General features: G+C 61.2%; 196 protein-coding genes, 1 tRNA gene, 1 pseudogene and 1 riboswitch (1 of these 199 running past the window's edge). Of the genes and pseudogenes, 83 read left to right on the plus strand and 115 right to left on the minus strand.

Going from position 1 to position 230,686, the window contains the following annotated elements; translation table 11 throughout:
* The 5 genes from kdsB to PG900_RS12005 all read right to left on the minus strand — a co-directional run.
* Positions 1–730 carry the 5' portion of a 3-deoxy-manno-octulosonate cytidylyltransferase gene (gene kdsB, locus PG900_RS11985; RefSeq protein ID WP_024944871.1) on the minus strand. It extends 32 nt beyond the left edge of the window, so only the first 730 of its 762 coding nucleotides appear in the window; the start codon lies at positions 728–730; its stop codon lies beyond the left edge, outside the window.
* On the minus strand, positions 727–915 hold the full coding sequence (locus PG900_RS11990) for a Trm112 family protein (RefSeq protein ID WP_011706581.1): 189 nt from the start codon (positions 913–915) through the stop codon (positions 727–729). Before PG900_RS11990 ends, kdsB begins: the two co-directional genes overlap by 4 nt.
* A gap of 121 nt (positions 916–1,036) precedes the next feature.
* A complete protein-coding gene (gene lpxK, locus PG900_RS11995) occupies positions 1,037–2,038 on the minus strand; it encodes a tetraacyldisaccharide 4'-kinase (protein ID WP_270831511.1) in 1,002 nt (333 codons plus the stop codon).
* Positions 2,038–3,807 (minus strand): lipid A ABC transporter ATP-binding protein/permease MsbA, encoded by a 1,770-nt coding sequence (msbA, locus tag PG900_RS12000; RefSeq protein WP_016351252.1) that lies wholly within the window; start codon positions 3,805–3,807, stop codon positions 2,038–2,040. Before msbA ends, lpxK begins: the two co-directional genes overlap by 1 nt.
* A 132-nt stretch (positions 3,808–3,939) precedes the next feature.
* On the minus strand, positions 3,940–6,231 hold the full coding sequence (locus PG900_RS12005; RefSeq protein WP_270831512.1) for a DNA internalization-related competence protein ComEC/Rec2: 2,292 nt from the start codon (positions 6,229–6,231) through the stop codon (positions 3,940–3,942).
* Here PG900_RS12005 and PG900_RS12010 point away from each other — a divergent pair.
* The 3 genes from PG900_RS12010 (at position 6,169) to PG900_RS12020 (ending at position 8,807) form a co-directional block, all read left to right on the plus strand.
* Positions 6,169–6,687 (plus strand): DUF2062 domain-containing protein, encoded by a 519-nt coding sequence (locus PG900_RS12010; protein ID WP_011706585.1) that lies wholly within the window; start codon positions 6,169–6,171, stop codon positions 6,685–6,687. The two genes, PG900_RS12005 and PG900_RS12010, sit on opposite strands and share 63 nt — an antisense overlap.
* Positions 6,681–7,175: a DUF2062 domain-containing protein gene (locus tag PG900_RS12015; RefSeq protein ID WP_270831513.1), complete on the plus strand. Its 495-nt coding sequence runs from the start codon at positions 6,681–6,683 to the stop codon at positions 7,173–7,175. Before PG900_RS12010 ends, PG900_RS12015 begins: the two co-directional genes overlap by 7 nt.
* Before the next feature lie 123 nt (positions 7,176–7,298).
* Complete coding sequence (locus PG900_RS12020; RefSeq protein ID WP_270831514.1) at positions 7,299–8,807, plus strand: helicase HerA-like domain-containing protein; 1,509 nt, start codon at positions 7,299–7,301, stop codon at positions 8,805–8,807.
* A 77-nt stretch (positions 8,808–8,884) separates the two neighbouring features.
* Here PG900_RS12020 and PG900_RS12025 read toward each other — a convergent pair whose 3' ends face one another.
* The 3 genes from PG900_RS12025 to PG900_RS12035 form a co-directional block, all read right to left on the minus strand.
* Positions 8,885–10,075 carry an amino acid aminotransferase gene (locus tag PG900_RS12025; RefSeq protein WP_270831515.1) on the minus strand — a complete coding sequence of 397 codons (1,191 nt, stop codon included), beginning with the start codon at positions 10,073–10,075 and terminating at the stop codon, positions 8,885–8,887.
* Between the two features lie 175 nt (positions 10,076–10,250).
* Positions 10,251–11,192, minus strand: coding sequence for a hypothetical protein (locus PG900_RS12030; protein ID WP_270831516.1), 942 nt, complete (start codon positions 11,190–11,192; stop codon positions 10,251–10,253).
* 213 nt (positions 11,193–11,405) lie between these two features.
* Positions 11,406–12,479 carry a porin gene (locus PG900_RS12035; protein WP_270831517.1) on the minus strand — a complete coding sequence of 358 codons (1,074 nt, stop codon included), beginning with the start codon at positions 12,477–12,479 and terminating at the stop codon, positions 11,406–11,408.
* Positions 12,480–12,862: 383 nt separating this feature from the next.
* Here PG900_RS12035 and dinG point away from each other — a divergent pair, with 383 nt between their 5' ends.
* The 3 genes from dinG to PG900_RS12050 all read left to right on the plus strand — a co-directional run bounded on the left by dinG (position 12,863) and on the right by PG900_RS12050 (position 16,749).
* A complete protein-coding gene (gene dinG, locus PG900_RS12040) occupies positions 12,863–14,935 on the plus strand; it encodes an ATP-dependent DNA helicase DinG (protein ID WP_270826598.1) in 2,073 nt (690 codons plus the stop codon).
* Between the two features lie 173 nt (positions 14,936–15,108).
* Positions 15,109–15,768, plus strand: a complete 660-nt coding sequence (locus tag PG900_RS12045; RefSeq protein ID WP_065478240.1) for a YccT family protein — start codon at positions 15,109–15,111, stop codon at positions 15,766–15,768.
* An 84-nt stretch (positions 15,769–15,852) separates the two neighbouring features.
* On the plus strand, positions 15,853–16,749 hold the full coding sequence (locus tag PG900_RS12050; protein ID WP_270826600.1) for a histone deacetylase family protein: 897 nt from the start codon (positions 15,853–15,855) through the stop codon (positions 16,747–16,749).
* Positions 16,750–16,925: 176 nt separating this feature from the next.
* On the opposite strand, the gene PG900_RS12055 is transcribed toward PG900_RS12050, so the two are convergent.
* Together PG900_RS12055 and ylqF are read right to left on the minus strand one after the other, a co-directional pair.
* Positions 16,926–18,074 (minus strand): MFS transporter, encoded by a 1,149-nt coding sequence (locus tag PG900_RS12055; RefSeq protein WP_017409872.1) that lies wholly within the window; start codon positions 18,072–18,074, stop codon positions 16,926–16,928.
* 379 nt (positions 18,075–18,453) lie between these two features.
* The gene (gene ylqF / locus PG900_RS12060) at positions 18,454–19,404 is read right to left on the minus strand and encodes a ribosome biogenesis GTPase YlqF (protein ID WP_016351290.1); all 951 of its coding nucleotides are present in this window, start codon (positions 19,402–19,404) and stop codon (positions 18,454–18,456) included.
* 332 nt (positions 19,405–19,736) lie between these two features.
* Between ylqF and PG900_RS12065 the strand changes: the two genes are divergently transcribed.
* The 8 genes from PG900_RS12065 to PG900_RS12100 all read left to right on the plus strand — a co-directional run bounded on the left by PG900_RS12065 (position 19,737) and on the right by PG900_RS12100 (position 28,372).
* Positions 19,737–21,128: an alkaline phosphatase gene (locus tag PG900_RS12065; RefSeq protein WP_270831518.1), complete on the plus strand. Its 1,392-nt coding sequence runs from the start codon at positions 19,737–19,739 to the stop codon at positions 21,126–21,128.
* Between the two features lie 11 nt (positions 21,129–21,139).
* Positions 21,140–22,546 carry an alkaline phosphatase gene (locus PG900_RS12070; protein WP_410171528.1) on the plus strand — a complete coding sequence of 469 codons (1,407 nt, stop codon included), beginning with the start codon at positions 21,140–21,142 and terminating at the stop codon, positions 22,544–22,546.
* 50 nt (positions 22,547–22,596) lie between these two features.
* Positions 22,597–23,280: a hypothetical protein gene (locus PG900_RS12075; protein WP_270831519.1), complete on the plus strand. Its 684-nt coding sequence runs from the start codon at positions 22,597–22,599 to the stop codon at positions 23,278–23,280.
* Between the two features lie 41 nt (positions 23,281–23,321).
* Positions 23,322–24,092, plus strand: a complete 771-nt coding sequence (locus PG900_RS12080) for a substrate-binding periplasmic protein (protein ID WP_408766214.1) — start codon at positions 23,322–23,324, stop codon at positions 24,090–24,092.
* A 231-nt stretch (positions 24,093–24,323) separates the two neighbouring features.
* Positions 24,324–24,719 (plus strand): nucleoside diphosphate kinase regulator, encoded by a 396-nt coding sequence (gene rnk / locus PG900_RS12085; protein WP_011706600.1) that lies wholly within the window; start codon positions 24,324–24,326, stop codon positions 24,717–24,719.
* 189 nt (positions 24,720–24,908) lie between these two features.
* Positions 24,909–25,499 (plus strand): transcriptional regulator UhpA, encoded by a 591-nt coding sequence (gene uhpA, locus PG900_RS12090; protein WP_011706601.1) that lies wholly within the window; start codon positions 24,909–24,911, stop codon positions 25,497–25,499.
* The gene (gene uhpB, locus PG900_RS12095) at positions 25,496–27,016 is read left to right on the plus strand and encodes a signal transduction histidine-protein kinase/phosphatase UhpB (RefSeq protein ID WP_045527422.1); all 1,521 of its coding nucleotides are present in this window, start codon (positions 25,496–25,498) and stop codon (positions 27,014–27,016) included. Before uhpA ends, uhpB begins: the two co-directional genes overlap by 4 nt.
* Before the next feature lie 27 nt (positions 27,017–27,043).
* On the plus strand, positions 27,044–28,372 hold the full coding sequence (locus PG900_RS12100) for an MFS transporter (protein WP_270831521.1): 1,329 nt from the start codon (positions 27,044–27,046) through the stop codon (positions 28,370–28,372).
* 4 nt (positions 28,373–28,376) lie between these two features.
* Here the strand turns inward: PG900_RS12100 and PG900_RS12105 are convergent, their stop codons facing one another.
* Positions 28,377–29,516, minus strand: a complete 1,140-nt coding sequence (locus PG900_RS12105) for a GGDEF domain-containing protein (RefSeq protein WP_106552892.1) — start codon at positions 29,514–29,516, stop codon at positions 28,377–28,379.
* A 501-nt stretch (positions 29,517–30,017) separates the two neighbouring features.
* Between PG900_RS12105 and PG900_RS12110 the strand changes: the two genes are divergently transcribed.
* The 3 genes from PG900_RS12110 to PG900_RS12120 all read left to right on the plus strand — a co-directional run bounded on the left by PG900_RS12110 (position 30,018) and on the right by PG900_RS12120 (position 32,689).
* On the plus strand, positions 30,018–30,806 hold the full coding sequence (locus tag PG900_RS12110) for a transporter substrate-binding domain-containing protein (RefSeq protein WP_016351298.1): 789 nt from the start codon (positions 30,018–30,020) through the stop codon (positions 30,804–30,806).
* Positions 30,807–30,896: 90 nt separating this feature from the next.
* Positions 30,897–31,856 (plus strand): amino acid ABC transporter permease, encoded by a 960-nt coding sequence (locus PG900_RS12115; RefSeq protein ID WP_162275735.1) that lies wholly within the window; start codon positions 30,897–30,899, stop codon positions 31,854–31,856.
* A gap of 89 nt (positions 31,857–31,945) precedes the next feature.
* Positions 31,946–32,689 carry an amino acid ABC transporter ATP-binding protein gene (locus PG900_RS12120; RefSeq protein WP_029303963.1) on the plus strand — a complete coding sequence of 248 codons (744 nt, stop codon included), beginning with the start codon at positions 31,946–31,948 and terminating at the stop codon, positions 32,687–32,689.
* Between the two features lie 103 nt (positions 32,690–32,792).
* On the opposite strand, the gene PG900_RS12125 is transcribed toward PG900_RS12120, so the two are convergent.
* Complete coding sequence (locus PG900_RS12125; RefSeq protein ID WP_270831607.1) at positions 32,793–33,560, minus strand: substrate-binding periplasmic protein; 768 nt, start codon at positions 33,558–33,560, stop codon at positions 32,793–32,795.
* A 229-nt stretch (positions 33,561–33,789) separates the two neighbouring features.
* On the opposite strand from PG900_RS12125, the gene PG900_RS12130 reads away from it, so the two are divergent.
* Positions 33,790–34,629, plus strand: a complete 840-nt coding sequence (locus PG900_RS12130) for a sterol desaturase family protein (RefSeq protein WP_270831522.1) — start codon at positions 33,790–33,792, stop codon at positions 34,627–34,629.
* 87 nt (positions 34,630–34,716) lie between these two features.
* Here PG900_RS12130 and PG900_RS12135 read toward each other — a convergent pair whose 3' ends face one another.
* The 9 genes from PG900_RS12135 to tadA form a co-directional block, all read right to left on the minus strand.
* Entirely contained in the window at positions 34,717–36,117 is a 1,401-nt protein-coding gene (locus tag PG900_RS12135; protein ID WP_270831523.1) for a basic amino acid/polyamine antiporter, read from the minus strand.
* Between the two features lie 9 nt (positions 36,118–36,126).
* Positions 36,127–37,029, minus strand: coding sequence for a homocysteine S-methyltransferase family protein (locus PG900_RS12140; protein ID WP_270831524.1), 903 nt, complete (start codon positions 37,027–37,029; stop codon positions 36,127–36,129).
* A gap of 279 nt (positions 37,030–37,308) precedes the next feature.
* On the minus strand, positions 37,309–37,851 hold the full coding sequence (locus PG900_RS12145; RefSeq protein WP_024944846.1) for a hypothetical protein: 543 nt from the start codon (positions 37,849–37,851) through the stop codon (positions 37,309–37,311).
* A 19-nt stretch (positions 37,852–37,870) separates the two neighbouring features.
* A complete protein-coding gene (locus PG900_RS12150; RefSeq protein ID WP_011706614.1) occupies positions 37,871–39,190 on the minus strand; it encodes a hemolysin family protein in 1,320 nt (439 codons plus the stop codon).
* 192 nt (positions 39,191–39,382) lie between these two features.
* Complete coding sequence (gene phoU, locus PG900_RS12155; RefSeq protein ID WP_005334097.1) at positions 39,383–40,093, minus strand: phosphate signaling complex protein PhoU; 711 nt, start codon at positions 40,091–40,093, stop codon at positions 39,383–39,385.
* Between the two features lie 117 nt (positions 40,094–40,210).
* A complete protein-coding gene (pstB, locus tag PG900_RS12160) occupies positions 40,211–41,029 on the minus strand; it encodes a phosphate ABC transporter ATP-binding protein PstB (RefSeq protein WP_011706615.1) in 819 nt (272 codons plus the stop codon).
* A 109-nt stretch (positions 41,030–41,138) separates the two neighbouring features.
* Complete coding sequence (pstA, locus tag PG900_RS12165; RefSeq protein ID WP_077095386.1) at positions 41,139–42,788, minus strand: phosphate ABC transporter permease PstA; 1,650 nt, start codon at positions 42,786–42,788, stop codon at positions 41,139–41,141.
* Between the two features lie 32 nt (positions 42,789–42,820).
* Positions 42,821–45,058 carry an ABC transporter permease subunit gene (locus tag PG900_RS12170; RefSeq protein WP_270831525.1) on the minus strand — a complete coding sequence of 746 codons (2,238 nt, stop codon included), beginning with the start codon at positions 45,056–45,058 and terminating at the stop codon, positions 42,821–42,823.
* 206 nt (positions 45,059–45,264) lie between these two features.
* On the minus strand, positions 45,265–45,804 hold the full coding sequence (gene tadA / locus PG900_RS12175; RefSeq protein ID WP_106552931.1) for a tRNA adenosine(34) deaminase TadA: 540 nt from the start codon (positions 45,802–45,804) through the stop codon (positions 45,265–45,267).
* A gap of 273 nt (positions 45,805–46,077) precedes the next feature.
* On the opposite strand from tadA, the gene PG900_RS12180 reads away from it, so the two are divergent.
* From PG900_RS12180 to aceA, 4 genes are all read left to right on the plus strand, one after another.
* Positions 46,078–46,154 (plus strand) — tRNA-Pro (locus PG900_RS12180).
* A 287-nt stretch (positions 46,155–46,441) separates the two neighbouring features.
* Positions 46,442–46,588, plus strand: a complete 147-nt coding sequence (locus tag PG900_RS12185) for a hypothetical protein (protein WP_162837656.1) — start codon at positions 46,442–46,444, stop codon at positions 46,586–46,588.
* A gap of 717 nt (positions 46,589–47,305) precedes the next feature.
* Complete coding sequence (gene aceB / locus PG900_RS12190) at positions 47,306–48,913, plus strand: malate synthase A (protein ID WP_270831526.1); 1,608 nt, start codon at positions 47,306–47,308, stop codon at positions 48,911–48,913.
* Positions 48,914–48,988: 75 nt separating this feature from the next.
* Positions 48,989–50,302 (plus strand): isocitrate lyase, encoded by a 1,314-nt coding sequence (aceA, locus tag PG900_RS12195; RefSeq protein WP_011706620.1) that lies wholly within the window; start codon positions 48,989–48,991, stop codon positions 50,300–50,302.
* A gap of 249 nt (positions 50,303–50,551) precedes the next feature.
* Here the strand turns inward: aceA and hda are convergent, their stop codons facing one another.
* From hda to upp, 3 genes are all read right to left on the minus strand, one after another.
* Positions 50,552–51,253 carry a DnaA inactivator Hda gene (gene hda / locus PG900_RS12200; protein WP_005320168.1) on the minus strand — a complete coding sequence of 234 codons (702 nt, stop codon included), beginning with the start codon at positions 51,251–51,253 and terminating at the stop codon, positions 50,552–50,554.
* A gap of 215 nt (positions 51,254–51,468) precedes the next feature.
* A complete protein-coding gene (locus tag PG900_RS12205; RefSeq protein WP_270800240.1) occupies positions 51,469–52,497 on the minus strand; it encodes a DUF2066 domain-containing protein in 1,029 nt (342 codons plus the stop codon).
* 143 nt (positions 52,498–52,640) lie between these two features.
* Complete coding sequence (upp, locus tag PG900_RS12210) at positions 52,641–53,267, minus strand: uracil phosphoribosyltransferase (RefSeq protein ID WP_005302745.1); 627 nt, start codon at positions 53,265–53,267, stop codon at positions 52,641–52,643.
* Positions 53,268–53,442: 175 nt separating this feature from the next.
* Between upp and purM the strand changes: the two genes are divergently transcribed.
* Positions 53,443–54,480, plus strand: a complete 1,038-nt coding sequence (gene purM, locus PG900_RS12215; protein WP_073350871.1) for a phosphoribosylformylglycinamidine cyclo-ligase — start codon at positions 53,443–53,445, stop codon at positions 54,478–54,480.
* 32 nt (positions 54,481–54,512) lie between these two features.
* A complete protein-coding gene (gene purN, locus PG900_RS12220) occupies positions 54,513–55,151 on the plus strand; it encodes a phosphoribosylglycinamide formyltransferase (RefSeq protein ID WP_162901864.1) in 639 nt (212 codons plus the stop codon).
* Between the two features lie 117 nt (positions 55,152–55,268).
* On the opposite strand, the gene PG900_RS12225 is transcribed toward purN, so the two are convergent.
* The 5 genes from PG900_RS12225 to PG900_RS12245 form a co-directional block, all read right to left on the minus strand.
* A complete protein-coding gene (locus PG900_RS12225; RefSeq protein ID WP_016351311.1) occupies positions 55,269–56,030 on the minus strand; it encodes a Nif3-like dinuclear metal center hexameric protein in 762 nt (253 codons plus the stop codon).
* A 147-nt stretch (positions 56,031–56,177) separates the two neighbouring features.
* On the minus strand, positions 56,178–57,521 hold the full coding sequence (locus PG900_RS12230) for a sigma-54-dependent transcriptional regulator (protein WP_264098286.1): 1,344 nt from the start codon (positions 57,519–57,521) through the stop codon (positions 56,178–56,180).
* 61 nt (positions 57,522–57,582) lie between these two features.
* Positions 57,583–58,617: a sensor histidine kinase gene (locus tag PG900_RS12235; protein ID WP_264098287.1), complete on the minus strand. Its 1,035-nt coding sequence runs from the start codon at positions 58,615–58,617 to the stop codon at positions 57,583–57,585.
* Between the two features lie 106 nt (positions 58,618–58,723).
* Positions 58,724–60,145, minus strand: a complete 1,422-nt coding sequence (locus PG900_RS12240; protein WP_017409846.1) for a sigma-54 dependent transcriptional regulator — start codon at positions 60,143–60,145, stop codon at positions 58,724–58,726.
* Between the two features lie 279 nt (positions 60,146–60,424).
* A complete protein-coding gene (locus PG900_RS12245) occupies positions 60,425–61,294 on the minus strand; it encodes a DUF2726 domain-containing protein (RefSeq protein ID WP_043162497.1) in 870 nt (289 codons plus the stop codon).
* A 211-nt stretch (positions 61,295–61,505) separates the two neighbouring features.
* On the opposite strand from PG900_RS12245, the gene PG900_RS12250 reads away from it, so the two are divergent.
* From PG900_RS12250 to ppx, 3 genes are all read left to right on the plus strand, one after another.
* Positions 61,506–62,018: a glycine cleavage system protein R gene (locus PG900_RS12250; protein WP_016351315.1), complete on the plus strand. Its 513-nt coding sequence runs from the start codon at positions 61,506–61,508 to the stop codon at positions 62,016–62,018.
* Positions 62,019–62,093: 75 nt separating this feature from the next.
* Complete coding sequence (gene ppk1, locus PG900_RS12255; protein ID WP_219253510.1) at positions 62,094–64,163, plus strand: polyphosphate kinase 1; 2,070 nt, start codon at positions 62,094–62,096, stop codon at positions 64,161–64,163.
* Positions 64,153–65,643: an exopolyphosphatase gene (gene ppx, locus PG900_RS12260; protein WP_270831527.1), complete on the plus strand. Its 1,491-nt coding sequence runs from the start codon at positions 64,153–64,155 to the stop codon at positions 65,641–65,643. The genes ppk1 and ppx overlap by 11 nt, the downstream gene beginning before the upstream one ends.
* Before the next feature lie 77 nt (positions 65,644–65,720).
* Here ppx and mgtE read toward each other — a convergent pair whose 3' ends face one another.
* The 14 genes from mgtE to PG900_RS12330 form a co-directional block, all read right to left on the minus strand.
* Complete coding sequence (mgtE, locus tag PG900_RS12265; RefSeq protein WP_270800226.1) at positions 65,721–67,064, minus strand: magnesium transporter; 1,344 nt, start codon at positions 67,062–67,064, stop codon at positions 65,721–65,723.
* A gap of 120 nt (positions 67,065–67,184) precedes the next feature.
* A riboswitch (M-box (ykoK) riboswitch) is annotated at positions 67,185–67,354 on the minus strand.
* 214 nt (positions 67,355–67,568) lie between these two features.
* Positions 67,569–68,777 carry a flagellar hook-associated protein FlgL gene (gene flgL / locus PG900_RS12270; RefSeq protein WP_270831528.1) on the minus strand — a complete coding sequence of 403 codons (1,209 nt, stop codon included), beginning with the start codon at positions 68,775–68,777 and terminating at the stop codon, positions 67,569–67,571.
* A gap of 4 nt (positions 68,778–68,781) precedes the next feature.
* Complete coding sequence (locus PG900_RS12275; protein WP_270800222.1) at positions 68,782–70,782, minus strand: FlgK family flagellar hook-associated protein; 2,001 nt, start codon at positions 70,780–70,782, stop codon at positions 68,782–68,784.
* Between the two features lie 3 nt (positions 70,783–70,785).
* Positions 70,786–71,877, minus strand: coding sequence for a flagellar assembly peptidoglycan hydrolase FlgJ (gene flgJ, locus PG900_RS12280; RefSeq protein ID WP_024944830.1), 1,092 nt, complete (start codon positions 71,875–71,877; stop codon positions 70,786–70,788).
* Positions 71,878–71,921: 44 nt separating this feature from the next.
* Complete coding sequence (locus PG900_RS12285) at positions 71,922–73,019, minus strand: flagellar basal body P-ring protein FlgI (protein ID WP_043163375.1); 1,098 nt, start codon at positions 73,017–73,019, stop codon at positions 71,922–71,924.
* 8 nt (positions 73,020–73,027) lie between these two features.
* Complete coding sequence (gene flgH, locus PG900_RS12290; protein ID WP_011706638.1) at positions 73,028–73,699, minus strand: flagellar basal body L-ring protein FlgH; 672 nt, start codon at positions 73,697–73,699, stop codon at positions 73,028–73,030.
* Positions 73,700–73,713: 14 nt separating this feature from the next.
* On the minus strand, positions 73,714–74,502 hold the full coding sequence (gene flgG, locus PG900_RS12295; protein ID WP_011706639.1) for a flagellar basal-body rod protein FlgG: 789 nt from the start codon (positions 74,500–74,502) through the stop codon (positions 73,714–73,716).
* Between the two features lie 14 nt (positions 74,503–74,516).
* The gene (flgF, locus tag PG900_RS12300; protein WP_011706640.1) at positions 74,517–75,263 is read right to left on the minus strand and encodes a flagellar basal-body rod protein FlgF; all 747 of its coding nucleotides are present in this window, start codon (positions 75,261–75,263) and stop codon (positions 74,517–74,519) included.
* 135 nt (positions 75,264–75,398) lie between these two features.
* A complete protein-coding gene (gene flgE / locus PG900_RS12305) occupies positions 75,399–76,733 on the minus strand; it encodes a flagellar hook protein FlgE (RefSeq protein WP_016351321.1) in 1,335 nt (444 codons plus the stop codon).
* 10 nt (positions 76,734–76,743) lie between these two features.
* Positions 76,744–77,472 (minus strand): flagellar hook assembly protein FlgD, encoded by a 729-nt coding sequence (locus PG900_RS12310; protein ID WP_011706642.1) that lies wholly within the window; start codon positions 77,470–77,472, stop codon positions 76,744–76,746.
* A gap of 15 nt (positions 77,473–77,487) precedes the next feature.
* Positions 77,488–77,907, minus strand: a complete 420-nt coding sequence (gene flgC / locus PG900_RS12315) for a flagellar basal body rod protein FlgC (RefSeq protein ID WP_011706643.1) — start codon at positions 77,905–77,907, stop codon at positions 77,488–77,490.
* Positions 77,907–78,305, minus strand: coding sequence for a flagellar basal body rod protein FlgB (gene flgB / locus PG900_RS12320; RefSeq protein ID WP_011706644.1), 399 nt, complete (start codon positions 78,303–78,305; stop codon positions 77,907–77,909). Before flgB ends, flgC begins: the two co-directional genes overlap by 1 nt.
* A gap of 63 nt (positions 78,306–78,368) precedes the next feature.
* Positions 78,369–79,193, minus strand: a complete 825-nt coding sequence (locus PG900_RS12325; RefSeq protein WP_011706645.1) for a CheR family methyltransferase — start codon at positions 79,191–79,193, stop codon at positions 78,369–78,371.
* An 18-nt stretch (positions 79,194–79,211) separates the two neighbouring features.
* Positions 79,212–80,123, minus strand: a complete 912-nt coding sequence (locus PG900_RS12330) for a chemotaxis protein CheV (protein ID WP_011706646.1) — start codon at positions 80,121–80,123, stop codon at positions 79,212–79,214.
* A gap of 222 nt (positions 80,124–80,345) precedes the next feature.
* Between PG900_RS12330 and flgA the strand changes: the two genes are divergently transcribed.
* From flgA to PG900_RS12345, 3 genes are all read left to right on the plus strand, one after another.
* The gene (gene flgA / locus PG900_RS12335; RefSeq protein WP_016351323.1) at positions 80,346–80,951 is read left to right on the plus strand and encodes a flagellar basal body P-ring formation chaperone FlgA; all 606 of its coding nucleotides are present in this window, start codon (positions 80,346–80,348) and stop codon (positions 80,949–80,951) included.
* A gap of 90 nt (positions 80,952–81,041) precedes the next feature.
* Entirely contained in the window at positions 81,042–81,362 is a 321-nt protein-coding gene (gene flgM / locus PG900_RS12340) for a flagellar biosynthesis anti-sigma factor FlgM (protein WP_011706648.1), read from the plus strand.
* Positions 81,362–81,775 carry a flagella synthesis protein FlgN gene (locus PG900_RS12345; RefSeq protein ID WP_011706649.1) on the plus strand — a complete coding sequence of 138 codons (414 nt, stop codon included), beginning with the start codon at positions 81,362–81,364 and terminating at the stop codon, positions 81,773–81,775. The genes flgM and PG900_RS12345 overlap by 1 nt, the downstream gene beginning before the upstream one ends.
* 57 nt (positions 81,776–81,832) lie before the next feature.
* On the opposite strand, the gene yfcE is transcribed toward PG900_RS12345, so the two are convergent.
* Positions 81,833–82,375 carry a phosphodiesterase gene (yfcE, locus tag PG900_RS12350; protein WP_073350892.1) on the minus strand — a complete coding sequence of 181 codons (543 nt, stop codon included), beginning with the start codon at positions 82,373–82,375 and terminating at the stop codon, positions 81,833–81,835.
* Between the two features lie 10 nt (positions 82,376–82,385).
* Positions 82,386–84,023, minus strand: a complete 1,638-nt coding sequence (locus PG900_RS12355; RefSeq protein WP_201905171.1) for a peptide ABC transporter substrate-binding protein — start codon at positions 84,021–84,023, stop codon at positions 82,386–82,388.
* 225 nt (positions 84,024–84,248) lie between these two features.
* On the opposite strand from PG900_RS12355, the gene PG900_RS12360 reads away from it, so the two are divergent.
* On the plus strand, positions 84,249–85,154 hold the full coding sequence (locus tag PG900_RS12360) for a DMT family transporter (RefSeq protein ID WP_270831529.1): 906 nt from the start codon (positions 84,249–84,251) through the stop codon (positions 85,152–85,154).
* A gap of 11 nt (positions 85,155–85,165) precedes the next feature.
* On the opposite strand, the gene rsuA is transcribed toward PG900_RS12360, so the two are convergent.
* Positions 85,166–85,858, minus strand: a complete 693-nt coding sequence (gene rsuA / locus PG900_RS12365; RefSeq protein ID WP_016351327.1) for a 16S rRNA pseudouridine(516) synthase RsuA — start codon at positions 85,856–85,858, stop codon at positions 85,166–85,168.
* A gap of 174 nt (positions 85,859–86,032) precedes the next feature.
* Between rsuA and PG900_RS12370 the strand changes: the two genes are divergently transcribed.
* Entirely contained in the window at positions 86,033–87,229 is a 1,197-nt protein-coding gene (locus tag PG900_RS12370; protein WP_270831530.1) for an HD-GYP domain-containing protein, read from the plus strand.
* Here PG900_RS12370 and PG900_RS12375 read toward each other — a convergent pair.
* The gene (locus tag PG900_RS12375) at positions 87,226–87,414 is read right to left on the minus strand and encodes a hypothetical protein (RefSeq protein ID WP_024942451.1); all 189 of its coding nucleotides are present in this window, start codon (positions 87,412–87,414) and stop codon (positions 87,226–87,228) included. The two genes, PG900_RS12370 and PG900_RS12375, sit on opposite strands and share 4 nt — an antisense overlap.
* 99 nt (positions 87,415–87,513) lie before the next feature.
* Positions 87,514–88,164, minus strand: a complete 651-nt coding sequence (gene fsa, locus PG900_RS12380; protein WP_011706656.1) for a fructose-6-phosphate aldolase — start codon at positions 88,162–88,164, stop codon at positions 87,514–87,516.
* A gap of 128 nt (positions 88,165–88,292) precedes the next feature.
* Here fsa and PG900_RS12385 point away from each other — a divergent pair, with 128 nt between their 5' ends.
* The 5 genes from PG900_RS12385 (at position 88,293) to PG900_RS12405 (ending at position 95,506) form a co-directional block, all read left to right on the plus strand.
* The gene (locus PG900_RS12385) at positions 88,293–89,189 is read left to right on the plus strand and encodes a glycyl-radical enzyme activating protein (protein WP_270800207.1); all 897 of its coding nucleotides are present in this window, start codon (positions 88,293–88,295) and stop codon (positions 89,187–89,189) included.
* A gap of 52 nt (positions 89,190–89,241) precedes the next feature.
* Entirely contained in the window at positions 89,242–91,674 is a 2,433-nt protein-coding gene (locus PG900_RS12390) for a formate C-acetyltransferase/glycerol dehydratase family glycyl radical enzyme (RefSeq protein ID WP_270831531.1), read from the plus strand.
* A gap of 92 nt (positions 91,675–91,766) precedes the next feature.
* Positions 91,767–92,513, plus strand: coding sequence for a DeoR/GlpR family DNA-binding transcription regulator (locus PG900_RS12395; RefSeq protein ID WP_041217328.1), 747 nt, complete (start codon positions 91,767–91,769; stop codon positions 92,511–92,513).
* Between the two features lie 127 nt (positions 92,514–92,640).
* Positions 92,641–93,534, plus strand: a complete 894-nt coding sequence (locus PG900_RS12400; RefSeq protein WP_201905179.1) for an EamA family transporter — start codon at positions 92,641–92,643, stop codon at positions 93,532–93,534.
* 121 nt (positions 93,535–93,655) lie between these two features.
* Positions 93,656–95,506 carry an extracellular solute-binding protein gene (locus PG900_RS12405; RefSeq protein ID WP_270800200.1) on the plus strand — a complete coding sequence of 617 codons (1,851 nt, stop codon included), beginning with the start codon at positions 93,656–93,658 and terminating at the stop codon, positions 95,504–95,506.
* A gap of 114 nt (positions 95,507–95,620) precedes the next feature.
* Here PG900_RS12405 and PG900_RS12410 read toward each other — a convergent pair whose 3' ends face one another.
* Positions 95,621–96,013 (minus strand): DUF2750 domain-containing protein, encoded by a 393-nt coding sequence (locus PG900_RS12410; RefSeq protein ID WP_005302792.1) that lies wholly within the window; start codon positions 96,011–96,013, stop codon positions 95,621–95,623.
* A gap of 93 nt (positions 96,014–96,106) precedes the next feature.
* Entirely contained in the window at positions 96,107–96,664 is a 558-nt protein-coding gene (locus PG900_RS12415; RefSeq protein ID WP_270831532.1) for a hypothetical protein, read from the minus strand.
* A 250-nt stretch (positions 96,665–96,914) separates the two neighbouring features.
* On the opposite strand from PG900_RS12415, the gene PG900_RS12420 reads away from it, so the two are divergent.
* Positions 96,915–97,163 carry a TIGR02647 family protein gene (locus PG900_RS12420; RefSeq protein WP_011706664.1) on the plus strand — a complete coding sequence of 83 codons (249 nt, stop codon included), beginning with the start codon at positions 96,915–96,917 and terminating at the stop codon, positions 97,161–97,163.
* Here PG900_RS12420 and PG900_RS12425 read toward each other — a convergent pair.
* The 7 genes from PG900_RS12425 to PG900_RS12455 all read right to left on the minus strand — a co-directional run bounded on the left by PG900_RS12425 (position 97,150) and on the right by PG900_RS12455 (position 102,954).
* Positions 97,150–97,455: a hypothetical protein gene (locus PG900_RS12425; protein ID WP_270800196.1), complete on the minus strand. Its 306-nt coding sequence runs from the start codon at positions 97,453–97,455 to the stop codon at positions 97,150–97,152. The two genes, PG900_RS12420 and PG900_RS12425, sit on opposite strands and share 14 nt — an antisense overlap.
* 121 nt (positions 97,456–97,576) lie before the next feature.
* A complete protein-coding gene (locus PG900_RS12430) occupies positions 97,577–97,786 on the minus strand; it encodes a cold-shock protein (protein ID WP_005331438.1) in 210 nt (69 codons plus the stop codon).
* 204 nt (positions 97,787–97,990) lie between these two features.
* On the minus strand, positions 97,991–99,091 hold the full coding sequence (locus PG900_RS12435) for a dihydrolipoamide acetyltransferase family protein (protein ID WP_270800301.1): 1,101 nt from the start codon (positions 99,089–99,091) through the stop codon (positions 97,991–97,993).
* Positions 99,088–100,074, minus strand: coding sequence for an alpha-ketoacid dehydrogenase subunit beta (locus PG900_RS12440; protein WP_011706667.1), 987 nt, complete (start codon positions 100,072–100,074; stop codon positions 99,088–99,090). The genes PG900_RS12435 and PG900_RS12440 overlap by 4 nt, the downstream gene beginning before the upstream one ends.
* Positions 100,071–101,162: a pyruvate dehydrogenase (acetyl-transferring) E1 component subunit alpha gene (pdhA, locus tag PG900_RS12445; protein WP_227291114.1), complete on the minus strand. Its 1,092-nt coding sequence runs from the start codon at positions 101,160–101,162 to the stop codon at positions 100,071–100,073. The genes PG900_RS12440 and pdhA overlap by 4 nt, the downstream gene beginning before the upstream one ends.
* Before the next feature lie 281 nt (positions 101,163–101,443).
* On the minus strand, positions 101,444–102,469 hold the full coding sequence (gene astE, locus PG900_RS12450) for a succinylglutamate desuccinylase (protein ID WP_270800191.1): 1,026 nt from the start codon (positions 102,467–102,469) through the stop codon (positions 101,444–101,446).
* A 275-nt stretch (positions 102,470–102,744) separates the two neighbouring features.
* Positions 102,745–102,954 carry a DUF1127 domain-containing protein gene (locus tag PG900_RS12455; RefSeq protein ID WP_011706670.1) on the minus strand — a complete coding sequence of 70 codons (210 nt, stop codon included), beginning with the start codon at positions 102,952–102,954 and terminating at the stop codon, positions 102,745–102,747.
* A gap of 521 nt (positions 102,955–103,475) precedes the next feature.
* Between PG900_RS12455 and PG900_RS12460 the strand changes: the two genes are divergently transcribed.
* Complete coding sequence (locus PG900_RS12460; protein WP_270800189.1) at positions 103,476–104,369, plus strand: DNA replication terminus site-binding protein; 894 nt, start codon at positions 103,476–103,478, stop codon at positions 104,367–104,369.
* Positions 104,370–104,503: 134 nt separating this feature from the next.
* Here PG900_RS12460 and PG900_RS12465 read toward each other — a convergent pair whose 3' ends face one another.
* The 21 genes from PG900_RS12465 to PG900_RS12565 form a co-directional block, all read right to left on the minus strand.
* Complete coding sequence (locus tag PG900_RS12465) at positions 104,504–108,346, minus strand: DEAD/DEAH box helicase (RefSeq protein WP_270831533.1); 3,843 nt, start codon at positions 108,344–108,346, stop codon at positions 104,504–104,506.
* Positions 108,347–108,560: 214 nt separating this feature from the next.
* A complete protein-coding gene (locus PG900_RS12470) occupies positions 108,561–109,214 on the minus strand; it encodes a YceH family protein (protein ID WP_011706673.1) in 654 nt (217 codons plus the stop codon).
* Positions 109,215–109,365: 151 nt separating this feature from the next.
* The gene (locus PG900_RS12475) at positions 109,366–111,081 is read right to left on the minus strand and encodes a PglL family O-oligosaccharyltransferase (protein WP_270831534.1); all 1,716 of its coding nucleotides are present in this window, start codon (positions 111,079–111,081) and stop codon (positions 109,366–109,368) included.
* Positions 111,082–111,191: 110 nt separating this feature from the next.
* Positions 111,192–112,277 carry an LPS O-antigen chain length determinant protein WzzB gene (locus PG900_RS12480; RefSeq protein ID WP_270831535.1) on the minus strand — a complete coding sequence of 362 codons (1,086 nt, stop codon included), beginning with the start codon at positions 112,275–112,277 and terminating at the stop codon, positions 111,192–111,194.
* A 19-nt stretch (positions 112,278–112,296) separates the two neighbouring features.
* Positions 112,297–112,836 (minus strand): dTDP-4-dehydrorhamnose 3,5-epimerase, encoded by a 540-nt coding sequence (rfbC, locus tag PG900_RS12485; RefSeq protein WP_270831536.1) that lies wholly within the window; start codon positions 112,834–112,836, stop codon positions 112,297–112,299.
* On the minus strand, positions 112,833–113,756 hold the full coding sequence (gene rfbD / locus PG900_RS12490) for a dTDP-4-dehydrorhamnose reductase (RefSeq protein ID WP_270831537.1): 924 nt from the start codon (positions 113,754–113,756) through the stop codon (positions 112,833–112,835). The genes rfbC and rfbD overlap by 4 nt, the downstream gene beginning before the upstream one ends.
* A gap of 5 nt (positions 113,757–113,761) precedes the next feature.
* Positions 113,762–115,033 (minus strand): sugar transferase, encoded by a 1,272-nt coding sequence (locus tag PG900_RS12495; RefSeq protein WP_270831538.1) that lies wholly within the window; start codon positions 115,031–115,033, stop codon positions 113,762–113,764.
* 126 nt (positions 115,034–115,159) lie between these two features.
* On the minus strand, positions 115,160–115,903 hold the full coding sequence (locus PG900_RS12500) for a glycosyltransferase family 2 protein (RefSeq protein ID WP_270831539.1): 744 nt from the start codon (positions 115,901–115,903) through the stop codon (positions 115,160–115,162).
* A gap of 129 nt (positions 115,904–116,032) precedes the next feature.
* Entirely contained in the window at positions 116,033–116,947 is a 915-nt protein-coding gene (locus PG900_RS12505) for an NAD-dependent epimerase/dehydratase family protein (RefSeq protein WP_270831540.1), read from the minus strand.
* Positions 116,944–118,023, minus strand: a complete 1,080-nt coding sequence (locus tag PG900_RS12510; RefSeq protein WP_270831541.1) for a glycosyltransferase — start codon at positions 118,021–118,023, stop codon at positions 116,944–116,946. The genes PG900_RS12505 and PG900_RS12510 overlap by 4 nt, the downstream gene beginning before the upstream one ends.
* A gap of 81 nt (positions 118,024–118,104) precedes the next feature.
* Positions 118,105–119,229, minus strand: a complete 1,125-nt coding sequence (locus PG900_RS12515) for a hypothetical protein (RefSeq protein ID WP_270831542.1) — start codon at positions 119,227–119,229, stop codon at positions 118,105–118,107.
* A 167-nt stretch (positions 119,230–119,396) separates the two neighbouring features.
* On the minus strand, positions 119,397–120,335 hold the full coding sequence (locus tag PG900_RS12520; RefSeq protein WP_270831543.1) for a glycosyltransferase: 939 nt from the start codon (positions 120,333–120,335) through the stop codon (positions 119,397–119,399).
* A gap of 252 nt (positions 120,336–120,587) precedes the next feature.
* Positions 120,588–121,838: an O-antigen translocase gene (locus PG900_RS12525; protein WP_270831544.1), complete on the minus strand. Its 1,251-nt coding sequence runs from the start codon at positions 121,836–121,838 to the stop codon at positions 120,588–120,590.
* The gene (locus tag PG900_RS12530) at positions 121,835–122,938 is read right to left on the minus strand and encodes a DegT/DnrJ/EryC1/StrS family aminotransferase (RefSeq protein ID WP_270831545.1); all 1,104 of its coding nucleotides are present in this window, start codon (positions 122,936–122,938) and stop codon (positions 121,835–121,837) included. The genes PG900_RS12525 and PG900_RS12530 overlap by 4 nt, the downstream gene beginning before the upstream one ends.
* Position 122,939: 1 nt before the next feature.
* Positions 122,940–123,401 carry an acyltransferase gene (locus PG900_RS12535; protein ID WP_270831546.1) on the minus strand — a complete coding sequence of 154 codons (462 nt, stop codon included), beginning with the start codon at positions 123,399–123,401 and terminating at the stop codon, positions 122,940–122,942.
* Between the two features lie 3 nt (positions 123,402–123,404).
* Positions 123,405–123,809, minus strand: coding sequence for a sugar 3,4-ketoisomerase (locus PG900_RS12540; RefSeq protein ID WP_270831547.1), 405 nt, complete (start codon positions 123,807–123,809; stop codon positions 123,405–123,407).
* 3 nt (positions 123,810–123,812) lie between these two features.
* Entirely contained in the window at positions 123,813–124,679 is an 867-nt protein-coding gene (gene rfbA, locus PG900_RS12545) for a glucose-1-phosphate thymidylyltransferase RfbA (protein ID WP_201964365.1), read from the minus strand.
* Positions 124,680–124,682: 3 nt separating this feature from the next.
* On the minus strand, positions 124,683–125,762 hold the full coding sequence (gene rfbB, locus PG900_RS12550) for a dTDP-glucose 4,6-dehydratase (protein ID WP_270831548.1): 1,080 nt from the start codon (positions 125,760–125,762) through the stop codon (positions 124,683–124,685).
* 784 nt (positions 125,763–126,546) lie between these two features.
* Positions 126,547–127,956, minus strand: coding sequence for an efflux transporter outer membrane subunit (locus PG900_RS12555; protein ID WP_270831549.1), 1,410 nt, complete (start codon positions 127,954–127,956; stop codon positions 126,547–126,549).
* On the minus strand, positions 127,949–131,098 hold the full coding sequence (locus PG900_RS12560; protein WP_029299709.1) for an efflux RND transporter permease subunit: 3,150 nt from the start codon (positions 131,096–131,098) through the stop codon (positions 127,949–127,951). Before PG900_RS12560 ends, PG900_RS12555 begins: the two co-directional genes overlap by 8 nt.
* A 17-nt stretch (positions 131,099–131,115) precedes the next feature.
* Positions 131,116–132,309, minus strand: coding sequence for an efflux RND transporter periplasmic adaptor subunit (locus PG900_RS12565; RefSeq protein ID WP_270831550.1), 1,194 nt, complete (start codon positions 132,307–132,309; stop codon positions 131,116–131,118).
* 142 nt (positions 132,310–132,451) lie between these two features.
* Here PG900_RS12565 and PG900_RS12570 point away from each other — a divergent pair, with 142 nt between their 5' ends.
* The 3 genes from PG900_RS12570 to PG900_RS12580 all read left to right on the plus strand — a co-directional run bounded on the left by PG900_RS12570 (position 132,452) and on the right by PG900_RS12580 (position 135,223).
* Positions 132,452–133,093, plus strand: a complete 642-nt coding sequence (locus PG900_RS12570; RefSeq protein ID WP_270831551.1) for a TetR family transcriptional regulator — start codon at positions 132,452–132,454, stop codon at positions 133,091–133,093.
* Between the two features lie 204 nt (positions 133,094–133,297).
* On the plus strand, positions 133,298–133,849 hold the full coding sequence (locus PG900_RS12575; RefSeq protein ID WP_324016930.1) for a class I SAM-dependent methyltransferase: 552 nt from the start codon (positions 133,298–133,300) through the stop codon (positions 133,847–133,849).
* Between the two features lie 195 nt (positions 133,850–134,044).
* A complete protein-coding gene (locus PG900_RS12580) occupies positions 134,045–135,223 on the plus strand; it encodes a dicarboxylate/amino acid:cation symporter (RefSeq protein WP_011706715.1) in 1,179 nt (392 codons plus the stop codon).
* Positions 135,224–135,287: 64 nt separating this feature from the next.
* Here PG900_RS12580 and tesB read toward each other — a convergent pair whose 3' ends face one another.
* The 6 genes from tesB to rnm form a co-directional block, all read right to left on the minus strand.
* Positions 135,288–136,151, minus strand: coding sequence for an acyl-CoA thioesterase II (gene tesB / locus PG900_RS12585; protein WP_016351376.1), 864 nt, complete (start codon positions 136,149–136,151; stop codon positions 135,288–135,290).
* 200 nt (positions 136,152–136,351) lie between these two features.
* Entirely contained in the window at positions 136,352–137,275 is a 924-nt protein-coding gene (gene rluB, locus PG900_RS12590; protein ID WP_011706718.1) for a 23S rRNA pseudouridine(2605) synthase RluB, read from the minus strand.
* Complete coding sequence (gene scpB, locus PG900_RS12595; protein ID WP_043121641.1) at positions 137,268–137,864, minus strand: SMC-Scp complex subunit ScpB; 597 nt, start codon at positions 137,862–137,864, stop codon at positions 137,268–137,270. Before scpB ends, rluB begins: the two co-directional genes overlap by 8 nt.
* A 35-nt stretch (positions 137,865–137,899) precedes the next feature.
* Complete coding sequence (locus tag PG900_RS12600) at positions 137,900–138,769, minus strand: segregation and condensation protein A (protein ID WP_252476933.1); 870 nt, start codon at positions 138,767–138,769, stop codon at positions 137,900–137,902.
* A 34-nt stretch (positions 138,770–138,803) separates the two neighbouring features.
* A complete protein-coding gene (locus PG900_RS12605; RefSeq protein WP_016351379.1) occupies positions 138,804–139,424 on the minus strand; it encodes an L-threonylcarbamoyladenylate synthase in 621 nt (206 codons plus the stop codon).
* A 102-nt stretch (positions 139,425–139,526) separates the two neighbouring features.
* Positions 139,527–140,408, minus strand: a complete 882-nt coding sequence (gene rnm, locus PG900_RS12610; protein ID WP_044800394.1) for an RNase RNM — start codon at positions 140,406–140,408, stop codon at positions 139,527–139,529.
* Positions 140,409–140,845: 437 nt separating this feature from the next.
* Here rnm and PG900_RS12615 point away from each other — a divergent pair, with 437 nt between their 5' ends.
* The 9 genes from PG900_RS12615 to PG900_RS12655 all read left to right on the plus strand — a co-directional run bounded on the left by PG900_RS12615 (position 140,846) and on the right by PG900_RS12655 (position 151,121).
* Entirely contained in the window at positions 140,846–142,480 is a 1,635-nt protein-coding gene (locus PG900_RS12615; protein WP_270800155.1) for an anthranilate synthase component 1, read from the plus strand.
* Positions 142,473–143,072 (plus strand): aminodeoxychorismate/anthranilate synthase component II, encoded by a 600-nt coding sequence (locus tag PG900_RS12620; protein WP_016351382.1) that lies wholly within the window; start codon positions 142,473–142,475, stop codon positions 143,070–143,072. Before PG900_RS12615 ends, PG900_RS12620 begins: the two co-directional genes overlap by 8 nt.
* A 10-nt stretch (positions 143,073–143,082) precedes the next feature.
* Positions 143,083–144,096 carry an anthranilate phosphoribosyltransferase gene (gene trpD, locus PG900_RS12625; protein ID WP_024944101.1) on the plus strand — a complete coding sequence of 338 codons (1,014 nt, stop codon included), beginning with the start codon at positions 143,083–143,085 and terminating at the stop codon, positions 144,094–144,096.
* Positions 144,096–145,592 (plus strand): bifunctional indole-3-glycerol-phosphate synthase TrpC/phosphoribosylanthranilate isomerase TrpF, encoded by a 1,497-nt coding sequence (trpCF, locus tag PG900_RS12630; protein WP_201944784.1) that lies wholly within the window; start codon positions 144,096–144,098, stop codon positions 145,590–145,592. The genes trpD and trpCF overlap by 1 nt, the downstream gene beginning before the upstream one ends.
* Before the next feature lie 80 nt (positions 145,593–145,672).
* On the plus strand, positions 145,673–146,866 hold the full coding sequence (trpB, locus tag PG900_RS12635) for a tryptophan synthase subunit beta (protein ID WP_017780792.1): 1,194 nt from the start codon (positions 145,673–145,675) through the stop codon (positions 146,864–146,866).
* On the plus strand, positions 146,863–147,669 hold the full coding sequence (gene trpA / locus PG900_RS12640) for a tryptophan synthase subunit alpha (protein WP_203133389.1): 807 nt from the start codon (positions 146,863–146,865) through the stop codon (positions 147,667–147,669). The genes trpB and trpA overlap by 4 nt, the downstream gene beginning before the upstream one ends.
* 704 nt (positions 147,670–148,373) lie before the next feature.
* Positions 148,374–149,894 carry a hypothetical protein gene (locus PG900_RS12645; RefSeq protein WP_270831553.1) on the plus strand — a complete coding sequence of 507 codons (1,521 nt, stop codon included), beginning with the start codon at positions 148,374–148,376 and terminating at the stop codon, positions 149,892–149,894.
* Between the two features lie 244 nt (positions 149,895–150,138).
* Positions 150,139–150,381, plus strand: coding sequence for a DUF3297 family protein (locus tag PG900_RS12650; protein ID WP_005302916.1), 243 nt, complete (start codon positions 150,139–150,141; stop codon positions 150,379–150,381).
* Between the two features lie 197 nt (positions 150,382–150,578).
* Complete coding sequence (locus PG900_RS12655; protein ID WP_203133387.1) at positions 150,579–151,121, plus strand: beta/gamma crystallin-related protein; 543 nt, start codon at positions 150,579–150,581, stop codon at positions 151,119–151,121.
* 69 nt (positions 151,122–151,190) lie between these two features.
* Here the strand turns inward: PG900_RS12655 and PG900_RS12660 are convergent, their stop codons facing one another.
* Both PG900_RS12660 and PG900_RS12665 read right to left on the minus strand, forming a co-directional pair.
* The gene (locus PG900_RS12660) at positions 151,191–151,634 is read right to left on the minus strand and encodes an inhibitor of vertebrate lysozyme family protein (protein WP_203133386.1); all 444 of its coding nucleotides are present in this window, start codon (positions 151,632–151,634) and stop codon (positions 151,191–151,193) included.
* 181 nt (positions 151,635–151,815) lie between these two features.
* A complete protein-coding gene (locus tag PG900_RS12665; RefSeq protein WP_016351392.1) occupies positions 151,816–153,027 on the minus strand; it encodes a NupC/NupG family nucleoside CNT transporter in 1,212 nt (403 codons plus the stop codon).
* 480 nt (positions 153,028–153,507) lie between these two features.
* Between PG900_RS12665 and PG900_RS12670 the strand changes: the two genes are divergently transcribed.
* The 6 genes from PG900_RS12670 to PG900_RS12695 all read left to right on the plus strand — a co-directional run bounded on the left by PG900_RS12670 (position 153,508) and on the right by PG900_RS12695 (position 160,390).
* Positions 153,508–154,662, plus strand: coding sequence for a YdcF family protein (locus tag PG900_RS12670; RefSeq protein ID WP_203133385.1), 1,155 nt, complete (start codon positions 153,508–153,510; stop codon positions 154,660–154,662).
* A 368-nt stretch (positions 154,663–155,030) separates the two neighbouring features.
* A complete protein-coding gene (gene tauA, locus PG900_RS12675; protein WP_270831554.1) occupies positions 155,031–156,005 on the plus strand; it encodes a taurine ABC transporter substrate-binding protein in 975 nt (324 codons plus the stop codon).
* A 23-nt stretch (positions 156,006–156,028) separates the two neighbouring features.
* On the plus strand, positions 156,029–156,796 hold the full coding sequence (gene tauB, locus PG900_RS12680) for a taurine ABC transporter ATP-binding subunit (RefSeq protein ID WP_203133383.1): 768 nt from the start codon (positions 156,029–156,031) through the stop codon (positions 156,794–156,796).
* Positions 156,793–157,623: a taurine ABC transporter permease TauC gene (gene tauC / locus PG900_RS12685; protein WP_043158888.1), complete on the plus strand. Its 831-nt coding sequence runs from the start codon at positions 156,793–156,795 to the stop codon at positions 157,621–157,623. Before tauB ends, tauC begins: the two co-directional genes overlap by 4 nt.
* Positions 157,620–158,474 carry a taurine dioxygenase gene (gene tauD, locus PG900_RS12690; protein ID WP_203133382.1) on the plus strand — a complete coding sequence of 285 codons (855 nt, stop codon included), beginning with the start codon at positions 157,620–157,622 and terminating at the stop codon, positions 158,472–158,474. The genes tauC and tauD overlap by 4 nt, the downstream gene beginning before the upstream one ends.
* Before the next feature lie 233 nt (positions 158,475–158,707).
* A complete protein-coding gene (locus PG900_RS12695; RefSeq protein ID WP_270831555.1) occupies positions 158,708–160,390 on the plus strand; it encodes an alpha/beta hydrolase in 1,683 nt (560 codons plus the stop codon).
* Positions 160,391–160,463: 73 nt separating this feature from the next.
* On the opposite strand, the gene PG900_RS12700 is transcribed toward PG900_RS12695, so the two are convergent.
* The 6 genes from PG900_RS12700 to cyoA form a co-directional block, all read right to left on the minus strand.
* Entirely contained in the window at positions 160,464–161,825 is a 1,362-nt protein-coding gene (locus PG900_RS12700; RefSeq protein ID WP_039213397.1) for an MFS transporter, read from the minus strand.
* Positions 161,826–162,014: 189 nt separating this feature from the next.
* Positions 162,015–162,911 (minus strand): heme o synthase, encoded by an 897-nt coding sequence (gene cyoE / locus PG900_RS12705; RefSeq protein ID WP_005302932.1) that lies wholly within the window; start codon positions 162,909–162,911, stop codon positions 162,015–162,017.
* A gap of 11 nt (positions 162,912–162,922) precedes the next feature.
* Complete coding sequence (locus tag PG900_RS12710) at positions 162,923–163,255, minus strand: cytochrome o ubiquinol oxidase subunit IV (protein ID WP_011706741.1); 333 nt, start codon at positions 163,253–163,255, stop codon at positions 162,923–162,925.
* Positions 163,256–163,867: a cytochrome o ubiquinol oxidase subunit III gene (locus PG900_RS12715; RefSeq protein WP_011706742.1), complete on the minus strand. Its 612-nt coding sequence runs from the start codon at positions 163,865–163,867 to the stop codon at positions 163,256–163,258. It lies immediately after the preceding gene.
* Between the two features lie 4 nt (positions 163,868–163,871).
* Entirely contained in the window at positions 163,872–165,848 is a 1,977-nt protein-coding gene (cyoB, locus tag PG900_RS12720) for a cytochrome o ubiquinol oxidase subunit I (protein ID WP_016351430.1), read from the minus strand.
* Complete coding sequence (gene cyoA, locus PG900_RS12725) at positions 165,848–166,918, minus strand: cytochrome o ubiquinol oxidase subunit II (protein ID WP_080761608.1); 1,071 nt, start codon at positions 166,916–166,918, stop codon at positions 165,848–165,850. Before cyoA ends, cyoB begins: the two co-directional genes overlap by 1 nt.
* Positions 166,919–167,527: 609 nt before the next feature.
* Here cyoA and PG900_RS12730 point away from each other — a divergent pair.
* Entirely contained in the window at positions 167,528–169,453 is a 1,926-nt protein-coding gene (locus PG900_RS12730) for an NAD(P)-binding protein (protein WP_270831556.1), read from the plus strand.
* Entirely contained in the window at positions 169,450–170,649 is a 1,200-nt protein-coding gene (locus tag PG900_RS12735; protein WP_042067417.1) for a c-type cytochrome, read from the plus strand. The genes PG900_RS12730 and PG900_RS12735 overlap by 4 nt, the downstream gene beginning before the upstream one ends.
* Before the next feature lie 62 nt (positions 170,650–170,711).
* On the opposite strand, the gene PG900_RS12740 is transcribed toward PG900_RS12735, so the two are convergent.
* Positions 170,712–171,047 carry a DUF3634 family protein gene (locus tag PG900_RS12740; protein ID WP_017410690.1) on the minus strand — a complete coding sequence of 112 codons (336 nt, stop codon included), beginning with the start codon at positions 171,045–171,047 and terminating at the stop codon, positions 170,712–170,714.
* A gap of 122 nt (positions 171,048–171,169) precedes the next feature.
* Entirely contained in the window at positions 171,170–172,138 is a 969-nt protein-coding gene (locus PG900_RS12745; protein ID WP_060390102.1) for a nucleoside hydrolase, read from the minus strand.
* 282 nt (positions 172,139–172,420) lie between these two features.
* Between PG900_RS12745 and PG900_RS12750 the strand changes: the two genes are divergently transcribed.
* A complete protein-coding gene (locus tag PG900_RS12750; protein ID WP_270673316.1) occupies positions 172,421–172,978 on the plus strand; it encodes a HutD family protein in 558 nt (185 codons plus the stop codon).
* A gap of 25 nt (positions 172,979–173,003) precedes the next feature.
* Here the strand turns inward: PG900_RS12750 and PG900_RS12755 are convergent, their stop codons facing one another.
* Together PG900_RS12755 and azu are read right to left on the minus strand one after the other, a co-directional pair.
* Positions 173,004–173,207 carry a hypothetical protein gene (locus tag PG900_RS12755; RefSeq protein WP_039213405.1) on the minus strand — a complete coding sequence of 68 codons (204 nt, stop codon included), beginning with the start codon at positions 173,205–173,207 and terminating at the stop codon, positions 173,004–173,006.
* A gap of 191 nt (positions 173,208–173,398) precedes the next feature.
* Positions 173,399–173,839, minus strand: coding sequence for an azurin (azu, locus tag PG900_RS12760; RefSeq protein WP_016351438.1), 441 nt, complete (start codon positions 173,837–173,839; stop codon positions 173,399–173,401).
* A gap of 330 nt (positions 173,840–174,169) precedes the next feature.
* Here azu and PG900_RS12765 point away from each other — a divergent pair, with 330 nt between their 5' ends.
* The gene (locus tag PG900_RS12765; protein WP_039213406.1) at positions 174,170–175,210 is read left to right on the plus strand and encodes an FAD:protein FMN transferase; all 1,041 of its coding nucleotides are present in this window, start codon (positions 174,170–174,172) and stop codon (positions 175,208–175,210) included.
* Between the two features lie 175 nt (positions 175,211–175,385).
* Here PG900_RS12765 and PG900_RS12770 read toward each other — a convergent pair whose 3' ends face one another.
* Positions 175,386–176,591 (minus strand): MDR family MFS transporter, encoded by a 1,206-nt coding sequence (locus PG900_RS12770; RefSeq protein ID WP_049048891.1) that lies wholly within the window; start codon positions 176,589–176,591, stop codon positions 175,386–175,388.
* Between the two features lie 325 nt (positions 176,592–176,916).
* Between PG900_RS12770 and PG900_RS12775 the strand changes: the two genes are divergently transcribed.
* The 9 genes from PG900_RS12775 (at position 176,917) to PG900_RS12815 (ending at position 191,353) form a co-directional block, all read left to right on the plus strand.
* Complete coding sequence (locus PG900_RS12775; protein WP_016351441.1) at positions 176,917–178,563, plus strand: tetratricopeptide repeat-containing response regulator; 1,647 nt, start codon at positions 176,917–176,919, stop codon at positions 178,561–178,563.
* A 54-nt stretch (positions 178,564–178,617) separates the two neighbouring features.
* Positions 178,618–179,580 carry an ion channel gene (locus PG900_RS12780; RefSeq protein WP_270831557.1) on the plus strand — a complete coding sequence of 321 codons (963 nt, stop codon included), beginning with the start codon at positions 178,618–178,620 and terminating at the stop codon, positions 179,578–179,580.
* 246 nt (positions 179,581–179,826) lie between these two features.
* Entirely contained in the window at positions 179,827–180,633 is an 807-nt protein-coding gene (gene xthA, locus PG900_RS12785) for an exodeoxyribonuclease III (RefSeq protein ID WP_270831558.1), read from the plus strand.
* A gap of 338 nt (positions 180,634–180,971) precedes the next feature.
* Positions 180,972–182,171, plus strand: coding sequence for an efflux RND transporter periplasmic adaptor subunit (locus tag PG900_RS12790; RefSeq protein WP_270831608.1), 1,200 nt, complete (start codon positions 180,972–180,974; stop codon positions 182,169–182,171).
* A gap of 9 nt (positions 182,172–182,180) precedes the next feature.
* Complete coding sequence (locus PG900_RS12795) at positions 182,181–185,309, plus strand: efflux RND transporter permease subunit (protein WP_016351445.1); 3,129 nt, start codon at positions 182,181–182,183, stop codon at positions 185,307–185,309.
* A 182-nt stretch (positions 185,310–185,491) separates the two neighbouring features.
* Positions 185,492–185,929, plus strand: a complete 438-nt coding sequence (locus PG900_RS12800; RefSeq protein WP_270831559.1) for a hypothetical protein — start codon at positions 185,492–185,494, stop codon at positions 185,927–185,929.
* 283 nt (positions 185,930–186,212) lie between these two features.
* Positions 186,213–187,730: an efflux RND transporter periplasmic adaptor subunit gene (locus PG900_RS12805; RefSeq protein ID WP_270831560.1), complete on the plus strand. Its 1,518-nt coding sequence runs from the start codon at positions 186,213–186,215 to the stop codon at positions 187,728–187,730.
* Between the two features lie 73 nt (positions 187,731–187,803).
* Positions 187,804–190,932, plus strand: coding sequence for an efflux RND transporter permease subunit (locus PG900_RS12810; RefSeq protein WP_270831561.1), 3,129 nt, complete (start codon positions 187,804–187,806; stop codon positions 190,930–190,932).
* A 58-nt stretch (positions 190,933–190,990) separates the two neighbouring features.
* Positions 190,991–191,353, plus strand: a complete 363-nt coding sequence (locus PG900_RS12815) for a copper-binding protein (protein ID WP_270831562.1) — start codon at positions 190,991–190,993, stop codon at positions 191,351–191,353.
* A gap of 103 nt (positions 191,354–191,456) precedes the next feature.
* On the opposite strand, the gene PG900_RS12820 is transcribed toward PG900_RS12815, so the two are convergent.
* From PG900_RS12820 to PG900_RS12830, 3 genes are all read right to left on the minus strand, one after another.
* Positions 191,457–192,245: a hypothetical protein gene (locus PG900_RS12820; RefSeq protein WP_270831563.1), complete on the minus strand. Its 789-nt coding sequence runs from the start codon at positions 192,243–192,245 to the stop codon at positions 191,457–191,459.
* A gap of 227 nt (positions 192,246–192,472) precedes the next feature.
* Positions 192,473–194,167 carry a pyridoxal phosphate-dependent decarboxylase family protein gene (locus PG900_RS12825; protein WP_270800339.1) on the minus strand — a complete coding sequence of 565 codons (1,695 nt, stop codon included), beginning with the start codon at positions 194,165–194,167 and terminating at the stop codon, positions 192,473–192,475.
* 188 nt (positions 194,168–194,355) lie between these two features.
* Complete coding sequence (locus tag PG900_RS12830; protein ID WP_270800341.1) at positions 194,356–195,372, minus strand: lipoate--protein ligase A; 1,017 nt, start codon at positions 195,370–195,372, stop codon at positions 194,356–194,358.
* A gap of 444 nt (positions 195,373–195,816) precedes the next feature.
* Between PG900_RS12830 and PG900_RS12835 the strand changes: the two are divergent.
* Positions 195,817–198,224: pseudogene (locus PG900_RS12835) on the plus strand (diguanylate cyclase domain-containing protein).
* 60 nt (positions 198,225–198,284) lie between these two features.
* Here PG900_RS12835 and PG900_RS12840 read toward each other — a convergent pair.
* The 5 genes from PG900_RS12840 to PG900_RS12860 are packed head-to-tail and all read right to left on the minus strand — an operon-like array spanning position 198,285 to position 203,748.
* Positions 198,285–201,494 (minus strand): efflux RND transporter permease subunit, encoded by a 3,210-nt coding sequence (locus PG900_RS12840; protein WP_270831564.1) that lies wholly within the window; start codon positions 201,492–201,494, stop codon positions 198,285–198,287.
* Entirely contained in the window at positions 201,487–202,524 is a 1,038-nt protein-coding gene (locus PG900_RS12845) for an efflux RND transporter periplasmic adaptor subunit (protein ID WP_270831565.1), read from the minus strand. The genes PG900_RS12840 and PG900_RS12845 overlap by 8 nt, the downstream gene beginning before the upstream one ends.
* Positions 202,525–202,560: 36 nt before the next feature.
* Positions 202,561–203,007, minus strand: coding sequence for a YeeE/YedE family protein (locus tag PG900_RS12850; RefSeq protein ID WP_270831566.1), 447 nt, complete (start codon positions 203,005–203,007; stop codon positions 202,561–202,563).
* A 13-nt stretch (positions 203,008–203,020) separates the two neighbouring features.
* A complete protein-coding gene (locus PG900_RS12855) occupies positions 203,021–203,434 on the minus strand; it encodes a YeeE/YedE family protein (RefSeq protein WP_270831567.1) in 414 nt (137 codons plus the stop codon).
* Positions 203,431–203,748, minus strand: coding sequence for an ArsR/SmtB family transcription factor (locus PG900_RS12860; protein ID WP_130631995.1), 318 nt, complete (start codon positions 203,746–203,748; stop codon positions 203,431–203,433). The genes PG900_RS12855 and PG900_RS12860 overlap by 4 nt, the downstream gene beginning before the upstream one ends.
* Before the next feature lie 88 nt (positions 203,749–203,836).
* On the opposite strand from PG900_RS12860, the gene PG900_RS12865 reads away from it, so the two are divergent.
* The 3 genes from PG900_RS12865 to PG900_RS12875 all read left to right on the plus strand — a co-directional run bounded on the left by PG900_RS12865 (position 203,837) and on the right by PG900_RS12875 (position 205,745).
* Positions 203,837–204,022 carry a YgaP family membrane protein gene (locus tag PG900_RS12865; RefSeq protein ID WP_269382949.1) on the plus strand — a complete coding sequence of 62 codons (186 nt, stop codon included), beginning with the start codon at positions 203,837–203,839 and terminating at the stop codon, positions 204,020–204,022.
* 416 nt (positions 204,023–204,438) lie between these two features.
* Positions 204,439–204,813: a hypothetical protein gene (locus PG900_RS12870; protein WP_011706773.1), complete on the plus strand. Its 375-nt coding sequence runs from the start codon at positions 204,439–204,441 to the stop codon at positions 204,811–204,813.
* A 203-nt stretch (positions 204,814–205,016) separates the two neighbouring features.
* Positions 205,017–205,745, plus strand: coding sequence for an MgtC/SapB family protein (locus PG900_RS12875; RefSeq protein ID WP_024945078.1), 729 nt, complete (start codon positions 205,017–205,019; stop codon positions 205,743–205,745).
* 76 nt (positions 205,746–205,821) lie between these two features.
* Here PG900_RS12875 and PG900_RS12880 read toward each other — a convergent pair whose 3' ends face one another.
* The 8 genes from PG900_RS12880 to grpE all read right to left on the minus strand — a co-directional run bounded on the left by PG900_RS12880 (position 205,822) and on the right by grpE (position 216,579).
* Positions 205,822–206,847 carry a substrate-binding domain-containing protein gene (locus PG900_RS12880; protein WP_029299605.1) on the minus strand — a complete coding sequence of 342 codons (1,026 nt, stop codon included), beginning with the start codon at positions 206,845–206,847 and terminating at the stop codon, positions 205,822–205,824.
* Between the two features lie 27 nt (positions 206,848–206,874).
* Positions 206,875–208,290: a glycoside hydrolase family 32 protein gene (locus tag PG900_RS12885; protein ID WP_270800362.1), complete on the minus strand. Its 1,416-nt coding sequence runs from the start codon at positions 208,288–208,290 to the stop codon at positions 206,875–206,877.
* Entirely contained in the window at positions 208,290–209,654 is a 1,365-nt protein-coding gene (locus PG900_RS12890) for a sucrose-specific PTS transporter subunit IIBC (RefSeq protein WP_270800364.1), read from the minus strand. The genes PG900_RS12885 and PG900_RS12890 overlap by 1 nt, the downstream gene beginning before the upstream one ends.
* A gap of 83 nt (positions 209,655–209,737) precedes the next feature.
* Entirely contained in the window at positions 209,738–210,694 is a 957-nt protein-coding gene (locus tag PG900_RS12895; protein ID WP_270800484.1) for an aminoimidazole riboside kinase, read from the minus strand.
* A 115-nt stretch (positions 210,695–210,809) separates the two neighbouring features.
* Entirely contained in the window at positions 210,810–212,252 is a 1,443-nt protein-coding gene (locus PG900_RS12900; RefSeq protein WP_270831568.1) for a carbohydrate porin, read from the minus strand.
* 263 nt (positions 212,253–212,515) lie between these two features.
* On the minus strand, positions 212,516–213,658 hold the full coding sequence (gene dnaJ / locus PG900_RS12905) for a molecular chaperone DnaJ (protein ID WP_011706780.1): 1,143 nt from the start codon (positions 213,656–213,658) through the stop codon (positions 212,516–212,518).
* A gap of 113 nt (positions 213,659–213,771) precedes the next feature.
* Complete coding sequence (gene dnaK / locus PG900_RS12910) at positions 213,772–215,700, minus strand: molecular chaperone DnaK (RefSeq protein WP_011706781.1); 1,929 nt, start codon at positions 215,698–215,700, stop codon at positions 213,772–213,774.
* A gap of 303 nt (positions 215,701–216,003) precedes the next feature.
* A complete protein-coding gene (gene grpE / locus PG900_RS12915; RefSeq protein WP_011706782.1) occupies positions 216,004–216,579 on the minus strand; it encodes a nucleotide exchange factor GrpE in 576 nt (191 codons plus the stop codon).
* Positions 216,580–216,848: 269 nt separating this feature from the next.
* Here grpE and nadK point away from each other — a divergent pair, with 269 nt between their 5' ends.
* The 9 genes from nadK to PG900_RS12960 all read left to right on the plus strand — a co-directional run bounded on the left by nadK (position 216,849) and on the right by PG900_RS12960 (position 228,794).
* Positions 216,849–217,733 (plus strand): NAD(+) kinase, encoded by an 885-nt coding sequence (gene nadK, locus PG900_RS12920; RefSeq protein ID WP_005303013.1) that lies wholly within the window; start codon positions 216,849–216,851, stop codon positions 217,731–217,733.
* A 111-nt stretch (positions 217,734–217,844) separates the two neighbouring features.
* Positions 217,845–219,509: a DNA repair protein RecN gene (gene recN / locus PG900_RS12925; protein WP_011706784.1), complete on the plus strand. Its 1,665-nt coding sequence runs from the start codon at positions 217,845–217,847 to the stop codon at positions 219,507–219,509.
* Between the two features lie 554 nt (positions 219,510–220,063).
* Positions 220,064–220,957: a DHHA2 domain-containing protein gene (locus PG900_RS12930; protein WP_270831569.1), complete on the plus strand. Its 894-nt coding sequence runs from the start codon at positions 220,064–220,066 to the stop codon at positions 220,955–220,957.
* A gap of 360 nt (positions 220,958–221,317) precedes the next feature.
* Positions 221,318–221,758, plus strand: coding sequence for a universal stress protein (locus tag PG900_RS12935; protein WP_011706786.1), 441 nt, complete (start codon positions 221,318–221,320; stop codon positions 221,756–221,758).
* A 215-nt stretch (positions 221,759–221,973) separates the two neighbouring features.
* Positions 221,974–223,137 (plus strand): macrolide transporter subunit MacA, encoded by a 1,164-nt coding sequence (macA, locus tag PG900_RS12940; RefSeq protein ID WP_270831570.1) that lies wholly within the window; start codon positions 221,974–221,976, stop codon positions 223,135–223,137.
* Positions 223,134–225,077, plus strand: a complete 1,944-nt coding sequence (locus tag PG900_RS12945) for a MacB family efflux pump subunit (RefSeq protein ID WP_270800372.1) — start codon at positions 223,134–223,136, stop codon at positions 225,075–225,077. Before macA ends, PG900_RS12945 begins: the two co-directional genes overlap by 4 nt.
* Entirely contained in the window at positions 225,074–226,447 is a 1,374-nt protein-coding gene (locus PG900_RS12950) for an efflux transporter outer membrane subunit (protein ID WP_270800375.1), read from the plus strand. The genes PG900_RS12945 and PG900_RS12950 overlap by 4 nt, the downstream gene beginning before the upstream one ends.
* A 171-nt stretch (positions 226,448–226,618) precedes the next feature.
* Positions 226,619–227,425 (plus strand): siderophore-interacting protein, encoded by an 807-nt coding sequence (locus tag PG900_RS12955; RefSeq protein WP_024945089.1) that lies wholly within the window; start codon positions 226,619–226,621, stop codon positions 227,423–227,425.
* Between the two features lie 262 nt (positions 227,426–227,687).
* Positions 227,688–228,794 (plus strand): 3-deoxy-7-phosphoheptulonate synthase, encoded by a 1,107-nt coding sequence (locus tag PG900_RS12960; protein WP_270831571.1) that lies wholly within the window; start codon positions 227,688–227,690, stop codon positions 228,792–228,794.
* 582 nt (positions 228,795–229,376) lie between these two features.
* On the opposite strand, the gene PG900_RS12965 is transcribed toward PG900_RS12960, so the two are convergent.
* Positions 229,377–229,787: an H-NS family histone-like protein gene (locus PG900_RS12965; RefSeq protein WP_017410727.1), complete on the minus strand. Its 411-nt coding sequence runs from the start codon at positions 229,785–229,787 to the stop codon at positions 229,377–229,379.
* A 416-nt stretch (positions 229,788–230,203) separates the two neighbouring features.
* On the minus strand, positions 230,204–230,626 hold the full coding sequence (locus PG900_RS12970) for a GNAT family N-acetyltransferase (protein ID WP_041213686.1): 423 nt from the start codon (positions 230,624–230,626) through the stop codon (positions 230,204–230,206).
* Positions 230,627–230,686: the final 60 nt, after the last annotated feature.

The following is a 230,686-nucleotide window of genomic DNA, read 5'->3' on the forward strand; positions in this document are numbered from 1 at the left end:
GATCGGCCTGGGTATCCACCCCGACCGGCGGCGCCTCGAGCGCCTGGGCCACGTGGATCTTCTCCCCGTACCAGAGCACCCGCAGCTGCTCCAGCGCCTCGATCTGCTCGAGCAGGCTCGGCGCCCAGTCCACGTAACGCTGGATGAAGCCGGCGCGATAGGCGTAGATGCCGATGTGGCGCTGGTAGTGATCGCCAATCTGCTCGCGATTCGCGGCAAAGCGATCCCGATCCCAGGGAATGGAGGCGCGACTGAAGTAGAGGGCGTAGCCCTCCTGGTCGGTCACTACCTTGACGGCGTTCGGGTTGAACACCTCTTCGGCGTCCTGGATCGGCACCGACAGGGTCGCCATGGGCGCCGTGGCGGCGGCCAGGTTGTCCGCCACCTGACGGATGATGACCGGCGGAATGAGCGGCTCATCCCCCTGCACATTGACCACTATGGTGTCGGCGGCAAAGCCGTAGTGACGGCACACCTCGGCCAAGCGCTCGGTGCCGGACTGGTGATCCTTAGAGGTCATGCACACCTCGAAACCGGCCTGCCCGGCGCAGGCGGCCAGCGCCTGCTGCACCCGCTCGTCATCGGTGGCGACGATCACCCGATCGGCGCCCGACTGCAGGGCTTTTTCCACCACGTGCTGCACCATGGGCTTGCCGTGGATGTCGGCCAGCGGCTTGCCCGGCAGCCGGGTGGAGGCGTAGCGGGCCGGAATGACGACGACGAAGCTCATGACGACAGCTCGTCGCTGCTGAGCGGACGGGCGCGGTTCTCCAGCAGCACCGGGATCCCCTCCTCCAGCGGATAGGCCAGCTTGTCGAAGCGGCAGACCAGCTCATGCACGGCCTTGTTGTAGTGCAGCTTGCCCTTGCAGACCGGGCAAGCAATGATGTCGAGCAACTTGATGTCCAAAGCCAAAACGATACTCCTTCAACGATGTCGCACCGGCGGTTTCATCACGCCGGCGATGGATGTCGAGCAACCAGATATACCATGCGGGGCATGATAAGCCCCTGCTCCCCCACGCGGGCGAGAGAGATTAACCTTGTGCCTGGGTTGCGCCTTGCCCCTTCCCGCTCGTCCCCAGCTTGTGCAGCAGGGTATCGAGCAGGGAGGCGGGCAACTCGGCGCTGACCGGCAGATACCACCAGTTGTCGAGGGCAAAGGAGCGGCACTTGACCGCATCCTTCTCGGTCATCAACAGCGGCTTGCCGGCAAAGCGGCCCACCAGCTCGTCCCGATCGAAGGGGTGGTGATCGCCGTAGGCCACCCGCTGATCCAGCTGGTAGCCGAGCCCTTCGAGGGTGGCGAAGAAACGGGGCGGATGACCAATTCCCGCCAGCGCATCGACCGGGCCCGCCAGCGGCGTGGCCAGCGGGGCCTCGTCGCACACCCGGCGGGGAGCGTCAGCCACCAGCCTCATGGGATACTCTCCCCGCCCCGGCTCGCCGCCGTTGCAGATGATGGCGTCCACCCGCTTGAGCCGGGTGACCGGCTCGCGCAGCGGCCCCATGGGCAACAGGCAGGCGTTGCCGAAACGACGCGCCCCATCCACCACCACCAGCTCGATGTCCCGGGCCAGCGCATAGTGCTGCAGGCCGTCGTCGGTGATGATGATGTCCACTTCGCCGCTCTGCTCCAGCAGACGTACCGCATCGGCCCGTTTCGGGGCAACCACCACCGGGCAGCCGCAGCGCCGGGCAATCAGTACCGGTTCATCCCCCGCCTGCGCCGTGGTGCTGGCGGCATTGAGCCGGTACGGGTAATGGGGCGCCTTGCCACCATAGCCGCGGCTCACCACCCCCGGGCGATAGCCGCGGGCCTGCAACTGCTCCACCAGCCAGACCACTACCGGGGTCTTGCCATTGCCACCCACCGAGATATTGCCCACGACGATGACCGGCACAGAGGCACGATAGCCCTTGCACCAGCCATGACGATAGGCGTAACGGCGGGTACCGCTGATGACGGCGAACAGTAGGGCAAAGGGGGCCAGCAACCAGCGCCAGCCACTCTTTGCATACCAGAGCCGCTCCAGCATCAGGCGTTGCCACCTGCGGTGGCATGGCCGAACTGGATGGCGCGCAGCTGGGCATAGGTGCCCTGCTGGGCCATCAGCGCCGCGTGGTTGCCGCGCTCGACGATATGGCCTTCATCGATCACCAGGATCTCGTCCGCCTTCTCGATGGTGGAGAGGCGGTGAGCGATCACCAGCGAGGTGCGCGCCTTGCACAGCTCGTCGATGGCTGCCTGGATGTGGCGCTCGGACTCGGTATCCAGCGCCGAGGTAGCCTCGTCCAGCAGCAGAACCGGCGCATCACGCAGCAGGGCACGGGCGATGGCGATGCGCTGACGCTGACCGCCGGAAAGCGACGCACCGTTCTCGCCAACCACGGTGTCATAACCGTTGCTCATCTTGCTGACGAACTCGTCGGCGTGGGCGATGCGGGCCGCCTGCTTGATCTCGTCGAGGCTATATTTCTCTTCCGCGGCGTAGGCGATGTTGCTCGCCACCGTGTCGTTGAACAGGTGGACATGCTGGGAGACCAGGGCGTACTGCTTGCGCAGCTCGCTCAGGCGGTAATCGCGGATATTGACGCCGTCCAGCAGGATCTCCCCCTGTTCGATGTCGTAGAAGCGGGTCAACAGGCTGGCGATGGTGCTCTTGCCGGAGCCGGAACGCCCCACCAGCGCCACCGATTTACCCGCCTCCACCTTGAAACTGACGTTGTGCAGCGCCGGGGTGTCCTTGGTCGGGTAGGTGAAGGTGACGTTGCGAAACTCGATCTCGCCGCGGGCGCGCTCCAGGGTACGGGTACCGGTATCCTGTTCCGGCTCGGTGTCGAGCAGGCCAAACAGGCTGTGGCAGGCGGTGATGGCGCGCTGGAACTGGTTGTTGACGTCGGTCAGGCTTTTCAGCGGCTTGAGCAGCATCATCATGGAGGTGATCATGACGGTGAAGGTACCGGCAGTCAGCTCGCTGCGCACGCTGTCGATGGTGGCCACATAGAGGAAGGCCGCCAGCGCGATGGAGGCAACCATCTGCACCACCGGGCTGCCGATCGCATCGGCGGCGACCATCTTCATGGTCTGCTGGCGCATGTTGTTGCTGACCTTGAAGAAGCGCTTCTCTTCCACCTTCTGGCCACCGAACATCAGCACCTCTTTGTGCCCCTTGAGCATCTGCTCGGTGGAGGTGGTGATGTCACCCACCGCCTGCTGGATGTGGCGGCTGATCTGACGGAAACGACGGCTGATGAGGCCGATGATGATGCCCACCACGGGCCCCACCACCAGGAAGATCACCGACAGCTGCCAGGAGTGCCAGAACATCAGGCCGAGCAGGCCGACCACGGTCGCCCCTTCCCGCACCAGGGTGACCAAGGTGGTACTCGCCGCCGAGGAGACTTGGCTAGCGTCATAGGTCACCTTGGAGAGCAGGTGACCGGTGTTTTGGCGGTCGAAGAAGCTCATCGGCATCGCCACCATATGATTGAACACCTGCTGCTGCAGACGCATCACCACGTGGTTGCCGACCCAGGCCATGCAGTAGTTGGAGAGGAAGTTGGCGACGCCGCGCAGGGCCACGATGCCCAGTACGAAGAAGGGCATCCACTTGAGCACGGTCGGATCGTTGCCGTTGATCCCCTGGTCGATCAGCGGCTTGATGGAATAGACGAAGGTGGTATCCACGGCGGCGTAGCCCAGCATGCCGATGATGCCGCCGATCAGGCCAAGCTTGCGGTCACGGACATAGCCGAGCAGACGCTTGAAGACAGGCCAGCTGTCTTGTGAGATTTCTTGTTGCATGAATAGCCGTTAATAAGGGAAATGACGGGCTATTCTAGCCAAAGCGCAGGATTACACCAAGCATCGCCAGCGCATGTCCCTCGCCAAGACAGGAAATGACGGCCGTTATCCCAGCCACAGCCGGGTTTACGCTCAGCGATCAGGCCAGAATGCAGGCCGCCACCAGTCACCCTTGCGGCGAAACCAGGGGCCCTGCTCCCGTTCGGCCCGGATCCACAGCCCACCCGGCGCAGGCTCGACCAGAATTTCTCCGTCCAGCCCGGTGACCCATTGCTGCGCCTCCTGGTAGCGGGCCACCACCTCGGGGCGGGGAAAGCCCCACTGGTTCATGAAGCCGGCGCTGTGCACCACATAGCGGGGGGCCACCGCCGCCACGAAGGGTGCCGTGGAGGAGGTGCGGCTGCCGTGATGGGGGCTCACCAGCAGGGTGCTGGCAAGCCCCTCCCCTTCCAGCGCCAGCAGCCGCTGCTCTGCCTGCCGCTCGATGTCGGCACTGAGCAGGATGCGCCGTTCCCCGTCGCGGATCTGCAACACACAGCCGTCGTTGTTGTGACCAGGCCCCGGTTGCTGCGGCCAGAGCACCGCCATCTCGAGCCCCTGCCAGCGCCACTGCTGGCCACGCCGACACAGGGTAGTGAAGCGGCCGAAGTCGAATGACGAGAGCTCGTGGCGCACCGGCAGAGCCTGCAGGATGGCGCGCCGATTGCCGGCGTGATCCCTGTCCTTGTGGCTGATGACCAGATAATCCAGCACCCGCACATCGAGCCGGTTCAGCAAGGGCAGGATCACGGCATCCGCCATGTTGTAGCCGCCCGGGTAGCGATCGCCGGTGTCGAAGAGGATGCCACGCTCGCCCCGGGTGATCAGCACCGCCAGCCCCTGCCCCACGTCCAGCACCCTCAGTTGCCAGTGGCTCGGCGCCGGCCAGGCCGCCAGCAGCAGGGCCACGCCCCCTGGCAACAGCAGCGGACGGCCGCCCGGCACATGCCAGGCGCACCAGAGCAGGGTCAGCAGCGCCGTGAGCGGCAGTACCCAGCCCGGCACCGGCCACCAGAGCTGCCACTGACTGGCCAGCCGGGCCAACGCCCACAACACCCACTGCAGGCCGACATCGGCCAGCCAGAACAGCAGGTGGGCCAGCTCCCCTGAAAGCGGCGCCAGCAGCACCCCGATGAGCGCCAGCGGTATGATGCCGATGCAAAAGAGCGGCAATGCCAGCAGATTGATCAGCAGCGACAGCGGGGCAATCCCCTCGAACAGCGCCAGTTGCAGTGGCAGCAACCCCAGCAGCAACAAGCCCTGCAGACGAATGAGCCCGGGTTTGGCCTCCAGCAGACTCGCCACCAGCAGCAGAGCCACCGCCAGGAAGGAGAGCCAGAATCCGGCCGAATAGAGGGCGAAGGGATCCCACAGCGTGAGCACCACGAAGGCCCACAACCAGATGCGATGGGCCGGCCACTCCCGCCGTCGCCAGCGCAGCAGGCTCCACACCAGTACCATGATGAGGGCCCGTTCGGTGGCCACCGCAAAACCGGCCAGCCAGCTGTAGAGGGCGGCAAACAGCAGGGCGACCAGAATCGCCCCCCGCAACCCGAACAGCCGCCCCAGCCACCAGCCGAGCACCGCCACCAGCGCGATATGCTGTCCCGAGATGGCGATGATGTGGGTCAGCCCGCTGCCGCGAAACAGGCTCCACTGCTCATCCGTGATGCCGCCCTGCTCGCCGAAGGTGAGCGCCGCCAGCAGCGGGCCCTGGCTCAGATCCTGCCAACTGGCGGCAGCGCGGGCCAGCCAGCGCTCACGCAGCCCCGTCTGCGCCGGCTCAATCTGGATCACCCGGCGCAGGTTGCCGGTGGCGGTGATCCCCTTGCCGAGCAGCAGGCGCCGCCCATCCATCCCCGCCTCGTTGGCCAGGCCGTGGGCCGGTTTGAGAGAGACCACTAGCGTGAGGCGACTGCCTGCCGTCATGGCGGGCAGCGCCTGGTAGGCATTGATGCGCACCAGCGGCGCCGGAGTGAGCGCCTGCTCGTCGAGCCTGTTCACCCGCAGCACCAGCCGGATAAATTTATCGCCCTCGGGTTCTGCACTTTGCAGCTGTGCGGTTATGATGTGGCTCGTTTTTTTGCCAAGCTGATCCAGCCAGGCAAGTCGGTAGTGCAAACTCCCCTGCATCCAGAGGATGCCGCACAGCAAAAATAACAGCCGCCAGCAGCGGTAACCGGCCAGGGGGAACGCGAGCAGCAGCATCAGGCCACCCCATTCCCATGAAGGCAACCATGGCCAAAGCAGTGAGGAGCTTGCCCCGAGGGCAAACGACAACAGACGCAGATCCATGGTGCAAGTATTTAGCAAGGTTTCAATATGCCCAAACGACTCATACAACGCTGGCTGCCTGATCCGGCAACACTCAAGGAACACAAGCACTTGCGGCTGTTTGGCAAGCTGCTGCTGGATGCCAATCTGTGGCACCTCAATCGGCGCTCGGCAGCCGGTGCCTTCGCGGTAGGGCTGTTCATGGCCTGGGTGCCGCTCCCCTGCCAGATGCTGCTGGCGGCCGGTGGCGCCATCGCCTGCCGGGTCAACCTGCCGCTCTCGGTAGCTCTGGTCTGGCTCTCCAACCCCTTCACCATGCCGCCGCTGTTCTACGGCGCCTATCTGACCGGCTGCCAGCTGCTGGGGCAATCCTCCCAGCACATCGAGATCGAGTTCACCTGGGCCTGGCTGGTGTCGGTGTTCGAGACCGTGGCCCCGCCGCTGCTGCTGGGTTCGCTGGTGCTCGCCCTGCTCAGTTCCCTCATCGGCTACGCCCTCATTCGTACCTGCTGGCGCATCAGCACCGTTCGTCAGTGGCAGAAACGCAAGGTGGCCCGCGCATGCTGAATCGCTGGTTTGCCCGCTTCAAGATTGACCCCGATACCCTGCGCCAGCAGAAGTGGTTCTCCCTGTTTGGCGAGCGTCTGCTCGCACCCGCCCTCTGGCAAGGGGGGCCGCGCGCCCTGAGCGGGGCGGTGGCGGCAGGCATCTTCGCCTGCTGGTTTCCCATCCCCATGCATTCACTCATCGCGGTCGGGCTGGCGCTGGCGTTCAGCCTCAACCTGCCGCTGGCACTGCTGGCGGTCTGGTTCAACAACCCGCTGACCCTGCCCTTCATGTACCTCTACGCCTATCGCACCGGTTGTCTGGTACTACACAAGACGCCGGAGCCGTTTCACCTCAGCTGGACTCTGCACTGGCTGGAGCACGAGGCGGCCACCCTGGTGCCCCCCTTCCTGCTCGGCAGCCTGCTGCTGGCGGTGCTGAGCGCCGCCGCCGGCGCCTTGCTCACCCTGCTGCTGTTGCGCCTCGGCAAGCTGGTCCGCAGCCGCTGATCCCGCCCGCCTCGTCAGCCTCTGGCGCGCTGACGAGGCACTCCCTTGCCATCCCCGGATCCTGCCACCACACTCCTTGTAACACGTTGTTTTTCGTCCCCCATTTGCCACAAGGAGCCCACCATGGCCGAACCGCTCACGCTGGCCCATGCCAATGGCCATCCCCTCTCCCTGCTGCCAGCCATGGCCAATCGCCACGGCCTCATCACCGGCGCCACCGGTACTGGCAAGACCGTCACCCTGCAGGTGCTGGCGGAGGGGTTCTCCCGCCTCGGCGTACCGGTCTTTCTGGCCGACGTGAAGGGGGATCTGAGCGGACTGGGCGCCGCCGGAGCGGGCTCGGCCAAGCTGGACACCAGGCTGGCCCAGCTCGGCATTCCGGCCCCCGCCTTTGCCGCCAGTCCCACCCTGTTCTGGGATCTGTTTGCCGAACAGGGCCACCCGGTGCGGGCCACCGTCTCCGATATGGGGCCCCTGCTGCTCGCCCGCCTGCTCGGCCTCAACGATACCCAGAGCGGGGTGTTGGAGCTGGTGTTCAAAGTGGCGGACGACGAGGGGCTGCTGCTGCTTGATCTCAAAGACCTGCGCGCCATGGTGCAGTTTGCCGGTGACAACGCCAAATCCCTCACCACCCGTTACGGCAACGTCTCCACCGCCTCCATCGGCGCCATCCTGCGCAACCTGCTCACACTGGAGAGTGCAGGCGGCGATCACTTCTTCGGCAAACCCATGCTGGACATTCAGGACCTGTTGCAGACCGATGAGGCTGGCCACGGCCATATCAATGTGCTGGCCGCCAGCAAGCTGACCCAATCCAGCCGGCTCTATGCCTGCTTCCTGCTCTGGCTGCTCTCCGAGCTGTTCGAGCAGTTGCCAGAGGTGGGGGATCCGGACAAGCCGGTGCTGGTGTTCTTCTTCGACGAGGCGCACCTGCTGTTCAACGATGCGCCCAGGGCGCTGCTGGAGAAGATCGAACTGGTGGTGCGGCTCATCCGCTCAAAGGGAGTGGGTGTCTACTTCGTGACCCAGAGCCCGGCCGACATCCCCGACAGCGTATTGGGGCAGCTTGGCAACCGGGTGCAGCACGCCCTGCGAGCCTTTACCCCGAGTGATCAGAAAGCGGTGCGGATCGCCGCCAAGACCCTGCGGGCCAACCCCGCCTTCGATGCCGCCGGCGTCATCACCGAACTCGGTGTCGGCGAGGCGCTGGTCTCTCTGCTCGACGAGAAGGGACGGCCCAGCATGGTGGAGCGCGCCTTCATCGCCCCGCCCGCCAGCCGCATCGGCCCCTTGAGCGACGCCGAGCGGCAGGCGCTCATTCAGGGATCCCTGCTGCACGGCCGCTACGAGACGCCGGAGGATCGCGAGTCGGCTTTCGAGCGGCTCAACGGCGCCAAGGTGACAACCACTGGCGAGCAAGGCAGCGAACAGCTATCCAACGGGGAAGGCGGCCTGCTCGATACCCTCAATAGTATCCTGTTTGGCCGCACCGGCCCCCGTGGCGGCCAGCACGACGGCGTGGTGCAGACCGCCGCCAAGAGCGTGGCCCGGACCATCGGTAGCGAGGTGGGTCGCCAGCTGGTACGCGGCGTCCTCGGCTCCCTGCTGGGGGGCGGCAAACGCCGCCGCTGAGACCAGCACTTGGAAATAAAAAAGCCCGCCGGGTCTCCCCGGCGGGCTTTTTACTAAACAGATGCAGATGGCGGTGATTACAACACCTTGGCGATCGCCTCGCACAGAGGATCGATATTGGCGCGGGTAATACCGGCCACGCTGATCCGGCCGGAACCGACGATATAGATGGCAAACTCGCTCTTGAGGCGCTCCACCTGATCCTTGGAGAGGCCTGAGAAGGAGAACATGCCGTTCTGCTCGCGGATAAAGCTGAAGTCCTGATTCACGCCGCGCGCCGCCAGTTTCTCCACCAGCAGCTCCCGCATCTCACGAATGCGCACCCGCATGGCCGCCACTTCTTCCACCCACTCGGCATAGAGGGCCGGATCGCTCACTACGGCAGTGACGACGGCGGCACCGTGTGACGGCGGGTTGGAGTAGTTGGCGCGAATGACGGTCTTGACCTGGGTGAAGGCCACGTCGGCGATCTCCTTGGTCGCACTGACCAGGGTGAAGGCGCCTACCCGCTCGTTGTAGAGGCCGAAGTTCTTGGAGAAGGAGCTCGCCACCAGCAGCTCGTCGTGGCACTCGGCGAAGATGCGCAGACCTTCGGCATCCTCTTCGATACCGCGGGCAAAGCCCTGATAGGCGAAGTCAAACAGCGGCAGCCAGCCGGCAGCAGCACTCTGCTTGGCCAGTGCGCGCCACTGATCAGCGGTAGGGTCGATACCGGTCGGGTTGTGGCAGCAGCCGTGCAGCAGCACCAGATCGCCTGCCTGCACTTCAGCCAAAGAGGCCTGCATGGCGGCAAAGTCGAGACCCTTGCTGGCCGCATCGTAGTACTTGTACCACTTGACGGAAAGGCCAGCAGCCTGGAACACGCTGACGTGGTTGGCCCAGGTGGGATCGGAGATCCAGACAGTCTTGGCCAGACCGTTGCGCACCACGAACTCGGCGGCGATGCGCAGGGCACCGGTACCGCCCGGCGCCTGAGCAGTCTTGGCCCGGCCGCTGGCGACCAGCGCAGAATCGTGCCCGAACAGCAGTTGCTGCACGATGCGGCCATATTCGATATTGCCTTCGATACCGAGGTAATTCTTGGTCTTCTCGTCGGTCAAGAGCTTCTGCTCGGCTTTCTTGACGCAGTGGAGAATGGGGGTGGCACCGGTCTCATCCTTGTAGATCCCGACCCCCAGGTTGATCTTGTGGCTGCGAGAGTCAGCACGGAAGGCTTCGGTCAGGCCCAGGATCGGATCCGCTGGGGCGGCAACAACCTTTTCAAACATGGTATTCCCTGTATTCCGTTGAGTTCGTTGGCTGGCAAAGCGTGTTGGCACACCGTCCGTGACACGCAAAACACGTGGCAAACAAAAGCGCCCATCTGGCGAGCGCTTCGTCAACTCTTTATATCACCGTGCAGAGTGGGGGCAAACCGCTTTTTCGGCCGGATCTGCGGCAATCTCAACCGATGGCATGCCACTGCGGCGCCAACGCGCACACCTCGGCAGACAAGCCACCATTGGACTCAACCAAGCCGCTACAAACTGCTAACAATGACTTGGGGATCCGGCTCGGCTCCCAGGGACGGGAATCGGTCAGCGGCAGGGCATAGGCCGCCATGATGGGAGCCAGTGAGGTAGGCAGCCACCAGCTGGCCGGACGGCCCAGGCGCTGGGCCAGGGTCAGCACCCGATCCACCCCGCTCGGATCGAGAGAGGTAAGATGGCTCCACTGCACCTGGGGTGGCAGAGCGGCGATCACTTGCTGCAGCGCCTGCTGCGCCGAGGCGGGAGCCCACACCAGCAAGCAGCCTGACTCAAGAAGAAGCTCGGCAAAGGCGCCGACGCTGTCGGTGGTGATCACCCGCTTGATATTCCCTTCCCCCCACAGGATCTTGCCAAGATCCTCAAGGGTGCGCTCAGGTAGGGCCACTTCGCCGAGGGCCTGCAGCCAGGGCGCCGCGTCGATCAGGGTACCGCTGCTAAAAAAGAGGCTGAACGGCTGGGCGGAGCGCAAGCGCAACAGCTGATCGGCACAGAGCCGAATGCCCTTGTCCTCAAAGTCGATCTGCTCGTTGGGGGTGAAGTTCACATCTGACTTGCGATAGAGCGCCGCCAGCACCCGCTCGTTAACCTGCTCCCCCAACTGCCAACCCTGAGCATGAAGCCACTCCTCAGGCTCGGGGAGAGCGGTGGCGATCTCGGCCAGCATCAGCTCGCGGGTGAGATAGCGCCGTCCGGCCGGGGTCAGCTCATAGCGGTGATTGCCAAGGGGGAGCAGCAGCTGATTGTCCTTGAGCATGCCGATGAGGGGCTGCCACTGGCGACCGCGGATAACCTGGGGCGCCTCATCCAGCAACTGCTGAGCCAGCGCTCGCCACTCGGGGTGACTGAAATCGATCACACGCATCCTTCCCTGTCGGCAGACCATCTTTCAACGAATTGAATAATCTAGCGATTTACGACTAAGGAGCCAAGGGCGGAAAAGAGACAACGTGACCTGGCGCAGGGCCAAACGGCGGAGGGAATAAGGTGAAAGGCAGATAAAACAAAACGGCCAAGCAAGCTTGGCCGTTTCATCAACTCTTTCAACGTTCCCTACGAGAGGGAAGCGTGATTAGAAGTTGTATTGCATACCAACAGTCCACTCGTCATCTTGCTGACTCAGGCCTTGGATTTTGTATTCGGTGTAAGCTTTCAGCTTGGAGTTGAAGGCGTATTCAACACCCATGGAGGTGAAATCTACGGTGTCTTCGTAAGAAGTTACACCTTCCACTTTCGCTTCAGCGAAGTTGTAGCCAGCCAGGAAGGTCCAGGCGTCTACGTTGTAGGAAGCAGCCAGCTCGTAGCCACGCGCCTTGGCATCGTTGAAGCCGTCGAACTTGTAGGTGGATTCGTTATACAGGGCAGCGAAGTAGAAACCCTGATAGGTGTAGCTTGCGGCAACAGCCCAGTCATTCTTGTCGGTCAGATCAGCACGGCTGAAAGTACCGTTTTCGGAAGTGATGGTGAGGGTGGAGGCATCTTCGAAGCTCTTGGACTCGTAACCTGCTGCCAGACCCAGACCAAAGTCGAAGTCATAGGTTGCGCCCAGGGTGTAGCCGTGGTCCATTTTACCTTCAACACCAGACCAGCCAGCGTAGTTCGCATCATAGCTGCCGTTGTTGGTGATGTAGCCACCCTTCAGGCCAAAACCGTTCCACTGACCGTTATAGATAGCCTGACCTTCTTGACGATCATCATAGACGTTGGCCATGTCACCGTAGTCGTTGAAGATATCGGTCTTGGCGACGGTTGCATTGTAGAAAGCAGTTTCTGTCTGACCAAACAGGAACTGGCCATACTGGGAACCATCGAAGCCAGCATAGATGTGACGAGCCTTCAGCTCACGCTTATCGCTGCCATAGGAGTTTTCGGAGGCCAGTTGCCACTCAGTTTTGGCAACGCCAGACCAGGTGTCATTCAGAGCCATTTTGCCGGACCAGCCCAGACGGGCATAGGTGGTCAGCTCACCATCATTCTTGGAGTAAGAATCTGCGTCTGCATCGTAGGAGTCGTACTCGCCGAAGTACTGGGCATGTACACGACCGTAGATGTCGAAGGTGGTACCGTCTTTGTCATAGATGACGGCAGCGTTAGCTGCGGATGCAAACAGAGCCGGGATAGCAATAGCCAGAATTGTCTTTTTCATAGTTTCCAATGCCTACTGTAATTAAACACTAAGTTGTTGTTATTCCCTGTGTTAGCGATGTTCTTTGCATCACTATGGGGCCCGAGACTAGCACCGGGTTTTGCAATCCGCAATGAAAAAACTTGGAACTTTTTGAGAAAACCATAGTCATAGGGAAAAAATTGTGAGCTGAATCCCATATTGTTTGCCCTCTCAGGGAAAACGTTTACAGCGATACGCGCTGCCTGAAACGCCCTTTTTTGGTGGTTTATTGCACGCACAATCCACCCCATGACATAAGTGCGGATCCCGGCCCATAACCCCTGCCTCACCTTGCCTCGACCCAGGCCGCCTGTTGCGGGTATCCTGTGACCATTCATCCCAGACACGGTCACACCCCATTCATGCTATCGACTCGCCTCAAAGCCACCATTCGCAATACCTATCGACAGATTGCCGATGGTTTACCCGGTTTTGTGCCGCGCAAGGAGCAGAATTTTCTGGTGGCCGAAATCGCCAAGACCCTCACCGGAGAGTATGAAAAGAGTCGCCGCATCCTGGTGGCCGAAGCGGGCACCGGCATCGGCAAGTCCCTCTCCTATGCCCAGGGCGCCATCCCGGTGGCGCGGCTCACCCAGAAGAAGCTGGTGATCTCCACCGCCACCGTCGCCCTGCAGGAGCAGTTGATCCACAAAGACCTCCCCTTCTACCATCGCCACAGCGAGCTGCCGTTTCGCTTCATGCTGGTCAAGGGGCGCCAGCGTTACTGCTGCGAGCACCTGCTGGAACAGGCCGCAAGCGGCAGCGAGATGGCCAACTTCGAGTTAGACTTCGGCAGCCTCAGCAAACACAAGCCGTCAGACGCCGATAAGAGCTGCTATCAGGCGCTGTGGCAGGCCTACACGGACGGCAAATGGGATGGCGATCGGGACAACTGGCCCAAACCCATCACCGATCTCTGCTGGGATCGCATCGCCGCCGACCGCCACACCTGCAACAAGGCACTCAGTCATCATCAGCACTGCCCCTTCCACCGCGCCCGCAACGACATGGATGCGGCCGATGTGCTGGTGGTCAACCACGCCCTGCTGCTCTCCGACCTCACCATGGGGGGCGGCATCATACTGCCGCCGCCGGACGAGTGTATCTATGTGCTGGACGAGGCCCACCACCTGCCCACCATCGCCCGCGATCACGGCGCCGCCTCGGCCAGCGTCAAGGGTTCGCGCCGCTGGCTGGAGAAGCTGGCGCAGGGTGCCGGCAAGCTGGCCAGAACCCTCAACAAGGAGAGCCTGCTCGATCCCCAGCTCAAGCTGCAGGATGCGCTGGCTTCCCTGCAGCCGGATCTGAAGGCGCTGGAGCAGTGGCTCGCCGTCAACGACCAGCTGTTCAATGAGGAAAAACACTATCGCTTCGCCGATGGCGTCTTGCCCGACCCTCTACCGATGCTGGCGGAGAACCTCAAGGAGGCGAGCAAGAAGGCACTGCGGGCGCTGGACAGAATGCAGGGCGCGATTGGCGAGGCGTTGAAGGATGGCGAGATCCGCCGCAAGGAGGCCGAACCCCTGCTGGCGGAGAGCGGCTTCTATCTGCAGCGACTGGAGGGTTTTTGTGCCCTGTGGGAGATGCTGGGGCGGCACGTGGCACAAGGCAAAACACCGTTGGCTCGCTGGATGGTCAAGAGCGATGACGGCGACATCTGGCTGCATGCCTCCCCCATCGAGGTTGGCTATCTGCTGGAAGAGTGGCTCTGGTCCAGGTGTCTGGGGGCCGTGCTGGTGTCGGCGACCCTGACCGCCCTCTCCTCCTTCAGCTATTTTCGCCATCAGGTGGGGCTCAAAGAGCACGACGGCACCCGCTATCTGCGGCTGCGCTCCCCCTTCGATTACCAGAAGGCCGAGCTCTATCTGCCCAAAATGGAGCACGAGCCCAGCGCCCCCGCCTTCACCCAGGAGCTCATAAGCACCTTGCCCCGCCTGCTGGCAGGCAAGGAGGCGAGCCTGGTGCTGTTCTCCTCTTACCGGCAGATGAACGAGGTGGCGGTGGGGCTGCGGGCCAAGGGGCTCTCCCTGCTGGTGCAGGGCGAAGCCTCCCGCAATGCCCTGCTCACCCTGCACAAGCAAAAGTGCGATGGCGGCCAGGCCAGCATCCTGTTCGGCACCGGCAGCTTCTCGGAAGGGCTGGATCTGCCCGGCCACTACCTCACCAACCTGGTGATCACCAAGCTGCCGTTCGCGGTGCCCAACTCGCCGGTGGAAGAGGCCACCGCCGAGTGGGTCGAGAAGCGAGGCGGCAACCCCTTCCTGCAGCTGACGGTGCCGGAGGCCTCCCGCAAGCTCATTCAGGCCTGTGGCCGTCTCATCCGCAAGGAGGCGGACAGGGGCCGGGTCACCATCCTCGACCGACGTCTATTGACCAAGCGTTATGGCAAGGGGCTGCTCGACGCGCTGCCCCCCTTCAGCCGTCGGATTGAGTAAGGCAAGGGTCGATTGGCTCGGTCAGAACCCGTGCCGTGGCTCGCGTTCGCTTTAAACAGCGGGGCCGAGAGGCAACCCAGGCGCCATAAACGCCTATTGCTGCCCTTGGGCAAACCTGTAAAAATGAGCCCCTGTTTTTCAGTGGGCACTCGCCGACTGTTCAAGGAGATGAAATGAAACTGACTGTTCTGGTGCCGGCCCTGGCTGGTCTGTTGTGGGCAGGTAGTGCCCTGGCCGATGCCCAATTGGAAGTGACCAACCCCTACGTCGTACAGCTGATCGATGGCCAATCCATCAATCCCAAGCTGCTCGACAAGACCAACACCTTTCCCCTCAAGGCCGGCAAGCACCAGCTGGTCGTCGCCTTCGAAGGCAACTTCTCCAGCCGCAGTGACATCAAGCTGGTGACCGCCGAGCCGCTGGTGATCAACTTCACCGCCGCCGACAATCAGAAGCTGGTGCTGGACTACAAGAAGCCGCGCAACGAAGCTGAAGCCAAGCTGTTCGTCAAAGAGCAGAAAGTCGCGCTGAAAGACAAGAGCAGCAACCAGGTCGTCGCCAGCGAGCAGTTCGTGCTGCCGAAAGTCGAAGGCTTCCAGCTGACCCGTGACTATCAGCAAGAGCTGCTGAACATGGGCAAGGCCTTCAACCAGCCGGCCACTGTTGCCGTCTCCACCGCCGCCGTCATGGCCGCCAACAGCGCCCCGGTACAAGTTGCCCCGAGCAAGGCTCAGAGCAACCCGGAAGCCCTGACCCAGCTGCAAAACTGGTACAACAAGGCCGATGCGGAGACTCGCAAAGCCTTCCAGATCTGGGTGATCCAGCAGCAGTAATGGCGCGCGAGCACTCGTTTCGTGCGACAAGGGGAGCCTGGCTCCCCTTTTTCATATCTGCCTCTCCAGCAAGGCCCTGCCGTCATGTCACTGCGCATCTTCTATCACCCCCTCTACTCCGCCCTGACCCTGCCCGCGCGTCATCGCTTCCCGCTGGCCAAGTACCAGGCGCTGTTCGAACGGCTCGGCCGCCTCGGCTATCCGCTTGCAGAGGCCGCCCCCGCCACCCCTGAGCAGATCAAACGGGTGCACGATGCCGCCTATGTGGAGGCAGCCCTCGCCGGCACCCTTGATGCCGGCGCCATTCGCCAGCTCGGTTTACCCTGGTCCCCCCTGTTGATTGAGCGCACCCTGCGCTCGGTGGGGGCCACCCTGGCCGCCAGCCGCCACGCCCTCGAGCAGGGTTGCGGCCTGCAGATCTCCGGCGGCTATCACCACGCCCACCGGGATGTTGGTAGCGGCTTTTGCCTCTTCAACGATCTGGTGATCGCCGCCCAGATGTGCCTGGACGAAGGGCGCTGCGAGCAGGTACTGATCGTCGATCTCGATGTCCATCAAGGGGATGGCAGCGCAGCACTGTGCCAGGGGCGGCGCGACATCATCACCCTCTCCCTGCACGGGGAGCACAACTTCCCCCGCCACAAGCCCGCCTCCCACATGGATTTTCCCCTACCAAGCGGCATGGCGGACGATGCCTATCTCACCACGCTGGCAGAGGCGCTTAACCTGGCGCTGCGGCTCTACACCCCCGACCTCATCCTCTATCAGGCCGGGGTCGATGTGCATAAGGACGACGAGCTTGGCTATCTCGCCTTGAGCGATGAGGGGGTACGCCAGCGCGATGCCATGATCTTTAACTGCGCACTGCGGCACGGGCTGCCCATCGCCGCCGTGCCGGGCGGCGGCTACCGGCGTGACTGGCAGCAGCTGATCCCGCTGCATATGTCCTTGTTTGAAGAAGCGAAAAAGCGCTATGGCTAGCCGGTCATCTCTTCGTCAATCTCTCCTCTCCATGAATCTCTAACTGGCAACCGTTGCAAACAATGAGGCGGCCCTGGGGCCGCCTCTTCTTTATACCCGGTACCCTATTGATACCGGGAACCCTAGCACCATCTTGCCCCCATGTCGGGAAGCGAAACTGGCGTCCTGCTGCCCGTTCAGGCGTGTGCCACCGGTGTCGGGTGTTCACCCAGCTTGCGCAGCAACATCAGCAGATACACGCACGACACGCCGGCGATCACGATGAACAACTGATTGTCCGAGTAGTGCTGCATCAACAGCGCGGTACAGGCCGGGCCCAGCAGGCTGCCGATGGTGTAGCTCAGCAGCAGCGCCTGATTCATCGCCACCAGCTGATGGTGCTCGACCTTCTCGCAGGCCCATGCCATGGCCACCGGGTAGAGGGTGAAACCGGCGGCGCCCAGCACAAACAGCGCCGGGCCCATCGCCACGCCGCCGAGCATGGCCCCGCACCCCAGGATCACCACCAGCACCTGCACCCGCAGCACCGGCAGGCGCCCGAACCGATCCGCCAGACGGCCCACCGGCCACTGCCCCAGGATGCCCGCGCTCACCATCACCGCCATCCAGTAGCCAATGCCGGCATCGCTCACCCCGCGGTGGTTCAGATAAAGCGGCATCAGGCCGTACAGCGACCCCAATACCATGCCGGAGATGATGCAGCCATCGACCCCGAGCCGCGCCTGCCGCAGTCGCAGCATAGGCCAGACCCGGGTGCTCCCTTGCTGCTCATTGCGCTCACTGACGATGCGGGTGAACAACAGCGGCAGGATAGCCGCCAATACCAGCCCGGTCGCCCAGGGCAGTACCTCCATCAGGCCGGTCGGCAGCTTGCTGACCAGCAGTTGCCCAAGCACGGTCCCCAGGTAGTAGACCATCATGTAGGCGGCCAGCAGGCGCCCTCGATTGCGCGCGTTGCCGCTGCACATCAACGCACTCTCCACCACCACCCAGATCATGGCGCAGCCGATGCCGGCGAGGAACCGCCAGCCGAGCCAGCTCCAGAAACCAAGGGTAATGCCGAGCCCGACACAGCCAGCGGCAAAGAGGGCGGAGGCCAGGTAGTAGCTGCGGTTGAACCCGTAGCGTTTGATCAGCGCCCCCGCCAGCAGGGTGCCCAGCAGGTTGCCGCTGAAATAGGAGGAGCTGACCATGCCCACCTGCCAGGTCGGCAGATTGTCATGGGCCAACCAGAGCGGCACCAGGGTGTTCAACACCGCGATGGCCAGCGTCAGCAGCAGCAGGCCGCAGAGCAACAACAGCACTGGCCGGGTGTAGGTGGTCATGGGTAATACCGTGCGGAGAGTCAAAATGCGAGCGCATCATGCCACCGCCAATGCCATTGTCAATCGGCGTTAATTGGCGCAGGGGATGTTTTTTTCACGCCGGCAACAAATCCTCATTTGGCACAGATCTGCACTTGCTCGGCAGCCGGCTTATCCTCTTGATTAACGGGTGGTTTGGCGGTGTTGGCGAGGGCATGGCCGGTCGATCATCCTCATCGACCTTGCGCGGTGCCATGAACATGATGGCGAGCAGCGGGCCGCGGCACACAAAAGTACGCGACCACAGTGGCCAAGCCGCTTCGTCACTGATGCTCAGTCCCCCAAAAACGAAGAGGCGACCCCAGGGTCGCCTCTTCGTGAGTACTTAGCACAACGCCGGTTAGCGCTGACGCTTCTTGGCGTACTTGCGACGCGCCCGTGCCTGACGCTCCTCTTCCCGCTCCGCCTTCTCCTTGGCCTTCTGTTCGGCCTCGGCCTCGGCTTCCACAATCTCGACGCTCACCATCGCCGGGGTCTCCAGCGAGATGCGACCCAACAGGCCTGAGCGGAACTCGTTGACCAGGATCTCGGACGCCTTGTGCAGATCGGCCAGGCCGCCCTTGCGCATGAAGCCGCGCTGGCGGGCGATGAGCTCCAGCAGCTCGATCTCGGTCTCCGGCAACTCGCTCAGCTGGTAGCGCGCCTGGATCCGCTCCGGGTAGGCCTTGATGAAGTAATCGGCGGCAAACATGGCGATGTCGGCGTAGTCAAATACCGTGTCCTTGATGGCGGCGGTGATCGCCAAGCGGTAGCCGCAGGAGGGCGGGTTGAGCTTGGGCCAGAGGAAACCCGGGGTATCGGTCAGGATGACGTTGTTGTCCAGCTTGATCCGCTGCTGGGACTTGGTCACCCCCGCCTCGTTGCCGGTGCGGGCGATGATGCGCCCGGCCAGGGTGTTGATCAGGGTGGACTTGCCCACGTTGGGAATGCCCATGATCATGGCACGCACGCCGCGCAGCTCCAGATTGCGCTCCGGCAGCATCTCGTGGCAGAGAGTCAGCAGCTGCTTGATCTTCTCCGGCTCCTGCTGGGTCAGGGGCAACGCCTTGATCCCCTTCTCCTGCTCCATGTGGGCCACCCACAGCTCGGTGATCTCGGGGTCGGCGAGATCCGCCTTGTTGAGCACCTTGATCACCGGAGTATCGCCACGCAGCTCGGGCACCAGCGGGTTTTCGCTGGAGAAGGGGATGCGGGCGTCGAGCATCTCGATGATGACATCGACCTGGGGCATGACCTCGGCAATCTCTTTGCGGGCCTTGTGCATGTGGCCGGGGAACCAGTTGATGGACATATCCGTTACTCTCATCTAGGGACTGCGGGCGCTGGCTTGCGGTGGAGCGAGCGGCGAGCGGTGGCGGACGCAGGGCGTCGCAAGGGGGCGCATTTTACCTGCACACGCCCTGATTTGACAGGCCATTCTAGCCGCCGGCCCGCAATCCGGCCAGATTCGCCCCTACCCGGCCCCCTCGCCCACCGGCGTCCCGTGCTCCGGCTGCATTAATATAAGCTATTGATACAACATAACATTCACGCAATACCTTCATCGGATTGTCATCCCGTTTCACTAAAAGTGTCATCTGCGACCTCTAGGCTGCGCTCAGGTTTTACAAGGAGCGAACCCCAATGAGAAAGATGGCAGGACTTGCATTGATGATCGGCGCCGCCCTGGCCGCCGGCTGCAACTCCAACAACGACAGCAGTGCGCCCGCCCCCGGCGCCAAGAACGTGATCTTCTTCCTCGGTGACGGCATGGGTCTCAATACCCTGACCGCCGCCCGCATCTACGGCGTCGGTGAAGAGGGCAGCCTCACCATCGATACCCTGCCGGAGACGGCCTTCATCAAGACCTTCTCCCACGACGCCCAGGTGACCGACTCGGCCCCCTCCATGTCCGCCTACATGACCGGGGTCAAGAGCAACAACGGCGTCATCAGCATGGACAGCGACGCCACCCAGGAGAGCAACTGCAGCAAGAGCGGCGGCAAGCCGGTCACCACCTTGCTGGAGCTGGCCAAGGCCGCCGGTCGCGGCACCGGCGTGGTCACCACCACCCGGGTGACTCACGCCACCCCGGCCGCCACCTATGCCCACCTCTGCAATCGGGATCTGGAAGCGGACATCGCCGCCCAGCTGGTGCCCGGCGGCGCCGGTTACAACAGCGCCCTCAAAGAGGGGGTGGACGTGGTGCTTGGCGGTGGCAGCAGCTTCTTCCTGCCGAAGGCAGACAAGGGCAAGCGCGAGGATGGCCGCAACCTCATCGATGAAATGAAGGCCAAGGGCTACCAGTTTGCCGGCAATCTGGACGAGCTGAACAAGGCCGAGGCGGGCAAGCCGCTGCTGGGGCTGTTTGGCTCAAGCCACATGAAATATGACCTGGACCGGCCCGCCAGCGAGCCTTCCCTGGCCCAGATGACCCTGGCCGCCATCAAGCAGCTCAAAGACCAGAAACAGGGCTACTTCCTGATGGTGGAAGGGGGCCGCATCGACCATGCCCTGCACGACACCAACGCCAAGCGTGCCCTGCAGGACACCCTCGCCTTCGACAACGCCATCAAGGCGACCCTCGACGAGGTGAAGAAAACCGATCCCGAGCTGAAAAACACCCTGATCGTGGTCACCGCCGACCATGACCACACGCTAGTCCTGAATGGTTATGCCAAGCGCACCGGCAAGACCACCGCCGACAACCCCGGCGTGCTCGGGCTGGTGAAGAACTACGAAACCGGCGAGCCGAGCAAGGATGTCGATGGCATGCCCTACACCATCATCGGCTTTGGCAACGGCTACAACCGGGTGGACGGGCCGCGCAGCAGCGTGGCGCCGCTGGACGACGCCACCGTCTCCGCCAACGACTATCACCAGGAGGTGGTGGTCAAGGTGGGCGAAATCGGCAACGAGACCCACGGCGGCACCGACGTCTTCCTCGGCGCCATCGGCCAGGGAGCGGATAGCTTCCACGGCTCACTCGACAACACCGCCGTGTTCGGCAAGGTCAAGGCTGCGGCCGGGCTGTAAGGAGCATTCCAATGAAAAGAGCCATCAACCAATCCATGAAGCAGAACCTGCATAAAACCCTGGTCAGCACGGCCCTGCTGGCCGCCCTCGGCGGCGCGGCCCAGGCACAGGCCGCCGACGCCAAAAACGTCATCCTGTTCATCGGCGACGGCATGGGCCCCACCGTGCTCACCGCCACCCGCCTCTACAAGGTGGGGGAGGAGGGCAATCTGGAGATGATGAAGCTGGCCCGCAGCGCCCGCATCAAGACCTTCTCCAACGATGCCCAGACCACCGACTCGGCCCCCTCCATGGCGGCCTACACCACCGGGGTCAAGATGAACAACGAGGTGATCGCCATGAGCAGCGACACCAAGGCCGTCGCGCCCGGCAAGGACGCCAACGGCAACAAGGGCGTCAACAACTGCGCCAGCGACAACGGCAAGCCGGTGCCCACCCTTCTCGAGCTGGCCAAGGCGGCGGGCAAGTCGGTGGGGGCCGTCACCACCACCGAGCTGACCCATGCCACCCCGGCCGCCACCTACTCCCACATCTGCCACCGGGATGCCGCCTACGCCATCGCCGCGCAGGCGGTACCGGGCGGTGCCGGTTTCAACCAGGCGCTGGGGGACGGGGTCGACGTGCTGATGGGGGGCGGTGCCAACCACTGGACGCCCTACAACAGCACCAGCAACAAGGGGGGCCGCGCCGACGGACGAGATCTCACCGCCGAGCTGACCGCTCAGGGCTATCGCTACGTCACCACCAAAGATGATCTGGCTGGCGTCAACTCGGGCAAGGTGCTTGGCCTGTTCAGCGCCAAGTCCCACCTCGACTACGAGCTGGACCGCGTCGCCAAAGGGGTGGCCAATACCCAGCCATCGCTCTCCGCGATGACCGCCAAGGCAATTGATCTGCTCAGCCAGAACAGCCAGGGGTACTTCCTGATGGTAGAAGGGGGCCGCATTGACCACGCCCTGCACGGCACCAATGCCAAGCGCTCGCTCACCGACGCGGTAGCGCTGGACGAGGCGGTCAAGACGGCGCTCGGCAAGGTGGATTTGAAAGATACCCTGATCGTGGTCACCGCCGACCATGACCACACCATGACCATCAACGGCTACTCCGCCAAGGGCAACAAGGTGCTGGATCTGGTGAAAAATGGCGATGGCTCGACCCAGAACGACGTGGATGGCAAGCCGTTCACCACTCTGGTGTTCGGCAACGGCCCCAACCGTCCCGACGTGCGCCCCACCCTCACCAGCGATCAGGTGATGGCGGACGACTACCTGCAGGAGACCGGGGTCAAGCTCGGCTCCGAGACCCACGGTGGCGGCGATGTAATGCTGTTTGCCGATGGCGCCGGCAGTAACCGCTTCAAAGGCACGCTGGATAACACCAAGGTGTTCGGCAAGCTGAAGGAGGCGCTCGGCCTGTAAACGGCAGGGCCCGGCAGGGTGCCGGGCCCTGCTCGTTCGAGCGATCACCCATGATGCGACTGTTACTTCCGTTGTGGCTGCTCGCCAGCAGCCTTGCTTTTCCCCTCCTTGCCGATGAAGTCCCCGATCTGGCCGCCCGCATCCGTTATCAGGACAGGGTCACCAGCAGCGATGGCATCAGCAAGGAGAGCCAGTGGCAGGAGAAGTGGCTGCGGGTTGGCGATCAGGTGTGGAGCCAGCGGCTCATCCCGCTGCCCCTTGCCCGCGCCTATCACGCCACTCACGATGCCACCCCGGGCCACAAGCACTTTACCCACCAGATGGCGGCGCGCTGGGTGACCCGCGACCAGCAGGGGATGCTGCAACTGCGCTACGCCGACAGCTGGCACAACCAGCTGGTGGAGGTGCCGGAGGAGGAGTACGGTCAGGTGGCTTTCAAACCCGACTGGCCGCGGATCCGCCACCTCATCAACCCGGCCCTGTTGCAGGAGATGACCCCCCTCGACGAGGCGGCCCCCGAACAGGCGCGCTGGTATGAAAAACGCGAGGGCAAGCAGCGCACCCGCATCCTCTGGTCGAGCCGCTGGCAGTTGCCGCTGGTGGTGGAGTCGGCGAGCCTCGACGGTTATCGCAGCTACCGGATGGAGGTGACTCTCAAGCCCCTGCCAAAGAGCCTGCCCTGGCAGCAGCTGGACGGTTACCAGACCCTGGATCTGCGGGATTTCTTCGACTGACGGGACGCCCCGAATGGGGTGAGCTGATTTGTGCTGACGGGATGTTACACTCTGTGTACTCATCCCGGATCCGGCCTGCCATGCGTACTTCCCTGCTCTTGCTGCTTTGCACCCTGCTCTTCCCCGCCGCCCAGGCTAAGGCCGTGGTGGTCATCGCCGCCGAGATCCCCCCCTATGTCATTCGCTCCTATCAGGGTGCCCCGAGCGGCATGGCCATCGAGGTGCTGGAGGAGGCGGCCCGCCGCCTCAAGGAACCGCTCACCATCGAGCTGATGCCGCTGGCCCGCGCCCTCAGCCAGACTCGCCACCGCCAGGACGTGTTGCTGGTACCGCCGGTGCGCAGCCCCCAGCGCGAGCCGCAGTTCCTGTGGATTGCCCCGCTGCTGGATGAGGCCTTCGTGCTGGTCAGCCATCGCCAGCACCACCCGACGCCTCTCACCACAAATGCGCTGCCCGGCCTCACCGTCGGGGTGATGCGCGGCTCCTATGGCCAGAGCCTGCTGCAGCCCTACCCTCAAGTGAAACAGGCGCTGGTGGCCGAGGAGATCCACAACGCCAGCAAGCTGGCGCTGGGCCGTATCCAGGGCTGGGCGGTGGCCTGGAACAGCGCCCGCTACAACCAGCAGCAGGCCGGCCTGCCGCTGGCGGATCTGGTGCGCGGCGACACCCTGCAGCGGGCTTCGCTCTATCTGGCCGCCAGCCCCCGTTTCCCGGCCGCCGAGGCAACCCGCTGGCGCAAGATCATCGCCACCATGCGCGACGATGGCAGCCTGGCGCGCATCATCAAGCAGTACGATTACCAGGCCCCCTGACAAGCTTGTCAGGATAATTGCCAAAGCAGTCCAGAATGGTTATGGTATCCCCATGAAAGCGCTCATTATTTTATCAAGCCAGCTCACACCCCGTTGAGCCCCCGCCCTCGCCTCCGACAGCGAGTCGTTCGGGGGCATCGCATTCCCGATCTGTTTTTTCGTATCGCACACTCTTTTTCGACCAGCTTGCCCGTCATCCTGGTCCTTTAACCCATTGATAAGGAATATCTTATGAAACAACCTCATCTCGTGATCTCCAGCCTGGATCTCGACCGCATCGAGCAACTGCTCGGCAACCATCCCCAGCACCTGGCCCTGCAGGAGGAGCTGGATCGCGCCGAGATGCGCGAGCCGGCCGACATGCCGCCGGACGTGGTCACCATGAACAGCACGGTGCGCTTCAAGATGCCGAGCAGCGGCAACGAGTTCTGCCTGACCCTGGTCTACCCCAAGGACGTGCAGGGTGATGAGTCGAAGATCTCCGTGCTGGCACCGGTCGGCAGCGCCCTGCTCGGCCTGAAGGTAGGCGACAGCATCGCCTGGCCCGGCCCGGCCGGTCGCACCATCGAGGTGGAGATCCTGGAAGTGGTCTATCAGCCGGAGCGTGCCGGCGAGCTGCACCGCTAATCCTCCCGGGTACGTGCCAAGCGGCTGCCGCAGGCCTGTGCACGTGCCCGCCCCTGATCCCGATCAAGCTTTGCCACAGAAGCGCCGCCGATCCCGCTCACATGCCCTGCTTTCTCTTGAGCCTGGACGAGGCGGCAGGTATCTTGTTGGCCGCGCCAGCACCCTGGCCGCAGATTTCAGGCTGACATCATGATAAAGATTGCCCTCATCGACGATCACCAGATCGTCCGCTCCGGCTTTGCCCAACTGCTCAATCTCGAACCCGACCTGCGGGTGGTGGCCGAATTCGGCTCCGCCGCCGAAGCGCTGGCGGGACTGCCCGGCAGCGGCGTGCAGCTGTGCGTGTGCGACATCTCCATGCCGGACCAGTCCGGGCTGGATCTGCTCAAGCGCCTCCCTTCCGGCCTCGCCGTGGTGATGCTGTCGGTGCACGACAGCCCGGCGTTGATCGAGCAGGCATTGCAAGCTGGCGCCAAGGGGTTCCTCTCCAAGCGCTGCAGCCCGGACGAGCTGATCGCCGCGGTGCGCACCGCTGCCCATGGTGGCTGCTACCTCACCCCGGACATCGCCCACAAGCTGGCCTGCAACAGCCAGGATCCGCTCACCAACCGGGAGCGGGAGGTGGCGCAGCTGCTGGCGCGGGGCCTGGAGGTGAAGGCCATCGCCGAGCAGCTTGGCCTCTCCCCCAAGACGGTGCACGTGCACCGTGCCAACCTGATGGACAAACTGAAAGTCAGCAACAACGTCGAGCTGGCCCACCGCATGCTGGACAGCTGGTGATCCCCCGTCTTGCCAGCTATGTCGCCATCTCGCTGGCGGCCTGCTTCATCTTTGCCGCCGGCTGGTTCTGCCTGTGGAGCATCGGCCTGCACCTGGCGGGCTCGCCCATGCTGGCGGCCCTGCTGTTCCCCTTCGGCCTGCGTCTGGGGCTGCTGCTGCAAAGCCCTATCCCCTACTGGCCGCCGCTGCTGCTGTGCGAATCCCTGCTGCTCTACTGGCTCAACCAGGAGGTGGGGCTGCCGCTGTGGCCGCTCATTCAGGCGGGCAGCCTGCTCACCCTGCTGCCGCTGCTGATCGCCCGCCGCCAGCCGGTGCGCAACGACTGGCAACAGCTGCTGGTGCTGCTGGCCACCGTCACGGTGGCGGCGGGGCTACAATCCCTGCTCTGGCATCTGGCTGGCGAGGATGGCCTCACCGCACTGCTGCTCACCCTCACCGGCGGGCTGACGCTGACCTCCACCTGCATGCTGATCTGGCACTACCTCACCCGCGCCACCTGGGTGCCGCTCGGACCGACCCTGGTGGATCAACCGGTGGACTGGCGTTTTCGCCATCTGGTCTGGTATCTGCTGCTGTTCGTGCTGAGCCTCTGGCTGCAGCTAGGCCTGCCCGACTCGCTGGTGCGCTTCACCCCGTTTTGTCTGGCCATCCCCATCATGGCCATGGCCTGGCGCTACGGCTGGCAGGGGGCCCTGCTCGCCACCCTGATGAACACGGTGGCGCTGATGGCCGGCCAGGCCTGGCACGATCATCCACTCGATCTGCTGCTCTCCCTGCTGGCCCAGAGCCTCACCGGCCTGCTGCTCGGCGCCGGCATCCAGCGCCAGCGCGAGCTCAACCAGGCGCTGACCCGCCAGCTCGCCCACAATCGCCAGCTCACCGAGCGGCTGCTGGAGACCGAAGAGAGCATCCGCAAGGAGGTGGCGCGCGAGCTGCACGACGACATCGGCCAGACCATCACCGCCATCCGCACCCAGGCCGGCATCGTGCGCCGGCTCGCCCCGGACAATGCCGGGGTCGGCCAGAGCAGCGCCCTCATCGAGACGCTGTCGCTGGGCATCTACGACGCGGTGCGCGGCCTGCTCGGCCGGTTGCGCCCCCGCCAGCTCGACGACATGAGCCTGGAGCAGGCGGTACGCGGCCTGCTGCGGGAGCTGGAGCTGGAACGCCGCGGCATCGTCACCCGGCTCGAGTGGCAGCTGGCGGACGCCGGCCTCTCCGATGCCCAGCGGGTCACCCTGTTTCGGGTCTGTCAGGAGGGGCTCAACAACGTGGTGAAACACGCCAATGCCAGCTCGGTCACCATTCGGGCCCACCGCCAGGGCGAGCGACTGACTCTGCTGCTGGAAGACGATGGCTGCGGCCTGCCGGAACACCGCACGCCCCAGGGCTACGGCCTGCTCGGCATCCGCGAGCGGGTGCAGGCGCTGGGAGGCGCCTTGCAGCTCTCCTGCGTGCACGGCACCCAGCTGACCGTGACCCTGCCCGGCCGCAAACGGGAGGAGAGTCATGAGTAACACCCAGCCGCAGGGGAGAACTGCCTGATGCTCAGCTTCATGAGAAGCGCACCGCCCCAGCCCCTCATCCGCGATCAGGCCGAGATCGACGCCTGTTATCGCCACTGGCGGCTGCACATCTTGCTGACCATGTATCTGGGTTACGCGGTGTTCTACTTCACCCGCAAGAGTTTCAACTTCGCCATGCCGGACATGCTGGCCAGCGGCATGTTGAACAAGGCCGACATCGGCATGCTGTGGACCCTGTTCTACATCACCTACGGCTGCTCCAAGTTCTTCTCCGGCATCATCAGCGACCGCGCCAACCCGCGCTACTTTATGGGCCTCGGGCTGATGGCGACCGGGGTCATCAACATACTGTTCGGGCTCTCGTCGTCGCTGTGGCTGTTCGCCGCCCTCTGGGTGGCCAACGCCTTCTTCCAGGGCTGGGGCTGGCCCCCCTGCTCCAAGCTGCTCACCAGCTGGTACTCGCGCAGCGAGCGCGGCTTCTGGTGGTCGGCCTGGAACACGGCCCACAACGTGGGCGGCGCCCTCATTCCCCTCATCGTCAGCACCCTGGCCCTGCAGCACGGCTGGCGCTACGGCATGATAGTGCCCGGCCTTATCGCCATCCTGGCGGGGGTGTTCCTCTGCTGGCGACTGCGCGATACCCCGGCCGCCATGGGACTGCCCACGGTGGGCGAGTGGCGAAACGATGCCATGGAGCTGGCCCAGCAGACTCAGGATGCCGGCCTCTCCCATCGCCAGATCCTGCGCAAATACGTGCTCGGCAACCCCTATATCTGGCTGCTCGCCTGCTGCTACGTGCTGGTCTACGTGGTGCGCACCGCCATCAATGACTGGGGCAATCTCTACATGACCGAGCAGCGCGGCTTCAATCTGATGAGCGCCAACTCGGCCATCTCCATGTTCGAGGTGGGGGGCTTTATCGGTGCCCTGGTGGCGGGCTGGGGATCGGACAAGCTGTTCAACGGCAACCGCGGGCCGATGAACCTCATCTTCGCGGTGGGCATATTGCTGGCGGTGGGATCGCTCTGGCTGATGCCCTTCTTCAGCTACGTGATGCAGGCGGCCTGTTTCTTCACCATCGGCTTCTTCGTGTTCGGCCCCCAGATGCTGATCGGCATGGCGGCGGCGGAGTGCTCCCACAAGAATTCGGCGGGGGCCGCCACCGGCTTCGTCGGCCTGTTTGCCTACATGGGGGCGGCGCTCTCTGGCTATCCGCTGGCGAGGGTGCTGGAGATCTGGCACTGGCAGGGCTTCTTCGTGGTGATCTCGGTGGCTGCCGGCGTCTCCGCCCTGCTGCTGCTGCCCTTCCTCAAGGCGCAAGCGCCGCGCCCCCGCGAGGCCGGTTGACCGGCTAGGCTTGCGCCAGCCGGCAGACCCGGTTCTTGCCCTCCCGCTTGGCCTGATAGAGGGCTCGATCCGCCTGGCTGAACAGGGTGTCGAAGTGCCAGCTGTGCTGGCAGCGCACCAGCCCCATGCTGACGGTGATGCCGATCCCGTGCATGTCCTGCGCCGCCAGAGAGCGGATGATCTGCTCGCAGCGCTGCTGCTGCGCCACTTCATCCTCCTGCGGCAGCAGCAACACAAACTCCTCGCCGCCAAAGCGACTGGCCACCAGCTCTTGCTGAGCGCCGAGATAGGCCCCCACCGCGGCCAGCACCTTGTCCCCCATCTCATGACCATGGCGATCGTTGATCTGCTTGAAGTCATCGAGATCCAGCACCGCCAGGGCGCCGAACTCGGTCATCCGGCGCCGGGCCATCAGCTCCATGAAGCCGCGTCGGTTGAGCAGGCCGGTGAGCGGATCGTGGCTCGCCTGCTGGCGCAGGGCCAGTGCCCGGTACTGGGTGCAGAGCAGCAGCACCCCGAAGGTGGAGAGGTAGCTGCCCATCAGCATGGAGAGGAAGGGCAGCACGTTGACACCGCTCTGATCCATCAAGACTCTGGCGTCCCCCTGCAGCAGAAATGCCATGCGCAGCAGATTGAAGCCATAGAGCAGGATGTTGACCACGGTGAACACCAGTACGGCGGGCAGATAGGCGGGATAGCCGTGCCGCCAGATAAGAAAGACGATCACCGCCCCCAGCACCATGTAGCTCAGGCAGGCCAGCAGCACCCGGGGGGCCATCTGATCGTTGAAGGCAATGCTCCAGCTCAGGATCAGCACATAGCTCAGCATGAACCAGCCGCTGGCAGACCAGCTGAGGGGCTGGCCGAAGAAACGCTGCAGCGCCAGCGGCATCAGGGCGATGCAGACGGTGATCAGCAAATTGGCCAGCCAGATCCCCGCCAGACTCGGCATGAAGGCCTGCAGGGTAAAGAGGCTCTGGGCCGCCAGTGCGAACAGACTGGACCACCACCAGTATCCGAGTCCGGGGATCTCCCTGTGGGTCGACCAGATGATGGAGAGGGTGATGAAGCCGAGGCTGTAGCCACCCAGCGCCATGATCATCAGGGTGAATACATCCAGCTTGAGCAGTATTGAGGCGTCCATACCAGTGCCACTAAACGAAGGTAACTGAGTATATTGGAAGCGCAAAACAAGACCCAGCGGTGTCTGACTAAATCCTCAATTAAAAATCATCTGGTGGGTGGCAATTGCACTAAATAAATTCATTCGAATCTGTTTTTTGGCGCTTGGCGGCCAGGTGAGCAACAATTGACACTGCTGATGGCGGGCTGGCCTGTAACAAAATGTGCTGAATACATTTTTGGCTTGAACCCGCCTCATTAGATAGATATGTTGTTTTCGTGTGATTTTATGAGTGTCGCCACGGGGAAAAAGCGCCACTAACCTATTGAGTCATCTGGCACAATCGGAATTTGGTACATTTTTCACTCAATGAGCGGCAAATAGAATCTCATATGGGGCTTTTGCCTCAATCAAGACAATAATCCTGTCTTGCCCTGTTGCCGGATGCAGCAGTCTCTTGTGCCACGGAGTCGCACGGGATCAGGTTCAAGGCCGAACACACTTTTGACAGAGACGTCACTTATGATCAAAAAACTCATTCTTTCTACCCTGCTGCTGTGCGGGCTGGCCAACGCGGCGCCCACTTCCACCCTGGATGCCGTGCTGGAGCGCGGCGTGCTGCGGGTCGGTTTCGACGCCGGCTATCAACCCTTCGAAATGACCAACAAGCAGGGCCAATACATCGGCTTTGACGTGGATCTGGCCAAGATGGTCGCCAAGGAGATGGGCGTGAAGGTCGAGTTCGTCAACACCGCCTGGGATGGCATCATTCCGGCCCTCTTGACCGACAAGTTCGACGTCATCATGGGCGGCATGACCGTCACTCCCCAGCGCAACCTGCGCGTCAACTTTGCCGACCCCTACATCGTGGTCGGGCAGACCATCGTCCTGCGCAAGGACAAGGCCGGCGAGATCAAATCCTTCACCGACCTCAACGATCCCAAGTACAAGATCGCGGTCAAGCTCGGCACCACCGGCGAGCAGGCGGTCAAGCGTCTGATCCCGAAAGCCACCCTGCTGCAGTTTGAAACCCAGGATGACGCCAAGCTGGAAGTGATCAACGGCAAGGTCGACGCCTTCGTCTACGACCTGCCCTACAACGCCATCTTCGCCACCCAGAACAAGGGGGCCGTGGTGCACCTCGACAAGCCGTTCACCTTCGAACCGCTGGCCTGGGCCATCCGCAAGGGCGACCAGGACACCCTCAACTGGTTCAACAACTACCTGCGCCAAATCAAGGGCGACGGCAGCTACGACCGCCTCTACCAGAAGTGGTTCGAGTCCACCGCCTGGCTGAACCAGCTCAAGTAACCTCGCAAGGGGCGGCCCGCCGCCCCTTCACGCAGATCCCCACACAATAACTACAACGAGGTTGCGACAGTGCACAACCCAACAAGACAGATGGAAAAACAACCCAATCAACTGCTCTGGCACGGGATCTTCCTGCTGATCGTGCTGGCCGCCATCTTTGGCATCTACAAGGCCGTGCAATCGGTGGATTACACCTGGCGCTGGGAGCGGATCCCCCAGTACATCGCCTATCAGGCGGAACAGAAAAATTACGCCGAATTTGACGGTACCGTGGTCGCCGGCACCACCGAGACCGACAAGGGCAGACTGTTTTTGCAAAACGATCTCGATCCCAACCAGCGCCAAGCCATCGCCATCAGCGGCGGCCAGGTAGCAGAAGGGGACACCGTCTTTCGTGGCGACACCCTCGACACCCAGCTGAGCTGGACTGCCGGCCCCATCGCCTGGGGCGTCTGGGTCACGGTCAAACTCTCGCTGGTGGCGGGCATCTTCGCCATCCTGCTCGGCACCCTGGCCGGGCTGGCACGACTCTCCCCCAATCCCGCCCTGCGCAACCTGGCGGTTACCTACGTGGAGCTCATCCGCGGCACCCCGCTGCTGGTGCAGATCTTCATCGTCTACTTCTTCATCGGCACCGTGCTGAACCTCGACCGATTCACCGCCGGGGTGGCGGCACTGGCGGTCTTTACCGGCGCCTACGTGGCGGAAATCGTCCGTGCCGGCATCAGCTCCATCCACAAGGGGCAGATGGAAGCGGGCAGAAGCCTCGGCATGACCTCGGCCCAGACCATGCGCTACGTCATCCTGCCGCAGGCGTTCAAGCGGGTGCTGCCGCCGCTGGCGGGCCAGTTCATCAACCTCATCAAGGACTCCTCGCTGGTCTCTGTCATCTCCATCACCGATCTCACCAAGGCAGGGCGCGAGGTGGTGAGCTCCACCTTCAGCCCGTTCGAGGTGTGGTTCACCGTGGCCCTGCTCTATCTGGTGCTCACCGGTACCCTTTCCTTCCTGGTGCGTCGTCTGGAGGTGAAATATGCGCGCAGCAACTGATCCCATTATCAAGTCACAACCTGTGTCGAGAAGTTCTTCCATCACCGCCACCCCCTGCCCCTTCCCAGTGCATCGTCTGGAGGTGAAATATGCGCGCAGCAACTGATCCCATTATCAAGGCCAGCGGTGTAGAGAAGTTCTACGGCACCGAGGTGCACGCCCTCAAGAACGTCAGCACCCAGGTTGCCGAGGGGGAAGTGGTGGTGATCGTCGGCCCCAGTGGCTCCGGCAAGTCCACCTTCCTGCGCACCCTCAACCAGCTGGAGACCATCAACGACGGCAATATCGTGGTGGATGGCATCAGCCTGACCGAGCCGGGGGACGTCAACAAATTGCGGGAAGAGGTGGGCATGGTGTTCCAGTCCTTCAACCTCTTCCCCCATCTGAACGTGCTGGACAACATCTGCCTCGCCCCGCAGAAGGTGCGCGGGCTGTCGCGTCGCGATGCCGAAGACAGAGCCAAGGCCCTGCTGCTCAAAGTCGGTCTGTCGGCCAAGGCCGAGAGCTACCCCTCCCAGCTCTCCGGCGGCCAGCAGCAGCGGGTGGCCATCGCCCGGGCGCTCGCCATGCAGCCGCGCATCATGCTGTTTGACGAGCCCACCAGCGCGCTCGACCCCGAGATGGTGGGAGAGGTGCTGGACGTGATGAAGGGACTGGCCCGCGAGGGGATGACCATGGTGGTGGTCACCCACGAGATGGGCTTTGCCCGTGAGGTGGCAGATCGGGTGCTCTTCATGGAGAGCGGCGAGCTGCTGGTAGACGAGAAGCCGACAGACTTTTTCGACAATCCCCCCTCCCCGCGCCTGTGCCAGTTCCTGAGCCAAGTGCTGTAATAGCGCCGGCGATAAAAAGAAGAAGAGGGAGCCCATGGCTCCCTCTTTTTCTTAGCCGAAACCCTGTGTTTATCGGCTGAATCTGACTGGCTCCCTTATCAGTTCAGCGCGGGGACTTTCCCAGATAACGCTCCACTATGGTTCGGATCCCGTCCCGCTTCTTGAGTTCGTAGAGCCGCTTGTCGAACTGCTCGGCAAAGTCCTCCTTGAAGTCGAACTCCCCCTTGCGGCTGTAGCCGAGGAACCCCTGCTCCTTGCTGAGCACCGGCCCCTGCTTGAGCTGGGACATGTCGGCCACCGCCAGCTGGTTGCCCTTGATCATGTTGAGCAGCTCATAGAGCAGGGAGAGGCGGTCGTTGACGGTACAGTCCACCCGGCCGCGCACTATCTTGAGCAGGTTCTCCCGGTTGCTCTTCACCTCCTCCAACCCGATCTTCTGCTGCTGGACCGCCTGCCAGAAGGAGGCGCCACCGATGGTGAAACCGGCATTCATACCAAAGCGCAGCCCGTAGTAGTCGGCCGGGAACTGCGCCTGCGGGGTATTGACCGCCACCCCGGCGCCGCACATCACCACCAGCTCCTCGTCGAGCAGGGGTTGGGAGTAGGGCCACATCCAGGGGCGGCTGTCGGGCTGGTAGTAGGGCGGAAAGATGGCGAAGGCACTGCCCTGTTCCACCATGCTGAGACCCCGCCGCCAGGGCATGGCCTTGAGCACCACCTCGTACTCATCCATGGAGGCCGTCACGCTGCGCACTATGTCGGCATAGATCCCCTTCACCTCCTCCCCCTCCTGCCAGGAGTAGGGCGGATAGTTGGCATCGGCCAGGATCTCGCCCCGGGTCTTGGCCTGCGCCAGCAGGCAGACTCCCATCAACAAACAACACCACAGCCGCATCATCTGCCACTCCAGAGGTAGAAAACCTCATCAAGCATAGTCACTGCGCCATGGCTCAGAGGGCGATCACGCCCTTTCATGGCAATGCGTTTGCGGACTCCCGCCGCCAGCGTCAGACGGCGACGGTCACCGGGTGAAAATTGTTAATGAAAGATTAAATTCATCCTTTATGCTGGAGAGCAATTGCTCTGACTGGATACCCGACATGGATGTGCAACTGCTCCTGCTCTACCTCTCGCCGCTCTTTCTGGCCTTCATCGGCTGGGAGATGCTCTACCTGCGCAAACATGGCGCCGCCTATCCCACCGCCGGCTACCAGTGGAAGGATCTCTTCGCCAACGCTACCCTGGCGCTGATGCATCAGGGGGGTGACGCGCTGACGGCCATCGCCATCGCCTATCTCTACGACGCCCTCTGGGGCTGGCGGCTGCTGGATATCGATCTCAACCTCTGGAGCCTGCTGCTGCTCTTTTTGTTGCAGGATCTCTGCTACTGGCTGTTTCACTTCGCCAGTCACCATGTGCGCTGGTTGTGGGCCTCCCACGTGGTGCATCACAGCTCGGAGCGGCTCAACCTCTCCACCGCCTTTCGCCAGAGCCTGATGTATCCGGTCTCCGGTATGTGGCTGTTCTGGATCCCGATGATCCTCATCGGCTTCCCGCCCGGGGCGGTGGTGGCCACCGTGCTGCTCAGCCTGGGTTTTCAGTTCTTCGTCCACACCCAGGTGGTGGGCAAGCTCGGTCGGCTGGAGTGGGTTTTCAACACCCCCTCCCACCACAGGGTGCACCACGCCAGCAACGCCAAATACATAGATCGCAACTTCGCCGGCGTGCTCATTATCTGGGACAGGCTGTTCGGCACCTTCGTGGAAGAAGACCCGGCCGAGCCGTGTCGTTTCGGCATCACCAAGCCCATCCACAGCTTCAACCCGCTCACCCTCACTTTCCATGAGTGGCGGGACATGCTGCAAGAGGCCCGCGGCCTGCCCTGGCGGCAAAAGCTCGCGGTGCTGTTTGGCAAGCCGGCCGGTCACGCCAGCCGCTAACCCCTTGCCGCCGCTAAAACAAGTGCATGTCGCAGACAAAAAAAGAGCGCCCCTAGGCGCTCTCTTGCATTGCCGGTCACAACCCGGTCAGACGTGGGCAAAAGACCAGATGGCGGGGATCAGGCTCAGCAGCGTCACCCCGGCCAGCAGCCGTTCTCGCCCGCTGAGTCGCAGTTCGGCCCCCAGCTGGCGGCGGCTGTAGAGAAACAGCAGCAGACCCGGCCCGTACAGCAGCAAGGAGAGCAGCAGGTACTCCACCCCGGCGGCGTAGAGCAGCCAGAGGCCGTAACCGCTCGATACCAGCGCTACCGCACGCATCAGGCCATTGCCCTCCCCACGCAAGGAGAGCTTGAGCAGGAACAGACCGATCAACAGGTAGGGCACCAGGATCATCGAGGTGGAGATAAGCAGCAGGTTGGTGTAACCCTTGCCGAGCAGCCACACCAACAGCAGACAGCCCTGCACCGTCAGGCTGGTGAGCCACAGCGATGCAATGGGGGTCCCGTTGCGGTTCTGGCGCTGGAAGATGGCCGGGAAGGCGCCGTGGCGCGCCGCGCTGAACGGCACCTCGGCCGAGAACAGGGTCCAGCTCACGTAGGAGGCCAGCACCGAGACGATAAGGCCGACGCTGATGAGCAGCTTGCCCCAGGAGCCGGTCATCTGGGCCATCAGCCCCGCCATGGAGGGGTTGGGCAGGGCCGCGAGCTCGGGCCGGCTCAGGATCCCGAGCGCCAGCACCGAGATGAGCACATAGAGCAGCAGCGCCAGCACCACCCCGAGCACGGTGGCTGTGCCCACGTCCCGCTTGTTTCTGGCCCGGGCCGACAGCACCGCCGCCCCCTCGATGCCGGTGAAGACCCAGAGGGTGATGAGCATGGTGTTGCGCACCTGCTCGGAGACCGGTGTCGCCAGGGTACTGCCCTGCTGATCCGCCGCAAAGGTGACCGGGTCGAACCAGTAGCAGGCGAACAGGATGAACAGCAGCAGCGGCAGGCTCTTGGCCAGGGTCGCCACCAGGTTGAACAGGGCCGCCTGCTGCACGCCGCGGGCCACCAGCAGGTGCACCGCCCAGAGAATGCAGGACTCGCCGATGAAGGCCGCCAGGGTGTTGCCCTCGCCAAACCAGACCCGCTGCGGGGTGTCGACGAAGCTGCCCAGCGCCGCGAAGGCGATCACCAGATAGCCCACCACGCCGATGGTGGCACAGAGCCAATAGCCCCAGGCGGAGAAGAAGCCCACCAGATCGCCGAAACCGGCGCGGGCATAGCTGTAGATGCCACCGTCAAGATCCGGCCTTAACCGCGACAGATACAGAAAACTCATGGCGAGCGCCAGGATGCCCACCCCGGTGACGCCCCAGCCGATCAGCACGGCGCGGGCGCCAGCCACCTCGGCCATGTTCTGGGGCAGGCTGAAGATCCCCGCCCCCACCATGGAGCTGAACACCAGTGCGGTGAGGGACCAGAGCCCGATCTTGCTCTCTTTCATGGGCTCTCCTTAGCGCAGCCGGCTGGCCAGGGCCTGGATATGCTCTGGGCCTATGCCGCAGCAACCGCCGATAAGATTTGCCCCGGCCGTGCGCCAGCGCTCGGCCCAGCCGAGGTAATCCAGCGGCCCCAGATCGGTGCGGATCTCGTCCAGCCCGTCGTTGGCGGTCGCCTCCTTGGGCTGGGGCGGGAAGGCGTTGGCATAGGCGCCGAGCCGGATGTCGCTGCGACCCAGTGCCTGCAATGCGGCACCGGCCACCTTGAGTGCCCCTTCGATCACCTCGGGCTGACAGCAGTTGAACAGGATGGCGTCCACCCCGGCCGATGCCAGCGCGGTAACCGCATCGGCCACTCGCTCGCCGGAGCGCAGGGTCGGCTCACTGCCCGGCGCCTCGTCTTCCAGGGTGAAGGAGACCCAGAACGGTTTGCCATCCTCGGGCAGCAGGGCCCGGATGGCCAGCGGCTCGGCGATGAGGCTCATGGTCTCCGCCAGCCAGAGATCCACGTGGGGGGAGAGCGCCCGGATAAGCGGGGTCGCCAGCTCGCTCACCCTGCCCGCGTCGAACAGGTCGGCGCGGTAGGAGCCAAACAGCGGCGGCAAGGAACCGGCCACCTGCACGCGACCCGGCTGCTCGTCGGCCACCTCGCGGGCCAGCTGACCGGCCAGGGCCGCCAGCCCCTCCCCCTCTGCCGCAAAGCGCGCGTCACCGATATGAAACGGCACCAGCGCATAGCTGTTGGTGGTGATGACGCGGGCCCCGCTCGCCACATAGGCCTGATGCACCTCGCGCACCGTCTCGGGGGCCTCCATCAGGGCCAGCGCCGACCACTCCGGCTGGCGAAACGGCGCACCCCGCCGTGCCAGTTCGCGTCCCATGCCACCATCCAGTATCCACAATGCCTGCGTATCCATCTGTCTCGTCTCTTGTTTGTTGTTTTGTTGTGCGGGTCTGTGCGCATTATCCATTGCGCCTGCCCCGGTCGTGCGGCAGCCCGTCGCCTTCATCACCCGGGATAAAATCAGCCATAAAAACATATAGATGTTTAGATGGCTAAAGTAAGATAAAGCAAAGCCGGGCCGACGGCAACCGGCATCACCACAAATCCACAAGCCGCAGAGGGGAAGCGGTAAAGAGAGAAAGCAAAAGGCCACCCGAAGGTGGCCTCTTGTGGCGACAGGTGCACTGGCGGCTCAACGTCCGGCCAGTACCCGCTTGGTCTGCTTGACCCAGTCGGACACCCGACCCTGCTGGGGATACCCCTGCCAGATCTGCTCCCACTGGGCGGGGCTGAGCGGGCGGCCCAACCGGCGCTGCACCCCGGCATAGAGGTAGTCGTGAGCCGTGGTGCGTGCCTGGGCGGAGGTGAGGAACTTGGCCACCGGATCGGTCAGGCGCACGTCCCGCATGCCGAGCAGCGGGTAGTCGCTGTGCACCGCCGCCAGCATGGTCTCGCGCATGGCCGATTCGATGTAGCCACGGGCAAACAGGGCGGTCACCGACTCGAGCGAACCTTGATCCGGGCCGTGATACTCCTCGTCGAACACCGGACTCGGCTCCGCAACGGCGCTTTGCACCACCGCATCCGGGTCCTGCTGCGGCACCACCACGGCCGCCTTGGGGGCTGCCGGTTTGGCGACTGTGGTGGCCTTGCGCGGAGCGCTCTGGCTGCAGGCACCGAGTGCCAGGGCGAGCGCCACACAGGCCAGCGCACGGGAATGAGACTGCATCTTCATGATTGCTAACTAGCTCCTTTTACGATTCCTGAGCGGGTTTCTCGGCCGGCGTGGGCTCGACCCGGGTGACCAGCAGCTGGTCAATCTTGTAGCTGTCGATGTCCACCACTTCGAACTTGTAACCGGCGTATTTGACCGAGTCGGTTCGCTTGGGGATCTTGCGCAGCATGTACATGATGAAGCCGGCGATGGTTTCATAATTCTGGTTTTCCGGGAACTCCTCGATGTCGAAGGCGCGCATCACGTCGGAGATGGGGGTCACCCCGTCCACCAGCCAGGAGTTCTCGTCCCGCTGCACGATCTGCTCTTCCACCACGTGGGTGGCCCACTCGCCCATCACGGTGCTCATCAGGTCGTTCATGGTGACGATCCCCACCACCAGGGCGTACTCGTTCATCACCACGGCAAAGTCGCCACGATGGTTCTTGAAGTACTCCATCGCCTCGTAGAGATTGAGGGTGTCGGGGATGATGATGACGTTCTGCACCAGCGAGCCGCTGTTGAGATCGATGCTCTGGCCGCTGATGACCCGGATCAGCAGCTCCTTGGAGTCGACGAAGCCCTTGATGCTGTCGAGGTTGTGGTCACACACCAGGAACTTGTTGTGGGGGTGTTCGGCAATCTTGGCCTTGATGCTCTCCTCGCCCTCTTGCAGGGTGAAGTAGATGAGGCTCTCGCGCGCGGTCATGGCGGAGGTGACGCCGAGGGACTGCAGCTCGAACACGTTCTCGATGAGCTGGTGCTCCTCGCGCTGGATGACGCCCGCTTCGGCGCCCGCATCCATCACCGCATAGATGTCGTCGGAGGTGATCTCGTCGTTGCGCACCATGGAGATGCGCAGCAGGCGGAACAGGCCGTTGGCCATGCCGTTGAACAGCCACACCAGCGGCATCAGCAGGGTGACGCACAGCAGCATGGGGCGCACCACCACCACGGCGATCCGCTCCGGCATGGTCATGGCGAGGCGCTTGGGCATCAGATCGGCGATCAGGATGAACATGCCGGTGACGAACACGAAGGAGGCAGCCGAGCTGATCTCGCCAAGCCAGGGCCCCTGATAGAACTCGGAGATGAACTCCTTGATGGCCGGGTTCAGGGCAGACTCGCCCAGGATACCGCCCAGAATGGCGACGGTGTTGAGCCCGATCTGCACTACGGTAAAGAAGTTGCCCGGCTGGGCCTGCAGTGCCAGTACCTTTTCGGCATGGCGGTTGCCCTCATCGGCCATCACCTGCAACTTGATCTTGCGGGAGGCGGCGAGGGAGATCTCGGAGAGAGAGAAGAACACGCTGCCGGCGACCAGCAGCATCAGGAAAAATAAACTATCGGCAAAACTCATGATTAACCTATTGCAACAGCCGCCTTAGCACAAGACGGCAAACTGGGCCCGGGAGACCGGACCGTGAGTCAATCCAGGACTCACACAGGGGGCATATTCTAGCAGAAAAGCGCCAAGCGGGTGGCGATATCTTGCACTGACTGAAAAGGCAACAAAAAAGGCGCTCAAAGCGCCTTTTTATGCATCTCAGACTCACCCTTTCCCCAGCAGGGTGCCCAGATCGTCCGCCTTGGTGTGGCGCACGTCCTTGCCCTTGACGTAATAGACGATGTACTCGCAGATGTGCTGGCAGCGATCCCCCACCCGCTCGATGGCCCGCGCCGCCCACAGCACGTTGAGTACCTGGGGGATGGTGCGCGGATCTTCCATCATGTAGGTCATCAGCTCGCGGATGATGGACTCGTACTCCCGATCCACCTTGTCATCTTCCTTGTAGACCGCCAGCGCCGCATCCAGATCCATGCGGGCGAAGGCGTCCAGCACGTCGTGCAGCATCTTGATGGTGCGGCGCCCCATGTTCTCCAGCGACACCAGCGGCGGCTGCGGCTTGTTGGCGTTGTCGGTCAGCATGCGGGCGATCTTGTCCGCCACATCGCCGATGCGCTCGAGATCGGTGATGGTCTTGATGATGGCCATCACCAGCCGCAGGTCGGAGGCGGTGGGCTGGCGCTTGGCGATGATGCGGGTGCACTCCTCGTCGATCGCCACTTCCATGGCGTTGACCTTGTGGTCGTTGGCCACGATCTTGCGCGCCGCGTCCAGATCCTGATCGTGGATCGCCGCGATGGCGTCGGTCAGCTGCTGCTCCACCAGCCCGCCCATCACCAGCACCTGGTTGCGCACGCTCTCGAGCTCGGCATTGAACTGACCGGAGATGTGTTTGTTGAGGTTCATATTGTCCATACAAATAATCCTTGATGCTCCGAGTATGCCTTAGTCGTTGAACTGACCGGTAATCTGTTTGTTGATGCTCATCTTGCTCATCTTGCTCATCTTGCTCATCTCCATCACCAGCATCCCTTAGCCGTAACGGCCGGTGATGTAGTCTTCGGTCTTCTTCTTGGCCGGGGTGGTGAAGATGGTGTTGGTGTCCGAGTACTCGATGAGCTCGCCCATGTACATGAAGGCGGTCTGATCCGAGACCCGCGCCGCTTGCTGCATGTTGTGGGTCACGATCACCACGGTGAACTGGCTCTTGAGCTCGTTGATCAGCTCCTCGATGGTGAGGGTGGAGATGGGGTCGAGCGCCGAGGTCGGTTCATCCAGCAGCAGCACTTCCGGCTCGATGGCGATGGCACGGGCAATCACCAGTCGCTGCTGCTGACCACCGGAGAGACCGAAGGCGTTGTCGTGCAGGCGATCCTTCACCTCGTCCCACAGGGCCGCGCCGCGCAGAGAGCGCTCGGCCGCCTCGTCCAGGGTGCGACGGTCGTTGATGCCCTGCAGACGCAGGCCATAGACCACGTTCTCGTAGATGGATTTGGGGAAGGGGTTGGGACGCTGGAACACCATGCCCACCTGACGACGCAGGGCGGATACATCGACGCTCTTGTCGTAGATGTTGTGTCCGTGCAGCTGGATTTCGCCCTCGATGCGGCAGATCTCCACCAGATCGTTCATCCGGTTGATGCAGCGCAGCAGGGTGGACTTGCCGCAGCCGGAGGGGCCGATGAAGGCGGTGACCTGGCCCTTGGGGATCTTCATGTTGACGTTGAACAGCGCCTGCTTGTTGCCGTAGTACAGGTTGAGATCCTTCACTTCCAGCGCGGTCTGCTCCGGGCTCAGGTTGAGCAGGTCGGTCGCGGTGTGCTGGCTGGATGCGGTCGTTACGTTGATCATCTGTTACCTCAAAATCTGTCGGTGGCGGCGGGCACTCTCATTGCCCGCGGCCGGAACGCTTGGCTGGCAGGGAACCCCGTTCCCTACCCGTCTCTGTGGTGCTGGTCTATCAATGTTCCAGCGACCGGAATTTCTCACGCAAGTGGTTGCGGATCCCGATGGCCGTCAGGTTGAGGCCGACGATCACCGTCACCAGCAGGAAGGAGGTGGCGTAGACCAGCGGGCGCGCCGCCTCGACGTTGGGGCTCTGGAAGCCGACGTCATAGATGTGGAAGCCCAGGTGCATGAACTTGCGCTCCACGTGCAGGTACGGGAAGTTGCCATCCATCGGCAGGGTCGGCGCCAGTTTCACCACCCCCACCAGCATCAGCGGCGCCACTTCACCGGCCGCGCGGGCGATGGCCAGGATGAGGCCGGTCATGATGGCCGGGCTAGCCATCGGCAGCACGATGCGCCACAGGGTCTCGGCCTGGGTGGCCCCCAGTGCCAGCGAGCCCTGGCGGATGGTGCTCGGGATCCGGGCCAGCCCCTCTTCGGTGGAGACGATCACCACCGGCAGGGTCAGGATGGCCAGAGTCAGCGCCGACCAGATGACGCCAGGGGAGCCAAAGGTCGGGCTCGGCAGCGCTTCGGGGTAGAACAGCTGGTCCAGCGAACCACCGAGGGTGTAGACGAAGAAGCCCAGACCGAACACGCCGTACACGATGGAGGGCACACCCGCCAGGTTGATCACCGCGATGCGGATGATCTTGGTCAGGCTGTTCTTGCCCGCGTATTCGTGCAGGTAGACCGCCGCCACCACGCCGAGCGGGGTCACGATGATCGCCATCAGGAACACCATGAACACGGTACCGAAGATGGCCGGGAACACCCCGCCCTCGGTGTTGGCCTCGCGCGGATCGTCGGAGACGAACTTGCCGATCTGGTGGAACCAGTAGCCCACCTTGGCCGGCAGACTCATGTCGTTGGGCCACACCACATCCAGCACCTTGGACATGGGCATGGTCACCAGTTCGCCACGCATGTCCTTGACCGTGATGCTGTCTCTGTCCGCCTGGGCACGCAGGGAAAAGAGTTCTTTTTCCAGCACCTGATAATGGTCGTTGAGGGCCTGACGCTCGCTCGCCAGCTCGGCTTTAAGCTGATCGGTCAGCTTGTCGTCCAGCTCGGCCTTGCGCTCTTTGAGTCGCAGCCGCTCCAGCTGATAGTTGATGCTGCCGATGTCGCCTTTCTGCAGATCGTCGGCCTGCTCGGAGAGACCGTTGGCCCGTGCCAGCACCCGCTGCAGGGCAGGATGCAGGTTCTCGGTCAGCGCCTTGCCATCCTCTTTCACCCCGACGATGTAGCCGTAGAAGTTGCCGTTGGTGGCACGCTCCACCATGGCCAGCTCGGTCGGCAGGCTCTGGGACTTGATGTCGGTCTCCAGTACCCAACGGAAGTCCAGGTCGACGAACTCGCGGTTGCCGGTCTTGACCAGATAGCGGGTCAGCAGCTCGCGCTCTTCCCCCTCCAGCGGCAGGCCGGCGGCTCGCAGCCGCTCTACCGGCACCAGCTCGCGGTCGTTGATTTCGCCGATCAGCACGCTCTTGTTGCCCTGGGCGTCTTCCAGTTGCCACTCATAGATGGGATGGGGCCAGAAGTAGACCAGACCACGCCAGCCGATCAGCAGCAGCAGACCCAGTACCGCTACCAGACTCAGGCTGACGGCGCCGCCGGTCATCCAGATCCAGGGGGCCCCCGATTTAAACCACTTACCCATTGTCGATTCCTCGGTCCTTTCAGAGCAGCCCATCACAGAGAGCTGTATTTTTCACGCAACCGCTGACGGATGAACTCGGCCAGGGTATTGAACAAGAAGGTGAACACGAACAGCACGAAGGCAGCGAGGAACAGCACTCGATAGTGCGAGCTGCCCACTTCCGATTCCGGCATCTCCACCGCGATGTTGGCGGCCAGGGTGCGCAGCCCCTGGAACATGGAGAAGTCCATGATGGGCGTGTTGCCGGTGGCCATCAGCACTATCATGGTCTCGCCCACGGCGCGGCCAAGGCCCATCATCACCGCCGAGAAGATGCCCGGGCTCGCGGTGAGGATCACCACTCGGCTCAGGGTCTGCCACGGGGTGGCCCCCAGTGCCAATGAGCCCTGGGTAAGGTGCTTGGGCACCGAGAAGACCGCGTCTTCGGCGATGGAGAAGATGGTCGGAATGACCGCGAAGCCCATGGCGATGCCCACCACCAGCGAGTTGCGCTGGTCGAACTTGATGCCCATCTCGTGAGTCAGCCAGATGCGCGAATCCCCATGCATGAAGGCGTTCTCGATGAGCGGGCTCACCGCGAAGGCGCCCCAGCCAATCAGCAGCAGCACCGGGATCAGCAAGATGGCGTGCCACCCTTCCGGCAACCAGGATTTGCCGCGCTCCGGCAGGTAGTTCCAGATCAAGGCGGTCAGCAGCATTCCCATCGGCAGCAGGATCAACAGCAGCACCACCCCGGGCAGCGCCCCTTCGATGATGGGGGCCAGCCACAGACCGGCTAGGAAGCCGAGGATAACGGTCGGCAGCGCCGCCATGATCTCCACCGTCGGCTTGACGTATTTGCGCAGCCCCGCCGACATGAAGTAGGCGGTGTAGATGGCGCCAGCGACGCCGAGCGGCACCGCAAACACCATGGCATAGAAGGAGGCCTTGAGGGTGCCGAACACCAGCGGCACCAGGCTCAGCTTGGCTTCGAAGTCGTTGCTGGCGGAGGTGGACTGCCACACGTACTGGGGCTCGGGATAGCCTTCATACCACACCTGTTGCCAGAGGGCCGACCAGGTCACCTCAGGGTGCTCGTTCTCCACTGCGAACAGCTTGAAGGTATCCCCCTGCTGCATCAGCAGCACGTTGTGACGGGGGGAGATGGCCAGGGCCGACAGCGCGCCGCCCTCCACCTTCTCGCTCAGCAGCTTGGTCTCGCCGGTGGCGTGGAAGAAGCTGACGGTGCCCTCTTTGTCGGCACTGATGAAGCCCTTGCGAAAGTGCTCCGGGGTCAGCTGCGCCACGGCACCATCGCCCTTGAAGTCACGGATCTGGGTGAACTGGCGCTTGCCATCCCGGGCCACTTCGAACCACTGGGAGATGACGCCGTTGTCATTGCCCACCAGCAGCGAGGAGGCGCCGGAGAGCAGCTCGACCCGGGTCACGTTGGCGTTGGGAGCGTTTATCTCCATGACATCGCGCAGGGAGATGTCATTGAGGTTGTGAATGTCGTAGACGGAGAGGCGGTTGCCTTCGCGCACGAACAGAATGCGCAGGTTGGGGGTCAGCAGCATCTGATCCACATGACGCGGCAGGGACGGGATGCTGTAGTTCTGGGCGATCCACTCGATGTCACCGGAGAGGAAGTTCTCCTCGCCACTCATCACCGCCATCACGCCACGACCATCGGCGGTCACGGCGGCGGTGGCCATCTTGTCCTTGGTGGCTTCAAACACCATGAGCGTCAGCGCCTTGCCCTGGGGGTCCACCACCACCGGCTCTTCGCCGAAGGGGGACTGCAGGCTGGGCTCGATGACCCGCACGTCGTTGGGATAGGAGACCTTGAAATAGGGCTGCACCACCTGGGCCTTGCCATCTGCAAAACCATAGGCGATGAGCTTCTGGCCTGGCGCGGGAGGGGCGACGGCGGTGATGTCACCCTTCACCTGCGCCTGACCCAGCACCTGGCCCACCTTGACCTTGCCATCCCCCTGGACGGCGAAGAAGTTGACCTGGCCTTTGTCGCTGAAGCGATAGCCAATCTCGTTCTGCTCTTCCACCCCGAGCCAGGCGGTCTTGCCCGCCACGGGCAAGGTAAATGACGCGGTCGGCTCCATCGTGGCGCCATTGAAGATGGGTTTCACCACATAGAGCAGGTAGAAGAAAATGAGCAACAGGGCAACCAGTACCAGAGCACCACCCGTGGTGACCCCGTACTTGGCCAACTTATCCTTGATACGGCGCTTTCTGCTGCCCGCCATACCTAAGTTTATCGATTCCGATGACATGCAAAACCTCAATGTGAGCTAGGCTTGGCGGCATTATATGGCGGTTGCATGACAGTTTTGTTACATCAAAGCCCTCTGGGAAGAGGTTATTTTGAAGGGGAATTCAGACCAGGATCCGCTGACAAACAGCATTGCCAACCATCTGTTTTATAAGAAGATATAGAAAAATATAACGCGCGAAGGCGGCCTCGCCGACTTCGCCGTTCTCAGTCGGCGGGGCCGCCGCTTTGTTGCAGTGCCAATCTGGCGGCCTTTTTCTCGGCGCGCCGCCGCCGGAAGAAGTCCGACAACTGGGCCGAGCAGGCATCGGCCAGCACACCGCCGGTCAGTTCGACCCCGTGGTTATGGCGCGGGTTCTGCAAGATCTCGAACACCGAACCCGCCGCGCCGGTCTTGAGATCACGGGCGCCATAGACCACCCGTTTGACCCGGCTGTGGATGAGGGCACCGGCGCACATGCAGCAGGGCTCCAGCGTCACATAGAGGGTGGTATCGAGCAGACGGTAGTTTTGCAGCCGAACGCCGGCGGCCCGGATCGCCATCACTTCGGCATGGGCACAGGCATCGTGCTCGCTGATGGAGCGGTTCCAGCCCTCCCCCACGATCTCGTCACCCAGCACCAGCACAGCCCCGACCGGGATCTCGCCGATCCCCTCCGCCCTTTCGGCCAACGCCATGGCATGGCGCATCCAGCGTTCATCCTGCTCGCACTGGCTCACTGATTCTGTGACGTCTGATGGTTTCACACCCTGGTTCCTCTCTGTGACGGGTTGCTGGCGATGCACTTACAGCTTGATTGCCTGCCGACCATTGGCCGCAACCGGGTAACGCCGCCAAGCAGCGTGATGGCGGGATCCCCGGCAATACGGGGCGGCGATTATGCCAAATCTGCGCCACAGCCCCAAGTCGCATCTTGCCTGCACAATAAAGAAGCAGTCAGCATCTCCCTGATAAAAAAGGAGTTGCACCCATTTGCTCAGATCATTAGACTTCCCTCCGTCAGCTCGAACTGACCTCGTCGGTGTGTAGCGCAGCCAGGTAGCGCATCTGCATGGGGTGTAGAGGGTCGGAGGTTCGAATCCTCTCACACCGACCAATTTCCCCGAAAATAGCCCAGTCTCGCGACTGGGCTATTTTTTTGCCTGCTTTAATATTCCTGCCGCAACTGTCGCAGCGCATCAGCAGACCGTCTGAATGCTCTTCCTGGGTGAACCTGTCGCAGAGTCACCACACAGTTGTGGTACAAATTTCATTCAGAACCGCTTGAAACCTTTCAAGAGTCCCGCTAGGATACGCAACTTTTCCGCCGGCAGTTCAAACAGGGAGGTGGGAGCGCGGGTGACGGAGTCACCGACCGGCTTGCAATCAATGAGGCAAGCACCCATGACCAAAGCAGTTGAAACACAGCCCGAGTACGCCCCCCTGCCCCAACCGGCTACCGAGTCCGCAACCAATCAGTATGCCACCGAACACGGCCCGGTCGTGCGGCTCGATGTCGTCGATCTGGCGGCCCCGGACGATGATTACTGAGCCGACGGCGCAGACATGCCGCTCTTGAACTACCGGGAGAAAATGGCAGTGGCACTGGAAATGGCGCCCCGTTTTACCTCCTTTGAGGGCCAGGATGGCCCGCTGACACAAATAACAATAAAATGCTACAAAACTAAACAACAGTAGTCATATCCACTACCACATCCCCTCCCTGCCCCCAGGCTCCTCATCCACCCAAGTGATACAAACCTACGTTATTGCGCCTCACTTTCTCATCCTCTGCCGACCAGATCCCATTCGACCCCTCTTGGCCATTTCAGTTTTAAACAAACGTTCTCTCCTCAACACCAGCAGGAGTTACATGCCTGCTGGGTTTACATCTTTCATTTCATACATGTGTTTTTTAGAAGCTTGGAGTTAGGTCGGGATTTGTTTTTGCATTTGTAATTTTATTACGTAATAACTTACACCCCTGCGTCCCTATCCCCCCTCACCATCCGCCACCGGCAGGGGATGAAAAACAAGAGCATAACCATCTGCATAGAGTTTTTACGCTAATCACATAAATTCTTTATAAACATCAACTTAACATCATGACCAAAACGTGCGTTTTAAAAAACCTGTTGACGAATAGAGCAATATTTCGCACCTTATGAATCGTGTTACCCCGTTGTTACGGGAAGTTTGAAAAAAACAGGGATCGACTTTAGTCGTAGTTAATTAGTTCAAAATGTAATTCTCAAAGGAGTGAACCCTATGTCGGCACCGGCCCAGACCCACTGCAGCGCTCGTCTGCGCATCCAGGGCGAGACGCATCCCGATTACGCGCAAATTCTGACGCCGGATGCGGTGGCCCTGGTATCCGAACTGGTGGAACGCTTTGCTCCCCAACGGGACGAATTATTGAAACAACGTGTGGCGCGCCAGGCCCGCATCGACGGCGGCGAGCTGCCCGATTTTCTGCCTGAAACCGCCCACATCCGCGCCGGAGACTGGACGGTGCGCGGCATTCCCGCCGACCTGCAAGATCGCCGCGTGGAGATCACCGGCCCGGTCGAGCGCAAGATGGTGATCAACGCCCTCAACACCAACGTCAAGGTGTTCATGGCGGACTTCGAGGATTCACTGGCACCGGCCTGGAACAAGGTGATCGAGGGTCAGATCAACCTGCGCGATGCGGTCAACGGCACCGTCTCCTACACCAGCCCGGAAGGTAAGGCTTATACCCTGAACGCCGATCCGGCCGTACTCATCTGCCGGGTGCGCGGTCTGCATCTGCCGGAAAAACATGTCACCTTTGATGGCGCTCCCATACCCGGCGGCCTGTTCGACTTCGCTCTCTACTTCCTGCACAACTATCAGGCGCTGCTGGCCAAGGGCTCCGGCCCCTACTTCTACGTACCCAAGCTGCAGAGCCACCTGGAAGGGCGCTGGTGGAGCGAAGTGTTCGCCTGGACCGAGGACAAATTCGGCCTGCCCCGCGGCACCATCAAGGCCACCGTGCTGATCGAAACCCTGCCGGCGGTGTTCGAGATGGACGAGCTGCTCTATCAGATGAAGGATCACATCGTCGCCCTCAACTGCGGCCGCTGGGATTACATCTTCAGCTACATCAAGACCTTGAAGAACCACCCTGATCGCGTCCTGCCGGACCGCCAGGTAGTGACCATGGACAAACCCTTCCTCTCCGCCTATTCCCGGCTGCTGATCAAGACCTGCCACAAGCGCGGCGCGCTGGCCATGGGTGGCATGGCGGCCTTTATCCCGGCGAAAGATCCTGCCGTGAATGAACAGGTATTTGCCAAGGTGAAGGCGGATAAAGAGCGTGAAGCCAACAACGGCCACGACGGTACCTGGGTGGCCCACCCCGGCCTCGCCGATACCGCCATGGCGGTGTTCAACGCCGCCATCCCGGCTGGCGCCAGCAACCAGATCGGCGTGCTGCGCGAGCAGGATGCCCCCATCACGGCCGCCGAGCTGCTGGCCCCCTGCGAGGGTGAGCGCACCGAGGCGGGCATGCGCACCAACATCCGGGTGGCGCTGCAATACCTGGAAGCCTGGATCAACGGCAACGGCTGTGTGCCCATCTACGGTCTGATGGAAGACGCCGCCACCGCCGAGATCTCCCGCACCTCCATCTGGCAGTGGATCCGACACGGCAAGAGCCTGTCGAACGGCAAGGTGGTGACCAAGGATCTGTTCCGCCAGATGCTGGCCGAGGAGCAGGAGGTGGTCAAAGCCGAAGTGGGGGCCGAGCGCTGGCAGGCAGGCCGCTTCGCCGAGGCGAGCGAGCTGATGGAACAGATCACCTGCGCCGATACACTGATCGATTTTCTGACGCTGCCCGGTTACGAGCGGCTCTGAACTAAGGGCCTCCCCAGCGGGGCTCGCCAATAACAAGTCAATGGAAACGTGAAATCAATGAAAGAGGGAACTGATATGGCACTGACCCGTGAGCAACAGATCCAGGCTATCGAGAAAGACTGGGCGGAAAACCCCCGCTGGAAAGGGATCAAGCGCGGCTACAGCGCCGAAGACGTGGTAAACCTGCGTGGCAGCCTGCAACCGGTGCACACCCTGGCCCAGCGCGGTGCCGACAAGCTGTGGGAACTGATCCACGGCGGCGCCAAGAAGGGCTATGTAAACTGCCTCGGCGCACTGACCGGCGGTCAGGCGGTGCAACAGGCCAAGGCAGGCATCGAGGCAATTTACCTCTCCGGCTGGCAGGTGGCGGCGGACAACAACCTCTCCTCCACCATGTACCCGGATCAGTCCCTCTACCCAGCCAACTCGGTGCCGTCGGTGGTCGAGCGCATCAACAACTCCTTCGCCCGTGCCGACCAGATCCAGTGGGCCAACAAGGTGGGCCCGCAGGACAAGGGCTTCATCGACTACTTCCTACCCATAGTAGCGGATGCCGAAGCCGGTTTCGGCGGCGTGCTGAACGCCTTCGAGCTGATGAAGGGGATGATTGAAGCAGGCGCCGCCGGCGTGCACTTCGAAGATCAGCTCGCTTCCGTCAAGAAGTGCGGCCACATGGGCGGCAAGGTGCTGGTGCCGAGCCAGGAAGCGGTACAGAAGCTCATCGCAGCCCGTTTGGCAGCCGATGTCTGCGGCACCACCACCCTGGTGATCGCCCGTACCGACGCCAACGCCGCCGACCTGCTGACCACGGACGCCGATCCGTACGATGCTGGCTTCCTGACCGGTGAGCGCACCTCAGAAGGCTTCTACAAGGTGCAGGCCGGTATCGAGCAAGCCATCTCCCGCGGTCTGGCCTATGCCCCTTACGCCGACATGGTGTGGTGCGAAACCGCCAAGCCGGATCTGGACGAGGCGCGCAAGTTTGCCGAGGCCATCAAGGCCCAGTACCCGGACAAGATCCTGGCCTACAACTGCTCGCCGAGCTTCAACTGGAAGAAGAACCTGGACGATGCCACCATCGCCCGCTTCCAGCAGGAGCTGTCCGACATGGGCTACAAGTACCAGTTCATCACCCTGGCGGGTATCCACAACATGTGGTTCCACATGTACGAGCTGGCCTACCAGTACGCCCGTGGCGAAGGGATGAAGCACTATGTCGAAATGGTGCAGCAGCCCGAGTTCGCCGCTGCCGAGCGGGGTTACACCTTCGTGGCACACCAGCAGGAAGTGGGTACCGGTTACTTCGACAAGGTGACCACCGTCATTCAGGGCGGCCAATCCTCGGTGACCGCGCTGACCGGCTCCACCGAAGAAGATCAGTTCCACTGATAGACGGAACTCTTTGAGAGAGTCCTTGAGATAGCAAAACCCCGGCCACTGGCCGGGGTTTCTTTTTTGAAAGGCCCTTCTCCCGAAGGGAGAAGGAACAAAGCGATAGAACCTGTTCACGGTCTGTGACGAGAGGTCGTCAGCAAGGTGAAGAGCAGTGCAGGAACCGGAGTGTATATGGATACATGAGGATTCCGAGCAGCACATGAGCCTTGCTCACGGCCTCGCAGTAAGAACGTGGCCAGGTTCTCAGAGCTCGAGGATCTCTTTGACAAAGGGAATGGTCAGCTTGCGCTTGGCACGGAAGGAGGCGTTGTCGAGCTGATTGAGAGTGGTGAGCAGAGTGCGCATGTCGCGCGAGAGACGGTTTAGCAGGAAGCGGCCCACGTCGATGGGCAGTTTGAAGCCCCGCAGCTCGGCACGCAGCTGCAGGGCACTGAGCTTGCCTTCATCGTCCAGCTCGTCGAGGTGGAAACTCACTCCCCAGTCCAGCCGGGAAGCGAGATCCGGCAGTTGCAGCCCCAGTTTGCGCGGCGCGCTGCAACCGGTCACCACCAGGGTCCCCTCGCCCTTCTCCTGCCAGCGGTTGTAAAAATCGAACAGGGCCCGCTCCCACTGCGCATTGCCGGCGATCGCCTCCAGGCTGTCGAGGCAGACCAGCGGCAGGCTTTCGAGGGCGTCGAGCATGCTGGGATCCAGCTGTTCGAACTGATCGAGGGAGAGATAAGCGGCTGCGGCGTCGCGGGCATTGACCTCGGCGCAGGTGGCGTGCAGCAGATGGGAGCGGCCCGATCCCTTGGCCCCCCAGAAATAGAGGAAAGGTGAGCCCTGACCAATGGCCGCATTTTTGAGGGCGGTGATCAGATGAGCATTGTTGCCGGGATAAAAACTGACGAAGGTTTCATCATCCGGTAGTTGTACGGCTAAAGACAGTTGGGCCGGTTGCTTCACTCGTTGGGCTTTGACTGTGACATTTGCGGGCAAGTGTATCATCGCGAAGGCGGATAGAGAACCGCCCGGACGATGCCGGGCGGTGTGGATCCTCATAAAGGATCCAGGCTGCGACCATTACTAACGAAAGCGGCTACTCCTTGGCCGGCGCGAAAAACCGCACCCTGGGCCCACGCTGGTTATGCCCGGCCAGCCGGTCAGGATCCTCGCCAGGATCAGGGCTGCGACCATTGATAGCTCAGCCCCTCGGGGGTATCCGCCAGCTGGCGCAGTCGGCTCTCCAGCTGCAGCCCGCGGATGAGCTCGGCCTTGTCCCCTTGCAGGCTCAGGTTGAAGGTCACCTTGTCCCCCTCCAGTTTGCCAATCTCCACCTTGGTGACGCTGGCCATCCCCTGCAACATCTTCTGCACCGTGATCATGCCATCGATGCCGGACAACCCCTCCACCACCAGTGTCTGGCTGGAGGCGACACCGGAGATACGCGCCCCGTAGTTCTGCACCAGCCAGCCTGCCAGGGCATCGGCGAACGTCTGCGCCACCTCGGCCTGGGTGCCGGCGCCCTCTCCCTTGGTCAGTTCGCTCAGCTCACCGCCCGCTTTGGGACCGTAGAGACCCCAGTCGATGCTCCACTTGCCCTCCTCCTTGCCATCGGGCGTCAGCTTGCCCAGCACCACCATCTCGGCGCCGTAACGCTGGCTCGCCTTGAGGATGGGATCGGCGAAGCGGCCCCAGACGTCGGTAGCGTTGACCGCCATGTTGTCGTCCAAGTCCATCAGCGGAATGCTGACCGGCAGCCCCATGGCCTGGGCCTGGGTACGCAGGGCGGCAGCCCAGCCATCATTGGACTGATCCGGCAGAATGCGCCGCTCCCCTTCATTGATCACCAGCCAGATGGCGACCTGCGGCCGGGCCGGGCCCAGCAGGGCGAACTTGCTCTCGGCCACCAGGGCATTGACCTTGGCCACATCGAAATCGGCCTTGAGAAACTTCACCGGCCCCACATCCTGATAACCGTAGTGCTGCACGAACTCGCCGGGGGCCGTCAGTGCCTTGACCACCGCCGGCTGGGTCAGGATGTCGCGCTTGCCGGTCACCTTGATCAGCACCTCGCCCAGGGCCTGGGACTGAGCCGCCGCCATGTCGCCGCTGGTGGGCGCCTTGCCCTGATAGAGATCGGTCACCTGGGCGGCCGACACCATGAATGACAAGCCGCAGCAGAGGGCGGTCACAACACGTTTGAGCATGAGAGGAGTCTCGAAATGGGAGATGGTGCTTATGGTAGCGGCAAGGCGCGCATGGCAGCAAGCCGGGGCGGGAGAAACAGCGGAGCCGGCGGGGTGCCGGCTCCGTTTGCGCGCCTGCTGGCGCGCGATGAGGCGATCGAGGCTTACTTGGTGCCGAAGATCTTGTCGCCGGCATCGCCCAGACCCGGGACAATGTAGCCCTTCTCGTTCAGGCCCTGGTCGATGGAGGCGCAGAACAGCTCCACGTCCGGGTGAGCGGCTTCCAGCGCCTTGATGCCTTCCGGTGCGGCAACCAGCACCAGCACCTTGATGGACTGGCAGCCCTTCTTCTTGAGCAGGTCGATGGTGGCGATCATGGAGCCGCCGGTAGCCAGCATGGGGTCGATGACCAGCGCCAGACGCTCTTCGATGTTGCTGACGATCTTCTCGAAGTAGGGAACCGGTTGCAGGGTCTCTTCGTCGCGGTAGATACCGACTACGCTGACGCGGGCGCTCGGCATGTGCTCCAGCACGCCATCCATCATGCCCAGACCGGCACGCAGGATGGGCACCACGGTGACCTTCTTGCCCTTGATCTGGTCAACTTCCACTGGCCCATTCCAGCCATCGATGGTAACCTTCTCGGTTTCGAAGTCAGAGGTCGCTTCGTAGGTCAACAAACTGCCCACTTCCTTGGCCAGTTCACGGAAACGCTTGGTGCTGATATCGCCTTCACGCATCAGACCGATCTTGTGCTTGACCAGGGGGTGTTTGACTTCAACGACTTTCATTATTATCTCCTCTAACTGCCGCAAAAAAATCGCGGAATCATACAACAAAAGCCGCCGCTTGTAGAGCATTTCCGTGCAAAAACGCGCAAACGATTTCCTTTCTGGTTTTTCACCGCCACTGTTAGAATACGCCCCGAATTTTACCCTCCACTTCTTTATATGACGGGGAATACGCGTGACTGACAAAACCTCACTGAGCTACAAGGATGCTGGCGTGGATATCGATGCCGGCAATGCACTGGTTGAACGTATCAAGGGCGTGTCAAAGCGCACTCGTCGTCCTGAAGTCCTTGGTGGTCTTGGCGGCTTTGGGGCCTTGTGTCAAATCCCTGCGGGCTACAAGGAGCCGGTGCTGGTCTCCGGTACCGACGGGGTGGGCACCAAGCTGCGCCTCGCCATCGATCTGAAAAAGCACGATACCGTCGGCATCGACCTGGTGGCCATGTGCGTCAATGACCTCATCGTGCAAGGCGCCGAGCCCCTCTTCTTCCTCGACTACTATGCCACCGGCAAACTGGACGTCGACACCGCCGCGGCCGTGGTCACCGGCATCGGTGCCGGCTGCGAGCAGTCCGGTTGCGCCCTGGTGGGCGGCGAGACCGCCGAGATGCCGGGCATGTATGAAGGGGAAGACTACGACATCGCCGGTTTCTGCGTCGGTGTGGTGGAGAAGAGCGAGATCATCGACGGCAGCAAGGTCGGCGAAGGGGATGCCCTGATCGCCCTGGCCGCCAGCGGCCCCCACTCCAACGGTTTCTCGCTGGTACGCAAGATCCTGGAAGTCTCCAAGGCCGACGTGCAGCAGCCGCTGGGTGACACCACCCTGGCCAACGCCCTGCTGGAACCGACCCGCATCTACGTGAAACCCGTGCTCAAGCTCATCAAGGAGTGCGAGATCCACGCCCTGTCCCACATCACAGGTGGCGGCTTCTGGGAGAACATCCCGCGCGTGCTGCCCGCCAACACCAAGGCGGTGATCGACGAGCAGAGCTGGCAGTGGCCGGCGGTGTTCAGCTGGCTGCAGCAAGCCGGCAACGTCACCCGCCACGAGATGTACCGCACCTTCAACTGCGGCGTCGGCATGATCATCGCCCTGCCGGCAGATCAGCTGGAAAAAGCCCTGACCCTGCTCAAGGCCGAAGGCGAGAACGCCTGGCATATCGGCCATATCGCCAAGGCGGCCGATGGTGAGGAGCAGGTCATCATTCAATGAATGACCGGATCAACAGCCAAATGACCTCCCCCATGAAACGCATCCTGGTGCTGATCTCCGGCAACGGCAGCAACCTGCAGACCATCCTCGACGGCTGTGCCGGCGGCAAGATTGCCGGTCAGGTGGTCGGCGTCATCAGCAACAAGGCCGATGCCTATGGTCTGGTGCGTGCCAAAGAGGCGGGGGTGGCCACCGCCATCCTCGCCCAGCAGCAGTTTGCCAGCCGGGAGGAGTATGACGCAGCCCTGCTGGCGCTGATGGTGGGCTATCAGCCCGATCTGGTGGTACTGGCCGGGTTTATGCGGATCCTGAGTGCCGACCTGGTGCGGCACTTTGCCGGGCGGATGATCAACATCCACCCCTCCCTGCTACCGAAATATCAGGGGCTGCACACCCACCAGCGCGCCATCGACGCCGGTGACGACGAGCATGGCGCCAGCGTCCACTTCGTCACCGAAGAGCTGGATGGCGGCCCGGTGATCCTGCAGGCGCGCGTCCCCATCTTCGCAGAGGATGATGCCGGCGAGGTGGCGGCCCGGGTACAGGTGCAGGAACACAGCATCTACCCGCTGGTGGTGCAGTGGTTCTGTGAAGGGCGCTTGCAGATGCGGGCAGGGTCTGCCTTGCTCGATGGCATGCAGCTTGGCCCGGCAGGCTATGCCAGCGAGTAACCGCTAACCGCAGTAATAAAATGCAACAAGGGAGGCCCAGGCCTCCCTTGTCATTTCTATCTACCAGCGCAATTGCTGTCATCACGTCCGATTACGCCGCTGCGCGGCTAATCGGCCCTAGACCGGATTGTCGATATCGATAAAGGTCACATCCAGCCCGTGCACCGTCGCCAGCCACTCCCCTAGCGCCTTGACGCCGTAACGCTCGGTGGCATGGTGGCCGGCAGCGTAGAAGTGCATCCCCATCTCGCGGGCGGTGTGGATGGTCTGCTCGGAGGCTTCGCCGGAGATGAAGGCATCGATGCCCTGCTCTGCCGCCAGATTGATGTAGCTCTGACCGCCGCCGGTGCACCAGGCCACCGAGCGGATAAGCTCGGGGCCGCTGTCGCCGCAATGGAGTGGTTCACGGCCGAGCCGCTCGGCAATCAGCTTGGCAAAATCGCTGCCGCTCATGGGCTCTTCCAGCTTGCCCACCATGGCGACGCTCTTGCTGTTCCAGGGCTCGAGGCCGCGGCGCACCTTGATGTCGAGCAGCTTGGCGAGCTGGGCGTTGTTGCCCACCTCGGGATGCACGTCCAGCGGCAGGTGGTAGGCAAACAGGTTGATGTCGTGGGTCAAGAGGGTCTTGATGCGGCGCTGTTTCATGCCGGTGATCTGGGCCGGTTCACCGCTCCAGAAGTAGCCGTGATGGACCAGGATGGCGTCAGCATCGGCGGCCACGGCCGCATCGATCAGGGCCTGGCTGGCGGTGACACCGGTCACCACCTTGCGAATGCGTTCACGCCCCTCCACCTGCAGGCCATTGGGGCAGTAATCCTTGATGGCGTGCGGTTCGAGCAGATGGTTGAGTACGGTTTCGAGTTTTCGATGAGAGATCATAGGGGTCCCTTATAAAGGCGCCGACCCCTGTGCGGCGATGCAGACAGGAATCGGGCTCATAACGCCGAGGCCCCATGATAATCGAGGCTGGCCGCCAAGACCATGATGCCTCCCGCACTGTGGCCCATGGCAGGGCCTGGAATGGCTTCAGGCCGGCAGGTCGATCCCCGCCTCGCGCATCTGGGCCAGCTTGTAACGCAGGGTGCGCGGGCTGATGCCGAGCCGGTCGGCCACCGCCTTGCGGCTACCGTTGCAATCCTGCAGGGTGTCGAGAATGATCTGGTGCTCCTGCTGCTTGAGCTCGCTGCCCAGGTGCTCGCTGCCGCTGCTGCGCTCACTGCCGACAAGGCGGATCTCTTCTTCCTCCACCTCTTCCAGGATCAGGTGCTCGCAGCCGATGAGGCCGTCGGGGCTCAGAATCAGGGCCCGCTGCACCACGTTGTCGAGCTCGCGCACGTTGCCGGGCCAGGGGTGAGCCAGCAGCCGCTCGCGCGCGGGTTCTGTGAGCTGCGGCGTCGGCAATCCCTGCTGACCGGCATGCAACACCAGCAGGTGCTCCGCCAGCGGCAGTATGTCGCCGGGACGCTCCCACAGCGCCGTCCAGCGCAGCGGGAAGACATTGAGCCGGTAGTAGAGATCCTCGCGAAACAGGCCGTCCTGCACCGCTTTTTTCAGATCCCGGTTGCTGGTTGCGATGACCCGCACGTCGAGCGGGATCATCTTGCGGCTGCCGAGCCGCTCCACCTCTTTCTCCTGCAACACCCGCAGCAGCTTGGCCTGCAGCCCCAGATCCATCTCGGTGATCTCGTCGAGCAGCAGGGTCCCACCCTGCGCCTGCTCGAACTTGCCGGGGCAGCCCTGTACCGCACCGGTAAAGGCCCCCTTCTCATAGCCGAACAGGGTCGCCTCCAGCATGTTTTCCGGAATGGCGGCGCAGTTGATGGCGACGAACGTCTGCTCGGCACGGCTGGAGTTGTCGTGGATGTAGCGGGCCAGCACCTCTTTGCCCGTCCCGCTCGGACCGGTCACCATCACGGTGGCCTCGCTTCTGGCCACCCGGGTCGCCAGCTGGAACAGCTCGGCGGTCTTGGGATCGCCATAGACCACGGCCCGCTTCTCCACCTTCTGGGCCGGCACATAGCGGCTGACCTGGTTGAGCAGCACCTCGGGCGAGAAGGGCTTGGCCAGGTAATCGATGGCGCCTTCGCGCATGGCGCGCACCGCACCGTCGATGTTGGCGTAGGCGGTCATCAACAGCACCGGCACTTGGGGATATTGCTGACGAATGTTGGCCAGCAGGGTCAGGCCATCCATGCCCCCCATCTGGATATCCGAGATCACCATGTCGAAGCTCTGGCGTGACAGGGCCAGCAAAGCCCGCTCCCCACTGTCCACCTCGCGGCACTCATAGCCGCCGAGCAACAGGGTGTCCACCAGCGCTTCGCGCAGGCCATTGTCATCTTCCACTACCAGGATCCGGGCCTGAGTCATGCTACACCTCCCACCACAGCCAACCTGGCCGCTGCAATATTCATTTCCACGAGCCTGACGCTCATGCTACACCCCCCAGCTGCGCCGCTTGCTGGTGCAGGGGGAACGACAGGGTAAAACAGGTCCCCTCGCCGGGTACCGAGGCCACGCTGACCTCGCCCTGATGGGCACGGACCACGGACTGCACCACCGCCAGCCCAAGGCCGGTGCCCTGGGCGCGGGTGGTGAAGAAGGGTTCAAAAATCTGGCTCAGCAGGTGAGCGGGCATCCCCTTGCCGTTGTCGAGAATGCGCAGCTCCACCCGGGCGCCGCTGCGCACCGCGCTCACCAGCAGCGACGTGGCGCCGGCCTGCTGGGCATTGGCGATGAGGTTGTTGACCGCCCCCGCCAGCGCGCTGCTGTTGGCCAGCAGGCAGAGATCGGGCTCCGGCGCCTCTATGTGCAGCTCACAGCCCTGCTGGCTGCAAAATGCCTCGGCGCCGGCCTGCACCTCGGCCAGCAACCCCTGCACCGACGTCGGGGTCACCACCTGGTTGTCGCCGTTGCGGGCAAACAGCAGGATGTCGCTGATCTGTTTCTCAAGATCCTGCAGGCGCGCCATCAGCTTTTGCTGGAACTGGCTGCGGGATTCAGGTTTGAGGGTGCGGTTGGCTAGGTTGGCGGCATAGAGCATGGCGGCGGAGAGCGGGGTGCGGATCTGGTGGGCCAGCGAGGCGGCCATGTTGCCAAGGGCGGACAACCGCTTCATGTGGTTGATGCGATCTTGCAGCTGGCGGGTTTCGGTCAGATCGTTGATGAATACCAGCTGGCCCGGCTGATCCGGCAGCGGCTGGGTCGACAGCTGGACCCGGCGCCCATCGCGCAGGGAAATCTCGTGGCCGTCATCCTCGCGGGGCTGGAAACAGCGGTCGATGATCTGGCGCCAGGCCTGGCCTTCCAGCGGCTCTCCCAGCAGCGCCTTGGCGGCCGGGTTGGCGCGGGTGATCCGGCCCTCGCCGTCGAGCAGCAAGACACCGGTGGGCAGCGCCGTGAAGATGGCGTAAAGCTGGCTCACCTCGTGAGACTGGAGCGGGGTATCCTGCGGCTGGGCTGTCATAAAGCTGACCTCAAACTGGCGACTGAGTCAGCTTATTCAATTTCCATGCCACTAAAATTCACATATAAAATCAAAGCCTTAAAGCTAGGCGTCAAGGCTTTGACCCTTATGCTTCCTTGCTCATCCCGTATTTTTTCATCTTCTCTACCAGGGTGGTACGGCGCATGCCGAGCAGGTCGGCAGCGCGGGCCACCACCCCATCCTGGGACTCCAGCGCCTGGCGGATCAGCTCCACCTCCAGATCGGCCAGCATCTCCTTGAGGTTGACCCCCTCCTCCGGCAGTTGCATGGCGCGGGCGTGGCTGGCGGGCAGATCCAGCTCGGGCGGATCCTGGAACACCGCGGCCAGTGCATCGCGCTCGTCCATCTCGGTCAGCCGCTCGTCCCGCGGCTCGCACGGCAGCAGACGATAGCGGCTCGGCAAGTCAGCCACGTCGACGATCTGTTGCGGGTAGAGGATGAGCAGCCGCTCCAGCAGGTTGGAGAGCTCGCGCACGTTGCCGGGCCAGGGGTACTGCATCAGGGACTCCATGGCGCGCTGGGTCAGGCGGATCATCCCCTGATGCAGCTCGGCATGGCGGTTGAGCAGCTCCTGCAGCAGCAGCGGGATGTCGTCGGCCCGATCCCGCAGCGGTGGGGTCTCGATGGGGAAGACATTGAGGCGATAGTAGAGATCTTCGCGAAAACCCTGGGTACGGATCATGGCTTCCAGATCCCGGTGGGTGGCCGCGATGATGCGCACATCCGCCTGGATGGGCTTGCCGCCGCCAACCCGATCAAACAACCGCTCCTGCAGCACCCGCAGCAGTTTGACCTGCATCGGCAGCGGCATGTCGCCGATCTCGTCGAGAAACAGGGTGCCCCCCTGTGCCAGCTCAAAGCGCCCGCGCCGGGCCGCGATGGCACCGGTGAAGGCCCCCTTCTCGTGGCCGAACAGTTCGCTTTCCAGCAGCTCAGCCGGAATGGCGCCGCAGTTGATGGGCACGAAGGGGCCCTGGCTTCGGCCGGACAGTTCATGAATGGCACGGGCCACCACCTCCTTGCCGGTACCCGATTCGCCGAGGATCAGCACGTTGGCATCGGTCTCGGCCACCTGGCTGATGAGCCGACGCACCTCCTGGATCCCCTTGCCCTTGCCCACCAGCAGGCGCAGCAGCGCCTGTCCCTTGTCGTGGGTCTGCTGACGAGGATGGAGGGAGACGAAGGCCTGGCAAAAGTGCAGATGGCGGGTCAGGGATTCGTAGGTGAAGGGCGCCTCGGCCACCCCGATGAAGTTGCTGTTGGGGAAATCGGCCTCCACCAGCGACAGGAAAGGCACCCGGGGGAATCCGGTCAGCAGCTCGCCCAGCGGGCGGCCGTTGAGGGAACCGGTCAGCACCCCCTGCAGCGGGCCGGATGACTCGATGGCCACATCCAGATCGCCCTCGGCAACGTCCTGCCAGGGGATCCCCATGAACGAGAGAACTGTCCCCAACTGTTGGCGCCGCTGCGCATCGGCGTCAACAATCAACACTCCCATTGCCATCATATCCATCCCTCTTATTCTCGACGTAACTTATTGTTTTATTGTGCTTATGTGGTCAAACCACGCACTTTATGCAGGATGCACAAAGTGCCAAAATTCCGACGCATTGTCAAAATTTGTCGCATTTCACCTAAGTTTATCGACCCAACGGCGCAACAAGATAAATTTTGTCGCCTCTTTTTTTAGGTACGGTGGGCAGGCAGCGGGCAAGCAAGAGAGGCAGGAACACGAGCAGGTGCGCCTGTTTGCGGCCAATAGCAAGCCGCAAACAGGCGGTGAGGATCAATGGCGGGCGTGAGTATGGGGGGCGGCGTAGCGACACTCGGGGAAGCGGCTGCAGGCCAGGAACAGCCGGCCGGCATGGGGGCCCTTCTTGGCTTCCCGTTCCACCAGCGGCGCATCACAGCGCGGACAGTGCGGCACCTGATGGGGATACTCTTCTTCCTCATCCTCTACCTCGGCAAACAGATTCTCCACCAGCTCGGCGTCAGCCGCCGGCAGCGGCGCGCTGCGTGGCGATACGATCGCCTTGATGGGGGCCACGGCCGGGGCACGACCGCCATGACGAGGCTCTTCCACCTCGACCCGATCCAGTTGCAGGGGACTGAAGGTGGGCTCGCGGCGATCCCCTGGCAGCAGATCCTCATCCGGAGCTCTGCGGGGGCCGCTTAGCAGCGGCAGGATCTGTTCGCGCAGCTCCTCGACCTGATAATGGCTGCTTGCCGGGATCTGCAGCAGCGGCAGACCGGCGCTGTCAAAGGCGGCCTTGAGGAAACTGTCGCGCACCTTGCGCTTCTGGTGGCGATGGGAGCTGTCATCGAGCTCGATGGCGCAGATGAAGGAGAGATCGGAGGGGTGGCAGAGCAGATAGTCCACGTGCTTGGCGCTGATCTTGTTGAACGCCTGCTGCCACTTGCTCTTGCCCATGCCCGTCTCCGGCGTCAGCACGTCCGCGACCCGCACCTTGGCAAAGACCCGGGCCTGGTCGCCGACCGCCAGATCCAGCACGCCGAGGAAGGAGCGTTCGGCGGGGCTGAACAGGGTCTCCTGCAGATCATAGGGCAGCGCCTTGCCCTTCTTGCCCCTGCTCCAGAAGATCGCCAGCAGCAGCAACACCAACAACACCAATCCCGATACGACAAGGCTATTCATACGCGCACATCCCGTTCACAAGAGCTATCCGGTTCACAATACAAAACAGGGGCATCACTCTACCACGGTGCAGCGGGCGCAGGCAGTGCAGAAATGGCGCCAACCCCCTCCCGGCGGTGCTTTTTCACCATATTTGCGGTGGGCGGGGCTTCATATGGCCTGTGACAGCAGGCACAATGCTACGGAGTACCCATTTTCCAAGGAGAGCAGGATGCAAAAGCAATTGGTCGTGACCGTGATAGGCGCTGACAAGCCCGGTATCGTCGAGAGTCTGGCGGACGTCATCACCCACCAGCAGGGCAACTGGCTGGCCAGTTCCATGAGCGAGCTGGCGGGACAATTTGCCGGCATCCTGCACGTCAGCGTGCCTGACGAACACTACCGCAGCCTGTGCGAGGCGCTGGTGATGCTGCCCGGTCTCACCGTCAGCTTTGCCGAAGGCCAGCTCAGCCAGGAGCCGGAACGGCAGGTGATGGTCAGCGTCACCGGCAACGACCGGGCCGGCATCGTCCACGAAGTAGCCAGCATCCTGCGTCAGCTCAACATCAACGTGGCCGACCTCACCACCGGCTGCGAACCGGCTCCCCACTCCGGCGCCCCGCTCTTCTACGCCCACGCTCTGGTGGCGCTGCCACCCCGACTCGAACTGGGGGATCTCATCAGTGCGCTGGAGTCGTTGTCGGACGATCTGGTGGTCGACATCGATCAGGCCATCATCGACTGAGCGGATGGTCATCAATCTGTCATATTTCCACGCCATAACTGCCGCGCAGACGCGACCTGACCACAGAGGCATCACATGAGCACCGACAAGCAGTATGAAGAGAAGGAGCTGAGTTGGCTCTCATTCAATGAACGGGTGTTGCAAGAGGCAATGGACAAGACGGTCCCGCTCATCGAGCGGGTCCGCTTCCTCGGGATCTTCTCCTCCAACCAGGACGAGTTCTTTAAAGTGCGGGTATCGGACGTCAAGCGCCGCATCCTGATCAACGAAGTACACGGTGGCGACGACGAGGCCAAGGTGCTGCTGCGCGCCATCCAGCAGAAGGTAATGGCGCTCGGCGAGGCGTTCGACAACACCTACAAGGAGCTGTTGATAGCGCTCGCCCGCCACAACATCTTCCTGGTCAACGAGTACCAGCTCTCCGAGTCCATCCAGCAGTGGCTGCGGGTCTTCTTCAAGGAGAAGGTGCTGCGCCACATCATCCCGATCCTGCTCAACAAGGAGGTCAACCCGGTCAAGTTCCTGAAAGACGAATACACCTATCTGGCCATCGAGATGAAGAAGAACGGTCAGGTGATCCAGTACGCGCTGGTGGAAGTACCGACCGACGATCTGCCCCGCTTCTTCCAGCTGCCGCCCGAGGGCACCCGCCGCAAGAAGCAGATCATCATCCTCGACAACGTCATCCGCTTCTGTCTCGACGAGATCTTCAAGGGCTTCTTCGACTACGACGAGATAGCCGCCTACGCGGTCAAGCTGACCCGGGATGCCGAATATGACCTCTCCGACCAGCTGGATCTGAGCCTGGTGGATAAGATGAGTGACGGCTTGAAGCAGCGTCTCACCGCCATGCCGGTGCGCTTCGTCTACGAGCGGGAGATGCCGGCGGCGATGATAAGCTTCTTGAAGCTCAAGCTGCAAATCAGCTCCTACGACGCCATCATGCCGGGCGGTCGCTATCACAATTTCAAGGATTTCATCGGCTTCCCCAACGTGGGCCGGGATTATCTGGAAAACCCCAAACTGCCGGCGCTGGATTGCCGCGATTTTGACGGCTTCGTCAATGCCTTCGACGCCATCACCAAGCAGGACATACTGCTCTACTACCCGTACCACAAGTTCCACCACTTCACCGAGCTGGTGCGCCAGGCGGCGTTCGATCCGGCGGTCAGCGCCATTCGCATCAATATCTACCGGGTGGCCAAGAAGTCGCGGATCATCCACTCCCTCATCGACGCCGCCAACAACGGCAAGAAGGTGACCGTGGTGGTGGAGCTGCGCGCCCGCTTCGACGAGGCGGCCAACATCGACTGGGCCAACATCCTGACCGATGCCGGCGTCAAGGTGGTGTTCGGGGTGCCGAGCCTCAAGATCCACTCCAAGCTCTGCCTCATCACCCGCCACGAGCAGGGTGAGGCGGTGCGCTACGCCCACATCGGCACCGGCAACTTCAACGAGAAGACCGCCAAGATCTACACCGATTTCTCCCTGCTGACCCGCCACCCGGACATCACCGCCGAGGTGGAGGGGGTGTTCGAGTACATCGAATACCCTTATCGGCGCTACAAGTTCAACCACCTGCTGGTCTCCCCCATCAACAGCCGCCGCCAGCTCTACCGGCTCATCGACAACGAACTGGCCAACGCCAAGGCGGGCCAGCCGAGCGGCATCACCCTCAAGATCAACAACCTGGTGGACAGAGACCTCATCAACCGGCTCTATGCCGCCGGTCAGGCCGGGGTGCCCATCCAGATGATCATCCGCGGCATGTGTGCCCTGCGTCCGGGTGTGCCGGGCTTGAGCGACAACATCAAAGTGATCAGCATCATCGACCGCTTCCTCGAGCACCCGCGGGTGATGGTGTTCCACAACAAGGGCAATCCCCAGCTCTATATCTCCAGCGCCGACTGGATGAGCCGCAACATCGACGGCCGCATCGAGGTGGGTACCCCCATCTATGACGAGCGGCTCAAGCAGCGCATCCTCGACATTCTCGAGCTACAACTGAGTGACACCTGCAAGGCGCGGGTCATTGATGCCGACCAGAAGAACGAGTACGTGAAGCGGGGCAACCGCCGCAAGATCCGTTCCCAGGTCGCGATTTACGACTACCTCAAACGCATAGAGTCAAACAATGGACAATAGCCTGTACGCCGCCGTGGATCTGGGCTCGAACAGCTTTCACATGGTCATCGCCCGCCTCACCGAGGGACGGCTGCAGATCGTCGATCGGATAAAAGAACGGGTGCGGCTGGCAGAGGGAATGGATAGCCAGCGCCGCATGTCTGCCGAAGCCATGACCCGGGGCCTCGACTGCCTCGCCCTGTTTGCCGAGCGGCTGACCAACATCAAGCCGGATCAGATCCGCATCGCCGGCACCTATACCCTGCGCCGTGCCAGCAACGTCCGCGAGTTCGTGAGCGAGGCGGCCAAGGTGCTCAACCACCCCATCGAGATCATCAGCGGCCAGGAAGAGGCGCGCCTCATCTATCAGGGGGTCGCCCATACCCAGCACATCGAAGGCCAGGTACTGGTGGTGGACATCGGCGGCGGCAGCACCGAGCTCATCATCGGCGAGGGCTTCGATCACAAGGCGCTCACCAGCCGCAAGATGGGGTGCGTCAGCTTCACCCAGAGCTTCTTTGCCAACGGCAAGTTGAGCGAAAAAGCCTTCAACAATGCAGTGCTGGAAGCCCAGCACCAGCTCGCCCCCATCATCAACCAGTACCGCAAGCTGGGTTGGCAGAGCTGCCTCGGCAGCTCGGGCTCGATCCGCACCGTGCGCGATGTGTTGCAGGGGGAAGAGTGGACCGATGGCGCCATCACCCTGGCCGGGCTGGAACGGCTCAAGCAGGAGATGATCCGGCACAAGCGGGTCGGCGATCTCAAGCTGGCCGGCCTCACCGAAGAACGTCAGGAGGTATTTGCCGCCGCGGTGGCCATCCTGCTCGGGCTCTTCACCTCGCTGCCCATCGAGCGGATGGACTATTCCGATGGCGCCCTGCGTGAGGGACTGCTGTACGAGTTCGAGGAGCGCCTGCAGCACCACGACATTCGCGAACGCACTGCCCTGGCGCTCTCCACCCACTATCGCATCGACAAGCGTCAGGCTGGCCGGGTCGAACAGAGCGTGCTGACCCTGTTCGATCTGCTCAGCGGCCCCTGGGAGATGCCGGAGGAGCCCTATCGCGCCATCCTCGGCTGGGCGGCGCGGCTGCACGAAATCGGCCTTGCCATCAACTACAGCGGCATTCACAAACATTCCGCCTATATCCTGCAGCACACCGACCTGCCCGGCTTCAACCAGGACGATCAGGCCCTGCTGGCCGCGCTGGTACGCTTTCACCGCAAGGGGCTCAAGCTCTCCGAGCTCCCTTCCCTGCCCAACCACGATGAACAGACGGTGCTGCGCTGCATCCGCATCCTGCGCCTCGCAGTCGCCGCCCACCACAGGCGCCAGGACAACCTGCTACCCGATTGGCATGTGCAGGCCGCCGACGATCAGCTGGTGGTCACCCTGCCACTGGACTGGTGCGACGAGAACAAATTGCTGATGCAAAATCTGGAGAAGGAGCACCGCTACTGTCAGGAGCAGGGCTGGCCACTGTTGTTCCAGCTCGGCTGACGCCGACACAGCGAGACAAAGCGGCGAAACAAAAAAGGCAGCCCGCGGGCTGCCTTTTGCATTTTCGGGATGGCGGCTTACTGCAGCTCGGGCAGCAGCAGCTTGGCGATCTCGAAGTAGATGATAAGACCGGTACCATCCACCAGGGTAGCGATGAAGGGGGCGGATACCACGGCCGGGTCGATGCGGAAGCGACGCAGCACCATGGGGATCACAGAAGCAACGGTGGCGCTCCACAGCACGATGGCGATGATGGTCAGGGTAACGACCATGCCGATCTGGGGGCCAACGCCCAGGCTCCAGGCCCGTACCCAGGCGGCCAGCGCGATGGCGGCCGAGATGAGCAGACCGGTGGAGATCTCCTTTTTCAGCACGGTGCCGAGGTTGCGCAGGCTCACCTCCCCGACCGCCATGGCTCGCACTATGGTGGTGGTGATCTGGGTACCACTGTTGCCGCCGGTACCGATCAGGAGCGGAATGAAGAAGGCCAGCGCGATGGCCGCTTCCAGCTGCTCCTCAAACGCCCGCAGCACGGTACCGGTATAGGCTTCGGCCACGAACAGGATCAGCAGCCAGCCCACCCGCTTGCGCCACAGTTGCCAGGGAGTCGCCTGCAGATAGGGAGTGTCGAGTGGCGAGGAGCCACCCTGCATCTCCGCATCCTCGGTCGATTCGAGCTCCAGGATGTCGGCGGCATCGTCCACGTGGAAGATCCCCACCAGCTTGCCCTGATCCTCGACCGGCAGGGTAGAGATGTCGCGGTCAATCAACAGGCGGGCGGCCAGTTCCTGATCCGCCCGGGCGTTGATGCGCACCGTCTCCCGGTCCATCAACTCGCTCACCGGCAGTTGCGGGTCGGCAATCAGCAGGGATTTGAGCGAGATGCTGCCAAGCAGGCGGTGGTCGTTGTTGACCACATAGAGGTTCTGGAACAGCTGGGCGTTGTCCCAGGCATCGTGGATCAGCTGCTTGGCGCTGCCCACCGTCTCCTGATCGCCAATGGCCAGGAATTCGTGGCGCATGTTGGCGCCCACCGATTCGGTCGGCCAGTCGAGCAGGGAGTAGAAGGTGGACTGTACATGCTCCGGGAAGCGGGCAAGCAGCATGGTGCGATCACTGCTGCCCAGCCGGCGCAGAATGGCCAGCATGTCGCGACGGGGCATGGCCCCCTGCAACACGCTGACGATGCTGGCATGCAGCCGCATCAGCAGACGCCCGGCACAGTCAGCAGACAGCGAACTGAGCAGCGCCGCCCCATCGGCAGTGGGCAGGGTATCGAAGATGCAGTTGAGCTCTTCCGGACGCAGGGTCAGCAGCTGATCGGCACGCTGAACCGGATCCAGGTTGTGCTCCAGCCAGCCCTGCAGGGCAGCCAGATCGAGCAGTTGATGACGATTGAGTAGAGTCTGTGTTTTCTTCATCACAAATGACCTTATGTGATTTCAGGCAAGCCTGAGCGCGAACGGTGATCCGTCGCCGTCTGAAAGAAAACAGCAATTTGATTGACGAGTAATAGGCAGGAAATGACGCCGTCCGGCGTGTCATCATCCCCACGTACCAGCTTTAGCACTGCATAACGTATCCGGTATGCCGGAAGCCACTTGGGTTTACACCTTAATCCGATGAAAACTGTCCTGATCTTGGGCGTCTCTGGACGTCGTGAGATCAGTGGCCTGTGTTTATACAGGAGCCTCGCCTAACGAGATGCTGCAAATATGCGCACAACCCTCTGTTGTGCGGGCTGCATGATTATCGAATGCTCAATAGGAGTCAACCCGTCGCAATGCGCTAAATAGCCTGTGGCAACAGCTTGTTACAATTGGCCGGCATGGGGAGTTGAATGAGGATAAACGAGCGGGAAAAACAGGGGCCAAGCGGGTAACTATCGCTCGCAGCCATCAGGGCCGCGAGCGATGGGTGACCGGTCAACGAATGTAGTCGAACAGGGTCAGCTTGCTGATCTTGCTGAAGGAGAGCTGGGTGGCGCTCAGTGCCGCATCCTCTTTTGACAAGGTGGCAATCACCTCATAGAGATCCGTTTCGGAGACCTTGGCCCTCGCCTGCTGGTTCAAGGTGCTCAGCCCTTCGTTCGAGCCCATCACCTGCTCCAGCCCGTTCATTCTGCCGCCAATCTCCCCCAGCCCCTGATCCACGTTCAGCCGGGCATTCTTCATGTGGGCGGTGGCATCCGCCACCTTCAGCTGGAAGGTATCCGGCGTGATGTTGGGATCCCGCAGCGCCGTGATGAAGTCGGACATGCCATCGAGGATGTTGTTGTTCTGGGGCGGATCCAGCACGAAGTTTTGCGCCGCCCCCCCTGCCGGCAGCGACAGGGTCAGCTCCAGTCCGTTGAAGGGTATCTTGTTGCCTGCCATATAGTCGCCGCTTTGCAGCAAGGCACCTCCGCCATCCCTGATCTCATAGGTATCCGGCGTGCCGGCGATGGTGTTCACCGTATACTGGTTGCTGGCAAGCGAAGGGTCGTAGTTGTTGCGATAGAAGCTGTCGAAGTGGCCCTGATCGGCCACCCCTACCTGAATATTGGCGCTCCCCGCGCTGCTGGTTCTGCGGGTCGGCACAATCTCGAACAGATTGAAGCCGGAATCGTTGGCAGGGATCTGCACCGTCGGCGACACCTGAATGTTGCGCTGGCCGGTATCCCCCTGAAAGACATAATTGCCGCTGGCATCCTGAATGAAGGGCTGGGTCTTGCTCTGGTTGCCGCCGAAGATATATTCGCCCTGGGAGTTCTTGCTGTTCATCAGGTCGAACATCTGCTTTTGCAGCCCCTCCAGCTCGCTGGCAATGGCCTGGCGATCCTCATAGCCCACCGCCGAGTCGTTCGCCTTCTGGATCAGGGTCTGGGCACTGGTCATGGCGGTGTTGAGGGCGGTCAGCACCGTCTCCTCGTGGCCCAGGCTGTTTTCCAGCAGGCTGCCGTTGACCCCGTACTGCTTGAAGAGATCGATCTCCTTGGTCAGCGCCAGCTTCTGGCTCATGCCGGAGGGATCTTCCCCCGCCGTCTTGAACTTGTTGCCGGTCATCAGCTGCTCATACGCCGTGCTCAGCCGCTCGTTGGCGCCGTTCAGCGAGGAGATATTGCGGTCATAGACCATGTTGGTGGTGATACGCATCGATTTACCTCACTGATGACAACAGGGTATCGAAAATGGTCTTGGCGGTGCTGACGATCTGGGCGGAGGCGGCATAGGACTGCTGATAACGGATCAGGTTGGCCGCTTCCTCTTCCAGGCTGACGCCGGAGACACTCTCGAAAATCCCCCTGCTCTGGGTCAATTTCGTTTCGTCTGCCTTGAGCTGGCTCTTGGCCTGGCTGGCGGTATTGCCCACCCCGGTCACCAGACTGGAGTAAGCCTCGTTGAAGGTCATCTTGTCGTTGCTGGTGCCGGCGTTGCTGCTCTTGCGCACCAGATCCTTGTTCTGCAGATCCGCCAGAGCCAGCCCGTTGGCGTTGTCGGCAAAGCCGTCGGTGTTATAGCTGAGGGTAAAGCTGTCCTTGGCCTCCACCTTGCCGGTAATGCTGAACTCGTACCCCGGAGTCTGGGCCGGGGTGGCGTAGACCTTGGGCCCACCCAGTGGACTCTCGAGGGCAGCCATCAGGTTCTGTCCCTTGCTGGAAGCGGGGGCTACCCCAATCAACGTGGTACCGTCCGCCGCATAGACCTCATAGTTGCCGCTGCCGTCTATCTTCACTATCTGAGGTGAGGCCGGATTCAGACTGTTGATACCAAAGCCTGAGCCGGCACCGGTATTGGTAATGCCATTGAGCTTGATCTCGCCCGAACCGAAGTTGTTCTTGCCTTTATCGGCCTTGAGCGGCGATGCCAGCGCCAGATCTTCGGCCCGGGTAGCCAGCTGACCCAAGCCGGCGGCTGCCCGCTTGGTCGGCTGCAGCAGGATCCTATCCCCCGCCGCCGGGGTACCGGAGAGATCGATCTGGATACCGTGACCCGCCACCTGCACCGTGGCGGGCGGCGTGGTACCTGTGGTCAACGAAGTGCGGTTGCCATCCTTGTCCACCGAAAACACCTCGTAACCGGTGGCGCTGCTGAACTGCACTTCGTAATCAAAGGTAGTCACTTCCGTGCCCTTGCCGGGCACGAAGCTCACCTTGGCGGCACCACTGCCGGTGTTCTGGCTGTAGGTCAGACCATCGCTCGAGCCAAGAGAGAAGAGATCCCCCCCCAGTTCGTTGTCCAGATCCATCCCCAACCGGTTTTGCTGGTTCATGGCATCGGCCATGGCGGCTGCCAATTGACCTAGCTCGCACTTGGCCGGCTCCAGATCGTTGCGGGCGGAGAAGAGACCACCGAGACCGCCACCAATATCCTTGTTGTTCAGGGTGATCTTGTTGGGGTCCATGACCAGCTGCAACTCGGACTCACGGGCATCGGGATTGCCCGGCACCACGCTGAGCTGGGCAACGCTGCCGTTGAGCACCAAGGAGTGGCCGGTGCTCATGTTGACCAGCATGCTGCCGTTGGCCTGCGGCACGGTACGGATCTCCATCTTCTCGGAGAGCTGGCGAATGGCCTCGTCGCGCTGGTCGAACAGCATCAGGTTCTCTTCCGGCGTGCCCTGGGTGCGAATGATGGCCTGGTTCAGATCGTTGATGCTGTTGATCAGGCTGTTCACCCGCTTGGCTTCATCGCCGATGGTGGTGTTGATGGTGTCGGTCTGCTTGTCCAGCTGGGCCGACAGGGTGTGAAAGCGGTTCACCATGCCACTCAGCCCGCTCAAGGTGGTCTTGCGGCCGGAGATGTCGGCAGGCGCTTCGTTGGCAGTATGGAAGCCCTCGAAATAGGAGCTGATGGCGGCGCCGACGCTGTTGCTGGTGTCACCCAGCAGGCTGTCGGTGTTGGCGAGTTGCTGATAACGGGTGGAAGAGGCATAGAAGGCGGACGTGTCGCGTCTGACCTCTCCCTGGGCATAGGCGTTGATGACCCGCTCGGTCAGCATGTCGCCGGTACCCAGTCCGTTGGCATTGGTATAGATCAGGGTCCGTTCACGCACATAGCCTTGGCTATTGACGTTGACGATGTTGTTACTGGTGGTCTGCAGCAGTCGCTGCTGGGCCATCACACCCGAGGTACCAATTCCAAGCAGATCGCTTGCCATGACTTACAGCTCCATTTCTGTATTGTTGGTCGCGGAGTAGCCGGCAATGGCATCACTGCGCAATACCTGTTTCAGTTTCCTGGCATAGTGCGGGTCGGTGGCGTATCCAGCCTGTTGCAAGGCTTCGAAATAACGGTCCGGACTGTCCACCTTGGCCAGGGCTCCCTTGTAGCGGGAACCCGAGGTCAGGAAATCGACATAGTCGTTGAAGCTCTCCTCGAACGACTCGTAGGAGCGAAACGCCGCCTTCTGGCGCGATGCCACTCCTTTCTCGTATTCCAGAGTGCTGACCACCGTCTTGGGCCCTTCCCAGCGCGGATCGGCCTTGATGCCGAACAGGTTGTGGGTCACCTGCCCCTCCCCGTTCTTGATCACCCGCTTGCCCCAGCCGCTTTCCAGCGCCGCCTGGGCTACCAGCACTGCCGGGCTCAATCCCAGCTTGTCGGCCGCCTTCTTGGCCAACGGCATCAGCCGGTTGACAAACTCTTCAGGGGTGTCAAACACCTGTGTCGTTTCATCGAGCGCCTTGGCACCGCGAATGCCGTGTCCCACTTGCGCAGGCCCCATCGGCGGTATGGTGCGGCGACTGCGATGAGCCGTTGCCAAAGGCTGCACATCGCCACTCATCTCCTTGTCAGCAAAATCTTTGCCAACTTTTGAAGCTGAGATGAGATCGTTGGCGGCCGAGGTGGGGGGTTGATAGGGTTTATAGACCCGCTCCGTACGCTGCGGCATCTTGAGCACCCGCCCGTCGTGATGGGTAAAGGTCTCCGGCGAGAGCTGCTTGGCCACCATGGCAGCCAGACCGATGCCACCCTTGCTCGACATGTCGGCGACCCGCTGCTCATCCAGCATCCCCTCGTAGAACTGGGTGTAGCTGCTGTTGAAGGGGCTGTCCTGGGTCAATACCTGGTTGGCCTGGCGCATACTCTGGAACAGGGTCTGGGTAAAAATGGACTCAAACTGGCGAGACGCCGCCATGAGCGCATCCGCCTTGCCCTCCTTGCTCTGGCTCAGCTGGCGCAGGCGATCCAGGTTCTGGATATCCTGCACCATGCCCAGATTCACGCCGCTGTTGGTATCTAACTCTGCCATTTTGCTTACCTCATTGCCGCCCGTGGCAACCCCTTGCCGCTTTATTACAGTATGACCAGCTGGCCTTCGATGGCGCCGGCCTGTTGCAGCGCCTCCAGGATCGCCATCAGATCGCCGGGAGCCACCCCGACCTGATTCACTGCCCGCACCAGATCATCCAGGGTGGCCCCGGTATCCAGCTTGAACATGCGTCCCTGCTCCTGCTGCACGTTGATGGTGGAGTTGTTGGTGACCGCCGTCTGCCCGCCGGAGAGAGGATTGGGCTGGGACACCTGCTGATTTTCCGCGATGGTGACCGTCAAGCCGCCGTGACTGATGGCCGCCGGCTTGAGCCGCACCTGGCTGCCGATGACAATGGTGCCGGTCCGGGAGTTGACGATGATCTTGGCTGCCTCGCTGGCCGGATCCACCTCCAGGTTCTCGATGGTGGCGAGGTAGGAGACGCGCTGGCCCGGGTCCCGCGGTGCATAGACCTTGACCGAGGTAGCATCGAGCGCCTGCGCCGTGTTGGGGCCGACCAGATCGTTGACCACGTCCGCCAGCCGGCGCGCCGTGGTGAAATCGGGGCGGTTCAGGTTGAAGGTGATGGTATCCCCCTGGCTGAAGGAATTCGGGACTTCCCGCTCCACGGTCGCTCCGTTGGCGATGCGGCCCACGGTCGGGGTATTGATCACCACCTTGGAGCCGTCAGCCCCCTCGGCACCCAGCCCGCCAACCACCAGACTGCCCTGCGCCACCGCATAGACCCGGCCATCCAGCCCCTTGAGGAAGCTTTGCAGCAGGGTGCCGCCGCGCAGGCTCTTGGCCTCGCCGATAGCCGACACGGTGACGTCTATGGTCTGGCCCGGCTTGGCAAACGGCGGCAGATCCGCATGAATGGCCACCGGCGCCACGTCCTTGATCTTGGGCTTGATGTTGTCCGGCACCTTGATGCCGAAATTGTTCAGCATGGTGCGAAAGGTCTGCTCGGTGAAGGCGTTGCTCTTCTCACCCGTGCCCGGCAGACCGACCACCAGACCGTAGCCGATCAGCTGGTTGCTACGTACCCCTTCCACCGAGCTGATGTCCTTGATCCGGGAGGCATGGGCTATCCCCAGGGGTAACAGGCAGCAGAACAGGGCAACAAGACGGAGCGACTTCATAACACCTCCTAGAGCGGCCACCAGGGGCCATTGAAAAAGCTGGTGAGCCACCCCTGTTCCTGGGTATTGGCCAGATCGCCGGTGCCACCGTAATGGATGCGCGCATTGGCCACCTTCTGGGATGAGACACTGTTGTCGGTGGTCACATCCTCGGGGCGGATCATGCCGGTGATCCGGATATATTCGTTGCCGTTGTTGAGCATGATCCACTTCTCGCCGCGCACCAGCAGGTTGCCGTTGGGCAGAACCTTGGCCACGCTGACGGAGATGTTGCCCTGCAGGCTGTTGCTCTGATCCGCCTTGGCCTGCCCCTTGAAGGCGCCGTTCTGGCTGAGGGAGGCCGACAGATCATAGGGGCCGGCGGTCACCGGCACACCGCCCAACACAGCCGGATTCATGGTGAATTTATTATCCTTGCCGCTCTGGGTATTGGCCTTCTTGGAGGCGGAAGTGGACTCGGCCAGCTCGATGGTGATGATGTCGCCCACCTTGTGCGCCTTGATGTCCGAATAGATGCCGTTGACCTGATCGGGCTGGAAGATAGCACCGGTCGGTCTGACCGAAACCGGCTCCGACTCCCCGTAGACGGGGGCAAACTCGGGATCATCGGGCTTGGCGGTATTGGGCGTGCTGCTGCAGCCCCCCAACGCCAGCAGTCCCAGCATCCATATGGCTTTCATCATGCGCCTCCTACTTATGTGCGCTGGATCAGGAAGGACATCATGCCATCCACCGCCGAGAGAACCTTGGAGTTCATCTCGTACACCCGCTGGGCCTGGATCAGGTTCACCAGCTCTTCGGTCACGTTGACGTTGGAGGTCTCCAGCATGCCCTGCTTGATCACCCCCAGTCCGTCCGTCCCGGCGACACCCTGCACCGGCGCACCGCTGGACTGGGTCTCGACGAACATGTTCTCGCCCATGGGCTGCAGGCCCGAGGCGTTGACGAAGTCAGTAGTGTTGATCTGCCCCACCACCTGGGAGGCGCCATCCCCTTTGAGCTGCACCGACACCTGGCCATCCTCGCCAATCGTCACGCTCTGGGCGTTCTCCGGGATCTGGATCTCTGGCTGCAACGGATAGCCGTTGCCCGGTGTGACGATGGTCCCTTCGCTGTTGAGGGTGAACTGGCCGTTACGGGTATAGGCCGCACTGCCATCGGGCAACTGGATCTCGAAGTAGCCACGACCGCTTATCATCAGATCCAGCGAGTTGTCCGTGGTTTGCACGTTGCCCTGGCTGTGGTTCTTCTGGGTGGCCACTACCTTGGCACCCGCCCCCAGCATCAGGCCGGAAGGGCGCTCGGTGTCGGCCGATGAACGGCCACCGGGCTGGTTGATGTTTTGATAGAGCAAGTCCTCGAAGATGGCCCGGGATTTTTTGTAACCCACGGTGCTGGCGTTCGCCAGGTTGTTCGAGGTAACCGAGATGTTGGTCTGCTGTGCATCCAAGCCGGTCTTGCTGATCCAGAGTGCAGGGTTCATGTAAAACTCCTTGGTTAGCTGATACGCAGCAGCTGGGTTTGAGCCTCGTCATTCTCTTCCGCGGTCTTCATTATTTTGACCTGGGTTTCAAACTGACGTTGCAACCGAATAAGGTTGGTCATTTCATCGACCACGTTGACGTTGCTCCCCTCGAGGGAGCCGGCGATAAGGCCGACAGTGGCCGATGCCGCTTCATTCTGGCCATCCTTGCGACGGAACAGGCCGTCCTGCCCCTTCTCCACCGCATCCACCGCCGGATTGACCAGTTTGATGCGCTGGAAATTCTCCGGCAGGTTGGCGGCGGCCCCTTCCGGACGGCCACTGATGGTGCCGTCCCGGTTGATTTCAATTTTCTCCATCGGCAGCGGCAGCACGATGGGCTGACCGCCATCGTCCACCACGTTCAACCCGGTGGAGGTTTGCAGGTTGCCGGTCGCGCTCAGCTGCAGATTACCCATGCGGGTATAGGCTTCGCCGCCCTTGGGATCCTGCACCGCAATCCAGCCCTGGCCGTCGACGGCAACGTCAAGATCCCGACCCGTGGTCATCAGCATGCCATGCTGCAGGTTCTGGCCTGGCCGCTCCGCCATGGCGAACACCCGGGTGGGCAGCCCCTCGCCAAACGCCTGCATGCTGCGCGCCTGCTCGAAGTCGGACTTGAAGCCGGTGGTATTGGCGTTGGCCAGGTTGTTGCTTCGAACAGCCAGGCTGTTCATGCTCTCCTTGGCGCCCGACATGGCGATGTATAGCAGGTGATCCATGGGATCCTCCGTCAAACTGATGACTCTGACAGAGGAACTGCAATTTGAATGCCAATCCCCATTACCTCGGGTCGCCAAGGCGGCAAATACCCATGAAAAAGGGCGCCGAAGCGCCCTTTGTTAACAAGAGGATGATTAGCGGATCTGCAGTATGGTTTGCTGCAGGGAGCTGTTCACTTCCAGCGAACGGGAGTTGGCCTGGAAGTTGCGCTGCGCGGTGATGAGGTTGACCAGCTGGGAGGTCAAATCCACGTTGGATTGCTCCAGCGCAGAGGACTTGATGCTGCCCAAGGTGCCCGAGTTGGGGGTGCCGGGCAGCGCATCGCCAGACAGCAGAGACTGGCGCCAGGAGGTATCACCGACCTGGGTCAATCCTTGCGAGTTGGCGAATTTGGCAAGTGCCACCATGGCAACCTTCAACGTGGTCGCATTGCTGTAGGTCGCCGACACAATGCCGTCCGGCGTAATCTCGACCTTGGTCAGGTTACCAACGGTGGCACCATCCTGAGTCAGTTTGGTGACGTTGAAAGGCGAGCTGTATTGAGTCACATCACCGAGACGGATCTCCAATGTCTGGGTGGGATCGGCACCGTTGTTGATGATCCCGGCCGTCGTGCCAAGAGCGACGGTTTTGATCGGGTCAACTGGAACAGTCAGCGTGGGATCCAGTTTGCCACCGGAGGTAAACGTCATCTTCACGCCTGTGGGGATACCTGCAGCCGGGCTGGGTGAACCACCAGCGATATCGATGGGCTTGTTCCCTTCATACATGTACATGCTCCAGGTACCCGGTGTCAGCGGTGTTCCCGGGGCAGCCGGATCCTCATGGCGGACAAAATATTTGGTGATCACATGGGGGGCACCAAGCGAATCATATATCGTCACCGAGGTTGAATGGGCAAAGGTGGCCGAGTTGGTCGGATCAAACGCAGCCGGTGACGTTGGTTTGGTTTTCGACTCGATACTCAGGTTGAAACTGGCTTCCACCAGCTCGGTCATTTTTGGCTCACCCGCCCGATCCGGTATCTGAATCGGTTTGGTGGCGTTGATGCTGACCGCCTTGGGCGTCCCATCCGTGTTGATTTCATAACCTTGCAGATAGTTGCCCTGATTGTTGACCATATAGCTGTTTTCATTCAGCTTGAAGGCACCGGCTCGGGTAAAGGTACGATCCAGGTTGGTCAGACCGTCCGACGTCACGAAGAAGCCGTTGCCCTGAATGGACAAATCAAGGGCGTTGTTGGTGAACTGCAGCGCCCCCTGGTGGAACTGCTGTGCCACCGCCCCCGTTGCCACACCATTGCCGACCTGGGTCTTGGCATTGACGAAGATGGAGTTGGCGTATACGTCTGCAAACTCGGCACGAGACTCTTTAAAGCCCGTGGTATTGACGTTGGCAATGTTGTTGGCGGTAACGTTCAGATCTTTTTGTGCCGCGTTGACACCGCTCAAGGCATTGTTAAATGACATATCCAGCTCCTTAGATCGATGCTGTTGGCGTGGGGGTTGATGGTGTTTTCACCGTACCTGCAATCTGCAAGATACTGTTCAGGCTTGTTGTACCGAGGCCTTTCAAATTGAGTTGAGTCGGATTGCTTGCCGTACCCAGGATCACGCTGTCGACCTTGCCATAGGCAAAGATCGGGACACTCTCCGACTTCCCGTCCACGGTACCGTTTGCCTTGAGGGTGTATTTGCCCTCTTTGGCCGGGTTTCCGTCCTTGTCCTTGCCATCCCATACAATTTCGACGTTGCCCTTCTGGTCACCTTCCAGGGGAAACTCCTTGATGACCTGCCCGCTTTCGTCTTCGATGGTGATCTTGACGTTCGAATACTTGTTTTCTGTACCCACAGCGACCACGCCTGGCAAAGAACCGTCTTTTTCCAGGTAACCGACATTGCTCTGCAGCAAGACGTTTTGTCCCACCAGCGCCGAGGCTTGCAGCGCCTGACTGGAGGTCATCAGGCTATTGAGGCTGCCAATCTGGTTGGAGAGGCTGCTGATCCCCTGTGACGTCGACATGGAGGTCATCTGGGAAAGCATCTGGGCGTTGTCCACCGGTTTGAACGGATCCTGATAGGAGAGCTGCATGGTCAGCAGCTTCAGGAACGACTCCTGATCCAGCTCCTTCTTGGGCGTCGATGTCGTGCCCGTGGTCTGGGTGGTCGTGCGGCCGATGCCGTTCACGCCACTGGTTGTATCTGCCATCTATGCGTCCCCCTGTCAGGACTTGCCGAGGTTGAGCGTCTGCTGCAGCATCTTTTTGGCAGAGTCTGCAACCTGCACATTGGTTTGATAGCTGCGCGAGGCGTTGATCATGTCAGCCATCTCTTCCACCATGTTGACGTTGGGCTTGAAGATGAAGCCGTCTTTATCCGCCATGGGGTGGTTGGGGTTGTACTCCTTGAGCAAGGGGGCCTCGCTCTCGACAATCCCCTTTACTTCAACCCCGGCCGACGCCTGCTTGTCCGACATGGCCTGATCCAGCTGGGCGGCAAAAATTGGCCGCCTGGCATGGTAAGTTTTTTCCACGCTGGAGCTGACGCTGTCGGCGTTGGCCATGTTGCTGGCTACCGTGTTGAGGCGAACAGACTGTGCACTCATGGCCGAGCCTGCAATGTCAAAGACCTTGAACAAACTCATCACTGTTCTCCTTTCAAGGCCTTCAGCAGGCCGCTGATCTTGCTGTTCATAAATTCAAGGGAGGTCTGGTATTCAAGGCTGTTGCGCAAAAACTCGCTGCGCTCCTGCTGCACGTCGACCGTGTTGCCATCACCGGTATCGGGCTGCAGGGGATTGCGATATTGCGTAACACCTGGGGCATCCATCTGCAGGGCGAAATGCTTCTCACTGGTCGTGGCAAGGCCAAAGCCCTGTTGTTGCTGGGCCTCTTCCAATGCTTGCGAGAAGTTGATGTCCCGAGCCTTGAAGCCCGGCGTGTCCGCGTTGGCAATGTTGCTGGACAACACCTCTGCACGCTTGGAGCGAACGCTCAGCGTGTATTGATGAATACCAAATGCCTTGTCGAATGAAATTGCCATAGCACACCTCCTGCTTGATAAATTGTTAGCAAGAGGTGTGCCAAAGAGGGATTTAAGCGGGGATCATTTAACCTTGTAGACGATGCCGGGGTTGCACCGGATCATCTCGAACCTGTCGGTCAACCCGGCCAGCGACTCGGAAGCCCCCAGCATCAGATAGCCGCCGGGATTGAGGCTGGCAGCAAACTGGTTGAGGATCTTGGATTTCACTTCCGGTGCAAAATAGATGAGCACGTTGCGACAGAAGATGATGTCGAACTTGCCAAGCAGGCTGTAACTTTCCAGCAGGTTCAATGGCCGGAAGGTGGTCAATTTTCTGACACGCTCCACCACCCGCATCTTGTTGTCGCCGTAAGGTTCGAAGAACAGCTTCTTGCGCTCGGGCGACAGACCGCGAGCCAGCGCCAGACTGTCGTACACCCCTTCCTTGCACTGGTTCAGCATGGTGCTGGAAATATCAGTCCCGACGATCTGCACCCCACCAGGCAAGGTGCCCGGTTTTTTGACCTGCTGTTCCAGGGCCGTCATGGCAATGGAGTAGGGCTCCTGCCCAGAAGAGGAGGCAGCAGACCAGATCTTGATCGGTCGACCACTTTTGCCGAGCTCGGGAAATATCTTGTCCGTCAGCAGCTGGAAGGGGTAGGTATCGCGAAACCACAGGGTTTCATTGGTAGTCATGGCATCAACCACTGCCATTTTCAGGTCACGCTCACGCACACTCATCGCTCGAGTAACCAGATCAGACAGACTCTCAATACCAAACTGAGTCATCAAGGGTGAAAGCCGACTCTTGACCAGATACTGTTTGTTGTCACCCAGCACGATTCCGCTCTGTACCGCCAGAAAATTGCTGAATTGTTTGTATAAGTCGTCCGAAAGTGTCTTCATGCAGTTTGTTCTTCTTGATTAGAGTGCGCCTTGTACGGCCTTGGCCAATTCATCCGGCTGGAATTTGGCAATGAAATTGTTCGCACCAACTTTCTGCACCATGGCCTGATTGAACACCCCACTGAGGGATGTGTGCAGAATAACATGTAAGTCCTTGAGATTGGGATTGTTGCGGATCTCGGCGGTAAAAGTATAACCATCCATTTCCGGCATCTCGATGTCCGAAATCACCAAGGCGATCTGATCCTTGATGGGACCGTTTTTGGACATTTCCAGCAACATGTTGAGCGCTTCACGCCCATCCTTGGCCAATACGCACTGCACGCCGATGGCTTCGAGAGCACGCTGTACCTGCTTGCGAGCCACGGAAGAGTCATCAGCCACCAACACCGGACGTCCCAGAGTCGGATGTTCCACGCTGGCTTCCACCAGCTCTTTGCTGACCTCGGTCGATACCGGCGAGATTTCGTTGAGAATGCGTTCCACGTCCAGTATCTCGACCAACTCACCGTCGACCTCGGTCACTGCCGTCATATAGTTGATGCGCCCCGCCCCTTTCGGCGGCGGCAGGATGGATTCCCAGTTCATGTTGATGATGCGCTCGACCGAGTGCACCAGGAAGCCCTGAATGGAGCGGTTGTATTCGGAGATGATGATGAAGCACTTGGTCAGATCTTCGATCGGACGCTTGCCCATCGCCATGCTGAGGTCAATCACCGAGATGGTCTGGCCGCGGATATGGGCCACCCCACGAATGCAGGAGTTGAGCTTGGGCATGACAGTCAAGGGAGGACACTGCAACACTTCACGTACCTTGAATACGTTGATGCCAAATCTTTGACGTCCGTTGAGGCGAAACAACAATAACTCCAGCCGGTTTTGCCCAACTAACTGGGTACGTTGGTTGACCGAGTCCAGGATACTGGCCATAAACACTCCCTAAAAACGCTTGGCATTAATCATGCATGCGTGTTGGCTTGCGTCAGACTATCGATGTCACTGCGAACGAATTCTGAAGCAAGCATAGTTAAATATGGTGATATACGTGAACAACTTATCGGCCAGCGAGCGAAAATGATTAGTAGACTTTTCCTCACCTTACTGCTGTTTTGCGGCATTTCTCACGCCACGGCATCCGAGGTGACCAGTTACTTGCAAGAAAAGGCGCAGGATTTTGTGCTCGGCCAGCTCGATGTCCCGCTCGATGCTCAGGTACAGGTGCAGGCAGCCTCCATAGATGAACGCCTGCCTTTGAGTCGCTGCGACGAACATCTTGCCATCACGCTGCCGGCCAAGATGGAGATCCGTCGCAATACCACCGTCTACCTCAAGTGCGAGGAAGAGAAGCCCTGGGATCTCTACCTGCCGGTGCGGGTCAGCATACAGAAGCCTTATGTGACCGTCTCCACCCCGGTGGCCAAGGGCGATATTCTGAGCGAAGGCGTGCTGACACAGGCCTATCAGGATCAGACCCTGATCCGCGGCGACTATCTCAGCGATACCACGGCTCTCATTGGCGTGCGCAGCAAACGTGAGCTCAAGCCAGGCCAGCCTATCCGGCTCAGTCAGGTCTGCGTGGTCTGCAAGGGCGATCAGGTAACCCTCAGCGCAGAAAATAGCAGCATGCAAATCAAAACCATGGCCCGAGCCTTGCAAGATGGCAGCTTCGGAGACATGATCAGGCTCGTCAATATCCGCTCAGGCAAAACGGTGCAGGGTAAAGTCAACGCTGTTGGCTCCGTGGTGGTCACCTTCTGAGTGTTTTTCAGATCACTTTTTTTCTAAAGTTATGGCGATGACCACCGATAAACAGGTAAGCGAACAGCAAAGCAGACGAAGGTAAACACTATGGCTATTAACAATATCAACAACTTGGCGAACAACCGGTTGCAAAATACCGGGAGCAGCCAGGGTGCCAATACCAAACCAGCGACCTCGTCCCCCGATAACCGTGCGGCGACCGTCAAGACCGACTCCGTCTCCTTGACCAGCGAGGCGCAGCAATTGCAACAGATGCAGAAGAACCTCAATTCAGCCTCCACCGGCAATGAAAGCCGGGTCGAGAGCCTGAAGAAAGCCGTGGCCAATGGTGAATATCAGGTCAACAGCGAAGCTGTGGCCAAGAAGATGTTCAGCTTCGAATCCAACCTCGACAAGTTGCTGGGATAATGGATTTACCTTCGCTGCTGCACACTCAAGACGACTACCTCTCCCAGATGCAAGGCTTGCTGGAGGAGGAGTTCAACCTGCTCAAGCAGCACCAGGCGCTGGCGCTGCCCGAGCTGGCAGAGCGCAAGCAGAAGTTGCTTGCCGATATTGAAGAGCTGGACAAGGCCATGGCGCTGCTGCCAGACCTGAAACAGCAACTGAATGCCTACCCCGAGCAGATGCGCACCCTGCGTGAGAAACTCGATGCCTGCCAGGAACAGAACGATCTGAACGGGCGCCTGCTCGAGCTCAGCATCGTCTCCAACCGCCGGCTGGCCAGCTATCTGAGCAAGCTGCGGGATCGCAACTCCCTGACCTATGACGCCAAGGGCAATACCCGCTCCGGTACCCGCTCCATCGGCATCAAGGCCTGACTTCCCCGTTATGACGGCTGGCTGCTCCGCAGCACGAGCATCCCAACCCCCTATCTTTTACAGTTCCAGCCGCAACAGCACTTCACTGTCCGCACAGGCGTGAATACCGAGCACCCCATCCTCGTAACGGCCATAACTTGCCGCCAGATTGCCGCGTGGAAAACAGATGGATCCCGGGTTCATCAGCACCAGCTCCCCTTCGCGCTGCAACACGGGCAAATGGGTGTGACCGCTGATGAACAGGCTGCCGGCAGGCAGCGGCACCTCTGCAGGCCGATAGAGATGGCCGTGGCTGACAAACCAGCGCCGACCATCCACCAGCATCTGGTTGTAAGGGGCTGTGATGGGGAAATCCAGCAGCATCTGATCCACTTCCGAATCACAGTTGCCCCGCACTGCCATGATGCGGGAAGCCAGCGTGTTGAGTCGCTCGGCCACGGCCGCAGGGGCATAGCCCGGTGGCACCGGGTTGCGCGGGCCGTGGTTGAGCAGATCGCCGAGCAGCAGGTAGTGATCCGGCTGCCAGGGGGCAAGCTGGTCCAGCACCCGCTCCAGCGCACTCAGGCTGCCGTGCAGGTCGGAAAGAATGGCAATTTTCATGGCAAGCTCCTTACTGCTGGCTGAAGTAGAGATCCTTGGTAGCGATCGCCCCCTTGAGGTTCTGCACCGGCAGGCCGCGCAGGGTGGGATCCACCAGCCGCATCTGGTTGTAGTGATAGACGGGAATGGCCGGCATCTCGTCCATCAGCAGCTGCTCGGCCTGGTGGTAGAGCCCGGTCCGCGCATTGCCATCCAGGGTATCAGCCGCCTGCTGCAGCAAGCCGTCGAAGGTCGGGTTGCAGTAACCACTCTCGTTCTGGGGATCCTGGCAGCGGAAGCTGTTGAGCATGGCGGAGGGCTCCACGTAATCCCCGAACAAGAAGGAGCGGGCCAGCATGAAATCACCGCTGTCTTTGGCCACCTGATAGGCATTCCACTCCATGTTGTTGAGCGTCACTTCAACCCCCAGCGGCTTCCACATGGACGCGACCGCCAGCGCCAGCTTCTTGTGATTCTCCGAGGTGTTGTAGGTGAGCGTCAGCTTGAGAGGGTGCTGACTGTCATAGCCCGCCTGGGCCAGCAGTGCTGCCGCCTTGGCCAACCGGGTCGGCTGATCCTGCAGGGCCAGGGGGGAGCTCAGCGCCTCGTAGCCCGGCATGCCGGGCAGCAGCGACCAGGCGGCCTGCTCTCCCTGCCCGCTGACCTTCTCGGTCAACAGGTGCCGATCGATGGTCATGGCCAGCGCCTGGCGTACCCGCACGTCCTGCAGCTCGGGGCGGCGCAGGTTGAAGGTGTAGAGGTAGGTACCCAATAGCGGCAGTCCCCAGATCCGCTCGGGGGTCGCCTCCTTGGTCTTCTGGTAATACTCCAGCGCCACCTTGTTGGTGAGCTGTATCTCCCCCGCCTCGTAGCGCAGCCGTTCGGCATGCTGGGAGACGAGCGGCAGGTAGGTCACCCGCTGGATCCGGGTGTGGGCATCATCCCAGTACTGGACGTTGCGCTCGGCCTCGATACGCTCATTGGGCACCCAGTTCACCAGCTTGTAGGCGCCATTGCTCACCAGCTTGCCGGGCTGGGTCCACTGCTTGCCGAACTGGCTGACCGCTTTCTGGTTGACCGGCACGAAGGGACGCTGGCTTATCAGCTGCAGGAAGTAGGGCACCGGCCGCTCCAGCGTCACTTTGAGGATCTGGTCGCTTTCCGCCTCCACCCCCAGGGTGTTGAGATCGAGCGCACCGGCGTAGATGGACTGGGCATTGTTGATGCCGGTCGCCAGCAGCAGGCCGGCTGAGGGCGAGGCCTGGGCCGGATCCAGCAGACGGCGCCAGGCATAAACAAAATCGGCGGCGGTGAGCGCGTCACCATTGGACCACTTGAGCTGGGGGCGCAGGAAGAAACGCCAGACCAGCCCGTCCTCGCTGGTCTCCCAGCGCTGGGCCTGGGCCGGCACGATCCTCCCCTGCCCATCTTCGCTAACCAGCCCCTCGAACAGATCCACCAACACCACTTCACCGGGAAAACCGGAGCGGATCTGGGCCGGATCGAGGGACTCGGGTTCGGCGCCATTGCCCTTGACCAGGGTCTGACGATCAGACAGCGCAGGCTCCTGGGATACCGTGGTCGCTTGCAGCGGCGGCGCCAGCAGCAGACCCAGCAGCAAGGGGGAGAGCCAGCGACGGGCTGGCCGGGAAGCGGGGCACAAAACCATGACATAAACCTCGTTCAAAACACTTATTTCAAGAAGGGGGAAGGCCGGCGGCGCGCCTGAATACGAATGCATGATGCCGCGCTTGTTATCCCCGAAGACGCCCCGTATTGTATCGGGCTTGCCCAAGAGATGGAGTCTCTCGGGCTATTTTTTTCCGTAGTTTTTTATGAGGTGCGAGCGGTTGTCGCCTGCGTCCTGCATCTGGCTACATTTTCAGGAGTTTTTATGGGGTACGAGTGGCTGGCACTGGCAGCAGCCAGTTTATGGGCGGTAGCTGCCCTTATCTCCGTCAAACCGGCGCGCCACCTGGGGGCTTTTGCCTATAGCCGCTGGCGCATGTTGCTGGTCAGCCTGATGCTGGGGTCGGCCAGTCTGGCCACCGGTGGCTGGCAGACCCTGACCCAGAGCGCCCTGCCCCTGCTGGCACTGTCGGGCTTGATCGGCATCTTCGTTGGCGACACCGCCCTGTTTGCCTGCATGAACCGGCTGGGGCCAAGACGCAGCGGCCTGCTGTTCTCCTGCCATGCCCTCTTCTCCGCCCTGCTCGGCCTCTGGCTGTTTGGTGAGCAGCTCGGTGGCTGGCGACTGGTGGGGGCCATGCTGGTCTTTGCCGGTGTCATGCTGGCCATCCTGTTCGGCCGCCGTGGCAATGCTCAGCAGAGCGAATGGGAACAGGTGCGCGGCCATCTCGTCATCGGCATCGGTCTGGGCCTGACCGCCGCCTTCTGCCAGAGCCTGGGTGCCATCATCGCCAAACCAGTGATGATGAGTGGCACCGTGGATGCGATCAGCGCCTCCGGCATCCGCATGGGCAGCGCCCTGCTGGCCCACTGCACCCTGCGGGTGCTGAGAGTACCACTGTCATTGCCGCACAACCCCATCAACCGCCAGGTATTGGGGATGATCGGCATCAACGGCTTTCTGGCGATGGCCATGGGCATGACGCTGATCCTGGTCGCCTTGCGCCAGGGGGACGTCGGCATGGTGGCGATCCTCTCCTCCACCACGCCGGTGATCCTGTTGCCACTGCTGTGGTGGCACTCGGGTCAGCGCCCTTCCCTGGCGGCCTGGGCCGGCGCCCTGCTGGCGACCCTGGGCACCACGCTGGTACTGGGAGCCAGCGGACACTGATTCCCGAAGGGTCAGAACCGGGCGATCTCGTCGGCAGTCAGCTCGCGATATTCGCCCGGTGCCAGCTCTTCATCCAGCGTCAAGTCACCCACCCGCTCCCGGTGCAGTCCCACCACCTTGTTGCCGATGGCGGCAAACATCCGCTTCACCTGATGGTACTTGCCCTCATGGATGGTCAGACGCGCCTCACACTCTCCCAGGATCTCCAGCTGGGCCGGCCGGGTCTTCTCGGTCTCGCTGCGCAGCAACACCCCTTCGGCAAACAGCGCGATGGCATCCGGGCTGACCGGGTCGGCCAGCCAGACGTGGTAGGTCTTGGCACACTCGTGGCGGGGAGAGGTGATGCGATGGGACCACTGACCGTCATCGGTCACCAGCACCAGACCGGTGGTGTCGAGATCGAGCCGCCCCACCACGTGCAGCTTGCCCATGGCCGGCTCATCCATCAGGAAGAACACGGTGGGGTGATCCGGGTCTTCGTTGGAGCAGACATACCCTTCCGGCTTGTGCAGCATGAAGTAGCGGTTGCGCTGATCCAGGGTCAGGGTGACACCGTCAAATTCCACCTGGCTCTGCTCGTTGATGTGGAAGGCGGGCTGCTTGACCACGATACCGTCCACCATCACCTCTCCCTGCCGGATCAGTTTGCCCGCCAGCGAGCGGGTCAAGTCGGAACAATCGCAAAGAAATTTATCGAGCCGCATGCACAACCTCAGAGTCCATCAAGAAAGGGGCGTCATTATATCGGCCGGGGCCGACAACTCCAGCACTAAGCGCCACGGCAGCCACGCATGTCGCCATGACGAACCGGGGCGCCGGTGTTAGACTGCCAACAGAGGGCCTAACGTTACGCATAATAATAAAGTTCAGGAAGCCGTATGAAGTCGCAAACACCTCATCCCGTTATTCCCGTCAACCAGCTGCAACCCGGCATGTACGTGATCGCCATCATCAGCCAGACCGGCGGCATGGAGATTGCCCAGATGGGGCTGGTGACCACCCGCCAGCAGATTAACGATCTGGTCAAGCGCGGCGTACTCACGGTGCGGGTCGATCTTGCCCGCAGCAAACTGCCCGGCATCGAGCAGGTCATCTCCCCCGACCCGGCCATCTCCCCGGCCAGCACCCAGCGTTCCTCCGGCAGCGGCAACGGCGAGGGGCGCGAGCTCAAGATCCGCCGGCTTTATCAGGAGGCCCGCGAGCTGCAGGGCAAGTTCATCCGCCACCTCAAGGCGGGAGAGCCCATCGACATCACGCCGCTGGCGGCGGTCGCCGAGGAGATGGTGGACACCATGTTCACCCACGGTGACGCCATGCTCTGCCTGGCCCGCATTCGCGCCAAGGATGCCTACCTGATGGAGCACTCGATGAACGTCGCCATCCTGCTGGCGAACTTCGGCCGCTATCTGGACCTGGATCGCAGTGTGCTCAAGGAGCTGACCCTGGGCGGCCTGCTGCACGACGTGGGCAAGATCATGACCCCGGACGAGGTGCTCAACAAGCCGGGCAAGCTCACCGACGAGGAGTTCGCCGTCATGCGCCAGCACGTGGTGCACAGCTACGAGATCCTGAGCAACACCCCCGGCATCACCGCCACCATGCTGGAGGTGGCCGCCAACCATCACGAACGGCTCGACGGCACCGGTTACCCGCAGCGACTCAAAGGCGAGCAGCTCTCGCTCTATACCCGCATGAGCGGCATCGTCGATGTCTATGACGCCGTTACGGCGGATCGGGTCTACAAGCAGGGGATGCAGCCGACCCAGGCCTTTCGTATTCTGCTCAAGGGGATCAACCACCACTTCGATGCCGAACTGGTCACCAAGTTCATCAAGTGCATGGGGGTCTATCCGGTGGGTACGCTGGTGCAGCTCTCCAACCAGCGGCTGGCCATCGTCATGCAGCGCAATCCCCATGAGCCGCTCAAACCGGTGGTGAAGGTGATCTATCACGGGGCCCAGCGCCACTACCTCGAGGTGCAGTGGCTGGATCTGGCCAAGAACGGGGTGCAGGAAACCATCGAGAGCACGGTCGATCCCAAGGAGTTCGGCATCAACCTCGCCAACTTCGTCTAGTCGGCATCTCCCTCCCGCAACCGCTCGGCGCAGTGCTGGATGAGAAACTCCTCATCCAGCGGCGACAGATCGAAGCGGATGCAGGCCTCTTCGATGGCCCGGATGTCGTGTTGATGGTGCTCGCTGAGCCAGCGCACGGCGCGGCGCAGATCTTCACCATGGGGCAGCAGGGTATGGTCGCTCATGGGGCACCTCCGATCAGCCATCGATAGTGGCCCGTCACAGCGGGCCCTCTCTTCTAGCTTAGCCCGCCTGCCGCCCCTTCATCCTGCCTTCAAGCAGCCTCAGGCAAACGCTCGCTGCCAATCCTGATCAAACTTCGCCAGCGCCGCGTCCACCGCCGGCACCCGCAGCAACTGTTCGGCCACATCGAGCGGCAATGTGATGGACTGGCAACCCGCCAGCAGGCAGTCAAGCGCCTGGCGCGGAGTGCGGAACGATGCCGCCAGCACCTTGCTGTGCGGCGCATGCAGCGCCAGCAGCTGTTGCAGCTCCTGTACGGTGGCGATGCCATCGCCCCCCTGGGCATCCAGCCGGTTGACGTAGGGCGCCACGTACTCGGCCCCCGCCACCGCCGCCAGCCAGCCCTGCAGCGGGGTATAGACCGCCGTGCCCAGGGTCGGCACCCCGTTGGCCGTCAGGGTCTTGATGGCTGCCAGCCCCTCTTCACATACCGGGATCTTGATCACCAGGTCCCGGTCCAGCTCACGCAGGGCAAACGCCTCGCGCACCATCTCGGTCTCGGTTTTGGCCATCACCTGGGCAAACAGCCGTGCCTTGGGCCCCAGCACCTCCCGCAGGGCGGGCAGCAACTCGGTCAGCGGCATGCCGCCTGCCGCGGTAATGGACGGGTTGGTGGTGACGCCGGCCAGCGGCAGGATCCGTGACCAGCGGCGCACCGCAGCCACATCGGCAGTATCGAGATAAAGCTCCATCTCTGACTCCTTAATGGGATGTTCAATCTGTCGCCATTCTAGCGAGATAACATCCGCACATTGTTTGATCAAAATCAAATCAGCTTTCGAACGAAAGAAAATAGAATGCAAAAACAAAAGGAGGCGGTATGATTTTCGACCTGCAACGCTATTCAACCCACGATGGCCCCGGCATTCGCACCCTGGTGTTTCTCAAGGGGTGCTCGCTGGCCTGTCGCTGGTGTCAAAACCCGGAAAGCCGCTCTCCCAAGCCGGACATACTACTCGACCGGCGCCAATGCATCGAGGGATGCCGGCTCTGCAGCGACGCCTGCCCGGCAATCTTGCGTGACAGCCAGGGTGTCCAGCTCACCCGCTCAGCCCTGCGCAATCAGGATGTGGAACGGCTGCGCGGCCTCTGCCCCAGCGAAGCGCTGCAGGTGTGCGGCCGGGAGGAGAGCCTGGACACCCTGATGGCCACCATCTTGCGGGATCGCCCCTTCTTCGAGCGCAGCGGCGGGGGGGTCACCCTCTCCGGCGGCGAGCCCTTCATGCAGCCCGAGTTTGCCGCCAGCCTGCTGGCCCGCTGCAAGGCCGAGGGGCTGCATACTGCGGTGGAAAGTTGCCTGCACGTACCCTGGCCCCAGATTGAACCTAGCCTCCCCCACCTCGACCTGCTGCTGGCGGATCTCAAGCATGTGGATGAGGAGCGCTTCTTCGACTGGACCCGTGGCAAGGTCGCCCTGCCCCTGGCCAATCTCAAGCGCCTGGCCGAGCGCGGCGTGGCCATGCAGATCCGGGTGCCGCTCATCCCCGGCTTCAATGCCGACCGCGCTTCCATCGAGGCCATCACCCGGGCCGCCGCCAGCCTTGGCACCGTGCAGGAGATCCACTTTCTCCCCTACCACACCCTGGGCGCGGGCAAGTACGCCCTGCTCGACCAACCCTATCAGGCCCCCCCCCAGCCGCTTGATGACCCGGCACTGCTCGCCTTTGCCCATGAGTGTGCCCGTGCGCAGGGGCTGACCCCGCTCACCCGGGGCTAGGAACACCCCATGACATCAGCCACTCACTGCCCTATGACCAGAGGATAAGACCATGACCCAGCTCGACCTCACCACCCTGCCCGCGCGGATCCGTGCCCACAAGGAGAGCCTGATCCACATCGTCCAGCCGCCGGTCTGCACCGAGCGGGCCCGTCACTACACGCAAGCCTATCAGGCCCACCTGGCCCGGCCGCTGCCGGTGCGCCGCGCCCTGGCACTGGCCCATCACCTCAAGGAGCGCACCATCTGGATCAAGCACGACGAGCTCATCGTCGGCAACCAGGCGAGTCAGGTGCGGGCGGCACCGCTCTTTCCCGAATACACGGTGGGCTGGATCGAGAAGGAGATAGACGAGCTGGCGGACAGACCCGGCGCCGGCTTTGCGGTGAGCGAGGCAGACAAGCTGGCCATCCACGCCCTCACCCCCTTCTGGCGCGGCCAGACGGTGCAGGATCGCTGCTACGGCCTCTTTACCGACGAGCAGAAGGGGCTGCTGGAGAGCGGCATCATCAAGGCCGAGGGCAACATGACTTCGGGGGATGCGCACCTCGCGGTCAACTATGAGCAGCTGCTTGCTCTCGGTCTCGACGGCCTCAAGGTCAAGGTGGCCGAGCGGCGCGGCCGGCTCGATCTGGCGGACTGGGCTGATCTGCAGCGCGAGCAGTTCCTGCAGGCCGTCGCCATCACCTTCGATGCCGTCAGCCAGCACATCGAGCGTTACGCCGCGCTGGCCCGCGACATGGCCGCGCAGGAGCCGCGCCCCGAGCGCCGCTGTGAGCTTGAGACCATAGCCCTCAACTGCGCCCACATCGCCCACCGGCCTCCCGAGACCTTCTGGCAGGCGCTGCAGCTTTGCTACTTCATCCAGCTCATCCTGCAGATCGAGTCCAATGGCCACTCGGTGTCGTTTGGCCGGATGGACCAGTACCTCTACCCCTGGTATCGCCGCGAGGTGGAACTGTCGGAATCCCTGCCGCGCACACGCGCCATCGAGCTGCTGCAAGGGTGCTGGCTCAAGTTGCTGGAGGTGAACAAGATCCGCTCAGGCACCCACTCCAAGGCCTCCGCCGGCAGCCCGCTCTATCAGAACGTCACCATCGGCGGCCAGAACTGGCAGGGTGGCAAGGCCCATGACGCGGTCAACGGCCTCTCCTACGCGATTCTGGAGTCCTGCGGCCAGCTGCGCTCCACCCAGCCCAACCTCTCGGTGCGCTACCATGCTGGCATGAGCGAGGATTTCCTCGACGCCTGCATCCAGGTGATCCGCTGCGGCTTCGGCATGCCCGCCTTCAACAACGACGAGGTGGTGATCCCCGAGTTCATCAAGCTCGGGGTGAGCGAGGAGGATGCTCACCACTACGCCGCCATCGGCTGCATCGAAACCGCAGTGCCCGGCAAGTGGGGCTATCGCTGCACCGGCATGAGCTTTATCAACTTCGCCCGCATCCTGCTGGCGGCACTCGATGGCGGCCGCGACGCCACCACCGGCAAGGTCTTCTTGCCCCAGCCCCAGTCACTGCGGCAAGGCTCGTTCGGTCACTTCGACGAGGTGATGGCCCGCTGGGACGAGCAGGTACGCTACTTCACCCGCAAGTCCATCGAGATCGACTGCGTGGTCGACAGCGTGCTGGAGGCCCAGGCCCACGACATCCTCTGCAGCGCCCTGGTGGATGACTGCATCGAGCGCGGCAAGACTATCAAGCAGGGGGGCGCCGTCTATGACTGGGTCTCCGGCCTGCAGGTGGGGATCGCCAACCTGGGCAACAGCCTGGCGGCGCTGAAGAAACTGGTGTTCGAGCAGGGCGTGGTGGATCAGCGCGAGCTGGCCGAAGCGCTCGAGCAGGATTTTGCCGGGCTCGAGGGTGAGCAGCTGCGCCAGCGCCTCACCCACGCGGCCCCCAAATATGGCAACGATCTGGACGAGGTCGACCTGCTGCTGGTACAGGCCTACCAAAGCTACATCGACGAGCTCAAGGGGCTGCACAACACCCGCTTCGGCCGTGGCCCCATCGGCGGCACCTACTATGCGGGCACCTCCTCCATCTCGGCCAACGTGCCCTTCGGTGCGGCCACCATGGCCACCCCGGATGGCCGCCACGCCCGCACCCCGCTGGCGGAAGGGGCCAGCCCCTCATCGGGGTCGGATCACCTGGGCCCCACGGCGGTGTTCAACTCGCTCGGTAAGCTGCCCACGGCGGCCATCCTCGGCGGGGTGCTGCTCAATCAGAAGCTGAGCCCGGCAAGCCTTGAAAACGAGCGGGACAAGGCCAAGCTGATGAGTCTGCTGCGCACCTTCTTCGAGGTGCACAAGGGGTGGCACGTGCAATACAACATCGTCTCGCGGGAAACCCTGCTGGCCGCCAAGGCCCATCCCGACCAGTATCGGGATCTGGTGGTGCGGGTGGCGGGCTATTCGGCCTTCTTCACCGCCTTATCCCCCGATGCGCAAGATGATATCATCGCCCGCACCGAGCACAGTCTCTGACGGGCCCCACCAGGGGCAGCTGTGCCCCACTATGACCGGCAAGCCACCCGCGCGGTGGCTTGCCGCTATCCACTGCCAGCCAGCGAGGCCCCATGAACCCACGCCACCAACTGATCCTCACCCTGGTCCATCAGGCCCGCAAGATGAGCGTGAGCGAGCTCTCCCAACGTACCGGGGTCTCGGAGGTGACGGTGCGCAACGACCTGACTGCCCTCGAAAAGCAGGGGCTGCTCAAGCGCGTGCACGGCTCGGCCATGGCGCTGGAGAGCGACGACCCCGACGCCCGGATGAACATCAACTACCTGCTCAAGGAGCGTCTCGCCGAGCGGGCCGCCCAGCTGGTGGAGGATGGCGAGACGGTCTTTATCGAGGGGGGCAGCGCCAACGCCCTGCTGGCCCGCCATCTGGCCCTGCACAAGCGGGTCACCATCATCACCATCAGCAGCTACATCGCCCACCTGCTGCGCGACACCCAGGCCCAGGTAGTGCTGCTCGGCGGCCTGTTCCAGCATCAGAGCGAGAGCGTGGTGGGGCCGCTGACCCGCCTGTGCATCGAGCAGGTGCACTTCTCCAAGGCCTTCATCGGGGTAGACGGTTTTCACCCCGAGATGGGCTTCACCGGCCGCGACATGATGCGGGCCGACGTGGTCAACAGCGTGCTGGCCAAGGGGGTGACCAATGTGGTCATCACCGACAGCAGCAAGTTCGGCGCCATCCACCCGAGTCCGCTCGGCACGCCAGGCCAGATCGGCGTGCTGGTCACCGACGATGCCCTGCCCACCCCCATGCGGGCCACCCTGGCCGCACGCGGCATCACAGTGCACTGCGTCGCCGCCTGAATCACACCTTTCCCCCCGTTGCCGGGTTGATCCCCCGCCTGGCGGCTTGACGGCGCCCACCGAGGCTGGGGTATGCTCGTCCTCTTTTGGCCTCTCCTGCCTGAGGCCACAGACCGAAGGACGCCGCATGCACACCAAGGACAAGTTTCTGGCCGCTCTGGTCATCCTCTGCTGGGGGCTCAACTTCGTCGCCATCAAGTGGGGGCTGGAGGGGATTCCCCCGCTGCTGCTGGGGGCGCTGCGCTTCGTCGGGGTGGTCTTTCCCGCCATCTTGCTGGTCCCCAGACCCGCCATGCCGTGGCGCTGGCTGCTGGCCTATGGCGGTGCCATCAGTCTGGGCCAGTTCTCCTTTCTGTTCTGCGCCATGAAGTTCGGCATGCCGGCGGGCATGGCCTCGCTGGTGCTGCAATCCCAGGTGGTGTTCACCCTGCTGTTCGCCATGATCTGGCTGGGTGAGCGCTGGCAACCCCATCACTGGGTGGCCTTGCCGCTGGCGGGGGCCGGGCTCTATCTCATCGCCACCCATGGCGAAGGCAACCTGACCCTGCTCGGCTTCGTGCTGACCCTCTGCGCGGCCGCCTGCTGGGGCCTTGGCAACGTCATCAATCGCCAGATCGGGCTGCGCTACCAGACCACATTGCCCAGCCTTATCGCCTGGGGCGGACTGGTGCCCATCCTTCCCTTCCTCGCCCTCTCCTGGTTGTTCGAGGGGCCCGAGCTGATGGCCAGCAGCCTGCTCAACATCAGCTGGCAAGGTTTCCTGTGCGTGCTCTATCTCTCGTTTGTCGCCACCTGGCTCGGCTACGGCCTGTGGGGCCGGTTGCTGATGCGCTACCCGGTGGCGCAGGTGGCCCCTCTCTCCCTGCTGGTGCCCTGCGTCGGCATGGTGGCCGCGGCCCTGCTGCTGGACGAGCACCCCACCCCCTTGCAGTGGCTGGGCTCGGCCCTGGTGCTACTCGGCTTTGTGGTGCATCTGCTGGGCGGCCGGCTGCGCTGGTTCAAGCCGCAGGCTGCAGCCTGATCCTTATTTGCCCGCCGCCATTGACCAGGGCGGGGAAACTTTCCATGATGAGCCAGCCCCCATCGGGGCTGGAGCCACCCACCAGTGGCCTGCAGGACGCAGCCATCAGGAGAGCAAGGACATGCCATCGACCTTCACCACCAACCCCCGCATCATCCCGCGCCTTCTGCGCAGCAGTGCCATTGCCCTGACCCTCTGTCTGAGCCACTACGGCTGGAGCGCCACCCTGCCAGCCGATCTGACCTGGGAGAGCAACAACGCGGATCCCGCTTTCGCGGATCCGGCCGCCAAGCGGGGCGGTACCTTTCGCGGCTTCATGACCAGTTTTCCGCTGACCCTGCGGGTCTACGGCCCGGACTCCAACGGCGGCTTCGCCGGCTATATGCGGGAGACCAATCTGCCGCTCTTGAGTACCCATCCCGTCACCGGCAATCCCATGCCGATGCTGGCCAACGAATGGGCCTTCGGGCCTGACCACAAGACCCTCTATCTGCGCATCAATCCCAAGGCACGCTGGTCGGACGGTCAACCGGTCACCGCCGATGACTGGCTGTTCACCCTCAAGCTGCTGCGCAGCAAGGAGATCAACGACCCCTGGTACAACAACTACTACAGCACCCAGATAAGCGAAGTGACCAAGTTTGATGACCACACCCTGGCCATCTCCAGCGGCACGGCCAAGAGTCGCCAGGATCTGCTGGAATCCCTGCCCTTCAGCCCGGCCCCCAGCCACGCCATCAAGATCACCGCCGACTGGGTCAAGACGTACAACTGGAAGCTGCTGCCGGTGACCGGCCCCTATCAGCTTGGCGAGGTGAAGAAGGGCAAGTCGGTCACCTTCGAGCGGGTCAAGGATTGGTGGGGCAATGACGAGCGCTACTTCCAGCACCGTTTCAACCCGGATCGGATCGAGCTCAAGGTACTCAGGGATCAGAACATCGCCTGGCAGCACTTCCTGCGCGGCGAGCTCGATACCTTCCCGCTAGTGATGCCCAACTGGTGGCACGACAAGAGCAAAACGCCGGAGTTCGCCAAGGGCTATATCGAACGCCTCTGGTTCTACAATCAGACCCCTCAACCCCCCACGGGGCTCTATCTCAACACCGCCGATCTGCTGCTGCGCAATCTCAATGTGCGGCTCGGCATCCAGCACGCCCTCAATCTCGACAAGATGCTCACCACCCTGCTGCGAGGGGATTACCAGCGCCTCAACAGCTATGGCTCCGGCCAGGGGGAGTTCACCAACACGGATCTCAAGGCCCGTCCGTTTGATCCCGAGCTGGCGCGCCACTACTTTGCCAAGGCCGGTTTCACCAAGCCCGGCCCCGACGGCACCCTGCAAAACAGCCAGGGCCAGCCGCTGACCCTGACCATCACCTACACCACGGCGGAGCACGCCCAGCGCCTCACCCTGCTGCGCGAAGAGGCCAAGAAGGCGGGGCTCAACCTCGAGCTCAACCTGATGGATGCCTCGGCCGGCTTCAAATCGATGCTGGAGAAAAAACACCAGAGCGCCTGGATGGCCTGGTCAGGCAGCCGTTATCCCGCCTATTGGGAGTTCTTCCACAAGATCAACGCCAACAAGCCGCAGACCAACAACATCATGAACATCGATGACGATGCCATCACGGCCCTGGTGGAGCAGTACGACAAGGAGTTCGACTTCGCCAAAAAAGCGGCGCTGTCGCGCCAGATCCAGCAACGGCTCTATGAGCTGGCCAGCTTTGTGCCCGCCTATCAGGTGCCCTACACCCGGGAAGGGGCCTGGCGCTGGATAAAACTGCCCAAGCTGCCGGCGACGCCCAAGAGCGAGTTGCTCTACTGGCCGCTGGACGGCAGCAACAGCGGCTACAGCTTCGGCGGCCTGTTCTGGATTGATGAAGAGGCCAAGACGCAGACCCAGGCCGCCATCAAGGCGGATCAGGCCTTCCCGGCCGTCACCCGGGTTGATACCACCTATCAGCAGAAATAGGGGCCTGTGCAGCCTGCCTCTTTGCCAAGGTTGGCCTAGGCCACCAACAAAAAGACCCCGCACAGTGGCGGGGTCTTCTTTGCAACCGGGGTTGCCAGCTTGAAGCAGCAGCGATTAACCGCGCTTGGCCTGCTTCTGGGCGATAGCATCGGCCACGTCGGCCGGCTCCAGCACGATGCCTTCCTGATCCGGGGTCGGGAACACGGCAACGCACAGTTCATCCTGCTCCATGCCGTCGATCCAGCGCTCCAGCCACACCTTGAGGGTGATGGACTGCGGCTTGCAGTCGGCCCACTCCCCTTCGGCCCACGCCTTGGCGTATTCCGGGTGCGGCCATACCGGGATGCAGTCTTCATCGTCGGTGGTCAGCATCATGACGCCGTGCTCGTCGGTCAGAACGAACAGCTCTTCGTGCTCGACCAGCTTGCTGATGAAGTGATCAAAGCGGTAGTCCGCGTTCAGTTGCAGCGCTGCATTGCGCTCGGTGTCGCTCAGTTCATAGCTCATCGGTCAAGTCTCTTGTGCAATAAAGGGCGCCATGTTCACATCTTGCCGGCGCCTTGTCCAGTATGAGAGATCGGTCACCGATTTTTCGCGATCTCACCCCAGCTCGGGGGTCACCAGGGTGATCCCCGCCATCTCGCTCAAACGCTGGCGCAGCCAGTAGGCGGATTCCACCTCGACGAAGCAGAGCTGCTCCCGTCCGGCCAGGGCAGCGGCCATGATCTGCTCGAAACGGGCCTGTTGTTGCGCTTGCCAAGCAGCAGCCAGCTTGCCGCCATGGGCCTCATCCACCACCTCGCGGCGCAACTCGAACAGGTTGTCGGTGATCGGGCTGTTGATCTTGGCCGGGCTGTGCCAGTACATCAGCAAATTGTCCATCATCTCGCTGTCATAATTGGCCAGCGCATCCAGCTCGGGCGTCGCACCCTCTTCACCGGTAGCAAAATCACACCAGGCCGCCGTCAGCGGGGCCAGGGTCTGGGCGGCTGCCCCCTTGCCATGCTGACGCAGGGCGGCGACATCCGCTCCCTTGCAGGCCGGCAGCCAGACATCGCCCTGATGCTGCTCGAGCAGGGGCAACAACAGGGAGACGGGATAGACGGGGAAACGCGTCCCCAGTGTGTGCAGCAGTGATACCAGTGTGATCTTGACCATGGAATACGCCTTGAACCGAAGGCCGATACGCAGCGTTCGGCCAGAAAGACAAAGGAGGCTCCTATCCTATCATGTTTGGCATGGCAGGGGCGGACTCAACTACGCCTCCAAAAAACACTGGCAGGACGACCAAAAAAGCAGCGTTTGAGCATGCATAGAAAGGAGAAAGCCCAATAGTTTGAGCCAGCGCCCACTAAAGTGGATCCGGGAATGCTAGTTTGCATACATCTTTAGCGTAAGGAGTGCATTCATGATCGGGATCGACCAGGTTTCTAACGAGTTTGTAAACGATTTGAAAATACTGGCATGTTTTGATCCGGCCAACATGAGCCTGGGGATCAAGTTGCGCAGCGACATGTCCGACGAACTCTGCCAGGCAGCGTCACGTCTGCATCAACAGGGGCTCATCAGCGCGGAAGATGGTGGCTATCTGACGCCATTCGGCATGACCATGGTCGAGCATCTGCAGCACCTGCTGGTCGCACTCAAACCGCTTTGATTGCTTTGGGAGCCCACAGTGAAAAGTTGAGCAGCTCCCAGCGTTTCCCCTGACGCAGCAGACAGGCAAACAGTAAAGGACCTTCGGGTCCTTTTACTTTGCCATCGACCATCCACTCCCCCACCCGTTTTGGCAATGGTTGAGCCTTGATCTCGTCGGGCAGAGAGTCGCCGCCCACGCGCACCTCGACAAACTGCTGGCATACGGCTTTTGCCTCGGCCTCGACAGTATCCTGTCCCTGCACATCGGCAGAAGTGATCAGAGTGGCAGCAAGCAGAAGAGATGGCAGCATAGTGGAGGCAACGAGAGAGCAGGAAGTAGCACCATTCACTCTCAGCAGATGAGAGTGAAGCGTCCATAAACAAAAAGCCGTGGAACCAGAGGCACCACGGCTTTCTTAAATTCTGTAAGAATTACAGAGCAGTTACGTTCTCAGCCTGCGGGCCTTTCTGACCTTGGGTCACAGAGAACTGTACGCGCTGACCTTCAGCCAGGGTACGGAAACCGTTACCGCTGATAGCGCTGAAGTGAACGAAAACGTCCGGGCCGTTTTCTTGCTGGATGAAGCCAAAACCTTTGGTTTCGTTGAAAAACTTAACGGTACCGGTGATCATGTTAGACATATCTTTAAACCTGTATTCAAAATAATTACTTATGCTTTTCAGCGGATAAAGCTCAAAAAACGGGATTAACTTATGAACAACAGGAAAAGATGTAAAACATCATATTCATTGACATAACTATCGCCCTTTCAAGCTGGTTTAGATTATACGTGGCTTTGGGGATTACGCAAACAATTTGTGCCCTGCCACGGCAGGGCACACATGTCACAATGAGGGGGCTTCCAGCGCCTGTACCAGGGCCTTGAGGAAGCGTGCCGCCTCACCGCCGGTGCAGGCTCTGTGGTCGAATGTCATCGACAACGGCAGTGCTCTGACCGGGCGTGCCTCCCCATGGATGAACACGACTTTCTCGAACAATTTGCCCGCCCCTATGATGGCCACTTGAGGTGGCGTCACGATCGGGCTGGCATAGCGCCCCGCGATGGCGCCGAAGTTGGTGAGGGTGATGGTCGCCCCCTGCAACATCTCGCGCGGCACGGCGCGCGCCTTCACGTCGGCAATCATTCGATCCAGCCCTTGGCGCAGATCGGCCCCTTCCCGCTCGGCCACGTTTTCCATGACCGGCACATAGAGCCCATGCTTGGAATCCACCGCAATGGCCACGTTGACCTCTCTGAACAACCGTCTTGACAGGGTGTCGCCATCAAACCAGGCGTTCATGGAGGATTCGGCCCGACAAGCCACGCCGATGGCCTTGATGAGGCGCACCGTGACGTCTTCATCAGGGCGCCAGTGACGCAAGTCCACCTCATCGGTGATGCTGACCGGCACGACCGTTTTATGGGATAGCTCCATCGCCTTGGCCATGGCCCGGCGCGAGCCCTTGAGGAACTCGTTGCCACTGCTCTGCTGGGCCTCGAATGCCTGCTGCACATCCTGTTCGGTCACCATGCCGGCACTGCCGCTACCCTTGAGCCGCTCGATATCCAGCCCCAGTTTCTGGGCCAGTAGGCGTACGGCCGGCATGGCCTGCACCAGGGCACCGCCGGGGGCAATGGCTCCCACCACGAAGTGATCCTCGATGTGCTGCTGATGGGCATTGACCTTGCCGACGACGGTGCCGTCATCTTCACCGCCTTCGAACTCCACCAACGGCGCACCGATGTGAAGGATGTCCCCCTCGGCACCACACAGCCTGGCGATGACCCCCGCCACCGGCGAAGGTACATCCACCAGCGCCTTGGCCGTCTCTACCGACAACAACACCTGGTCGACGCTCACGGTATCGCCGGCGCTGACCTTCCATTCGACGATCTCGGCTTCGGCCAAGCCTTCACCCAGATCCGGTAATTTGAAAAATTTCATAGCCACTGGTTCTCCATCAGCTGATGAGCCGCATCGGCAATGTCCTGCTCGGTGATGAGGTAGTACTCTTCGTTGCGGTAATAGGGGACGGCAGCGTCCACCCCGGTGAGCCGTCTGGGCGGTGCCTTGAGGGAAGTCAGTGCCTCCTCGGTGACCCGCGCCACGATTTCGGCGCCGACCCCGAAGCTGCCGCACGCTTCGTGCACCACCAGCAGGCGGCCGGTCTTGCGAACCGACGCCAGGATGCTCTCCATGTCCAGCGGCTTGATGGTGGCAAGATCCAGCACTTCGCACTGAATGTCCTGCTCCGCCAACAGGTTCGCTGCCCGCATCACTTCCTGGATGCAGGCTCCCCAGGCGACGACCGTGATGTCACGGCCGGGACGCAGGGTAAAGCAGACATCCAGCGGCAACCCAATGCCGTCATCCACCACGTCGGATTTCATCGAGCGATAGATGCGATCTGGCTCGAAGAACATCACGGGATCCGGGTCGCGAATGGCCGACAACAGCAGGCCATAGGCCCGTTTCGGGCTGGAGGGGATCACCACCCGCAGCCCGGGAATGTGGGCGAACAGGGCTTCCACGCTCTCGCTGTGGTGTTCGGGGGAGTGAATGCCGGCGCCGTAGGGGGAGCGGTAGACGATGGGGCAGGTGATGCGGCCCCGGGTGCGATTGCGCATCCGCGCCGCCTGGCAGATGATCTGCTCCATGCCCGGGAAGATGAAGCCCTGGAACTGGAATTCAGCCACGGGCTTGAGCCCCTGGGTGGCCATCCCGACCGCGACCCCGGCGATCAGCCCCTCGGCCAGCGGGGTATCGATCACCCGCTTGAAGCCGAACTTGTCGCGCAGGCCCACGGTGGCGCGAAACACCCCGCCGTTGACCCCCACATCCTCGCCGAGCACCACCACGTCCGGGTCCCGCTCCATCTCGTGATGCAACGCCAGATTGACGGCCTCGAGCAACGTCATATCACTCATGCTTCCTCCCCGCTGTGCTGCTGCATGCCCTTGGCAATGATGCGCCGGCGCTGCGTGCGGTAATCCTTCGGCAACTCGGCAAACTGGTAGTCGAGCAGGGTTTCCGGGGCCTGCGCCGCCGTGTTTTCATACACGGCCACGGCGCGCTCGACCTCGCGGGCCGCCTCGGCCAGCAATGCCTGCTCCTGCTGCTCGTCCCACCAGCCCTGCTCAAACATGAACTGACGCAGCCGCTTGACCGGCTCCTTGGCCCAGGCGGCTTCCACTTCGGCCGCTTCCCGATAACGGGTCGCATCGTCGGCCGTGGTGTGATCCCCCAGCCGATAGCTGACCGCCTCGATCAGGGTCGGTCCCTTGCCGCTGCGGGCGCGCTCGACGGCGCTGCGGGTGGCCTCATAGACGGCGACTACGTCGTTGCCGTCCACCTGAATGCTGCGCACGCCGGCCCCTATCCCTTTCTGGGCCAATGTGGGGGCGCTCGACTGCAGCTTGCGCGGCACCGAGATGGCCCACTGGTTGTTGTTGATGATCATCACCATGGGCAGGTGCCAGACGCCGGCACAGTTGAGCCCCTCCAGGAAGTCGCCCTTGGAGGTGCCGCCATCGCCGATGGTCACCACGGCGACCCTGGGTTGATTGCGCAGTTTGAAGGCCGCGGCGATGCCGGCGGCATGGGTGATCTGGGTGGCGATGGGCACGCAGATGGGCAGATCCTCGGAGAGTTCGCCATCCGCCTTGTAAAAGACGCTGCCACGCTCGTCCCCGCCCCAGTACTGCAGGTTTTTCTCCATGGGCACGCCCCGTACATAGAGGGTGGGCATGTCCCGGTAGTAGGGCACATAGACATCCTGCGGCTGCATGGCGAGCCCGACCCCTATCCCGACCGCCTCGGCGCCCAGGTGGGAGGGAAACGTACCAAGCTTGCCGGTTCGCTGCAGCGCGATCGCTTTCTTGTCATAGCTGCGCACCATCACCATGTTGCGGTAGAAGGTGTGCAGTATCGCCTTGTCCAGCCAGGTCGGTAGTGTGGCGACCGGGCGCCCTTCCTCATCGAGGTAACGAAGGAAAGGGATGTCGACATGGGTCATAACTGGCTCCTTGCCGTTGTCAACGTCACCACCATGAGGTGACCCTTTGAATGTAAATATATTGTTAACCAAAGGGCAATGGGATTTAGCCAGGTAAGACCAGTAGAAACTTCTTTAATTTCAGAAAGAAGCTGGATTTTTCGGCTGAGAGGAAACGAAACAGGGAGCCGCATCGGGCTCCCTGTCAGGATGAGGACGGGATCGCTCAAGGCTCCCGAAAAGGGCTGCACGCCCTGCAATGCCGGTGGCAGCCTGCCATTGCCATCAGAAGTGGCGCCGGGTTACTCCCACAGCCGGGTCGGCACCACCAGCAACACGGTACGCTGGCCGATGGCCACGTTGGCGTTGGGGAACACCACCGCCTCCCGCGGTTTCTCTACCGTGTAGCGCAGCTCGCCATCCTCGGCCAGCACGAAACCCTGGGGAAATTCGGTGAAATTGTCCACATCGCTGGCAAACAGGAAACGAAACTGCTCCGAGCGCTTGTTGATCACCCGGTCGATGGCAAAAATGGTGAAGTCATCTGCCCGCCAGGGCTCCAGCACCACCTCGTCCCGGGTCACCAGATCCTGCAGCGCCTGCCGGGTTTCGATGAAACGGGTCATGTCGTTCTCGCCAAACGGGCGCACCTTGCCCAGCTCCACCGTGAAGGCGTGAGCACCGTGGCGGTGGGAGCTGTAATAGCTGAAGGTGGTGGTGGGGCCGCTGGAGAGCAGAATGGTGCGCACGCCGCAGGTGCCGAGAAACTGCACCTGCTCCTTGCAATGAGGCCGCTCGTGGGGGAAGGGATAGACGGCAAATTTCTCGTGACGCGAGCCGCGAATGGCAGTGTGCAGGTCGTAGTGGTAGCGCGGTCTGGCCGGATCAGTAAAGAAGCGGCTCACATACTGCTCGAGGCGCATGGCGCGGATCCGCTCCTGGTTGCACAGCCCCTCCCCCTTGCTGTGAGCGCCGGAAAAGAGCCGGTTCATGTTCTCCTCCACTTCGCGCACGCCCAGATTCATGGCCGCCGGGTTGCCGAACAGGAACAGCACCCGGTGACGGGCCCTAAGCTCGCCACTGAGCAGGCGGCTCAGCAGCTGGTTGCAGATCTCGATGGGGGCCGTCTCGTTGCCGTGGATGCCGCAGGAGAGCACGATATCCTTGCGCCCGCCCGGCAGATCGCCGGCGCCGCTGGCAGGCTCCAGGCAGAGCACCCCCGTATCCCACACACTCGCGCGAGCACCATCCGGCAGATCAAACGAGAACGGCTCAAGCTGCCACTCGTGGCGGCGAGTCAGGGCCAAAAAGTCATGCTGGGGAATCATCCATCTCACCCTTTTGTCAGGAACGCTTGGCCGGATTATACGCAAGGCCCTCGGGCTTAAAATCAATTTTTAAACAAATTCAAACAGTAATGTTACAAGTGTGGGAGGGAGGAACATCACGAGGGAACAAAAGGGGTCGGCAACAGGCCGTGAGAGAGGGAAACGGGTACAACGAAGAGAACGGGCCCAGGCAAACGGGGCTGTCTGTCACGCCATGGCGGCGCTGGCTGGCAACAGTGAGTCAGCAGTAAAATGAGGCATCCTTGCCCGGCAGATCAACCACGCCAGAACGGCTTGGTGGTCTCTTGATAACGATCAGCTTCGTTCAGACCGATGTCCTTGAGCAGGTACTCGGGCAGCTCGGAGAGCTGGCGACGGCTGCGGCTGCGTTCCAGCCAGGTCAGTACGGTCATTTTGACGCGAGCAGCCAGATTCAGTTGGCTGGAATGCTGGTAACCGGCTTCGGTATAAGTCATGTTGGCCATGATGTGGCTCCTCTTTACGATGTCTGCGCGGGGTGCGAATTTGTTGCGCAAAGCTTAGTCAGGGGGGGTAGCCGACTCAATTGACGAATTTTGATAGCAGGCATTATTAAAACTAATGGTTGATGTCGTCATGAGCATGAATATAACGCATTGATTAATAACAACTTAACCATCTTTTCGTCTGTACAGGATACCCTGCAGCATATTCTCCTGCATGGATCCCTTCTAACTATGCAGTTTCCTCTACTGGCTATGCATTCACTGTGGGCACAAGCAAGGCGGGCAACCTGGCCTTTACATTCAGTTGTTAACCAAGCGATCTTTTATTGATCCTTTATTAACAGCTAGATACAAAGATTTTACCCTCAAATGACTCCGATCTTTTGTCCCTCTCCAACCCCCTGGAACGCAGGCACTTGGCACCCATGCCGCAGGCTGATATGGTTATTTATACAGTACTTTCACTGCCCTGCGTTCAGCCCGCTCACCAGGGCTGACAGAGGCAAACACAGGACATGCCGATGGAGACATTTACCCCTACAGCCGCCTTGCGCCAGCAGATGGAGCGGCTTGAACAGGCGCTGGACACCCTGGCCGCGCAGCTGGAACAGCTTGAGCTGCTGGAGGCCCACGTCTATCCCCTACCCGCTGTACCGCAAGGACAGGAGCATGAGCCCATCGAGCAGATCGAGGTGGGCTATCTGGGCGAGGAGGCCGCACTGGCCGCTACCCTCAGCGCCTATCGGGATCACAGTGCCCGCCCCGGCTGCTCCACCAAGGCCACCCACCGCCTGCCGGGCTGGCTGCGCTTTCCTGCCGCCTGTGCGCCCCTGCTGCGGCCGCTGATCGATGAGGTCAACGAGTGCAAGCTCGCCTTCAAGGCGCTGGTGCAGCAGGCTGGCGGGCGGGATGAGAAGTTCGAGCTGGTACACAGTGCGCTGCCCGGGGTCATTACTCTGCAGGTCTATCGCAAGCTGACTTGGCTTGAGGGAGAGCTGCACTCGCTCGGCTTCACCTGGGCTGACAAGCAGAGCATCAGCCGGCTCAGCCGGGAGCAGGTGCTGGAGATGCTGGAGCGCAGCCGCCGCTATATCCCGGCGCTGTCAAACAATGAGGAGTGGAGCAAGATGGTGGATCAGGAGGTGTACGACATCCGCCGCCTGCCTGCGGACGCAGAACTCAGGATCCGCCGGCCGGTCAAGACCCACCCGATGATCAACCTGCTCTGGCAGGACCGGGAGCCTCGCAAGCAGCAGCTCAAGGCGAGCCTGCCCCTGCTGCTCTGCTCGGACACCCAGCCCGCCGTCACCCACCTTGGCCACTACCCGCCCAAGCTGCGCCAGGCCCGGCGGGATCGCAAGATTGGCGGCGAGCCCATCATAGAGCGGCTGCATCTCTACCTCTATCAGGGATAACCGGCCCGAACGGCGGTGCGGCCTCGCCCAGGTGTCACGCGCGCCCAACGGCACGAGCCAAACAACACGTACCAAACAACAAGGGGAGCATCACCGGATGCTCCCCTTGTCTATTCCGAGCCAGCTGATCGCCATCAGCTCATCAGCAGGGCCCGCAGGCTCTCCACATCCAGCCCGCGCACTTCCGACTGGCCACTCAGCAGGCCGTCGGCCAGTGCCCGCTTCTCATCGTGCAGGGCGACGATCTTCTCCTCCACCGTCTGCTCGCACACCAGCCGATAGACGGTCACCGGCTGGGTCTGCCCCATGCGGTGGGCCCGATCACTCGCCTGATCTTCCACCGCCGGATTCCACCAGGGATCCAGGTGCAAGACGGTATCGGCCTGGGTCAGGTTGAGGCCCGTGCCCCCCGCCTTGAGGCTGATCAGAAACAGCGGCACCGCCTCGTGGCGAAAACGCAGGATGGACTCCTGCCGGGACTTGGCCGAGCAGCCGCCGTCCAGGTAGCAGTAGTCCCACTGCTGCTGCTCGATGCGGGCCCGCAACAGGCTCAGCAGATCGACGAACTGGCTGAACACCAGCACCCGATGACCATTGCCGATGGCCTCCTCCAGCAGCGCCATCGCCTCGTCCAGCTTGCTGCTGGCCTGGGACCACTCGGGCATCACCAGCTGGGGCGAGCAGCAGAGCCGGCGCAGCCGGGTCAGCCCGCTCAGCACGTGCATCAGGGCGCGGCCGTCGGCACTTTGTACCTGCTGCACCACTTCGCGCCGGGTTGCCTCGTAGAGCTGGCGCTCTTCGGGGGAGAGGCTGATGTGATGAATGATCTCGGTCTTGTCCGGCAGTTCGGTCAGCACCTGCTGCTTGAGCCGGCGCAGGATGAAGGGGCTGATCACCGCCCGCAGCAGCGCCATGTGCTGGGGATCCTTCACCGCCTTGCCGAAGCGGCGCTTGAACTCGCCGAGACTGCCGAGCAGGCCGGGGTTGATGAAGGTGAACAGGCTCCACAGCTCCCCCAGGTGGTTCTCGATGGGCGTACCGGAGAGGGCGAGCCGAAAATCGCCGTCCAGCTGGAACAGCAGCTTGGCCCGCTGGGTACCGGCATTTTTGATCTGCTGCGCCTCATCCAGCACCATGGAGGACCAGCGGCGGGCTTTGAGCGCCTCCGCCAGACTGCCGAGCATGCCGTAGTTGAGCAGGATGATCTGGCCCGCCTTGGCTTCGCGGATCATCCCTTCCCGCTCGGACGGGTTGTCGAACACCACCACCTCCAGCTCGGGAGCAAAGCGCGCGACCTCCTCCTGCCAGTTGGTGACCACTGACTTGGGTACCACCACCAGCGCCGGGCCCAGATGCTGGCGCATGCGCAGCACGATGAGCGCCTGCAGCGTCTTGCCAAGGCCCATGTCGTCGGCCAGACAGGCGCCAAAGCCGTGGTGGGCCAGGGTCGCCAGCCAGCGTACCCCCTCCTTCTGATAATCCCGCAGCGGCCCCATCAGCTCGGCCGGACACTCCACCTCTTGCTGCCACTCCTGTTGCAGGGAGTGCCAGGCGGCATCCCCCTCGGTGGTGATGACGGAGAGCAGGCGGGTCAGCGGGTAGGCCAGCTTGTGATTGATGCGCTGCTCTTCGTCGAGCATGGCGCCCAGCATGGTGAGCCGCTCCACCAGCTTGTCGCTCAACATCAGGCTGGTCTTCTCGTCCAGCTGAACGGTGCGCTGACCCGGGGTCAGCTGGCGCAGGATGAGGCGCAGGTCGAGGATCTGGTGCTCATCAAGCGAGAGCGCCCCCTCCACCTGGAACCAGTCCTGGCGCCGCTCGATCCGCAGGCTCAGGGCGGCTTCATCGAGGCTCTTCAGACGCGCGCTGTCCTGATGCCAGTGAATGACCACGCCGGCATCCACCAGCTCCGGCAGGGCGTTGACCAGCGCCAGTGCCTGCTCTCCCTCGAGGCGCCACTCGCTGCCGGGCAACTCGATGGGCAACTGATTGCGCAGCCGCTGGGCCTCGCCTTTCTCGGCCGCCAGATCCCGCTGCCAATAGTGATAATCCTTGATCCCCTGGCGCACGATGGCCTCGCCCTTGCCAAGGGGCTGCGGCGGCAAGTCGTCGAACCGGGTCACCAGCCGGACCGCCAGCTGGCCATCCTGCCAGTCGAGCTGAACCGAGGCCACGCCGGGCCAGGGAGCCAGCTCGGCATTGCCGTGCAGGCCCGCCACCTGGCTGTGCCAGGGCAGCCCCGCAATGGCGTCCAGGGTATGTTGCAGTTCCGCCAGCCCCTCGGCCGGCAGCAGCGGAATGGCCTCCAGCGCAGGCAGCCGGTCGAGCAGCGGCTGCGGGGTGAGGATGAGTTGCCACAGATCCTGCGCCAGCGGCAGTATGTGAGCCCCTCGCGCCGCGGCAGCCGGGCTCAGCACGGCGCTCATGCCCTGCTCGGTGGCCACTATCTGCAGCAAGGGTGCCGTGATGGCCAGCTGCAGCTTCTGCCCTCTGGCATTGAACAGGCGGGAATGGTTGGCAAGCGGTGCCCACACCTCGCGCGGCAATCGCCCCAGCGTGCGCGGCAGCGTGCGGACCAGCGCCCAGTCCTCTTCGTCGAGCAGATTGGCGTACTGGGTGGAGAGCAGGGTGGGATCGACCCGGCGCCCAGCAGTCCACTCCCCCTTGGTGCTCTGCTTCTGGATCTTGCACTCGAGTTCGGGCCCTTCCGCATGCAGCAGCCAAACCAGCCGCTCCTGCGGCTTGCGCACGCCGCTGGCGCGCCCCAGCCCCTGCAGCCAGTTGAGCCAGCTGGCGGAGGCCGGCGTCTTGTCCTCCCCATCCTGCTCATCGGCCTCCTGCTCGCCGCTGGCGGCGCGCAGTTGCTGCAGCGGCGGCTGCTGCGCCCCCTGCCCCAGCAACAGCCGCAGCAGATCCTGACAAAAGGCCATCAACCGGTGGCGGGGCGCGGCCTCCAGTACGTGGGAGAGATCCCATTTGTGCAGGATGGCCACCTGGGGGCTCTGCTCTCCATGCCGGGCAAGGGCGCAGAGATCGAGCCAGAGGTAACCCCAGTGCAGCTCTTCCGGCGGCAATTGCAGGGTATCGAACAGCCCGACCGCCTGACCGTGGTGATCACCCGCCCACTGCCCCAGCAGATCCGCCAGCAGCGGAAATTGGTTGGCCAGGCTGCGCTGCCACTTCTTGCGCTGCTCGCTGGCGAGCACGGGATCGGCCTGCTGCAACCAGCCTAGCCAGAGCAAGGCACTGAAGGTCAGTGGCCACTTACCCTGCCCATCCTCTTGCCCTTCCTGCGCCTGCCAAGCCCCAAGCGCTGCCAGCAGGCGCTCGGCCAAGGGCTGCTCTCCCCCCTGCTCCGCCAGTTGTTGCAGGGCGGGCCAGTGAGTGTTTGCTTTCCCGCTCAGCTCGCCACAGAGCCACTGCCACTCGGCAGCAAAGCCATCGCTGAGCCTGGCCAGCTCGGCGGCACACTCGCCGGCCGCCTGGGCCAGCGGCCACTGCCCATGGGGCTCGGCATCCAGCAAGGTCTGCAGGGCGAAGTGCTGCAGCATCAGCCGCTGCCACTGGAGGCTCGAGCCTGCCAGCAACCGGTGGGCATCGGGCAGATCGAGCAGGCTCAACAGATCGGCCGCCAGGTAGTAAGCAGGCACTTGCCCGGCCCTCCCCAGACAGAGCTCGCGCACCAGCGCCTGCGCCATCTCCTGGCCGGTGACCGACGGCACCCGCGCCCAGTTGGGCATGGGACAATCGCCGCGGCGCACCGCCAGGATCAACGCCAGGGTTCCCTCTGCTGTCAGACTCCACTGTTGCTCCCCACGCAGCCGCACCAGCCCCAGCAGTTGCAACTGACTCAACTTGTCGAGCAGGGCCTGCCCGAACGGCAGCTGTTCTTGCAAATAGCGGGTACTGGCGGTGCGCTGCAACTGCAGCTCACCGAGCAGGGCATAACAATCTGAAGAGAGAGTGGACGCAGACATCGAGACTCACGGGCAGGTGCAAAAGCGGAATTTTAACGGGAAAGCGACGGCGGCTCGACCCTTAACGACGAAATAACGCAAAAAAGCTGCGGCATCCCCGTCAGGGGCGGGCTTGGGGCAAGGTGAGGCCATGGGGTTCACCGGATGGAAATGACAGAAAAGGCGCACAAAAAAAGGCGCCTCGGCGCCTCTTGATGCACATATTGCCAACGCGTCAGCCTTCCAGCTGCGCCAGACGCTCGGCCAGCAGCTGCAGCTGCGCCTTGAGGCTCTCGACCTCCTCCTCCAGCGCCGTCAGTCGATCCGCCGCGGGAGAGGCATAACTGCTGGCGGGGGCCGCCTCGGCCAGCGCCTGCAGATCTACCTCACCACTGAACAGGTGGGCATACCGGGACTCGCGCTTGCCCGGCTCGCGTGGCAGCTTGACCACGTAGGGCCCCTGCTCGGCCAGCTTGGCCAATACCGCATCGACCTGGGTCACGTCGTCGAAGCTGCACAGGCGGTTGGTGCGCGAGCGCAGCTCTCCCGGCGTCTGCGGGCCGCGCAGCAAGAGTTCGCAGATAATGCCGAGCTCCTGGGCGGTGAACTTCAGCTCGCCGAATTCGGTGTTGCAGAAGCGGTGTTGGTAACGGGGAACCCGGGCATTGAAGCCGGCGGTATTGACCACCAGCCGCTTGCGGATCAGCTCATCCACCACGGCCCGGATGTCGAGCTCGGACAGCTCCAGCACCGGCTCGCGGTTGCTCTTCTGGTTGCAGGCATTGACCAGCGCATTGAGAGAGAGGGGGTATTGATCCGGGGTGCAGATCTCTTTTTCGATCAGACAGCCGATCACGCGGGCCTCCAACGGGCCAAGCACTAACTCCATTTCATACTCCCTACTAAACAAGACGTTGAGGCCACTATCTTAGCCATGGCGCCTCTGCCGTCCAGCAGCGGCCGCCATTTTTGCGAGGCGATGGGGCAGTTGATGAAACATCGCGCAGCCTGCCGGTCCCACATGGCCTCGACAGCCACTATCAGGTCGAGGGTTTGCGCTCCAGCGCCGTGGCCACGGAGGTGGCGGCCGAGCCAGTCAGCAAGGGATCACCCGGATAGAGCGCCAGCGCCTCGCGGCGCAGTGCCAGGGCCTCCTCTTTTCGTCCCAGTGCATCCAGCGCGATCACCATGTTGGCGTAGATGTTGGCTCGCGGGGTGTGACGCACAAACGCCTGACCCCAGTCGAGATATGCCTCCAGCTCTGCGTGATTGTTGGCCTGTAAACCCACCATCAACCGCACCGAGTTGACGTCAAACTCGACCCGGGTCAACCAGGCCATGGGATTGACCACATCGAGTAGCAGGGTCGGTTCCTTGTAGCCGCCGCGCTCGTACTTGGTGACCACCCAGGCAGTATGAATGGCGGTCAGCATGAAGGGCACCACCAGCAAGGGAATGATGATGGCCACGAAGCGCAACAACAGCCAGGGGCGATAGACATACTCGCGCCAGCTGGCACGGCCCGAGGCTTGCAGCCCCTCCTCCACTTCCGCATCCAGCACATACACCAGCAGCAGCAGGGCCCACCACAGGGCGATGGCGTGATAAAGCGGATACTCTGTCTGGGTGTGCAGCAGGATGGGGGTCACCAGCGCCAGCAGCGCCGCCCCCTTGACCCAACCGGCCTTGCTCACGCGCCACAACAGAGCGCCGCCCATCAGCACCATGCCGATCATGGGAGCCAGCCCCCCTTCCACCGCCCAGTAGAGGAACTCGTTGTGGGGGTGATCGAGGTTGTATTCAATCTGTACCATGGCCGGGTTCAGCGCCTTGTCGGCCATGTAGTGGTGCAAAAAGGTGGTTTCAAAGCTGCCGTAACCCCAGCCAACCCAGGGAGACTGGGCAATCAGCTTGGCGGCATAGGGCCAGTAGATGGAACGCATGCCGCCAGACTGATAAGCCTCCAGCCCACGTTTGACACCGCTGATCCCGTACTGGGAGGCGATCCCCAGCCCGACCCCGAGTGCAACCAGTCCCAGTACCTGCGCCAGCCGCCGCTGACGATGCAATGCGGGCACGAGCAAGAGCAGCGCCAGCAGGCCCCCCAACTGCCCCACCCGGGATTGCAGCGCCACCAGCAGCAGACTGGCCACCAGGATCACCCCATAGCGCAGCCCCTTGAGCCAGGGGTTGGCATTACCGCGCAGCTCCAGCCAGCTGGCCAGCATAAGCCCGGTCGCCATGAAGGTCGCCATCACATTGGGCTGTTGAAAGATGCCGTAGGGGCGGTTGGTGTGGGTGTCATACCCCAGCCAGTTACCCGGGATCAGCAGGTAGAACTGCACCAGGCCCAGCAGCGCTTCGATGGCCACCGCGCCCAGCAGCAGATAGAGCAGCCGGTCACGAGACGCCCGCACCAGCTGCCACTGATAGAGACAGAAGAGAAACAGCAGACCGGCAAACAGCCCCAGCAAACGGGGAATGGCGTAGTCTTTCAGGTCAAAGCCGGGATAGGCCATGGGCAGCAGCAGCAGCAACGCCCCCAGCCAGAGCCAGCCCTGCAAAGAGGAGAACACCAGCCGCTGCTGCAGCGTCACCTGCCACAGCCCCAGACCGATGACCAGGCTGGCGAAGATCCAGCCCCAGGCATTGAACGGCAGATAGAGCCCGGCCCCACCGGGGTTGTGCATGAAAAAGTGCATGCCCAGCAGCCAGTACAGAGCGCAGACGGCAGCAAAGAGACCCTTATTACTCATCTTCCTTGCTCCCCTTTATGTTGTTGAGGCGTACTCATAGATCAGCGGCGTGACGAAGATACTGAAAAAAAGGGGGGCCATAGCCCCCCGTTCCTTACTTAATTTGGTCATCATACCTGCTCTGGCCGACGAAAAGCATGCCTTACTAGAACCACACCGACCCCCAACATACCACCAAGCAAGGTAGCCAGCACGACCACCAGAGGGCGCTTGGGTTTGTCGCGGCTCACCGGCTCTTCGGGAGAATCCACGGCATAGAACGATTCAAAGGGCACGTCTTTGAGATCCAGTGCCTTCAAACTACCAAGCTGAAGACGGATTTTTCCCAACGCTGGGTTGAGCAGTTCGGGATCTTTTATCTCTTCAAGGATCTTCAACTTTTCTGCCAAGGCCTGGCTGCCGAGTTCGATATTGAAAGTCTCTTGAGAATTGATGTTTTCAAGTGGTTTCTCGACACCGGCCGCCTCGCTGATCCTCAGGCTGTATTGGGTACGACGCATCATACTCAATCGGTCCTGAATTGTATCCGCTTTGATATTCGCATATTGAGTTGTCAATGTTGCAACACGGTTTTGCCAGATAGATTTAAGCTCTGCATTTTTGCTGTCAATCTGCTTCTTCTGGATGAAATTGATATACTTTACCAGCCTATTTTTCGCCTCTTCGGCCGTTTCAGCAGCAAAACTCAAGGTCATATCAGTGCTGGTTTTACTAAGCTCTTTGGCAGAAATCCCCTCGGCCAATTTGTACATCAATGCCTGTTCACTGCGGCGATCCGCCACTCCGGCCAGCTTCATCTCTTCGGCAAAGATGCCCTCTTGGGTAAGGAAGAGCCTCTTATTGTTCATGGCATTAAAGGCAGTGATAAATCCCTGGTACAGGGCTGGGCGCTGTAATGTGGTGAAATCTATCCCTTCAGGGCTGGTAGCCGAACGGAATTGCTCGAGACGGAGTTGCAGGTTGGCAACTTGAGTCACCGTCGGCTCACTCACCAACGCTTGACTGGTCCAAACCTGACGAGCCAATAGGGCATAAGCAATACCTAGAGCAGCAAAAAAGCAAGTAATAGTTAAAATCAATCCTTTCTGCTTCCACAACACCAGCGCCAAGTCACGCAGGTCTATTTCGTCAGAAGCGGCATACCACTCTTGCGGCAGATGAGAATCAGATCTCGAAGTTATGTCTTTATTGGTCATGACGACTATCGTTTCCTAATCAGTTCAGAGAAGCAATAAAAGGTGCCTGACGATCTTTGTCAGACAAGATCGGAGGCGTATTTTCCATTAGAGGCCAGCTAATAGCCAGAGCAGGATCGGCCCAGTTTATGGCCCGCTCAAATTCCGGGCGGTAATAGTCAGTGCATTTATAGAACACTGTTGCCATCTCGCTTTGCACATAAAAACCATGCCCAAAGCCAGGGGGGATCCAGAGCGACATGGGCATATCACTGCTGAGCTGCTGCCCGACCCACTGCCCATAAGTAGCGCTCCCCTCCCGCAGATCGACTGCCACATCGAAGATAGTGCCAGAAATAACTTGCACCAATTTTCCCTGTGACCGCTCAACCTGATAATGTAGCCCGCGCAGCGTCCCCTGACGGGAGCGGCTTAGATTGTCCTGCACAAAGGTAAAATCACCGCAGTGGTCTACAAAATCGCTGTAACGAAATAACTCCACCAACTCACCGCGCGCATCTTTATGAATGGCATGGCGAATTAACTTCACATCAAAAATAGAAAGGCCTTCAAATTTCATTCTATTATTTTTACATTATTTAAATTAAATTGTTGTGCAGTAGTAAGCTGCCGAAGGGTTTCTATTACCCCCACCTGCCAGGGAGAAAAATGAAAACCAAAGGCCTGGCTAAATAAGTGAGTATCGAGCCGTGAATTTAATGGCCGACGCACAGGGCTGGTATAATGGTCGCTGTTTACTGGAATAAGAGTGGGTATTCTCTCCAGCAACCCCAACGCGCAGCCTTCCTTAAAAATAAAGCTGGCGTAGTCATACCAGCTCACCTCCCCAGCCGCAACCACATGATAGAGCCCACCCAGCAAAGGATTCAAAAGAGCCGCTCTAATAGCAATCAGGGTCGCCTCGGCCAACATAGCGGCAGAAGTGGGGGAGCCAACTTGATCACATACCACGGAAAGAGAGGAACGCTCGCCTCCCAACCGCAACATGGTTTTCAAAAAGTTCTGTCGATAAGGGCTGTGCAACCAGCTGGTTCGAAATATTAGATGGCGGCAACCACTGGCTAAGATTGCCTGTTCCCCTTGCCACTTGCTCAATCCGTAAACATTGAGGGGGGCCGGTTTATCCTCCTCCCGCCAGGACCGGTCACCGCTGCCGTCGAAGACATAATCAGTGGAAAAATGCACCAACAAGGCCCCGACCCGTTTTGCGGCATCCGCCAATTTAGCCACCGCTTGGGTGTTAACCCGATAAGCCAGCTCTGGGACAACCTGAGCTTGATCGACCTGGGTATAGGCTGCGGCGTTGATGATCACATCAGGCTGTGCCCGAACAATAACTTCCAATAACGCAGCATGAACACCAAGGTCGCACTCTTTCTGCCTTGGCGCAGTGATGTGCCAACCCTCACTTTTAGATGACACTGAGCAGAAAAGGGCTTGCCCTAATTGGCCGCCCCCCCCTAACAGAAGTAATTGCATGACGATCAGCGAGCCCCAAAACCAGTCAGGATGGTGCGGATGGTCTTGAAGACAATGAGTACATCAAGCCAGAGCGAGAAGTGCTTGATGTAGTAGAAATCATGCTCAATCTTAATCCGGGTATCATCAGCATCAGCGGCATAACCGTGCACCACCTGCGCCCAACCACTGATCCCTGGTCGCACAATATGGCGGTACATATAGAAGGGGATCTCACGTTCAAACTGATCGACGAAGGTACGTTGCTCTGGCCTTGGCCCGATCAGGCTCATGTCACCTTTCAGCACGTTGAAAAACTGGGGTAGCTCATCGATACGCAGCTTGCGGATAACCTTACCCACCCGGGTGACACGCATATCCCCCGCTTGGGCAAACTGAGCACCAGCCGTTTCCGAATCCTTGCACATGCTGCGGAACTTATAGATACAAAAATCCTTATTACCCTTACCGACCCGGTTTTGCAAGAACATCACAGTGCCCGGACTCTCCAGCTTTATCAAGATGGCCGTCACCAGCATCAGCGGCAAGAACAACGGGATTGCGATCACGGCTGCCAGTATATCCATACCCCGCTTGATAAAGTCATACACAGGGGATGGCAGTAGAGAGCCAAGCTGATTCTCATGGAGATGATCTATCTTTACCCGGCCGGTAAGGGTCTCGCTGATTTGCTTGATGTGATAGACGGGAATATGCGCCAAAGCACAGCGGGCGAGAAAACGCTCCCACTCCCCTGCCAAGTTCTCATCCCTAAGGTCTGCCACCACGGCATCATAGCGCACGACGCCCAAGTCAGGCTTATCCAACAAGCGCCATTGTACGCTGGAGTGATTGGTCAGAGCCTGGTAATTACCAAAAGGCAACAAGGCATATTTGGGGGTACGGTAGCGGCGGCCAATGAAGTAGACCAGCCAGCAGCAGAGCAGGGCAACCGCATACGACTCGAACAACACCTGTCTGCTGTAAGGCAAGCGCAGGAAGAAAAGTCCCCCCACCAATACTCCATACAGGGTCGTTACAGTGGGGATCATATAGGCAACCGGACTGGTTCCTGGATATCGCAAGAAGCGGTGGAGCACTACCCCGGTCAACAGGAAGGCAACAAAGGCCCCTGCCAAAGTGTTGACTCTGACTGCATCGAGTCCTTCCCAAAAATTCCAGCCCCAGCGCTCGATGGCCGGAAGGCACACAGCGAGCAAGGCTCCAAGAATGAACAAGGATGGGGGGCTGAATAAAACACGTTCATACCAGCGTGAGTGACGGCGTTGATATCTCAATTGAAACCTCTGAATCATGCACTTATGGAAGTTATATACCATTTGATAGTACTATAATGTCTCATTATAAATTTCAGCACCCTCCATATTAACCCCCTATAATAAATATTAATAAAAACACTAGCCCTATCGCCTAAGTGCATTATAGGCATAACAAATCCAATATAGGGAACTTCTAATTATACCAAAACCGAGATGATGCCTGTATATATTCCATTGCCATCTACTTGCTTTCCACTTATTGCTAGATAGGGTGCCATGAGACAAGCGATAATAAGCCAGTGAATCTTGAATACAATACGCATGCTTTGCTATTTTAATGAGATCGAGCCACATGATATAATCCTCATGCCCTATTTTCTCTTGGTAAACCTTGCCAAGATTAATGCGATTATAAACGCCGGTTAGGTTGCCAATTTTGTTCCCATACAGCATATCATTGTAACCAAATCTTTCAGGAAATACCCTATCAGGAAACTTCTCATCATTATTGGCGGTAGAAAACACTTTATAATTGCTACATACAATATCATAACCAGTTTCTAAAACTGCGAATTGTCTCTCCAGCTTATAAGCCGCCCATAAATCATCACTATCTAAAAAAGATATATACTTACCATTGGCTGCCTTAATACCGACATTTCTGGCTGCAGCAACGCCACTGTTTTCTTGTAGCCTAATATATTTAATACGAGGTTCAGAATCTACAACTTCGTGGATAATCTTATAAGAATCATCATTTGAACAGTCATCGATTATATAAAGACACCAATGTGGATAGGTCTGGCAAATCACTGACTTGATACTAGAGCATATATAGGCTTCTGCATTGTAACATGGCATTATTATCGAAAATACTTCACGATACATAGTCGTCACCAAAAGCTCCCATTTATATTAATAACTATCCATTATAACTCAGATATAAATAAGGTAGGCATGAAAAAGGATTAAAAAATCACTATCAGTTGCAATTATAAAGTCATCATGGAAACCATACTATATGTTGCGTCTTTCTAGCCACCTAATAAATTGTGAAACACCTGATGTCAAACAGGTGTAATTAATAGTCCCAAATTCCTCAAACAATCTATTGTTACAAAGTATATTCGATTTAATTATATCATTTGGCAAATATCTAACATCTACATCACTGATCGCAAGTTGTTCTCTAACTACATCTAATATAGCCAACGTTGAAACACCAATACCGGAACCAATGTTGTAAATATTATACCTCGGGGTTTTTAATTTATATAAATCATAAAAAATATCGACAAGATCTTTTATATAAATATAATCTCTTACCTCATATCCAGTCCCCCATATATCAATATTCTCTTTTGACAAGATACGACCAATAAGGGTGGCGATTAAACCTTGCCCTCCAGCTAACGACTGATATGGACCATAAGGATTAGAAGGCCTTACAATTAAAAATGGCTTATCCTTTAAATCAGATTCTGTAATGACGAAATGCTCTAACTCAATTTTACTTTTCCCATAGTCACATATAGCAGCCAGTTTTTCATTTTCATGATGTGGTTGTTCGCTACTCTTATAAACCCTTCCACCAGAAGAGAAGAAAATGAATCTCCCAGCGATATCAATCAACTCTGAGATAAAATTTTTATTTTTCTCGAGTAAAGAGCTATACTCCAATGTCTTTGAATTTACAGGAAAAGTATTTATAAGGTATATTGCAGTATCAATTTTTAGACTTTTTAGATAATCCTTATGCTTTTCAAAATCAGACATCTCAGCTTCGAAAAAATGAAAGTCATTTGAATGGCATGTAATAGCTGGTTTATTTCTGCCATAAACAAACACCTCATGATTATTACTTAAGAAATTCTCAATCAGGTTTACCCCAATAAACCCTGAACCTCCCAATATTAATACTTTATTCTTCACATGAGCCTCTTGTCTGCACCCGAGTAGATTGATTCAGAATACTTCACCAGAGAGGGCCAATCATGCTTTTCAAGCACATATTTTCTGGCATGTTCAGACATATTATTAATTATCAGTTCATCTGTTTCTAATACAGAATAAATTAAGTTTGCAACATCAGCTGGATTAGTCTCACATTCCCACCCCACTTGATATCTCTCAATTATATTTGTCATATTAACCCCCTTGGTCACAAGGCATGGCAAACCTGAATCTAGCGCCTCGAGCACCGCCATTGGAAACCCCTCATAGCGCGATGTTAAAATAAAAACATCTTTTTCACTAAACATATCATTTTTTTCTTGACCATATATAGCGCCTTTAAACGACACGCCAGGTAGATCAAGTTCTTTTATTCTGTTAATAAGCATAGTCTCTTCATCTTCAGACCCCTTACCGTAAAAAGATAAATGTATATCACTTATTTTTTTATCATACTTCAGTAGATGCAGAGCATCTAAAAGAATATCGGTACCCTTGTGAGAGAAATCAATTCGCGAAAGATACACTAATTTATAGGGTTTTATTTTACACCTCTTCTTTGTATTATCTTTCTGAATACTCGCAATGCCATTAACCTCATATAGAATATTTAAATTCCATTGAATAGAGTTTCTTGCTTCATCCTCATTAGTGAAGATAACCGCATCAGCATGATTGACAAACTTCTTAAAAAATAACATGTTTGCTAACGCCTTCTTCAGACGAGACTTCTTCTGTGCATCAATTACTAAACTAGAATGTGGCTTAACGAAATACCGCTTTCCTTTAGATAGGATTTTCTTGGCTAATCTTATATATCTATAAAAATAAAGACCATGAAAGACAAACAAATCAAAACCATCTAGCACATCATCCGACATATCACCTTCTGAGATGACCCGGAAATCTTCAGTCGTAAAACTATCATTAATACAATAAAGCGAGGATTCCAGCATGTCACTATATTTATTTTGCATAGAAATCATCTCTGGTAATAGCCGTCCTATTCCATTAGATGATTCTATTCTGTTTCCAACTACATGTAGTACTTTCATAAGAGTTACCAAACATTTATAAAGTTCACTGACGCAATGACCAAAATTTTATAGTAGAAAATTAAATGACGAGCAGGGTAGTTATCTTTGTGATTTATTTTTTATGGCTTTACCATAAATTTCAACGACCTTAATTGTGAATACATAAAAAGTCATTAAAACTATGATGCAGAACCATGATTTAAAGAAAAGGAAATAGGAGAAATCGTTTACTATTGGTAGAGTTAATATAATCACAATATATACACAGCTTGTATATGCTCTGTCTAATTTACTAAAGAGTTTTTTGATGATACAGAGCCCCAATATATTAAATGCCACAACTAACGGCCCAATAATTAACGATATATCACCGAAAATTGACCAAGCATGAGCCTGAAAATAGCTGTTCGAGTTAACCCATGCATCACCTGCCGTAGGAAAGAATATTGTTATAATTTCCGCCGCAGGATCCACTGCATGAACACCAAAAAAACTAGCTAATGGCATACCATAAGCAATGCGCTCGATATCGGGGGTTAACGCTTGGTAAATCATAAATGACCCTTCCGTTTGACCTATAAACAACCGGGCCAACACAGAGTCCAAAACACCACTAACTGGCGTATTATGTAATAATATAAAGAATGCGGAAAGCAATAACAAACTTATTATGGGGGTTATTACCACTATGGAGTAATTTACTTTTTTGGCTAGTCTAAGATAAAGAACAAACAATATAAATAATACAACAACGAACTTTGATTTTTGCATGTCATAAATACTATAGATTGTTATTAGCAGTAAATTAATTCTGAATAATAACTTTCCATGAGCATATTTACTCTTATGACAATAAGAGTAAATTAAAGAAACATATGGAAAATAAACAAAAACATAACCAATAAATAGGCCTCCAAATCCAACCTCGTTCTTTAATATTTTAGCTTTGAGTAAAGCTGCGCCAACAGAATCTCCATTAACTGCCATCAAGAAAGGAATATTACCTACAGATGCTATCTTTACAGAGATCACAATAAATGAAAAGAAGGTGATCATTTTTGTATGAAGATGATTGGTTTCCAACCTCTCGACATCAATGTCAAAATTGAAAATATAAGAAAGAAGGCTAACAATAAGAAGTAAAATTGTAATTGATGTGAATGTATAAACAAATGTATTGGTTTTACTTTCCACTGTTATAGCAGTATCAACTCCGAAAGCCATTGGGTAATCAAAGTAAGAAACCAATATCGTACCAGGAACTATTTGAATAAAGAGTGAAAGTAAGAGAATTGCACCTAATATTGTAGGTTTAAAACTAAAAATTCGTAGTCTATGATTAGCGAAAATTGTAACAATTAAAAAAAAACATATAATTATAAGACTAAGGTTCATAGTCTGGCCTTTTTTATTGCACTATTTATATACTTATAAACTCTATAAGGGCGAATAAGAAACAATGATTTATTATATATATAATAAGGAACATTTATTTTATTACCAAATAATTTTATCCACAAAACACGTTGGTAAAATAGCACACTGTCATCCCACTTTTTGAACAACAACATCGATGGTAATAGAGGCCAAATTTTTTCTTTCTGGAAAGAGTACAGAGATTTAAAATATATAATATTTCCTATTTTAGTCTCTTGTTGAGATAATGTATCACCTTTCCGATATCGCACAGTTTCTTTGTTTAGATAGTCTAATTTATACCCTTTAGTTAAAAATTTAAGCCAGAGCGGGTAATCCTCTATCATGGGATAGGCTTCATCACCGTACCCAATATCAATAATTGCTTTTTTCTTTATGAAACTAGTTGGAGCAAACAGGTAGCATTCAGTTAATATATTTATATATTGTCTCTCTCGTGAACATAGCATTTTATCTAAGTCATGTTTTATAGTTTCTTCTTGACCTAATTGATTGAATGAGATCATATTAGAGAACAAGACATTTGTATCAGGGTGATACAAGGAATAATTAATGTTAAGCGCTATGCAATCTGGCAGTAGCAAATCATCTGCCGCGATGGTTTTTATCCAAGAACCAGTAGCTAATTTCCATGCTTGATTACAGTTAGCAGTAACCCCTTTATTTTTATTATGAGAAACGATTCTGATAGCATAAAACTTCTCAACATGTATTTTTTTCCATTCTTCAGAAATAGATAAAGTATTATCACTCGAACCATCATCGGAAATTATTATTTCAATACTCTTTTTATTGTATGTTTGATGATTTATGCTATTTAATGTTTCTATTATTGTTTGTTCTGAATTATAAGAAATTACAGCAACCGTAACTAGCTCTTCCATTTCCAACATGGACACCTCAAAATAACATACTTTTTTACTACGTTAAGACTCTTATTTTGTGCATGATGTTTTTAGTCAAATAGCTATTATCAGAAAGGAGAACTCTAATTCATGAAATAACTATTCATCCAGCAATTTATTCTATTGAAATCTATAAATGTTTATGCTTGGGCAGATTTAACTTGATTTTGCTATCGATATTATCTACGCATCTGCTGGATAAAATCCACACAAATATAACATTCATCATATGACGAGTAATTAGCAAGAGAACTTTTTGACACTAAAGAAAACACTTAAAAAATAAATAAAGTAGCTAACTAAGTACGAAAAGGTTACCCCCTTTATCCCTATGTAACTAACAAATAAATAGGTTAAAACAACGAAAAAAACAGACGACAGTATTTCTGTAGCCATAAACCACTTAGTTGCTCCACGGGATAACATAGGATAGGCATATAACCAACTTGCAATTTTAATAATATCACCACATAACTGAATAGCAAATAGCTCTCGAGCAGAACTAAATTTATCGGTAAAAAGCAACCAAATGGCAATGTCACGTAGAAAATAAATACTCAGTGCTAAAATAACAACTATTGGCAATACCACACAAGCAGTTCTGTGAATTTCATTGACTATAGCATCGACACCGACTAATGATGAGAGGCGTGGTAAATAATAGGTGCCTAAAGCCATGGTAATTACCCCAAGATAAACTTCAGATATTTTCCATACAGCCTGCCATTGCCCTGCAGCCTCCCACCCAACTTGTTCAATCAAAATATTTCTCACTAAGATCAATGAGGTGGGTATTGTTAAAGCTGTGGTAATAGCCATCAAGACATAACCACCAATATCTTTTCTAGCTTGCTTATCAGTACTACCCCACCAATAGCATAATTTAAACCAAGGTTGATGAAGATTAGCAACCAACATTATCACACCAATTAAGGCGCTCTGTACCGACATTGCTAACAAGGCACCTTTGATATTGGCCTGGATGATCATGGTCAACATGACAGTGCCAGAGATCAGGACTGATAACATCCCGAGACTAACATAGCGGCGATACTTTTGCTGACCATTGATCACCGAATTGCACAGCGTACCTATTGCTGAAAGTGGCAACACCGCCACGGTGACCATTACGATCCAGGCAAGGGTTGTATCTTGAAATAGCCAGACCGCGATATGGTCAGCTAGCAATAATCCCGTTGGGATGGTAATTGCCGAAATAATCAATACCCATTGCAGCGATGCTCGCCACCAAGGTGCACAAGCATCAAATCCCTCACCTTGTTTTTCTGCCGTATAGCGAACAATGCCACTCCCCACCGGCGCATTGATAATGCCATTAAGGCTGGTCACCATACTCTGGACTTGGCCCAACATTGCCATGCCGGTGGGGCCGGTATAAATGGCCACCACCTTGGCAATAACAAAGCCCATCATCATCCTGAGTAGTGTCAACAGCCCAGTCATGGCCGTCACTTTAAGCAGACGCTTCATACCTTAAAGCCGTTTACAGCATCAATCACCTTTGCCACAGCCTCGTCACTCATGGTCGGGTCCATGGGTAGCGAGAGTACCTGCTGATGAATTTTCTCAGTCAGTGGCAACTGACAATCCCGGAATTGCGGATAAGCTTGCTGCTTATGAGGGGGGATAGGATAGTGGATCAACGTCTGAATGCCTTGCCCGGTCAACCACTGCTGCAAGGGTTTGCGAGCCTCAGAGCGCACCACAAACAGATGCCAGACATGGGCACTTTCCGTTTCAACTTGGGGCAATGTCACCAACGGATTACTGATCCCAGCGCGATAAAGCCGGGCTATCTCCTGACGACGCGCCGTTTCCTTCTCCAGAAAAGGCAATTTAACTCGCATCATCGCGGCCTGGATCTCATCCAGACGGCTATTTACCCCTTGATAGAGGTTTTCATACTTTTTGTGGGAGCCGTAATTGCGCAGCGCTTTCAGCGTTTGGGCTAGTTCGTCATTATTAGTGGTGACCGCTCCGGCATCGCCAAGTGCACCCAGGTTTTTACCAGGATAGAAGCTAAAACCGGCTGCATCGCCCCAATTACCGGCACGCTTGCCATTAATTTCCGCTCCGTGGGCCTGGGCGCAATCTTCGAGCACCAACAAGTCATGCTCTTTGGCAATGGCCATCAACTCTGGCATGGGGGAAAGCTGGCCATAGAGATGCACCGGCAAAATTGCCTTGGTATGGGAGGTTATGGCTGCGCGAACCAGTGCAGGATCGAGGTTATAGGTATCCGCATTGGGCTCAACCAGTACCGGCACCAGATCGTTTTCGGTGATAGCTAACACGGAGGCAATATAGGTATTCGCCTGAACAATGACTTCATCACCCGCCTTGAGCTTGCCAAGCTCTTTCCAAGCGCGTAGCACCAAAATCAGTGCATCTAGGCCATTAGCGACACCTATGACATGTTTAGTGCCACAATAAGCGGAAAACTCAGCTTCAAACTGAGTAAGCTCGTTGCCCATAATATACCAACCAGAGTCAATCACTCGCGCACAGGCATCTTTCAACTCTTGCTGATATTGTGCATTCACAGATTTCAAACTCAAAAATTCAATCATCTTATTTCTCTATATATTTAATTATTTTGGCAGGATTTCCAACAACAACGGAATAATCAGGGACATCTCTTGTCACAACCGCACCAGCACCGACCATGGCAAAAGCACCGATGGTAACTCCCGGCAGCAGAGTAGCATTTGCCCCTATAGATGCATTCTGTTTTATATGAATACGGGAAAATTGCTCAGGGTATACTTTTGAACGAGGCATTTTATCATTCGTGAATACAGCACAAGGCCCAATAAAGACATCGTTCTCGATCGTCGTACCGTCCCAAATATAAACTCCAGATTTTACAGTAACTCTATCACCAATTGTCACATCATTCTCAATAAGAGTATGTGCACATATGTTACATTCGGATCCGATTTTGGCATTTTTCAATATCACAGAAAATTGCCACACTTTTGTACCATCACCAATCTGATAAGATTGAACATCACTAAGAGGATGAATATACATAAATCATAATCCATTAGTTAATGAAATAAATTCATCATAGTTTCTGATATAATCATCTTCATCATATAATTGATTTGCCAAAACCATCAGTACACAGTCATCAGAAAAATCATGCATTTCCCGCCACATAAATGACTCTATCAGCAGACCTTGTGCTGGATCATTTAGTAATATATCTTCCCGTTCAATACCATCATCCAATATAAAACGGCAGGAACCACTAACGGCAATAGCCACCTGTTTTAAGGCTTTGTGTGCATGGAAACCGCGAGACACTCCAGTTTTAGTTCCGTAAATATAGTATATTCGTTTGATATCAAAAGGAATGTTTTTATTTCCCTCAAGAGCGATCAACGATCCGCGATCATCACCTAATACTGGGAGATGAATTAAATTAGCCAGAGCCATAATTTAATCCCTCATTAGATCAAAAAGATATTGGCCATAGCAATTTTTAGCCATTAGTTTTGCTGTTTTTAAAACAGCATCATTATCTAACCAGCCATTACGCCAAGCGATCTCTTCCAAACAGGCGATCTTGAATCCCTGTCGAGCTTCTATGGTTTCTACAAAGTTGGATGCTTCCAACAGGCTCTCATGAGTGCCGCTGTCCAGCCACGCAAAACCTCGCCCCAGCAGCTCTACATCTAGCTGTCCACGTTCAAGATAGGCTTGGTTGATACTGGTAATTTCCAATTCACCCCGTTCCGATGGTTGTACCTGCTTGGCTATCTCGACCACCTGATTGTCATAGAAATACAATCCGGTCACGGCAAAATGTGACTTCGGACTCTTGGGCTTTTCTTCGATGGAAAGCACTGTCTGTTTATCATCAAATTCAACGACACCGAAACGTTCCGGATCCTGTACCTTGTAGCCAAAAACCGTTGCCCCCTGCTCTTTTTTGGCCGCAGCTTGCAGCATCGGGGAAAATCCTTGCCCCCAAAACAGGTTATCACCGAGAATAAGACAGACTGGCTCCTGACCGATAAATTCCTCACCGATAATAAAGGCCTGTGCCAATCCATCCGGGCTTGGCTGAATGGCATATTCCAGAGAAATACCAAACTGACTGCCATCACCTAGCAAGCGCTGGAAGCTTGCTTGATCTTCTGAAGTGGTGATAATCAATATTTCTCTGATCCCCGCCAGCATCAATACCGATAAGGGATAATAGATCATGGGCTTGTCATAAACGGGCAGTAACTGCTTGGAAACGCCCATGGTAATGGGATAGAGGCGAGTGCCGGAGCCACCAGCCAAGATAATACCTTTCATCATTTATTCTCCGTACTGCTTGGTGATCCAGGACTGATAGGATCCACTCTTCACGTTGTTGACCCACTGCTGGTTATCCAGATACCACTGCACTGTCTTGCGGATACCGGATTCAAAGGTCTCTTGCGGTTGCCAGGCGAGCTCGGCGCTCATCTTGCTGGCATCAATGGCATAACGGCGGTCATGGCCTGGGCGGTCGGCCACATAGGTGATTTGATCGCGGTAGGAGCCGACCTTGGGCACCATTTCATCCAGCAGATCGCAGATGGTATGCACGACTTCTAGATTCTGTTTCTCGTTGTGGCCGCCGATGTTGTAGGTCTCGCCGATGACACCTGTGGTGACCACGGTATAAAGCGCGCGGGCGTGATCTTCCACATAGAGCCAGTCACGGATCTGGTCACCCTTGCCATACACCGGCAGCGGTTTGCCATCCAGGGCGTTGAGGATCACCAGCGGGATCAGCTTCTCGGGGAAGTGGTACGGGCCGTAGTTGTTGGAGCAGTTGGTGACGATGGTCGGCAGGCCGTAAGTACGACGCCAGGCGCGCACCAGATGGTCACTGGAAGCCTTGGAGGCAGAATAGGGGCTGCTGGGGGCATAGGGGGTGGTTTCGGTGAAGAGCGGCAGTGCCACACCGGGAGCCACTTCATCCGGATGGGGCAGGTCGCCATACACCTCGTCGGTGGAGATATGGTGGAAACGGAAAGCCGCCTTGCGTACCTCATCCAGACTGTTCCAGTAGGCGCGAGCCGCTTCCAGCAGCATGTAGGTGCCGACGATGTTGGTCTCGATGAAGTCAGCAGGACCGGTGATGGAGCGATCAACATGGCTCTCGGCGGCCAGGTGCATCACGGCATCCGGCTGGTGCAGGGCAAACACCCGATCCAGTTCGGCGCGGTTGCAGATATCGACCTGTTCGAAAGCATAACGCGCGCTGCTCGACACCTCGGCCAAGGATTCCAGATTACCCGCATAGGTGAGCTTGTCTAGGTTGATAACTGAGTCGTTGGTATCCCGAATTATATGACGAACAACCGCCGAGCCGATAAAGCCGGCACCACCGGTGACAAGAATGTTCATAGGTATACTCTTGAAAATTAATAGAAATTTGGTTCTTTCTTAAACCTGTTACGAATAGTTCATGGCAGTGGAAACGCTCGCTCAAGCGGCAGATTTCTGGCACCAACCAAGAAAAAGACAATAGCTACCGCCCCTGAGTTACAGCCCCCAGATCGCTACTTTAACCGGATTGTGTGTGCTGTTGGCCATAGTGCCCTCCAGCTTGGGAAAATTCTGTCACCGCTCCCTGATGACAAAAGTGCGATTTCTCTTGCACATTGAACATGTCAGTTTACAAAAAACCGCCGTCAATCGTTGCCATGCCCCAAGGGCAAAGTCCAGATTTTAGCGCCTTTACTAGCAGCTTGAACAGCTATAACAACCTTTCATAAAGTAAGTGATTTGCCTCCCTCTCCAGCAGCGGTTCTCGGCTCTTCAAGCAGAAGAAGATGAGCTTCCAACCGCTAATAAAACCTCTTTTGAGGCCAAACATAATCGTTGCCAATCGGATTCAGAAGTAAAAATAGTGACAGGCGACGCATCAGTGTGGAGCGCGATCACAAGAGCACCACTTTGCTCCAATCGTTGCAGAAGATGAGTAACACTTTCTTACAATTGCCATTCACTGGGTACGTAACATTCAGGCTTTCTCACCCATCTCTGCAGCCTGCCGACACGCTGTCTGCACGACGTATTATGTCACTTGGGTTTCATATGTATATGTTTTTGCTGAAAACAAACAGGGCGAACCTGATGGTTCGCCCTGTGACGGTAAGATAACGCAAGGAGAGATCTGTGGCTACTGTCAGTTTTTTCCTTTGTCACCCTCGGTATCGGCGGCTTGCCAGCCGCCGCCAACAGCTTTGTAGAGCGCAACCTGGTTGCTGAGCTGCGCCAGACGGGTACTGATCAGCCCCTGCTTGGCACTGAACAGCGAGCGCTGGGCATCGAGTCGGGTTAGATAACTGTCCACCCCCTTCTCGTAGCGCACCTCCGCCAGCTTGAAGTAGGTCTGGTTTGCCTCCACCAGTGCCTGTTGCGCCTGCAATTGCTGCTGATAGTCAGCCTGGGCGCCGAGCGTATCCGCTACTTCCTTGAATGCGGTCTGGATGCTCTTCTCGTAGCTCGCCACCGCCTGCTTGGTGCTTACCTCGGCCACGTCCAGATCCGCGATGCGCTTGCCGCCGTCAAAAATCGGCAGGTTGATCTGCGGCATGAAGGTCCAGGTGCCGGTACCGCCATCAAACAGTCCGCTCAACTGGTTGCTGGCGGTGCCCGCCGTCGCGGTCAGCGAAATGGTCGGGAAGAAGGCCGCACGGGCGGCGCCGATATTGGCATTGGCCGCCTTCAGGCTGTGCTCAGCCGCCAGGATGTCCGGGCGCTGTTGCAGCAGGCTGGATGGGGCACCCACCGGGATGGCCGCCAGCTGCACCTCAGCCAGGCTCGCCGGCTCGGTCATCAGCGCGGGGACGCCGGTCCCGAGCAGCAGTGCCAGGCCGTTGCGATCCTGTTTCACCTGCCGCTGGTACTGGGCCAGGCTCACCTTGGCGCTTTCCAGCGCGGTACGACCCTGGGCAAGCTCCATTTCGGAGGCGGCCCCCAGCCGGTACTTGTGCTCGGTCAGGCCATAACTCTCCTGCTCGGTGGCCAGGGTCGCCTCGCTCAGCGCGAGCAACTCCTGATCCGCCAGCAGGGTGAGATAGGCGTTGGCCACCGAGGCGATCAGCGCGATCTGGGTGCTGCGCTGGGTCTCCACCTGCGCCAGATAGTTTTCCAGCGCCTGATCTTTGAGGCTCTGGATCCGGCCAAACAGGTCCAGCTCGTAGGAGGTGATGCCGATGTTGGCGCCGTACTGGCTGCTGATGGTGCCCTGCCCCGTGCTGCTGAGATCGTTCGAACCCTGCTGGCGGGTACCCGAGCCATTGGCCGCCAGGGTCGGCAGCTGGGCCGCCCGCTGGATCCGGTATCTGGCCTCGTAGGCCTCCACGTTGAGGGCCGCGATGCGCAGATCCCGGTTGTTCTCAAGAGCCGTGGCGATCAACTGCTGCAGGGCGGGATCCAGGAACTGCTGGCGCCAGGGGGAGACGGCCGCCTCCCCTGCCTGGTTGCTCTGCCAGGTGGCACCTTGCGGCAGCGCCGGGCGCTGGTAATCGGGGGCCATGGAACAGCCCCCCAGCAGCAGCGTCACGCTCAGGGCGATCAGGGTCTTAGTCATGTTTGATCTCCTCGGCATGGGCCAGACGCGCCTGCTTGGTGCTGTGCTTGGTGAAATAGCGCATCACCAGCACGAAGAACAGCGGCACGAAGAAGATAGCCAGCACGGTGGCACTGATCATCCCCCCCATCACGCCGGTACCGATGGCGTTGCGGCTGCTGGCGCCGGCACCGGTACTGATCACCAGCGGCAATACACCGAGGATGAAGGCGAGCGAGGTCATCAGGATCGGACGCAGGCGCAGGCGCGCCGCCTCCACCACGGCTTCGCTCAACCCCATGCCCCTGTCATAGAGCTCTTTGGCGAACTCGACGATGAGGATCGCGTTCTTGGCCGACAAACCGATGGTGGTGAGCAGACCCACCTGGAAGTAGACGTCGTTCTCCAACCCGCGCAGGGTGGCGGCCACAATGGCCCCCAGCACCCCGAGCGGCACCACCAGCATCACCGAGAACGGAATGCTCCAGCTCTCGTAGAGGGCGGCCAGACAGAGGAACACCACCAGCAGGGAGATGGCGTACAGGGCCGGAGCCTGAGAACCCGCCTGCCGCTCCTGATAGGAGAGACCGGTCCACTCGATGCCGATGCCTTCCGGCAGTTGCTTCACCATCTGCTCGATAGCGGCCATGGCGTCACCGGTACTCTTGCCCGGCGCTGCTTCCCCGACAATCTCCATCGCCGGCACGCCGTTGTAACGCTCCAGCCGTGGCGAGCCGAAGCTCCAGTCGGTGCTGGCAAAGGCGGAGAAGGGCACCATCTGACCGGCGCTGTTGCGCACGTACCAGAGCTTGAGATCCTCCGGGTTCATCCGAAAGGGGGCATCCGCCTGCAGATAGACCTTCTTGACCCGGCCTCTGTCGACGAAGTCGTTCACATAGGCAGAGCCCCAGGCACTGGAGAGCGTGCTGTTGATGTCGCTGATGGAGAGCCCCTGCGCCAACGCCTTCTCGTAGTCGATCTTGATGTCGAGCTGGGGGGTGTCTTCCATCCCGTTCGGGCGCACCCGCACCAGGTTGGGATCCTGCGCCGCCATGCCGAGCAGCTGGTTGCGCGCCGCCATCAGCTTGTCGTGACCCACGCCGGCCCGATCCTGCAGGAAGAAGTCAAAACCGGTCGCCGTCCCGAGCTCCGGGATCGGAGGCAGGTTGAAGGCGAACACCTGGGCTTCCTTGATGCTGAACAGGTAGCCCATGGCGCGGCCGATGATGGCATTGGCGCTGCGATCCGGCGTGTTGCGCTCCTTCCAGTCTTTCAGCTTGATGAACGCCATGCCGCTGTTCTGACCGCTACCGGCGAAGCTGAAACCCGCCACCGTCAGCACGGAGTCGACGTTATCCTTCTCGTTTTTCATGAAGTAGTCGCGCATGTCGGCCAGCACCACCTCGGTGCGCTGCTTGGTCGCCCCGACCGGCAGTTGCACCATGGACATGATGACCCCCTGATCCTCTTCCGGCAGGAAGGAGGTGGGCATGCGCATGAACAGGATGGCCAGTACCGCCAGCATGGCGGCGTAGATGATGCCGTAGCGTACGCCCTGCTTGACCACCTTGCGCACGCCGCTCTGGTAGCGGTTGGCGCTGGCGTCGAAGGCCCGGTTGAACCAGCCGAAGAAGCCGCGCTTGGCACCGAACTCGCCATGCTTGATGGGCTTGAGCAGGGTGGCACACAGGGCCGGGGTCAGGATCAGCGCCACCAGCACCGACAGCACCATGGCCGAGACGATGGTGAGGGAGAACTGGCGATAGATGGCACCGGTCGAGCCGCCGAAGAAGGCCATCGGCACGAACACCGCCGAGAGCACCAGGGCGATCCCCACCAGGGCGCCGGTGATCTGGGTCATGGACTTGCGGGTCGCCTCGAGTGGAGAGAGATCCTCCTCGCTCATCAGACGCTCCACGTTCTCCACCACCACGATGGCGTCATCCACCAACAGGCCGATAGCCAGCACCAGACCGAACATGGTCAGGGTGTTGATGGAGAAGCCGAACGCCGACATGACGCCGAAGGTCCCCAGCAGCACCACGGGCACCGCAATGGTCGGGATCAGGGTGGCACGGAAGTTCTGCAGGAACAGATACATCACGCAGAACACCAGGAAGATCGCCTCCACCAGAGTCTGCACCACCTCCTCGATGGAGATCTTCACGAACGGCGTGGTGTCGTACGGGTAGACGATCTCCATGTTGGCCGGGAAGTAGGTGGAGAGCTCATTCAGCTTGCCACGCACCTTCTCGGCGGTATCCAGCGCGTTGGCACCGGTTGCCAGCTTGATGGCGACCGCCGCGGTCGACTGACCGTTGTAGAGCGCCTCGGCATCGTAGCTTTCGCCGGCCAGCTCGACCCGGGCCACGTCTTTGAGCCGCACCTTGGAGCCGTCCTGGTTCACCCGCAGCAGGATGTCGTTGAACTCCTCCACGGTGGAGAGCCGGGTCTGCCCCATGATGGTGGCGGTGAACTGCTGATCGGTCACCGCCGGGGTGCCCCCCAGCTTGCCGAAGGCCACCTGAGTATTCTGCGCCTTGATGGCGGCCTGCACGTCACCCGGGGTCATCTGCACCCGGTTGAGTTTGTTGGGATCGAGCCAGACCCGCATGGAGTACTGGCTGCCGAACAGGGTGATGTCCCCTACCCCGTCCAGACGACTGAGCGGCTCCTTGATGTTGGCCACCACGTAGTCGGCCAGGTCATCGTTGGTCATGGCGCCATCTTTGGAGATGAAGGCGGCCACCATCAGGAAGCTGCTGGAGGTCTTCTGGACCCGGATCCCCTGCTGCTGCACCTCTTGCGGCAACAGCGACATGGCTTGCTGCAGCTTGTTCTGCACCTGCACCTGGGCGATGTCGGGGTCGGTCCCCGGCTGGAAGGTGAGGGTCACTGATACCCGGCCGGAGGAGTCCGACTGGGAGGACATGTAGAGCAGGTGATCCAGCCCGGTCATGTTCTGCTCGATGATCTGGGTCACCGAGTCTTCCACCGTCTTGGCGGAGGCCCCCGGGTAGCTGGCAGAAATGCCCACCGCCGGCGGCGCAATGCTCGGGTACTGGGCGACCGGCAGCTTGATGATGGCCAGGCTCCCCGCCAGCATGATCACCAGGGCGATCACCCAGGCGAAAATGGGTCTGTCTATGAAAAATCGTGCCATGAGGCGACTACTCCATCCTACTTGTTGGCCGGGGCATTGACCGGCGCCTGGGCAGACTGCGCAGCGGCACTCTGTTCAGCAGGTGCCACGACGACCCCGGGTTTTACCTTTTGCAGGCCGGCGACAATCACCCGTTCGCCCGCCTTGAGACCGGACTCCACCACCCAGTCACTGCCGACGATGCGGCCCAGCTGCACTTCACGCAGCGCCACCTTGTTGTCCGCCGTCACCACCATCACGGTGGCGCCGCCTTTCGGGGTACGGGTCACCGCGGTCTGCGGCACCAACAGCCCTTCGGCGCGCTCGCCCTCCTGCAGGGTGGCACGCATGAACATGCCCGGCAGCAGCAGCTGATGAGGGTTGGGGACAATCACCCGCAGGGTCACCATGCCGGTGGTCTCATCCACGGTCACGTCGGAGAACTGCAGCGAGCCCTCTTCGCCATAGGTGGAGCCATCTTCCAGCTGGAAGCTCACCCGGGCGCCTTTCTGCTCGTCCTGGGTCAGCTTGCCGGCCGCCACCTGGCGCTTGAGGCGCAGCAGATCGGCGGTGGACTGGCGCACGTCCACATACATGGGATCGAGCTGCTGGATGGAGGTGAGGCTGTCAGCCTGCTGGGCCGTCACCAGGGCCCCCTCGGTCACCGCGGACTTGCCGATGCGGCCGCTGATGGGGGCCGTGATGCGGGTGTAGGCCAGGTTGATGTTGGCGGTCTGCAGCGCCGCCTTGGCGGCACCGATTTCGGCCAGCTGCTGCTTCCAGGCCGCGTCGGCGTCGTCATACTCCTGGCTGCTGATGGCCTTCACCTTCACCAGCTCGGCATAGCGCTTGGCCTTGAGGCGGGCGCTCTGCTCGTTGGCCTGCGCCTTGGCCAGGTTGGCCTTGGCACTGGCCACCGCGGCCTGATAGACGGCGGGGTCGATCTGGTACAGCAGCTGGCCGGCTTTGACGTCGCTGCCCTCGGTAAAGAGACGCTTGAGAATGATGCCGCTCACCTGGGGGCGCACCTCGGCGACCCGCAGCGGGGCGCTGCGACCGGTCAGCTCGGTGGTGAGCTGCAGTGGCGCCGTGTGCAGGGTGACGACATCCACCGCGGCCGGCGGCATCGCACCGGGCCCCTGCTGGGCACTGCCCTGTTCGCCGCAAGCGGTCAGCAGACCGCTCGCCAGCAGCGCAAGGCCGACTGAACGTGCGAGAATATGTTTATGCATGGAGAACCTGAGCCTCTGTCTATCAATGAATAACCACAGGGTTTATAGGACCCGGTTGGTAAAATCGGAAAGATGAGGCAATATACATACATTCATAAATGTATGTAAGTGACTTTTTTACTTTTACAAGGTGCGCGCAGAGATGGCCAGAAGAACCAAAGAAGAGGCGCAGCAGACCCGCTGCCACATCATGAGTACGGCCCTGGATCTGTTCTGCTCACACGGCCTGGCCAAGACCAGCCTGACCGACATCGCCAGGGCCGCCGAGCTGACCCGTGGCGCCATTTACTGGCATTTCAAGAACAAGGAAGAGCTGTTCGTCTCCCTCTGGGAGGAGCTGTGCCAACCCCTCTCCCACCAGCTCGATGCCTGCGTCTCCGAGCTGGAGCCCGACCCCCTCGGCAAGCTGCGCACCTTCCTCAAGGAGGTGCTGGTCAAAATCTGCACCAACCCGGCCCATCAGCAGATGTTCACCATCATGTTCAACCTGGAGTCGTTGGAGGGGGAAGCCATCCCCTTGCGCGAGCACATGCGCAGCCAGTCCAGCAACTTCTTCCGGGATCTCGAGATCACTCTGGGCAATGCGGTGCGCCTCGGCCAGCTGCCGCAGGGGCTGGATCTGCAGCGGGCCGCCACCCTGCTGCACTGCACCCTGGACGGCTACATCATCAACTGGCTGCACTTTCCGGAGCGCATCGATCTGCGCCAGGAGGCCGACTTCCTGCTGGACAGCCTGTTCGCCCTGATCGCCCTGCCAACCGGCCCGGCCGCCCGTCGCCCCTGAGCCAGCAAGGCCGAACACTGGCGGCCCTGGCCCGACGCAGACAACCCCTCACTTCCTTCCATCTCCGTCCATCACTTTGGCGCCCCGGCGCCAAATTGGCTCAAATTTGCTATAGTCACGCCCCCGAAATTGAGTTGCGCCCCCCGAACCAAGGTGCCTGCCATGTCCCGTTCGTCTCCCTCTTGCCCTCCGGCCTCCATTGCCATGCCCTCAGCCGACAAATGGTCAGCGGCGCGCCAATCGTTTCTGGCGCTGCTCCCCCCCGGCGCCCACCTGCTGGAGGCGGGCTGTGGCGAAGGCAACGATCTCTGCTTTTTTCGCCAGCAGGGGCTGGTGGTGACGGCCTTCGATGCCCGCCTGGCACAGGCCAGGGTCGCCTCGCGGCGCAGCGGCCAGCCGGTGCGGGTCTGCCGCGTCGAGCAACTGCGCAGCGTGGTGCCCTATGACGGCATCTGGGCGCGCGGGGCCTTGCCGGCGATCGCGCCAGACGATCTCAGCGGCGCGCTGACCCATCTGGCCGGCCTGCTCAAGCCCGCCGGGCTGCTCTACTGCGCCTTTCCCCACCCCAGTGGCCAGCTCGCTGCCACCGGCAGCACACCTGGTGCTCCCGCAGCCGAGGTGCACCTCTGCCAGACCCGGCTCGATGAGGACGGCCTGCGCCAGCTCATCGCCCCGCTGTCGCTGCAACTGCAGCAGTGCTGGGAGAGCGAGCAGGCGGATGGCCGCTGGCTGCACGCCCTGCTGATCCGCGCCTGAAGGGCCATGGCAAATTAATCACCCACCTTTCTTCGCGCTCACCTCGCCAGTGGCTATCACCACCATGATCACATTTAACAATATTTAACTCGACATTAACGCACTCACGACAGACATAATGCGGATTTTGTGTTAAAAAGCGGCATTAAAATCAAAATTAAATAACAAATCAGACACTAACACCTGGATTTACTTATGAAACTTGTCCTCAAACTGGTTGCCGGCATCCTCGCCGGTCTCTTGCTCGGTCTCTACGCCCCGGAATGGGTCGCACGCGTGCTGTTTACGGCCAAGACAGTCATAGGTCAGCTGATCACCTTCACCATTCCGCTCATCATCCTGTTCTTCATCATGAGTGGCATCGCCAGCCTGCCGAAGAACTCCGGCAAGCTGCTGGGCAAGACGGTCGCCCTCTCCTACTGCTCTACCATACTGGCGGGTCTGTTCGCCTTTACCGTGGCCAGCAACCTGATCCCGCGCCTGACCACCGCCGCCGAGCCCACCGCCGAGAGCGCCATCAAGCTCGCCTCCTACATCAACCTGGAGATCCCGCCGCTGTTCGGGGTGATGTCGGCGCTGGCCGCCGCCTTCGTGTTCGGCATCGGCATCAGCGCCACCCAGGCCACCGATCTGCGCCGGGTCGCCGATCAGGGCCGTGACATCATCGACCGCCTGCTGGCCAAGGTGATCATCCCGCTGCTGCCGTTCTACATCGCCGGCGTCTTCGTCGAGATGACGGTGGAAGGCACCGTATTCGCCACCCTGAAAACCTTCGGCGTGGTGCTGGTGATGGCCATCGTCATGCACTGGCTCTGGCTCTCCGTGCTGTTCGTCGGTACCGGTCTGGCCCTGGGCCGCTCCCCGGCCCAGCTCATCAAGAACATGCTGCCGGCCTACTTCACCGCGCTGGGTACCATGTCCAGCGCCGCCACCATCCCGGTCGCCCTGCAGGCCAGCAAGAACAACGGCGTGAGCGATGGCATCGCCAACTTCACCGTGCCGCTGTGTGCCACCATTCACCTCTGTGGCTCCACCATCACCTTGGTGACCTGCGCCACCGCGGTAATGTTCCTCTCCGAGCATCTGGCCATTCCAGGCATCGACACCATGCTGCCCTTCATCATGATGCTGGGTGTCATCATGATCGCCGCGCCGGGTGCCCCGGGTGGCGGCGTCATGTCCGCGCTGGGTCTGCTCACCTCCATGCTGGGGTTCGGTGAGGCCTCCATCGCCCTGATGATCGCCCTCTACCTGGCCCAGGACAGCTTCGGCACTGCCTGCAACGTCACCGGCGACGGCGTCATCGCCCTGTGGGCCGACCGTTTCGCCCAGAGCGGCGAGCCAGCGCTCAGCGCCGAGCAAGACGCCGCCTGATAGAGCAAGCAGATAAAAAAACGGGAGCCATCGGCTCCCGTTTTTTGTTGGCGGTCAGCGCCAATCAACCGCGGCGGCGGATCACCCCTTCCTGCGCCGTGCTCGCTACCAGCACGCCGTCGCGGGTGAAGAACTGGCCGCGCACCAGGCCACGACCAGCGCTGGCGCTCGGGCTGTCCACCACATAGAGCAGCCAGTCGTCCAGCCGGAAGTCCCGGTGGAACCACATGGAGTGATCGATGGTGGCCACCTGCATGTCCGGCTCCCAGTACGACACGCCGTGGGGCTGCAGGGCGGTGAACAGGAAGTGGAAGTCGGAGGCATAGGCCAGCAGGTACTTGTGCACCCGCTGATCATCCGGCATCTGGCCATTGGCCTTGAACCAGACGTGGCGCAGCGGCTCGTGCACGTCGGGGCGGATCGGGTCGACCAGGGTCACCGGGCGAATTTCGATGGGCTTCTCGCACATGATCTTGTCGCGCAGGGCAGGCGGGATCTGCTGTTCGTAGGGGCGCACCAGCTCCAGCTCGCTCTTGAGCTGCTCGGGTGGCGTGATCCCCGCCGGCATGGCGATCTGGTGTTCAAAGCCGTCCGCCTCGACCTGGAAGGAGGCGTTGAGATAGAAGATGGGCTTGCCGCCCTGAATGGCCTTGACCCGGCGGGTGGAGACGGTCTGGCCGTCGCGGATGTTCTCCACGTCGTAGACGATGGGACGGTTGGCATCGCCGGGGCGCAGGAAGTAGGAGTGGAAGCTGTGCACCTGGCGATCGCTTGCCACCGTCTGCTTGGCGGCTGACAAGGCCTGCCCCATTACCTGTCCGCCAAACACGGCCCGCAGACCGAGATCCTGGCTCTGGCCCCGAAACAGGCCCTCCTCGATTTTTTCGAGCGCCAGCAACGCCAGCAGCTCATCAAGTACCTTGCTCATTATTATCTCCTGTGTCAGTGCGGGAAGGCTAACAAGCCCGCCCGTGCCGAGCAACCACCCCCGCCCCTGCCAGTCGCCTGCCCGGCCCCATTAATTCAGCTTTACGTGAATTTGAACAATAACAAACTCAAAAGGCGCCAATGAAAAGGCCCGCCGAAGAGGCGGGCCTGTTGCAGTACGACCTTGCGGCCACGCAGCGCTTACTTGCTGCCGGTACCCGAGTTGCGGGTGGAGGAGGTCGGCTTGCGACGGGCCGTGGTGGCGCGGGCGCGCGGCTCCTTGCCCTGCATCTCCTTGTGGCGCTTGACGGCGCGACGGATCTGGGCGGCCTGCTTGTGACGACTGGTTTTGCCGTCCTGCTGCAGATCGACCTTGGACTCGGTCTCGTTGGGCAGGTTGACCAGGCCACGCAGGTAGTTCACCTCGGGCAGTTTCAGCTCCTGCCAGCCACCGCGGGGGATGCCGCGATCCAGCTGCACGTCGCCGTAGCGAATGCGCATCAGGCGGCTCACCTGCACTTCCTGGGATTCCCACAGGCGGCGCACTTCACGGTTGCGACCCTCGGTCAGGGTGACGTTGAACCACTGGTTCAGACCCTCGCCACCGGCCGGCTTGATCTTGTTGAACTTGGCCATGCCGTCTTCCAGCTGCACGCCCTTGCGCAGGCGCTGCAGCATGGCTTCGGTGATCTCGCCAAAGACCCGCACCGCGTATTCCCGCTCCACTTCGTGGCTCGGGTGCATCAGCCGGTTGGCCAGCTCACCGTCGGTGGTGAACAGCAGCAAACCTGAGGTGTTGACGTCGAGGCGGCCGACCGCAATCCAGCGGGCCCCTTCCATCTTGGGCAGACGATCAAACACGGTGGGACGACCTTCCGGATCGTGACGGGTACACATCTCCCCTTCCGGCTTGTGGTAAGCCAGCACGCGGCAGATCACTTCCTCTGCGGCACGGGTCTTGATCTGGTGTCCATCCACCCGGATCACGGCGTTCACTTCGACGCGATCCCCCAGTGTGGCGACCTTGCCATCCACACTGACCCGACCTGCGGTGATCAGGGCCTCCATCTCACGACGGGAGCCGTGACCCGCGCGGGCCAACACTTTTTGCAGTTTTTCACTCATCGGGGTTACCTGATTGTTGATCGCTGCCCGCAGCTGCCAATGTCAGCGTGGACAACGAGGGTTGCAGTTCGGGATCAAGCTCGGGGAGCTGCTCCAGACTCTGCAGATTAAAATAATCCAGAAATTCTCGGGTGGTGGCGAGCAGCTCGGGGCGACCCACCACCTCCTTGTGACCGATGCTGCGCACCCAGCCACGTTCTTTCAGGGTATTCACTATCTGGCTCGAGACCGCCACCCCGCGGATGGCTTCGATCTCGGCCCGGGTGATGGGCTGACGATAGGCGATCAGCGTCAGCGTCTCCATCACGGCGCGCGAATAACGGGGGGCCCGCTCGCTCCAGAGCCTGGAGAGCTCCTCGGCGTACTCCTGGCGGGCCTGAAAGCGCCAGCCGGAGGCCACCTCCTTGAGCTCCACCCCCCGTTCGCTGTAATCCTGTCTGAGCTCCGCCAGCAACAGCTGGACGTAGCGGCTGGTGACCGGGTAGTCCGCCAGTATACTGCTCTTGAGCTCGCTGACGTTGAGCGGGCGTCCGGCGACGAACAGTGCCGCCTCGATCAGCGTCTTGAGTCGTTCAGCCGGCAGCGCCATGGTCCGCTCCTCGCAACATCGGGCTCTTCAACCGTTCAGTGGGCAGCGCCACGCTCGCTCTCCTCATGCTGGCCGGCCAGGGCAAAGTGGATCGGCCCCAGCGGTTCCGCCTGCAGGATCCAGATCAGTTGCTCTTTGCACAGCTCCAGCAAGGCCAGAAACGTCACCAGCACCCCCATGCGCCCCTCTTCGGCGCGCAGCACCCGATCAAGGCGCAGGGTCTGGCCCAGCGAGAGCATGGCAAGGATCTCCGCCATGCGCACCCGGGTCGGGATCTGCTCACGGCGGATCTGGTGATGTTCAAAATGAGTCGCGCGTTTTACCACACTTTGCATGTAAAGGGCGAGCTCAACCAGCGAAACATCGGGCGTCAATGGTTTGAGATCGCCAAAATCCGGCGGCAGGGCGGTGGCGATGAAGATCTCCCGCTCCAGCCGCGGCAGCTCGTTGACCCGCTCCGCCCCCACCTTGTAGCGCTCGTACTCCTGCAGCCGGCGAATGAGGGTGACGCGGGGGTCTTCCCCCTCCTCCTCATCTTCCAGCTCAGGCGCCTTGGGCAGCAGCAGACGGGATTTTATCTCCGCCAGCCAGGCCGCCATCAGCAGGTATTCGGCCGCCAGCTCCAGATTGAGGCCCTGCATCAGCTCCACGTACTCCATGTACTGGGCAGTGATCTGCAGGATCGGCAGGTTGAGGATGTCGAGCTGCTGGCGCCGGATGAGGTAGAGCAGCAGATCGAGCGGCCCCTCGAAGGTATCGAGAAACACCTCCAGCGCATCGGGCGGGATGAACAAATCCTGGGGCAGCTCGTGATAGGGCTGCCCCAGCACCCGCGCGATGGGAGACGGGACGGCCTGGGGGGGAATGGCCTCCCCCGCCGGACTCGCCACCCTCTCGCCCGCCATGGACGTGGTCGTCACCGGCACAGGATCGGCAGTATCACTCAAACGGAGTCGGGTCCCCGGCACCACGCCGGCGCAGCACCGGCTCGTCGTCGGAGAAGTCCACCACGGTAGTGGGCTGCTCGCCCAGATAACCGCCGTTGACCACCAGATCCAGCTGTTTGCCCAGCTTGTCGAAGATCTCCTCCGGGTCGAACTCCGCCATGTCAGATTCCGGCAGGATCAGGGTGGTGGAAAGCAGCGGCTCGCCGAGCGCTTCCAACAGCGCCTGGGCAATCTTGTTGTCCGGTACCCGGATGCCGATGGTCTTCTTCTTCTCGTTCATCAGGCGACGCGGCACCTCCTTGGTGGCCTTGAAGATGAAGGTGTAGGGGCCGGGGGTGTTGTTCTTGATCAGGCGAAACGCCGTGTTGTCCACCTTGGCATAGGTGGAGATCTCGGAGAGATCGCGGCACACCAGGGTGAAGTCGTGGTTGGGATCGATGCGTCGGATACGGCAGATGCGCTCCAGCGCGCCCTTGTCGCCCATCTGGCAACCCAGCGCATAGCCCGAGTCGGTGGGATAGACGATGACGCCGCCGTTCTGAATGATCTGTACCGCCTGGCTGATCAGGCGGGCCTGGGGGTTTTCCGGATGTACGTAAAAGTGCTGACTCATGACTCGTTCTCGCAATGGGGGCGGCAATGCCTGCCCGCTTGATGGCCGTGGAGCCAGGCTCCACGACACTACCTTAATCTGTTTGACGTCCGCAGGCGCCTCTCAACGGCTGGCCAGCAGGGCGGCATGCTGCTCGGCGCTCAGGCCGAAGTGACCGGGATGAGCCAACCAGAGCGGCATCCCCTCCTTGGGCAACCAGAGGTGGCGCCCCAGCTCGGTCCAGTTGGAGGGGAAGTGAAAATCCGATCCTACCGAGATGTAGAGGTCGTGCTCCTTGGCCCACTGGCCGAGATTGGCCCGCTCCTGCGGACTCTGCTGGGGCAGCGAGACCTCCATGGCATCACCACCGGCCGCCTTGAAGGCCACCAGCAGCCGCTTGATCCACTTGGCGGTGAGATCGTAACGGCTCGGGTGGGCCAACACCGCCAGGCCGCCAGCGGCGTGAATGGCGCTGATCGCCTCGCCCATCTCGGGCCACTCGGCCGGAGCATAGCCCTTGTTACCCCGGCTCAGGTACTTTTTGAAGACCTTCTGCATGGTATCGGCCACCCCGCGCGCCATCAGCACCCGGGCAAAATGGGCCCGGGTCACGGCGGCGTCGCCAGCCAGCTGCTTGGCCTCTTCATAGGTGCCGGGAAGCTGGCACTTCTCCAGACGACGCCCTATTTCCTGGGCGCGCGCCTCACGACGAGCCAGCTGGCCGGCCAGAAACGCCACCAGCTGCGGATTTTTTTCATCCACCCCCAGCGCCACGATATGAATTTCGTGATGCTCCCAGCCGGTGGAGATCTCGACTCCGCTCACCAGCCGCAGCGGCAGTTGCTCGGCATCGATGGTACGGCGCACCTCATCAAGCCCGGCAAGGGTATCGTGGTCAGTGACTGCTAACACCTCGACCCCTTGTGCGGCGGCGCGGCGCACCAGTTCGGCGGGGCTCAGCACGCCATCCGAGGCCGTGGTATGGCAGTGTAGATCGAATCTCATCAGATTATTCCGCTCTCGTGGTCAGGTCACCATGGGTACACATTCGGTGAAAGAAGGCTAAAAAGCGACTTGACTTGGCCGCGGCTTTATCGTTTTCTGTAGGCACTTCATTGCAAACATCTTTTTACAGGACTTTATCATGCAAACGACTTCCATCCTGACCATCTGGTGGTGGCACACTCCCTGACATGCGGGCGTGTGGTCGTTGCTGTACCTGTAAATCTGACAGCAAATAAAGAACCCAAAGAAAAAGCCCGCTGACCCCAGCGGGCTTTTTTATTATCCGGCAAATGGACCTGTGATGAAACCGAGAATTCAGACAAGCAACCTGACCTGGCGATGGCGCCCCTGAACCAGCCACCCCGGACCCATTAAATTTTCAAGGAATTCAACGTCATGAACATCGGTAAACAGCATCACACGCAAGGGAACGCACTATGACAGCCAGCCATCGCCTTCCTCTGGGTGAATTCGATACCCTCACCCTCAACGCCCCCTATGTGGCCGATCCGCTGGCACTCTACAGCGAGCTTTGCCAGGGTCGCCCCAACAACCTGCTGCTGGAATCGGTCGAGATCGACTCCAAGGCCGGCAAACAGAGCCTGCTGCTGGTGGACGCCTGCCTGCGTATCGAGTGCCGTGGCCGCACCGTGCGGGTGCGCAGCCTGAACGACAACGGCGCCCAGCTGCAGAGCCTGCTGGCCGAGCGTCTGCCCGCCGCCGTTGCCCAGAGCATGGTGGCCGGCGAGTTGCAGCTCGACTTCCCGGCCTCCGATCGGGAGCAGGACGAAGACAGCCGCCTCAAGGGGATCAGCGTGCTGGACGTGCTGCGCACCCTGCAGCGGGAGCTCGATTGCCAACTCGGCAAAGAAGCCCTGTTTATGGCTGGCAGCTTCGCCTACGACCTCATCGCCTCCTTTGAAGATCTGCCCGAGGTACCACAGGGGAGCAACGACTGCCCCGACTACTGCTTCTACGTGGCCGAGACCCTGATCACCATCGACCACATCGCACGCTCCACTGCGCTGCTCGCCTGCATCTTCGGCGGTGACAGCGACGAGAGCCGGGTGGAGGACAGATACCACCGCCTGAGCGAGCGCCTCGCCCAGTTCAAGCACGCCTGCCAGCAAGCCCCCGCGCAGGCTCCGGCCACCCCGGCTCTCGCCGGCGGCATGAGCGTGGACAAGAGCGACAAGCAGTTCTGCGCCGAGGTGGAGAAGCTCAAGGGCTTTATCCGCCGCGGTGACATCTTCCAGGTGGTGCCGTCCCGCTGCTTCTCCCTGCCCTGCCCCAGCCCCGTCGCCGCCTATCGCCGCCTCAAGCAAACCAACCCCAGCCCCTACATGTTCTACGTGCAGGACGAGGGCTTCACACTGTTTGGCGCCTCGCCGGAGAGCGCGGTGAAATTCTGCGCCACCAGCCGCGACGTGGAGATGTACCCCATCGCCGGTACCCGCCGCCGCGGCTTCAACCCCGATGGCAGCATCAACCGGGATCTCGACGGCCGCATCGAGCTGGAATTGCGTCAGGACGAGAAAGAGGTGGCCGAGCACCTGATGCTGGTGGATCTGGGCCGCAACGACATCGCCCGCATCTCGGAGCCGGGCACCCGCTACGTCAAGGAGCTGCTGAAAGTGGATCGCTACAGCCACGTGATGCACCTGGTCTCCAAGGTGGTCGGCACCTTGCGCGCCGACCTTGACGCCCTGCACGCCTATCAGGCCTGCATGAACATGGGCACCCTCACCGGCGCGCCCAAGATCCGCGCCAGCGAGCTCATTCGCATGGTGGAAGGCAAACGCCGCGGCAGCTACGGCGGCGCGGTCGGCTACATCAACGGCGCCGGCGAGATGGATACCTGCATCGTCATCCGCTCCGCCTTTGTCAAAGAGGGTGTGGCACACGTGCAGGCCGGTGCCGGCGTGGTCTATGACTCCAAGCCCCAGGCCGAGGCGGACGAGACCCGCGCCAAGGCGGCAGCCGTGCTGGCCGCCATCGCAGCCAGCCATGGCACCTCCCTGCAAGCCCTGAGCGCCCAGCAGGAGCAACATAAGGACGTGAGCCATGACTAACATCTTCCTGCTCGACAACTTCGACTCGTTTACCTACAACCTCGTCGACCAGTTCCGCTCCCTCGGCTATCCGGTGCGGATCTACCGCAACAGCCTGCCGGCGAGCCGCATCATGAGCGAGATCGCTGCCTGTGAAGGAGACGCCGTGCTGGTGCTCTCGCCGGGGCCGGGCGCCCCCCATGAGGCGGGTTGCCTCATCGACCTCATCAAGCTGGCCCGCGGTCAGGTGCCCATCCTCGGTATCTGTCTCGGCCATCAGGCCCTGTGCGAAGCCTACGGCGGCACCGTCGGCGCGGCGGGCGAAATCGTCCACGGCAAGCGCTCCCTGATTGAGCACAACGGCCACGGCGCCTTCGCGGGGCTGCAAAGCCCGCTGCCGGTGGCACGCTACCACTCGCTGGTCGCCACCTATGTACCGGAAGAGCTGACGGTGATTGCCCACTATCAAGGCATGCCCATGGCCATCGAGCAGCAGGATGAGCGGGTGCTGGGCTTCCAGTTCCATCCGGAATCCATCATGACCTCGGAAGGGGCCCGTCTGCTGACCCAGGCGCTCGCCCACATCACCCGTCCAGAAAGCAGTGTGCGGTAAGGAGACCAACATGCATCATCATCTCAACACCCTCTATCAGGGTCAGTCTCTGAGCCGTGAAAGTACCCGCGACGCCTTCGGCCAGGTGGTACGTGGCGAAGTGGATCCCATCGTGCTCGCCAGTCTCTTGACCGCCCTCAAGATCAAGGGGGAGACCCCGGAGGAGATCGCCGGCGCCGCCGAGGCCCTGCTGGCGGAAGCCCGCGACTTCCCGCGTCCGGATTACGAGTTCTGCGATATCGTCGGCACCGGTGGCGATGGCCTCAACACCATCAACGTCTCCACCACCTCGGCGCTGGTCGCTGCCGCCTGCGGCCTGAAAGTGGCCAAGCACGGCAACCGCTCGGTCTCGAGCAAGTCGGGTTCGAGCGATCTGCTGGACAAGATGGGCATCAAGCTCGACATGAGCCCGGCGCAGGCGCGCCGCTGTCTGGACGAGCTTGGCATCTGCTTCCTGTTCGCCCCCCAGTATCACGCCGGGGTGCGCCACGCCATGCCGGTGCGCCAAGCCCTCAAGACCCGCACCCTGTTCAATGTGCTGGGGCCGCTCATCAACCCGGCTCGCCCCACCTATCAGCTGATGGGGGTCTATGCCCCCGAGCTGGTGCGCCCCATCGCCGAAACCCTGCTGGCACTGGGGCTGAAAACCGGTATGGTGGTGCACGGCGCCGGGCTGGATGAAATTGCCATCCACGGCCCGACCCAGGTGGCCCAGATCCGTGACGGCGAGATCCGCGAGTTTCTGCTCACCCCGGCTGACTTTGGCCTGGAGACCTATCCGGTCAGCGCCATTCAAGGTGGGGAGCCGGAAGAGAACCGCGCCATCACCGCCGCCATTCTGGAAGGGCGTGGCACCCCGGCCCACAACGCCGCCATCGCCGCCAATGTGGCGCCGCTGCTGCTGATGGCGGGCAAGGCGAAGGATCTCAAGAGCGCAGCCGCCCAGGTGTTGGCGGTGCTGGCAAGCGGCAAGACGGCGGAGCTCGCCGCTCGGCTCGCCACCCTGAGTCATCAGGAGGCATGATGTCAGCCACGACTCTGCACAGCAGTCATTCAGAACGCCCAACCGGCAATAACCAGCTTCGCAAGGATAACGAGATGTCAGACCTTATTGCCCCCCATGCTTTTCTGAACATGGCCTCCATCAGCCAGACCATTCTCGGCAAAATCGTGGCGGCCAAGCAGGAGTGGGTTGCCGCCCGCAAGCTGGCCCAGCCGCTGGAGAGCTTCCAGAGCACGCTGACCCCAAGCGATAGGGATTTCGTCGGGGCCCTCAAAGCGGGCTCCACCCGCTTTATTCTGGAGTGCAAGAAGGCCTCCCCCTCCAAGGGCTTGATCCGCGACGATTTCAGCCCGGAGGCCATCGCCGACATCTATGGCAAATACGCCACCGCCATCTCGGTGCTGACCGACGAGAAGTTCTTTCAGGGGGATTTTGCCTTCCTGCCGAGGGTGCGCAGCCGCGTCAGCCAGCCGGTGCTCTGCAAGGATTTCATGATTGACCCCTACCAGGTCTATCTGGCCCGCCACTATCAGGCGGATGCCATCCTGCTGATGCTCTCGGTGCTCACCGACGAGGGCTATCGCGCCCTGTTCGCAGTCGCCAAAGAGCTGGGCCTTGGCGTGCTGACCGAGGTGAGCAACGAGGAGGAGCTGACCCGCGCCATCGCGCTGGGGGCGCCGGTGATTGGCATCAACAACCGGGACCTGCGCGACTTGAGCGTCGATCTCGCCCGCACCAAGCAGCTCGCCAAAGACATTCCAAGCGATCGGGTGGTGATCAGCGAGTCCGGCATCAACCACCGCGCCCAGGTGGCGGATCTGCGCCACCACGCCAAGGGCTTTCTGGTGGGCTCATCCCTGATGGCCGAGCCGGATCTGGAGGCTGCGGTGCGCAAGCTCACTCTGGGCCAGAACAAGGTGTGCGGTCTCACCCGCGCCGAAGACGCCATTGCAGCCCATCAGGCGGGCGCGGTATTCGGTGGCCTTATCTTTGTGGCGAAAAGCCCGCGCTATGTGGACATTCCTGCCGCTCGCGCCGTGATGGCGGGCGCGCCGCTCTCTTACGTCGGGGTATTTCGCAATGCCCAGCCCGCCACCATCGTCAAGACGGTGGAAGCGCTGGGGCTCACCGCAGTGCAGCTGCACGGTGATGAAGACGCCGCCTATATCGAGGGACTGCGCGCGCTGCTGCCGGCTGGCTGCCAGATCTGGAAGGCAGTTGGAGTCACAAGCGGCGAGCCGCTGCCCGCCCTCGACTATCCGGCGGATCGGCTGCTGCTCGATACCAAAGTGGGGAGCCAGAGCGGCGGCACCGGTCAGGCATTCGACTGGGCCATGCTGGCCCATCTCGATAAAGCCAAGCTGATGCTGGCGGGGGGCCTCAACCCCGACAATGCCCTGCAAGCCGCGCAAGTGGGCTGCCTCGGCCTTGATTTCAACTCCGGGGTAGAGAGTGCCCCGGGCCAGAAGGATGCGCACAAGCTGGCGGCTGCCTTCGGCGCACTGCGCCAACTGTAAGCGCGCCCTGTGAGGCCACTACTGAATCACTGTTTCGTAATTGATGTTCCGTTTTCGACTCAAGGTATAAGGAAGAAACCATGACCCTGCTCAACCCGTTTTTTGGTGAATTTGGCGGCATGTATGTGCCCCAGATCCTCATCCCCGCCCTGCTCCAGCTGGAGAAGGCCTTCGTCGATGCCAAGGATGATCCGGCCTTTATCGCCGAATTTCAGACCCTGCTGACCGAGTATGCCGGTCGCCCGACCCCGCTCACCCTGACCCGCAATCTGACCAAGGGCACCAAGACCCGCCTCTATCTGAAGCGTGAAGACCTGCTGCACGGCGGTGCCCACAAGACCAACCAGGTGCTGGGTCAGGCGCTGCTGGCCAAGCGGATGGGCAAGAAAGAGATCATCGCCGAGACCGGTGCCGGTCAGCATGGCGTTGCGACTGCGCTGGCCTGCGCCCTACTCGGCCTCAAGTGCCGGGTCTATATGGGTGCCAAGGATTGCGAGCGCCAGAAGCCCAACGTATTTCGCATGAAGCTGATGGGTGCCACCGTCATCCCGGTGCACTCAGGCTCCAGCACCCTCAAAGATGCCTGCAACGAGGCGCTGCGCGACTGGGCCGCCAACTACGAGTCAGCCCACTACCTGCTCGGTACCGCCGCCGGCCCGCACCCCTTCCCCACTATCGTGCGGGAGTTCCAGAAGATGATCGGCGAAGAGGCCAAGGCCCAGTGCTTCGAGAAGGAGGAGCGGCTGCCCGATGCGGTGATCGCCTGCGTCGGCGGCGGCTCGAACGCCATCGGCATGTTTGCCGACTTTATCGATGAGCCGTCGGTGCGCCTCATCGGCGTCGAGCCGGGCGGTCACGGCATCGAGAGCGGTGAGCACGGCGCGCCGCTCGGTCACGGCAGCAAGGGGGTCTTCTTTGGCATGCACTCCTACCTGATGCAAGACAATCAGGGTCAAATTCAGGAGTCCTACTCCGTTTCAGCAGGGCTGGATTTCCCCTCCGTCGGCCCGCAGCACGCCCACCTGGCCGCCATCGGCCGCGCCGAGTACCCCTCGGTGACCGACAAGGAGGCGCTGGACGCCTTCCAGGAGCTGGCCAAATCCGAAGGCATCATACCCGCGCTGGAGTCCTCCCACGCGCTGGCCCACGCCCTCAAGATGGCCCGCAGTGAACCGGAAAAAGAGCAGGTGCTCATCGTCAACCTCTCCGGCCGTGGCGACAAAGATATCTTCACCGTGGCTGACATTTTCGAGAAAGAAGGAACCTTGTCATGAACCGTTACGCACAACTCTTCTCCCGTCTGGACGCGGCCAATCAGGGCGCCTTTGTGCCGTTCGTGATGCTGGGTGACCCCACTCCCGAACTCTCGCTGGCCATCGTCGATGCGCTGGTCGCAGGGGGCGCCGATGCCCTCGAGCTCGGCATTCCCTTCTCGGATCCGGTGGCGGACGGCCCCACCATTCAGGGCGCCGCCCTGCGCGCCTTTGCCAGCCACACCACCCCGGACGACTGTTTCGAGCTGCTCGGCCGCATCCGCGCCAAGTACCCGCAGCTGCCCATTGGCCTGCTGGTCTACGCCAACCTGGTCTATGTGCGCAAAATTGACGGTTTCTACGAGAAGTGCCGGCAGGCGGGCGTGGATTCGGTGCTGGTGGCCGACGTGCCGGTGCAGATGTGCGCTCCCTACAAAGTGGCCGCCGACAAGTTCGGCATCGACAGCATCTTTATCGCCCCGCCCAATGGCGATGCCGAGACCCTGAAACAGGTGGCGGAGCTTGGCAATGGTTACACCTATCTGGTGAGCCGCGCCGGTGTGACCGGTGCCGAGACCAAGGCCGGCATGCCGGTGGAGGGGCTGATCAATACCCTGCGCGAGTTCAATGCCCCCCCCGCCCTGCTCGGCTTTGGCATCAGCGAACCGGCTCAGGTCCGTGAAGCCATCGCCGCTGGCGCCGCCGGTGCCATCTCCGGCTCCGCCGTGGTGAAGATCATCGAGACCCACCACCAGAACCCGGAGCATATGCTCACTCGCCTGAAGGAGTTTGTGGAAGGGATGAAGGCGGCGACCAATCGATAAGGGGATGGCATTGGTCAAATGCCATTAGCCGTAGTGATCCGGCTGCATATCAGCCTTACTCATAGGTGTATCGCTGCATCACCACATCAAAGGGAGCCTGACCGGCTCCCTTTCTTTTTATCTCGCTTGCAGCTCTGGGCGTCTTGCCCCCTCTCCCTCCGGGAGAGGGCTGGGGTGAGGGCTGCTTTGGATTCCCTGCCAAATGAGCTGCTCTCTCACCCCACGCCTCAATGACTAATTTATTGATCCAACACAGATTCCCGCAAAAACACGCTTCTCAACGCGCCACCCTCCCCCTTAAAATACCCGAATGACAATCAACCTCTCGGAAGAACGCCATGAAAGCGATTGTTGCTATCTCGCAGGTTAACAGCAGCGAACTGGGGGCTGTAACTCAGGGGCGGTAGCTTGGCTTTTTGTAGGTTGGCGCAGAACGCAGCGAAGCCCAACAGGCGAGTATTATTGCGCCAACCAGATTGGGCTAAACAATGATGTGGCAGCTCCGTAAAACATATTAATATGTATAATTTTGTTGTAAAGGTTGGGCTGCACTTAGCTCAGCATCAACCTACGATCTTTAGCCCAACACACTAGATGGGTACAATATTAGTTAGGTAATGAACTTTTTTAAAATCTCGCTACGCTACATAGTTATCATATAAAACTAGATATCCATTTTTATTTTCTGTATGAGGTGATTTTTTATGAACACACTCGCAAAGCTTGAACTGCCAAAGCGTTGGGAACTGTTAGAACAAAGAGCACACGCGGCTGGGCTTGACACTGGAGTTTTTGTTGAACGTGTTGATAGCGCGGCTGATCGCCTTGACTATCTTTTACAGCGGGTTAAAACAGGTGGCGGGGGATTATTTGAAGTCTTCTATGGTCTTTCCGGAAGCGGAAAAACAACCTTTCTCAAAACACTCCCAAAACAGTTTGAACAAATTAGGGTATCATCGTTTCCAAAAGAAAAGAGCCTCAGAGAGCTCCCTGCCTACATTCACGGCATTTATGTTCCAGGTGACACTAGTGCTCGTATCGTCTTAATTGAACGACGAGACAACCCTTCTTCTCAGGATATGGAATGCCTCAGCGAGACGCTCGCAGAACTGCTTGAAGTATTTCGTGACCCCAAAGGAGCAGCACTTGTCCTCTGGCCAGTTACTCGGGAGCCTTCTGCCCATAAAATCGCAAAAGAAGCATGGGAAACAGGTCGAGACTCAATGACCGACACTCGAACAAAGGGGCTTTTTAACTTCGTCGGCTTGCCTAAACAACGCTTCTACGCTGTAGCTGACACAACCACTCGGAACTTGACTGGTGATGGCTTGGAAACCTTTGGCGTCACACCAGAGGTGGCTGGTGAGTTGCTTACCGGTGTGGAAACCATTGCAGACTTCTTCAATGCAGTAGACCTTTTTGCCGAAGAACAGCGCGAAAAAACTTGGTCCGTTCTCAAGACAAAAGTAAGAGCTCGCCTATGGGTCGTTCTACCTGGGGATGTGCCATCAGCGATCCGATCAACAGTATTATCGCTTACGCAAGGCTCTCGGAATAGAGTTGATATTGAGTTGGTATCTGAATTTATTGATCAACCAGACAATAAAGCTCCTCTCTATGTTACCGATTGGAAAGCTAAGCGTTCAGCAATGGCTCACCTTCTCCGAGCAATTGATTTACGGCTATTTGAGTTGCCACCAAATGTGTCTCTCGCCGCCATCCGCGCCTATGGCGACATAGCAATCAAGGACAAGTTAAAACAGCCTACCATTAAGCAGGAAGATGCAAGGGCAGCAATGCGCAACAGCAAGCTATATAAAGAAATTGAACTGGAACTTGGTATAAATCAGACACCATTCGCTGGAGCAAGTCGCGATGTAGAGGAAACATCTAATGAATATCGACGTATACAGGCTGGCGCATCAAAGGGGGACAAATCACTAAATAAGGCGATAGGACTCCTGCTGTCCGAGTGCCTTAAAGAAGATGCCCCTAAAGTTGTTGTCGCAAGTGAAAAAAAATCGCTGCCGAAATGTGATTTAAAGCCAGACGTTTGTCTACATATTGGGGACCTTGATTATATCTGCATTGAACCAACTTGGCGCTCTACGGATAAGGGCATTCCCGGAGAGTTGGATGGTGGGCAAAATACTCTCGCTGCCTCACATTTAAAAAAGTACCTTTTGGACAAGGCCATGCAGTACATCAAAGCGCTTGATCTCTGAGTGTCTGAAAAGAACCCCATTGTAGTTAAATTGTTACAAAGTCAGCGTCAATATCCTGCCTATACTCCACCGCATAACTGAAGGTCAACACGGACAGCAACATAGACCATGCCTTTGGCATTTTTCTGGTTTATGTCTATAGCCTCAGCAAGACTATGCACACAGCATGGCTCACCACCAGCCTTGAGCCCATGACGGGCATTGCCTACAATGACCCACTTTTTATCACACTCAGGTAAATAAAATGAGCGACAACAAACCTGCCCTGCCCGACCGCCTGGCGGCCAACCCGCGCAGCCCGCACCACGTGGCGGAGTGCTTCCAGCACGAGATCGGCATTCGCGTGAACGGCAAGGAGCGCACCAATGTCGAGGAGTACTGCATCAGCGAAGGTTGGGTGAAGATCCCCTCCCCCAAGGCCAAGGATCGCTATGGCAACCCCATGCTGATCACCGTCAAGGGCACCGTCGAGGCCTTCTACGCCTAAGCCGCCCTGACCGCGCGCCCCGCCGGGCCCGCCGCCATGCTGTTTAGAACACCGGCCTTGCGCCGGTGTTCTGCTTTGGGCCCTGCATCTTTGCATCGATGGCGGGCAAGGAGTGTCGCAGCGGGCGCCGCTCTCTCTTGCATCTGGGCTGCGTCTCGGCAATCCTTGCCGCCCCTTGAACTGGCAAGATCTCATCCATGAACAAGCTGTTTGCCCTGCTGGCGCTGTTGACCCTGAGCACAGCGGCCCGCGCCGATATCCTTATCAATCCCCAGATCGTGGTGAACGGTCAGAGTCAGGGTGGCGGGCGTATCCACATCTGTACCCTGACCCCCTTCAACAGCGTCTATGCCGATGCAGGGCGCAGCGAGTGGCTGGCGCGCCAGAAGGTGAGCCGCCGCTGCCAGCAGGGCCAAAGCAACAACAGCCTGTTTTGCGAACCGGCCAAGGCGAGCTGCCTGACAACCCGATTGGACGAAGGGGACGACGCCAGCACTCTGCTGGTGTTTGACGGTGCCCATCAGAGCGGCGACTCCCTGCGCATCGACCGGGATATTGCGGATCTCGGTCGCTACGGCTTTGCCAACCGCATCTCCTCCTTCACCGTGCCGGCTGGCTGGGTGGTGCGCTTTTTCGAGGAGACCGACTTTCGCGGTGGCTACTACACCCGCAAGGGCGGCGAGCAGGAGGCGACCGACTTCAACAATCGCATCCGCTCGGTGCGGATCCTGAGCCGCTAGCGCCCTGCCCCATCACCTCTTCGCCATAAAAAAACCTCTGCCCAGGCAGAGGTTTTTGCTTTTCGATGCTTACTGCCAGTTGGGGTCGGCCTCAACCTGCTTCATCAGGGCGGCCTGCATCCCCTTGTCCGGCTGGCCGAGCCAGGTGTAGCGGGCGAACTTGGACGGGGTTTCGCGGGCAGCATCGCTATCTGGCAGGTCGATCAGCACGCCCCACACCCGCTTGGCCTTGGTATCCACCAGCAGTTGCATGTAGTGGCTGGCGCAGTCGTGGGGCTTGCAGACCGAACCGCTCTGATACGGGGTGCCGGCCACGGCTTCGAGCGGGGAGCTGGTGCCATTGCCGCTGCGCACCCACTTGGGCAGGTTCTTGATGCCCTGGGTCGCCTTGGCCCAGGGGGCCTTGAAATCCGCCGACAGCAGCAGATCCGAGGTATAGATAGCGGCGGCAAACGCCGGCGCGGCGCCGACCAGCAGCAGGGAGAGCGCCAATGCGCGAGAGAAACGGGTCATGATGTGATTCCTTGTTATATGAATGCCTGAACGGGCGCGGGCTGGCCGCGCGCCATCACGCTACCGCCTGTGTCCGCCCCTGTCGAGCCCATGCCGTGCCGAGGCGTCAGTGGCTGGCGCCAGATGGACGACACCCCGCCACGCCAGTGGCGAGACGGGGTGTGCATGGGGCAAGGGTCGATTAGCCGAGGGAGGCGAACAGCCCCGCCAGGGTGGCGCTCATCAGGTTGGCCAGAGTCGCCGCCAGCACCGCCTTGAAGCCGAGGCTCGCCACGTCGTGCCGGCGCTCCGGCGCCATGGTGCCGATGGAGCCAAGCTGCACCGCAATGGAGCCCAGGTTGGCAAAACCACAGAGGGCGAAGGTGATGATGATCTGGGTGTGGGCGCTGAGATCCTGCTTGATGTTGGCAAAGTCCAGGTAGGCGACGAACTCGTTCATGATCACCTTCTGGCCGATGAGTGATCCTGCCGCCATCATCTCGCTGGCCGGCACGCCGATGAGCCAGGCCACCGGGGCAAACAGATAACCCAGCAGCTGCTGCAGGGAGAGATCGGCCCATCCGAACCACTCGCCCACCGTGGTGAGACCAGCGTTGATCATGGTGATGACGCTGACAAAGGCCAGCAGGATGGTGCCGATGGCTACCGCGATCTTCATGCCGCTCATGGCGCCGCCCGCCAGCGCGTCGATGGCGTTGCTGTAATCGCTCTTGTCGAGGGTGATCTCGGCCTGCTCGCGCACCTGCTGCTGCTCCGGCACCAAGAGTTTCGCCATCAAGAGGCCACCCGGCGCCGCCATGAAGGAGGCAGCGATCAGGTATTTCAGATCCACACCCAGTCCGGCGTAACCACCGAGCACCGAACCCGCCACCGAGGCCATGCCGCAGGTCATCACCGCAAACAGCTCGGAGCGGGTCATGCCCGCCAGGAAGGGGCGGATCAGCAGCGGCGATTCACCCTGGGAGAGGAAGATGTTGCCGGTGGCCACCAGGGATTCAGCGCGGCTGGTGCCGAGCAGGCGGTGAATGCCGCCCCCCAACACCCTGATCACCCACTGCATGATGCCGAAGTGATAGAGCACCGCGATCAGCGCGCTGATGAAGATCACCAGCGGCAGCACCCGCACGGCGAAGATGAAGCCGTTGCTGGCCAGATCGCCAAACACGAAGCGGATGCCGCTGTCGGCAAAGCCGAGCAGAGCCGAGACGCCGTTGCTCATGGCGCCGAGCATGATTTGACCGGGGGGGAAGTAGAGCACCAGGGCGGCAAAGCCGGTTTGCAGGGCGAGGGCACCCAGCACGGTCCGCCAGCGGATGGCACGGCGGTTTTCACTGGCCAGCCAGGCGATAAACATCAGGGCCAGCATACCGACCAGACTCAATAACAGCGTCATCTTGCACCTATGAAGAGAGAAGTTTCATACGGCAAGTCTGCAGACAGGCATCGCAGGGAGCGGGCGGGAGAGGTGCCGACCCCGCGACACGCAGACCACAAACCTACAGGTTAGTGGCGGGTCCCATCCTGGGGTCATTCACGTTCCGGGTGACGGCGAGTATCGGGTGACGCCAGCGCCGTCGCAGGGAAGCTGCGGCCGGGTGGCAGGTCGGGCGGCGATGGTACAGTGATCGCCGTCACAGAAAAAGCGGTAAAACGATTGGCCCCGCCAACTTTTTCACGGCAGCGCTGAGCTTTACCCAAAACGCGGCAGGATTGCGCCACAACTGAGCAAACCCACAGGGAAAGCACATTTCGCTCCCCCCGAATAGGGCAGGAGCCCCCCTTCCCCGGATAACCGAAGCGGTTCACGTTTTTTCACGCCACGACGCGGTACACTGACCAATCACCAAGTTTATGTTTTTATTGAAAAAGCCCCATGGTCCTGGAATGGCCTGGTGCCATCAACCTTCGGTGGAACGCCATCATGATGAAAAGAACCGCGATTGCCCTGACGCTGGCCGGCCTGCTGACACTACCTGCCGTGCTCCCTTCTGCAGCCTGGGCTGCCCCGGTACGCTCCCTGCAAAAGGAGCAGAATTACGACCAGTACATCAGCAAGCGCCAGGTGGTGGATCAGCTGCTGGCGGATGCCTGGCAGATCTTCAAATCCCCCGCCCGCATCTCCACCGCCGGCTTTACCGCCAAGATGCCGAGCAACATGGAGCAGGTGACCGAGCTGCTGCTGCAGGCCTACCAGCTCGAGCCCTATCGCACCGACCTGCTCATCTCGGCGGCCAACGCCCAGATCTACAACGGCAACGTGGACAAGGCCATCGGCCTGTTCGAGCAGGCCCTCAGCACCGCGCCCGATGACATCGACCTGCTGAGCTACCTCGCCACCTGGCAGACCTTCAAGCACAACGAGGCTGCCGCCAAGGGGTATCAGAGCAAGCTGGCGACCCTCAATCCCGGCCGGGCCGCCGATCTGCAGCGCATCTTCGATACGGTCGATCGCGTCGTCGCCACCCCACTCAAGGAGCAGGGGGAGCGCTCACCCAAGCCGGGCAACCGGGCCATCGTCACCCTGGGTTATGCCCTCAATCCCGACGGCTCCATGCACGACATCCTGCTGGGCCGGCTGGAAACCACCCGAGCGCTGGCCAAGGCCAACCCGGCGGCCCTCATCATCCTGACCGGCGGCGTGCCCCAGCACCGTCAGACCGAGGGCAAGCTGATGGCCGACTGGCTGGTGAAAAAGGGGATCGATCGCTCCCGCATCATCGAGGAGAACTACGCCACCAGCACGGTGGAGAACGCCCTCTACAGCGGCTATGCCCTCGCCCGCCACCAGATCGAGTACGCCACCCTGGTGAGCTCCGCCAGCCATGTGCGCCGGGGCCAGACCCTGCTGGAGATCGCCTGCTGGCAGAGCGGGCCGGCCGGGATCCGGATAGACAGCGTCAGCTACCCCGACAAGCCGCTCTCCGAGCTTGCCAAGGTGAGCGACAGCGAGCTGCTCGGCATCTACCGCGATGCCCTGCGCACCTACGGACTCTGGAGCTACCGCTCCGCCCCCCTGCTGGAGCGTTGAGTCCGGGCGGGCCGTGCTCGCCCGGCCCGTTGCCAGCACGCGTCTTGCAGTACCGGCGTCACCTGCCCCCAACCAACCCGCCCAACCGGCGGGTTTTATTTTATCCGCCCAACAAACCGGTTCGACATTCAATAAATGGGCAAGAATTGCCATATCCGAATAGGTTTGCCGATATTTCAAGCCGTTTTCTCGGCACCTATTGCCAACCTTCAAATATCGACTTGCCATATTGAGATATATAAATAAACGGATTGGGTTGCCGTTCTTTTTCTAAGAACCATATCTCATCAGCCATATATTTTCGGTCTTTCCTCAGCGCCCCGATAAATGGGAAAACTGCCGCTTCATTCCCCCGATGGAGCAATATCATGACAGGAAAAGGACATTCCCTCTGGCTGGCGGCGCTCGCCCTGCTCAGCCTGCAAGCCAAGGCCGTGGAAGTCACGGTGGCCTACCAGACATCTGCCGAACCGGCCAAAGTCGCCCAGGCCGACGACACCTTTGCCCGCACCAGCGGCGCCACGGTGAAGTGGCTCAAGTTTGACAGTGGCGCCAGCGTGGTGCGGGCGCTCGCCTCCGGCGACGTGCAGATCGGCAACATCGGCTCCAGCCCGCTGGCGGTGGCCGCCAACCAGCAGGTGCCCATCGAGGTGTTCCTGCTCGCCTCCAAGCTCGGCAACTCGGAGGCGCTGGTGGTCAAGCCCGAGCTCACCTCCGCCACGGCGCTCAGCGGCAAGCGCATCGCCGTGCCTTTTACCTCCACCACCCACTACAGCCTGCTGGCCGCGCTGCGGCACTGGGGAGTGGATCCGGCCAGCCTGCAGATCGTCAATCTGCAGCCGCCGGCCATCATCGCCGCCTGGCAGCGGGGTGACATCGATGGCGCCTATGTCTGGGCGCCAGCCCTCAACGAGCTGACCAAGGGCGGCAAGGTACTGACCGACTCGGCCCAGGTGGGCGAGTGGGGAGCCCCCACCCTGGATGTCTGGGTGGTGCGCAAGGAGTTCGCCAAGGCCCATCCCGAGCTGGTGCAGGCCTTCGTCGACAGCACCCTGGCGGCCCAGCGCGACTACCTGGCCAACCCCGACGGCTGGCTGACCAAGCCGGACAACCTCGCCAAGCTGGCCAAACTGAGCGGTGTGCCGGCCAGCGACGTGCCCGCGCAGGTCAGGGGCAACGCCTACCTGAGCGCCAGCCAGCAGGGCGCCGAGCTCGGTGAGCTGGTGAACCAGACCCTGGTGGACACCAGCCGCTTTCTCAAGGAGCAAGGCAAGGTACAGAGCGCCGGCAGCGATTATCGCGCCTACGTGACCGACCGCTTCGTCAAGGCTCACGCCCGCTGACCCCGCATCACAAGGAGGCATGCATGCTGCAGCTCACTCACCTTTGTGCCGATTACGCCGGGCGCAGAGTCCTAGACAACATCAACCTGACCCTGGATGCGGGCGAGCTGATGGTGGTGCTCGGCCCCTCCGGCTGCGGCAAGACCACCTTGCTCAACCTCATCGCCGGTTTTCAGAGCGCCCAGCAAGGCACCATCACTCTGCAGGGGCGGCCGGTGAGTGGCCCCGGCGCAGAGCGGGGGGTAGTGTTTCAGCACGATGGCCTGCTGCCCTGGCGCAACGTGCTGGACAACGTTGCCTTCGGCCTGCAGCTGGCCGGCGTGCCGCGCCACGAACGCGAGGCCAGCGCGCTGGCCATGCTGCGCAAGGTGGGGCTGGAAGAGGCCCACGCCAAGCCGGTCTGGCAGCTCTCCGGCGGTCAACGCCAGCGGGTCGGCATCGCCCGGGCGCTGGCCACCCAGCCGCAACTGCTGCTGCTCGACGAGCCCTTCGGCGCCCTCGACGCCTTTACCCGCGAGCAGATGCAGACCCTGCTGCTGCGCCTGTGGCACGAGCAGCGCCGGCAGGTGCTGCTCATCACCCACGACATCGAGGAGGCGGTGTTCATGGCCACCGAGCTGGTGCTGCTCTCCCCGGCGCCGGGGCGAGTCATGGAGCGGCTGACCCTGGACTTCGGCCGCCGCTTCGCCGCCGGCGAGCCCTGCCGCAGCATCAAGTCGGATCCCGCCTTCATCGCGCGGCGCGAGTATGTGCTGGAGCGGGTCTTTGCCGAGCGGGAGGTGTTTGCATGAGCCTCACCCTCTCCCGCCCGCTCGACCCGGCCCGCCGGATACGCCTGCGCTGGCCGCTGCCACGCCGGCTTGGGGTGAGCCTGCTGACCCTCTGTGCCCTCCTGGCGCTCTGGTGGCTGGTGGCCAGGCTCGGGCTGATAAGCCCGCTGTTTCTGCCCCCTCCCGCCCAGGTGCTGCAGCAATTTGCCACCCTCGCCGGGCCGCAGGGCTTCATGGACGCCACCCTCTGGCAGCACCTCGCCGCCAGTTTGCAGCGCATCCTCATCGCCCTCGCAGCCGCTACCCTGTGCGGCGTGACGGTGGGCCTCGCCATGGGGCTCAGCCCCACCCTGCGCGGCATGCTCGACCCGCTGATCGAGCTGTACCGGCCGGTGCCGCCCCTTGCCTATCTGCCACTCATGGTGATCTGGTTTGGCATCGGCGAAACATCGAAGGTGCTGCTCATCTATCTGGCCATCTTCGCGCCGGTCGCCATGGCCACCCTGGCCGGGGTGCAGGGCGCCAAGCAGGTGCGACTGCGGGCCGCCCGGGCTCTCGGTGCCAACCGCTGGCAGGTGCTGTGGTACGTCATCGTGCCCGGCGCCCTGCCGGACATTCTCACCGGGCTGCGCATCGGGCTCGGGGTCGGCTGGTCCACCCTGGTGGCGGCCGAGCTCATCGCCGCCACCCGTGGCGTGGGCTTCATGGTACAAGCCGCCGGCGAGTTTCTCGCCACCGACGTGGTGCTGGCGGGCATTCTGGTGATCGCCCTGATCGCCTTCACTCTGGAACTTGGTTTACGTGCGCTGCAGCGTCGCCTGACGCCGTGGCATGGAGAAGGACTATGAGCAATTCCCTGCAAATCACCCCCCTTGGCCCCCACATCGGCGCCGAGATCAGCGGCATCAGCCTGGCCGTGCCGCTCGATGAGGGCCAGTTCGCGCAGTTGCAGCAGGCACTGCTGACCCATCAGGTGCTGTTCTTTCGGGAGCAGCCCATCACCCCCCGCCAGCAGCGGGCGCTGGCCAACCGCTTCGGCGATCTGCACATTCACCCTGTCTATCCCCACGCGCCGGAGGCCGAGGAGATCATCGTGCTCGACACCCACGACGACAACCCGCCGGACAACGACAACTGGCACACCGACGTCACCTTCATCGAGACGCCACCGGCCCTGGCCATTCTGGCCGCCAAGCAGCTGCCGCCGGTGGGGGGCGATACCCTGTGGGCCAGCGGCATCGCCGCCTTCGAGGGGCTCTCCCCCCGTCTGCAGCAGTTGCTGACGGGGCTGGAAGCCGAACACGACTTCACCAAGTCGTTCCCGGCCCATCGCCACAACGCCAGCCCGGCCGAGTACCAGCGCTGGCAGGAGGCGGCGGCCCGTCACCCGCCGCTGCGCCACCCTGTCATCCGTACCCACCCCTTGAGCGGCCGGCAGGCGCTGTTCGTCAATGAAGGCTTCACCACCCGCCTGCCCGACTTGCCGGCACAAGAGAGCGAGGCGCTGCTCGCCTTCCTGTTTCGCCATGTCACCAAGCCCGAGTATCAGGTGCGCTGGCGCTGGCGGGAGCACGACATCGCCATCTGGGACAACCGGGTCACCCACCATTACGCCAACGCCGACTATCTGCCCGCCCGGCGGGTGATGCACAGGGCCACCGTGCTGGGGGACAAGCCGTTCTGGCACGTGCCCGCGTAACGCCAGGACCTGCCCCTGCGCCGACCGGTTGCGCCGCCGTTATTGATCCCGCATAAAATAACGGTGCGCGTTGCCAGTCATTATTTTCAAATAGATCAATGAGACCATCAAATATCACCAGAAATATGTAAATCGACACACCTTGCAATATTTCCATACAACTTCCGGCTGCCATCCGGTCGGCCCGTCCCCGTACTATTTCGGGGTTCAGGCTAGATAAATGGAAATAGACAATGAAATACACGCTGCTCATGACCCTGCTGGCACCGGCATTGCTGGCAGGCTGCAATCTGGAAAAGAAAGAAGAGCCCTTCCAGGCCCGCCATATTCGCGCCGGCTATGACGCCGGTCAGGTCTGCCAACAGCTGCGCCAGGGCTGGCAGGAGGACGGCATCGCCATTCCCGCCAGTCAGGTCAGTTGCCACTACCTGACGGTGCCGCTCGATTACGACAAGGAGTGGGTCCAGATCAAGGAGACCAAGTGGGAAAAGCGATCCGCTGCACGCGCCGACAGTTCCCTCTTCGCCGACAACAGCCCCCGCTTCTCCTCCTGGTCGGACAAACCCGTCCGACCCCATGTCAAACAGGAGACCCGCACGGTCAAGGGCGACACCCTGGATATCTTCTATCTGCACTATCGCGCCAGCGGCGACTATCGCGGCACCCTGTTCTACAACCCAGGCGGCCCCACCTCGGCCACCCCGGATCTCGGCCTCCTACTCGACCTGCTGCGCAGCGCCAACCCCGCCATCCTTGAGCACTACGACATCGTCACCCTGGATCCCCGCGGGGCCGGTTACAGCGCCCTCGGCCACGAACTGCGCAGCTGTCTGCTGACCGACAAGCAAGGCGTGCGGCCGGACATGAGCCCGGCGCAGCTCGCCCAACTGTTCGCCAGCCGGGACAAGGGCGCCCTGCCGGCGCTCCAGAGCGGGGCGGATCAGGGCAAGGCCTTCAGCACGGCCCTCTTGGCGCGCTGCGACGAGCCGCTGCGGCTGCATGCGCCGCACCTGGGCTCGCGGGCCGTGGTCGAGGACATGGAGCGCCTGCGCCAGCACCTGGGGCGCGAGCGGATCACCCCCATCACCTTCTCCTACGGCACACGCCTGGCTGCCCTCTATGCCGCCCGCTACCCGAGCCACGTGGCCAATCTGGTAGTCGACTCACCGATGTCCCCCGCCGAGAGCCGCTACCCGGCCATCCTCCATGGCGATGCCGAAAATGCCAATCGCATACTGGCCTGGCGCTTCGGGGATCAGGCGCTGCAGCGCAGCATGGCGGTGACCCGCCAGGTTCGCGACAACGGCCGCTATGTGGACAACCAGGGCAATGTGCTCGACCGCGCCAGCTGGGTGGCGGTGCTGAGCGATGCCATCAGCGGCAGCCAGCGCGACGATCAGCTCGTCTTCTGGCAGCAGGACGATGCCGGCCCCCTGCTGGCCCGCCTCGCCAAGGAGCAGGCCGACGAAAAACCCTATCCGGCGCTGTTGGAGATGCCCTTCTTCAGCGCCATCCACTGTACCGACAACAGCGAGCCCTATGGCTGGCAAATGCTGGACCCGGAAGATGCCGCCTTCCAGGGGGCCGGCGCCCTGCTGCTGGCCAACAGCTTCAACACCTGCGCCGACTGGCCCTATCCGCGCCAGCCCATCGCCAGCTACGGCGCCGGCGAGATAAAGCTGCCGGATGATGCCAGGGCCCTGGTGCTCGGCGCCGAGTACGATCCCAATACCCCCTTCGCCGGTGCCCGCCAGATGCAGGCCGCCTTTGGCAGCGCCGCCCGCCTGGTGCAGGTAGAGCAGAGCAACCGGCATGGCCAGCTCAACAGCTCCCGCTGCGCCCAGGCGGCCCTCAGCACCCTGCTGTTGGGGGATGGCGCGAGCCTGCCCGCCGAGCAGCGCTGCCTGGCCGACTGAGCCCTGTCATACTGAGCACCTCCCAATAAAAAGCCCGCCGAATTGGCGGGCTTTTTCATGCAGGCAAGCGTCCTCAGGCGGCGACCAGCGACTCCAGATCGCGCCGGCTCAGGCGCTTGCTGTCCACCTTCACATAGACGGAGCGCTCCGCAGCGGCCAGCAGCACGTCGCTCACCCCCGCGCAGGCGCGGATCTTCTGCTCGAGCGCCGCGTCGGCCGCCACTCCTTCCGGCAACACGATGCGCAGGCTGCTCACATAGGGGGGCTCGGCCATGGTCAGGCTGACCCCGAGCCAGACGAGCGCCAGCACGGCGCAGCCGCCAAACACCAGAGCGCCGCCGCCCAGGCTGTAGAGCAGGCCACCGAGGCTGCCGCCGATGGCCACCCCGATGAACTGGCTGGTGGAGTAGATCCCCATGGCGGTGCCCTTGTAGCCGGGGGGGGACTCCTTGCTGATGAGGGATGGCAGCAGCGCCTCCATCACGTTGAAACCGATGAAGAAGATCTGCAGCCCGGCGAGCAGGCCCCACAGCTGCAACCCGCTTTGCCAGAGCACCAGCTCGGCGATGAGCATCACCAGCACGCAGATCTGGAACACCCGCTTCATCTTTCTGCGCTTCTCGGCATAGATGATGAACGGCACCACGCTGACGAACGCGATCAGCATGGTGACCAGATAGGCCTGCCACTGGCTGTCGCGGGGCAAGCCGGCACGCTCCAGCAGCGGCGGCAGCGCCACGAAGCTCGACATCAGCAGGGTGTGCACGCAGAGGATGCCGAAGTTGAGCTTGAGCAGGCGCGGGTTGGTCAGCACGGTGCGCATTCCCCCCTTCACCATGCCGGACTCGCGATTGAGCAAATGGCCGCTCGGAGTCGGCACCAGCCACAGGGTGACGGCGATGCCCCCCAGCGCCAGCAGGGCGATCAGCCAGAACAGGCCGGAGAGCCCCAGCGCATGGGTGATGAGAGGGCCGGTCACCATGGCGATGGCGAAGGTGATGCCAAAGCTCACCCCGATGAAGGCCATCGCCTTGGTGCGGTTCTGCTCGCGGGTGAGATCCGACAAGAGTGCCATCACGGCGGCCGAGATGGCACCGCTGCCCTGCAGGGCACGGCCAAGGATCACGCCCCAGATGGAGTGGGTCAGCGCCGCGATCACGCTGCCAAGGGCAAACATCAGCAGGCCGCCGACGATGAGGGGCTTGCGGCCCACCTTGTCGGAGAGCAGGCCGAACGGGATCTGGAACAGCGCCTGGGTCATGCCATAGATGCCGATGGCTAGGCCGATCAGCGCCTCGGAGGCGCCGGCCAGCGACATGCCGTAGGTGGTCAGCACCGGCAGCACCATAAACATGCCGAGCATGCGCAGCGAGAAGACGGAGCCGAGCGCCCAGGTGGCACGGCGCTCGCCCCTCGTCATGGTGAAATCATTCATGATGGCCTCGATAGGTCAGGGAAAAGGAAGACTCAAGGGGTGGCCGACAGATGCCATGCCACACCCGACAGAGGGGAAAAGTGCCCGACGGGGCGGCCCCATAATAACAGAGCCGGGAAGGTTCCCGGCTCTGGATTCTACTGATTTTCCCGCGTCGCATCACAACACGGAGCATGACAGGTATGCACCTTAGGGCAGCATGCTCACCAGCACCGCAGGCTCGGCCTCCGGCTGGAAGTCCACCGACATCATCACGCTCAGGCAGGTGATGGTGACGATGGAGAACATGAACAGCTTGCGCGCCCAGAGGGAGTCATCCACCGCCGCCTTGTAGCCAGACAGCGCCATCCCCAGCCACCAGACGCTGACCGCGGTGGCCACCACCAGATACTTGTAACCGGCGTAACCGCCGAGGAACAGCATCAGGGTCGGCACCATGAAGGCCAGGATGTAGAGGGTGATGTGGAGCTTGGCCACCGGGATCCCCTTCACCACCGGCAGTACCGGGATGTTGGCCGCCTGGTAATCCTTGAAGCGGAAGATGGCGATCGCATAGGAGTGCGGCATCTGCCACAGGCTGAAGATCGCCAGCAGGATCAAGGCGCCAGAGTCGAACTGACCGCTCACCGCGCAGTAGCCGATGACTGGCGGCGCGGCACCGGAAAGGCTGCCGACCAGGGTGCCGTAGACCGAGTGACGCTTCATGTAGAGGCTGTAGACCCCCACATAGACAATGAAGCCCAGCACCGCCAGCAAGGCGGCCAACGGATTGGCCGCAAAGTAGAGCAGTGCAATGCCCGCAATGCCGAGCGCGGTGGCGTACCAGAGCGATACGCCGGGAGCGATCAGACCCTTCACCAGAGCACGGTTCTTGGTGCGCTCCATGATGCAGTCGATGTCCCGGTCGATGTAGTTGTTGAACACGCAACCGGAGGCGACCACCAGTGATACACCAGCCATGGTCAGAATGAACAGGGGCACATCCAGGCTCCCCTTGGAGGCCAGCAGGAATCCTCCGATAACCGAGATGAGGTTACCGAAGATGATGCCCGGCTTGGTCACTTGCAGGTATTGCTTCATCATCATTGCCAACCTGCTCAGTGAACCATCATGTTGATGTTGAGGTTGTACATGATCCACAGGGAACCCACGACCACGATGGCGATGATGAGCACGGTAAAGATCAGTGCCACCAGGTTCCAGCGCTCCTCGGACGAGGTGTTCATGTGCAGGAAGTAGACCAGGTGCACGAAGATCTGCACCACCGCCATGCCGACCACGGTGGCCAGCACGGTGGTGTGGGAGGCGGAGCCGTCCATCACCATCCAGAACGGCACGGCGGTCAGGATCAGGGACAGCACGAAGCCGATCAGGTAGCTCTTGGCGCTGCCGTGGCTGGCGCCGTGATTGTCAACGGTATGATTGCTCATTTACATGACCCCCATCAGATAGACCACGGTGAAGACGCAGATCCACACCACGTCGAGGAAGTGCCAGAACAGGCTCAGGCACATCAGACGGGTACGGTTGCGATCGGTCAGCCCCTTCTTGGCGACCAGCACCATCATCACGATGATCCAGATAAGACCGCTGGTCACGTGGATACCGTGGGTGCCCACCAGGGTGAAGAAGGCGGAGAGGAAGCCACTGCGATCCGGACCGTAGCCCTCGGCAATCAGGTGATGGAATTCATAGATCTCCATCGCGATGAAGCCGGCGCCGAACAGGAAGGTGATGAACAGCCAGGTGTTGACCGCCGCGACCTTGTTCTTGTTCATGGCCAGCATGCCGAAGCCGAAGGTGATGGAGCTCAGCAGCAGCAGCATGGTTTCGGCAAACACGAACGGCAGTTCGAAGATGTCCTTGCCGCTCGGGCCGCCGGCAGTGCCGTTGACCAGGACCGCATAGGTCGCGAACAGGGTCGCGAACAGGATGCAGTCACTCATCAGGTAGATCCAGAAGCCGAATACCTTGTTGGCACCGGCATCGTGGTGCCCATCCTCATGGGCACCCTGGGTGTGATGTAGAACGTCAGTCGCCATGGAATTAAGCCACCTTGTTGATATTTTCAAAATGCTGACGCTCGATCCGCTCGATCTCGTCAACCTGCACGTAGTAATCCACGTCGTCGTTGAAGCTGTGGATGATCCAGGTGGCGATCATGCCGACGAAGCCGGCGATGGCCATCCACCAGATGTGCCAGATCATGGCAAAGCCGAACACCACGCTGAAGGCGGCGATGATGACGCCGGCACCGGAGTTTTTCGGCATGTGGATCGGGTCATAGTGCTTGGGCTGCTGATAAGCGGAACCGTCCTGCTTGGCTTCCCAGAACGCATCCAGCCCCTTGATCTTCGGCTCAATGGCGAAGTTGTAGAAGGGGGGTGGCGAGGAAGTGGACCACTCCAGGGTACGACCGCCCCAGGGATCGCCGGTCAGGTCGCGGTTCTTCTCGCGGTCGCGGATGCTGACCACGATCTGGATCACCTGGCATAGTACGCCCAGCGCGATAAGGCCGGCGCCGCAGGCAGCCACCACCAGCCAGCCGTGGAACTCGGGATCGATGTTCTGGCTGACGCGACGGGTCATGCCCATGAAGCCCAGTACGTAGAGCGGCATGAAGGCGACGAAGAAGCCGGTGATCCAGCACCAGAAGGCACGCTTGCCCCAGACGTCATCCAGCTTGAAGCCGAACGCTTTCGGGAACCAGTAGGTGATACCGGCGAAGCAGCCGAACACCACGCCGCCAATGATGACGTTGTGGAAGTGGGCGATCAGGAACAGGCTGTTGTGCAGCACGAAGTTGGCGGCCGGCACGGAGAGCAGTACCCCGGTCATGCCACCCACGGTGAAGGTGATGATGAAACCGACGGTCCACAGCATGGGCGAGGTGAACTCGATGCGACCGCGGTACATGGTGAACAGCCAGTTGAAGATCTTCACCCCGGTCGGGATGGAGATGATCATGGTGGTGATGCCAAAGAAGGCATTCACGTTGGCGCCCGACCCCATGGTAAAGAAGTGGTGCAGCCAGACGATGAAGGAGAGCACGGTAATGGCGATGGTCGCCCACACCAGCGAGGTGTAACCGAACAGCTTCTTCTTACAGAAGGTGGCCACCACTTCGGAGAAGATCCCGAACACCGGCAGTACCAGGATGTACACCTCGGGGTGACCCCAGGCCCAGATCAGGTTGATGTACATCATCATGTTGCCACCCATGTCATTGGTAAAGAAATGGGTACCCAGGTAGCGGTCTGCGGTGAGCAGGGCGATGGTGACGGTCAGGATCGGGAAGGAGGCGATGATCAGCACGTTGGCGCACAGGGCGGTCCAGGTGAACACCGGCAGGCGCATCATGGTCATGCCAGGGGCGCGCATCTTGATGATGGTGGCGAAGAAGTTCACGCCGGTCAGCAGGGTCCCCAGACCCGAGATCTGCAGACTCCAGATCCAGTAATCGACCCCGACTCCCGGACTGAACTCCAGCCCCGACAAGGGCGGATAGGCCAGCCAGCCGGTCTGGGCGAATTCACCGACCCCGAGGGAGACGTTGATCAGCACCACGGCCGCGGCGGTGAACCAGAAGCTCAGGTTGTTCAGGAAGGGGAAGGCGACGTCACGGGCACCGATCTGCAGCGGCACCACGATGTTCATCAGACCGATCACCAGCGGCATGGCCACGAAGAAGATCATGATGACGCCGTGGGCGGTGAAGATCTGGTCGTAGTGGTGCGGTGGCAGTATGCCCTCGCCACCGGCCGAGGCCATGACCTGCTGGGTACGCATCATCACCGCATCGGCAAAGCCGCGCAGCAGCATGACCATGCCGAGGATGAGATACATGATACCGAGGCGTTTGTGGTCCACCGAGGTGAGCCACTCTTTCCACAGATATTGCCACTTGCCGAAATAGGTGATGAGCCCGGCGACGGCCAGGCCCCCCAGAATGATACCGGCTATCGTGACCATGATGATGGGTTCATGGTACGGAATAGCGTCGAGTGTTAATTTTCCAAACATCAGTTAGTACCCGCTTTCACAGTCTTGTCGGCCGGCATGTGGCCGGCGTGGTCCATCTGCTCGCCCTGGGCCTCATGGTGCATGGCGTCGCCGTGCTCCATGCCTGCGTGGTTCATGGAGGCATCATGCTCCATCCCCTCGTGGCTCATGGACTCGTCATGGGACATCGCGGCCTGCTTTTCGCCGTGTTGCATGGCGGCGTGCTCGCCGTGCTTCATGTCGCCCATGAACTTGTTGATGATGTTGACGAACAGCTTGGGATCGGCGCTGGCGAAATACTCCACCGGGTGGTTTTCGCTCTTCTTGGCCAAGGCATTGAACTCATCCATGGTGTTGAGCGCCTTGGAGGAGGCCTTCACCTTGGCAACCCAGGCGTCGAAACCGGCTTGATCCTGCGTCGCGATGGCGTTGAACTTCATGCCTGAGAAACCGGCGCCGCTGTAGCCACCCGAGATGCCCTTGTACTGGCCTGCCTCGTTGGCGATCAGGTGCAGTTTGGTCTGCATGCCCGCCATGGCGTAGATCTGGCCACCCAGCTGGGGAATGAAGAAGGAGTTCATCACGGTGTCAGACGTCACCCGGAAATTGACCGGGGTGTTGACCGGGAATGCCAGCTCGTTGACCGAGGCGATGCCCAGTTCCGGATAGACAAACAACCATTTCCAGTCAAGGGAGATGACATCGACCTGGATCGGTTTCACCTCGGATTCCAACGGTTTGTAGGGATCCAGAGAATGGGAGGTTTTCCAGGTGATCACCGCCAGGATGGCGATAATGATGACGGGTACGGTCCAGACGACCGCTTCAATCTTGTTGGAGTGGGCCCAGTCCGGTGCATAGGTGGCCTTGGTGTTGGACGCTCGGTATTTGTAAGCGAACGCCACCGCCATCACAATCACCGGCACCACCACAATCAGCATCAAGCCGAGTGCGGTCAGTATCAGTGACTTCTGCTCCAGACCAACTTGTCCCTTGGGGCTCATCAGAGCCATGTCGCAGCCGCTCAGCAAGCCGGCAGTCGCGAGCAACAGCAAAGCGCCCAAGCCCCTCTTTACATCAAAAGGTCTCATGCAATGTCCTCATCTTCGCAGGGCTAAAGTTGTAAGAAAAACGCAGCATTCTATTTCACCCGGGGGGGATGTGAACAACATGAAAAATTAATCTTTCACTTGTGTGTGGATTGCGATTTCTGTGTGTTGCATGTTAATGCCTTGACGTCATGAAAATTATCAAAACCACCTCGACCCCCTTTCATCGCCAGCTGGTGCCATTTCACCCTGTATCTGTTTATTAAACAGACACCCAGTGATTTAACCCTTTACTTAACAAGGACAAATGACACCCCTTTGTGGCTAGCCGGCCAAATCCCGGGCTGAAATCCGTGCGCATTTGGTCCCTCAGGGCAGAACAATTATGGGACTCGAAATTAACCATAATTAATCAAATTAAATTTCAATTAATTCCATGAGGTTGGTGCGGCTTTACCCGCAAACATGCACACCACATACGTCTCATGCGACCTGGCCGATCACAGGGTCCATCATTTTGTTTAATAAGTTATTATCAAACCCATGGACTCCATCCGGATATGGCGGTAGGTTGCGCCCCTTCGTTACTCGCCAGTCACGAATTCAACCTTATCCCATTTCTCACTCGACTCTTCATACACAGGGATTGCCATGAGCATCACACGCAGAGACTTTCTCAACGGCGTCGCCATCACCATTGCGGCCGGGGTTGCCCCCATCAAGCTGCTGCAAGCGGCCGAAGGCGGCACGGCACTGGCTGAAAAAACGCTGGTCTACCCGCCCGCCCTCACCGGGCTGCGCGGCAACCACCCGGGCTCCTTCGAACCGGCCCACAGCATCGCCCGCGACGGCAAACAGTATGACTTTGCCAACATTCCCCTCGAGGGCGAATACGATCTGGTGATCGTCGGCGCCGGCATCAGCGGCCTGGCGGCCGCCTGCTTCTATCAGCAACTGCTTGGCGCGGACAAAAAGATCCTGCTGCTCGACAACCACGACGACTTCGGCGGCCACGCCAAGCGCAACGAGTTCACCACCCCCGACGGCCTGCGGCTGGGTTACGGCGGCAGCGAATCCCTGCAATCACCGCGCTCTGTCTACAGCCCGGTGGCGCTGGGGCTGCTCAAGGCGCTCGAAGTCAACATCGACGAGCTGGCCAAAGGCTTCCAGCAGACCTTCTACCCGGATCTGGGCCTGAGCCGCGGCGTCTACTTCGACGAGAAGCACTTTGGCGTCAACAAGGTGGTGAGCGGCGACCCGGGCCACAACGTGGCCGACGACATCCCGCGCGATCGCCTGAACGGCCGGCCGCTGGCAGAGTTTATCGGTGACTTCCCGCTTGATGAGAGCGACAAGGCAGCCCTGCTGGCGCTGCACGAGGAGAAGACCGACTACCTGAGCGGCATGACCCAGGCGGAAAAAGACCTCTGGATGACCCGCAACAGCTACACCACCTTCCTGCGCGACAAGGTGGGCCTGAGCGAGCGGGCCATCACCTACTTCCAGCAACGCACCAACGATTTCCAGGCGGTCGGCATCGACGCCACCGCCTGCGCCGATGCACGCCTGTGCGCCCTGCCCGGTTTCGGTGGCATGAACCTGACCCCGCTCGATGCAGAGGAGCAGGCGGAGCTGGACGATCCCTACATCTTCCACTTCCCGGACGGCAACGCCGGCCTGACCCGCTTGATGGTGCGCAAGCTGATCCCGCAGGTGGCCCCCGGCCACACCATGCAGGACGTGGTGCTGGCCAAGTTTGACTACAGCAAGCTCGACCTGCCCGAGCACAAGGTGCAGCTGCGCCTTGGCAGCACGGCGCTGCAGGCCAAAAACGTGCCGCTCAAAGATGGCAAACAGGGAGTGGACGTCACTTACATCAAGGAGGGGAAACTGCACCGGGTGCGGGCCAGGCAGTCCATCATGGCCGGCTACAACATGATGATCCCCTACATGGTGCCCGAGATGGCTGAGCCCCAGAAGGAGGCGCTGCGCCAGAACGTCAAGGCGCCGCTGGTCTACACCAAGGTGGTGATCAAGAACTGGCAGTCCTTCGTCAAGCTGGGGGTGCACGAAGTCTACTCCCCGGCCGCCCCCTACAGCCGGGTCAAGCTCGACTACCCGGTCAACCTCGGCGGCTACGAGCATCCCAAGAACCCGGAGCAGCCCATGTGCCTGCACATGGTCTACGTGCCGACCTTGCCTGGCAGCGGCCTCTCGGCCCGCGAACAGTCCCGCAAGGGGCGCGCCATGATCCTCGGCATGCCGTTCGAGCAGCACGAGCAGATGATCCGCGAACAGTTGCAGGGGATGCTGGGCGGCGCCGGTTTCAACCATGAGCAGGATATCCTCGCCATCACGGTCAACCGCTGGTCCCACGGCTACTCCTACATCACCAACACCCTGTTCGATGACGAGGAGCAGTGCGACAAGTGGATCGAGCTGGGCCGCCAGCCGGTCGGCAACATCACCATCGCCAACTCCGACTCTGACTGGAGCCCCTACGCCCACTCCGCCATCGATCAGGCCTGGCGCGCCGTCAACGAGCTGGTTGCCATGCACAAGGGAGGTGCCAAATGATCCGTTCCCTGACCCTGACAGCCAGCGCCGTGCTGCTGGCCCTGCCCGCCTTCACCCTGCAGGCCGCGCCTGCCATGTCGGCCGGCGAATACGTGGCCAAGCTGGGGGACTGCGCCGCCTGCCACACCAGCGAGGCGAGCAAGCCGCTGGCGGGCGGCAAGGGCTTCCCCACCCCCATCGGCACCGTCTACGCCACCAACATCACCCCCGACAAGACTCACGGCATCGGCAACTACAGCCTGCCCGAGTTCATCAAGGTGATGCGCGAAGGGATCACCCGCAGCGGCGATCCCCTCTACCCGGCCATGCCCTACACCGCCTACGCCAAGATGAGCGATGAGGATCTCACCGCCCTCTACCACTACCTGATGCAGGATGTGCAGCCGCAGGCTGTTGCCAACAAGGAGAGCGACATCCCCTGGCCGCTCAACATGCGCTGGCCGCTCAACGGCTGGAACTGGGTCTATCACGATGACAGTCGCTTTACCCCGGTGGCCGGCAAGAGCGAGGAGTGGAATCGCGGCGCCTATCTGGTGCAGGGGGCGGGCCACTGCGGCAGCTGCCACACCCCGCGCGGGCTCGGCATGCAGGAAAAAGCCCTGACCGAGGCGGATCCCCTCTATCTGAGCGGCGCCACCCTGGATGGCTGGTATGCCCCCAACATTCGCGGCACCCGCTACGACAAGCAGGCGCTGATCGACCTGCTGAAAACCGGCCGCAGCCAGCATCAGGCCGTCAGCGGCCCCATGGCGGAAGTGATCACGCACAGCAGCCAGTACTTCAGCGACGCGGATCTGGCCAGCATCGCCACCTACCTGACCGAACTCGGCGGCGACGCGGCGGCCAGCAAGGGCAACCGGGCCTACGCCAGCGCCGGCGGCAAGGCGGACTACGCCATGTACTGTTCCACCTGCCACGGGGTCAACGGTCAGGGCAATGACCACGTCATCCCCTCGCTGGTGGGCAACCAGACCGTGCTGGCCGAGGACCCGAGCAGCCTGCTCAACGTGCTGCTGCACGGCGCCGAGACCCCGGTCACCCAGGGCAACATCGGCTACCACATGCCGGGCTATGGCTGGACCCTCAACGATCAGCAGATCGCCGAGCTGGTCAACACCTTGCGCGCCTCCTGGGGCAATGAAGGGGTGGCCATCAAGCCGGAGACGGTCAAGGCCCAGCGCGCCCTGCACCAATAACTCGCGCCGACCATAACGAAACGGGCCTCCAGTGGAGGCCCGTTTGCTATGTGAGTGACGACTCACCCCTTGCGCGGTTTGGAGCCGGAGAGCGGCACCGCCCCCAACCGATAATCGCCATAGGGGAAGATATTGCGAAAGCGCTGAGCCACCGGCTCGGGGATGGAGCGGGAGAAGACCAGCTTGACCCCATCACCATCGCGCTGACCCAGGATGCGCCCACGCACCGTCTCGTGGCGCAGGATCTGCCTGGCCTGCTCGATGAACGCCGGCGACACCTTGCCCCGCTTGACCTGCACCTTGCCGGGCGCAAGCCGGATCTCGAACAGGGCGCCACGCCCCAGCTTCATCAACCACCAGATGAGGGCGATCGCCACCAGCAACGACAACCAGGCCATCCTGTTTCTCCTTCTTCACACGGTTGCGGACAGTGTAAGCCGCAACTGACCCCCGATTGTTTGGCGCGGATCACAGCCGCGCCTCAATCCCGGCCGCAGGCCACCCTGCTCGCCAAGCGCCCCTAGCGGCTGCGGCCCCAGGCCACCAGCGTCTCCCGATAGAGCGCCAGCAGCGCCTGATCCCGCACCGCCACCCCGACCTGCTGGGCACGATAATCGGCCCAGCCGTCGTGGGGGTGGGACTTGCCGTCAAATTTCTGCAGGGTGTGACCGATGGCGGGCCCCTCGTTGATGACCCGCACCGGCCCCTCGCGCAGAGTAAACAGGGTCGGATCGATCACGTAGGCGATGGCAGACGGGTCGTGCACGTGGCAGCCGTCGAGCCCGATCCGCTCCGAGTAGAAACGCAGATAGAAGCGGCTGACATCCCACAAGAAACGCCCCGGCTCACCCGCGTCGTCGCGCAGCGCATCCAGATAGGCACTGCTGAAGAAGCTCTGCTGGGTCACGTCCAGCCCGATGATCACCACCGGCCAGTCGGCGGTGAATACCCGATCGGCAGCATCCGGATCGTCGTGGATGTTGGCCTCGGCATAGGGAGTCACGTTGCCGCGATGGCCGTTGACGCCAAAGGCGCCCCCCATCACCACCACCTGCTTCACCAGGCCGGTGATCTCAGGGGCCTCTTGCAGCGCCAGCGCCAGGTTGGTGAGCGGACCTATGGTGACCAGGGTGATCTCGCCGGGGGCGGCCTTCACCGCCTCGACGATATACTGCCAAGCCGGCCGTGGATCCGGCGCCAGGGTCACCTCCCCCGCCGTCACGTCACCAAATCCGCTCGGCCCGTGCACCACGGTGGTCGGGCCCACCGGCTCACGCCGCAGCGGGGCGGCCGCCCCCTGTGCCACGTCCGCCTTCATGCCGTATTGCTGCTTGAGCCAGAGGGCGTTGTGGGTACCGTTCTCGATGGTGGCATTGCCAAATACGGTGGTGATGGCGAGCAGCTCGATGGCGGGGTGGGCTTCGGCAAACAGAATTGCCATGGCGTCATCGATACCGGGATCGGTATCCAGAATGATCTTGTGAGTCATGGGGCCTCCTTGGGCAACAGAGCAGCCAGTGTAGCGAGCCGCCGCCGCTTTAACAGCGCCGGGATCACAGCCTGAGGCTTTGCCCTTGTCCGCCTTGCCCAAGTGGCGGCATTTCATACAGGGATGACGACGCGGCAGGAGGCAAAGAGGGGCGAAGCGGGTGGTGCCGGCGAAATAGTGGGCAAGTGGATGGCCGGTGAGTGCCGCAGCCTTGTGGAGCGGCGGGCGGGGTGGTATCACTGGCCACACGATTCACCCCGCTCACCACCTGCCGAGGCGCCATTGATCACCCTGATAAAAGAGTCCGACCAGCTGAAGATGCCCTGGAAGAACAAGCAGGGCACCACAGCCCAGATCCTCATCTCCCCTGCCGGCGCCAGCCTCGACAAGCTCGATTTTGCCTACCGGCTGAGCTCGGCGCCCATCAAGGGGGCCGGCCCCTTCTCGAAATTTCCCGGCTATCAGCGCATCCTGCTGCCCATCAGCGGGGCCGGCTTCGTGCTCAACGGCCACCCCTACGCCACCTTCGAGGCGGCCCACTTCAGCGGGGATGACGACACCCACTGCGAACTGCTGAAAAAAGAGGTAACGGATCTGGGGCTCATCTATGATCCGGCCCGCCTCAGCGCCAACGTGCGGGTGCTCAACCTGCCCTTCCCGCTCACCCTCACCCTGGAAGCGGACAAGACCTATCTCTGTTATCTGTTGAGCGGCCAGCTCACGGCGGCGGGCCACCCCATGGCGGTCAACGAGACCCTGCTGATCAACGGCGAGCAGAGCATCCACTTCGACTGCCAGAAGAAGAGCGCCATCGCCTTCTTTACCCTGCAGCCCAAATAGGCGGCAGGAGCAGGCCTGACACCGGTCAGCGTTTGGGTGCCCGTCCGCCGCTGTCGAGGCAGGCCTGCATGGAGTCGTAGGGGGTGTAGTGCTTGGTGCGGCTGTAATAGGTGCCGCCCTGGGGATGGCAGATGCCGTTTCTGCTCTTCTTGACCGGCGGCTCCGCTGCCAGCGCGATGGCGCATACCAGCAGCAGGCAACCGCTGATCATCCATTTCATGGCTTTCATGACGACCTTGGTTCCTTTCGAGCGGGCCCAGCAGGCCCGAAAGGCGCCTATTTTACCCTCTCACTCCCCCGCTCACTTGGCGCCGGATCATAGAACGGCGCGTCATAGCGCCCGCACTGGCATCCAACTGACGCCGCAAGCGGCCACAAAAAAGCCGGGCAGTGCCCGGCTTCTGGGTCGACAAGCTGTGTTTAGCCGACCTTGAAGGTGCCCTTCATCATCGCGAAGTGGCCGGGGAAGGAGCAGAAGAAGGTGAGATCTTTGCCAGCCAGGCCGTCGGTCTTGAAGGTGACGCTGGTGCTCTCGCCGCCGCCCACCAGTTTGGTGTGGGCCAGTACGCGCGGGTCATCCTTGGGCAGGTAGTTGTTGTCGGCACCGGCGCTCATGCCCGCAGTGGCCACGGCCTGATAGTCGGCGGTGTTGGCCAGCGCCCAGTTGTGGCCCATGGCGGTCACCGGCATCTTGCCGGTATGGTTCAGGGTCACGGTGACCTCTTTGCAGGTGGCCGGGACGCTCATCTCCTTGAGGTTGTACTGCATGGCATCATTGCCTTCGATGACCAACGCGCACTCATCGGCCAGAGCCGGGGCCGCCAGGGTGCTCAGAAACAGCAGGGTAATCGCCTTTTTCATCATCCTCTCCTTTGACTGGCAATAGATGGCAACACAATTGCCTGCGGGCTCGCACCATGGCTGGCAAACATGCTGTCAAAATCGACCTTATTCTACTCAACTGTCGTCATTCGGCTATGTCTTTAGCGCAAAGCTGCGGGTCAGGTCACCAGATTGCCCCCATTTTTTTGTCTGGACGAACCGGCCACGCCACCCACTAACCACTCTTTGTTTAATTATCCCCCGCACTTTTGTCCAGCCGCGACTCGCCCGCCGCCGCCCCCTTGGCTAAGCTGGCGACCCCGGCACGCTTGTCTTCCGTGCCATCCGTTTCAGCCAAAGAGATCCCGCATGTCGCTTCTTGCTCACCCGGCCCACCGTGGCCTGTTGTTGACCCTGCTGCTGATGCTGACCGCCTGTCAGCCGGCCCCGACCCAGACCCGCATTCAGGGCAAGACCATGGGTACCTTTTACGCGGTGACCCTGAGCGACCCCTTCCCGGGCGGCGAGCCGGCGCTGCAGCAAGAGGTCGATGCCCTGCTGGTGCGCATGAATCACGAGATCTCCACCTACGACCCGAACTCCCTCATCTCCCGCTTCAATCAGGGCAGCGGCCAGCCCCCCATGGCCATTCCCGCCACCATGGCCAACATTGTGCAGCAGGGAATCGACGCCGGCCATCTCACCGCAGGCAAGCTCGACGTCACCGTGGGCCCGCTGGTCAACCTGTGGGGATTCGGGCCGGACAAGCGGCCCGTCAAACGGCCCAGCGCCGAGCAAATTGCCAGCGCCCGCCACAAGGTGGGCATCGACCGGCTGACATTGGCACCCGAGGGGGATCACTTCCTGCTCGGCAAGCGCATCCCTGACCTCTACCTCGATCTCTCCACCCTGGGCGAAGGAGCGGCCTCTGACGAGATTGCCGGCCTGCTGGAGCAAAAAGGGGTGCACAACTACCTCATCGAGGTGGCCGGCGCCGTGCGCAGCAAGGGCAACAACGCCAAGGGCAAGCCCTGGCGAGTGGCCATCGTCGAGCCGTCCGACCAGCCCGGCGCCTTCTCGGACGTGGTGATCCCCAACGGCATGGCCCTCAGCACCGCCGGCAGCTATCGCAACTACTATGAGCTCGATGGCAAGCGCTACTCCCACATCATCGACCCCGCCACCGGCCAGCCCATCACCCACAAGCTGGTCTCCGCCAGCGTCATCACCCCGACCGCGCTTGAGGCCGACGCCCTCGACACCGCCCTCATGGTGATGGGGCCGGAGCAGGCGATGGCCTTTGCCAAGGCGCACGGTCTTGCGGTCTATCTCATCGTCAAGACCGAGCAGGGCTTCGCCGCCAGCCATACCCCCCAGTTCGCCCCCTATCTGGCGGCCAAACAGCCATAAATCAGCCGCCATAAAAAGAGGCCCCGCACTGCGGGGCCTCCTTGTCTTCATGTCGGCGCTAGTCGATGGGAATGCGCCGAGGTGCCGGAGCCACCGGCTGCTTGGGTCATTCGGCCCGGCGCAGGTGCGCCCTCCCAGGCATCAGGCCAGTGACCACCGACCGGATGCTTGCATGCTACTCCCCGCAGCCGGCCGAGTCGGCGGACGGGCGCGCCACCCGGTTGCCCGCCCCGTAGAGAAGAAACACCAGCACGCAAATCGCGGTCATCACGGCGAACAGGGCCGGGCCGCCCCACACCTGCAACAGCCAGCCCCCCACCAGGGGCGAGAGCGCCCAGCCAAGCCCGGCCAGGGCGCTGGCCCCGAAGTAGCTCCCCTTGAGGTGGGCCGGCGCCATCTCGTCGATCAGCACATTGAAGAGCGGGAACAGCACCGCTTCCCCCACGCTCAGCAAGAACACCGCCACCAGCCAGGGCCACAGCAGGGCCGGACTCGACAGGGCGAACAGCACCTGGGCGGACGCCATCAGCAGGATGGAGAACTGCAGCCGCAGGCTCACCCGCCAGCGCCGGGTCAGGTGCAGCAGCGGAAACTGCAGGGTGATGATGGTCAGCGCATTGGTGGCCACCAGCAGGGCCACCAGGGTCTCCACCTCGGGGGCGCCGGCGCGGGTCAGATACTGGATCAGCGGCGACTCCACCTGGGCGTAGACCAGCATCATCAGCAGGTTGGCGAGGATGAACAGCATGAAGGCCCGATCCCGCCCCACCACCCTCAGCATGGCCCCCAGGGTGAGACCCGCATCCGGCCGGCCAGCGCACTCGCGGCGAAAACCGAGCAGGAAGGCAAGGCCGAGCAGGCCATAGCTGGCGGCCGTCACCACGAAGGTCTCCTGGCGCGCACCCAGCCCCACCATGACGCCGATGAGGGGCCCCACCCCCGCCCCCACGTTGAGCAGGAAGTAGCGCAGGTGCTGAGCCAGCTCCCGCTGCGCCTTCTCGGGCAGCAGATCCCCCATCAGCGCCTTGCCCGGCGTGTCGATGAAGGCGTAGGAGAGACCCGAGCCAAACACCCCGAGGGCGATGAGCCAGAGGGAGTGGCCAAACCCGAGCAGCAGGTAGGCGCCGCACGACAGAACGCAGCCGAGCAGCAGTATGGTGCGCCGGCCGAGCCGGTCGGAGAGCCAGCCGACGTAGAAGCCGATGAGGCAGGAGAGCACGGCCGCGCCGCCCAGCAGCATCCCGATGCCGGACGCCGAGAGATCATACTCCCGGTAGAGCAGGATGGAGAGAAAGGGCCAGACCATGAAGAAACTGGTGCGCACCATGAAGGTGCCCAGGATCACGATCCAGACCAGCGGAGGAAAGGGGGGCAGGCGCATGGGAACTCCTTGTCGCGCAATGGCAGCTGATCCGCAGGGGAAAGCATTCAGTGGTATCAAAAGACACCTGAGCGCACAATCCCCACCCGGAAAAAAACCGCCCGAGGGGGCGAGCTCGGCGCAGGTTTGTGGATGGCGGCGCCGTCCAGGCCAGGCAGGCGTTCACCGTCTTTCCTCTCCCAGTTCACCCCCTATTTGGTCCGGCAGAAGCCATGAATGACGGGGCTTGGCGGAAAAACCTCGGCTGCGCCCCATGTTCAATTGCCTGTCTGCGCGCTTTGGTGGCACACTTCTGTTATCCGCCCGTAGCGCCCTGACCAGACAGATGCAGACACCGGAATCCGAGCCAGAGAAAAAAGCCCCACCCAAACCGAAGCGCATCCTGCTGGTCAACGAACAGCGCTCCTTTCAGGTGATGATGAAGGCGATGCTGATCAACATCGGCATCAGTCGCATCACCTATGTCAACTCGGCCGAAGAGGCGAGACGGCGCTGCCAGAAAGAGACCTTTGACATCTACCTGCTCGATTACGAGCTGGGGGTCGGCGAGAACGGCCGCCAACTGCTGGAGAGCCTGCGGGATCAGAAGCTCATTCCGCCCCAGAGCGTGGTGATCATGGTGAGCGGTGACAGCTCCCGCGCCATGGTGCTGAGCGCGCTGGAGGCCGAGCCCGACGAATACCTGATGAAGCCCTTCTCCCAGGAGCAGTTTTCGTTTCGTCTCAAACGCGCCCTCGCCCGTCGTCAGGCGCTGGAGAGCGTGTTCAGCGCCCTTGCCAAAGAGGATCTGCCCACCCTGCTCGCCGCCTGCGCCGAGCGGGCCGACGCGGTGCCGCGCTTTGCCAACTTCTGCCGCTGTCTGCAGGCCGACACCCAGCTCAAGCTGGGCCAGGCCAAGGAGGCCCGCAGCCTGATGCGCCAGCTGCTGGCCGGCCAGGAGAACAGCTGGGCCCGCCTGACGCTGGGCAAGGCGTGCCACACCCTGGGGCTGAACGAAGAGGCGGTGAGCCACCTGCAGGCCACCCTCAAGAACACCCCGCTGATGGTGGAGGCCCACCTCTGGCTGGCAGAGTCCCAGCTCGCGCTCGGCAACGACGAGCAGGCCCAGCAGGAGCTCAAGCGGGCGGTCGACATCTCGCCCCAGTCGGTGCAGCTCTCCCGCCGGCTGGCGGAGGTGTGCCTGCTGCGCCATGACTACGCCCAGGCCAAGGACGTGCTGCTCTCCCTCATCGACCTGTCGCGCAACTCCATCCATCGCACCCCCCACTACCTGGGGGCCTATATCCAGTCGCTGACCCTCTACGCCCTCAACAGCAACGACATCTACCACATCGCCAACCTGCAAAAGCAGGTCAACTCGGCCCTGTCGCGCATCCGCGATTCGCTGATGATGTCGGAGTTCAACTACCCGGTGTTCGAGCAGATCTGCCAGGCCCGGGTGCAGATCGCCCTCGGCGAGCTGCTCAAGGGCAAGAAGATGCTCTACCGCGCCAACCAGAACTGGCTCGATCAGCCGGCCACCATGCCCCCCAGCCTGCTGGGCGAGACCATCCTCGCCCTCTATCAGCTCGGCGAGTTCGAATATGCCGAGAGCCTGCAGGCGCTGCTGGCCGAAGACGAGGATCGGCTGCTCACCACCTGCATCCAGGCCACCCGCGACGACAAGACGGTGCTCGAGCGTCGCCAACGCTACCAGCAGCTCAACGAGCTGGGCATCAAGGCCTATCAGAGCGGCGAGCTGGAGCAGGCGCTCGGCCACTTTCGCGAAGCGCTGCGCCGTGCCCCGGCCAATACCGGCGCCGCCCTCAACAAGATCCAGGTGCTGCTGCAGCTGATGCAGAAAAACCGCAAGAGCCCGGAGTTTGGCGCCGAGTGCAAGGAGACCCTGGAGGTGCTGGACGGCATCCCCCTCAATCCGGCCCAGCAGGATCGTTTTCGCAAGCTGCGTCAGGAGTTTACCCAGCTCAGCTGACCAGGGCCCGCTCGCCTATGCTGATACTGACTCGGCAAAGGGAGGAGAGTGGCGATGGCCATGTGTCGATATCTGGTGGCGGACGGCCGCCACTGCAGCGAAGAGGCGGGAGACCATGATCTGTGCCGCTGGCACGATCCCCACGCCAATCATCAGGATCCCCACACCGCCCGCGCGCTGGAGCACTACATCCAGCAGGGCGGGCTGTGCCACGGCCTGCAACTGGCCCGCGCCAATCTGGCGGGCCTCAACCTGGTGAAAAAAGGGGCCCCGCAGGGGTTCCTGCTGGAGCAGTGCAACCTCTACCGCGCCAACCTGCAGGGGGCCCATCTCTACGGCATTCGCATCAAGGGCGGCAGCCTGATGAAGGCGGATCTCAGCGAAGCCAACCTGCACTGCGCCACCCTCGACGACGTCAACCTGCTCGGCATTCGCTGGCACAACACTCGTCTCGACAACCTGGATACCGGCAAACGGCTGATGCAGGAGCGACGCGGCCGCAAGGAGCGCGACCCGGTGCAGGCCCGCATCTGGCTGAAGGAGGCCGAAGAGACCTACCGGGATCTGCGCAAGGCCTCGGAGGCGCAGGGCATCTTCACCATGTCCGGCCGCTACATCCAGCAGGAGCTCACCATGCGCCGGCTGCAACTGCCGTTCTGGTCGACCCAGCGCTTCACCTCCTGGATCGTCGATCTGTTCTGCGGCTACGGCGAGGCCCCCATGCGGGTGGTGCTCTTCTCCCTGCTGCTCATCTTCATCTGCAGCATCTTCTACTTCTTCTTTGGCCTGAGCTTCAACGGCAACCACCTCATCTACCGGCCCGGCGCCCCTTTTGAGCAGAACGCCATCTTCCTGCTGGAGTGCCTCTACTACAGCGTGGTGACCTTCACCACCCTGGGTTATGGCGACTTCACCCCCATCGGCCTGTCACGGCTCTTCGCCGCCTTCGAGGCCTTCACCGGCAGCTTCACGCTGGCGCTGTTTGTGGTGGTGTTTGTCAAGAAGATGACCCGCTGACAACCTGCCCACGATCTTGCTGCGAGGCCGTGATCAAGGCTAATGTGCTGCTCGCTTATTTGTAACCAAGAGCTCTCACGTATATCTATACGCTCCGGCTCCTGCGCTTCACCTTGCTGACAGACTCTCGCGACAGCTCGTGAACAGGTTACCGAGCAGCTGCGCCAGTCACAGCCCTCGAACTTGCATCCACGGCGGATTCCTAGTCCAATAGCCACTTATAAAAATGACATGAGCATCCCGGACATGAAGATCATCTCTTTCAATATCAATGGCCTGCGCGCCCGCCTGCACCAGCTGCAAGCCATCATCGACAAGCATCAGCCGGATGTGATCGGCCTGCAGGAGATCAAGGTACACGACGAGGCCTTCCCGCTGGCCGACGTGGAGGCCATGGGCTATCACGTAGAGTTTCACGGCCAGAAGGCCCACTACGGGGTGGCCATCATGAGCAAGCAGAAGCCGGTCAAGGTGGAGAAAGGCTTCCCCACTGACGATGAAGAGGCCCAGCGCCGGATGATCATGGCCACCTTCGAGCGCGAAGACGGCTCCCTCATCAAGGTGATGAACGGCTACTTCCCGCAGGGTGAAAGCCAGGATCACGAGACCAAGTTCCCGGCCAAGCAGAAGTTCTACGAGGATCTGCAGCACTATCTGGAGACCCACCACACGCCGAATGACCAGCTGGTGCTGATCGGGGATATGAATATCTCTCCCACCGATCTCGACATCGGCATCGGCGAGGCCAACCGCAAGCGCTGGCTGCGGGATGGCAAGTGCTCCTTCCTGCCCATCGAGCGCGAATGGATGGAGCGCCTGAAAGGGTTCGGCCTGACCGACACCTTCCGCGCTGCCAACCCTACCGAGTGCGAGCGTTTCTCCTGGTTTGACTACCGCTCCAGGGGCTTTGACGAGAACCGGGGCCTGCGCATCGACCTCATCATGGCCTCCGACGCCCTCAAGGACACCGTGACCGAGACCGGCATCGACTACGAGCTGCGCGGCATCGACAAGCCTTCGGATCACGCCCCCATCTGGGCCAGCTTCGCCTGATAACGACAAAAGAGGGGGCATTTGAAGCCCCCTCTGTGACCAAGCCCCCACTTCCCCCGCTTTTTCCTTCTTATAATTCCCTCCGGGTCCCCTGCTCCCCAGCAAGGTCACAATGCAGGGTCTGCCAGACTGACACAAATTGTCGCGGCCCCCTCCGCCACTGCGCGATCGACACCGACAACTTTCAGTGTCGAGCAGCCTGGGTTCAATATTCGTGCTCTATCATTAGAAAACTGTCAGTAATCCAATGAGTTAAATTTGTAACCATGCAGTTAACCATGTTCATGAAGAAAAAGGCTGGGCGCGGCAATCGCGCACCATCCCACAGGAGTGTGATGATGAAGGTGCAATACGTCAGGGAAGAGATGTTCAAGCGCGGCTGTATCGCCCTGGCACTGGCCAGCGCACTGACCGCCTGTGGCGATGAACCGGCCGCCGGAACCCAGGCACTGCCGCCGGTGCCCGTGGTGGTGGCCGAGGTCAAGCTGACCGACGTGCCGATGACCACCGAGATGGTGGGCGAGACCGCCGGTTTTCGCGAAATTGACGTGCGTTCCCGGGTGAGCGGCATCCTGCTCAAGCGCACCTACATCGAGGGGCAGCCGGTCACCGCCGGTCAGGCGCTGTTCCTGATCGACCCCGAGCCCTACAAGGTGGCGCTGGAGCAGGCCAAGGGCACCCTGGCCCAGGAGCAGGCCCGCCTCAACAAGGCCCGCGCCGACCGGGATCGCATCATCCCGCTGTTCAAGCGCCAGGTGGTGAGCCGCAAGGACTATGACGACACCATCGCCAACTACGAGGCGGCCATCGCCAGCCATCAGGCCGCCCAGGCCAAGGTGAAAGAGGCCGAACTCAACCTCAGCTACACCCAGGTCACCGCCCCCATCAACGGCATGGCGAGCAAGAGCTCCCAGTCCGAGGGCAGCCTCATCTCCACCAGCGGCGAAAACGGCCTGCTCACCACCATCACCCAGTTCGATCCCCTCTACGTCAACTTCTCCTACTCGGAGCAGGATCGCCTCAACTTCGAGAACTCGGTGAAAAAGGGATTGATTGAGGCCAAGGATGCCACCAACTGGCGCACCCACATCCGGCTGGCGGACGGCTCCGTCTATCCCGAGGCGGGCAAGCTCAACTTCTCCGACAGCCGGGTCGACCCACAAACCGGCACCATCCGGGCCCGCGCCATCTTCGACAACAAGGACGGCGTGCTGTTGCCGGGCCAGTTCGTGCGCATGACCATCGATCTGGGTACCCGCAAAAATGCCATCCTGGTGCCGCCGCGCGCCATCGTCCAGTCCCAGGCCGACCGCATGGTGATGGTGGTGGACAAAGAGAACAAGGTGGTGCCCCGCCCAGTCAAGCTGGGTTCCGTGGTCGACAGCGGCGTGCTGATCGACAGCGGCCTCGAGCCCGGTGAGCGCTACATCGTCGAGGGGCTGATGAAGGCCCGTCCCGGCGCCGTGGTCAAGCCCGTCACGGCCTCCGAGATGAAGGCGATCACCACCAAGATGGTCGGCCAGGCCGCGGCCAAGTAAGGAGTTCGTATGTTTTCCAAGTTCTTCATCGAACGCCCCATCTTCGCCAGCGTGATTTCGATCATCATAGTGCTGGGCGGGTTGGCGGCGATGCGATCGCTGCCCATCGAGCAGTACCCGCAGATCACCCCGCCGGTGGTGTCGGTCACCGCCTTCTATCCGGGCGCCACCCCCGAGGTGATCTCCCAGACGGTGGCAGCACCACTCGAGCAGCAGATCAACGGCGTGGAGCGGATGCTCTACATGCAGTCGGGTTCGGCCTCCAACGGCCAGATGAACCTCAACGTCTACTTCGAGATCGGCACCGATCCGGATCAGGCCACCATCAACGTCAACAACCGGGTCTCGGCCGCCATGGCCCAGCTGCCGGAAGAGGTGAAGAAGCAAGGGGTGACGGTCAAGAAGAAATCGACCTCGATCCTGCAGGTGGTTACCCTGCAATCGCCTGACGGCACCTTCGACACCACCTACCTGTCGAACTACGCCCTGCTCAACATCATCGACGAGCTCAAGCGGATTCCCGGGGTTGGTGACACTACCCTGTTCGGCGGCACCGACTACGCCATGCGCATCTGGCTCAGGCCGGATCGACTGGCCCAGCTCGAGCTCACCCCGAGCGACGTGATCGGTGCCATCCGCGAGCAGAACACCCAGTTTGCGGCCGGCAAGATCGGCGCCCAGCCTACCACGGCTCCCATCGACTTCACCTATACGGTGCAGACCAAGGGACGGCTGGAGGATGTGCGCGAGTTCCAGAACATCATCATCCGCTCCATGCCGGATGGCTCGAAGATCCGGGTCAAGGACGTGGCCAGGGTCGAGCTCGGCGGCAAGGACTACGACCTGCTGGCCAAGGCCAACGGCAAGCCGGCCATCGGTATCGCCACCTATCTGCAGCCGGGCGCCAACGCCGTGGCGGTGGCCGATCAGGTGCATGCCACCATGCTGCGCCTCAAGGAGCGCTTCCCGCAGGACATCGAATACCAGATCCCCTACGACACCACCGAGTTCGTGAAGATCTCCATCGAGGAGGTGGTACACACCCTGTTCGAGGCGATCGTGCTGGTGTTCGTGGTGGTCTATCTGTTCCTGCAGAATTTCCGCGCCACCCTGATCCCCTGTATCGCGGTGCCGGTGTCGCTGATCGGGACCTTCGCCGGCATGCTGGTGCTGGGCTTCTCCATCAACCTGCTGACCCTGTTCGGCATGGTGCTCGCCATCGGTATCGTGGTGGATGACGCCATCGTGGTGCTGGAGAACGTCGAGCGGATCATGCAGGAGAAGAAGTGCTCGCCCAAAGAGGCGGCCATCCTCGCCATGCAGGAAGTCTCCGGCCCGGTGGTCGCCATCGTGCTGGTGCTGTGCGCCGTGTTCCTGCCGGTCGCCTTCATGGGCGGCATGACCGGGGTGATGTACAAGCAGTTCGCTATCACGGTGGCGGTGTCGGTGGCCATCTCCGGTCTGGTGGCGCTGACCCTGTCGCCGGCCCTCTGCGCCGTGTTGCTCAAAGAGGGCCACCACAAGCCGGCCCGCTTCTTCGTCTGGTTCAACAACGCCTTCGACGGCCTCACCCGCCGTTACGTGCGCGGGGTCGCCTTCCTCAACCGCCGGGTCGGGGTGGCGTTCACCATCATCGCCTTCATCCTGGTCTCCATCTACGGCCTGCTGATGAAGGTACCGGGCGAGCTGGTGCCGAACGAAGACCAGGGCTACCTGCTCTCCGCCGTCATGCTGCCGGATGCGGCCTCCCTCACCCGCACCCAGGCGGTGGCGAACGACTTCGACCAGATGGCGATGGCCAACCCCAACGTGAAGGACGTCATCACCTTCTCGGGCTTTGACATCCTCTCCAACGCCATCATCAGCAACAGCGGCATCAGCTTCATCACCCTCAAGGACTGGAGCGAGCGGCAAGGTGCCGGACAGGACTCCTTCTCCCTGGCCAAGACCTTCCAGGGCATGAGCCTGATGGGGCTGGCGGACGGCTTCGTCGCCTCCTTCAACCCACCCCCCATCACCGGCATGTCCACCACCGGCGGGCTGGAGGCCTACCTGCAAAACCGCAGCACCGGCAATGCCCAGTCCTTCTCGGCCGAGGTGCAGCGCTTCCTCGAGGCGGCCAAGCAGCGTCCCGAGTTCGCCAGCGTGACCAGCACCTACCGCGCCAACGTGCCCCAGGTCTATCTCGATCTGGATCGCGAGAAAGCCAAGGCGCTGGGGCTGCCCATCAACGCCGTGTTCGACACCATGCAGGCCACCTTCGGCCAGGTCTATGTCAACGACTTCAACCAGTTCGGCCGAACCTATCGGGTGCAGTTGCAGTCCGAGGCGGACTACCGCGCCAAGAAGAGCGACATCCGCAACGTCTATGTGCGCTCCGACAAGGGGGAGATGATCCCGCTCAGCAGCCTGGTGACGGTGCGTGATGCCACCGGCCCCGAACTGGTGGAGCGCTTCAACATCTTCCAGGCGGCCAAGATCATGGCGCAGCCGGCGCCGGGCTACAGCTCCGGCCAGGCCATCGCCGCGCTGGAAGCCGTGGCCGACGAGTCCCTCGGCAACGACGCCAAGCTGGAGTGGACCGGCTCCGCCTATCAGGAGAAGGCGGCCGCCGGCAGTGCGGGCACCGCGTTCGGCTTCGGCATCGTGATGATCTTCCTCATCCTGGCGGCCCAGTATGAACGCTGGAGCCTGCCGTTTGCGGTGATCACCGCCGTCCCGTTCGCCCTGTTCGGCGCCCTGCTGGCCACCTGGCTGGTGGGTCTGACCAACAACGTCTACTTCCAGATAGGGTTGGTGACCCTGGTGGGCCTGGCGGCCAAGAACGCCATCCTGATCGTGGAGTTCGCGGTGATGAAGCACGAAGAGGGAATGAGCCTCATCGAGTCGGCACTGGAGGCGGCGCGGCTGCGTTTTCGCCCCATAGTGATGACCTCGCTCGCCTTCATCCTCGGCTGTGTGCCGCTGGTCACCTCCAGCGGGGCCGGGGCGGCGAGCCGTCATGCCCTCGGCTGGCCGGTCATCGGCGGCATGCTGGCGGCGACCTTCATCGCCATCTTCTTCATCCCGCTGTTCTTCCGCCTCATCATGCGGCGCTCGGAGCGCGCCGGCGGCAAGACGGCGCAACCCAAGTCGTAAGTCGTGTGTCACAGCCCCCGCCATACGGGGGCTTTTTTTTATCCGCCAGGCGGGCCAACACCCAGCATCCGGGCCCGAGCCGCGAGCGGGATCACGCAGCCGCCATCCCGTTTCCCACATACCTTGACCTTGCTCTCAAGGTAAGGTTTACAGTGCCCCCAGTCATTGTCAGGATTTTCCCCATGCTCGTAGCGAGATTGCCCATCGAACGCATTGCCCGGCTGTTGCTGGGGCTGATGCTCGTCTGCAATCTCACCCTCTGCATCGGCTGGCACGGGGTGGATGCCCTCAACGCCGCCATGACTCACGGCAATCAGGCCATGAGCGACAGCGCCATGCAGGGGCTCTCCTGCCACGGGGCTAGCCCGGATGCGGGAGCCCAAGATGCCGCCAGCCAGGAGTGCCAGATGCACGGCGGGCTCACCTCGACCGGCACTCCCGGCCTGCCGCTGCTGGCCGCCCTGCTGACCCTGCTCGCTCTGCCGCTGTTGCTGCTGTCCCTCGGGACGGCGAGCAGCGTGCTGGACAACTGGTTGCGGGATCCCTTCCTGCGATCCCGCGGTACCCACCCTCCCTCCTGGCCGCGCCGACACCTGATGTTGTCGGTGCTGCGCCACTAGAAAGATCTTCTCTCGCGGCAACAGCAAGCCTCGGCTTGCCCGTTTTCTGCCGCCTTGCCTGACCCTGCGCCCTGGCCAAACCGGCCCGCTCGCAGGGAGCCGTGCGCGCTGACACAGCTGCGCCCCGTTTGCCGCCTCGTGGTGATGCCCAGCCCGCGCACACCACCACACCGGCGGCCTGACAGAAGAGAAGAGATACCATGTCATCCACCCCCGTTACCCGGTCTGCCTGCACGCGGCCGTGCCAGCCGCCCCTTCGCCTCCCGCGCGCCGGAGGCTTGTCATGAACAAGACACTGTTGATGTCCGCCCTGCTGCTCACCCTCGGCGCCGGTGGCGGCTACTGGGCCGCCAAACAGACCACAACTGGCACTGCAGCCAAGGAGAAGACGCCGCTCTACTGGGTCAACCCCATGGATCCGCGCGACAAGCGCGATGCCCCCGCCAAGGACAACATGGGGATGGACTTCATCCCCGTCTATGAGGAAAAACAGGGCGGCTCGCCGGGCACTGTCACCATCAGCCCCGAGATCCAGCAGAACCTGGGGGTGCGGCTCGCCAAGGTGGAGAAGCTGCCCATCCACCAGCAGATCGAGACAGTGGGATACGTCGGCTATGACGAGGACAGGCTGGAGGCGGTCAACGCCCGCATGGCAGGTTGGATCCGCACCCTCGCCATCAAGAGCGAGGGGCAGCAGGTAAGCAAGGGGAGCCTGATCTACGAGCTCTACGCCCCGGATCTGGTCAACGCCCAGCACGAGTACCTGCTCGCCCTCAACACCGCCAACCCGCTGCTGCTGCGCGCCGCCGAGGGCAAGCTCAAGTCCCTGCAGGTGCCGGCAGATCAGATTGCGGCCCTCAAGCGCACCCGTCAGGTGCAGGAGACGGTGCGCATCTATGCCCCCAGCAGCGGCTATGTCTCCGAGCTGAAGGTGCGCGAGGGCCAGTATGTGGAGCCCGCCGCGGCGCTCTTCAACATCAGTCCCCTCAAGCAGGTGTGGGTGAGCGCCGAGGTGTTCGAGCGCCAGGCAGCCCAGCTGAAGGTGGGCGATCCGGTCACCATGACCCTGGATTACGCCCCCGGCCGCAGCTGGCAGGGCCGGGTCGATTACCTCTACCCGACTCTGGATGCCGCCACCCGCACCCTCAAGGTGAGGCTGCGCTTCGCCAACCCGGACGAGTTCCTCAAGCCCAACATGTTTGCCAAGGTGAGGATCCAGAGTGGCGGCGGCGAGCCGCAGACCCTGGTGCCGAGCGAAGCGGTGATCCGCACCGGCAGCCAGGATCGGCTGGTGCTGGCGCTGGGGGATGGCAGCTTCAAGTCGGTGGCCGTCACCCTGGGCCCCCAGTTTGGCGACAAGGTCGCCATCAAGGAGGGTGTTGAAGCGGGGGACAGCATCGTCAGCTCGGCCCAGTTCCTGCTCGACTCCGAATCGGCCATCGATTCGGACTTCCAGCGCATGACGGCGGTGCGTCCCGCCCAGGTATGGACCCAGGGCGAGGTTGAAAGCGTCGATCTGGCCAACCGCACCCTGATGGTCTCCCACCAGCCCATCCCCGAGTGGCAGTGGCCCGCCATGGAGATGGAGTTCACCGTGGCGGACGGAGTCGACATCAGCAAGCTGGCCGAGGGGCAGACCCTCCATCTGCAGGTGATGCAGGAGGGGGATGAGTACCGCATCACCACCATCCATCAGGAGCAAGCACCCGCTACTGACGGCGACGCCAACCCTGCGTCGGATGAAATGGGCAAGATGGAAGGCATGGACCATAGCCAGCACGATATGGGAGCCAAGCAATGATCCCTTCCATCATTTGTTGCGTTGCTGACAACCAAGCTCCGCTCTCTGCACAACATGAGCAAGGAGCCAAATCATGATCCCTTCCATCATTCGCTGGTCCGTCGGCAACCGCTTTCTGGTGCTGCTGCTCACTGTCATGCTCACCGCCTGGGGGCTCTGGTCGGTCAAGCAGACCCCGGTGGACGCCCTGCCGGATCTCTCCGACGTCCAGGTGATCATCAAGACGGCCTATCCGGGCCAGGTGCCCCAGGTGGTGGAGGATCAGGTCACCTACCCGCTCACCACCGCCATGCTGGCGGTGCCGGGCGCGACCACGGTGCGCGGCTACTCCTTCTTCGGTGACTCCTTCGTCTATGTGCTGTTTGACGACAACACCGACCTCTACTGGGCCCGAGCCCGGGTGCTGGAGTATTTGAGCCAGGTCGCACCCAACCTGCCCGCCTCCGCCCGTCCCCAGCTCGGCCCCGATGCCACCGGGGTGGGCTGGGTCTATCAGTACGCGCTGGTAGACAGAACCGGCAAGCACGACCTCAGCCAGCTCACCTCCCTGCAAAACTGGTTCCTTAAGTACGAGTTGCAGACGGTAGATGGGGTCTCCGAGGTCGCCACCGTGGGCGGCATGGTGCGTCAGTATCAGGTGCGGGTCGACCCGGACAAGCTGCGCGCCTACGGCATCCCGCTCTCTCTTATCGAAACCGCCATCAAGCAGGGCAATCAGGAGACCGGCGCCTCCGTCATCGAGATGGCGGAAGCGGAGTACATGGTGCGCTCCAACGGCTACCTCAAAAGCGTCGAGGATCTGAAGCAGATCCCGCTCGGTACCACTGTGCGCGGCGCCCCGCTGCTGCTGGGCGACGTGGCGGATGTGGTCACCGGGCCCCAGAGCCGGCGCGGTCTGGCCGAGCTCAACGGCGAAGGGGAAGTGGTGGGCGGCATCATCGTCATGCGTTACGGCGAGAATGCCCAGCACACCATAGACGGGGTCAAGGCGCGGCTCGCCCAGCTGAAGAGCAGCCTGCCAGAGGGGGTGGAGGTGGTCACCGTCTACGATCGCTCCGACCTTATCCAGCGCGCCATCGACAACCTCTCCGGCAAGCTGGTGGAGGAGTTCGCGGTGGTGGTGCTGGTCTGCCTCGCCTTCCTGTTCCACCTGCGCTCATCCCTGGTGGTGGTCATCTCCCTCCCTATTGCGATTTTGACCGCCTTTATCGTGATGCACCTGCAGGGGATCAACGCCAACATCATGTCGCTCGGCGGCATCGCCATCGCCATCGGCGCCATGGTGGATGGCGCCATCGTGATGATCGAGAACGTCCACAAGCACATGGAGCGGGAGGCGCTCACCGACAAGAACCGCTGGCGCATCATCACCGAGGCGAGCATAGAAGTGGGGCCCGCCATCTTCTTCTCCCTGCTGATCATCACCATCAGCTTCCTGCCGGTGTTCGCGCTGGAGGCACAGGAGGGGCGGATGTTCCACCCCCTCGCCTACACCAAGACCTACGCCATGGCGGCGGCGGCCGGGCTCGCCATCACGCTGGTGCCGGTGATCATGGGTTACTTCATCCGTGGCAAGGTGCTGGCGGAGCAGGCCAACCCGCTCAACCGCTGGTTGAGCCAGGGCTATGTGCCACTGCTGAAAACCGTGCTGGCCCGTCCGAAAACCACCCTGGCCATCGCCGCCGTGGTGACGGTGGCGGGCTTCTGGCCGCTCAAGTACCTGGGCTCCGAGTTCATACCGCCGCTGGACGAGGGGGACATCATGTATATGCCCACCACCGCGGCCAATATCTCGGTGGGCAAGGCGCGGGAGATTTTGCAGCAGACCGACAAGCTGATCCGTACCGTGCCCGAGGTGCAGAACGTGTTCGGCAAGGCGGGGCGCGCCGAATCGGCCACCGACCCCGCCGATCTGGTGATGATGGAGACCAGCATCCAGCTCAAACCACGCGACCAGTGGCGCCCCGGCATGACCCCGGAGAAGCTGAAAGAAGAGCTCGACTCCCTCATCCGCTTCCCCGGCCTCACCAACGCCTGGGTGCCCCCCATCAAGACCCGCATCGACATGCTGGCCACCGGCATCAAGACCCCGGTCGGCATCAAGATAGCGGGGCCCGACCTCAAGGTGATCCAGCAGCTCGGCCAGCAGCTGGAACAGATCGTCGGCAAGGTGGAGGGCGCCTCATCGGTCTACGCCGAGCGGGTGGCCGGTGGCCGCTATGTGAAGGTGGACATCGACCGACTCAAGGCGGCCCGCTACGGCCTCAACATCGCCGACGTGCAGGCGGTGCTCGCCACCGCGGTGGGCGGCATGGAGGTGGGCCAGACCATCGAGGGGCGCGAGCGCTACCCCATCAACCTGCGCTACCCCCAGAGCTATCGCGATTCGGTGGCGAGCCTGGAGCTGCTGCCGCTGGTGACCCCGAGCGGTGCGCGCATCGCACTGGCGGACGTGGCCCGGGTCTACATCAGCGACGAGGCCCCCATGCTGCGCAGTGAAAACGCGCGCCTCAACGGCTGGGTCTACGTCGACATTCGTGGCCGTGACATCGGCTCTTTCGTGGCAGAGGCCAAGGCCGAGGTGGACAAGCAGCTGGTGCTGCCGGCGGGCTACGCCCTCACCTGGTCCGGTCAGTTCGAATACATGGAGCGGGCCAAGGCGCGCCTCGCCTACGTGGTGCCGCTGACGGTCGCCATTATCGTGCTGCTGCTCTATCTGGCGTTTCGCCGCTTCCAGGAGGTGCTGCTCATTCTCACCACCTTGCCGCTGGCGGTGGTGGGCGGGATCTGGACCCTCTGGCTGCTCGACTTCAACCTCTCGGTGGCGGTCGGGGTGGGCTTTATCGCCCTGGCCGGGGTGGCGGTGGAGACCGGGGTGCTGATGCTGGTCTACCTCAACCACGCCTGGGATGACCTCATTGCCAGCGGCAAACCGGACCAGGCGGGCCTGCACCGGGCGGTGATCCACGGCGCCGCCCTGCGCCTGCGCCCCAAGATGATGACGGTGGTGACCATCATCGCGGGTCTCTTGCCCATCATGTGGAGCCACGGCACCGGCTCCGAGGTGATGCAGCGCATCGCCGCCCCCATGATCGGCGGCATGGTGAGCGCGCTGGTGCTGACTCTCTTGGTGCTGCCCGCCGCCTACTACCTGTGGCGCAGCCGGCACCTGGGCACGACCGAGCACCAACCCGCCGGCTAACCCGGTGGCAGCGCCCTTTTTGACAACCAAGAATTTGAATCAACGACGAGGAAACACCATGAACTACAAGACGCTGACCCTGACCCTGCTGTTTGGCCTTGCCACCCACACCGGCCTGCAGGCCGAGGAGATGATGAACCATGCCGGCCACGACATGGGCCAGATGAGCCAGATGGAAGGCATGAACGAGATGGGCGAGATGGCGATGACCCAGGGGGTCATCAGCCGCATCGACGCGGCCAACGGCAAGGTCGGCATCAAGCACGAGGCGATCGACAACCTCAAGATGCCGGCGATGACCATGGTCTTTCGGGTGGCCGATCCGGCCCTGCTCCAGGATCTGAAGGTGGGGGATGCGGTGCGCTTTCACGCCGAGAGCCCGGCCGGCAAGCTCACCGTGACCGCCATCCAGAAACAGTAAGCAGAGTCATTTCAATAAAAGACGGCGGGATCATCCCGCCGTTTTCTTTTACTGCGCTATCTACCGCACCATCCGCTACGGCACCATCCGCCGAGCGGCGTCCTCAGCCGTTCGGATAAGCCTGAGCGATATTCGCCTGAGCTATCCCGAGCAACTGAACAGACATGTCCTGCAATACATAGAGGTCGCGGCGACGGGTCCAGGGTTGATCGGATTGCTCGTCATACCAGACGGGCAGTTCGATCCCCTCCGGGGCATGGCTCGCCACCTTGCGGGCGCGACAGGTGATGATGCAGCGTTTGACGTGGTCGCGGTGACCGATGACGGCCGCCGTGCCGAGGGCGGCGGCCTCTCCACCGGCATAATCCCTGACGATGGCCTCCACCACCCCGTCCGTGCTGAGGTAGACCAGCTTGCCTTCATTATCCCAGTAAGGCTCGATGGAGATGACATCCCGGGCCGGGATATCGGGATAGCGAGCCGAGTCGAGGAAGCGGGCGATCTCCCACTGCACGTACATGGGCACCGGCTTTTGCCGATAGAGGGCCGCGCAGCAGGCGGCCAGCGCCTCGTTCATGGGGCCGGGCTCGGCCAGTTCATCCGGGTTGCCCGAGGCGTTGGGGCGGTTGCCGAAGGCAAAGGCGATGACGCAATGGGCCTGGTCGATGGCGACCCGGGACGGGGTTATGTTGAAGCAGGCCTCCTCGATGAAGGGGGCCAGCTGGCTGGCCGTCTGCTCGTCGTGCAGCTCGGCGCTCAGCCTATCGGTCAGGGTAGTGCGAAAATCCGCCGCACTCCCCTGGCTGTCATTGCTGCTGTTGCAGCCGGCCAGGGTAGCGATCAGGGGGGTACTCAACAGCCCCAGGGTGACTCTGCGTCTGTGCTTGTCCATAACGACTCCTTTGTTGATGTCCACGGCTGAAAATCAACCCGTTGGAGTCCATACCGTACGGAAAAAACAGGGGGATAAAAGTCAGAAAGGGAGGCAGAGGGGAGGAACGTGCAGCGCCTCACACTTCCCGGGCCATTCGCAAGCAAGCCCTTTTGATTCAATTGCTTGGTGTATAAAAAAGCAGGGCGCAGGGGGAAACCCGCCTGCGCCCCGTCACTGCTGCACCATCAGCCGCGGATATGGTCGATAAAGGCGTCGATCTGTTCGCGGCCGCAGGCCGGGTTCATGAAGACCGCCTTCTCCCCGGCAATGTAGGAGTACTTGCCACGGGCGTCATAGTCGGAGTGAGCGATGGCCTCCACCCAGTTGGTGTAGAGCCCCACCTTGCCGCGCCCGGTAAACAGGCTGCGGTGGTAGTCGGTGTTGCGCTGCAAGCGCGCCTTGTAGGCCGCATCCGGGCTGCGCGCCAGCTCGAAGGCGAACTCGGCGTCGGGGTCCTGCACCCACTCGGGGTTGTAGATCTTGAAGCCCACGCTCGGCCCCTGGTTCTCCTGCGCCACCAGCTTGACGTTGCCGAGCTGGCTTAACCGGAAGCGGAAGTAGTTGGCGTTTTGCAGGCAGTGGGCCAGCACGGTGCGATACCCCTCCACCCCCAGGTAGTTGAGCGCCGCATAGGCACCGAACAGGCCGCTCGCCCCGCGGGAGCACTCGATGGTGGACTGCAGGTGGGTCTGGCCCTGAATGTCCCGCTCAAAATAGGAGAAGTTCTCCGGGTCGTTCTCCATCGCCTTGAGGTCGTCCTGCTCCTTGATCATCACCAGGCTGGAGGTGTAGGGCACATAGCCCCACTTCTGGAAGTCGACGGTGAAGGAGTCGGCGTATCTGAGCTCGGCAAAGCGGCTCACGTTGCGCTCGATCCCCGCCAGGGTGGCGCTGTTGATGGCCAGCGGGTTGGCGGCAAAGTCGTAGTCCAGGAAGAAGATCATCGACCAGCCGATGGCGGCGTCGACGTGGATGTGCGGCTTGACCGCCACCTCGAACCGCTCGCAGAGGCGATCCCGCAGCTCGACCACGGGTTTCACCCGGTCCACCCCGAAGGTATCGGTGGTGCCCATGGTGAGCATGATGGTAGGCACCACGTGCTTGAGAGCGAAGCAGGCGGTCAGGGTGCGTTCGAGGTGGTCGAGATCGATGTCGTTGTTCTCGCCGACCTGGATGCGGATGGTCTTGTTCTCGATGTCGACCCCGAGCAGGGAGAGGTTGGTGATGTTGGAGTAGTGGCCGCCCTGGGAGTTGATGATGCGGTAATCCTGATAGTGGCCGAGCCCCTTGTGCTTGGCCTCCGGCAGGCTCTTGCGGATGCCGAGCAGGTAGCCGTAGAGGTTACAGAAGGTCCCCCCCTGGGTGAAGATGCCAGTGGCGCGGGCCGGGTCGTAACCCGCCAGCAGCGCTATCTGGCGCACCACCTTCTTCTCCAGCTCCTCGGCCACTCCGGCATATTCGGAGTAGACCAGGTTGGGGTTGGCGAGGATCCCCATCTGGGCGCCGTAGATGGCGGGATCCGCCGACATGGTGATGACGTTCTCGACGCTGGAGGGGTTCTCCCAGTCTTTGGACAAGGCGCCGGCAAACAGCAGCTCGGCCATGGGCTCGCCCGGGGTGCGCATGGTGGCCGGCACCGGCATGGTCTCGCACAAGTCGGCGAGGCGGGCACGGCCATCGGGCCAGGCATTGAGCCGCGCGTCCGGGGCCAGGCCGCGGGCGCGAAACTCGTTGAGGGTGGCAAAACCGGGTTCACGAAAGACCGGCCAGAGATCGGGGTTGCGCGAGAAGAAGTTGGCTTTGACTGTGGCAAAACGACGTTCGAATTCGGGGTGGATGGCGTTGACGCCTTCATCTTTCAAATAAACCAAGTCACTCATTTTTATACCATTAGTACAGCAAATGTGCAGTCCTTATACCCCCGGGTCGCCGTTTGAAACAGCGACAATATCTAATGGCCTCCCCTACTTTTTGTCATGCATGAGGGCGGACGGCGGCTGGCAAAAAGGCGCCTTTCGGGCGCCTCTTTTGATTTTGTGATCCACCCGCCCCATCGGCGAGAAAAACGTCAGCGCAGCGCCACCAGCAACCAGCGAGAGAGCTCCTCCAGCTCGGTCTGGCGGGCCGCAAACTCGCTGCGCCACTGGCTCAGCAGGTCGTCGAGGGCATCGGCGCGGTAGGCTGTGCCGGGCAGCCGCGCGGCCAGCGCATCGAGCGGCGCCGGATCCAGGCTGTCGCTGAAGATCTGCGCCCGCCCTATCACCCCCTTCTCCACGTCAAAATGCAGCTCCACCCCACCCCAGCCGAAGCGCTCGTCCAGCTGATGGCTGAAGGCGGGGGCATGGCCGAAGTTCCACTCCCAACTGCGCTGGCGGGCGAAGGTGTCGGCAAAGCCGGGCAGATCGGGCATCTGCTCAGGGGAGATATGCTCGGGCTGCACCCGCTCGCCGTAGTGGCTGAAGAAGGCCTCCTGCAGCGCCTCGCTCACCTGTTGGTGATCGATGCCCGGCAGCAGCTCGCAGAGGTTGGCCACCCGGCTGCGTACCGAGCTGATGCCCTTGGCCGCCAGCTTCTTGGGGTCGGGATTGAGGTAGTTGGCGAGCCGGCCGAGGTCGGCGTCCAGCAGCAGGGTGCCGTGGTGAAAGCCGCGATCATGGGTCTCCCGATAGGCCGAGCCCGACACCTTGCGCTCACCGTCCGGGGTCGCCACCAGCAGATCGTTGCGCCCGGAGGCGAAAGCCTCGACCCCGAGCCGCGTGAGCGCGTCCAGCACGATGGCGGTGGAGATGCTCTTGTCGTACTCCGGCTTGCCCGCCATGAAGGTGAAGCAGCTGTTGCCAAGGTCGTGAAACACGGCGCCGCCGCCGCTGCTGCGCCTGGCCAGGGTCACCCCGTCCTCCTCCATGCGGCGGGTGTTGCACTCCTTCCAGGGATTCTGGGCCCGGCCGATCACCACGGTATTGGCGTTGCGCCACAGGAACAGCACCCGCTGGTTCGGATCCATCTGACGAAAGATGCACTCCTCCACCGCCAGGTTGAACAGGGGGTCGTGAGAGTCGGACAGCAACAGACGCAATCGGGACATGGGAAGGCCTCATCGGGATGGAAGAGTCGCTATCATAACACCGGGGTCGACAGAATCAGGCCCCCTTCTGCCTGTTTTGGCTCGCTACTGACTGATAACGCAACAAATGAAAGATCGACACAATCTGACAGCAACATGAATGTATCCGTTGATACGGCGACACAGGCTGACGCATTGCGCTGAAAATTAAGTAATCACTCACTGATATTGAGGTAAACGGCTGGCAAATACGATTAAAATGCGACCGTTTTTATTGGTCATATGGCTCCGTAATTATTCGCATAATTGCCAAAAATACCGAGCAGGAAAGCCAAATGTGATGAGTGACACAGAAATCTTTTTTTCTGTTGCGCATCCCCCATTCCAGCGCCCTTTCGCCCCCTTGCGGGCAACAAGGAATTGTTTGACTCTAGGACTGACCCCCGTCTCCCGAGAGGAATGAGTATGAGTGTCGTAAATTCCTCCCTTCATCGCCTGCTCCGGTATCTGCCCATGCTTGGTTCAGCGATGTTTTGTACCCTTTTCTCCCTGCCATCCAAGGCGGTGGACAAGATAGTGGTGCAACTGCCCTGGCAACATCAGTTCCAGTTTGCCGGTTATTACGCGGCCCAGGCCAGAGGCTTCTACCGAGATGCCGGGCTGGATGTCACCTTGCGACCCGCCGTCACCGGCACCAATGTGGTCAACGAGGTGATGTCGGGCAATGCCCAGTACGGGGTCAGCGGCAGCGATCTGCTGCTGGCACGCGCCAGTGGCCAGCAAATCGTGGTGCTGGCCTCCATGCTGCAGCATTCCCCGCTGGTGCTGCTCACCCTGGAGCGGCCCGACATTCGCCAACCGGCGGATCTGGCGGGCAAACGGCTGATGCTGGAGCCCGGCTCCCAGGAGCTGCAGATCTACCTCAATCGCCATGCCCCGCCGGGCAGCTGGAGCACGCTGCCCTATGAACAGGGGCTGAAGGCGCTGCTCGCCGGCCAGGTGGACGCCATCAGTGCCTACAGCACCACCGAGCCCTTTTATCTGGCCCGGATGGGGATCCCCTACCGGGTGTTCTCCCCCCGCAGCATCGACTTCGATTTCTACGGTGACAACCTGTTCACCTCGGAGCGCGAGCTGAACAACCGGCCGGAGCGGGTCTATGCCTTTCAGCAGGCGAGCCTCAAGGGGTGGCGCTATGCCATGGAAAATCCGGCCGAGATGATCAACTGGATCATGGAGCAGTACCCGAGCGGTTATGGCCGCGAGCAGCTGGAGTTCGAAGCCAGCGCCACCCGGGAGCTGATGCAGCCAGATCTGGTCGAGCCCGGCTACATGCAGCCGGAGCGCTGGCAGCAGATCGCCAGAAGCTACCTCGAGGCCGGCCTGCTCTCGGCCCTGCCAGACCTCGAGCACTTCCTCTACAACCCGGATCGGGAGCGGATCCGCCAGCAGCGCCAGCTGCTCGACAAGAGCGTGGCGGTGGCCATGCTGGTGACCTTCTCCCTGCTGACCCTGCTCGGCATCTTCTGCTACCTCTACCTGCGCCTGCGCCAGGAGGCGCGCGACCGCCAGCGGCTCACCCGCGAGCTGGCCCAGAGCGAGCAGCACTACCGCTTCGTGGCGGAGAACAGCGCTGACGTCATCTGGACCATGGACACCGCCACCCTGCGCTTTCGCTACGTCAGTCCGGCCATCTTGCCGCTCAGCGGTTACGAAGCGATCGACGTGCTGACCCTCCCCATCAGGCAGCTTATTCCGGAGACATCCAGAAAGCAGCTGCGCGCCGAGCTGAGCGGTTCCCTCGCCGCCTGGCAACGCGGCGACCACGAGCAGACCCGCTGTGTCATTCGTACCCAGCTGCGTCACAAAGAGGGACATCTGGTGGCCACCGAAACGGTCACCACCCTGCATGGCAACGAGCAGGGGGAGCCGGAGGCGATTCTGGGGGTGACCCGTGACATCACCGAGCGGGCCGCCCGCGAGGAGATGATGCGCCGGCTCGCCTTCTACGATCCCCTCACCAACCTGCCCAACCGCCGACTGCTGCAGCAGCGGTTGAAGGAGGCCATGGAGGGCGAAGCGCAGCTGGCCCTGCTGTTCATCGACCTCGACCACTTCAAGCCGATCAACGACACCTTCGGCCACGAGACCGGCGACGTGCTGCTCAACATGGTGGCCGAGCGGATGCGCCACTGCGTGCGGGAGCGGGATCTGGTGGCACGGCTGGGAGGGGACGAATTCGTGATCCTGCTGCCCGACACCGGGGACGAGGCGCTGGCGGTGGCCGACCATCTGCACCAGAGCCTGCGCCATCCGTTTCGCATCGACGAGGAGCAGGAGCTGCGCATCTCCAGCAGCATAGGGGTGGCGCTCTATCCGGAGCACGGCACCGACCCCAAGACCCTGATGCACCACGCCGATCAGGCCATGTACCAGGCCAAGGGCAGAGGGCGGGGCCGGGTCTGTCTGTTCACCGCCGGGCTGGATCCGGAGCAGGGCTCGCTGGTGTGGCAGAGCAGTCACGAATGCGGCCATCCCCGCATCGATGCCGAGCATCGTCAGCTGTTCGTGCTGACCAACCGGCTGCTGGAACACATGAAGGATCACCAGGAACACCCGGCCCTGTTCCTGGAATGCATGGAGAGCCTGTTCGACGTGGCCCGCCACCACTTCGCCTTTGAAGAGCAGATGCTGGCCGAACTCGGCTATCCGGAGCTGGCCAGCCACCAGCAAGACCACCAGCTGCTGCTGCAAAAAGCCAGCCAGCTGATGACCGCCGCCAGGGCGGGCACAACTTCATCATTCAGGAGCTGGTCGTCGGCCACATGAGCCAGGCCGATCGGCGCTACTTCCCGCTGATGAAAGGACGCTGACCCAGCGCCCCAGCCACCTGAACGTGTGAAACGAGAAGGGCCACCGAGGTGGCCCTTCTGTCATTGTGCGCCCGGCTCGTCTGCCGCGATCGCGACCCCAGGGCGCGACATCAGGCTGTAGTAGAGCAGCGGGATCACCACCAGGGTGAGCAAGGTGGAGACCAGGATCCCGAAAATCAGGCTGATGGCCAGCCCGTTGAAGATGGGATCATCGAGGATGAACAGGGCCCCGATCATGGCCGCCAGCGCGGTCAGCATGATGGGTTTGGCCCGCACCTGCGCCGCTTCGATCACCGCCTGCTCGAACACCACGCCACTCGCCCGCTGCTGCTCGATGAAGTCCACCAGCAGGATGCTGTTGCGCACTATGATCCCGGCGAGCGCGATCATCCCGATCATCGAGGTGGCGGTAAACTGGGCCCCCAGCAGGGCGTGGCCCGGCATCACCCCGATAAGGGTGAGCGGAATGGGGGCCATGATGATAAGCGGCACCAGATAGGAGCGGAACTGGGCCACCACCAGCAGGTAGATAAGGATCATCCCCACCCCGTAGGCTAGCCCCATGTCGCGGAAGGTCTCGTAGGTGATCTTCCACTCCCCGTCCCACAACAGTGCTACCTCTCCCAGCTTGTCGGGCTGCTGCACGTAATACTGGGGCAGATCGATATCGGCGCCAGCGCTAAACATGCCGTAGAGCGGGCTGTCGGTATGGCCGCCCATGTCGGCCACCACCATCACCATGGGGCGCATGTTCTTGTGCATGATGTAGCCGGGAGCCACCTCATCGCGGCGGCTCACCAGCTCGGAGATCCGCACCAGCTGGCCGCTCTGGCTGCGCACCTTGAGGGCCAGTACGCCCGCCAGATCCCGTTTGTCACCGGGAGCGAGTTCGATGCGGATCGGTACCGGATACTTGGCGCCACGCCCCTGCAGCCAGCTGGCATCCTGATAGCCCACGCCCCCGTTGAGGGTCGCCACCAGCTCACCGAGATCGACCCCGAAGCGGGCCGCCTTGCTGCGATCCACCACCAGCCGCCACTTGGGCTGCGGGTCGGTCAGATAGATGTCCACGTCCACCAGATCCGGCGTCGCCACAAAACGGGCCTGTACGGCGCGAGCGGCCACTTCGCGGGCGGCCTGAGTCGGGCCATACACTTCCGCGACTATGGGGGACCAGACCGGCGGTCCCGGGGGCACCTCCACCACCTTGAGATTGCCCCCCGCCGCGCTGGCGATGGCCTGCAACGGTGCCCGCACCGACTGGGCAATCTGGTGGCTGCTGCGATGGCGCTCATGCTTGTCCACCAGATTGACCTGAATATCCCCCACGTTGGCGCCGCTGCGAATGAAGTAGTGGCGCACCAGCCCGTTGAAGTTGATGGGGGCCGCGCTGCCGGCGTAGATCTGGTAATCCTTCACCTCGGGCACCTTGGCGAGCTCCCGCCCGACCGCCAGCAGGGTGCGTTCGGTCTGCTCCAGGGTCGCCCCCTCCGGCATGTCGAGTATCAGCTGAAACTCCGACTTGTTGTCAAAGGGGAGCATCTTGAGCACCACCCACTGCACCATGGGCATGGCGGCGGCGCCCGCGACCAGCAGCAGGATGGCCAGCCAGAGTTTGCGCCTGGCCCTCCTGGCGCCTGCGCCCATCAGGAAAGGGGTCATCAGCCGGTGAAAGAGACCAGCCTTGGCCTCGCCGTGGGCACCGTGCGCCTCCCCCTTGAGCAAATGGCTCGCCAGCCAGGGGGAGAAGATAAAGGCCACCAGCAGGGAGATGAGCATCCCCATGCTGGCATTGATGGGGATGGGGCTCATGTAGGGGCCCATCAGCCCGCTGACAAAGGCCATCGGCAGCAGGGCCGCGATCACGGTCAGGGTCGCCAGTATGGTCGGCCCCCCCACCTCGTCCACCGCCCCCGGAATAAGATCCTTGAGCGCCCCCTTGCCCAGGCCACGATGGCGGTGGATGTTCTCCACCACCACGATGGCATCATCCACCAGAATGCCGATGGAGAAGATCAGCGCAAACAGCGACACCCGGTTGAGGGTAAAGCCCCACGTCCAGCTGGCAAACAGGGTCAGCGCCAGGGTGATGACGATGGCAACGCCCACCACCAGCGCCTCGCGCCACCCCATGCTCACCAGCACCAGCAATACCACCGCCGTGGTGGCAAAAATCAGCTTGCCGATCAGGGTGTTGGATTTGGTCTCGGCGGTGACGCCGTAGTCCCGGGTCACCGTCACCTCGACGCCGGCTGGAATGAGTCGATTCTTGAGGCTCTCGACCCGCGCTTCCACCCGCTTGGCCACCTCGACCGCGTTCTGGCCCGGCTGCTTGCCGATGGCCAGGGTCACCGCCGGATAACTGCGATCCCCCTGCCCCATCCAGCTGCGCTGCACCGGGGTCTCCTCCCCGAGCGACACGCTAGCCACATCACCGAGATAGACCGGCTTGTCGCCCTGCAGCCCCACCACCAATTCGCGGGCCTCCTGCTCGCTTTGCAGGAACTGTCCCACCTGCACCTTGATCTCCCGGTTGTCCTGCACCACGGCCTGCTCGCTGCCCACCTGATTGGCGGCGGCAAGCCGCTGGTTCAGCTCGCTCCAGCCGATGCCGTGGGCACTGAGGGCCGCCGGATCCGGCATCACCCGCAGCACGGCACGCTGGCCCCCCAGACTGTAGATATCGCGGGTACCGGGAATGCGCTTGAGTTCGGTCTCCAGCTCATGGGCAACCCGGGTCAGCTCGGGGGCGCCCAGTTGCTTGCCCCCCTCTTTGCTCCACTCTTTGCTCCATAAGGTCAGACTGACGATGGGGACATCATCGATCCCCCGGGGTTTTACCAGTGGTTGCCCGACCCCGATCCCCTGTGGCAACCAGTCACGGTGGGAGTCGAGCTGGTTGTTGAGATCGACGATGGCCTGCTCGCGGCTTACCCCTACCTTGAACACCACCACCAGCAGGGCGCCATCGGGTTGGGAAAAAGAGTAGAGGGTATCAATTCCCTTTATCTGGGAGACCACCTGCTCGGCAGGGGTAGTAACGAGGGATTCCACCTCTGCCGGAGTGGCTCCCGGGAAAGGGATATAGACATCGGCGAAGGTGACATCGATCTGCGGCTCCTCCTCCTTGGGGGTCACCAGCACCGCAAACAGACCGAGCAAGAGCCCCACCAGCGCCAGCAGCGGGGTGATGGCCGAGCCCTGAAACAGCGCCGCCAGCCGACCGGCAAGTCCCAGCCTCTCCTTGTTGCCGTTCAGCTCGCTACTCATGGGCCACCGCCTGCTGGCGAGCCCAGCCATCCGCCGCGACCTGATCGCCACTCTGGACGCCCGCCAGAATGTCGCACTGCGCCCCCTGACAGTGACCCACCCGCACCGGCGTCAGCGCCCAGCCATCCCCCTGTTTGAGGTAGAGACCGCTGAACTCACCCTGTCTGAGCAGGGCCTGCTCCGGCACTTGCAACACCTGACGCTCGCCCTGCTTGAGCTGCACCTTGAGCCACATGCCGGGCAGCCCCCCCGCGGTTTGCGGCGGCAAGTCGAGGCGCAGCCTGAAGGCGTGGCTCTGGCTGTCGGCATAGTTGAAGCGGATTAATTTGATCGGGGTAACAGACTTGCCATCGGGCAGCAGCACCTGCACATCCGCAGGCTCACGAGCAAGCGTCAGGGCGGATTGGGGCAACTCCACCTCCACCCGCAGTGTGTCTAGGGAGAAGCCGGAGAGCAGCGGGGTACCGGGGGCCACCGTCTCCCCCAGCTCCACCAGCCGCTTGGTCACCACCCCGGCGTAAGGGGCCAGAATGCGGGTATAGCCGTAAGCCTCGCGGGCCTGAGTGAGGGCGGCATCGGCAGCGTTTACCTCTGCGCGAGCGGCGCGATCCGTCGCCTGGGCACTGTCGAGCTGGGCGCGGGTGATCACCCCTTTGGCGATCAGCGCCTGAAAACGGGCAAGCTGGCGCTCTGCCTCCACCTGCTGGGCCTGCGCCCGGGCCAGCCGCGCCTGGGCACCCGTGACGGCGGCAAACTGCTCCTTGCCGCTGATCTCCAGCAGGGGTTGCCCGGCGACGACCTCATCGTTCACATCCACCAGCATGCGAGAGACCCGGCCGCTGGTCTGGGCCGCTACCGTCCCCTGATGGATGGCACTGACGGTGCCATCCAGGGTGAGCCAGTCGGTCACCTGACGAGGGGCAAGGGTCAGGGTTGCATCACCATTCACCTCGGCAGACCATGTTATCGGAGAGACAAGAGCGGAGACCACGGCCAGCATGGTGGCCCCCAGCACGCGGATCTGTTCCATGATATTCCTCCTTCCCCGACACTAGGGGCAATCCATTCAGGCCGAGCGGGGGTGACCGCGCTTCTCCCGCACCTTCACCCAAACCCGATCAACAAGCAAAATCCCGGCCACCATGGCGGCGACAAACAACAGTACCATGGGCTGGCCGCTGGAAATGAGACTCAAGCCTGGCCCCGGGCAGATCCCTGCCAGCCCCCAGCCAATACCGAACAAGGCAGAACCCCCGATGAGGCGGCGATCCAGTTTGGGGGCCGGCACGCTGGCCATGGGTTCCCCCAGCAAACTGCGCTTGAGCGGTTTGACCAGCAGGAAGTAACCCGGCATGAACGCCAGCAGTGCCCCGCCCATCACGAACGCCAGACTGGGATCCCAGTGACCCGCCAGGTCGAGAAACCCGATGACCCGGGCCGGATCTATCATGCCGGAGATGGCAAGACCCAGACCAAACAGCAGACCCGCGAGCAAACTTGTCAACAATGCCATGATGATCAACCTGTTATAAAACGTGGTGGGTGAGAAAGACGGTGATAAAGCCGGCCGCCATAAAGGTGAGGGTGGCGACGATGGAGCGCACTGAAAGCCGCCCCATGCCGCAGATGCCGTGGCCACTGGTGCAGCCATTGCCAAGGCGGGTGCCAACCCCGACCAGCAGCCCGGCCAGCAGCACCAGCGGCCAACCGGGCAGGGTGCTGAATGCGGGCATGCTGGCCCAGCCCAGGCTCAGTGCCAGCCAGGCCCCCGCCCCCAGTCCCAGCAGAAACAGCACCCGCCACGGCGCCCTGTGTTGCAGCGCACCGGCCAGAATGCCGCTGATCCCGGCCACCCGGCCGTTGAACAGCATCAGGATCAGGCCCGCGAACCCCACCAGCATGCCGCCGCCCAGAGAGAGCAGCCATTGGCTTTCCATCATCGAGATTCCTTATTTTCTGAGTGACAAAAATGGGTTTGCAGCGCCGCCAGCACATCGATGGCGGCCTCGCTCACCAGCGAGTAGTAGATCTGCTGGGAGACCTTGCGCGAGCGGATAAGGCCCTGGCGCTTCAATACCGACAGTTGCTGGGAGAAGGCCGACTGGCCGAGCTGGCTGTGGGCCAGCAACTCCCCGACCCCCTTCTCCCCCTCCACCAGCTGGCAGAGCACCAGCAACCGCTCGGGATGAGCCAGCGCCTTGAGCAGGGAGGCGGCGGCTGTCGCGTGTCTGTTCATCTCGTCGAATTGGCTCATGGGAGTAAATTAGCAATTGCTGATATTTGGTTCTATTGTATAAAGCGACACTAAATTAGCAATGCCTAAATTAACTAAGGAGAAGGTCATGACGGTAGATAACGGAGTCAGTGTCGTCGCGGGCTGCATGTTGCTGCTCTCGCTGCTGCTCACCGCCTGGGTGCACCCGGGGTTTGTCTGGCTGAGCGTCTTTGTCGGGGTCAATCTGATCCAGAGCGCCTTCACCGGTTTCTGTCCGGCCGCGATGCTTCTCAAGCGGCTGGGGCTGAAATAGCGTGACGGGTAACGAGGGGGAGAGCAGGAGGTGGAACGAGGGCGGTGAGGGTGCTCACCGCCCTTTCATCGTCCTGGCGGTAGCCAGCCGGCCCCGATTATTGACAAACTTGTATCTAAATGTTGCTGAAAGGGTGATGAGGCTTTACCTCACCGCTCTGGATGAGTACCATCAGGCCGTCAATCAACAGCGGAGACCATCAGTGGGCAACTCATCAAGTGACAGTTGTAGACCGACCCTCGTCGTCGGTACCCGGGTCGCGAGCTAGCCGCAGGTCTTCCTCTGCCGCATGCTCGCAGCCCTGCGAGAAGCGGAAATCCACTCCCCTCTTCTCTTTTTTACACTTGACGTCAGGTGACCTGGCTTTGCCATGACACCTTGCCTGCATAGTTTCTGCTTCCCACAAGGAGGCTGCTATGCGTTTTATTTCAACTCTGTCCGTATCCAACCGGACTCACCCCCTGCTGAGCAGACTGGGCCGCGGCTTGCTGCCGCTCTGGCTGCGTGGTAAACCGCGCCAGCACCACTACCGGCTGCAGATCCGTTGCGAGGATCGGGCCGACATGGAGCAGGTGCTGGATCTGGTGAACCACACCCTGCAACCGGCGGGCCTGCAACCCCTGCAGTCCCTGCGACCCGGTCGCAGCGGCGGGCGGGAGCTGGTGCTCAACCTGCACTGCACCCCGCCCCAGCGTCGCTATCTGGTGCAGTTCGTGCATCAGGTGGGAGTACATCACCCGGTTCGCTGGGAGCTGCATCCCCGCCGCGACCCCGAACTCGTGCTCAATTGATCGTGCACGACTGATATCCGGGGCCAGCCATGCTGGCCCCTTTCAATCCGTTTCACCGCCCTGCCCGCCATCCTGGATGGACGGGCCGGGCGCCTCGTGCGTGTTTCTCGTCAACTCATGGCCTGCACGCACGGGGCCGTTGGCGGGGGTACCGTCCCCTCGCCCGCCTTCAGAAAGGCCATCTGCAACAGAAGGAGTACGCCATGAGAATGTGGCAGCAATTCGACATGATCTCTCTGCTCGACACCCTGGCCAGCCTGCTGCTGGCCTTCGTGCTGGGCAGCCTGGTGGGACTGGAGCGCCAGTATCGCCAGCGCACCGCGGGCCTGCGCACCAACGTGCTGGTAGCGGTGGGCGCGGCCCTGTTCGTCAACCTGGCCCAGCGCATCTATGACCTGCACGGCGGCACCTATGGGGTGGTACACGTGGTGGCCTACATCGTCTCCGGTATCGGCTTTCTCGGCGCCGGCGTCATCATGCGCGAGTCCGGCAACATCCGCGGCATCAACACCGCGGCCACCCTGTGGGGCGTGGCGGCGGTCGGTGCCGCCAGCGGGGCCGGGCTGGCCATGGAGGCGATCCTCGGCGCCTTGTTTGTGCTGGCCGCCAACACCCTGCTGCGCCCGCTGGTCAACCAGATCAACCGCCGTCCGGTGGACAACACCGACACCGAGGTGACCTACCGGGTGACCGCCCTCACCCAGCGCGAGTACCAGAAGGAGGTGCTGCACTGGCTGGAAGAGATGCTGGAGCAGGCCAACTACCCGTTGAGCGAGCTCGACATCGAGCCCTTCGGCGAGCGGGATCTGGAAATATCCGCGGTGCTGCTGGCCACCTCCATCGATGGCGACGAGCTCGACGCTCTGATGGTGAAGCTCGGCATCCACCCCCACATCAAGCAGGTATTCTGGCGCGCCAGTACCACCGACTGACACCAGACTCCGCCATTGAAAATGCAAAAGCCCCGCCACTGCCGGCGGGGCTTTTGCACTTCAGGATGCGGGGAGCTCAGGCGACCCGGGCAGCCCGCTGACTGCGCCAGCGAATGCGCGGATTGATCACCTGGGCGGTCTGGGGCGGCGGGTTGCCCGCAATAAGCTTTTGCATCAGCTCGAAGGTCGCCCGGGCCAGGGCCGGACAATCCTGGGCCACCGAGTCGATGCGCATGGGGATGCAGTCGAGCAGGTCATGATCGTCGAAGGTGCACAGCCGCATACCCGTCTCCATCAGCCCCGCCTCGTTGAGGTAGCGCAGCACCCCCTCCAGCAGGGTGAAGGAGGCAGTGAAGAGCCCCTTGGGGGGCGCGCCGAGCTCGGCCACCAGCTCGGCCATCAACTGATAGCCCGAGCTTGGCTGGTAGTCGCGGTGGCGCACCCGGGTAGGGTCCGCCTCCAGCCCGGCGCGGTGCAGCCCCAGCTCATAGCCTGCCAGCCGGTGACGGCTGGGGGAGAGGTCCAGCAGGCCGCCGAAGTAGTAAATCTCCTCGCCGCACTGGCCGGCCATCTCCTGCACCAGCTCGGCGGTGGCCTTGCAAGCATCGGAGATCACCATGGGCAGGCGCGACTCGCCGATGTGGCGGTCGAGCTGCACCACCGGCAGGCGGTCGTGAATGCGGGCATAGATATCGTCGCTGTGGCCGCTGGAGGCGACGATGAGACCGTCCACCTGGCGGCTGATGAGATTGTCCACCACCCGCTGCTCCAGGGTAGGGTCATCCTCGGAGCAGGCGATAAGCAGCTGGATCCCCGCCTCCCGGCAGTGCGCCTCGAGGGCGCGGGCGATGCTGGCAAAGCCGAAGTTGGTGAGGTCGGGGATCACCAGCCCCCAGGTGTAACTGCGGGTCTCGCGCAGGGCGCGGGCATGAAAGCTCGGCTGGTAGTGGCACTCGTCCGCCACCGCCTGGATCCGCTTGCGGGTGTCATCGGCGATGCGGTACTCCGCACTCTTGCCGTTGAGCACCAGACTGGCGGTCGCCTTGGACACCCCCGCCAACTCGGCTATCTGGGCAATCGTGATCCGTTTCTTCTTCTCCACCTGGCCTCCCGGCAAACTGACACCGGGCTATTGTACTAGGCAGGCCGCCAGCGGCCAGTGATCGAGGCAAATTTTGCCGCCCGCGACCGGTTTACCCGGCGCAAGCTGCGGCCCCGGTCCCGGGAAGTAGCGCGCCGACAGGGTATGGCGGCCGCCATCGACGAAACACTCGAGGCTGGAGCGATCGCACAAGACGGTGATGCCGCCGCCCAGCCAGGAGCAGCATCGCTCCTCCCACTCCCCGCTCTGCCAGTTCAGGCGGCGCAGCACCAGGCGCCCCGGCTGCCAGACGAGCTCGGCCACGGCGCCAAACCAGAGGCTCCCCTCGCCGCACAGACTCAGATCGAGCCAGGCCGAATCGATGGCCAGCCCCGGAAATTCGCCGAGCGCCCCCTCGAAGCGGGTCTGTTCTCCCTTCAGTGCCGCCAGCTCCGCCACCGGCCGCTGGCAGAGCCAGTCGCCTTGCCAGAACAGCTCCCGCGGGCAGCTCATCTGGTGGATCCAGCCGTGAGCGACAGTCGGTTGGCTCATCTCGTTCTCCTCCGGCAATCCCAGCCAGCCGAACAGGAGGCGCCGCCCCTGGCTATCCTGGGTGGTCTGGGGGGCATAGAACTCGAAGCCCCGGTCCAGCTCGTGGAAATCCCCGTGCGCGAAGTGCTCGCCGTCGAAGTCGCCCGCCAGCCAGCCGCACTGGTAGAGGTTGCGATAATCCTCTCCCCGGGGGGCAATCCCCTGCGGGCAGCTGATCATCACATGGCGCTCACCAAACGCAAAGAGATCCGGGCACTCCCACATATAGCCAAACTCACCGAGCCCTCCGCGCCCGCTGCCGGCGATGGGGCCCACCAGCGTCCAGGCATCCAGCGCGTCGCCGCGATAGAGCAGCACTTCGCCCTTGTCATCCAGGGTGCGGGCCCCCAGCACCATCAGCCACTGCCGGCCGTCGTGCCACACCTTGGGGTCGCGCACATGGCCGCTGTAGCCTTCAGGCAATTCCAGCACGGGGCCCAGCTTGGCAAAGCCCCCCTCATCGTCGGCGCGGGCCAGACACTGATAGGCGGTGCGGCTGCCGTCCGGGTATTTGACGTTGCCGGTATAGATGAGGGTCAGGCGCCCCTGCTCGTCGCTCACCGCCGAGCCCGAATAGCAGCCGTGGCTCTCATACTCCTCGGTGGGCAGCAGCGCCACTGGCTCGTGCTGCCAGTGCAACAGATCGGTGGAGCTGACATGCCCCCAGCTTTTGTTGCGATGCTCGCAGCCGAGCGGATTCCACTGGTAGAAGAGGTGGTAGCGCCCACCGTGCTCGATAAAGCCGTTGGGGTCGTTGAGCAGCCCCACCGGGGCCGCCAGGTGCCAGCGCGGCCGATGGGGATCGGCCGCCGCCTTGAGCTGTCCGGCCAGCAGCGACCGGACAATCTGGTTGAGCAATGCAACGTCCTTCATCACTCCACCTTGTACTTGAGCAGGTAAGAGGCGACGAAGGCGGCGCCAAAGGCGATCACCAGCCCGACAATGTAGTGGATGAGGCTCATGGGCTGGACGATGGCCATGCCGGGAATACCGGTCAGCCCCACCGCCGTCATGCCGACCTTGGCCGCCACCACGTAGGCGCCGCCGCAGGCCCCGCCAAACAAGCCGGCCAGGAAGGGCTTGATGTAGCGCAGGTTGACACCAAAGATGGCAGCCTCGGTGATGCCGAGCAGGCAGGACATGGCCGCCGGCACCGTGATGGCCTTGATCTTGACGTCACGGGTCTTGAAGTAGACCGCGAGACAAGCGCCGCCCTGGGCCACGTTGGCCATGGCCCAGATGGGCAGCAGGAAGTTGACGCCGATCTGCGGATTGGCCAGCAGCCCCGCCTCGATGGCGTGGAAGCTGTGGTGGATGCCGGTGATGACGATCAGCGAATAGGTGCCGCCGAACACCAGCCCCGCCAGCCAGCCGGCCTGCTCATAGAGGGCGCTCAGGCCGAACGAGATGCCATCCCCCAGCACCCGCCCGGCGGGGCCGATGAAGAGCAGCGCCACGAAGCCGGTGATGATGACGGTCAAAAACGGGGTGAGGATCAGATCCAGCGCGTCCGGAATGCGCTTGCGCAGCTGTTTCTCCAGGTGGGACATGAACCAGACCGCCAGCAGCACCGGGAAGACGGTGCCCTGGTAGCCGATCATGGCCACGTCCAGCCCGAAGAAGTCCATGGTCTTGAAGCCCCCGGCCACCCCCCAGGCGTTGGTCAGCGCCGGGTGGGTGAGAATGCCGCCGAGGGTCGCACCCAGATAGGGATTGCCGCCAAACTCCCGCGCCGCCGTAAAGCCGATCAGGATCGGCAAAATGATGAAGGCCGCCGAACTGAACATGTCGAGCATCACAAACAGGGCGCTGTCGGCGTTGACCCAGCCGTAGGTGCGCACCATGCCGAGCAGCCCCATCAGCAGACCCGAGGCGACGATGGCCGGAATGATCGGCACAAAGATGTTGGAGAGGGTCCGCGCCAGCCGCTGGGCCACGTTGAGCTTGGCCGTCGCCAGATCGGTCAGCTCCGCCTTGCTGGCGGTGCCGGTCCCGGTCAGCGCCACGAACTCCGCATAGACCTTGTTGACCAGACCGGTGCCGAAGATCACCTGGATCTGGCCCGCGTTGCTGAAGCACCCCTTGACCCCCTCCAGCTTGTCGATGGCGGCCTTGTTCACCTTGCTGTCGTCCGCCAGCACCAGCCGCAGCCGGGTGGCGCAGTGGGCGGCGCTGACGATGTTCTCCCTGCCCCCGAGCAGGGGCACCAGATCCTTGGCTATCGCACTGATATTCATATTCTTCCTCTTATGGCCCGCCACGCTGGCGGGCCCTAGTCACATGAGAGTAGGGGCTGTCGAGCCGGGCTTCTAGCCGCAGCTCAACAGCCGCTTGCGCCTGATCGCAAAAATTTATCCAGTTCAGAGCGGGTCGGCAGCGCCGTCATCGCTCCCTTGGCGGTGGTGGCAAGCGCCCCGCAGCCGTGGGCCTGGGCCAGGATGGCGGGCAGCTCGGCCAGCGTCGGCAGCGATGAACGCCCGGACAGGGCCGCCAGCAGACCGGCGACGAAGGCGTCCCCCGCCCCAGTGGTGTCTAGCGGGGTCACCTTGGGCCCTACCCACTCCAACTGCTCGCCACCCAGACGGGCCACCACACCGGCCGCCCCACGGGTGACCAGCACCAGCGCCGGCCCCGCCATGGTGGCGAGCCCCGCCGCCAGATCATCCAGACCGCTCAGCAGTTGCAGCTCCTCCACCGACAGCTTGACCACATCCGCCAAGGCAATGGCCTCGCGCACCAGCGGCAGCATCTCGGCCGGGTTGCCCCACACCTCGGGCCTCAGGTTAGGGTCGAAGCAGACCCGCCCGCCTGCCGCCTTGATGGCTGCCATGGCCTGCAGGCAGCTGGTGCGCACCGGTTCGTTGGCGAGCGCAATGGAGCAGGTGAGCAGCCACTGACCGGCGTCGAAGCGGGGCAACTCATTCGGAGTGAGGTACTGGTCGGCGCTGGGACGCACCATGAAGGTAAAGCTGCGCTCTCCCTCGTCATCCAGTGCCACCAGCACGGTAGAGGTGCGATGGTCAGGATCGAGCCGCAGCGCAGCGATATCCACCCCCTCCCCGCTCAGGGAGTCGGCCATAAAGCGGCCGAACGGATCGGCACCGACCCGGCCGATAAAGGCCGCCTCACCGCCAAGCCGAGCCACACCAACCGCCACATTGGCCGGCGCGCCACCCGGACACTGGAGGTAGTGCCGCTCCCCTTCCGGGATCAAGTCCACCACCGCATCCCCCATTACCCACACACGATTCGTCACCTTGCTACTCCACTGCTGCATCGGATCGACTGCCAAACCCGGATTCTGTTCTGTTGGCTGGCATTATCAGCTAAACCGTTTTAGCCAACCAATAGATCCCGGCACCAGCTGCCATTTTTGTGATCGGGATAACGAACTAGAACCAGGTTTCCATCTGCACGCCAAAGTTCCATTCACCGCCGGCGGTGAAGTTGCTCTGGCCCATGGCATCGTTGCTGGCGTAGTGGTCGAGCTCGGAAGACCAGTCCATCCAGGTGACGAACACCCGCAACTCGGGCCGCTCGAAGAAACCGGCGGTCTGCGCCTTGAAGGTGGGGGCGAAAGTGAGCTTGGTGAAGTCGCCGCTCACCGCCTGGCGACCCTTGTAGCCCTTGGGATCCAGGTCCATGTACTGCCAGGTAGCCTCGTAGACCAGCTCGACGTTCTGGCTCAGCACCTGGGCCAGCCGGCCATTGAGGGTCACCCAGCGGTATTCGTCCCCCTTCACGTAACGATCCTTGCTCTGCTCGGCCAGCAGGGCCGGGGCGATACGCCAGCGCGGGGCAAGGTCGGTGGCACCAAACACGGCGACCCGCACCGCATCGGCGTCCGGCAGCAGCTCGCTGTCGGAGCCCAGCCCCTTGAGCTCGGCACCCAGGCCATGGCCATACAGCACGGCCGCCTTGGAGAAGCCGGGGTTGATGCCAAAGAAGCTGTCGGCGTGGTAGGCCAGCAGAGTGTGCGCCCCCTTGTTCGCCGCTTCGCGGCCCGCGCCGCCATCGTTGGTGCGTGCCTCGTTGTCCTTGGCGGAGAGGCCGTTCACCATCCACTGCCAGTTGCCAACGCGGTTGTTCATGGTGAGGATGTAGCTCTCGATGTCGGAGAGGCCGCTGGCGCTGATGTCGCCGTAGTCACGCCCGTAGAGAGAGAAGTTGGCCTTCCAGCTGTCGGCCAGCTGCACGTCGTAGACGCCGCCGCCGGTGCCGGCCAGGAACACCACGTCCGAGTCGAGCCAGTGGATGTCGAAGTTGTCCCGGTCAAAGCGCTTGCCCGCCCACAGCACCGCATTCTTGAAGGGGCCGTCGAAGCTCGCCAAATTGCCGATCTCGGCAAAGACCTGACGGGTGTTGAGGCTCGAATCGCTGGCGGTCCAGTCGTTGCTGGTCTCCACCCCGTCCGCCAGCATCAGCTTGTAGCGGGCCCAGCTGCCATCGGCGAAGGTCTGGGTCTTCAGCAGGTTGGCCTCCATGTAGGTGTCATCCTCGTTGCCAAGGCGACCCACGGCGCCGCCTACCGAGCCGGCCGGGGTGACGTAGGGGCCGCCGCGGCCCCCGTTGCCATTGCCGTTGACCAAGAGGCCCGAGCGGGCATAACCGTGGAACTCGAAGCCCTGGGCCCCGGCGGTCTGCTTGTCCACCTTCTCGCTCTGGGCCTCATCGGCCCGCGCTTCCGCGGCGGTGGCTCGCGCCTCGGCTGCCTGCACCCGCGCCTCCAGCGCCGCCAGACGGGCCTCGATACCGCCATCCGCCGCCCACAGCGGGCTGCTCATCCCCAATCCCAGCGCTACCGCCAGCGCCAACTTGTTCTTGCACATCGTCATCGTCCTCACCTGTCATCTGTTGCCCGGTCGGGCCTGTTGTTATCGACGACGAGAGCATAGCTAAACCAATTTAGCTAACTCAATATGCCAGCTAAACCGTTTCAGCCACAGTGTGAGCGGGATAACATTCGTACAGCAGGAATTGGCGGAAGTTGTGAGGAAGATCCCTCATCGGGATCCACTCAACAAGCGGGGATCTTGCTAAAACAGGGACAAAAAAAGAGCCGGCACAAGGCCGGCTCTTTATCTCTGGGTCGCGAAAATCAGCTGGTCAGATCGTCGAAGAAGCGTTTCACCCCTTCGAAGAAGCCTTCCGATTTCGGCTTGTGGGTCTTGGCGGCGGCGCCGCTGAAGGACTCGTCCAGCTGGCGCAGCAGCTCTTTCTGGGACTCGGTCAACTTGACCGGGGTCTCCACCACCACCTTGCACATCAGATCCCCCACCTGGCCGGAGCGCACGGACTTCACGCCCTTGCCCCGCATGCGGAACATCTTGCCGGTCTGGGTCTCCGGGGTGACCTTGAGCTTGACCCGGCCATCCAGGGTCGGCACTTCGATCTCGCCACCCAGGGCTGCCGCGGTAAAGCTGATGGGCACTTCGCAGTAGAGGTTGTTGCCGTCACGCACGAAGATTTCGTGCTCCTTGACGTGTACCTGTACGTACAGATCGCCCGCCGGTGCACCGGCTTCCCCCGCTTCCCCTTCGCCGGAGAGACGGATGCGATCGCCGGTGTCGACGCCAGCCGGGATCTTGACCGACAGGGTCTTGGTCTTCTGGTAGCGACCCTCGCCATGGCACTTGCGGCACGGATCCTTGATGATCTTGCCGCGACCATGGCAGTGCGGGCACGCCTGCTGCACCGCGAAGAAGCCCTGACGCATCTGCACCTGGCCGGAGCCGTGGCAGGTCGGGCAGGTCTGGGCCGAGCTGCCGGTATGGGCACCGGAGCCGTTACAGACTTCACAGTGGACCAGGGTCGGCACCTTGATCTCCTTGGAGACCCCGCGTACCGCCTCTTCCAGCGTCAGCTCCATGGTGTAGCGCAGATCGGAGCCACGGGCCGGGCCACGACGGCCACCGCCACGGCTGCCACCAAAAATATCGCCAAACACGTCGCCGAAGATGTCGCCGAAATCGGCACCGCCGCCAAAGCCGCCGTGGCCACCGCCACCCTGGCTCTGATCCACGCCGGCATGGCCGTACTGGTCATAGCGGGCACGCAGATTGGCATCGGTCAGGATCTCGTAGGCTTCCTTGACCTCTTTGAACTTCTCTTCGGCCCCGGCATCGCCCTGGTTGCGGTCAGGGTGATACTTCATGGCCAGACGCTTGTACGCCTTCTTGATCTCGCGTTCGTCGGCATCCTTGGATACCCCGAGCACTTCGTAGAAATCGCGCTTCGACATACTTATCCTGTTGCTATATCAGCAGTTACGCAGACGGGCGTTGGTCACCCAACGCCCGTAAATTCATTGACTAAGCCGATGGGCGAAGCCTGCTTCGCCCATCTGGGTCGGGCTTACTTCTTGTCGTCTTTCACTTCTTCGAACTCGGCGTCGACCACGTCGTCGTCAGCCTTGGCGGAAGAAGAGGACTGACCGGCATCAGCACCGGCGGCACCTTGCGCCTGAGCCTGCTGCTGGGCAATTTCCATCAGCTTCTGGGACGCTTCCAGCAGTGCCTGCTGTTTGGCTTCGATGGCAGCCTTGTCGTCACCCTTGATGGCGCTTTCCAGCTCGCTCAGTGCGGCTTCGATCTTGGTCTTGTCGTCGGCAGGCAGGGCTTCACCGGCTTCGGTGATCTGCTTGCGGACGGAGTGGACCAGACCATCAGCCTGGTTGCGGGTCTGCACCAGCTCTTCGAACTTCTTGTCCTCGGCCGCGTTGGCTTCGGCTTCGCGTACCATGCGTTCGATCTCGTCATCAGACAGACCAGAGGAGGCCTGGATGGTGATCTTCTGCTCCTTGTTGGTCTCCTTGTCTTTGGCGGAGACGTGCAGGATGCCGTTGGCGTCGATGTCGAAGGTCACTTCAATCTGCGGCAGACCACGCGGTGCCGGACGGATGCCTTCCAGGTTGAACTGGCCCAGAGACTTGTTGTCGCTGGCGCGCTTGCGCTCACCCTGCAGCACGTGAATGGTCACGGCAGACTGGTTGTCTTCGGCAGTGGAGAACACCTGGGACTTCTTGGTCGGAATGGTGGTGTTCTTCTCGATCAACGCAGTCATCACGCTACCCATGGTCTCGATACCCAGGGAGAGCGGGGTCACGTCCAGCAGCAGTACGTCGGTCTTGTCACCGGACAGTACGGCACCCTGGATGGCAGCACCCATGGCCACGGCTTCGTCCGGGTTGACGTCTTTGCGCGGCTCTTTGCCGAAGAAGTCGGCAACAGCCTTCTGCACCATCGGCATGCGGGTCTGACCGCCTACCAGGATGACGTCGTCGATCTCGCCAACGGCCAGACCGGAGTCTTTCAGAGCGACACGGACCGGCTCCAGGGAGTCTTTCACCATGTCTTCCACCAGGGATTCCAGCTTGGCGCGGGTCACCTTGATGTTCATGTGCTTCGGACCGGTGGCATCTGCAGTAATGTACGGCAGGTTCACGTCGGTCTGCTGGGCGGAAGAGAGCTCGATCTTGGCTTTCTCGGCTGCGTCTTTCAGACGTTGCAGGGCCAGTTGATCCTTGCGCAGGTCGATGCCCTGCTCGCGCTTGAACTCTTCAACCAGGTAGTTGATGACGCGGTTGTCGAAGTCTTCACCACCCAGGTGGGTGTTACCGTTGGTCGCCAGTACTTCGAAGGTGGTCTCGCCTTCCACTTCGTCGATCTCGATGATGGAGATGTCGAAAGTACCGCCACCCAGGTCATACACGGCAACCTTGCGCTCGCCCTTGACCTTGTTCACGCCGTAGGCGAAAGCCGCAGCAGTCGGTTCGTTGATGATGCGTTTTACATCCAGACCGGCGATGCGACCGGCATCCTTGGTAGCCTGACGCTGGGCATCGTTGAAGTAGGCCGGCACTGTGATGACCGCTTCGGTCACCGGCTCGCCCAGATAATCTTCGGCGGTCTTCTTCATTTTTTTGAGCACTTCGGCAGAGATCTGCGGCGGTGCCATTTTCTTGCCTTTGACTTCTACCCAGGCGTCACCGTTGTCAGCCTTGGCGATGGCGTACGGCATGATCTCCAGATCGCGCTGTACTTCGTCATCTTCGAAACGACGGCCGATCAGACGCTTGATAGCGAACAGCGTGTTCTTCGGGTTGGTGATGGCTTGGCGCTTGGCCGGCTGACCAACCAGGATTTCGCCGTCATCGGCATAGGCAATGATGGACGGAGTAGTACGGTCGCCTTCCGCGTTCTCGATCACGCGAGCATGGTCGCCATCCAGAATAGCGACGCAGGAGTTGGTAGTACCCAGGTCAATACCGATGATTTTACCCATTTGACGAATCTCCAAATACTTTGAATAAACTGGCGAGGGGCTCGCCTTAATGCGTTAACGGCTAGGTGGGGGCTGCCAATCTGGCTTTCAAGCTCCCGGCATCAAATTTTTTGTGCCGCCGTGGCCTTGCATCCTATATGGGGTCGCAAGCCGCCGCTTCAAGCCCTGCCCTGAAAAAACCTGCCTTCATTCATTGCCATTGGCAGGATGAAGACCGGCTATCTGTGCCCCCGGCGACCACGCGGCCGGGGCACTTGCCAATAAAAAGCCCGCCGAGCGGCGGGCTCAGCACAGCGATGGGGCTCAGGCCGGGGCCTTGGAAACCATCACCATGGCCGGACGAATGACGCGGCCGTTGAGCTCGTAACCCTTCTGCATCACCGCAATGACGGTGTTGGGGGCAAGCTCGGCGTTTTCGATCATGCTCATCGCCTGATGGGCATTGGGGTCGAACGGCTGATTGAGCGGATCCAGCGGATTGAGGCCGAACTTGCCGACCGAGCTCTGCATGGATTTCAGGGTCAGCTCGACCCCTTCGATCATCGGCTTGAGCGCCTCGTTTTCCTTGTCGGCCAGCTCGATGGCACGCTCCAGGTTGTCCAGTACCGGCAGCAGCTCGGCAGCGAACTTCTCCAGCGCGAACTTGTGGGCCTTCTCCACGTCCTGGGCCGCACGGCGACGCAGGTTTTCCATCTCGGCGACGGCACGAATGGCACGCTCGCGCTCCTCGAGGGAGGCTTGCTGGGCGGCATCCAGTTGTGCCTCAAGCTCGGCAATGCGGGCCTGCTCGGCTGTCACTTCACTGTCTACATCGGTCGGCTCGACTGGCTGGGCTTCCACTTGCTCCATCGCTTCAACCTTTTGTTCTTCGTGGTTCATGACATCTCCAATTCCGGGGTTACTTATTGAGGGCCCGACCACCCGGTTGAGCGACCGGACGGCAATGGGCCGACTATGTTGGCGCTATTATGGGGATGGATCCCCGGCTTTCAAGGGGAAAAGGGCGCCATTATCGCCAAGAGCGTGCAGCGGCGGGCAATTTGGGGCTTTTTCCCGGCATCCGCTGCGGCCGGACCAGCCGGTGGCAGACAAATCCCCCCCAAAGCGCGGTATACTCCCCCCAATACTCATCCCAGACCCGACAGACTATGGATTCTCCGTTCAAAACCATCGCCCTGATTGGCAAACCCCACCACGAAGGGGCCAACCAGACCCTGACCGGCCTGCATCAATACCTGACCACCCGCGGTTTTCGGGTACTGGTGGAGAGCCGGGTGGCCCATGCCCTCGGCATCATGGACGAGAACGTGATGGATCTGGTGCAGCTGGGCCAGCAGGCGGATCTCGCCATCGTGGTCGGCGGTGACGGCAACATGCTGGGGGCCGCGCGGGTGCTGTCGCGCTTCGACGTGGCGGTGATCGGGGTGAACCGGGGCAACCTCGGTTTTCTCACCGATCTCTCGCCGCAGGATTACCTGCTGCCGCTGGAGCAGGTGCTGTGCGGCCACTACAAGAGCGAGCACCGCTTCCTGCTGGAGGCGGCGGTCTATCGCCACGGCGAGCGCAAGTCCAACAATCTGGCGGTCAACGAGGCGGTGCTGCACCCGGGCAAGATTGCCCACATGATCGAGTTCGAGGTCTACATCGACGGCAGCTTCATGTACAGCCAGCGCTCGGACGGCATCATAGTGGCCACCCCCACCGGCTCCACCGCCTACTCCCTGTCGGCGGGCGGCGCCATCCTCACCCCCAAGCTCAATGCCATCACGCTGGTGCCCATGTTCCCGCACACCCTGAGCAGCCGTCCCATCGTGCTGGACGCCGACAGCGAAGTGCGGCTGCTGGTCTCACCGGACAATCAGGATGACGCCATGCAGGTGAGCTGCGACGGTCAGGTGACCCTGGCAGTCCACCCGGGGGACGAGATCCTCATCAAGAAGAGCAGCCACAAGCTGCATCTGGTGCATCCGCTCGACTACAGCTACTTCCACGTGCTGCGCAACAAGCTCGGCTGGGGCAGCAAGCTGTTCTGACGCGCGCTTGACGTTCCTGCGCATCCTGTTGCGGGTCGACTCTTTACTGTATGGAAAACCAGTATATACTGGATGCATACACAGTAATGTTGGCCCATACAGGATGAGACCATGCTGACCCAGCTGACCGTCAACAACTTCGCCATCGTCAAGTTTCTCGAACTCGATCTGCAACCGGGCATGACCTGCATCACGGGTGAGACCGGGGCCGGTAAATCCATCGCCATCGACGCCCTGGGCCTGTGCCTGGGGGAACGGGCCGAGGCCGGCATGGTACGACCGGACAGCGACAAGAGCGAGGTCAGCGCCCGCTTCCTGCTGGACGGCAACCCGGCCGCCCGCGCCTGGCTAGCCACCAACGAGCTGGAAAACGAAGGGGAGTGTATCGTGCGGCGGGTCATCTCCGCCGAGGGACGCTCGCGCAGCTACATCAACGGCGTGCCCGTCCCCCTCACCCAGCTCAAGAACCTGGGCCAGCTGCTGGTCAACGTCCATGGCCAGCATGCCCACCAGATGTTGCTCAAACCCGACTACCAGCTCGCCCTGCTCGATGGCTACGCCGGCCACCATCTGCTGCTCGATGAGGTGCGTCGCCACTACCAGCAGTGGCGCCAGTTGCAGAACGAACTCAACCGACTCAAGGCCGAGCAGCAGCAGCGGGAGGCCCGTCGTCAGCTCATCGAATATCAGGTGCAGGAGCTGGACGAATTCGCCCTGCAGCCGGGGGAGTTTGAAGAGATCGAAGAGGAGCACCAGCGCCTGGCCAACGGCACCGAGCTGATGCAGGAGTGCGGCGCCTGTCTCGACCTGCTCTATGACAACGAGGAGACCACCATCGCCGGCCTGCTGCAGACCGTTGTCGATCGGGCCGAGAGCCTGGTCGCCATGGATAGCCGGCTTGGCGACGTGCTCGGCATGCTCAACGAAGCGCTGATCGGTGTGCAGGAGAGCCACAGCGAGCTGCGCAATTATCTGGACCGGCTGGAGCTGGACCCCGAGCGTTTCAACGAGCTGGAAGCCCGCCTCTCCAAGGCCATCAATCTCGCCCGCAAGCACCACGTCAAACCGGCCGAGCTGGCCCTGCACCACCAGGAGCTGGCCGCCGATCTGGCGCGCCTCAACTCCGACGAGGAGCGCCTGGAGGGGATGGAAGACGAGCTGGCCGAGGCCCGCCTGGCCTTCGTACAAGCCGCCGAGGCCCTGAGCCAGAGTCGCCAGCGCTACGCCGAGGAGCTCGGCGCCAAGGTGAGTGCCAGCATGCACGAGCTGGCGATGCCGGATGGCCGCTTCGCCATCGAGGTACGCCCCGATGCCCAGAGCAGCCTCTCGCCCCTTGGCATCGATCGGGTGGAGTTCATGGTCACCACCAACCCGGGCCAGCCCATCCAGCCGCTCGGCAAGGTGGCCTCCGGCGGTGAATTGTCGCGCATCAGCCTGGCCATCGTGGTCATCAGCGCCCGCAAGGTCTCGACCCCGACCCTGATTTTCGACGAGGTGGATGTGGGGATCAGCGGCCCGACTGCCGCCGTGGTGGGGCGCCTCTTGCGCCAGCTGGGTGAATCCACCCAGGTGATGGTGGTCACCCACCTGCCACAGGTGGCGGGTAAGGGCCATCAGCACATGGTGGTCAGCAAGCACACCGACGGCAAGACCACGGAAACCCAGATGCAGGCGCTGGATCAAGGGGCCCGTCTCAACGAGCTGGCCCGCCTGCTGGGGGGAGACCAGATCACCGACAATACCCTGGCCAACGCCCGCGAATTGCTGGCCTGCTGAGATACAGGTCAGCCATCTGCACGCGGGGCCCACGGTGAGGAACAGGGACCCCGCGTCACCCCGCCAGCTGGTGACAGCGGTTTGTGGCTTAGCAACTGGTGCATCATCACCATGCCGCCGTTGCCGCATCCTGGAGAGAGCACTCCCTGGCGCTTTGCATGGTCACGGCTGCCTGACCGGGTTGGAGCATCCTTGTCGCTAACCAACCCGAGCCACAGTCTCATCTCTTTGCTTGCCCATCCCTCTATCCACCTCTTGCAACGTGAACCTTGCGGCCATGGGCGAGCCCGCCAGCGCTTGCCACACAGCCATCTCCTCCCGCTTGTCTCCCTGTCCGGGCTTGCCTCCCTGCCCTGCCCCAAGACGATTCAGCAGCAGAAGTGTGCGCCCCTTTGACCACAGGGTTTCGCCCGCCGTAGGGCGGCCTGCGCCGGTTGCCATCAGCAGGGACGGCGCATAGAGTGAAACCAGAGCGGGGGTCAGCCCCTGTTTTCCCATTTGCCCCGCATACCTGATCTTGCCTCAGGTACGTCATCAACCGCAGGAATGGCACCATGCTCCACGTGTTTGGTCACAAGAATCCCGACAGCGACAGTATCTGTACCGCTCTGGTTGCCGCCGACTGGCTCAATCGTCAGGGTCGGCCGGCTCAGGCCTACGCCCTCGGTGAGCCCATTGCGGAAACCCGATTCATTCTGGAAACCGCCGGCGTTGCTGCCCCGCCTCTGCTGCAGGGCAGCGTGGCCAACAAGGAGGTGTTCCTGGTGGATTTCAGCGAGCTGGAGCAGGGCCCAGAAGGGCTGGCCGAGGCGGACGTGCAGGGCCTCATCGATCACCATCGCATCGGTACCCTCATCACCCGGGGCCCGCTCGATGCCTGGATCCGGGCCGTCGGGTGCAGCGCCACCGTGCTGCTGGAGCTGATGGGCTATGACACCCTCTCCCGCGCCCAGGCTCGCCTGCTGCTGGGGGCCATCATCAGCGATACCTTCAGCCTCACCTCACCCACCACCACGGCCCGCGACCGCGCCGCCGTCCATGCCCTGCTGCCGCTGGCCGATCTGGCGCTGGAGCCTTTTGCCCAGACCCTGCTGGAACGGCGCACCCAGCTCGGTGACGCCCCCATGACCGAGCTGCTTGCCGCCGATGAGAAGGCCTACCAGATCGCCGGCTACCAGCTCTATGTCAGCCAGATCTGCGTGATGGATCCCGCCCAGCTGCACAGCCGCCAGGCCGAGCTGGAACAAGCCATGCAAGCGCGGCTGATGCAGGACGAGCTGGATGCCTATGTGTTGATGCTGACCGACCTGGCCAAGGGGGGCAGCCAGCTCTACTTCGCCAGCAACGGCATTCTGCCCGAGCAGCCAACGCATCTGGTTGGTGCCGTCAGCCGCAAGAAGGAGGGGCTGCCCTGGCTGACCCGCTATCTCTCCGACGAGCAGGTCTGACCCCAGGCGGCGGGCCGGCCTCTGCCGGCTCGCCGCCCACTCCTCTTTTCAGCCCCCTCAATATCTGCCTCACCGGCCCATTCACGGCGCTTCCCGGCCAGACGACTCATGCTTTGCTCACACTTTTACCGCCTCGTATCCCATTTTCCCGCCAAAACCCGGTTTTCCTTCATTTTCCATTCAACTCAGTCTGTTATGATGATGTAAACGAACATGGCCTGGCGATGCATCACCGACACGAGGTGACGCCTGCCGCACAGAGAGCCAGGTTCGTGCTATGCGACACATAGCGGGCACACAGTGGTATGGGACAGGCCGTTTGTCCCGGGTGACCCGCGCCATGCCAAGGGAGAACTGCTTATGACCTCAACCAATATTGTGCTGTTGCTGGAAGGCAAGGATTACGAGCAGGAGACGCTGGCCAAAGCGAGTCAATTGGCACAAGCCATGGGGGGCGAGCTGACCCTGTTGCACCTGACCCACAGCAGCAAGATGCGCCGCAAGAGCCTGTCGCTGTCGGAAGAGGAGCGCAGCGCCCAAGGCACGCTGGATGCCAAGGCCATCATCAGCGAACTCATCACCACCCTGCAGCACCCGGTGGATTATCAGTGTCTGGTGGTCGATGACGTGGTGCCCGACCTGAAACGCTGGCTGGCCGCCAACCCGACCGATCTGCTGCTGGTCGGCAGCCGCCACCACTGGATGGAAGGCTCCCTGGCCCGCCTGCTCATCTACAAGCTGCCGATCGACATCCAGATCTGCCACGAGCCCTACAGCGAGCAGCTCAAAGCCGTCGGTTGATGACCGGGGTGCCCACCCGTGAGGTGGGCACCCTGTTGCCAGCTCCCTTTCGGGGTCCTTTTTACCCCGCCATCCCCTGCTTGTCCTCCTCATAGCCCCGGCCTAATGACAAGGCTATCTACATGTTTCCTTACATATTCATCGCTGTTTTTTAAGCCTCGTTTGCTGCAGGATATTGCCCTTGCACGCCTTCGTTCGCTTCTTTCAGGTGAAACATGAACATAACTCCCCAGCAGAGAAAAATTGCCCTGCTCACCCTCGTCCTCTTGCTCGCCATCGGCTGGCTGATCTGGCCGAGCAAGACGCCCGAGCCGGTGCTGACCGCCCAGGTGACCCGTCAGGATGTGGAGCAGACCGTGCTGGCCAGCGGGGTACTGCAGGCCATCGAGCAGGTGGACGTCGGTGCCCAGGTCTCCGGCCAGGTCACCTATCTCGCGGTGGAAGCGGGCCAGAAGGTCAAGCAGGGGGATTTGCTGGCCGAGATCGACCCGCTGATCGCCCAGAACAACCTCAAGACCGCCGAGGCGGATCTCGCCAGCCGCCGCGCCCAGCTCAAGATCAAGCAGGCCCAGCTCAAGCAGAACGAGCTGAGCTGGCGCCGTCAGCAGCAGATGTTCAGGCAGGAGGCAAGCTCGCGCGCCGATCTGGAGAGCGCCGAAGCCCTCCTGGCCGTGACCAGGGCCGAGCTGCAAAGCGCCCAGGCCGAGGTCGAGAATGCCCAGATCAAGGTGGAGAGAACCAAGACCGAGCTCGGCTACAACCGCATTCAGGCCCCCATGGATGGCACCGTCGTCAGCATTGTGACCCGTCAGGGCCAGACTCTGGCCGCCAGCCAGACGGTGCCGACCCTGCTCAAGCTCGCCAATCTGGAGACCATGACGGTCAAGGCGCAGATCTCGGAAGCGGACGTCACCCGGGTCAAGGCCGGCATGCCGGTCTACTTCACCCTGATGGGAGACCCGGATACCCGCTACCACGGCACCCTGCGCACCGTCGAGCTGGCCCCCACCAACATCAACGAACAGGCCACCAGCACCACGGCCACCAGCAACGCCGCCGTCTACTACTACGCCCTGTTCGACGTGCCAAACCCGGATCACACCCTGCGGGTCGCCATGACCACCCAGGTCACCATAGTGCTCGGCGAGCGCAAGCAGGTGCTGACGATTCCGCAGACCGCCCTTGGCAAGAAGCTCGGGGAAAACGAGTACGAGGTCACCCTGCTCAAGGAGGACGATCAGAAGGAGACCCGCCGCATCAAGACCGGCATGAAGGACGACATCAAGATCGAAGTGGTTAGCGGCCTGAGCGAACAGGAGAAGGTCACCCTGGGCCAGGGCAAGCCAGCCAGCAACAATGACGTGGAGATCATGCTGTGAGCGAGCCGCTGATCCAGCTCAAGGGGATCGAGCGCCGCTACCAGAGCGGGGAGCAGGAAGTGACCGTGCTCCATCCGCTCGACCTCACCATCGAGGCGGGGGAAATGATCGCCATCGTCGGTGCCTCCGGCTCCGGCAAGTCGACCCTGATGAACCTGCTGGGCTGCCTCGATCGGCCGAGCAGTGGCCAGTACCTGTTCCGTGGCCAGGATACCGCGACCCTGGATGCCCTCTCCCTCGCCCGGCTGCGCTGCCACCACTTCGGCTTCATCTTTCAGCGCTACCACCTGCTGCCGCACCTCAATGCCGCCGCCAACGTGGAGATCCCGGCCGTCTACGCCGGTACGCCACGGGCCGAGCGCCAGGCCCGCTCACAGGCGCTGCTCACCCGGCTGGGGCTCAGCGAGCGCAGCCATCATACCCCGAGCCAGCTCTCCGGCGGCCAGCAGCAGCGGGTCAGTATCGCCCGGGCGCTGGCCAATGGCGGCGAGGTGATCCTGGCGGACGAACCGACCGGGGCCCTCGACAGCCAGAGCGGCAAGGAGGTGATGGCCATTCTCAAGGAGCTCCACGCCCAGGGCCACACCATCATTCTGGTGACCCACGACATGGAGGTGGCCAGCCACGCCGACCGGATCATCACCCTGAAAGATGGCCGGGTGCAGGAGGACAACGGTCGCAAGCCGGCGGCCGTCCCCGTGACCCCGACCGCCGCCCCTGCCGGCAAGGAAGGAGCTGGCCACGACTGGGATCGCTACCGGGAAGCGGCGCGCATGGCGCTGCACGCCATGCTGGCCCACCGCATGCGCACCTTCCTCACCATGCTTGGCATCATCATCGGCATCGCCGCCGTGGTGAGCGTGGTAGCGCTCGGTCAGGGGGCGCGCGCCAAGGTGATCGATCAGATCAACGCCATGGGCACCAACACCATCGACATCTTCCCCGGCAAGGATTGGGGAGACGAGAAGGCGGCCAGCATCCAGACCCTCAACAAGCGGGATCTCGATGCCCTGCTCGGTCAGCCCTATCTGGAAGGGGCCAGTCCCCAGATAGCCGCCCCCGGCCAGCTGCGTTATCGCAACAAGACCAGCAGCGGCAGCATAGTGGGGGTCGGCAACGACTTCTTCCGGGTCAAGGGGATGAAGCTCACCAACGGCCGGTTGTTCGACGAGCGTGACATCCAGAACCGGGCGGCGGTGGCGGTGGTGGACGGCAAGACCATCGAGAGCCTGCTCGGCAAGCAGGATCCCGTCGGTCAGGTGGTGCTGGTCGGCACCCTGCCGGTGCGCATCATCGGCGTGGTGGAAGAGGAGACCGGATTTGGCCGCAGCAGCCAGTCGGTGAACGTCTGGCTGCCCTACAGCGCCGTGATGAGCCGTCTCATCTCCCAGAACCACTTCAGCCAGCTCACCATCCGGGTCAAGGACGGGGTGCAACCGGCGCTGGCCGAACAGGCCGCCATCGAGCTGCTGACCCAGCGCCATGGGGTGAAGGACTTCTTCACCTTCAGCAGCGACAGCATCATCAAGTCGGTGGAGAAGACCACCGCCACCATGACGCTGCTGGTCTCCGCCATCGCGGTGATCTCCCTCATCGTCGGCGGCGTCGGGGTGATGAACATCATGCTGGTGTCGGTGGTGGAGCGTACCCGCGAGATTGGCATTCGCATCGCGGTCGGCGCCCGCCAGTCGGACATACTGCAGCAGTTTCTGATCGAGGCGGTGATGGTGAGCCTGCTGGGCGGCATGCTCGGTGTCGGCGTCTCCCTCTTCATCGGCCTGCTCTTCTCCCTGTTCGTGGAGAGCATCCAGATGCATTTTTCGCTCTTTTCCATCCTGATGGCGTTTGGCTGTTCCTCGCTCATCGGGATCCTGTTTGGCTATCTGCCCGCCCGCAATGCCGCCCGGCTCGATCCGGTCGAGGCGCTGGCGAGGGAATGACGATGTACCACTTATCCAAACTGGGGCTCTGCCTCACCCTGGCGCTCGGTCTCAGTGCCTGCAGCCAGCAGAGCAGCTATCAGCGGCAAGAGCTGGCGCTGGCCGATCACTGGCAACAGCCGGACGACGGCCTCACCCGGCAGCAGGCCGGCCTCTGGTGGCAAGGCTTCCACGACCCCGAGCTGGATCGGCTGATCGAGGCCGTGCTGGCCGCCAACCCGGACATGCAGGTAGCCGGCCTGCGCCTGCGCAGTGCCCTGCTCGGCGCCGATCTGGCCGACACCAACCTGACCCCCTCGGTCAATGCCGGCATCAGCGGCAATGGCACCAAGGATCTGAAGAGCGGCAAGGCCAGCGGCAGCATGGGCCCCTCCCTGACCCTCGACTACGAGGTGGATCTGTGGGGCCGGCTCGCCTCGGTGCGGGATCAGGCGAGCTGGGAAGCCGAGGCCTCCGCCCAGGATCTGGCGGCCACCCGCCTGATGCTGATCGGCAAGGCGCTGGAGCAGTACTGGCAGCTGGCCTATCTCGGCTCGGCCATCACCCTCGGCCAGCAGCAGCTCGCCAACTATGAGCGCGCCGAGCAGCTGACCCAGGCCAAGTACCGGGCCGGCGCCGTGACCCGGCTCGACCTAGTGCAGGCCAGCCAGCAGAAAGCCGGCAAGCAGGCGGAGCTCAGCTCGCTCCTGATGCAGCAGGAGCAGGCCCGCAATGCCCTGCGGCTGTTGCTCGGTCGCAGCAGCGGCTCGCTGGCGTTCGAACCCAAGGCGCTGCCGACGGCCCCCATCCCCACGCTGGCAGTCGGCATTCCGGCCGATGTGCTGGCGCGGCGCCCCGACGTGCGCGCCGCCGAGCTGCGCCTGCGCAAGACCCTGGCGAAGGGGGACGAGATCCGCACCGGTTTCTACCCCACCCTGAGCCTGACCGGTGGGGCCAGCAGCAGCTCGGACACCCTGACCCAGGTGCTGCAAAACCCGGTGGGTACCCTGGGTGCCACGCTGGCGCTGCCCTTCCTCGAATACAACAAGACCCGGCTCGCCATCGCGGGCTCCCAGCTCGATTACCAGATAGCCGAAGCGGAGTTTCGCAAGCAGCTCTACAGCGCGCTGGTGGAGGTGGAAGATGGTCTGGCCGCCCGCCACCACGGCGAGCAGCGCCTGAACTACCTGGCCGAGCAGCTGGCGTTTGCCAAGGAGGCGGAGCGGCTGGCCAGAGCCCGCTACCAGGCTGGCGCCACCGGGGTACAACCCTGGCTGGATGAGCAGAACCGGTTGTGGGATGCCGAGCTCGCCCTGCTCGGCCAGCAGAAGGAGCAGCTCAACACCATGGCCAGGATCTACAAGGCACTGGGGGGGAGCGATCGCAGCTGACCAGCCTTGCCTCATGCCCTCGCACCACGCGAGGGCATGAGGCATCTCCCTTATTTCTCCCGTTATGTGCCTTGTCCCCTCGGCCAGGGTCTGACTGCTGGCACACAAACCAATTGATAATAATTTTCATTTAATGAAAAATGGGCGCCATTATCAGTCAGGAGTATGCCCATGTCCCAGTCCGTCCCGGTCAATCGTCCCCGTCTGCTCACGGTCAAGCACATTCAGGATGTGAGCCCGCACCTGCGCCGGATCTGCCTGACCAGCCCGGAGCTCGCTGACTACCCCTTCACCTGTGGCGGCGCCCATATCAAGATCATGCTGCCCCAGCCGGGCCAGGCCCATGCCGTACTGCCCACCCCCACCCCGCAGGGGCCGCGCTGGGAAGATCCGAGCCAGCGCCCCATCATGCGCACCTTCACCATTCGCGCATTTCGCCGCGAGGCGCTGGAGCTGGATATCGACTTCGCCCTGCACGGCGATGGCGGCCCCGCCAGCCGCTTTGCCAACGAGGTCAAGCCAGGCGACCTGCTGGCCATCTCGGGCCCCGGTGGTCCGGACCCCATGCTGCAGCCTGCCAGCCACTACTACATGGTGGGGGATCTCACCGCACTGCCTGCCATCAGCGCCATGGCCGAGGTGATGCCCGCCGATGCCCGCGGCCACATCGCCCTGCTGGTGCCCTATCAGGAAGATGTGCAGGATCTGTCGCTGCCCGCCGGGGTAACCCTGCGCTGGTTTGTCGGTTCCCCCGAAGAGACGGCGCCGCTGGTGGAGTACTTCACCGCCCTGCCGCTGGAGGAGCAACAGAGCTACTTCTGGTTCGGCGGGGAAGAGGGATTGGTGGTCCCCATGCGCCGCCACGTACGGCGCACACTCGAGGTGGATCGCACCCGGGTCTACGCCGTGCCCTACTGGCGCCACGGCAAGGATGAAGAGGCCTATCACCATGCGCGTCACGACGTGATGGACAGCTGAATCAGCTGATTTTGTCCTGAAATATCAAGCTCATGGTCTACCGGCCATGGGCTTGATTGCCATTGGTGCAATGCCACCCGCCTGTTCTCCCCCCCCCCATTCTGGTATGCCACTCGGTTGTGCTTGCATTTGTGGCCGACAACAAGATAATGATAATCACTCTCAACAATAACAGGTGATGACGCCCCATTGCAGCTCCCTCGTCCGGGTCCCGGTGTGGAGTGCACGTCATTCACTCCATTTGCACAGCAAGGTAATCCAGATGGCAGTCTTGAACTCGGTAATGCGCGCCTTCGCGGTGGAGGCTCTCCCCACTCCTGCCGACCTGTTGGCACTTCACCCCTGTCCCGCCGATCTGGCAACCGGGATCGATCAGCACCGTCAGCAGGTTCGCCAGATCCTGAGCGGGGAAGACGATCGCCTGCTGGTGGTCATCGGTCCCTGCTCCATTCACGATCCCCTCGCCGCCCTCGATTACGCCCGGCGGCTGGCAGTGCTGGCCCACGACTATCGGGATCGGCTGCAGATAGTGATGCGCACCTATTTCGAGAAGCCCCGCACCACGGTGGGCTGGAAGGGGTTGGTGTTCGATCCCCATCTGGATGGCAGCAACGACATAGGCCATGGCCTGCTGCTGGCACGACAGCTGCTGCTCGACATCAACCAGCTGGGGCTGGCCACCGCCACCGAGTTTCTCGATACCACCAGCTTCCTCTACCTGGCCGATCTCATCAGCTGGGGGGCGATCGGTGCCCGGACCACGGAGTCACAGGTGCACCGGCAGCTGGCCTCGGCCTTGCCCTGCCCCATCGGTTTCAAGAACGGTACCGATGGCAACATCCGGGTGGCCATCGATGCCATTCAAGCCAGTGAAGCCTCCCACCTGTTTACCGCTCCCGGCAGCCAGGGCGGCATGGTGGTGATCAAGAGTGAGGGCAACCCGGCCGGCCACATCATCTTGCGCGGCGGCACCCGCCCCAATTATCACCAGAGCGACGTGGAAGAGGCGGCCGAGCGACTGGCACGGCAGGGGCTCACGCCCCGGTTGATGGTGGATTGCAGCCACGGCAACAGCCAGAAGTTGCACAAGAACCAGATCCGGGTGGCAGGAGAGCTCTGCCGCCAGCTGGGGGAAGGCAGCGACGCCATCGCCGCCGTCATGGTCGAGAGCTTCCTGCAGGGAGGCAGCCAGAAACCGGCGCCGCTGGCCGAGCTGGTGTATGGCCAGTCGGTCACCGATGCTTGCCTGTGCTGGGACGATACCCAGGCCCTGCTCGCCATGCTGGCAGAGGCCGTCGAGACACGGCGCCAGCACCCTGGTCGGGCACAACCGGACATCGCCCGCTGGCATGCCCAGCTGGCCAGTTGAGCTACCATCAGCAATAAGGCTTCCGCAACGGGAGCCTTATTATTTTGCCGATATTCCCACCCTGTCGATTGCTCGGGTCTACCGATTAAATGACCAGCTCACTCTTTTTCCATGCAAAGTACGCTGACATTCGGATCCGGCTGGAATTAATAATAAGTTGGCTCAGGTATTACCCACTGCAGGCCGCAAACCAGCAGTCTCCCCCGGTCAGGGCGGATAACCACGCGGTAAAATCCGGCGGGTTATGGAGCAAAAAAGAGACACGCCTTGCGACTGGCTTAATGCGTTTCCCATTGCCACATCGTCAGCCAGCTAATACCTGACGGGCTATATGAGTCCAGATATGGCTGACATTCCGATGATCACGATGACAACAAAAGCGTGCACAGGAAGCCATCGGTACGACCATATCCAATTAATCATTCCATCATGGGGCGACCAATTGACGTGCAGAGTGCCGGTCTGAATGCGACACAACAAGGTCGTATCAGGGGAGTTGGGGAATTGACAGAAGATATTTTTGGTGAGCACAAATAATAATGCCGCCTCATGGGCGGCATCATTCATGACTGATCCCGTGGATCAGATCAGGAAATCATTCAGATCCTTGCCCAGTGCCACTTGTTCGGCAATGGCTTTCGGCATGCGGCCCTGACCGGTCCAGGTTTTCTCCTGGCCATCTTCCTGGTACTTGTACTTGGCAGGACGCGGGGCGCGCTTGCTCTTGGTCGCACCAGCAGCGGCAGCCGGGGCGGCGGCGCTGTTCAGCAGCTCACGGGGGTCGATACCGGCCTGCTGCAGCATTTCAGTGAACTCGCTCAGCTTGCGCTGACGCTCTTCCTGTTCGGCACGCTCTTGTTCAACAGACTCGGCACGCTCGTTATATACCAGCTCGAACTTTTCTTTTGCTTCTTGCAGCTGTTCAAACGGCAATTCACGGATGGCAGCGCGCAGGCTGCGAATGTTCAGCAGAACTTTCAGAAACTCGTTCATTACTTCCTCACAGAATTATTTTTGTTTGTCACAGGGATAACACAGCTTGAGAATAGCACGGCTGTTTGATGACAACATAATGATTTTATAGCCGCTGTCACTTTCTTAACAAAAAAGAGCGGCTGAATATACCGCTGACTTTATTCAGCCATTCCCCATTACGTCACACCAGCTCATCTTTTGCCATGCAATTCCCCATACCGGGTATGGCAAATAGCGCAGATGTGCCCCGTTATATTTTCCATCACAGTTGCGACCGCTATTTTTACAATTGGCCACGGTTGTTAAAACCTGACTCACCCACATGAGACTCAAGGTAGACGATTGACACTATATATTACCGGCAGCATCCGCTCGTTACTGCCGGCAATGCAGCTCTACAACCATGATCTGAGAAGTCGCAGGGCGCTGGCGCCCTATTCCAGGATCAACCGCCGCCAGGGGCCGGTGATCTCGCAGTGGCCTGTTTCTGCCGTATTCTGCCATCCCAATCGATGATAAAAGGCCAGCGCCGCCGTGTTGTGGGTCGCCACCTTGAGCGAGGCGGGCTTTTGAAAAGAGGCCAACCCGTGACTCAGCAGGGCCCGCCCCACCCCCTGCCCATGCCAGTCGGCCGAGACATACAGGTGGTGAACGAAGCTTTCATCTCCCCAGATGGAGACAAACCCGCAAGGCGCTCCCCCCTGCTCGGCTACCCAGATCTGCTCGCCCCGGGTCTGCTCGTCAAAATCTTCCAGCCGAAAATGAGCGGGATCGACCCAGTGAAACGTCTGCCGCCGCCCTTTGAGAAACAGCTGCGCCAGCTGGGGAATATCCGTCTCTTGCATGACTCTGATCATCAAAGCGTCCTTGTCATTGTGACTGCCTGATCTCACTCTCAATGGAACACAGGCACCATG

Source organism: Aeromonas sp. QDB03 (genome assembly GCF_027707985.1).
In the GTDB taxonomy this organism is placed as follows: domain Bacteria; phylum Pseudomonadota; class Gammaproteobacteria; order Enterobacterales; family Aeromonadaceae; genus Aeromonas; species Aeromonas hydrophila.

What these genes read in the sequence shown, in the direction of transcription:
- lpxK (WP_270831511.1), bottom strand. Translation starts at nt 2,038, where the DNA reads ATGCTGGAGCGGCTCTGGTATGCAAAGAGTGGCTGGCGCTGGTTGCTG.
- msbA (WP_016351252.1), bottom strand. Translation starts at nt 3,807, where the DNA reads ATGCAACAAGAAATCTCACAAGACAGCTGGCCTGTCTTCAAGCGTCTG.
- PG900_RS12010 (WP_011706585.1), top strand. Translation starts at nt 6,169, where the DNA reads ATGCCCAAACGACTCATACAACGCTGGCTGCCTGATCCGGCAACACTC.
- PG900_RS12015 (WP_270831513.1), top strand. Translation starts at nt 6,681, where the DNA reads ATGCTGAATCGCTGGTTTGCCCGCTTCAAGATTGACCCCGATACCCTG.
- PG900_RS12020 (WP_270831514.1), top strand. Translation starts at nt 7,299, where the DNA reads ATGGCCGAACCGCTCACGCTGGCCCATGCCAATGGCCATCCCCTCTCC.
- PG900_RS12025 (WP_270831515.1), bottom strand. Translation starts at nt 10,075, where the DNA reads ATGTTTGAAAAGGTTGTTGCCGCCCCAGCGGATCCGATCCTGGGCCTG.
- PG900_RS12035 (WP_270831517.1), bottom strand. Translation starts at nt 12,479, where the DNA reads ATGAAAAAGACAATTCTGGCTATTGCTATCCCGGCTCTGTTTGCATCC.
- dinG (WP_270826598.1), top strand. Translation starts at nt 12,863, where the DNA reads ATGCTATCGACTCGCCTCAAAGCCACCATTCGCAATACCTATCGACAG.
- PG900_RS12045 (WP_065478240.1), top strand. Translation starts at nt 15,109, where the DNA reads ATGAAACTGACTGTTCTGGTGCCGGCCCTGGCTGGTCTGTTGTGGGCA.
- PG900_RS12050 (WP_270826600.1), top strand. Translation starts at nt 15,853, where the DNA reads ATGTCACTGCGCATCTTCTATCACCCCCTCTACTCCGCCCTGACCCTG.
- PG900_RS12055 (WP_017409872.1), bottom strand. Translation starts at nt 18,074, where the DNA reads ATGACCACCTACACCCGGCCAGTGCTGTTGTTGCTCTGCGGCCTGCTG.
- ylqF (WP_016351290.1), bottom strand. Translation starts at nt 19,404, where the DNA reads ATGTCCATCAACTGGTTCCCCGGCCACATGCACAAGGCCCGCAAAGAG.
- PG900_RS12065 (WP_270831518.1), top strand. Translation starts at nt 19,737, where the DNA reads ATGAGAAAGATGGCAGGACTTGCATTGATGATCGGCGCCGCCCTGGCC.
- PG900_RS12070 (WP_410171528.1), top strand. Translation starts at nt 21,140, where the DNA reads ATGAAAAGAGCCATCAACCAATCCATGAAGCAGAACCTGCATAAAACC.
- PG900_RS12075 (WP_270831519.1), top strand. Translation starts at nt 22,597, where the DNA reads ATGATGCGACTGTTACTTCCGTTGTGGCTGCTCGCCAGCAGCCTTGCT.
- PG900_RS12080 (WP_408766214.1), top strand. Translation starts at nt 23,322, where the DNA reads ATGTTACACTCTGTGTACTCATCCCGGATCCGGCCTGCCATGCGTACT.
- rnk (WP_011706600.1), top strand. Translation starts at nt 24,324, where the DNA reads ATGAAACAACCTCATCTCGTGATCTCCAGCCTGGATCTCGACCGCATC.
- uhpA (WP_011706601.1), top strand. Translation starts at nt 24,909, where the DNA reads ATGATAAAGATTGCCCTCATCGACGATCACCAGATCGTCCGCTCCGGC.
- PG900_RS12100 (WP_270831521.1), top strand. Translation starts at nt 27,044, where the DNA reads ATGCTCAGCTTCATGAGAAGCGCACCGCCCCAGCCCCTCATCCGCGAT.
- PG900_RS12105 (WP_106552892.1), bottom strand. Translation starts at nt 29,516, where the DNA reads ATGGACGCCTCAATACTGCTCAAGCTGGATGTATTCACCCTGATGATC.
- PG900_RS12110 (WP_016351298.1), top strand. Translation starts at nt 30,018, where the DNA reads ATGATCAAAAAACTCATTCTTTCTACCCTGCTGCTGTGCGGGCTGGCC.
- PG900_RS12115 (WP_162275735.1), top strand. Translation starts at nt 30,897, where the DNA reads ATGGAAAAACAACCCAATCAACTGCTCTGGCACGGGATCTTCCTGCTG.
- PG900_RS12120 (WP_029303963.1), top strand. Translation starts at nt 31,946, where the DNA reads ATGCGCGCAGCAACTGATCCCATTATCAAGGCCAGCGGTGTAGAGAAG.
- PG900_RS12125 (WP_270831607.1), bottom strand. Translation starts at nt 33,560, where the DNA reads ATGGGAGTCTGCCTGCTGGCGCAGGCCAAGACCCGGGGCGAGATCCTG.
- PG900_RS12130 (WP_270831522.1), top strand. Translation starts at nt 33,790, where the DNA reads ATGGATGTGCAACTGCTCCTGCTCTACCTCTCGCCGCTCTTTCTGGCC.
- PG900_RS12135 (WP_270831523.1), bottom strand. Translation starts at nt 36,117, where the DNA reads ATGAAAGAGAGCAAGATCGGGCTCTGGTCCCTCACCGCACTGGTGTTC.
- PG900_RS12140 (WP_270831524.1), bottom strand. Translation starts at nt 37,029, where the DNA reads ATGGATACGCAGGCATTGTGGATACTGGATGGTGGCATGGGACGCGAA.
- PG900_RS12145 (WP_024944846.1), bottom strand. Translation starts at nt 37,851, where the DNA reads ATGAAGATGCAGTCTCATTCCCGTGCGCTGGCCTGTGTGGCGCTCGCC.
- PG900_RS12150 (WP_011706614.1), bottom strand. Translation starts at nt 39,190, where the DNA reads ATGAGTTTTGCCGATAGTTTATTTTTCCTGATGCTGCTGGTCGCCGGC.
- phoU (WP_005334097.1), bottom strand. Translation starts at nt 40,093, where the DNA reads ATGGACAATATGAACCTCAACAAACACATCTCCGGTCAGTTCAATGCC.
- pstB (WP_011706615.1), bottom strand. Translation starts at nt 41,029, where the DNA reads ATGATCAACGTAACGACCGCATCCAGCCAGCACACCGCGACCGACCTG.
- pstA (WP_077095386.1), bottom strand. Translation starts at nt 42,788, where the DNA reads ATGGGTAAGTGGTTTAAATCGGGGGCCCCCTGGATCTGGATGACCGGC.
- PG900_RS12170 (WP_270831525.1), bottom strand. Translation starts at nt 45,058, where the DNA reads ATGTCATCGGAATCGATAAACTTAGGTATGGCGGGCAGCAGAAAGCGC.
- PG900_RS12185 (WP_162837656.1), top strand. Translation starts at nt 46,442, where the DNA reads ATGACCAAAGCAGTTGAAACACAGCCCGAGTACGCCCCCCTGCCCCAA.
- aceB (WP_270831526.1), top strand. Translation starts at nt 47,306, where the DNA reads ATGTCGGCACCGGCCCAGACCCACTGCAGCGCTCGTCTGCGCATCCAG.
- aceA (WP_011706620.1), top strand. Translation starts at nt 48,989, where the DNA reads ATGGCACTGACCCGTGAGCAACAGATCCAGGCTATCGAGAAAGACTGG.
- PG900_RS12205 (WP_270800240.1), bottom strand. Translation starts at nt 52,497, where the DNA reads ATGCTCAAACGTGTTGTGACCGCCCTCTGCTGCGGCTTGTCATTCATG.
- upp (WP_005302745.1), bottom strand. Translation starts at nt 53,267, where the DNA reads ATGAAAGTCGTTGAAGTCAAACACCCCCTGGTCAAGCACAAGATCGGT.
- purN (WP_162901864.1), top strand. Translation starts at nt 54,513, where the DNA reads ATGAAACGCATCCTGGTGCTGATCTCCGGCAACGGCAGCAACCTGCAG.
- PG900_RS12225 (WP_016351311.1), bottom strand. Translation starts at nt 56,030, where the DNA reads ATGATCTCTCATCGAAAACTCGAAACCGTACTCAACCATCTGCTCGAA.
- PG900_RS12230 (WP_264098286.1), bottom strand. Translation starts at nt 57,521, where the DNA reads ATGACTCAGGCCCGGATCCTGGTAGTGGAAGATGACAATGGCCTGCGC.
- PG900_RS12235 (WP_264098287.1), bottom strand. Translation starts at nt 58,617, where the DNA reads ATGACAGCCCAGCCGCAGGATACCCCGCTCCAGTCTCACGAGGTGAGC.
- PG900_RS12240 (WP_017409846.1), bottom strand. Translation starts at nt 60,145, where the DNA reads ATGATGGCAATGGGAGTGTTGATTGTTGACGCCGATGCGCAGCGGCGC.
- PG900_RS12245 (WP_043162497.1), bottom strand. Translation starts at nt 61,294, where the DNA reads ATGAATAGCCTTGTCGTATCGGGATTGGTGTTGTTGGTGTTGCTGCTG.
- PG900_RS12250 (WP_016351315.1), top strand. Translation starts at nt 61,506, where the DNA reads ATGCAAAAGCAATTGGTCGTGACCGTGATAGGCGCTGACAAGCCCGGT.
- ppk1 (WP_219253510.1), top strand. Translation starts at nt 62,094, where the DNA reads ATGAGCACCGACAAGCAGTATGAAGAGAAGGAGCTGAGTTGGCTCTCA.
- ppx (WP_270831527.1), top strand. Translation starts at nt 64,153, where the DNA reads ATGGACAATAGCCTGTACGCCGCCGTGGATCTGGGCTCGAACAGCTTT.
- mgtE (WP_270800226.1), bottom strand. Translation starts at nt 67,064, where the DNA reads ATGAAGAAAACACAGACTCTACTCAATCGTCATCAACTGCTCGATCTG.
- flgL (WP_270831528.1), bottom strand. Translation starts at nt 68,777, where the DNA reads ATGCGTATCACCACCAACATGGTCTATGACCGCAATATCTCCTCGCTG.
- PG900_RS12275 (WP_270800222.1), bottom strand. Translation starts at nt 70,782, where the DNA reads ATGGCAAGCGATCTGCTTGGAATTGGTACCTCGGGTGTGATGGCCCAG.
- flgJ (WP_024944830.1), bottom strand. Translation starts at nt 71,877, where the DNA reads ATGGCAGAGTTAGATACCAACAGCGGCGTGAATCTGGGCATGGTGCAG.
- PG900_RS12285 (WP_043163375.1), bottom strand. Translation starts at nt 73,019, where the DNA reads ATGAAGTCGCTCCGTCTTGTTGCCCTGTTCTGCTGCCTGTTACCCCTG.
- flgH (WP_011706638.1), bottom strand. Translation starts at nt 73,699, where the DNA reads ATGAAAGCCATATGGATGCTGGGACTGCTGGCGTTGGGGGGCTGCAGC.
- flgG (WP_011706639.1), bottom strand. Translation starts at nt 74,502, where the DNA reads ATGAACCCTGCACTCTGGATCAGCAAGACCGGCTTGGATGCACAGCAG.
- flgF (WP_011706640.1), bottom strand. Translation starts at nt 75,263, where the DNA reads ATGGATCACCTGCTATACATCGCCATGTCGGGCGCCAAGGAGAGCATG.
- flgE (WP_016351321.1), bottom strand. Translation starts at nt 76,733, where the DNA reads ATGTCATTTAACAATGCCTTGAGCGGTGTCAACGCGGCACAAAAAGAT.
- PG900_RS12310 (WP_011706642.1), bottom strand. Translation starts at nt 77,472, where the DNA reads ATGGCAGATACAACCAGTGGCGTGAACGGCATCGGCCGCACGACCACC.
- flgC (WP_011706643.1), bottom strand. Translation starts at nt 77,907, where the DNA reads ATGAGTTTGTTCAAGGTCTTTGACATTGCAGGCTCGGCCATGAGTGCA.
- flgB (WP_011706644.1), bottom strand. Translation starts at nt 78,305, where the DNA reads ATGGCAATTTCATTCGACAAGGCATTTGGTATTCATCAATACACGCTG.
- PG900_RS12325 (WP_011706645.1), bottom strand. Translation starts at nt 79,193, where the DNA reads ATGAAGACACTTTCGGACGACTTATACAAACAATTCAGCAATTTTCTG.
- PG900_RS12330 (WP_011706646.1), bottom strand. Translation starts at nt 80,123, where the DNA reads ATGGCCAGTATCCTGGACTCGGTCAACCAACGTACCCAGTTAGTTGGG.
- flgM (WP_011706648.1), top strand. Translation starts at nt 81,042, where the DNA reads ATGGCTATTAACAATATCAACAACTTGGCGAACAACCGGTTGCAAAAT.
- PG900_RS12345 (WP_011706649.1), top strand. Translation starts at nt 81,362, where the DNA reads ATGGATTTACCTTCGCTGCTGCACACTCAAGACGACTACCTCTCCCAG.
- yfcE (WP_073350892.1), bottom strand. Translation starts at nt 82,375, where the DNA reads ATGAAAATTGCCATTCTTTCCGACCTGCACGGCAGCCTGAGTGCGCTG.
- PG900_RS12355 (WP_201905171.1), bottom strand. Translation starts at nt 84,023, where the DNA reads ATGGTTTTGTGCCCCGCTTCCCGGCCAGCCCGTCGCTGGCTCTCCCCC.
- PG900_RS12360 (WP_270831529.1), top strand. Translation starts at nt 84,249, where the DNA reads ATGGGGTACGAGTGGCTGGCACTGGCAGCAGCCAGTTTATGGGCGGTA.
- rsuA (WP_016351327.1), bottom strand. Translation starts at nt 85,858, where the DNA reads ATGCGGCTCGATAAATTTCTTTGCGATTGTTCCGACTTGACCCGCTCG.
- PG900_RS12370 (WP_270831530.1), top strand. Translation starts at nt 86,033, where the DNA reads ATGAAGTCGCAAACACCTCATCCCGTTATTCCCGTCAACCAGCTGCAA.
- PG900_RS12375 (WP_024942451.1), bottom strand. Translation starts at nt 87,414, where the DNA reads ATGAGCGACCATACCCTGCTGCCCCATGGTGAAGATCTGCGCCGCGCC.
- fsa (WP_011706656.1), bottom strand. Translation starts at nt 88,164, where the DNA reads ATGGAGCTTTATCTCGATACTGCCGATGTGGCTGCGGTGCGCCGCTGG.
- PG900_RS12385 (WP_270800207.1), top strand. Translation starts at nt 88,293, where the DNA reads ATGATTTTCGACCTGCAACGCTATTCAACCCACGATGGCCCCGGCATT.
- PG900_RS12390 (WP_270831531.1), top strand. Translation starts at nt 89,242, where the DNA reads ATGACCCAGCTCGACCTCACCACCCTGCCCGCGCGGATCCGTGCCCAC.
- PG900_RS12395 (WP_041217328.1), top strand. Translation starts at nt 91,767, where the DNA reads ATGAACCCACGCCACCAACTGATCCTCACCCTGGTCCATCAGGCCCGC.
- PG900_RS12400 (WP_201905179.1), top strand. Translation starts at nt 92,641, where the DNA reads ATGCACACCAAGGACAAGTTTCTGGCCGCTCTGGTCATCCTCTGCTGG.
- PG900_RS12405 (WP_270800200.1), top strand. Translation starts at nt 93,656, where the DNA reads ATGCCATCGACCTTCACCACCAACCCCCGCATCATCCCGCGCCTTCTG.
- PG900_RS12410 (WP_005302792.1), bottom strand. Translation starts at nt 96,013, where the DNA reads ATGAGCTATGAACTGAGCGACACCGAGCGCAATGCAGCGCTGCAACTG.
- PG900_RS12415 (WP_270831532.1), bottom strand. Translation starts at nt 96,664, where the DNA reads ATGGTCAAGATCACACTGGTATCACTGCTGCACACACTGGGGACGCGT.
- PG900_RS12420 (WP_011706664.1), top strand. Translation starts at nt 96,915, where the DNA reads ATGATCGGGATCGACCAGGTTTCTAACGAGTTTGTAAACGATTTGAAA.
- PG900_RS12425 (WP_270800196.1), bottom strand. Translation starts at nt 97,455, where the DNA reads ATGCTGCCATCTCTTCTGCTTGCTGCCACTCTGATCACTTCTGCCGAT.
- PG900_RS12430 (WP_005331438.1), bottom strand. Translation starts at nt 97,786, where the DNA reads ATGTCTAACATGATCACCGGTACCGTTAAGTTTTTCAACGAAACCAAA.
- PG900_RS12435 (WP_270800301.1), bottom strand. Translation starts at nt 99,091, where the DNA reads ATGAAATTTTTCAAATTACCGGATCTGGGTGAAGGCTTGGCCGAAGCC.
- PG900_RS12440 (WP_011706667.1), bottom strand. Translation starts at nt 100,074, where the DNA reads ATGAGTGATATGACGTTGCTCGAGGCCGTCAATCTGGCGTTGCATCAC.
- pdhA (WP_227291114.1), bottom strand. Translation starts at nt 101,162, where the DNA reads ATGACCCATGTCGACATCCCTTTCCTTCGTTACCTCGATGAGGAAGGG.
- astE (WP_270800191.1), bottom strand. Translation starts at nt 102,469, where the DNA reads ATGATTCCCCAGCATGACTTTTTGGCCCTGACTCGCCGCCACGAGTGG.
- PG900_RS12455 (WP_011706670.1), bottom strand. Translation starts at nt 102,954, where the DNA reads ATGGCCAACATGACTTATACCGAAGCCGGTTACCAGCATTCCAGCCAA.
- PG900_RS12460 (WP_270800189.1), top strand. Translation starts at nt 103,476, where the DNA reads ATGGAGACATTTACCCCTACAGCCGCCTTGCGCCAGCAGATGGAGCGG.
- PG900_RS12465 (WP_270831533.1), bottom strand. Translation starts at nt 108,346, where the DNA reads ATGTCTGCGTCCACTCTCTCTTCAGATTGTTATGCCCTGCTCGGTGAG.
- PG900_RS12470 (WP_011706673.1), bottom strand. Translation starts at nt 109,214, where the DNA reads ATGGAGTTAGTGCTTGGCCCGTTGGAGGCCCGCGTGATCGGCTGTCTG.
- PG900_RS12475 (WP_270831534.1), bottom strand. Translation starts at nt 111,081, where the DNA reads ATGAGTAATAAGGGTCTCTTTGCTGCCGTCTGCGCTCTGTACTGGCTG.
- PG900_RS12480 (WP_270831535.1), bottom strand. Translation starts at nt 112,277, where the DNA reads ATGACCAATAAAGACATAACTTCGAGATCTGATTCTCATCTGCCGCAA.
- rfbC (WP_270831536.1), bottom strand. Translation starts at nt 112,836, where the DNA reads ATGAAATTTGAAGGCCTTTCTATTTTTGATGTGAAGTTAATTCGCCAT.
- rfbD (WP_270831537.1), bottom strand. Translation starts at nt 113,756, where the DNA reads ATGCAATTACTTCTGTTAGGGGGGGGCGGCCAATTAGGGCAAGCCCTT.
- PG900_RS12500 (WP_270831539.1), bottom strand. Translation starts at nt 115,903, where the DNA reads ATGTATCGTGAAGTATTTTCGATAATAATGCCATGTTACAATGCAGAA.
- PG900_RS12510 (WP_270831541.1), bottom strand. Translation starts at nt 118,023, where the DNA reads ATGAAAGTACTACATGTAGTTGGAAACAGAATAGAATCATCTAATGGA.
- PG900_RS12515 (WP_270831542.1), bottom strand. Translation starts at nt 119,229, where the DNA reads ATGGCTTTCGGAGTTGATACTGCTATAACAGTGGAAAGTAAAACCAAT.
- PG900_RS12520 (WP_270831543.1), bottom strand. Translation starts at nt 120,335, where the DNA reads ATGTTGGAAATGGAAGAGCTAGTTACGGTTGCTGTAATTTCTTATAAT.
- PG900_RS12525 (WP_270831544.1), bottom strand. Translation starts at nt 121,838, where the DNA reads ATGAAGCGTCTGCTTAAAGTGACGGCCATGACTGGGCTGTTGACACTA.
- PG900_RS12530 (WP_270831545.1), bottom strand. Translation starts at nt 122,938, where the DNA reads ATGATTGAATTTTTGAGTTTGAAATCTGTGAATGCACAATATCAGCAA.
- PG900_RS12535 (WP_270831546.1), bottom strand. Translation starts at nt 123,401, where the DNA reads ATGTATATTCATCCTCTTAGTGATGTTCAATCTTATCAGATTGGTGAT.
- PG900_RS12540 (WP_270831547.1), bottom strand. Translation starts at nt 123,809, where the DNA reads ATGGCTCTGGCTAATTTAATTCATCTCCCAGTATTAGGTGATGATCGC.
- rfbA (WP_201964365.1), bottom strand. Translation starts at nt 124,679, where the DNA reads ATGAAAGGTATTATCTTGGCTGGTGGCTCCGGCACTCGCCTCTATCCC.
- rfbB (WP_270831548.1), bottom strand. Translation starts at nt 125,762, where the DNA reads ATGAACATTCTTGTCACCGGTGGTGCCGGCTTTATCGGCTCGGCGGTT.
- PG900_RS12555 (WP_270831549.1), bottom strand. Translation starts at nt 127,956, where the DNA reads ATGACTAAGACCCTGATCGCCCTGAGCGTGACGCTGCTGCTGGGGGGC.
- PG900_RS12560 (WP_029299709.1), bottom strand. Translation starts at nt 131,098, where the DNA reads ATGGCACGATTTTTCATAGACAGACCCATTTTCGCCTGGGTGATCGCC.
- PG900_RS12565 (WP_270831550.1), bottom strand. Translation starts at nt 132,309, where the DNA reads ATGCATAAACATATTCTCGCACGTTCAGTCGGCCTTGCGCTGCTGGCG.
- PG900_RS12570 (WP_270831551.1), top strand. Translation starts at nt 132,452, where the DNA reads ATGGCCAGAAGAACCAAAGAAGAGGCGCAGCAGACCCGCTGCCACATC.
- PG900_RS12575 (WP_324016930.1), top strand. Translation starts at nt 133,298, where the DNA reads ATGCCCTCAGCCGACAAATGGTCAGCGGCGCGCCAATCGTTTCTGGCG.
- PG900_RS12580 (WP_011706715.1), top strand. Translation starts at nt 134,045, where the DNA reads ATGAAACTTGTCCTCAAACTGGTTGCCGGCATCCTCGCCGGTCTCTTG.
- tesB (WP_016351376.1), bottom strand. Translation starts at nt 136,151, where the DNA reads ATGAGCAAGGTACTTGATGAGCTGCTGGCGTTGCTGGCGCTCGAAAAA.
- rluB (WP_011706718.1), bottom strand. Translation starts at nt 137,275, where the DNA reads ATGAGTGAAAAACTGCAAAAAGTGTTGGCCCGCGCGGGTCACGGCTCC.
- scpB (WP_043121641.1), bottom strand. Translation starts at nt 137,864, where the DNA reads ATGGCGCTGCCGGCTGAACGACTCAAGACGCTGATCGAGGCGGCACTG.
- PG900_RS12600 (WP_252476933.1), bottom strand. Translation starts at nt 138,769, where the DNA reads ATGGCGGGCGAGAGGGTGGCGAGTCCGGCGGGGGAGGCCATTCCCCCC.
- PG900_RS12605 (WP_016351379.1), bottom strand. Translation starts at nt 139,424, where the DNA reads ATGAGTCAGCACTTTTACGTACATCCGGAAAACCCCCAGGCCCGCCTG.
- rnm (WP_044800394.1), bottom strand. Translation starts at nt 140,408, where the DNA reads ATGAGATTCGATCTACACTGCCATACCACGGCCTCGGATGGCGTGCTG.
- PG900_RS12615 (WP_270800155.1), top strand. Translation starts at nt 140,846, where the DNA reads ATGACAGCCAGCCATCGCCTTCCTCTGGGTGAATTCGATACCCTCACC.
- PG900_RS12620 (WP_016351382.1), top strand. Translation starts at nt 142,473, where the DNA reads ATGACTAACATCTTCCTGCTCGACAACTTCGACTCGTTTACCTACAAC.
- trpD (WP_024944101.1), top strand. Translation starts at nt 143,083, where the DNA reads ATGCATCATCATCTCAACACCCTCTATCAGGGTCAGTCTCTGAGCCGT.
- trpCF (WP_201944784.1), top strand. Translation starts at nt 144,096, where the DNA reads ATGTCAGCCACGACTCTGCACAGCAGTCATTCAGAACGCCCAACCGGC.
- trpB (WP_017780792.1), top strand. Translation starts at nt 145,673, where the DNA reads ATGACCCTGCTCAACCCGTTTTTTGGTGAATTTGGCGGCATGTATGTG.
- trpA (WP_203133389.1), top strand. Translation starts at nt 146,863, where the DNA reads ATGAACCGTTACGCACAACTCTTCTCCCGTCTGGACGCGGCCAATCAG.
- PG900_RS12645 (WP_270831553.1), top strand. Translation starts at nt 148,374, where the DNA reads ATGAACACACTCGCAAAGCTTGAACTGCCAAAGCGTTGGGAACTGTTA.
- PG900_RS12650 (WP_005302916.1), top strand. Translation starts at nt 150,139, where the DNA reads ATGAGCGACAACAAACCTGCCCTGCCCGACCGCCTGGCGGCCAACCCG.
- PG900_RS12655 (WP_203133387.1), top strand. Translation starts at nt 150,579, where the DNA reads ATGAACAAGCTGTTTGCCCTGCTGGCGCTGTTGACCCTGAGCACAGCG.
- PG900_RS12660 (WP_203133386.1), bottom strand. Translation starts at nt 151,634, where the DNA reads ATGACCCGTTTCTCTCGCGCATTGGCGCTCTCCCTGCTGCTGGTCGGC.
- PG900_RS12665 (WP_016351392.1), bottom strand. Translation starts at nt 153,027, where the DNA reads ATGACGCTGTTATTGAGTCTGGTCGGTATGCTGGCCCTGATGTTTATC.
- PG900_RS12670 (WP_203133385.1), top strand. Translation starts at nt 153,508, where the DNA reads ATGGTCCTGGAATGGCCTGGTGCCATCAACCTTCGGTGGAACGCCATC.
- tauA (WP_270831554.1), top strand. Translation starts at nt 155,031, where the DNA reads ATGACAGGAAAAGGACATTCCCTCTGGCTGGCGGCGCTCGCCCTGCTC.
- tauB (WP_203133383.1), top strand. Translation starts at nt 156,029, where the DNA reads ATGCTGCAGCTCACTCACCTTTGTGCCGATTACGCCGGGCGCAGAGTC.
- tauC (WP_043158888.1), top strand. Translation starts at nt 156,793, where the DNA reads ATGAGCCTCACCCTCTCCCGCCCGCTCGACCCGGCCCGCCGGATACGC.
- tauD (WP_203133382.1), top strand. Translation starts at nt 157,620, where the DNA reads ATGAGCAATTCCCTGCAAATCACCCCCCTTGGCCCCCACATCGGCGCC.
- PG900_RS12695 (WP_270831555.1), top strand. Translation starts at nt 158,708, where the DNA reads ATGAAATACACGCTGCTCATGACCCTGCTGGCACCGGCATTGCTGGCA.
- PG900_RS12700 (WP_039213397.1), bottom strand. Translation starts at nt 161,825, where the DNA reads ATGAATGATTTCACCATGACGAGGGGCGAGCGCCGTGCCACCTGGGCG.
- cyoE (WP_005302932.1), bottom strand. Translation starts at nt 162,911, where the DNA reads ATGATGATGAAGCAATACCTGCAAGTGACCAAGCCGGGCATCATCTTC.
- PG900_RS12710 (WP_011706741.1), bottom strand. Translation starts at nt 163,255, where the DNA reads ATGAGCAATCATACCGTTGACAATCACGGCGCCAGCCACGGCAGCGCC.
- PG900_RS12715 (WP_011706742.1), bottom strand. Translation starts at nt 163,867, where the DNA reads ATGGCGACTGACGTTCTACATCACACCCAGGGTGCCCATGAGGATGGG.
- cyoB (WP_016351430.1), bottom strand. Translation starts at nt 165,848, where the DNA reads ATGTTTGGAAAATTAACACTCGACGCTATTCCGTACCATGAACCCATC.
- cyoA (WP_080761608.1), bottom strand. Translation starts at nt 166,918, where the DNA reads ATGAGACCTTTTGATGTAAAGAGGGGCTTGGGCGCTTTGCTGTTGCTC.
- PG900_RS12730 (WP_270831556.1), top strand. Translation starts at nt 167,528, where the DNA reads ATGAGCATCACACGCAGAGACTTTCTCAACGGCGTCGCCATCACCATT.
- PG900_RS12735 (WP_042067417.1), top strand. Translation starts at nt 169,450, where the DNA reads ATGATCCGTTCCCTGACCCTGACAGCCAGCGCCGTGCTGCTGGCCCTG.
- PG900_RS12740 (WP_017410690.1), bottom strand. Translation starts at nt 171,047, where the DNA reads ATGGCCTGGTTGTCGTTGCTGGTGGCGATCGCCCTCATCTGGTGGTTG.
- PG900_RS12745 (WP_060390102.1), bottom strand. Translation starts at nt 172,138, where the DNA reads ATGACTCACAAGATCATTCTGGATACCGATCCCGGTATCGATGACGCC.
- PG900_RS12755 (WP_039213405.1), bottom strand. Translation starts at nt 173,207, where the DNA reads ATGAAAGCCATGAAATGGATGATCAGCGGTTGCCTGCTGCTGGTATGC.
- azu (WP_016351438.1), bottom strand. Translation starts at nt 173,839, where the DNA reads ATGAAAAAGGCGATTACCCTGCTGTTTCTGAGCACCCTGGCGGCCCCG.
- PG900_RS12765 (WP_039213406.1), top strand. Translation starts at nt 174,170, where the DNA reads ATGTCGCTTCTTGCTCACCCGGCCCACCGTGGCCTGTTGTTGACCCTG.
- PG900_RS12770 (WP_049048891.1), bottom strand. Translation starts at nt 176,591, where the DNA reads ATGCGCCTGCCCCCCTTTCCTCCGCTGGTCTGGATCGTGATCCTGGGC.
- PG900_RS12775 (WP_016351441.1), top strand. Translation starts at nt 176,917, where the DNA reads ATGCAGACACCGGAATCCGAGCCAGAGAAAAAAGCCCCACCCAAACCG.
- PG900_RS12780 (WP_270831557.1), top strand. Translation starts at nt 178,618, where the DNA reads ATGGCCATGTGTCGATATCTGGTGGCGGACGGCCGCCACTGCAGCGAA.
- xthA (WP_270831558.1), top strand. Translation starts at nt 179,827, where the DNA reads ATGAAGATCATCTCTTTCAATATCAATGGCCTGCGCGCCCGCCTGCAC.
- PG900_RS12790 (WP_270831608.1), top strand. Translation starts at nt 180,972, where the DNA reads ATGAAGGTGCAATACGTCAGGGAAGAGATGTTCAAGCGCGGCTGTATC.
- PG900_RS12795 (WP_016351445.1), top strand. Translation starts at nt 182,181, where the DNA reads ATGTTTTCCAAGTTCTTCATCGAACGCCCCATCTTCGCCAGCGTGATT.
- PG900_RS12800 (WP_270831559.1), top strand. Translation starts at nt 185,492, where the DNA reads ATGCTCGTAGCGAGATTGCCCATCGAACGCATTGCCCGGCTGTTGCTG.
- PG900_RS12805 (WP_270831560.1), top strand. Translation starts at nt 186,213, where the DNA reads ATGAACAAGACACTGTTGATGTCCGCCCTGCTGCTCACCCTCGGCGCC.
- PG900_RS12810 (WP_270831561.1), top strand. Translation starts at nt 187,804, where the DNA reads ATGATCCCTTCCATCATTCGCTGGTCCGTCGGCAACCGCTTTCTGGTG.
- PG900_RS12815 (WP_270831562.1), top strand. Translation starts at nt 190,991, where the DNA reads ATGAACTACAAGACGCTGACCCTGACCCTGCTGTTTGGCCTTGCCACC.
- PG900_RS12820 (WP_270831563.1), bottom strand. Translation starts at nt 192,245, where the DNA reads ATGGACAAGCACAGACGCAGAGTCACCCTGGGGCTGTTGAGTACCCCC.
- PG900_RS12825 (WP_270800339.1), bottom strand. Translation starts at nt 194,167, where the DNA reads ATGAGTGACTTGGTTTATTTGAAAGATGAAGGCGTCAACGCCATCCAC.
- PG900_RS12830 (WP_270800341.1), bottom strand. Translation starts at nt 195,372, where the DNA reads ATGTCCCGATTGCGTCTGTTGCTGTCCGACTCTCACGACCCCCTGTTC.
- PG900_RS12840 (WP_270831564.1), bottom strand. Translation starts at nt 201,494, where the DNA reads ATGAGTAGCGAGCTGAACGGCAACAAGGAGAGGCTGGGACTTGCCGGT.
- PG900_RS12845 (WP_270831565.1), bottom strand. Translation starts at nt 202,524, where the DNA reads ATGGAACAGATCCGCGTGCTGGGGGCCACCATGCTGGCCGTGGTCTCC.
- PG900_RS12850 (WP_270831566.1), bottom strand. Translation starts at nt 203,007, where the DNA reads ATGGCATTGTTGACAAGTTTGCTCGCGGGTCTGCTGTTTGGTCTGGGT.
- PG900_RS12855 (WP_270831567.1), bottom strand. Translation starts at nt 203,434, where the DNA reads ATGATGGAAAGCCAATGGCTGCTCTCTCTGGGCGGCGGCATGCTGGTG.
- PG900_RS12860 (WP_130631995.1), bottom strand. Translation starts at nt 203,748, where the DNA reads ATGAGCCAATTCGACGAGATGAACAGACACGCGACAGCCGCCGCCTCC.
- PG900_RS12865 (WP_269382949.1), top strand. Translation starts at nt 203,837, where the DNA reads ATGACGGTAGATAACGGAGTCAGTGTCGTCGCGGGCTGCATGTTGCTG.
- PG900_RS12870 (WP_011706773.1), top strand. Translation starts at nt 204,439, where the DNA reads ATGCGTTTTATTTCAACTCTGTCCGTATCCAACCGGACTCACCCCCTG.
- PG900_RS12875 (WP_024945078.1), top strand. Translation starts at nt 205,017, where the DNA reads ATGAGAATGTGGCAGCAATTCGACATGATCTCTCTGCTCGACACCCTG.
- PG900_RS12885 (WP_270800362.1), bottom strand. Translation starts at nt 208,290, where the DNA reads ATGAAGGACGTTGCATTGCTCAACCAGATTGTCCGGTCGCTGCTGGCC.
- PG900_RS12890 (WP_270800364.1), bottom strand. Translation starts at nt 209,654, where the DNA reads ATGAATATCAGTGCGATAGCCAAGGATCTGGTGCCCCTGCTCGGGGGC.
- PG900_RS12895 (WP_270800484.1), bottom strand. Translation starts at nt 210,694, where the DNA reads ATGCAGCAGTGGAGTAGCAAGGTGACGAATCGTGTGTGGGTAATGGGG.
- PG900_RS12900 (WP_270831568.1), bottom strand. Translation starts at nt 212,252, where the DNA reads ATGACGATGTGCAAGAACAAGTTGGCGCTGGCGGTAGCGCTGGGATTG.
- dnaJ (WP_011706780.1), bottom strand. Translation starts at nt 213,658, where the DNA reads ATGTCGAAGCGCGATTTCTACGAAGTGCTCGGGGTATCCAAGGATGCC.
- dnaK (WP_011706781.1), bottom strand. Translation starts at nt 215,700, where the DNA reads ATGGGTAAAATCATCGGTATTGACCTGGGTACTACCAACTCCTGCGTC.
- grpE (WP_011706782.1), bottom strand. Translation starts at nt 216,579, where the DNA reads ATGAACCACGAAGAACAAAAGGTTGAAGCGATGGAGCAAGTGGAAGCC.
- nadK (WP_005303013.1), top strand. Translation starts at nt 216,849, where the DNA reads ATGGATTCTCCGTTCAAAACCATCGCCCTGATTGGCAAACCCCACCAC.
- recN (WP_011706784.1), top strand. Translation starts at nt 217,845, where the DNA reads ATGCTGACCCAGCTGACCGTCAACAACTTCGCCATCGTCAAGTTTCTC.
- PG900_RS12930 (WP_270831569.1), top strand. Translation starts at nt 220,064, where the DNA reads ATGCTCCACGTGTTTGGTCACAAGAATCCCGACAGCGACAGTATCTGT.
- PG900_RS12935 (WP_011706786.1), top strand. Translation starts at nt 221,318, where the DNA reads ATGACCTCAACCAATATTGTGCTGTTGCTGGAAGGCAAGGATTACGAG.
- macA (WP_270831570.1), top strand. Translation starts at nt 221,974, where the DNA reads ATGAACATAACTCCCCAGCAGAGAAAAATTGCCCTGCTCACCCTCGTC.
- PG900_RS12950 (WP_270800375.1), top strand. Translation starts at nt 225,074, where the DNA reads ATGACGATGTACCACTTATCCAAACTGGGGCTCTGCCTCACCCTGGCG.
- PG900_RS12955 (WP_024945089.1), top strand. Translation starts at nt 226,619, where the DNA reads ATGTCCCAGTCCGTCCCGGTCAATCGTCCCCGTCTGCTCACGGTCAAG.
- PG900_RS12960 (WP_270831571.1), top strand. Translation starts at nt 227,688, where the DNA reads ATGGCAGTCTTGAACTCGGTAATGCGCGCCTTCGCGGTGGAGGCTCTC.
- PG900_RS12965 (WP_017410727.1), bottom strand. Translation starts at nt 229,787, where the DNA reads ATGAACGAGTTTCTGAAAGTTCTGCTGAACATTCGCAGCCTGCGCGCT.
- PG900_RS12970 (WP_041213686.1), bottom strand. Translation starts at nt 230,626, where the DNA reads ATGATCAGAGTCATGCAAGAGACGGATATTCCCCAGCTGGCGCAGCTG.